The organism is Flectobacillus major DSM 103, from assembly GCF_000427405.1.
GTDB classification, from domain to species: Bacteria; Bacteroidota; Bacteroidia; order Cytophagales; family Spirosomataceae; genus Flectobacillus; species Flectobacillus major.
Genome location: NZ_KE386491.1, coordinates 2,546,517 through 2,777,202 on the forward strand (window position 1 = coordinate 2,546,517; position 230,686 = coordinate 2,777,202).

Sequence of the window (230,686 nt, forward strand, 5' to 3'; positions counted from 1 at the left end):
TTGCTGAGCAAAGCCATACTTAATGGTTAAATATCTCTTTTGCCCCCCCCCGCCTTCTTCTTTTCTGGGAGAAAATGCAAAAATGATAATCTTTTCATAAGGATGTTTCTTTTTAATTTCAATAGCAACTTGCTCTATTTCATCAACAAATTTATATTTATCAGAATTTAGTCCTTTAATATTATTTTGATTTATTGTGAGTTTATACGTTTCTTCTAACCCGCCATAAAACTTATTATCATCCAGACTCTCTCCTCTTAATGCTGTATATAGCTTTAGTGCCTTGTCTTTTTCATCTTCATTTCTTAAGAAATAAAATAATGCACTTTGATTTACTTTTTTATAAGGGCCTGATTTTTTCAAACCTGTAGAAGGATAGTTTGCTTCTTCGTTATTCCCAAAGATGTAGGTTTTATTTTGGAGTTGAAAGGACTCTAATTGGGTAAAACCTGTAAAATCTACTATTGAATTTGCAAAGGTCTTGTTGTAATAGAAACGAGCAAAAGATTTTAGCATGTTGAATTTGTCGTAATAAAGATTATTATTAGACTTATATTCACCATTTAGGCTCAGACTTAATTGCTGTATTTTTCTATTAAATGATTGTCCTTGATTAACAACAAATTTAAAATCTAACAAGAACCCAAATTTTTTGGTCTTTTCTAGAAAAAATGGGGATAGCCATACAATTTGATTTCCTTCGGCATAACTTTTAATGATAAATCTAACTTTTTGAGATGTAAAATGTGACTCAATTGTATATTCATTTTTTTCTACTAATGTTTCATTACACCTATCACATAATGTCTTGAAAATGTATCTTAATGTTAAATAAATATTTTCGTTTGACTTATAAACAACTGGAGTAAAATCATTTTTAGGAAAAAAACTAAACCAAAACTGTTCTTTCCCATCGCCAATTGTTAAAGAGAAAATTTCAGAGTCTTCATTCTTAAAACCTTGTTTATCTCTTTCTTTTCTAAAAACATTAATATCGAAAATCTGTTTCTGTAGAGGAACAAAATTTAAAGCTATCTTTTTCATATTTTTGTAACATTTAGTTTTTAAAAACATACTCCCGATGCCAAGCAAAATTCTCTAGCGAGGGGTGATATTCAGTTTGTTCTGGTAAATTAACCTTTTTACCTTCTAATTTATAAAAACTATAATCACTGTCTCGATTTTCTTTAAAGGATTTTGATAAGATTATTTCGTAGTGGTCATTTATGGCAATAACGCCACGGTCAAAGGCTCGATGAAGATTTGGACAAAGGGCAATGCCATTAGTCAAAGTGTTGTCAAACCCGATAGCAAAAGGAATAATATGACAAGCATCTACCATAGAAATACTAAATGAAGCCGATACTCTTAATCCAGACATAGCACATGTAGCGTCATAGATTTTTACAACTTCTCTCCTAAAAATCGTTCCTCTATTATAGACTTCTATTTGATAAGTTTCGGGGTCAAGATTTTTCTTTAAATCTTCTAATTTACTTTTATAAGCTATTGGGGGTTCATAAATATCATTTTTAAGGTTTTCAAAATAAGTGTCTTGCTCAAAAGAACCTTGTGTTAGCGTCTTGTTGGGGAAATAGGTTTTCAGTAGTATTTGTTTTAAGATATTTCTACTTTCTTGATTGAGCAGTAAAGTAGCTAAATTTATATCTATTTCGGCATAAGCCACAGCTGCACTTAAATTGCTAAAGCTACGCATCGAACCTGCATTTTCAATCCATAATTCACAACCAATATGAGGTATTAGTTTCCACCAATTGCCTTTTTCACCTGTCAGGTGAAAAAATGGCAAGGCAAACTTTGGGTCGTGAGAAGTGACAACTAATTGATTCCAAAGCACAGAAAATGAATGTATTAATTCAGGACTTATCTCTATTCTGTTATCTGAAATATGCCCTACTTCATACTCATGAAGTAGAGCCAATAATAAAACGGGCTTATGTGGTGCTCCACCATTTTTATTGTCACGCCTCAAATGAGCAAAAGCGTATATAAAATAATCGAGGGTATTCAACATACTTTATACTATTATTTATGGGTTACTTTTTCACTATATTCTATACCTCCACTTCATAAATCCTACTTTCATAGGGCTTCAGGGTAAATTCTTTGCTTTGATAAATAGCGGTATTGTTATAATTACTTAGCAATAAAATAAGCTGACTGCCTTTATATTTTACTGAAAAAGTTTGCTCTTGGTTTGTCCAGTTGTTGAGAATAAGGTATTGTCGGTGTTCCCAAAGGCGTTTGTAGGCATAAATTTTATTACAATTGGGGCGAAGGTCTCGGTAAGTACCATATACCAAGCCTAGGTGCTGTTTACGAAGTTGAATCAATGCTCGGTAATAATGCCAAATGGAATTGGGGTCATTTTGTTGGGCTTGTACGTTGATTCGCTGATAATTAGGGTTTACTTTGAGCCAAGTACTTTTGCTTTCCGAAAAACCCGCATGTAACTGAGCCGACCACTGCATAGGGGTACGGGCGTGGTCACGAGCTATTTTGTTACTTACTCGTATAAACTTTTGTGCATTTTCCCCTTTTTCTAACACTTGTATTTGATAAGCATTTTTTACCTGAATATCGTCAAACTCATCAATATTGCCAAAATAGCAATTGCTCATGCCTATTTCATCGCCCTGATAAATATAGGCTGTACCTCGTAGTGTTAACAGGATAGTAGCCAACATCTTAGCTGATTCTTGCTCGTATTTGGAGGTATTCCCAAACCGAGAAAGTACCCTTGGACTGTCATGATTACCCCAATAAATACTATTCCAACCATCGTTTGACAAGGCGGTATCCCATTTTCTGAAAATAGCTTTTAGTTCTGTAAGTTTTAGTTCGGGTGCTGGATTGATAAAATGCTGCTCGGTACGAGGCACAGCATGGTCAAAATGAAATATCATTTGTAGTTCGTTGCGATGCTCGCTTACATAGTCTAAAGCCTGTTCTACGCCCACACCAAAAGCCTCGCCAACGGTCATAATATCGTATTTTGACAAAACCTCTTGGTTCATTTCCTGTAAAAACTCATGGATTCTAGGGCCATTGGCATATTCCGAAAAATCGCCAAAGTGGTCTTTGGGATATTTTGGAAATTTTTGATTTTTGGAAAAGAAAGCTACTACATCCATTCTAAAGCCATCGACTCCTTTATCCAACCAAAACCGCATTATTTCATGAATTTCGGCTCGAAGTTGAGGATTTTCCCAATTGAGGTCGGGTTGTTTTTTGGCAAAAAGATGCAAATAATATTCATTAGAAGCCTCGTCTAGCTCCCACGCCGAACCCGAAAAGAAGGAAAGCCAATCGTTTGGTAGCCTTCCTCCTCGCCTGGCTGGCCGCCAAATATAATAATCTCGATAAGGGTTATCTTTGCCTTTGAGAGCCTCCCGAAACCAAAAATGTTCGTCCGAGCTATGATTTACTACCAAATCTACCACCATTTTGAGTCCTCGCTGATGCACTTGGTAGAGCAGCTCCTCAAAGTCGGCCATAGTACCAAAATCGCTCATGATAGCCCGATAGTCTGATATATCATAGCCATTGTCGGCATTGGGCGACTGATAAAAAGGACTCAGCCATATTACATCTATACCCAATGCTTTTAAATAATCTAATTGGGAAATAATTCCTTGTAAATCCCCAATTCCATCGCCGTTAGCGTCTTTAAAACTCCGAGGATAGATTTGATATACGACCGCCTCTTTCCACCATTTACGTGTTTGACTCATAATAGTTAAATAGCATATTTATTGATTGGGATACTCTTTGTTTAGTCCTATTTTTTGAATTTCTTCCAGTAATCAAGTGCAAGGGTAATCCAATAGAAAGCTTAGAAAGACTAACTTACAAGAGTAAACATTTCATTAGTAACAGATGATTCATTTCAAACTTGGTCGATACTATTACGTCACGCCCAAAAGAAATAATTGAAAAACAATCAATAGCTCTTGGGGGTATTTCCAATACCTGCACAATTTCTCCAATCAATTAAAAAATTAGCAAGAAATAAAAAATAGTCGGCAATATACTACCTTCTTTATTGGGTGGTAACGGGCTTTGTAGGCATTATTAAGTACAGAACAAAGCAGTTTTGCCGTAAAAAGCCTATTTTTGCTTGGTTATCGACAATTTTTCCATTCAACCATAAAATTATAAACAAAATGTCTTTAAAAAATAAAACTGTACTTATTACAGGAGCTAGTAAGGGAATTGGCCGTGCTTTGGCCTTGACACTTGCCCAAGAAGGTGCTTATTTGGGCTTGGTAGCTCGTAGCGAGCAAGAGCTAAAGGCTGTTCAACAAGAAGCTACAGCCCTTGGTGCTAAAGTCGAAATTTTTGTAGGAAGTGTAGCCGACGAAGCATTTGTAAAAAACTCGGTTCAAAGCCTTTTTGCTACCTTTGGCAGTATCGATGCCCTTGTCAATAATGCGGGTTTTGGTATTTTTAAGCAGGCTACCGAAATCACGTCAGCCGAATGGGACGATATTTATGAAACCAATGTAAAAGGAACTTTTCTGTTTTGTCGTGAAGCTATTCCTTTTATGAAGAGTGCAGGCAAAGGGCATATCATCAATATTGCCTCGGATGTAGCCAAAAGGGTTTTTGATGGCGGTTCGTTGTACTGTTCTTCTAAATATGCTCAAGATGCCTTTTCGATGGCCTTGAGAAAAGAGGTGAGAAAGGATCAAATCAAGGTATCGGTTGTGTATTCGGGATTAGTAGATACCTATTTTCATCGGCGTGCCGAGGGCGACCCTCATCAGGAAAAATACCTTTCCTCACAAGATATGGCCAATTCTATTCATTATATTCTGTCGGCTCCTGCCCATGTTGTCATTGACGAATTAATGATTCACCCTATTTCTCAGGATTATTAATCTATAAAGCTAGCTCTTTCAACTTTTATAGCTGGTGAATAAATTCGCCAGCTCATTAGCAATGCCTTCTGAGAAAGCTAACCTGCATTTAAAAACAAGCCTATTAACCCTTTTATCCTAAAAAGCCTGATTCGGTGCAGTATTCCTCAAAAGTTAATTTTTCCTAAAACTCTGCCATAATGGCAGAATTGAACTCAAAATTGCGTAATTTTGTAGTCCAACAGAAATAAGCACCAAATGGAGGAGATTTTCTATCCTTCAGATAACGTATTTGCTTATTTGCTTTCAACATTTACGCATTACCAAAAACATGAAGAGTTTAGAAATACTTAAAGACGAAGACAAAGAGGCTTTGGAAGTAGCTAGAATTTCGATTGACGAAACTGGCAAGGAAAATAAAAAGAAATTATATATCGAAAGCTACGGCTGCCAAATGAATTTCTCGGATAGTGAAATTGTAACGTCTATTCTTCAAGAAAATGGCTACGCTACTACATCACAATACGAAGAAGCAGATGTTATTTTGTTGAATACTTGTGCTATTCGTGAAAATGCCGAACAAAAAGTACGCAACCGTCTGAAAAACTTCACCCCTCTTAAAAAGAAAAAACCAGACGTTGTTGTAGGGGTATTGGGCTGTATGGCCGAACGCCTCAAAACCAAGTTTTTGGAAGAAGAAAAAATCGTTGATGTTGTTGCTGGCCCCGACTCTTACCGTGACCTACCAAATCTATTCAGCGAAGTTGAAGAAGGACAAAAGGCTATTAATGTGTTCTTGTCGAGAGACGAAACCTATGCAGATATTTCGCCAGTGCGTCTCAACTCAAACGGTGTTACAGCCTTTGTGAGTATTATGCGTGGTTGCGACAATATGTGTTCGTTTTGTGTAGTGCCATTTACCCGTGGCCGCGAGCGTTCTCGTGATGTCTATTCTATCATCAAAGAATGTCAGGATTTGATTGATAATGGATTTAAAGAAGTAACACTTCTTGGCCAAAATGTAGACTCTTACAAATGGGCTTCTGAAGATGGTAGCGAAACCGTCAATTTTGCTCAATTGCTTGAAAGAGTAGCACTTATTAGTCCAGAATTGCGTGTGCGTTTTTCTACTTCGCACCCTAAAGACATTACCGACGAAGTACTACATACCATGAAAAAGTACGAGAATATCTGTAAGTATATTCACTTACCAGCACAAAGCGGTAATTCGAGAGTACTGAAAGTGATGAACCGTACTTACGACCGTGAATGGTATATCAACCGTATCGACGCTATTCGTGCTATTTTGGGCGAAGAATGTGGTATTTCGCACGATATGATTGCAGGCTTCTGTACCGAAACAGAAGAAGAACACCAAGATACATTGTCGTTGATGGAATATGTGAAATATGACTACGGTTATATGTTTGCGTATTCAGAACGCCCAGGCACACCTGCCGCCAAAAAGTATACCGACGATATTCCTGAAGATGTCAAAAAACGTCGCTTAAACGAAATCATTGCTATTCAACAAAAACACTCGTTGGCTCGCAACCAAATGGCCTTGGGCAAAGTCCAAAAAGTATTGGTAGAGGGTACTTCTAAACGTTCAGAAGATTTCTTACAAGGTCGCAACGACCAAAATAAAGTAGTAGTTTTCCCTAAACAAAACTTCAAAAAAGGTGACTATGTAAATGTTTTGGTAAAAGAATGTACCGCCGCCACTTTGATTGGAGAAGCAGTATAACTATTGGTGATTTAGTAGAAAAGCGATTATTGGAAGTTGTGAGTATTAACCATGTTTAGTATTCACAACTCAATTGTCACTATTTATCACTCATAACTACAGAGATATGACAACCTCAGAATTACAATCTATAAAAGCCCGTTTTGGAATTATAGGCAATTCTCCCGCATTAAACCATGCCATCGAGGTAGCGGCACAAGTTGCCCCTACCGACATGACGGTGCTAATCACTGGAGAAAGTGGTTCGGGTAAAGAATCGTTTTCAAAGATTATTCATAATATATCAGCACGCAAACATGGCCAATTTATAGCCGTCAACTGTGGGGCTATTCCTGAAGGAACGATTGATTCAGAGCTATTTGGTCATGAAAAAGGAGCTTTTACTGGGGCTATCGATGCACGCAAAGGGTATTTTGAAGTAACAGATGGTGGCACTATTTTTTTGGACGAAATAGCCGAAATGCCCCTAGGAACACAGGCTCGTTTGTTACGAGTATTGGAAAATGGCGAGTTTATTCGTGTAGGTTCGTCAAAAGTACAACGTACCAATGTCCGAGTAGTTGCCGCTACTAATATCAACCTCATGCAGGCGGTAGAACGTGGTAAGTTCCGAGAAGATTTGTATTACCGCCTCAATACTGTGCCGATTTTTGTGCCTCCACTGCGTGACAGAGGTATGGATATTGAACTTCTTTTTAGGAAATTTACAACCGATTTTGCCGAAAAGTACCGTATCAAGCCTATTCAGTTGACACCCGATGCCCAAAATCTATTGCTTTCGCAACGTTTTCCAGGGAATATCCGTCAGCTCAAAAACTTAGCCGACCAAGTGTCTATTTTGGAAGTCGACGACCGTGTACTCAATGCCGATAAATTGAGTCATTATCTTCAAATGAATAATGGCCAACAAATTGGTAATGGCTTGGTAAGAAAGGATTTTGATGCCCAACACAAAGATAACTTCAACGAACGTGAACTTCTCTACAAAATATTATTTGATATGCGTAGAGATGTAACCGAACTAAAAAAAATGTTTTTGGAGGTTCTCAAACACAATGGCGAAGTTAATGGCGATATTTTGAAAGGACACGAGAATTTGTTCCAAAACCTCGAAAATGATACTGTAAATACCAATTTTGCCCCAAGCTATACAGCACCTGAAATGAACCCTAATAGGATTTTGCCAAGTGCCAGTAGTTATGAAACACCCGAATACCAAACTGTTGCCCCCACCGAAAATGAACTAAAAATCATATCGATCGACAACAACACCAACGATGTTTATGACATCACGCATGTAGCCGAAGAAGTGTCGCTGTCGCTTGAAAAACAAGAAAAAGACATGATAATCAAGGCTTTACGCAAAAATAAAAATAAGCGAAAGTATGCAGCACAAGATTTGGGTATTTCGGAAAGAACTTTATATCGAAAAATCAAACAATATGATATTGAAGAGGAATAGCAAAATTTGCTCAAAGGCTTTTGCCGTAGCAATGGCTTTATGTATTGGTACTCAGTTGCTTATGGGGTGCTATTCTTTTAGAGGGGCAAGCTTAGACCCTAACCTAAAAACCATTCAGATTCAAAACTTTACTATTCAGGCAGCAGGTGGGCCAACCAACCTTACGCTGATGTTCAATGAAAAAATGAAAGAGTATTTTCAAAGAAATACTTCGTTGAAAATTGCTAATGTCAACCCCGACTTGATGTTTGAAGGGTATATCAGTGGATATGATGTAGAAGCGAAAGCTCCATCTTCATCGGACAAAGGGGGGCTTAACCGACTAACTATCAGAATACAAGTAAAGTTTACTAACGCCAAAGACGAAAATAAAAACTTTGACCAAGAGTTTTCTTTTTATCAAGATTTTGCTCAAAATCAAACCGTTTCGGCTGTAGAAAAAGACTTGATTCCTAAAATTTTAGACCAAATCGTTTTAGATATTTTTAATAAAACGGCGGGAGAATGGTAGCTTTTAACCAATGAATACATGACCAAAGAATCTTTTTCATATTTAGTAGCCAACCCCAACGAGGTTTCGAGGGAAGATATAGCTGCTTTGGAAGCATTAACACAGGAGTTTCCTTATTTTCAGTTGGCTCATACACTATTGGCCAAAGGTTATCACCAAAATTACCCAGAAGAACTCGCCAACGAGAAAATCAGAAAAGCTGCCGCCTATAGTATCAATCGAAATGCTTTGCGGAAGGTAATCAATGGTAGCTTTGTCAATGAGGTGGTTGCTGTACCCACTGTGCAGGTAGATTCGGCCTATATCGACAAAGTAAAAGAAATTGTAGAGGCAGAAGAAAAACAAAGTGCTACGCAAGCTTTAGAAACCCCAGTATTTAGCAACAATGATTTATTAAGCCAGTCGCTTTCTTTTGAAGATTTTTTGATTGAGGATATTCTGCAAAAACAACAGCAGCAATTAAGTATTATCGAAAACTTTATCCAGAAAGACCCGGGCTTAATTAGAACTAGCAAAAGTCAATTAGAAACAAAAAACAATAATGAAGACCTTTCTGCCAATAGCGTTAGGCCCAAAAAGGAGATTGTAACCGAGAGTTATGCCAAAATTTTGACGATGCAAGGCCGTAAAGAAAAAGCGATTGCAGTATATGAGAAATTAATTTTGAAATTCCCAGAAAAAAAAGCGTACTTTGCGGATAAAATAAAAGGGCTTCAATAACGCTTTTTGAAAAGAAGAATAGAAGGCATCAACGTAAAGCCAAGAGCCATGAACAAAATAGTGTATCTTTTAGGTAATTTATTCATGAATCAAAAGCTTACAACATAAGGCAAAAATCAAAAATATTAACATTAAAACAGTAAAAAAATGTTCGGAGCAGTTATTACTATTATTTGCATTGTAGCAGTATTATTGGTATTCGTAGTATTAGTACAAAACCCTAAAGGAGGCGGCCTTTCAGGTGAATTTGGTACATCAGGAGCAAGTCAAATGTTTGGCGTTCAGCGTACAGGCGACATCCTTGAGCAAATCACTTGGGGCGGAGCAGTTGTAATTGCTTTATTGGTATTGGGTTCTAAATTTTTGACTCCAACAAGCGGTGCAGAAGGTATCAATTCTATCAACGTAGAAAAAGCAGCTAGCAAAACTATCCCAGCGGCAGTTCCAGCTCCTGCACCAGCGGCACCAGCTCCTGCTAGCGGAACTCCTGCAACACCAGCACCAGCTCCTGCTAAATAAATGAAGAAATGAAAGAATGAAATAGTGAAGAAAAAGTGAATTAAGCAATCAATAAGTTAACAATCTAATTCGTTGCCATACTCACTACTAATTATCCCTATTTCATTCTTTCATTATCCAAAACCTCCATTCTTATTGATGTCTCCCCTTTTTATTTTTTTCTCCTCTATTATCCAGCCTATCCAGCCCCTCCCCTAGTTTATTGAGCAATTCCTGAATCATTTTGTTTAAAAAATCACATCAACAACCTTTTTCTTGGCTATTGGTAAGAGTGTTTCTTCTAGTGGTAACACAAACTTCGACTCCACCAAATAAGTAGCAGGATTGGGTAAATGCCTAAAACGTTTGACAAGATCAATCTTGATATTTTCAAAAGTATTTACCACACTTCTTTTTACGGTATCTATATAGAATGTTTTCAGGCCACGTCGTTTTTCGTGGTTATTCTCATAGATAGTCAGGTTATATTGATAGATTCTGGTTTCGCTAATTGTGGGTTCGTACAAAAACAAATATCCATCATTTTTGTACAAAGGCAAAATACCTACAGGAGCAATCGAAATACTTTTTTCAACTTCTTCTCGCAAACCCTCGCCCTCTTGAATGGTATTTTTAAAACGAGGCAAAGCATAATCAGTAATAGATTCCATTTCCATCAAATATTCACTTTCGGGCTGAGTTTCTGTTCGGAAATCTACTTGCAATTTTTCGGCATTGATTCCATTGATTCTTTTCGGGAAGTTTTGAGCCATTTGTTGTAATCCAGACTTAAAATACAGCGAGTATTCGTAATGCCTTTGCAAATCGACCAAATCTGGATATAATTTTTGTTCCTTAAAATTGGTTTTTACCGACTGCAAATATGCCAATAAAACGTACTTTTTGTACTCGAAATCTACCAAACCAGCCGTTAGCCAGTCTTTTTCTAAATTTCTCATCTGCGTCCTCCTTTCTTTTAAAACTATTTAAAACATTCGGAAAATCTCAAAAGTATGACACATACGTTTTTGAACCTCTGATAACAAAAGTGGTAAGGATGTCAAACTCTGATAAATGATTACTTTTTTTACTTAAAGTTATTATTTCAAACGAAAAAAGCAAGAAATCCTCCCGATTTTATCCAATAACAGCCATACCCCGATACAAGCAGACACCCATTCAATGACACTTTTATTGTTTTGCCAAACCAAAGCCTCATTCATGCCCCATTAACAACCTTTATTTTGACCAATTTGTCATAAATTAAGTACAAAAAAGCAGACAAAAATGCTTAGAGGGTAAGGCAAAAAAGATAAAAACCGATAATTTGTCAGTAGAAACTGACAATATTTCAGTTTATGGGGCAGTGGCACAAAAAATGTTACTAAAGAAGTAGTCAGTTAAGCCTTGTCAAAAGTTCAGACAACCGTTTGGCTGGCTCTGACCTAAAATTTAAACAACAAAAAATAACTCTTACAAAAACAAAATGTCAACAGTAAGTATCAAACCATTAGCTGATAGAGTTCTAGTTGAACCAGCAGCAGCAGAAGAAAAAACTGCATTCGGAATTATCATTCCTGACACCGCAAAAGAAAAGCCACAAAAAGGAACAGTTGTAGCAGTAGGTGCCGGCAAAAAAGATGAGCCGATGACTGTTAAAGTTGGCGATACTGTATTGTACGGCAAGTACTCAGGCACTGAAATCGCAGTAGAAGGAAAAGATTATTTAATCATGCGTGAAAGCGATATTTTCGCAATTGTTTAATTTTCGCATCAAGCTTTAGGCACTAAGCCCTAAACATTTTTTCAAAGTTTTATTATTCTAACATTGCAGAAAGCATTTGGCCTACTGCATATAGCATAAAAACATAACAACAATGGCAAAGGAATTATTTTTTGACACAGACGCTCGTGACAAACTAAAAAGAGGCGTTGACACTTTAGCAAACGCAGTAAAAGTTACATTAGGACCAAAAGGCCGTAACGTAATCATTGATAAAAAATTTGGTTCTCCTACTATCACTAAAGATGGTGTATCGGTAGCAAAAGAAATCGAATTGGAAGATGCAGTTGAAAACATGGGTGCTCAATTGGTAAAAGAAGTAGCTTCTAAAACTGCTGACCAAGCTGGTGATGGTACTACTACTGCAACTGTATTGGCTCAGGCTATCTATACAATCGGTTCTAAAAACGTAGCTGCTGGTGCAAATCCAATGGATTTGAAACGTGGTATCGACAAAGCTGTTACTGCGGTTGTAGGTTCTTTGAAATCTCAATCTAAAGCTATCGAAACTTCAAACCAAATCGCTCAAGTTGCTACTATCTCTGCTAACTCTGACGCTGAAATTGGTAACATGATTGCTAACGCGATGGACAAAGTGGGTCGTGAAGGTGTAATCACTGTTGAAGAAGCTCGTGGTACTGAAACTGAAGTTAAAACTGTAGAAGGTATGCAGTTTGACCGTGGTTATTTGTCTCCATACTTCGTAACAAACACTGAGAAAATGGAAGCTGAATTAGAGCGTCCGTTCATCTTGATTTCTGAGAAGAAAGTATCTTCAATGAAAGAATTGTTACCAGTATTGGAAGGTGTTGCTCAAACTGGTCGTCCTTTGTTGATTATCGCTGAAGATGTTGACGGTGAGGCTTTGGCTACTTTGGTAGTAAACAAAATCCGTGGTGCATTGAAAGTTGCTGCTGTTAAAGCACCAGGTTTCGGTGACCGTCGTAAAGCTATGTTGGAAGACATCGCTATCTTGACTGGTGGTACTGTAATTTCAGAAGAGCGTGGTTTCAAATTAGAGCACGCTACTATCGAATATTTAGGACAAGCTGAAAAAATCATCATCGATAAAGACAACACAACTGTTGTAAACGGTGTTGGTTCTTCAGATGGTATCCAAGCTCGTGTAAACCAAATCAAAGCTCAAATCGAGAACACTACTTCTGATTATGACCGTGAGAAATTGCAAGAACGTTTGGCTAAGTTGTCAGGTGGTGTTGCTATCCTTTACATCGGTGCTGCTACTGAAGTAGAAATGAAAGAGAAAAAAGACCGTGTTGACGATGCTTTACACGCAACTCGCGCTGCTGTAGAAGAAGGTATCGTTGCAGGTGGTGGTGTAGCATTAATCCGTGCTATCTCTTCATTGGACGGTTTGAAAGGTGAAAACGATGACCAAACTACTGGTATCAACATCATCCGTCAGGCTATCGAAGCTCCATTAAGAACAATCGTTTCTAACGCAGGTGGTGAAGGTTCTGTTGTAATCAACGCAGTGAAAGCTGGCGAAGGTGACTACGGTTACAACGCTCGTGAAGATAAATTCGAGAATATGTTGGAAGCAGGTATTATCGACCCTACTAAAGTTACGCGTTTGGCTCTTGAAAACGCAGCTTCAATTGCAGGCTTGTTGTTGACAACTGAATGTGTAATTGCTGACAAACCAGCGGCAGAAGCTCCAGCTATGCCTCACGGTGGCGGAATGGGCGGAATGATGTAATCATCAATTTCTGCTTACAAAGCAAAGGCCTCTTTCTACGGAAAGAGGCCTTTTTTTATTGAGTGATTTAGTAGGGGTAGTTTCATTTTTCAGAAAATTATGTGTTCTAAAATGTAGTATAAAAGTATTTTTATACCTACCCTTACATTTAGTCATATTGAAGTAAAATGGATATATTATATACCTAATATTGAGTAATGCTTTGAATTCTTTCATTATAAGATGAATATTTGGCTAATAAATAACGAAGCTGTTTAAACTTTTTTAAAAACATACTTTATTGATTAATTCTTAGCCTTACTTTTTGTCTTGATACAAAAAGTAACCGCAGCGGCGGCCGCAAAAAAATCAAGAATTTATAAACTCGCTGTGCTCAAACAGTATAAATTCATTGCTGACGCAAGTAATTTTATGAAAGTTTAAACAGCTTCAACAAATACAACTGAATGTTAATTTGTAAATTGCACATTAATCAAAAATCTTTTGGAATAAGAAAGTCCGTATTCAAATAAATTATTGACAATCAATAGTTTAATTTTACACTTTAATCTATGAATAATAAAGGAAACAAACACGAAAACTATGAAATCCTAAACCTATTAGGTTATGGATTAGCTAAATTTGACAATGAGTTTATCAAAGAATTTGGTTTTGAAACTAAACTTTCATTTTTTGAGTACTTTGTTGAATTGGGACTAGTTGAAACAGGAAGTGTCGTAAAAAATAGAATGGATTTATTTGACCCTTTTTTTAACAATAATAGAAAAGGTTGGTGGCAAAAAGGCGATGCTTATATTCATAGAAAATTATTGATTGATAGTTTATTTGGAAATGAAAATGTAGTTGGATATTCAAATATTGTCAAACTCTATTTGAAGAATGAATTTAATGTTACAGGGATTTTTGTTGATGTAAAACCAATTATTAAATCAAGATTCAAAAAACTTCAAGAAACAGGATTGGAAGCAGAACTATATTTTATGAACAATTATAACTCTATAGAGGCTTTTAAAAATGGAACTATTGAAGATGCTCGTTTGTATGGAGACGGATACGATTTTCAAATCAATGTTAATGAAAATTCATTTTTAGCCGAAGTGAAAGGTATTAGAGCTAAAAAAGGAAAGTTTAGACTTACTGAAAACGAATATTTTAAAGCTAAAGAATACGAAAACGATTATATAGTTACTTTGGTATTAAATTTAGATAATATACCAACCTTTCTAACAATAGATAATCCTTTAAAAAATCTAAAATTTGAAGAAAGAGTTATTAAATCAAAAGAAATCAGAGAGTATCATTTAATATCAGATATATGTTAAACAAAAATTTAGACATTTCTGGGACAAGCACCTCAATTTTAGAAATACCAACAGTTTTAACGCCTCCAATATCACTTAAATGTTCAGGTGACTGTATAGCATGTCCTATTTGCGAAATTGATATTGACATGAAAGACCAATTAATTAATGATGATGATTTTGCCTACTGTGAAGATTGCAACCATAAAGTAATTTTTAAAATTAAGAAAATTTAAAAGGACTATTACTAAACAAAAAAGTAGAAAAAATCAGGGTTGACACTTTGGCGTAAAAAAGATGATTATTCGATAATTAATATTGATTTTGCCCCAATTGGAGCATTTGAAGCATTTATGAATGATGAACCTATTCAAGAGCATGAAGGTTAGTACTTTCAATAATAGAGATTGCTGTTGAATAACTCCATTTCCAACAATACCTCTTCCACCCTCTTTTAAATCTCTTTAAAAGAGGGTGATTTTAATTAGGTTCATAGTTTTATCGCCTTTTTCCCCATACTATCTCTCCCCCAAAAATACCTAATCACAATCCGCTATTACTAGCATTAAAAGCTAAAAAGTCGAATATTGAAATCCATTTAACAAAGATGTAGTGCTTATTTTTAAAGACATAGACGAAGTTAATTTAACGAATTAATAGAAGTCTTGCCTTACTTCCCTTATAGGAACTCATAAATTTAGATTTATATTAAAAACGCAGCTTCAATTGCAGGCTTGTTGTTGACAACTGAATGTGTGATTGCTGACAAACCAACGGCAGAAGCTCCAGCTACGCCTCACGGTGGCGGAATGGGCGGAATGATGTAGTCTTTGGCTCACAAGCCTAAGGGCTTATAGCTGAGTACTTACTTCCCCAAAAACGCCTCTTAGTCTTAGGATTAAGAGGCGTTTTTGGTTTATGCTTGTTTTTTTTTAAATTGATGTCTATTCAAAAAACAGTCTTTCTATTGATTCATTTTTCTTATCCAATCTGCCATGAAAAGTAAAATATTACTGGTGTTTTTATTTTCTACGATGTACATTCCATGTACTATGTTTGCCCAAAAAGTATATGATGATAGCCTTGCTTTGACTTCTTTAGTTAGAAAGGTATATCAATGGTATGAAACGCAAAGTACGAAAGAAGAATTTCCGCCTATTGTTGGTAAAAAACAAGATTCGTTGTATGTCGGAATAGATTGGGAAGGCTATCAGCTTCGACAAAAGGAGCTTTTGAAAACGTCTTTTTTTACCCAATTTTTTTTACAAAATCACCAAAAGATTGCTAATTATATTGATAAAGAACTCAGCGGGGGCCGTGAGTGGTTGGTGGGCGATATGTCACCAATAGAGCCTGAGGCTAACCCGTGGTGCAACTGCCAAGATAGCCCCGATAATTACTGGAAACGACTTAAAATTCAACGCCTCAAAATCAATAATAATGTAGCGTCTTTTGATTGGACATGGGGTAAAAAATTCGCCTATCACGTCCAAGCTCAGAAAGAAAATAATATATGGAAAATAAGCTACTTAGAAGGCTTTGACCTGAAAAAATATAGAGCTTTGGATGGGAGAAAATAAAAGAAGGAAGAATATGGCTAACAAAAACACAAAACACTGATAATCAAAGCCTTTATTCTTATTTCTGAATATACTAGTATGTCTTGTTGGTATCTTCCTGATTAGCTAGTCAAGAAATTTATCAGTTATGATAACTTCAAGTTCATTCCTCCCTAAAAAAACTATTTGTCGTTTAGAGCATGTAGAAAAGCTATTAAAGCCTTTTTTTCAACTGAATCAAGATTGAGTTGAGTGTCGGCTAAGGTTTGATTAGGTAAATCAACCCCACGACCAAGGGCACCTCCTTCATTATAAAAATCAATTACCGATACCAAATCGGGATATTGTCCATTGTGCATATACGGAGCTGTTTTGGCAATATTCCGTAAAGTGGGCGTTTTGAAGGCAAAATGCCAATCTGCTATTTGTGGGTTGAGTGCCCCACGGCCTTTATCTGTGTCTATTTTAGTACTTTGAGGGGTTGCAAAAGTCCCTATTACTTCCGATTCGGTTTGTAGAAATTCGGGCGGAACTGTTCCATTAAAAATAGGCATAAAATGGCAAGTACCACATTTTGCTTTACCCATAAATACATTAAATCCTTGTTGTTGTTCGGCTGTGAGGCTATTCTGCTGGCCTCGCATATAGGCATCAAAAGGACTCTCAAATGGAGCTAAAGAACGAACAAATGCACCAAGAGCATTTTGAATTTGCGATTCATTGGGCGTTTTTTGTTGTGGAAATGCTCTTTTGAATAGGTCAAGATATGCACGCTGTTCTTGAATTTTGAGTACAGCTTTGGCCAAAGAACCGTGCATTTCGGACTTGTTATGAATAACCGTTTTGGCTTGCTCTTCGAGCGTATTCACCGAAAGGTCATAAAACTGCTTGGCTTGCAAACCTGCGTATAAAAGTGTAGGTGTATTACGTTTGACAGGCTTTTTGTCTAGACCCATCGCTTGGGGCATACCATCGGTAAAGGCTTTGTCGGGCTGGTGACAAGAAGCACAACTTTGCTGGTTATTATCTGATAAAATAGTATCAAAAAACAAAGTTTTTCCTAAAGCTACCTTGTCGAGATTGGTGTATAAATCAGTATTATAAGTATAAAAATCAGGAAAGAATGCTTCTTTTTCAAAATACGAATACGCTGTAGAACGCAATGGCCTTTTGTCATTGAGGCTAGAAATATGGTTTTGTTGTTGCCATTCAAGCAGTGATTTCGACACAGGAATAAGGTAATTACTCAACAATTCAAGGTGGTTGAGGCGATTGCTAGTTTGTCTTTGGGTATACAATATAGCTTTTTCTAAAACCGTATTTATCGTTTTATTTTCAGTTGGAAACAGTTGTAAATACTGTTGTATTCCTTGTAAGCTATGTGTTATTTCGGGAAGTCGGTTGTTGCAAAGAGGTGTATCAAAACCACTCAAATCTAACGACATCAGGCGAAAAACTTGTAAACGGATAGCATCTACTATCTGAGCTTCCGTAATTTCGAGATCGCTGAAGTTTTGGTATCGCTTTAATTCTGTTTGTAATTTACGAATTTCATGAACGAGTTCTTGCTTGGTTGTCATATCGAAGGTTGGATATAGATATCCTTCTATTACCTGCAAGCCTCCTGGTTCGTTAATTGTATTTTCTTCTATTTCTATTTCATTGAGAGGTGCTCCATTAACTAACCGAGTGGTAGAAGGCATAAAATAGCTTGTGGCAAAAGCTATTTTTTTATACTGTAAACGGGTTTGGACAAACTGCTTTTGCATATTTCCAAGGCCTTGATTTTGCTCTACGGTTTTCAACAACAAAGCTACGTCCTGATTCAGCGAGTCAATATCGGCCAACAGGTGGTTTTTGAAAGACGCAGAAAGGTCTTGGCTTGGCTTCTGACAAGCCATTATCCAAGCAATCATACCCAAAAAATACAATAAATACTTTTTCATACTAGAATCATCATTGAGCAATAAGGCTATTGAAAGTTTTAGCAATCTACTCGTTTGGGTAGTAGCCTTATCACCAATCCAAGTTGATTAAAATAGCTCCGATAAAAAAGATTGCCCTCAATAAAAACACCGAGGGCAATAAAAAAAACACTAGGTAAATTAACGAGGAACGCCTGAGATAATTAATACTTGTCCACCTTCGGCATACGAACCCGTGCTGCTGTCGGTAATATTTTTTGCAACGGTTGAATTACTGCCATCGGCATTGCTATATTTCATATCACGCCAAGTATGTGGGTGAACATTCAGGATAAAAGTGTCAGGAATACCAACTAGGTCAGAAATATCGTACATCGCACCATATTCCCACGAACTCAACAAGTTAGAATTAACGGTATTGTATTTGGCATTGAAAGTAGCATCTGTACGTCGGTGGTTCATTTCAATAAACGGTTTGAGTGTTTTTGTAGCAATATTATATTGCCAAACTCGTCCATCATGCTTGTTATCGGCATAAAACGAATCTCCATCTTCTTGAATATACACGTAGTTTTGGGTTACGCAAATATTATCAGGATTGACAATGCTATTGCCAGGGTCGGTAACACCATCTACCACGATTTCTAATTTACCCTTCAGTGGATTAGAGGCATCCAAAGCTAAATGATACACTCGTCCCCACATGGTTTTGCCATCTACAGGTGTTTTTTTATCGCTTTGGCTTACACCTGTAGCCGTAAAATAGACATCTCTATTTTTGCTAGCACTACCTTTTCCATAATCAACATCCTCAACACGAGCAAATTGAATAGCCTTTTTCTCAACTGATAATGCAGCAATTTGTGCTCCTGTTAGTGACTTTGCATTTTCAATTTCTACAAATTCTACATCATATTGTTGTCCCAATTGTATATTGGTTTCGATAGGGTCGTTGTTGGTTCTCTTCAGAAAATACAATTTACCATCTTTCAAATCACCTACAGTATTAGATACATAGGCAATCAGTTGTCCATTAGAATCATCTTCTCCAATAATTACCACAGTTTTACCACTAAAAGCATCTTTGGGAAGAGGTACGGCATTTTCCATACTCGCTTTTCCTAAAGCAGGCAAGACACGACTAGCATCTTTTTTGCCCGAAATATCAGCCAAAGGACTAATAGCATGTACCATCGACTCGGCACCGCTTTCGCCTGCTGTCAAAAACATCGGCCCAAAGCCATGTATTTCAGGCGTTGCCATAGTAGCCGAACACAAACGCCATGTTCCACCGTCGCCATCGAGGATATATTCCCCCTTTTTAGGTTGAAAGGTTTTGTCTAAATACACCCTAGACACCGAACGCAAAATTTCGTGATTGTTGATAAGAATATAACCTTCGCCAGAAGGGTTTTTGATAAGGCCAGCACCATCTGGCTGAGCACCAAATACAAAATTGGGCGAATCGGCCAGCTTATCGTCGCTACTGATAAGGGTATTGATTTTTACACCTTCAAAGCCACTTAATGTTTTTACCAAAGAGGGATTGGTAGAGTAGTCTTTCAATACAACTGACGTTGTAGGTGCACTATTGTCGTCGGAATTAGAACAAGAACATAATCCCAAAGCCAATAAGCTGGATACAATTGATAATGATAGCTGATTTTTCATGATGAATTGGGCAGTAAAATGATAGAGGTTTTACTACTGCGATAGGGTTGTTTAAATTGTATGTGTTTTATACCAAACAGTTGTATTATAAGATTAATACAATTTTGCTTGGAACACCACAAAGATATACTGGTTAGTTATCCTGAGTTTTAAGAGGATATTATCTATCTATGATTTGTTGACCCAAAAGCTTAATCTTGAATTAATACCAATAAAGCCCTGAAAAGAAAGTACTGTTTTTTTTGAGATTAAATGATTGATTATGATGAAATTGAAGCTGTGTACTTATTTCGGAATAAGGGTATAATCGCTGAAACACTGTTTGAAATCAAAATTTTTAAGCTGAAAAGAGCTGAACATGTTTTGTGGCTATACCCTATTTTTTATTAACTGGCCGATGTATTCGCCTGTTATAAAAGGTTCAATAACCTCATTCTTAAAGCTATAAACTCAAATTGATTTGATACTCGTGTCTATTTTAGCTAAAATTTAATCAAAAAAATCTTGGAATTAATCAATTAAATTATAAAATTGCATGACTAATATTTGCTATAACAAATATTGTTTTAAACAATAAATAGCCATGCCAATATATCATCGCCTTGGAGAAATTCCAGCTAAAAGACATATTCAATTTGAAAAACCCGATTCGGGGTTATTTTATGAAGAATTGTTTGGTACTATCGGTTTCGATGGAATGTCTAGTTTGCTGTATCATCATCAACGGCCTACGCAAGTAAAGGCTATTTTGGAAAGCATAGACACCAGTCCTAAAATTGCCATTAGCAAAAATTTAGCTTCACGCAAATTGATAGGCTTTCAGGTAGACCCACAAGACGATTATTTAGCAAGCAGAGTTACCTTGCTGGTAAACAACGACTTGCATATTGGTTTGGCAGCACCCAAGCAATCACTAACACAATATTTCTATAAAAACGCCGATGCCGACGAACTCCTTTTTATCCATAAAGGAACAGGCACTTTGCGGACAATGCTGGGAAACATACCCTTTGAGTATGGCGATTATCTTGTTATTCCGAGGGGTATGATTTACCAAATTGATTTTGATACAGCTGATAACCGTTTGCTATTTGTCGAATCATTTCATCCGATTTATACACCAAAACGATACCGAAATCACTTTGGACAATTGATGGAACATTCGCCTTATTGCGAGCGCGACTACAAGCTGCCCCAGCAATTAGAAACCCATAACGAGCAAGGAGATTTTTTGATAAAAATCAAAAAACAACAAACCTTGCATTCGGTAGTATATGCGGCACATCCGTTTGATATTGTTGGCTGGGATGGCTATAATTTTCCTTGGGGATTTTCTATTCATAATTTTGAGCCTATTACTGGCCGTATTCATCAGCCCCCTCCTGTACATCAAACGTTTCAGACCGATGCCTTTGTGGTGTGTTCTTTTTGCCCAAGACTTTACGATTATCATCCAAAGGCTATTCCTGCACCTTATAATCACTCCAATATCGACTCAGACGAGGTTTTGTATTATGTCGATGGCGACTTTATGAGTAGAAATGATATTGCGGCAGGACATATCTCGCTACACCCTGCGGGTATTCCACATGGGCCACACCCAGGGGCTATGGAACGGAGCTTGGGCAAAACCCAAACTCAAGAATTGGCCGTTATGGTTGATACTTTCCGCCCGCTAATGCTGACAGAAGCAGCCATAAAAATAGACGATGGCAAATATTATCAGTCTTGGTTGGCATCATAAATCTTAGGTTTCTGATTTAAAATAATATCTCTTATGAAATACGATTTTAAGCCCTTTTCAATGCATCAAGTATATGAAAATTATACACAGGAGGACTTTGAGGTTTGGAAAATCCTTTTTGAACGCCAGATGCAACAATTGCCCAGTGTAGCAAGCAAAGAATACTTAGAAGGAATCAAAAGGGTAAATTTTTCGGCCAGCAAGATTCCTAATTATGACGAAACCAATGCTTTACTCAGTCATTATACAGGTTGGCGAATTCATGTAGTACCAGGTTTAATAGCCAATCGTCCATTTTTTGAACTGATGCAAGCCAAAAACTTTTGTGCTTCTACTTGGCTACGAAGCCGCTCACAATTAGCGTATTTAGAAGAACCAGATATGTTTCATGATATTTTTGGTCATGTACCTTTATTATCTAATCAATCAGTATGTCATTTTTTAGAAGAATTGGCCAGAATTGCGTTACGCTTTGTCGAAGACGAAGAGGCCGTAGAATATATTGCTCGGCTTTACTGGTATACCGTCGAATTTGGTTTGATTCATGAAGATGGAGCTCTCAAAATTTATGGAGCAGGCATTCTGTCGTCATCGGGCGAGAGTGTTTATTGCCTAGAAAATACCTCCGTAAAGCGGCTGCCTTACCATATTAAGATGATTTTTGATACACCTTATATCAAAGACCGTTTTCAAGCCCAGTACTTTGTCATAGATTCTTATGCCATGTTGTTTGATTCTATTCCAGAAATAGAAGCCGAACTTGAACAACGAATGGCCTTAAAACATAAAAAAACTTTCAATTTTCACGATTCTGAAATAGGATATCATTATGCAAGTATATGAAACAAATACCCCTGTAGCAGAGGTATCTTCAAGCGATTTTTTGCCCCTTAATGGCACCGATTATATAGAAATGTACGTGGGCAATGCCCGTCAGGCTGCCCATTATTTCCAAACAGCCTTTGGTTTTCAGCCTTTGGCTTATGCAGGACTTAGCACGGGGCTTCGCGACCACGAAAGTTATGTGCTTGTACAAGACAAAATCAGACTCGTACTTACAAGCCCTTTGGTGGCAAATACCGCCATTGGCAAACATATCGACCAGCACGGTGATGGCGTAAAAGTAATAGCCCTGTGGGTAGACGATGCCCAAAAGTCGTTTGATGAAACGGTAAAAAGAGGGGCAGAGCCAGTTTTTGCTCCTATTATCGAGTCCGATAAAGATGGGCAAGTAGTGCGTTCGGCTATCAAAACGTATGGCGATACCATCCATATTTTTGTTGAGCGTCGTCATTATTCAGGGATATTTCTACCTCATTTTGTGGCTTGGCAACCTCATTATCAACCAAGCTCTACGGGCTTAAAATACGTAGACCACATGGTAGGCAATGTTGGCTGGAATGAAATGAACCAATGGACTAATTTTTATGCTAATGTAATGGGATTTTCGCAGTTAGTTTCTTTCGATGACAACGATATTTCGACCGAATACACAGCCTTGATGAGCAAGGTGATGTCGAATGGCAATGGGCGTATCAAATTCCCTATTAATGAACCCGCCGAAGGAAAGAAAAAATCGCAAGTAGAAGAGTACCTAGATTTTTATGGTGGTGCAGGAGTTCAGCATATAGCAGTAGCTACCGACAATATTCTTGAAACCGTTAAGGAAATGCTCAGTAGAGGCGTGGAGTTTTTGCAAGTACCAGCTAGCTATTATGAAACCTTGGCCGAGCGAGTGGGTGTCATTGATGAGGAAATCAATGCCCTAAAAGAACTCAATATTTTAGTTGACCGAGACGAAGAGGGCTATTTACTCCAAATATTCACAAAACCTGTAGTTGTAAGACCTACTGTGTTTTTTGAAATAATCCAAAGAAAAGGTGCTAAATCCTTTGGAAAAGGAAATTTTAAAGCACTTTTTGAGGCAATTGAAAGAGAACAAGCCCTCAGAGGTACACTTTAACTACCGTTTAATGAATTTAAGCCCTAGAACACAATGTTTATTGGGATTTTCTATTATATTTGAAAACTAACAGTTGTCATAACAAGTACAATAGTGCCAATGACAACGGTGTCGCAATATATAAAATATGAAAATCCCATTGAATAATGACTACTAACCCCAACGATCATAGGGCTTATTTCTTTAAAATTGATACAACAATTAAAAAAATCAGACAGAGTCTTCAGAAAAAACTAGACGATGCCCAACTAGATATTACTGTTGACCAATGGGTACTTTTGGACCATATTTTCAGAAACCAGTCGTCAGGAATTAGTCAGAATGAACTAGCCGAAATGACCGTAAAAGATGCTCCAACGGTTACTCGTATTATTGATTTGTTGGTAAAAAAAGGACTTGCCGAGCGTTCCATGGCCGAATCTGACCGTCGCCGCTTTAATATTACGCTTACAGAAAGTGGTATTCAAAAATTTCATGAAGCGTTTCCTATTGTGGCCGAAGTACGTAGAAAAGGCTGGGGAATGTTGTCGGAAGATGATTACCAAACTTTTGTAAGAATCCTTGACTCGATTTATATCAATATCACTTCATAAGCAAAGGGTGCAGTTAGGGTAGTAATCACTGATTGGCCCTGATGTAACTTTTATGCAACGTATAGAAACTTGGCTTGAAATACCAGCCGATTCTGATTTTAGTATATACAACCTTCCTTTTGGTATTTTCTCTGATAGGCTCAATCCCAATCCTCGTATTGGCGTAGCTATTGGCGACTATATCCTTGATATTTCGTTGCTAACTCGTATGGGGCTTCTGAATGAATGGCCTTTTGATCAGCACGTTCTTGACGCATCAATCCTAAATCCATTGATGCGTCTTGGTCGACAAGCTGCCCAAGATTTACGAAAGTGTCTTCAACATATTTTACAAAAAGACTTTCCTTTACAGGTATCTATTCAACAGCAAATCCTTGTACCACAGGCATTAGCTACTATGCACATGCCTTTTACTATTGGCGATTACACCGACTTTTATTCTAGTATTGAACATGCCCAGAATGTAGGCAAAATGTTCCGTGACCCTCAGAATGCTCTTTTACCCAACTGGCGACATTTACCTGTGGCCTATCATGGTAGAGCTTCATCTATTCGTTTGTCTGGAACAAACTTTTTGCGTCCACTTGGGCAGATTATTGATAAACAATCCAGTAGCCCCGAAAACCCTGTTCCTATATTATCGCCTACAAAAGCACTGGATTTTGAATTAGAAATAGCTACCGTAATCGGGGCTTCGTCCAAGCTAGGTAAGGCTATTTCGGTACAAGAAGCCGAAGAATATGTGTTTGGCTTTGTCCTATTCAATGATTGGTCGGCACGAGACATTCAGCGTTGGGAATATCAGCCATTAGGGCCATTTTTGGGTAAAAACTTCTTTTCCTCAATATCGCCTTGGGTAGTAACCATCGATGCTCTGGCGTATTTCAGAACAACCCAACCAGAGCAAAATCCTGCTGTTTTACCGTATTTACAAACGGAAGGTTTACCCAATTTTGATATTAATCTTAGCGTATATGTACAACCTCAACAAAGCCAAGGGATGGAAGTATGTAGAACCAATTTTAGGGAAATGTACTGGAATATTGCTCAGCAAATAGCTCACCATACTATCAATGGCTGCAACCTCAACACTGGCGACTTGCTAGCATCTGGTACTATATCGGGTTCGGAAGAAGGAACTTACGGCTCTCTTTTAGAGCTCAGCGAAAGCGGGAAAAAGCCAATTGTATTTCCAGATGGTACAACTCGAACCTTTTTAGAGGATTTTGATAAAGTAATTATAAAAGGCTGGGCAGAAAAGGATGGATTTAGGGTAGGATTTGGTAAATTAGAGAATCAGGTAATACAACAACCTATCAAAAAGTAAAAGTGCTTTTGTGGATATACGCTATTGAAAAATATAGCGATAGCTACAACAAGATAAACTCACAATACCTAAAATACTGCCATAAACCATGCTAAGTCTTAATCCCTCAGAAATAGAATCAAGAGAGTTTTATAGTTTTACTAATTCGGCCGTAGTGCCTCGCCCTATTGCTTTTGCCTCAACAGTAGATGCCAATGGACGCGTAAATCTTAGCCCCTTTAGTTTTTTCAATGTAATGGGTATCAACCCTCCAATTCTGGTATTTTCGCCCAATAAACGTGGGCGTGATGGTTCACAAAAAAATACTACCGAAAACCTCTGGGATGTACCCGAAGTAGTAATCAATTTGGTTGATTATGCCATTGTTCAGCAAATGTCACTTGCAAGTTGCGAATACGAAAAAGGTATTAATGAATTTGAAAAAGCAGGACTCACCCCACTGGCATCGCACAAAGTAAAGCCCCCAAGGGTAAAAGAATCGCCTGTACAATTTGAGTGCAAAGTATTAGAAATTAAAGAATATGGCTCGGCCAATCTGATGATTTGTGAGATAGTGATGGCTCATTTTTCTGAAAGTATTTTAAACGAAAAAGGGAAAATAGACCAACTAAAAACCGATTTTGTGGCTCGACTCGGTGGCGATTGGTACGCTCATATTCGTCCTGAAGTAATGTTTGAAGTGCCAAAACCCAATGTACACAAAGGCATTGGTGTCGACCAAATCCCTAATTTTATCAAACAATCAGGTATTTTTTCTGGGAATGACTTAGGGAAATTAGGTAATGTTTCGTCTTTACCTAGCAACGAAGAAATCTCTGTATTTATGCACACCAACCCAGAAAAGCCCTCTTTCGAGAAAGCTCAACAGTACTTAGCCCAAAACCAAACTCAGAAAGCATGGCTTACACTATTGAGTATAGGAAGATAAACAATCAAGTTTTTTGGCAATCAGTTGAATGATTCTTGGTATTTTTGCAAAATTATTAACCAAAAGTAGCTTTGAAGGTTAATAAATATGTAGTAGCCTAAGCAAAAGTATTGCTTTTGTAGGTAGCTCAACAAACCATATCAACCAAGAAAATTTGAAATGATTGATTTTTCACAAATACCTTCTCCTTGTTACGTGCTAGAAGACAGTCTTTTACGTAAAAACCTTACACTGCTCAAGTATGTGCAGGAACAAGCAGGTATCGAAATAATTTGTGCATTGAAAGGCTTTTCAATGTATAGTACTTTTCCGATGGTACGCCAGTATCTGGCTGGTGCTACAGCAAGTTCGCTCAACGAAGCTCGCTTGTGTTTTGAAGAAATGCAAACCAAAGCACACGTATATGCTCCTGCTTATTTGGAAAAAGAATTTGATGAAATGATGGGATACGCCAGTCACCTGACTTTCAATTCTTTAAACCAATTTAACCAGTTTGGTCAGCGTGCTATTGCCAATGGTATTAGTTGTGGTTTGCGTATCAATCCGCAATATTCGGAAGTAGAAACCGATATGTACAATCCCTGTATTGCTGGTTCTAGGCTAGGAATTACCCGTAATCAGTTGGGCGATACCCTACCCGAAGGTATCGAAGGATTACACTCTCATACGCTATGCGAAAACGATTCTTATACCTTAGAGCGTACCCTCAATGCGATTGTCGAGCGTTTTGGAGGCTTATTAGAACAAGCAAAATGGCTTAACTTGGGAGGGGGACACCTTATTACAAGGGCCGATTATGACCCCGAACATTTGATTTCTGTACTCAAAAATCTCAAAGCTCGTTTTCCACATCTTAAAGTAATTTTAGAACCAGGCTCGGCTGTTGGCTGGAGAACAGGCTATTTAACTTCTACGGTTCTCGACATTATTGACTCGCAGGGAATAGACGTAGCAATCTTAGATGTTAGCTTTGCCGCTCACATGCCCGATACTTTAGAAATGCCCTATAAACCAAGAATCTTGGGGGCTCATCACGAACCTGTTGAAGGCAAGCCAACGTACCGCTTTGGCGGTATGACTTGCTTGGCGGGCGACTATTACGGTGATTATTCGTTTGATAAACCTTTGGCTATTGGCGACTCTATCGTATTCGACGATATGATACATTATACCATGGTAAAAACAACCACCTTCAATGGCGTAAATTTACCCTCAATCGGTATCTGGCGTGAAAACGATACTTTCGATTTGGTGAAAAGCTTCGGCTACGAAAGTTTCAAAGATCGTTTATAGGTCAACAAACATATACATTTCCTGTAAATCAGATATATAATACTTGATTTACAGGAAATGTCAACCTGATGGTTAACTAATACGCTCCTATTATTCATCAAACGCAAAAATAGAATAATCGACCATCATATTATTCGTCAAATCGGGTACATCATCGCGTTTGCGCTCGCCATGTAGATAGTGTTCACGGCGGTTGAGCGACATCATCAAAATACCAATCATATCATCCTTATTCTTCTTAGCCACTTGTGCTATTGTATTGATAGCCAAATTAGTAATGGCAATCGAAGCCGTAAAGGTAGGGTTGGGTACGTTTTTAATTATAGTACTCAAGTTTCCTGCAAACTTATTCAAATCAGTTCCCGTAAGAATATCGTTTACCATCGTAGCGGTATCTCTAATATTTTTATCACTTTCGTAAGCAATAAACTGCCAGTCAAAGCTTTCAGGAATAGCTTTTGACTGATACAGTACAAACCCTGTATCGCCAAAAGTCATTTGGTGTCCGTCTTTTACATTTTCTATCTCTGTCAAAATTCTGCTCCCAATTACACTTTCTACTCCTCTTTTGATAATTTCTTGTTTTTCGGTGGCATCGTTAGTCTGGATAAAATCCGAGAAATCTGGGAAATCCGCAAATTCGGTAGAAACAAAACTAATCAATTTGACCTGTGCCAAATCTTTGCCTATAATTCCCAGAAACTTCCTTTTTTCACGGTTATCATAGATTTTGAGCTTATTAATTCTAAAATAAAACATAGTCGATTGTTTTTATATTGGTTGTATTTGTTGGGAAAATTGAATGGCCAGCTTATTGTAAAAGCCCCTTCTGAGAATGCTATAGCGTGTACAAAACAGTCTTTCAATTCCTATCCTCCTTAATTTTTATCAAGATACGATTTGTTATAAGATACACTTATTTATTTTGATTAAATGGTCAAATAGTTTGTCGCTCAAAAAGTAGTACCTTTGCCTATCAATCAACTTTTTACGAATTTAATATACAAAAGTCTTCAAAATTGCGTTGGCCAAGTGCCTCAAAAGGTATATTATCTTTTTGCTACTTTGTAATTTTGTCAATTTCTCACTATGACATTTGAATCACTAGGATTATCCGAAGCTCTTCTCAAAGCGATTGTTGAACAGCAATATACCGCTCCTTTTCCTATTCAAGAACAAGCCATTCCTGCTATTTTGGCAGGAAAAGATGTACAGGGTATTGCTCAGACAGGTTCAGGAAAAACAGCCAGTTTTGTATTGCCAATTCTGGAGCTATTTCAACGCAAAAAGGCGGCAAGAAGTCTTCATTTGAAGGTATTGATTTTAGTACCAACACGTGAACTAGCGATTCAGATTTCGGAGGTTATTAATGGCTTTGAACAATTTTTGCCTAAAAAGGTGAAAAATACACCTGTTTTTGGAGGTATTCCGCTAAATCAACAGATGGTCAAACTCAAAAATACCGAAATCTTGGTAGCTACTCCTGGGCGATTGCTAGAATTGGTATCAACCCAGTCGATAAACTTGGCCAAGATAGAAATGTTGGTACTAGACGAAGCTGACAAAATGTTGGATTTGGGTTTTCAGGAAGAGGTCAATCAAATTTTGGCTTTGTTACCCACCAAACGCCAAAATATCTTGTTCTCGGCAACACTAGATACCGAAAGCAAGCTTATCAAAGATACGCTGCTATGCGACCCAATACGTATCGAAGTAGAAGCTACTGAAAAAAATATCGACTTGATTCAGCAGTCAGCTTATCAGGTTGACCCCGAACGCAAAGGGCCTTTATTACGCTATTTAATCAAGCAAAAAGATATGAAACAGGTTTTGGTGTTTGTGTCGTCGGTACGAACAGCCGATAACTTGGTTATAAAGCTGAAAAAAAATGGTATTCAGGCTATGGCTATTCATAGTAAAAAAACTCAAGGGGCTAGAATCGAAGCCCTATTTAGCTTCAAAAAAGGCGGTATTCGGGTGCTAGTGGCCACAGATTTGGCTTCAAGGGGTATCGATATTCAGTTTTTACCTTTTGTGATTAATTACGAACTGCCTCGTTCGCCCAAAGACTATGTACATCGGATTGGTAGAACTGGTAGAGCCGAAGCATCGGGCGAGGCTATTTCATTGATTTGCCCAGAAGACGAGCATCACTTTAAGATTATTCAAAAAAAAATGGGCAAAAAAGTAACAATCTTACCTTCAGACGAGTTGAACCTGACTGGCATGTAAATTTACTAAGTAACCCTTTGGCTTATAATTTTCTAATTCTCTTTCTATTAGCCGTTAGATACCTGTCGGCTAATAGAAAACCCTTTTGCTTGAATCTGTTTTATTTACCGCCTTTTTATCACAAGCTTTTCGCCGTTCATTTTTTCAATGGTATACTCCTTGGCATTATTGAGGTAAAACCAATTCAAAAACTCACAATTGTCTTTAAAATCTGCTACCGATTTATCGTCAACTCTGCTTATTTCCTCGTTGATTTGTAAGGAAGCCCCTGTACTTATGTCAGAAATACAGCGGGCTGTAATCACAAATTTTTGCTGCACTATCGACACCCGTGCATCAAATTCGGTAGAACTGGGCTTGGGGCTTGGCAACAAAGCAAGGTAATAGCTTTGGGCTTGGTGGTTAAGTATTATTTTGCTACAGTACCTCGACAAAAACCCTACTCCTATTTTCGTATCTGTTTTTTCATGAATCGTTACTTGTAAAGGTGCTATCGTATGTCCTTGTAGTTGTACATTGTCGAGCCAAACTTTTTTGACGGTATCGGCTTTTCCCAATCCCGACACAGCCATCGACGAACTAAGGTAAAGCTGGGCTTGCCCAAGCAACTGTTTTTGGTGGTATATTGCATTGAAAAAAGTATTTTCGGGAAGATCCAAAATACCCGTGAACCCAAAATCAATAAGGCACTTGGTGTTGCTTGTACCTATTTGTAGGTCAACAACAGGTCGGTTTCGCTCATATTTGATAGAAATTTCGAGGGTGTTTTCAGGTTTTGGAAAAGGCTTTGGGGCTACTATTATGATATTTTTTTCAAAGTCGATAACCCAATTTAATTGCCCTATAATATCCATTCCCAATAAATAAAGTCGATTACAGGTTAGATATTCCATGTCGTACAAAACACTTTTTACCTTCCTAAACTGATGCGACCCAATGGTAAGGTGATTAATTACCACATTTTTTAATTGAATAGTAGCAAGGTTAGCATCTTTGATTTTTTTTTCTGAATTTTTCACCAACAAATTTGCTTCTTTTTGATTATTGGAATTGGCCAAGCCCAAGCCAGCTCCTGTATCAAAAGCAAAAAAGGTTTGTTGCCCGTTGAGTTGTCCTTGAAAAATCAGTAATTTTTTATCAAGCGAAAAGTGTATGGTATCAACGCCTATGTCTTGTGCCAAAGAACACCACGATACCAGCAATAGGAAAATAAAACTACAATAAAATTTAAACATGGAGAATAATTTATGATTTGGATTTGGTAAAAAACGCTACAATTGCCGTAGTCAATAAGCCCATAATAATAGCCCCTACTACACTTTGAATCATGTAATTCTTTAGGTTGAAATAAGCTTCTGCATCGGTTTGAGACATTTGCCCATGCGAGACTACGTACGTAATTACATTGGGAAAATACTCTGGCGAAATCACCTTCGAGGTAATCCATTGGCTAGCAGGACTCAGCACCGCTACAACCAACGTAATAATTGCTCCGCTGACAAAACCTTGCCGATAGGTCATTTTACCTGCATAATCATCATTCTTTTTGTCTAGCAACGCAAAAACATAAATAGCGATAGCGGGAATAGCAATGAAATTAGTAACAATAGGATGCTTGTCGATATAGGGGCCATGTAAACCTATGACTTTTTCAAGTACCATCCAGAAAAGACTCATTAAAACAAAAATGACTCCCCATTTTAGTTCGGTTGCAATTGTGTTCATACTTACTTAAGGGTTATCGTGTTCAATAGATTACTCAAAATGAAATTTCTAGTATTCTGCGTTGATAATTACCTTTCTCTACAATCCAAAGTACCGCATAAGCTCCTGTACCATCGCCATTATTGGCTACAAGGTATAAAGTTGATGTTTGGGGGGCAAAATATACCTCAGTTGCCTTTAAATTGGGTTCATATAAACTTTGTAGGGCTATTTTGGGTAAGTTCAATTGTTTTTTACCAATTTGAATGCTTATTTTTTTATATAAGCTTTGCGGAATCGTGCCGTCTGTCCCCCAAATATCCTTGAAGTCTATCGTTTCAAGTGTTTTGTTACCATATTGCAAGGAATGTTTTTTAGCCTGAAAATCGGCTATGGCTATTGTTACAGAAATATCGTCAGCTTGAAAAACTTTACTTTTTTCTGCCAACTCGGTACATGGCACTACCTGTAATTTTGACAAAAACTTGGCTTTTGAACTTGGAATATAGCCCGTATAAGCTTTTTGATTAGTTTCGTACGAGATATTCAACCAGTTTCCTTCTTTGCCAACCACAAAGGCAATGGCGTTTTGGTGGAGGGTATCCACAATATTTTTGGCGGTTTGCTGTGGCGAACTTCGTACCAATACCTTGGGGTCTTTGCTATCAATCAAAACAAACTGAGCATAACCCGATGAAATACACCAACAAAATAGCAAGAATGTTTTCATAAGAAAGAATATTTATACGTAAAAACCTCCTTCAACATCACTTATGAATAACTGTAATATTATAGAATAATTTACTCATTTTTCATTGATATTTCCTCTTACAATCCATACTTTTTTGTATTTAAGCCGATTCTTAGTCTACACTATTACCCGTACGTATACTATAAAAAACAGAGCCGAATACTATTTTATAGACATTATTGCTTATCAATTAAAAAATGAGTTTGAGCTTTTATTTTTAAATCACTTATATTTGTGTAATAATTATAGCATGTTGAAATATAAGCCATGTCATTTCGATGATATAACCATACTTAACGCCAAGTATTTCACTGCCATAAGTTTCGCCAGTTTATCTGTGTTTTTGATTAAAAATACGAACCACTCCATAAAACAAATAAAAAATACTTCTTCTACTTACTAACAGCCATACTACTAAGTATATGCCTAAGTTTTAAATTGATGTGGTGTAAGTTTTATTAGATACACACAATTATTAATATATAAATAAGTCATCTTATAACCATAGGCTGCTGTGCTACAGCGGGCTATGAAAGGTAGGCTATTCATCAATGAGCTCAAAAAAAATACTGCCATATTTGTTATTATTCTTACTACCATTTGGTTACCAATCGGTTGGGCAAGTATTGCCCTTAACCCGCTCCGATTCGGGACGAGTAATCGAATTTCAAGCTAAGTACGCCAATTATCTGAGCGACAACAATTATAAAGAAGCCTCTCGAATGATGAACGAAATAGGCTTTATTTATTGGAATTATAACCAATACAAAAAGGCTATTAGTTTTTATGAAAGAAGTTTGAAGCTCAATGCTACTATTGAAAACAGCAATGGTATAGCCATGATTCACAACAACTTGGGTATGCTGTACGCCGATGTCGAAGACTACGACAAAGCTTTGTACCATTTTACACAAACGCTTGCCGCCCGACGTTCACAGAAGGAATCCTATAGTATTATTTCGTCATTGATTAACCGCTCGGTTGTTTATAATAATATCAAAAAATACAATTTGGCCATTACCGATTTGCAAGAAGCCCTCAATTTGGCTCGTGAGCTAAACGATATTAAGCAGATGGCAAGTACCTACGCCATGTTAAGCGAATCGTACGAAAAAGCAGGGAATGTTGATGAATCGCTCAAATATTTTGAACTATATAAGTCTTTTCACGACCAGATTCAAAAAAAGGAAGTCAATAAATTGGCGAGCGAATTGGAAGCTGAAAGCCTCAAAAAGCAACTTGCCGAAGCTACCGCCAAAACCAAGGCTTTAGAATTGGAAAAAAACGAGATTAAGCTCAAAGAAAGTGGCGAGCAGCTCGAAAGTGCAATGTCCAAAAATGATAACCTTTATCAAAACCTCACTCGTGCCGAAATGCTAGTGGAGCTACAAAAACAGCACCTAAAAGCCGAACAAGCCGATGCCGATGCCGATGCCATTCAGGCCAAAAATATTGTCTTAGAAAAAGAGCAAAAATATATCTATATCATTACAGGTATTGTCAGTTGGTTTATATTGGCTATTACCTTGATTGTGTATTTGAATAGCCGCAAAACCAAAGCTAAAAATCAACAGTTGCACGAACAAAATTTGGCTATTGCCAAGCAAAAAGAGCAGTTAGAGGTTTCAAACGATGTGAAAAATAGAATTTTCTCTATTATTGCTCACGACCTCCGCGGGCCAATAGGTTCGTTGCAAGGCTTTTTTATGATTATCGAAGAATTTTATGTCGATATTCCCGAAGATTTAAAACAAATTTTGAGTCAACTACGTACCGAAAACGCTCAGGTATCTACCATTTTGGATAACCTCCTCAACTGGGCTAAAACCCAAATGGCGGAACTCAAACCAAAATTACAAGAAGTCAATATCAATTTATTGGTTGAAGAAAATATCAAGCTATTACAGCGTTCGGCCGAAGCCAAAAACATACAGATTATCGACGAAGTACCTGAAGGCTTAGTGGCTCAATCCGACCTTGAAATGACCAAAATTGTTTTAAGAAATTTAATCCAAAATGCAATTAAATTTACCAAGCAAAATGGCAAAATACATATTCAGGCCCATTTACGAGACGATACTACAGTAGAAATTACTGTAAAAGATAGTGGCGTTGGCATGAGTGAAGAAAAAATTAGTACCTTATTTAGCCTCAAAAACAATAAGTCTACTTACGGTACCAACAACGAAAAAGGTACAGGCCTTGGCCTTATTCTTTGCAATGATTTAGTAAAAATATGCAATGGACAACTAGAAGTTGCCAGCGAAATCAATAAAGGAACGACCGTTACAATAACCCTGAATTCTAGCAAATGATGCGTAAATACATCTCAACATTAGTGATCTTAGCAGTATGTGTATTGGGTGCTGCTGCCCAAAATAGTAAACCTAAATATTATACCGATACAACATCGGGCAAATTGTACTGGAATAAAAAGTTACCTGTATATATCTGGGTGTCAACTACGCCCGACCATGCCGAGGAACTACTAAATAAATCGCCCAACGCCAAATATTCAGTACCATTTTATTTAGATACGGAAGGGGTTAACTTTATTCGTTCAAAAAATGCCGTAGACCCCGAAACAAAGGCTATGGTTGAGCCACCACAAGAAGTTAAACTTGAAATCTACGCCGATGGTATCGCCCCTGAAACAGGTGTAACGCTATTTAATGGATTCAAGAAATACGTCAACTCGGCTGGAAAAGTATTCTTTGGCCCTTTTGTAAACTTTAATTTGCAAGCCACCGATAAAACAAGTGGTGTTGAAACGGTTTATTTTGCTATTAACCAAAGCCCTTTTGAGGTATATACAACCGAAAAGAAACTTACCAATCAAGGCAATTATGTACTCAAATACTATGCCGTCGACCATGTTGGCAATGCCAGTCAAGTTCAGCAAGAAGCATTTACGGTAGACAACACACCTCCGTTTACCAACCTGAATGTGAACGGTGTTACCGACGACAAAGTGATTTCGTTTACTAGTAAAATGTATTTCAATACCGAAGATAGTATTTCGGGGTTGAAAACTACTTATTATAAGTTTGACGACGGTGCTTTACAAACTTACGATGGTAAAAACATTCCATTTATGGCTCTTGCAGAAGGAAAACATACCCTATACTATTATTCAACCGATAATGTCAATAACCAAGAAAATACCCGAAAATTCGATTTCTTCCTTGATAAAAGTTCTCCTTTAATGGCAACCGATATTCTTGGCGACCGCTATATTGCCAATAATATCATTTACTTTTCTGGAAAAACTAAGCTAAAACTTACGGCTATCGACAATAAGTCTGGCGTAAAGGACGTGAAGTATTCTATTGATAATCAACCATTTGTTAGCTACACAAACCCTTTCTACTTGCCAAGTATTTCGGGTATTCATAATATTCGCTATTACTCTATCGACAACCTCAATAACCAAACTACCAGTTTGGCGGGTGTGCCTGGCTACGAAGAGTTTAAGCATAATGTAAGCAAAGTATATGTTGACTTAACAGGGCCAACACTTCAGCACGAAATTATTGGCGATATTGTTATAAGAAGAGACTCAATGCTGCTTGGGCCAAACAACTTTATCCAATTAAAGGCCGTTGACCCAGAATCGGGTTTACAAAAAATTACCTATAGTTTTGATGGAAAGCTCATCGAAACAGACTATACAAAGCCAATCAAAATGACCGAAAAAGGCGTTCATAAATTTGAATATTTCGGCTATGACAACGTAAACAACCGCAATGCAGCCTCATTTGTGTTTGTCAGCGATATTGAAGGGCCTGAGCTATACCATTTCTTTACCGTTGGAAATATCAGCACCAACCGTCAGGGTCTCAATATCTACCCATCGACAGTAGGATTTACCTTGGCAGGAACAGACATTCAAGCTGGCTTAAAGTCTATCACTTATAGTATTAATGGACAAGCTCCTAAAACCTACCTGAATACGATTAACGGATTTAAGCCAAATACAAAATACACGGTAAAAATTACGGGAACAGATTATCTGGGCAACCAATCGTTTAAGGAAGTAGTATTTATGACAGGCAAATAGATTTCACCATCTTACCACAACATGAGTCATCCCGAATTTTGGGATAATTTCCAATAGAGTGCGAGTCATACCCTATTGGAAAAAAAGTACACAAATGTTAAGCATTTATTGGCTATTAATCAAACAAGGCGGTCGAAATTAATTTTTCGACCGCCTTGTTTGATTAAAAAATTCGGGACAACTCATGTTTTGTATTTAGCGACCCAATGTAGGTAATGGTACAAATTCTGTTTCGCCTTCAATACGAGGAAAGGTTTGGTTGAGCCATCGTTCTTTAGCATCTTCTATGAGTTCCTTACTAGAGGCCACAAAGTTCCAATAGATAAATCGTTCTTCAGGAAAAGCCTCACCGCCAAAAATATAAATGGTGGTATTGGCTTCCATCGTAAATTCGCATAAAGAACTATCTTTAGCCACCAAAATTCTCTTAGGGCTGTAGGTATTCCCATCGCTTTCTATCCCTCCCTCCAAGATATACATAGCCGTTTCGCCATACAATTCATGACCAATTTTAACGGTTTGTCGGGCAGTAGATTTTAGTTCTAACAAATACAAAGGGCTATAAACAGGTACAGGCGATTGATGCCCCAATACTTCTCCTGCAATCAGCTTATAGGCAATACCATCGGCTGTCCAAGTAGGGATTTGTTCTTCTGAAGCATGATAAAAACTAGGTTGCATTTGCTCAAGGTGCTTGGGTAAGGCAATCCAGATTTGTAAGCCGTGCATAGATTTTTCGGAATGTCGTAAATATTCGGGGGTTCGTTCCGAATGGACAATCCCATTGCCCGCTGTCATCCAATTTACTTGCCCAGGCTTAATTTCAACGGCTGTTCCGAGGCTATCACGGTGCATAATACTTCCTTCAAAAAGATAGGTAAGCGTTGAAAGCCCAATATGTGGATGAGGCCCCACATCAAAATTTTGGTAATCGTGTAACTGTGCTGGCCCCATGTGGTCGATAAAGGTAAAAGGCCCTACCATGCGTTTTGTACGAAAGGGCAGTAAACGACCTACCAAGAAATTACCTACTTCGTGTGGCCGTTCTTCGATAATATGACTAATATTAGACATAACATAGCTGATTTATAGCAATTTAGATACTTAAAAAAGTCCTTAATCTGGCAAATTACTGGATAATTCAAAAGAGTTTAGTTTTTCAGCAGACAAAATACACATAAAACGGTCGCTGAAAAACTTAGTTTAATAAATTTATACTGATAAAGGTATAATACAGAAGCTCAAACAGCCTTTACTGCTTTTGTACTATACCTTTTCCTTTATTTCTAGCCATAAGAGAAAGATAATAGCGATACAGAAAATCGTACAGAAGTAGTTCGTGCAAGCGTTGGCTATCGGGCATCAAACGATTGACAGTCATGTGAATCACATCGCTGAGATATTTATGCAATTCTGCTGGATTTTTTTGGCTTTTTACCTTCAACAGAATACCCTTGGTTTGTTGCGATTTTGTTACTAAACTGTATAATAAAGGAGCTAAAACATGATTTTGGGCAGCATCGCTCGCCAAGATTCCCTCCAACGCTTTTCGGTTATCTCTAAAACGTTGGTCTAGCTGTAATTTCATATTTTTATCAACCCGAAACTCTCTTGCAAAACTATTTTTCATCTGCTCCATAATTTGCAATTTCTGAGCCAGTTCTATTTCAATATCGTTCAGCAAATAGTCAATGGCTTTTAGCCCCCACAACCACCGTAATTCGTCACGTTCTGCTTTTTGTGTTTGGGCAATAAACGCTACAACGGCTTGGCTATCGTACCAAAATAACTGTTCGCTGAGTTCCATAACATTTTCGCCATAACGTTCTATCTCACGTTGATAGGTATCAATTTGTATTTTAGCCAGAATCTTCTGATTTTCAAAATAGTGTAAAGTTTCTTTCAACCGCAATATTACTGCACCAAGATGCTGTAAATCTGGCAAATGGAGTCTCAACCGAATATGCTTGTCGGGGTCGGCATAGCGTATAAAAAACCAACTATCTATCTTTTTTTCAGCCAAAAGCTCGGCCATCAAGGGAGCAACAGCCTCTGCCAAAATAGTATCGGCCGACTGCACTCCGCCATATAGTTTAAAATACAGCCACTCACTTCCTAATGAAAAAGTTCTTGGCAAAAAGGTTGGAGGGGTTATATTTTGTACTATTCCCTGATAATGCTCTTTTTCTTTTTGTAAAAAAGCTACTATCTGATTGGTATATCGCTGACTTTCTGTGTCCTGAATAGGCATAGTATTCTCATCAAATATTGCCTCTTTTAGCGTAATAAAAGGGCGGTTTTTGATAGTATCAAGCCACGTATGTACACTTAAAGGTACGTTGGTACACACCAACAATTCGTTATCGGCATCCGACAGTACAAATCGTTTGGGCAAACGCCATTTTTGCCAAAAGGTTTCTAAGTCTTCTGCTGATACAGAATCCTGTAATAGATGTTCAAAATCAGCTCGTTTGAACTGCCATGAGGCGGGTTCTAAAATCAGTTTTTTATAGCAAATTCTAGGAAAAAACTGAGCATCGGGACATACATTTTTCCACGAAATACCAACCGAATGGGTCAGTTTCTGTGATTGTAAATCTCCTAAAAACTCATAAACGGGTACAGCATTACTTTTAAAATTATGAGCATTGCTAAGCCTTGGAATAATTTCTTTATTGTGCTTTTTCGAGCGTAAAATTACTTTTTGCGTATGAATATCTACCGAAACCATCAGGTCGTCGAGTGGAATTTGCTGTTCTTTGGACAAAGATGATTTTGATAAATAAGGAATTTCGTAAGCTCGAAAAGCAGGATGTAATAGGATATTCCCTACCCTATTTTCGGGTAAATGTACAATTTCAGCAAAAATCACCTTAGGGTTTTGGGTTTGCTCAAATTGGGCTATTTCTTTCGCCAAAGTTTCTATTTCGGCATGGGCATGAGCAAAACGACCTATAATATTGATAGCACTCGAACCTCCAACGTTTTCTAAGAAAATAGGAAACTGTTCATTACCAGTTAAACGAAACATTACGGGCAACGATGGTGCCATTTCGGGTTTTGCTTGCCCAAAAGCTTTTATTTCGTTTTCGTCTAAAACTACCTGATATTCGTCATTCCGATATGCCTTGAGCCACTGCCTAAAAAGGTATTTTTGGAAAGGTGTATGGCTCAGAATAGTAGTATCGTTGCTTAGTGGTGGGCTATTCAAGCCTTCTACAATGGGGGTTCTATGGTTTTTTCCTGTATTGCCATAACCAATTCCTGCTTCGGTGTCTAATGCCAACAACAGGGGAACTTCCTGATTTTCAAACCTTTCATAAAATTTATCAATAAACTGTTGTAGCGTCGTATTTTCTTGTGGAGCTTGTAGGGAGTACAAAACATCGATGCCCTCCATCAATTCATCCTGATAGCTTTTTGATAAAGACTTTGTCGAAAAATGACTAATACGGTCGGTTTGAAAAAGTTTTCCTTCATCGAATGGCACATTGAGCAGTTGTATCAATGCTACAATCTCTTGGTACACCGCTACCGAATTGGTTCGACGCTGGTCGATACTCACCAATAGTTCGTCTATTTTTTCGAGAATACCTATAATACCATCAAGCTTATTTTCATGATTAATACGTTTGAGTATTGGCAAAATCTGAGCGGTAAACTCTTCGCCCGTAATAGCAGGCTCAAGCTCGCTTACCAACAATTGACTCTCTATAAGCCCTTCTATAAACCCCAATGCCTCCTCTAGGGTAATATCGTCGGCAATAAGAGCATTGGCCAAATCGTGTACACTAGCCCCATTTTGACAATTATTTACCACAAAATCAATATATTCCGAATTGGTAATAGCACTAATCTGATGATGCCTTTTACCTTGAATGTATTTGTATTCAACATAGCGAATCTCGTCGCCTAGCATATATTTGCTAGAGTTGGGAAAATACCGAAGCTGATATTTGATAAAAGGTATGTCGGCCAACTGCTGCGACAATGCCCCAGCAAAGTGCATATCTAAACGGGTATGCCGCTCAAAACTTGTAGACAAAGCCAATGCCGTGCCGCTATTCCACTCGGCTATACCACAGCCTGCAAACAAACCAAAAGGCGTACACCTCGACTGCATTCGGCTATAGTATTTAGCTAGAGAAAAGGCTACTTTTTGTTGTTTTTTAGTATCGGTAATAGCTCCGTTTTTCCAATGAATGGCCTCGGCAAATAGTACAGGCGATGCTAAGTAAATAGCCTCAGCAAAATGAGGATTATCGAGTAAAGCTAAAAGAAAAGATTCGTCAAAAAAATCGGCGTAGTGAAAAGCGGGCGTTCGTACAATTAATTGGCGATGGAATTGATAGATAGATTTCATCAAAAATAAGTGGGCTTAAATATCTTGCTTGCAATTTAGGGATAATCGACGAAAAATAAAGATACTTTGAGCTTATTATTCGATGAAGCTGTAGAGCTCCCCATTTTCAAGCCAAAAACTATTGAAACTTCCTATAGATTTTATGGATTTCTTTTAACTCTCTCCAACAAGCTTTTGCGATTTTTTAACTATTTCACAAAAAAGAGGACATATTCTGCTGCTAACAATACTTGCAATTTTATTTGTTATTGGCAATAGTATTCTAAAGCCTACAGGGTATTCAATAAAATACAAATATTTGAAAATCAGATAATTGCATATATTTTTAAAAATAAATCATTTTTTTCTTGCAAAAATATACCGATTGGTATATTTTTGTATCATCAATCTAATACAGCCATGAGTAAAGCCGAGAAAACAAGACAATTCATTATTGAAAAAACTGCTCCTATTTTTAATACCAAAGGAGTTGCAGGTACTTCGATTCAGGACATGATAGAGGCTACAGGACTTACCAAAGGGAGTATTTATGGTAATTTCAAGAATAAAGACGAAGTTGCTATAGCTGTTTTTCAATATCATTTACAAAAAATGCGGAGTGTTATTGACAGTGCTATTGATAGTAAAGCCAATTCAAGAGAAAAGCTTTTGTGTTATCCAGATATTTACGCCCAGTTTTTGTACAATAGCCTTCCAGATGGCGGTTGTGCCATTTTGAATACCGCCGTAGAAGCCGACGATACACACCCTTTACTCAAAGAATACGCCAATAATGCAGTGATGAGTTGGAAAGAAAAAATAATCAATATTATTGAAAATGGCATAGCCACAGGCGAACTAAAAGAATCAAATCATGCCGAAGCTATTGCTTTACAAATCATTGCTACAATCGAAGGAGCAATTATGGTGACAAAACTTACAGGAAAATCTAATTATCATCAATCTTTGATGGACACCCTACGCCAAACAATTAATCAATTATAAATTTTTTTTAACCAAAAATATACCAATCGGTATATAAAAACAAAAAAACAACTATCATGAAAACATCACAAAACACAATTTTGATTACAGGCGGCGGCTCAGGTATTGGATTTGAAATGGCAAAATTATTTTCACAACAAGGTAACCAAGTAATTTTGACTGGTCGTACCGAACAAAAACTTCAAAAAGCCGCCAGTGAAATTCCTAATAGCTCGTATATTGTTGCCGACGTTACCGACGAAGCCTCTGTTGCTGCATTGGTAAGTACCATTGAGCAAGAATATCCAAGCCTAAATGTGCTAATCAACAATGCTGGTGCGGCATCCTATTATAGCTTAACTAGCCCAGCCGTAAATGCCTACAGCAAAGCCAAAGACGAAATAGAAACCAACTATTTATCTATTATCCGATTAACCGAAGCATTATTGCCCTTACTTCAATCCCAAACCCAATCGGCCATTGTGAATGTATCATCGGTGGTGTCGTTTGCTCCTGCCAAGGCTATACCCACTTATTCGGCTAGTAAGGCAGCATTGCACTCGTACACATATTTGCTTAGAGAAGAGTTAAAAAATTCGTCGGTAAAGGTTTTTGAAATTATGCCTCCGTTAGTCAATACCGACTTTGCCAAAGAAATTGGTGGCGAAAATGGCATCCCTCCACTTGAAGTAGCCGAAGCTTTGGCAGAAGGCCTAACCAATGACCAATTTGAAATTCGTGTAGCCGTTACAGCACAATTGTACCAGCTTTTTTTACAATCACCAGATACTGCATTTAAGGCTCTTAATGCCATAGAATAATCCTATTTCAATTAGGATACATGAACAAAGAAACATTATTATGAAACGTGTTGTAATTACAGGCTTGGGGGTAATATCACCCCTTGGCAATAATATTGACACTTTTTGGGAAAATATCCTTGCTGGCAAAAGCGGAATTGTACCAATCAGTAAATTTGATGCAACAAAATTTAAAACCCAAATTGCCGCAGAAGTTCAGGACTTTGACGCTAGTTTGTATATCGACAAAAAAGAAGTACGAAAATACGACTTATTTACCCAATATGCCATAGCCGCTAGCGAACAGGCCATTATAGATGCTAGGTTAGATTTTAGGAATATGGCCGAATACGAACTCGCAGACGTAGGGGTAATTTGGGCTACAGGTAATGGAGGAATACAGACTTTTGAAGAGCAGTTAAAAGATTTTTATGCAGGCGATGGTACGCCTCGTTTCAATCCTTACTTTATTCCCAAAATGATTGTCGATATTGCGGCAGGTGTTATTTCTATTCGTAATGGACTACTTGGGCCTAATTATTGTACTGTATCGGCGTGTGCTTCTTCTAATACAGCAATTATCAATGCTTTCGACACTATTCGTTTGGGGAAAGCCCAAGTTATGATTGCGGGAGGCTCTGAAGCCGCCATTACACCAGCTACTATTGGTGGCTTTGGAGCATCGCAAGCTTTGTCAAAAAACAATACTACTTCAGCCTCAAAACCATTCGACAAAGACCGTAGCGGTTTTGTAGCGGGCGAGGGTGCTGGTGCATTAATTTTGGAAGAATTAGAACACGCTCAGCAACGTGGTGCTACTATCTATGCCGAAATTGTTGGGGGTGGATTGGCCGCCGATGCGTATCATCTTACAGGAACTTCGCCCAATGGATTAGGAGCGTCTATTGGTATGCAAAAAGCCCTTAAAGAAGCTCAAATTCAGCCTGAACAGATAGATTATATAAATGCTCATGCTACCTCTACAGGTATTGGTGACCTAAGCGAATTACATGCTATCAAATCGGTTTTTCAAGAACACCCAGTGTATATTTCGGCGACAAAGTCGATGACTGGGCATTTATTGGGAGCTGCAGGTGGTATTGAAAGTATTATCTGTGTACTGTCGATAAAAAATGATATTATTCCTGCCACTATTCATACTACTACCCTCGATGAACACGTACCCGAGGGCTTAAACTTAGTTTTGGGACAACCTATTCATACGCCTGTTCGGTACGCTATGAATAACTCTTTTGGATTTGGTGGTCATACAGCAACCAGTATTTTCAAAAAATGGTAAATAAAAGTTCCTAAAATAAGGGTACAAAGCCATGCGATATTTATAACATGGCATTTGTACCCTTATTTATTTAATATTGAAGTATCTTAGTTCTTTTTACTAGCTAGACAAAAACGTTACAAACATCCACTAAATAATCTTTTTTATCCATTCAAAATACTTAAATGGCACATATTTTAGCGGCAAATCTATCCACGTGGGCGTACTTACAACCGCTCTTGGATTACTAAACACTACAAAACTACCAAAGCCATGATACTTGCCCATGCCACTGTTGCCAACGCCACCAAAAGGCAAATGATGATTGGTAATGTGCATCAGGGTATCGTTGATACAAGTGCCTCCTGAGGTAGTTTTTAGCAATACCTCTTTGGCGTTTTTATTTTCTCCAAAATAATACAATGCCAATGGTTTTTCATGTTTGTTGATATAGCTAATAGCCTCGTCAATTTGTTCAAACGACAATACGGGCAATATAGGCCCAAAGATTTCTTCCTGCATAATCGAACAATCTGGCTCTATATTATCAATAATAGTAGGAGCAATAAATCGCTCGTTGGTATCTACTTCGCCACCTGTATGTATAGTTCCTTGACGCAATAGCGTCATCAATCTATTCATAGCTCTGTCGTTGACAATACGAGGATAAAAACGACTTTCCTTGATATTGTCGCCATACATCTGCCTGATATTCAAGGCTATTTTATGAAGCAATTCATCTTTAATAGACTGATGAGCCAGCAAATAATCAGGAGCAATACAGGTTTGACCTGCATTGATTAATTTACCCCAAGCAATACGTTTGGCAGCAATATCGATATTGGCACTGGCATCTACAATACAAGGGCTTTTGCCACCCAACTCCAAAACAACAGGTGTTAAATACTCGGCTGCGGCTTTAAGCACAATTTTCCCTACAAACGAACTCCCCGTAAAGAAGATAAGGTCGAAATGCTGAGCCAACAAAATGGTATTGGTTTGTTGCTCACCTTGTACAAGGCTGATATATTGTTCATCAAAACATTTCTTAATCATTTCTTCCATTACCTTGCCAATAACTGGGGCATCGGGCGATGGCTTGAGAATACAACAACAACCTGATGAAATAGCTCCTACCAATGGATTCATAACCAATTGAAAAGGATAATTCCAAGGTGCTATAATCAGAGCGACCCCCAAAGGCTCATATACAATTTTACTGGACGAGGGCAACAAATGAATAGGCGTTGGTACACGTTGAGGCTTGACCCATTGTTTCAACTTTTTGATATGATAGTCTATTTCGCCTATTACAATACTAATTTCTGTCAAATAGGCCTCTTCTGGCGATTTATGCAAATCTAACCATAGGGCTTTTTCTATCTTTTCCTGATATTCAACAATTACTTGTTTAAGTTTTTGTAATTGTGCCAACCTAAAATCGATATGCTTGGTTTGATGGGTAGCAAAATATGCCTTTTGCTTTGCTAAAAGTGCCACAATTGTTGCTTCGTTGGTAGTTTCCATTTCTTATACTGGGTTACTTTTTATGACCTTTGAAATGTTCCATTGTTTTATAAATATGCAACACACTTCCCATAATCCAATCGAATACCCTGATAGACAGTACTCCCTGAGCCATTCGGGTCAGCCTATAGATATATCCAGGAATAGTTACCATTATTTTATCTTTCTCGATGGCTTTGATAATGGTAAGTGCGGCGGCCTCTGGCTCAAGAATAGGAATGCTGGATTGTACCCCATCAAACATCCCTGTGTTGATATAGTAAGGCATAATCGTAGTTACTTTGACATTCTTATCAAGTTGTTGCATTTCAAGGCGTAGGCTATCCGACCAGCCAATTACCGACCATTTACTGGCGGCATAAACAGACATTTTAGGATTGGAAATAAGCCCTCCCGAAGAGGCAATATTACAAATATGTCCTGAGTTTTGTAGCATCATATCTTCCAAAAACTCGTTGGTAATAAGCATAGGAGCATTGGCATTTATTTCCATGGTTTTCAGTATGTCGTTGGGATTGTGTTCATGAAAAAACTTTCCTACCACAATCCCCGCATTGTTGATTAATACGTCAACCAGCCCAACTTGCTGTTTTACTTTCCGAGCCGCTTGGTGTATCTGTAGAATATCCGAAACATCAACTTTGTAGCCCCAGATAGTTCCTTTGGCCGAAAACTCGGCGAGTGTCTCGTCGATTTTCTCCTGATTCATATCCCAAATAATAACGATTGCTTTACGCTCTAATAGCAACCGAGTCATGATTTTACCGATACCATTTGCCCCACCTGTTACTAGGGCTATTTTGCCTGCTAATGTTGCCATACATTTCTATTGATTGATAGCGAAAGCTATGCACTTAAAAAATACCCTACAATAACATTTGTTAATAGTTTTGAGCTATTTGTCTGTATTTTTCAACCTACTCAAATGTACAGGCGTTATATTCAGATATGAGGCAATATAATGCTGAGGCACACGCCTAAAAATATCAGGAAATATTCGGGTAAGATTGTTATACCGCTCAAGGGGTGTTTGGGTATAAATCGACTGGATTTTGTTGCTTAGCAAAAAGAAATAATTTTCGGCAAGGATTCTCCCTAGTTTTTCACCATATCGCAAATGCTGATAACCCCACAATATCATGTCGAGCGACATACACACTACTTGGGTGTCTTCTAGTGCCTGAATAGAGTAGTTGGACGGGATTTGCTTCAATAGGCTTTCATAGTCGGTAGCAAAAGTATCTTTGGGGGCAAAATGGAAGGTTTTTTCTTCTCCGTTTTTGTCTATAAAATAAATACGCAACAAGCCTTTATTCACAAAAAACACTTCTTTGCAAATATTGCCCTCATGAAGAACAATCGTTTTTTTCTCAATTTCTTTCAAACGAAACATCGACGAATAGCTCGCCCATTCCTCTTCAGTGATTTCAATAAAACTTGCGATAACCGTATATATGTTCTGGTATTTATTTATCACTTTTATATTGACCTTACTAAACTGTTGACATAATTGACCTATACCAAAGTTAAACTTTATCTTGAATAAACTAAGGATAAAACCCCAATTTGCCCAAAATTTTGTTCGATACATTACGGCATTCCACAAAGCAATATTTTATATTTCCATGAATAAGAGGTTTCAGGATAATTATTGCACAATAAGTCTTTTTCTATTAGCCAGCATATTTACTATTCGGTTGTAAAAGCAATTTCACTGCTATACTTGTATCGACAAAGCCATATTTTCTGCCATGCCTCCTTCCGATTTATGTTTTATTTTTTTCACAAACAAGCCGAATAGTTCAAATTTTGATTATTTTTTCAAAAAAAACCGCTTTTAAACATCCCAGTAAAAAACTGAATGCCAAATAGATAAAGCTACTATTACCGCAAAAAAAGCTATTTAACAAAATTTTATTTCAAATAATAACGTTAAAAAATTTGCATTGTATTGCTCAAAACACTAATTTTGCACCATCAAAAAACACAGAGAGCTGGCAGAGTGGTCGATTGCGGCAGTCTTGAAAACTGTTGACTGTAACAGGTCCGGGGGTTCGAATCCCTCGCTCTCTACCAAGGTTAAAATAAATTAACCATCCCTACTTACCGAAAGCCTGTCCACAAGACAGGCTTTTTCTTTTTCCCTACGTTTATTTCTTTTCATTCATTTCATTGTGTCAAGGTGGCAGTCGAGATAGCAGTTCTAAACATGAGGTGGCAGTACATTTTTTTGTATTTGTTAATAAGCACACTTCTTCTGTTGATAACCCCTATTTTCTTCATTTATGGATAAATATTTGAAAGTACGCCAACGAACTTTTAAATATTTTACACAATGAAAAAAAACAATCAAAAAGAATGGAGATTCTTTTCTGGAAACACAAATGTTCAAACCCCTCTTTTGCAAAAATCTACCTTAGAATCACAGTGGATGGACAACGAGCAGAGCTCGGCTCTACAAATATTTTAGTCCATAACGACGACTGGGATGCTGAAAAAAAATGCGTCAAGCGTACCGACCCTCATTACACATTTAAAAATGAACAGCTTTTGAGCAAAGTCATGGACTTAACAGCCATTTACAATGACTACCTCCGAAAAAAAAAGCCATTTACAGCCCAACAAATCAAATTTGCTTATGAGAATCAAGACGAAATAACATTTATTCAGGGTTTTGATAAGTGGCTACTAGATGTTAAGTCAGACCCAAAACGATCTGTTGGAACTTATAAAACCTATAATAACGTAAGGGACAAAATATTGAAATTTCTTATACTCAAGAAAAAACACCTTATGTATCTACAAGATTTTGAATTATCCGACCTCCTTGAGTACCGAAAGTTCTTGCAGACAAATGAAAAATTTGCAGAAGCAACGGTTAGAAAACACTCCCAAACTATTAAGCAATACATAAAATGGGCAGTACTACACAAATTGTCCCCATGTGACAATCTGAATGGTTATCGTATTCCGATGGACAGGCAAAAGCCATTAGTTTATCTTACTAATGAACAGTTTGAGAAGTTACGAACCCACAAATTCAAAAACAAAGCAGCTCAGGAAGTTGCCGACGTTTTTATCGTTTATTGTAGAACAGGGTTTCATTATCAAGATTTATGCGCCATAAAAAAGGAGTACCAAAAAGCAATTGTAAAAGGAATAAACGGCAAAAACTGGATTTTCTGGGAACGTATCAAAACCAAAGTGGTAGCAAAAGTACCATTTTTCAAAGAAGTAGATGACATAATAACTAAGTATGGAGGCTGGGAGAATCTACCAATAAAATCAAATCAAAAGATGAATAGTTGGCTAAAACTCATCGCGGCCGAGCTGGACTTTCATGGAGAGCTGTCGGTAAAAGCTGGTAGAAAAACCTTAACAGACTGGTTACTCAACGTAAAAGGATGGAGTAAAGAAGCTGTCAAGGTTTTACTAGGTCTCAAATCCGACCGATCACTTGAGGCATACGGTAAAGCCGACGAGCGCCGAGTGATTTTGGAGATGGAGAGGTAGTAAAAATAGTAAAGTCCAAAGGTATAGCCCTTGGACTTTACTATTATGATTTAAACAAATATGTATATCTACTACTCCTTCTTGTATCAATGTGTACACCTTTGTACGAAAAAGTATCGATAAAATCAATCATCTTTAGAGGTGTGCTAAAGATTAAGTTACTTTCTAAAAAAAGATTACCGAATGTATCTGAAATAATACTTCTACCATAAAAGTATAATAACAAAAGTTCGTGCAAAGTCAACTGAGACTCCAATATGGCAATACTAGTTCCAAAATTATTTATTTCTTTTTCATCAACAGATTCATCGAAATGAGAACATATATAATCAAGAAATATGTCTAAATTTTTAAAATAATTTTCTAAATCCCGTCTACATCCTTTGAAAGATTTATCGGTTACTTTCAATTCATGTTTTTTTTGCCTGTATTGATATTCACAATTGTAGGTTACTGATTCTACTGAAAAATTATTAGCTTTCAATGTTATTAGTTCATTTAGTCTTTCTAGACCTTTTAAATAGGCTGTGACAATATCTGTATCTGTACTGCTAGTTCTGACTTTTAAGGTTTTATTTTCTTTATCATACGCTGAGTCTAACCCAAAAATTAGTACTGCAAAAGAAATGTTTACAATATCATCATAATTAATTTTCAAATCAATTTTTTCTTGTTGACTTGTACTTTCTAATCTTCTCACGGAAATATCAGAATTCACCTTCTCAAGTATTACCAAATAAATGAACTTGAACTCATCAAAAATATCTTGAAAACTTCTTTCAGACTCAACCTTTTGAACATTATCTCTGTAAATAGATAGTAACAGGTCAAATCTTTCATTATACTTTATCCTATTAATTTCATCAAATTGCTTGTTATTAGCTTCAACCTGTTCCATAAAAGCCCAATAAGTAAGTATAGAAGCGATTATTGAAATTATTGGCCCAAAAATTCCACCTATTGTATCTCCTGTCGTTCCAGAATCTTTAAAAGATTCATTTAACTTGAAATTATGATGAGATATTAGTACTCCCTTTTCATCAAAAGATATAATATTAAATCCATATAATAGTACTATAAAATACGCAACTGTAATAGTGACAAGGATGGTCAAAACGATGTTGAACCGATTTTTATTTTTCATAAATAAACTTTTTAGCTTTTATAAAATTATCACCTTTTTAATAAAAAAATATAGCCTTAAAAAAATTGCACTATTTTAAAATAACAATCAACATCTAATCACCTGAAAAACAAAAAGATGCTACTAAAAATAACTTAATAACTGAGGTAATATCACAATCCAAAGCCCGCCCTTTGCCGTGGTGGAAATTTCCACTTTTGGTTGTGGCGAATATCTGAAAGCTACATGAAGTCAATCTCAAAGCCCATAGGCAGGTGACCCATACCTTGGTTGCGCTTGTACGTTATGTAGTAGTCAACGGTATCCGATAGGTGCGTGGCTTGCTCCTGTGGCACGCTGGGCTTGGTCTCACTGTCCTTGTTCTTGCTATAGTCCTCATTGATAGGAGTCATCTCTATAGAACGTATCGTTGACTTAGCCCCACGTGGATTAATTCTAAGCTTATATTCATCAGGCTTTTTCTCAGAAAGAATTTCATGTATCAGAAAATGTTTTTCTTTACCCTCTAAATTAAAAGTTAGGGGATGCAAATATACCTCCCAACCAGCCTCTGAAAACACTTCAGAAAAGAGCTCAAATAATGTAAGCCATTTCCCGTCACGCATTTTGGTACCGGCTGATTTACTACCCCCATTTCTATCCCCTGTAATATACACTACCTTTTTAGGGTGCTTCTCGTACTGCTCTACTACCTTATGAGCCAAGGTCTCGGCCATGGTCATGTTGTTCTTTGGGGTCTTTACGAAGGCATCGGCTATTTCTCGTAACTCCCACCCTTCTGGCTGCCATATAGTGCAGCTCGTAAAGTGGGCATTGAAATCGACCGACAATTCCAAGGGTTTAGTGGGTTGATAATACTCCAGCTCCTCCGGGCAATGGGTATGTAAATTAAAGGCAGGATAAAACGTCTTTGGAGTTTTGCCCAGTCTGTTTCCTTCTACCTCTACATCAAACTCAATATCCGTCAAAGTCTCTTTTAAGTTGTCTATAAAATCGGGTGGTAAAAACGCCTGGTTATCCTTGGTCTTGATATGGCAGAAATAATATTTCTCAGGAAATTTTTTCGCCAATTCCTCATAGTCAAACATCCAATCCCCACTTGTACCATAAGGTGGCGACGAAAAGAAATAAAATCCCCAGTGTAAATTGGAGTGGTATTTCCCTTTATTGGCTCTGATTCTACCCTGAAGGATTTTAAGCCATTCACGTTTGAACAATAGGCCCTCATCCAACAAAACAAAATCGTCATTTCGCCCCCGGTGTATATCAGGTGTCAATTTGTAGGCACAAAGCTCCACTACAAAACCATTCGGAAAACTTATGCAGTTACTCCAGTCGTCGGGTTCTTGATAGGGTCTATCAAACGATTTGGGAGGTTCACGCCAAAGTACATATTCGCCGTGACCCGTTTCCCAATTGTAAGCTTTACAATTCCATCTATTTTCGTCACCCCACGTTGCCTTTAAGCCTGGCATCAAAGAACGTTTTGCTTGAGTAATGGTAATACAAGCAAATTGCCCTTTTGCCCTGGGCAACTCTTCTTTCATAACCATTAACAAATCCGCCAAAGTAACAGACTTTCCAGATCCAATCCCTCCTACTATACCAGCAACTTTTACCCCGTCGCTGGATAGGTTAAACATGACTGTTTCCAGAAAGTCGGCTTGCTTATCATTCACTTGGATGTTCTGTATTTGTTCCAATGAGTTCATAATTGGTGTCTTCAACTTTTGGTGTAGTACTGTAATTATTATTTACCTCAACTCTTTTGATTACGATTTTGGTTGGTCGTTTTTTCTCATCCATATTGGATTTGATTTCGTCATAAGCGCCGTCAATTTTAGCGGCTTCCTTCATAAGCTTCATATATGCGTCCCAATCAAGTTCTTGTTTAGCTTTATACGCCGCTTCACGAAATAGCTCAGCATACATAAACTTTATACCTTCCTTATTTCGTAATTGACGGAGCTCTGCAAAAGTCTCGTAGGCCATCGCCAAAATTTCCCTTGCTCTACGGTCTTGTACTTTTACAATTGGGTCATTTTTCAAGCACTGGATTACTTCAGTATCGGAGTATCCATCTTTGAGCCACCCACGGGCTACACTAATCTTTTCAAAGGTTTCTTGCTGAGTCGAGGTCAGCTCTCGACCAGTGAGCAAATGTTCCCGAAACACGCTCATTTCTTCGTAGACTTTATCCAGGTATTTATTATGCTGTCTCATATTTAAGGCGTAGTAATTCTTCTGTGATTTCTTTTTTTCTCAAGTTGCTTTTTGCTAGTTTTTCAGTCCATTCATTAAATCGGCTACTTTCGGGCTTTTCTTTCATTTTTTGCTCAAACTTCCAAATAGCAGTGTTTATCAAGCCCAGCTCATAGCGTAACTCTGCCTCTCGTTGTGGGTTAAGTTTTTGTTGTGCTTGACGCTCTTCACTAGGCAGTTTTCCAAAACGCTCGAAATAGGCTATTGTCAATCTACATTCTTTCCAGGCTGTACGTTTTTCTCTAATCTGGTCAATAATAGGCTTTACTCCATCTACGTCACTATCGTCGAAAGTGTGGAGCTTGTTAGACAAAAAAGCGGCTTCACGATGCAAACTTTCCGCCTGCATCATGAGCCGCTCTAGCTTTTCACTGCTATGATCAGTCTCGTTTGACTCTACTCCGTTTTTTTTTCTTCTTCTGTTGCTGGAGCTGGTGGCGTCACCACAGGTGCTTCAGTTTTGGAAGTACTGTTCGCTGGAGCTGCTGTCTTGGTATTGGCAGGAGCTGGCTTTTCTGTTTGCTTTTTCGGCGCTAGCTCTTTCGATTTTTCAATAGCTCTTTCATAAGCAAATTTGGCTGTTTCGTATTTCTCAAGCGACACTTCCGTTTTTTGAGCGTTATGCTCCATTTCTGCCAATTGAAAATCAGCAAATAGTCTTTCCATATTCATGTTAGTGTTTCGGGGTTAAAAGTTCTAATAAAGACGGAGTACCTTTTACTTCAGGCTCAACGTAGTTTTCGTTAAGCGCAATAAAAGAGTTTCCGTTTTCAAACAAAACAGCCGCTTCCTCATCGCTGAGGTTATCGTTGATGTATTTGGTTTGGCCCAGTACAAAAACGTGATTAGTGGCAGCGCTTTGTTTATCGGTAATTTTATATTTTTGGAGTGCCATAGATAGGAAAAGAAAAGAGTGACAATTAGAGTTTGTCACTCCAGATTTAGAAATTAGGATAGCGCTTGTACAGCGAAAGTAACCGTATTGGCCAATGGTACAATCGGGTGAGAGTATCCATCATTTTTGGCCGTAAAGGTTACACGCTTACGCTCCGTTCCTTTTGGTGGGTTCGTAATTTTGGCATCGAACATAAATGGAATGTACTTGTCACCAAAATAGTACAAACTATTGTCGTTACCCTGAACAATCAAGTTTACAGGTGTTTCATACAAAAGCGCCATTGCTTTGGCAATGTCTTTATCGAAGCCTAACACGTCAAACTCGACACCTTGCGTAAAGCCACCACCTGTTTTCATTTCACCATCCCATTTCAAGGTATCGTACCATGCTTCAATCTCGACCGCCATTTTCCCTGGTGCCAATGGAATAGCTCCAGCAAACTGACCAGTTGATAAAATGAGGTTATAATCCACAAACTCATTGAGTAAATCTTCTGTCAGAATTACATACAATCGCTTTGAGCCACCGAGCTGTGGATTTTGAGTTTTACGCTTGAGACCAACCAAAGGCACTGTAAATGCACCAGTGGGAAACTCTAAATATTGACCCGTTAGCATTTGTAAACCTGCACTGGTCGACATCATACTCAAACCCGAAACAATGGGATTGCCTGTGTAGGCATACATGGATACTCCAGCAAAAAAGCTAAGAAGTACCATTGCCATTTTTAGAAACTTATTCATAAAAAGATATTAGGGCCGAAGCCCAATTAAAGGTGTATTTTAATCAAACTAATTACAATCGGTTGTTACCAAACCACTCGCTACCCAAGCCGTACTCAACACAAGCCGAGTACAAAATGTTAAGCTCCCAGTGTTTCGTGTATTCTTTCATTTTCACACGGTATTTACTTACGTCCTCATTTGTCAAGAAAAACAAATCAGGAGAAATAAACATCAAGTTACTTGCTGCCAAAGCTGGATCAACATCAAATGTGATATTGTCGTAATCATCTACCGTTTTCGCTGTTTCGTTTGGCCCTACGTGATTTGGGAACTTGGCACGTCGGTTGGTATCATATTTACGTTTGTTTGATGGCGAAATTTTAAACTTGAGTGGTTTGGCTGCCAAAGCTGGATTTGAGTCGGTCAAAGCACAGATAGCTTTTACCTCATCATAAATATTTTGGTCTGTCAACGGTGTTGCCGCTGAGGTCACAACGTTAGCACTCGGAATATCACCTCCAGTACCACGACCAGCAGTAAACTTTTTAATCAAACCATCAATTGAACTCATAGAGCCAAATCCTGACTGATTAAATACCCCTCTGTAAGTACCATAGAGCGCTAAACCTTCGCCTGACTTCTGGAGTACAGTATTGACAAAAAATAATTCCCAAGGCATGGCCAAAACCTGCTCTTTGGTCATGTTTCCCGTAGTGATCAGACGCTCGTAGCTTCTAAAAATCTTTAAAACGTCGGAACGCTTCAAAGCCAAGTCAATATCAATATCAAAGAAGTTGGGTAGTTTGGCATTGATTTTTACGGCATCAGCTGTGGGATTAAAATCGTCTGAAGCTGGCTTGTTGGCGTCCTTAGCGACAACTGAAAAGATAGGCGTTTTGGCGTCGGTGACCTCAACATTAAAATCCTTACGAATCTTTCCAAAGCCATCCATTACCGATTCATTTACAATGATAGGATTGCCAGAAATGAGGTTTTCCAATTCGTCTGGTAGAGAGTCGAAATTGGGATTGATTGAACTTGTAATAGGCATAGTTACCTTAATTTAATGGTGAACTTTAATTTTAAACGGGTTTGTCCCAGTGTAGATTTTTACTAGACTTTGCTCAAGTACTATTGTGCTCTGCTCAAAAGAATGCTCATCGGGTGGTCAGCTGCCAACTTTGCTTCAGTCTCTTTGTTAGAGGCATCACTTTTAGGAAGCTTTTGACCATTTTGAGACTTTTGATCATAAAACTCTTTGTAAGTATCACGGTCTTTTTCGGCTTCAGTAAGCTTGGTATTTAGCGACGTTTTGTCCCCTTCCAAGGCTGTTACTTTTTGCTGCAGCTCCTGAGCCTTGATTTTTTCAGCTTCGAAGTCCTCTTTTAGTTTGGTGTTTCCTTCTTGTTGGGCATCGAGTCGCTGTTTCAACTCGGTCATTTCGTTTGAAAACTCTGCTAAATGCTCAGCAGAAACCACCTCCGAAATATTTTTAAATGATTTTGGCAAGACTTGCAATAGCCAATCTTTTGCCGGTAAGGTACTTTTTGACATTATCGTATAGTATTAAAAGTGTGCAAAACTAAAAACCAACATTAAGCGTGGGCCAACTGTTGGCAGCGCTTAATGGCTGAGTTAAAATCTCCTATTCTATCAGCTAAACCCAAAGTAATGGCGTCCTTTGCTCCGTAAACGTTGCCTGAAAAAACGTCCTCACTCTTGATTTTCCCGACTCTACCACGTTTTACATAGCCTACAAATTCCTTGCGTGCCGCGTTGGTTTGTGCTTGTAAATATCCTCTGGTCTCTTCTGTCAATGGTTCATAAGGGTTAATCTTTGCCTTATTTTCTCCACCTTGAGCTCGAATCATTTCGACATCAACCCCTTGCATTTGTAGTTGTCTGGAGTAATTTTCATATATAAACAGTGAACTAATAGACCCAACACTACTCATGGCACTATCCTCAACGACGATTTCATCGCCTTGAGAGGCGATAAAATAGCCCGCTGACAAACAACGGTTGGTAGAGGTTACTACAGGTTTCGACTTGCGGAAATTGGTCACGGCATCGGCTAACATCGAACAGCCATCAGCTGTACCCCCTGGTGTCGAAATTTTCAGAACTGCCCCCTTATACTTGTCGTCGGCTCTGGCTACGTCTAGCAACTTGGCCAGCTCCTCCATTCCCAAAGACCAATAAGAATATCGTGACATTTCGCCCACAATTGGCAAAACCAAAATATCACTACTAGCAGAATAAAGATTGGTGTAATAGTTATTCAAATACCTAGCGGTATCGGTACTAATAAGCTTCGTCTTAAACGCTTCGTGTAGCTTTGCGTTGGGTAACGTTTCAAAAAAAGTTGGTGCTGCTGTAGTCTGTAGTTTGTGCATCGTAATGCCAATATGCGACTCAGCGACGTTCCAGATATGCTCGTGAAAAATTTCGGCCATGATGTTCGTAAAAATTTTTACGAATATCATGGCCATATAATACTATATAAAGGACTAAAAGCCCCTTAGATAAAACCAGACATACTATTTTTTGGCCCGCCAGGCATAAACGCCAAAGACTCTCACCATCCAATACATGATATAATGACGTATTGATGCCTGTGGATTTATTGCATTGGCCAAGTACAAAAACTGTTCATCGGCAAACTTCCTAGCGGCTTGTTCTCCTAGTTCTTTTTGCTTGTACTGCAAATCATACAAATAGTCATGTACCAAGGCTGCTCGATTATATTTGCCTATAGGTGGGAAAAACGACCAGAGCAACATTGGCACACTTGCAAAATCAGTAACATACCCAGCCGGTACCAAAATAACAGAGCCGTCTGAAAGTGTTTCTTCAAACGGCTCATAAAGCTCCCACCAATCAGCTTTGTCGCTGGGAGCTTCTCGATACATCACTACAATCTTATTGTACATTCGTTACTGCAAGCTTGAAGTTGGCAAGACTACCTTCAAAATTAAACCCTTGCAAAGCTTGGTTGATAAGCTCTAAACTACTTGCTAAATTATTGGCTCGATAAGCTTCAATCAACAAATACAGCTCAAACGGAATCACCTTGCTATCGGTATGGTAAATTACTGGAGAGGTAAAATCAACGATATTTTCCTCCAAAACGGGTTTCCCTGATTTTAAAACAGGCTGCCCATTGTCATCTAACTTTGGCACCATTTGAATATACTTCCCTGCCAAAATCTCGTATTGAATCTCACAAAGTTTTGCCCCGTCTTGTTCAAACAAATCACGTTTGAGCGAAAAACGCATTTGGGTAGGAATCACGGTTACTTTGTAGGGTGTGGTAATGTTGAGTGTTGCGATTTTCATAATAAAAAAGTGTAAAGGGTACAATGGTTTGATTGTACCCTGGTGTTAAAATTAATATTCGTAAATTGGCGTAATGGCGTAGGTGAGGGTTTTGCCTACAGGCCCCGAAAAAGTCAAGGGGTTGTCTGTCCCAGCGGTACAGCTAGAGGCTGGCTGAGCTACAATAGTACAGCCTGAGCTGTCGACAATTTCAAAAGTAAAATCGTAGTCACGTCTTACATTACGAGTAACGTTAGCTCCACTACAATCAACAGAAAACTCTTGGCGTGTTTTTGACCTCATAATAGCGTATGGACTTACATAAGCACCACTCCCCAAATCTGAATTTGAAGGTAGTCCCGACGATTGTCTTCCTGCAATTCCTTTTTTGGTAACGTTAATCAGCTCGTTATCTGTCAATAGTGTATTCCAGATAGCGATGTACTTGATTGGAGTATTCGGTGGAGTAACCCCTCCAAAATATATCTTATCAAAGAATGGTATTTCACACTGAATATCCCTTGCACCTAATGTACCGTCGATGGCACCAATAGTATTATTTGTATCGAAGGCCAACCCCATAATAAAGTCATTGGGTAAAGCCTGAGAGTTTGCATTAGCTACCGATGTTCCATCAACTTTAACCGCAAACGAAGCAAAGGCTACATTAGCACCACTGTTGGACACTGCCTCAATTAAATTAATACCATTGGAAGTAGTTGGGCCAGACAAAGATATATATTGCCCCCAAACCGCTTTTGACCTTCTAGCCGCTACAACAATAGTACCTTTTTTCAAAGACGGGAAGAAATCTGAAAAAGCCGTTCCCAATAGTCCACAAACATCTTTCTCTCTAGCCTTTACGCCATTCGTGGTAGGGATAAAACTTGTATAATCTAAGCCTATTTCTAATTGTGGTGCAGTAACATTAAAAGCACTACCATTAGCATCAATTTTGCCAATATAAAGAGCTACAGAGGTTTCTCCGGCTACAGGGGTAAATCTAAATGAGTGTAACCATACACCATTGGTAAGAAACTCCGTAGTAGCCGCAATCGACCTATTGGAAGAAGAGAGTCTAATAGCAGATGCTGTATTGAGTGATGAAAGGTAATGGTAAGTATAGGTAGTTCCAGGAACTACCGCTATAGAAGTACGAACAAATGAAGAAATATCGCTTGTAAGTGTAAAAGAGTGGCTAGGCCATCCCAAAAGCTTAGAAGGTCCATTATAGATAGCATTATTTTTATCCCATAAGTCGATATTCATACTATTAGGAATTAAATTTTGTCTAAACTCTTCTGGCAAAAAACCCAAACACTCCAAAGTTAGTGGGTCGTGTGTAAATCTGGGTTGATTAGCCTTTGCCTCTCTCATTACCCCATTCTTGTCAATATAAGTTGCTGGGCTATTACGATAAAAAGCAATTTTAGGGTCAATAAAACGAGAGTTTGAAAAGTCCAAGAAAAAGCTTGGTCTTGTACTAGGTCGTACAAAAGCCCCATCAAAAGCGTCTATTTTGCCCCTAGTTTCGTTGAGGTGTTTACCTACAGTATTGGCTGTATAGTTGGTTTTGGCAGGGTCATGTGTCACCTCTCCCGAATCGTAGGCATGAAAAAGGTTAGGGTCTATCTCAAAGCTTTCAGGAAAACTGTCTGCTATATTTGTATAGGTTATATCAATGTACTCCCTAAACTCTGCCTTTAGGAAAAATGCCAATAATTGCTCCTGCGTTAAATCATTATTGAGCAACGTCAACTTACCATTTACATGAACCTGTACTTTATTTACATATTCAGGCTTTACTTTTAGTATTTGTGCCATATTAGAATGTTTGCGATTTGTATTGTGTCAATATTGAAGAAATAAATGAGGGGTTGAGTGAAAAGCTTGGTTTGGTAAATCTACCCTTTAGGCTTAGTTCTATGGTTTTTCTGTCGGTGGCCAAACGGCTATATTGATACCCAAACCCGTTTTCAGGGTTTCCGTTGTACCAGGTATTGGCATCGGCTTCACGCCAGAAACTTATAAAACGTCGTTGCTGATTGGCATAAAGCCACGTTAGGAGTTCTTCGGTTACGCTTTTGATTTGACAAGTAAGGGTTACGGTATAGTAGTCGCCAGAGGTATCATCTTGTTGCTGAACTTCGTCCCATACAGCATTTTTTTGTAAAAACTCAAATAGCGTAATCACAGAACCATCTAGCATATTTACCTCTGCGTTGTCTATCGATGTAACTCGCTTACATTCTATTAGTATCAGGTGCGTTACATATCCTATCGAAGACTTACTATGACCAAACTTTTCTACTGTATTCATGCTCAAAACTACCAGCCAAAACCCACAATACATCGGACGGAAAATGTGGCTTTTTAACACCTTATTAAAAGCAAAAACCGCCTAGAATATCTATTCTAAGCGGTTTTTGCTTATTTGAGTGTCGGACAAAATACCCTATTTACGGACAAAACCCCGAAAACTCGGACAAATCGCCTTCACAGCGGACAAAACACCTAAAAGTTTTTATGAAAATTTCTCGAAATCTTGGCCAAATAGTCCCTATAAATCTTTCTAGCTGTTTCCATTTCTATATCTACATCGGGTATAATGCCATAGCGGTCAAGAAAGCGGCGTACAAATGGCGTATAATCAACGGCTCGGCTATACTCGTGTACGCTCCTAACTTCGCATATCAGTTCCCTCCGAAACTCGGCATCAATCAACTCACATAGCTCCTTTGTTTTTTCTACTGGAAAATACGTAGAATAACTTTCGTCATAGTACTGAATCTTTATAATAGAGGCATTGTCTGGCAATTTATACCGCTTCGGATAGGGGTCTACTTTTTGAACAAACTGAATCAAACGGCCAAGCTCACTACGTTTTCCAATTTTGACATATCCTTTTTCTGTTGTTAAATAGGTACCTTCAATGAATTTTTTAAGATGTGGCGGCACTGCAAATTCGACTTTCTTAATCATACAAGTTGTGGAGTTATGAGTGCATAAAAACTATTTCAAATATAAAGACCTTTGTTCAAATAGACCAATCACTTTTTATTTTGTACGAGCGTTTAGGTTAGAAATCATCCCAATCAGGGTATCCATTTTGTTAGATACATTGGTTTGGCGTATGGCCGTTTCTACACTACGGGTTGCTCCAACGTTTTGGTTTACAGCCATTCTAATCTCATTGCTCAAGTAAACCCCGTTTTCACCCAACTGTACAATTTTCTTGAGTGCCTCGTTTTGCTCTCTTAGCAATTTGATTTGTTCGTCGCCCAGCTGTTTGGCTTTTTCTACATCTGCCTCCGACTCACTCACCTTTTGTGAGTCAGCCGTAAATGAACCATCCGAACCGTCGTTATATCGTTTCAAAATCGTACCATATTGGTACATTCGTCCGCTGTTCAATGATGGGATTCCGTTTCTAAATGCCAAAGGTCTGCCCCCTTCACCCATAATATTCATGGTTTGCCAAACAGGTTTTTTGATACCACGCTTGGCATTCTCGTGCATCTGCTTAATAATTGGCTGGTTGATTTCCGTTTGGTCAGCATTCACGATAGCCTCACCTCCTTCCATTTCGCCCAGCTCCTTACCTGTTTTATTATCTACCAAAGCAATCCCCCCTTTCCCGTAGGTCTTTTCATGTTTGCTACCTTGAGGCGTAAAACCATAATGAAACTGTGGCTTTGGTTGCGAGCTAATCTTTGCTACTTGAATACCCGTCATCACTGCCGACATAGCAGCAAACACCAGGTTGACAGGCCAAAAGCCAGAGGCCAACGCCTTCAATGTCGCCAATGCTCCTGTAATAATGGCACTAGCCATATCAGCCTTTTTCTGAGCCTCCCACGCCTTTAGCTTTTCCTGTTTCTCGATTTGTCTGGCTCTTTCGTTTTCGGCTTTAATAGCCGCCTCCAAATCTTTTTTGATTTTGATTTGTCGGTTTTTCTCATCAGTCGCCGCCTTTACTTTTTCCGCTTTCTCTTTTTCGGCAGCCTTGATTTTATCATCCATCTCCTGCTTGGCCTGCCCAATACGCTCTTTCGATAAGGCCTTGTCTTGTTTGGTTTCATCATCCAGCTCCTCCAAGCGTTCCTTTAGCTGTTGCTGACCCGCTTTTATCTTGGCATCTCTTTCATCCTCTGCCGCTTTAATAGCCGCTTTCATGGTCTTTTCGGCGGCATCCATTTTCTCCTCTTTCTCCTTCTTAGCTTTACGGATTTTTTCCTCCAAAGCCTCCTTTTCGGCTTTGTCGGTGGCCACTCTCATTTGCGACTCCAAATCCCAAATTTGCTCATTCAAAGTCTGCTCAAGGTTCTGAAGCTTTTCGGTTTCTTCTTCCTTTAGTTGTTTTACTCGTTCGGTTTCGGCATCCTTCATGGCCAAAAACGACTCCGAGTAATTTTCCTTCAGGGCCTTAATTTTGTCAGCCTTATCCATCGTATCATCTTGAAGAATCTTTTCTAAATCCTTGATTCTACTGGTTTCGGCATCTTTTAGCTCTTTGATAGCATTGGTGTGCTGCTCTTTTACGGCACGTTCCTTGTCTATAGCATTGTTCAGGTCGGCACTATTTTGGTCAAGTTGCTGTTGCAAAATTGCCACCTTTTCGTCTCGCTCTCTAAGGGCTTCGGCTATGGCCTTATCAGCTTTTGCTTTTTCTAGGTCAGCCAAAAAGCTAGCGGCTTGTATAGCCATTTGCCCTACCGCCTGAAACTTCTCTTGGTTATTCTGGAGTCGCTTTTGCCAAGCTGTCAACTCACCTTGTACTATCTGGCCAGCCGCTTCTACTGCCTTGGTAACATCCCCCTTCAGAAAATTCGTAAATACATTACTCCAAGCCTTCTGTTTACTTACCTTACCATCAATCAGCTCCTTATCTAGCTTGGCAATATCTTGGGTATATTTGGCGGTTTGGGCCTTCTTTTCATTGTGGTATCTATCCTCAATAGCTTTCAAAGCCGCTTCTTTCAGCTCGGTATCGCTTATTTCCCGTTCAGCCTTTTTCTTTTCAATCTGAAGCTCGGTATCCAACTTTTCTTGAGTGTATTTCAACTCCAGTGCAAGCCTCTCTTTCCTAATTTCAACCAGCTTTCTGGCATTGGTACCTGCCTGTACCTCCTTCCAATCGAGCAAAGAGCTTTCGGCTTTCTTCTCCTGTTCCTGTACCAGCTTTTCGGTTTCAAGCCGCTTTTGAGCCGCTTCTTCCTGCTTTTTGGCTTCTTTGGCTTTGTACTCATCCCGTACCTTTTGGCGTTCGGCCTCAGCTTCTTTCTCTATAATCGTCTCAAGCTTTTCTTTCAAAGCTTTATCAGCCTTCGACGCTTCATTATCCGCTTTTCGTTTCCGGGCTTTTTCATCTATTTTAGCAATTTCCCGTGCTAGTTCATCCCTAATCGAATTTATATTGGTCTCGGCTTCATATTCAGCTATTCGCTTTAGGGCCTCTTCGTTGGCTTTTGCTATTTCATCTAGGTGTTTTTTCTCCTCACTCTCTTCTTTTTTACGCTTCTTTTCGGCCTCCTTCTCCCTTTTAGCAGCGGCTTTTTCTTGCTCTTTGGTCATAGCCGTTTGCTTTTTACCCTCGGTGGTAGCAGCTGCCAAAACGGCTTCAGGTTCTAGTTTTTTGGGGGTATCTACCAAGGCATCTTTAAACCCTTTTTTGATTTGGGTAAAGTTATCATTGGCATGTTTGGTCATATTGCTAAATTGCTTTTTGGCATCATCCCAGGTTTTGGAAGCACCCACAAAATCACCTTGTAAAAACTTGACCAAAGCTTTACCACCCGACATCAAAGCACCCAATGACTCAATCATGGCTTGGATAGCTAAAAAGGAAGCTCTAACGGGTAAAAGTAAAGATTGAAATACAACACCTAACCCCTTCATTACACCAGTAGCCGAAACCGTTTGTTTGCTAAGGTTAGGGAATATCTGTTGTACCAGCCCCATCATACTATCGTATAGGTTGGTTACTTGCTGAAAAAGCGATTTGAAGACAGTAACCACAGGCTCAGAGTTCTGGGCCAGCTCTAACAAGAAATTAGCAACATTGATAATAATACCCAACAAGGCATAAAACACAGGTTTGAGCTGCTCACCTACAGCTCCAGCCAATTGCATAAAGGTATCTCCAAGGTTGGAAGTTTTGCCCTCAAGCTTATTCATCATTTCAGCATTCATTCCAACAACCCCCTTCATTTGTCCAAATGCGGCTATCATTTTCATTGCTCCCTCTTCGGTCGCCTCCATTGTAACCGTTTGACCTTTCCAAGTGCCTATAATTTTATCTCCTGATGACCTAACACTTATACCTAATTCTTGCCACCTTCTACTATTTGTAACATCTAAAATAGCCTCATTTAATTGCTCAAATGGCTTACCCAAAGCACTGGCTACATCACCCATCGATATAATTTGTTCACGGGTTGGCCTTAACCCACGGTTCACCATTTTTACATAAGCTTCGGTTAGATTATCTAATGAAAACGGAGTTTTTACAGCAATATCTTTCAGAGCAGCCATCGACTCCTTAGCCAACTTTTGCGAGCCTAGAGCAACCTTTAATACAGTTTCATATTTCTCTAGTTTTTGAGTTGTCCCAAAAATTGCTTTCCCCAAATCAACCGCCCATTGGATAATCTGTAAAGCAATCATAGCCTTAAAAGCCAAATTGACTTTATTGACACCGCCCGAAATCTTGTCCCAAATACCTGGCTTAGCTAAGTCCTCACCGCCTTTCTTAATACCATTAACTTGGTCTTTTACTTCAGCCATTCGACCTTTAACCTCTCCAAGTCTTTTACTGGTTTCTATAAAAGCTTTAGTTCCTGGCTCTAATTGTTTGATTTCTTTATTGAGGGCTCTGGTGTGTTGCTCTAGCTGCTGAAGGGTCATTTTATTGATGTCCATTCCCTTCAGCGACTTGCTCAACTTTTCGGCTTCCTGTTGGGTGTCTTTCAATTCCTGTTTGTACTTCTTCCAGTTTTCAGAACCTTTGCCGCCGTTTTCTTCAATTTCCTTGATGGTCTTTCTGAGCGCCTTAGCATTATCATTCAAATCCTTGAGCTTCTTGTCCAAATCGCCAGTTTGGCCCTTTAGCTCAAGGGTTCCGGTGTCTTTAAATTCCATTGGTGTAGATCGTTTTTAGTAGATACTATTTTGAAAAATTCATGGTCAAATCCTGTATTGCACCAGCTCCAGCGTGGCGACGTAGCTCATAAAAAAATTTGGGTAGAATATCGTTTTTGAGCGGGTCATTATAGACACCTCGATAACCACGCTTAACATTGGGTTCTTTTTTAATAGCATGACGCATTCCTTCAGCAATCCGAATGACCGTGGCGGTATAGCTCCGTGGTGTCAAACCTTTGGGATAACCTGGAATATAGGGAAACGCACTCACGCCGACTCTTTCGACGTACTTGATAAATGGAGACAAAGGAGGCATTCGCTCAAAATTGAGCTGTTTAAGGTCTTTTAGCCTCAAGAGCATATCATAATGAACGGAAGCTTTGATATAGTCTTTACCTCGTTCTACAGCTCCAGCCTTAATACTATTGAGCATAGCACCCGTCAAGACAATACCTTGAGCGTTTACCTCTCGACGAAATACCTTTTCAGCTTCATCGACATATTTTTTTAGAATCTCAGCAAAGATTGGATTTTCGAGAATAGAGTCTTTCATAATCAGTGTAGTTCTTTACAAGCTCTAATTTCTGAAAGACTTTTGGGGAGCTGAAGGACAAAAGAAAAGCCTAGCAACTTGCTAAGGCTCTGTTTAGTTTTATCCGCTTAGGTTTAGAAATCACCCGATTGGAGATTACCAAAATTTCAACTATTTTAATGGGCCTTGTAACAAAAAAGCCTCCGAATATTCGGAGGCTTTTTTGTTACAAGGCCATTGGTAGGTGAGTTCAACACTCAATCTTCTTCAATTGGATTTTTAGTACTCTGTGGTTTCAGCACGTCTTTGGTTACTTTACTTAAACCAAAGCCTCCCGCTATCCCTGTCAGAAAAGTTAGCCAAGGTATAAAGAATGTTTCTTTAAAAAATAGTATCAAAATCGTAATAATTGGCAGTACTACCAAAACTCCTAATAAAACATACCTAAACGTTTTTTGATTGATAACAGAAGCGTCTATTTTTTTTAGTTCTATTTCTTTAATAGCTTCAAGCCTTTCTGAACTAAAAGTAAAAGCATTTTTCTCACTTTCTGCCATCATATTCAGCACCTTATCTACCTGATCTTTGTCAAGTTTACTAAGGTCAAAAGTACTTTTACTCCCTTTCTGCGTAGCCATTATTTCAAGTTCTTGAAACATCGCCTTTACATTTTGTTTGGGTACTTGTGGAGACACAACTTCCGCTTTTAACTTATTTTCCTCATTTTCAGAAGGTTTTTCAATATTGCTCATTACTTACTAAACGGTGTTGTTTATTATAATAAAATACATTAGTCTCATTCTCTTCACTGTTAAAAGTAGAAGCTAGTACTCTTTTAAAAGCTCTATCCAAAGAATCCGATAAATTAGCCATTCTACTTTCAAGAAAATACGTAGCTTTTCTTTCTTGATAAGCATCCATAATAAGCTTTTTAATAACTACCACTTCTACATCCGATAAATCATTTTTTGTGGCATATTCATCAAAAATCTCCAAAAATATATCCAAAGCCTCATCCAAGGCTTCAGTACGTTTGTCTGAAAACTTTGTTGAACTATGCTTTAAAGTTTGTTTTTCAAGAGCTGTCATATTTTTAAGTGTCTTTTTTGACGGTCGAGTGTGTGTAATAATTTAAGAAGTTTCAATTCCATTTATTCTGGGTATATATCTCAAGAATGATGAATACGTCACGTTCAAACTCCTTAAACTCATTTTTATTTTAACAAGAATAATTAAACTATAGTACATCTAAAAGAATCATTCCACTCTTCAACTTGTAATTAGTTTAAAATCTTTAACTTAATAACCTTTATACAACTAACGTAAAAAAATCTGTAAATGTTACACACAATTATACACAAAAGTTTACAAAATATTGACAAGGCTGTGGTACAAATTTGTACCACAGTCACATTTGACTCGTTTTATTCAATATTTTTGTTAACATTTTTCTATCCTCCCACCAACAACACACTAAACGGCTTGGTTATCAGCATTTCGCCAGATAATTGAGCTATTAAGAACAAAAGAAAAGCCTAGCAATTTGCTAAGGCTCTGTTTAGTTTTAATTTTTATCCTAAAGTCTTTATAATTTCCAACTCTCTACACGATAATTCCCATGTTACTTTTTCTTTTTGTGCTACTGGTTTTTGTGTTGCTGCTTGGTGTGCTACTACTTGGCGTGCTGTTTGGTCTGACACCAAAAAACCAGAACCAAAAATGGCTTTTTTGGCTGACTTCTGAAAATCTAAAACACGACAGTGCTTTATGTGTTTTTTACCAATTTCGATAGAAAACCCCTTTTCTACAATAGCTGTTATTTTACTTACCGTAACAACGTTGTCAGGGTAGCTATATTTAGGCAAACTCACCTTGCCTACTTTTTCTAAATTTTTCAGTTTATTGAATAAATCTGCATCACCGATTATTTTTTCATCGCTGAACAGATTAGAGATGAAGGATGTCTTCACAATAGCACCATTTTCGTAGGTAACATCTGCACCTACTACGATATAGGTTACATCTATATCAGATGTGAACAATGTAATGTGCGGAGCAAACAAGAAAAATTTAACTTTTTTTTCAGTATAGTATTTGACTATTTTACTAATGATTGAAAAGGGAGGATTATCTACTACCACACTATTTTCAGGATAATCCACAGCTTCAAAATCTCCACCTGGGTAGAACGGTCTAATTATTTGCAGACCATCTATGTTACACTTTTCCCTAACATAGTTTAGAGCAATTTCATATACTGCTGGTGGAGTATAACAATCGTCGGTTGTTTTTTTCACCTGAAATTTGGCAATAAACGCATCATAATCATTTAATTTTTTTTTCATTTTTGTAGAAACTTTTAACTTTATTTATAGAAAATCAACAACCCACTAAACGGCTTAGTTATCGGCATTTCACCCGATAACTGAGCTATTAGGTACTCTACTCCATTCAAATAGACCTTTTTTGAAAAGTCTAGTTTTGCCAAATCCACTTCGTTTAATATCAACTCTTTCTTGAGGTAAAATTGGTTAGCTCGCATCTGCTCAAGCTCTGACCAGTGATTTACTTTTAGTCCCGTTGGGCCATTCCAATACAAGGTATAATTACCCCAACTTGGTAAAGCTTTGGGGTATCCGTCTTGGAATCCGTGCCAAAATAATAATTTGGGAGATACCTTTTTTGTGAGCTGGGCAAATTGCTCGGTTACACCTTCTTGGCGTACTTCAGCTAAACCCGTTTCTGAATTAACCAAGGTTGTCGAAAACTCTGATATAACTTTGGCAATACCACTGTACATTTGTCCGCTGTATTCTGGCGTTATATAATCGCTCAACTCCACAGGTTTGTCTTTGGTTAGGGCATCGGCTGAGTCTAATTTGTAGCCTAATTGTATTCTGGTATTGGGTTCTGGTACTTTAATTTCTCCAATTAATCCTTTGTCGCTCCAGTCCACTACGGCTGGTTGTTGCAAATCATCTTCCCAAAAATTGATTTCTAAAGACTTTTGTACAGGGTTAAAATTAAACTTGAGGTTGGGCAGCTTTCTAAGCTCAAGAAAGAATTGCTCCACCGTAAGTTCTGGCAAATGCTGGTTTACCATGACGGTAGTAGCACCGTCTATTGCTCGGAGATTAAACAATATTAGCTTACTGTAGGCTGGATGCTCCAAAAAATCACCTGTAATAGTAGTGTTGGTTATTTGAGCAATCTTTTGAATAACCCATTTTACAAAAAACATCGGTACCAGTGGTGAGCCTATGTACTGGCCTCCAGCATAATCATTCACCTTACCACTATACCCTATCGAGGGGCCTTTGTCTGCGTAAAAAGTTGTATTAACAATCGTTGGTAAACAGTAGGCATCATCATAAGTAATCGAAGCCGTAGAAAATGGCAAGCTTCCAAACTCCGTAATTTCGGTTAAAAGCTTGTCTTGATAATCCCCAAAGAACTTGGCAAACTCCTCTTTAGTATCGCCTATATAGCCGTTCTTTTGTGAGGCCTCTTTTAGGGCAAATACCCCCTCTCTGATTAGTTCGCCCCCAAAGACATATTCAAAAAGATACTCAGGAACAGCACCTCCAGCCGTCGGCTCATCCCAATAACCAAACACCCTCTGATTCCTTGGCGAATAAGGCATATCAGGAAGTTTGATAGTACTTTCTGGAATAATATCGTATAACAAATGAGGATTGATAAGGTCAATCGTAGTGGGCAATTGGGTATTAATATCTACCAATTGCCCATTGATTTTGATGGCTAAACTCATATTTTCACTAAATATACCTTTGCCCCTGAAGGGATTTGATTATGAGGAATTCTAATATCAGCACAATTGTCTACTGTAGGTACTTGTGCCACGTTATAAATCAAAATACCGTTTACATATACCTTTAGTCCAAAACTCGTTCCGTACAAAATAATACGCCAATCAAAACCCGTAAGATAATTAGTTGGTAAATTAATACTCCAAGACCCTACAGCATACACGTCGGTTTGGCCTGTTTGTTCTTGCAAAAACCACATATTGCCCTTACCCACACCGTTTTGATTATCCTTCGACACACCATCATTTTGGCCAAAGCCGCTTTGCCTAAAATGGGCATAATTGGCAGGTACATTATAGGCATAATCATAAGGATTGATGATACACTCGCCAAAGGTGTTGGCATATTCTTGTGTATCGAGCATAGTATATTCTAGCTCAGCAAGCTGCTGTGACCCTCCTAATACTTCCGAGCCATAACGCCCTGCTGGTATTGTAATTGTGGCATAACCACCTGTTTTACCATTGCCACAATTGTTACGCAACAAAGTACCTTGACGAACAATCGACGTATTGAGGTATGGACTCGACCCTGGTACTATACTTGGATTGACCAAGTACGGAATATAATCGGGGTCGCTTTCTATATTGGGTTTAATAGTCAGCGGCTTGTATAGGCTTTTATCATCGGCATATACTTTTCGGATTCGGGTTGGCCTCATCCGTCCTGTACGTTTGCCAAACGAATCAAGTATATGTGTAAAATCTACCCCCTCCCATGTAGTAGGCCGTGGTGGCACTGCTCCTATCGATGGTGCATCACTAAAGTTCTGGACGGTTCGGTCAAAAGTAAAACTAAAACTTCTCGAAATCAGGTCGGTATTGTCTTCTACATCCACCAAGCCATTTGTATTTTTTCTAAGTGGCAAATGCCCCTTGTCTGTTATCAAATACACCTGCTCCGACAACATCAGCTCATCAAGATACTTCAAATAGTCTTTTGCACCTCGCTCAAACCAGCCTGTTGAAATAACTAACTCACGCTGACCTTCTGTATTAACCACCACCATTTCCATCCAGTCTACCCCTTGTACGGATTTATTACGCTGAGCGTAGGTTTGTGATACCTTCAGTGTTTCGGTGGCTTTGCCTATCAATCTGATAGTATCAAAACCGCCCAACGAGTTAGAAAACAATATACAACGCTCGTTGGCTCGGTAACGGCTATCGATTTGAAACGTACGAACCTCCGTAAATCGTCGGTTCTGCTCGTCCGACAACCAAACATCATATTGATAAACGTCGTTGTCTAAACCCAAAGCTTTGCATCCTACTGGACACAACACCACCGAATTTTGAGTAACTACCTCCAATTCTTTGGCCGTAAAAGTATTTGTACCCGTAGGCTTATAGCTCTGAATTCTGAGGCATACTTTGGAAGGCTTTGGCGAAAAGTTCATCAAAAACGAAAGGTATTCCTCTTGCTCACGGCCAATCAATTTGTTATTGGGCTGCCATGTCAAAAACCGACGTTGCTCAAACTGGTACTTACTCCAAAAGGTATCACCCCACATCGCAAAATCTTCATCGTTCAATCCGGCTTTAATACAGAATCTGGTTAGGGTGGTATCAGTATTTACCATTGGAATACCTCCAGCGACTAGCTCCCTGAGCTTAAAAGGCGTAGTTTGTGTAAATACCGAAGTAATTTTTTGCTGTTGCCAGTTGGGTTTCTGATAGCTCAGCAAGCCGTCAAGTTTACCGTTTCGGCGGTTGTATTCAAACGTTGCTCCAGCAAAGGAATTGGTATTTCCAAATACCGTTACGGGTGGCTCTTTTCCTACGCTTCGGTGTAGTGGTTCAAATACCAGAGATTGCGGAAAAGTCGGTACTTGTATTTCTAAGCTATATGAAAGGTTGGCTCGTGAAGTCAAATCAGGATTAGCCGCATCAATGGTATGAAACAGCCTATTTCTGCTAAACTCCATCGGAATAAAGGCAATCGGTCGCCCTCCAATTTCTGTCAATAATGAATCTACCATTTGTAAAGTTGTTTACGTTGGGTGGGGCCTCCCCCCATTCGTTTCTGAAGCTTTATAAATTCTTTGTGGATGGTCTCAGCGTTGATTTCGGGTTTAGCAGGGGGTGCGACCTCTCGCAAAGCTTTTTTCTGTGCATCCTCATAGACCATTTGTAGTTTGAGCCATGCCGTAGAAGTTCTGAAGCGTAGGTTCATTAAATCCATAAAAAGGAAATAGACCAGTATAAGAGGCATCAAAAAGCCTGTAATAGCATAAAACAAAAGTTTTTTCATATCAGTAGAATAGTTGATTAGATTCTAAACCCAAACGGATTGAAAGCTCATAACCCCACGCTGAGTCGAGGGTTACATACATTACGGGGTCCATACCTGCGTCGTTTAAGTCAAACCAGCATGTTTTTTCCTCCAGATACTTACGGTTGAGTTCCTTTAGAATATTGGTGGCCACACCTTCACAAAAGTCAAAAGCTAAATCCTGACTTTCAAAATCGTTTAAATCACCTTTGGCCAAAATATATATTTTCAGCTCGTAATTGAGCATGATCAAGCCGTTGGTAGTATCTCTTACTCGATACCGTGGACGCATCACAAAAACACCAGGGTAAACCGTTTGGCTCACGCTGGTCGCACTAAATCTATCCATACGGTCGCCATCGCTCATGGCCACGTATTCAATCCCGTCTTGTTGACAAATCGGCTTTAGGAAATTCCAGAGTAGTTGGGTGGGTGTCATTCTGCTTTTTGATTTTCTGCCTGTGCTTTCATGTCTTTGCGGTGTTCTTCCAAAAACAAAAACACATCGTGTATATTAGCTTGTTTGGTTTGGTCTAGGTTGCCAAAGATTCCCTTTTCTGCCAATAAATGTTGATTCTTGATAAGTCCCTGCCCAGGGTAATCGTCCTCGCCTACACTTTCCACTCCTGTTTCCATCAAGTCGTATTGCTCGAATAGTTGCTTTACAGACCCAGCAAAATACACCATAATTGCCACTTTTGTTCCTTCAGGCAGTAAGGCGACTTTTTTGGACATTTCTTTTACAGCGTGGGCATTGTACGGAATTCTATGATCGCCGTTCCAATGGGTGTCCAGAGTATAATCCCCCTCTTTTCGTGGTCGACAAATGGTAGCAATCAAATGATGGAGTCGTTCGTCACCTTCTATTAATTGCTTAGTAAAAGCCAACAAATGTATATAGGCATCCGACAGCTCCCCAAAACTCATACTGGTCAAATTCTCCTCAAACAAAACCCATTCTTCAGTACCAACCTTGACCGTATCAAAGGGCCTTGTGGTCATTTCTTCAGTCCACATCCAGCTCACCATCATGAGTAAATTGTGTAGAATTTCGGCGTTTTTATCCCTGGTATTTTCGGGCAAATCTTTTCTAAAATAATGATAGCAAAAGCGTCCCCATGTAGATTCACTTATACCAAGGCTCAACCGTAAAATTTGGTGATAGGTTTCGGGTGTAGCTTGAGCAACAAAAACTGACTCCAGTAGTTTGGGTAAACGTTTTATGGGTACTTCGCTCCAGTTTTCAGGAATGTAAAACTTTTCTTTCGACAACTCAATTTCTAACATAGCAATGTAGGAGCACCCTCGGGTGCTCCTTTTCAAGGTTTACTTTTCTTGTAATTTAGAATAGTCCACAGTCAACTGGGCAATAAGCCCCGCAATAGCACCGCTCACTACAACAATTTTACTTGCTAAAAAGTCTACAATACTTGGCAGCTCTACCCCTTGTTGTTTGGATTGAACCAAAGCCAAAGCAATGGCTGAGGCAACAATGGCCACGTTGCGGATCGACTTAAATAGTTTTGGTGTAGGTGCTTGGATACGGTCTAGTAATCCAAGTTCATCTTGTTTGTTCATTGGTATTTATTTTTGAGTTGTAAATACGCTGGAGTAACCTGATTAGTCATTAGCTGTACGTCGCCCCAGCGCCTCCAAATAGGATGATGAACGCCATGCTTGCGAGTGCCAGCCGTGGTATTAAATCCGATGGTCAAAATCTCATCGTCGTCGTCAATATCAGGGTCTATATTGGGCTGGGCCAGTGCTTCCAAATGTGAGCCATAAATCCAAATATAGTCCATTAGTTGAGCGTTGCTAGTCCACTTGCCACGGTTGTAGATAATGGTTCGTTTGTCGGTAAACCAACCACGAACAGCGGCGGGACTCTTGAGGTTGTACACCAACCCCAATTCTTTGGCCATAGCGTACTGACCCGCTGCACAATAGGCCGCACGAGCCGACGAACGTGCTATTTTGTTATAATAACTTATTCGTGGGTGGTCGTTGTTATTGGTCTTTTCTACTACATAAACCTCTTTCCGAGCCATATCTAGTAATGCTTTCCTTACCTCACTTTCGGGCATCAACATCAAAAGATTTTCCTTTTGGGGTTGGGTGTATTCGGCCCAGTGTGTGTAATAGTTACGATTTTCGGTTTCGGTTCTAATTACATTCTGACCGAATGAGACAAGCCCAAATAAAGTAATACCGCCGATAAGATAATAGATGTAAGTAAGCCTCTTTGCCATGCCGTTAAATCGTTGTTAAACTCGTTTAGAAAATCTCTTTTTGACTTAATGATTGGTACTATGTAGATAAAAATCACGGGCGATATTACGCCAATGATTCCAAGCATAATCAACAAATCCGTCCCGATGGTCATTTTCTCAAAAAAGAGCTTTTGAACCGAATCCAAATCATGAGCACGTACCTGAGCAAATGGCTCGACCACGGCGTTGTGTGCTGCTATCTTTTTTTGGGTATCAAAAAAACCTTGTACACATACCCACAAAAGCAACACCAAACCGCCTATTTGTGCAAACGGTGTCCACCATGGGTGACGGCTCTGGGTGTCCAATTCGTTGCTGTCGGTCGGTTCGGCCTTGTTTAAAATACCTAGCTCCGATTGTAGCTTTTGGGCTTCAGCTTTGCGTTCTCTGGCTATGGCCATATAAGCCTCAGCCTGTCCGTTGTCTCGTTCGTGTGGCTTTTTGGCCAGCTCCTCTTTTGCCCAATGCTCGTACATTTCGGCATTCTGAAACAGTGAATCAATTTTGGTAAGCTGTTCTTGTTTGGCTTTTTCTTGAGCCTTTTGTTCAGCCTCATTCAACGCCTGTTCCTCTGCCTCAAGCAAAGCTTTTTGTTCCTCCAAGGCTTTCTTTTTGGCTTCGATGGTCGAATGATTATCTGGTCTGTTGTTCACCACCTTGAGCGGCGATGGAACGGCTGTAGAATCCTTGATCATTTTAGTAAGTGTCATTGTGTAGAATGTTATAGAATAACATGAGGCTTGCCGCTAAAGTCCAGCTCCTCACTAAGATTATTGGTTTGATTTTTTTGATAATACGCTGCAAATACGGTTGGCGATGACTCAGCATCCAAAAACTCACGAATATCCCCCAAAAACTTCTGGCCATCATTCCACAATGCCTGACGTTGTACATTTTTCGTTTTACTGTCGGCTGCTTCTTCTTCCCTAGTGCCGTCTTTATAACGAGCCTCTCGCATCCCGTTCATGTCTACAATAAGGGGCAAATACGGATAAGCCTCGTACATGGCCAGATACGCCAAAGCCCACTGAATACCCTGTATTAATTCCCTTTCTTGAGCTGTCAAAGTTGCAGCCTCCTGCCACTTTTGTTTCAAATCCCTAAAAACCTCTTTGGTTAGCAAAGGTTTTATATAGTTGTTTTCGGCACGCTCTATATAAGTGGTAAGTACATCAAAGAAGCGACTGTTTCGGCCTACCAAGGTTAGCTTTTTGCCCAGCTCGGACGCTGACCTAACAAACAATCTGTTTCGGGTTTTATAGGCCTCAGAGCTTTTCCAAACTTCCGGAGCTTCCATTTCCAACAACTCAAAAAAGTCCTCCAGTAATTTGTCTACCACTTGCAAATTGGCTTCCCTTGAGTCGACGTACTCCCATTTGGTAATGGCCACGGTATTTTGTGGTGAGCTTTTCATTAAACCCAAATCCCCTACTTTCATTTTGAGGTGTGGAAAAGCCAAATCATAACTTTGCCAGGCTACCACCCCAACGGCTATTTCCTTTAGCTCAGTCAGGTCTGTATTGGGCTTTATCAACTCATTGTACAGCTCTACGCCTATTTGTTTACGAAAATTACGATTAGCCATTTTCGCAAAGGGTTCTATTGTTTTCCAATTTAAGCTTGCTTGAATACCTCCAAGCTCAGCTTTCAATACGGTTTCATTAATCAACATTAGGACGCTTGATTTACGACGGCCTGAGCGCCTGTCGGGTTGGTATCGAGAGTAGTAATTTGTACTTCTTTGAAGGCAGGAATAACATCACGATAACCCATTGCTCGCAAAGCATACTGTATATCCTTCAATACTAACATTCGGGGTACAGGTGTACGGAAATGTTGTTGATAGTCGGCCATAACCCGAATCTGTGAGCCAGAATCGTTTCCTTTGCCAGGGCTCACCCCTGCCAAGGTTGGCAAAATACCCATAGCATTGGCAATAGACTGGTTTGACATTTCCCATACCTTAGAATAGGCATCGTCCGACATTTCATTTTTTAGGGGCTGCACATCTACGTTATCCAGCATTTTGCCATCAGCTCCACGAAGGTATTTTACAATCATAGATTTGTTGACGTTCTTCTGGCCAGCCATCCAGCCCGATAAACGGTCAGAGAAATCAGACCATTTTTTGGAACGGTCTTTTTCGTCCAAAGATTTGCCCCCTTGAGCGTCGAAGTAATCAACAGGCATACGAATCAAGTATTTGATATTGTAACCGTTTTGGATACCCGATTTATGAAACATAGGAATCAAATTGGCCAGCTCTATCCACTCTTTAGCACACCACCACGTGGGGTAAGCATAAAAAGGGTTACCAGGGATTTGCTCCTTTGCGTGGAGCATAGTTACTACCTGCTTTTTATTATAACTATCGTCACGAAAATCAAAAGCTGGAATAATGTCACTATTGGCTTTACTCAAAACGATTCTTTTACCCCCAAACTCATCGTTTACATGAAAATCGATGATTCGGCCATTGGTAGGCGAACCAATACGGGTCATAAAACAATCGCTGATTTCGGGTCGATACCATTGGTTAGAGGCACTCCAGACCATCCGTGTAAACTTGTTGCCACATTCAACAAATTGGTTTAGGCCAGCGGCCACAAACGATGGCAAGTCGGTATCAAACTCCCAATCCTCAAGCCTTGTGTCGGTATAAGGCTGCAAAGTTTGTTTGGTAGTTGTGGGGTCTATTACTCTTTTAAAAAACCCCACACCACTACCGTATATCATATCCCGAATACTGACCAGCTGTGCAGGTACCTGATTGTTACCTACAATCATGCTTTTCATCATGTTGGGCATATTGTCGGTGTGGCCCCATCGAATATGCTCCGTAGCTGTCGAACCCAAAAGACTATCGTGCCGCCCAAAAGCGGCATCCCTTGAGGTCAATTGCAGTACCGCTGAGCTAAGCACAAATAGCGAATCTGATAGTTTTTGTACTTTCATAAATTTTTTTGGTGTAGAACTCCAGCTCAATTATACCGTATGGTCTATGAGCAGTCCGTTGTATTCAATCATGAGGTCTATCAAGATTTCAAATGTCCGTTCGGTATCGTGGTCATAGAGGAGCAGAACGTGATTGATTTTAACATTGCCGTTGTATTTCCCTTTTCCGGGTAAATTTCTAATGCTCTTGGAGACGTTCGCTTTGTATCCTATTTCTCCGTCTACTTTACGATACTTTACCGAAAACTTGTGTACCTCATCGCCCCGTGTGTCTTGGTGAATTTCGGCAAACATGGTTCGCCTTTTAATAGTACGCTTAACACTCATAGTATTGAGGGATGCCCCTGCACTTTGTTTACACAAAATTGCCCCATTCAGCACACCCCTAAAAGGACTTATTTTAGTGCCAAATACACCCCGATAATTGCCGCAATCCTCCAGCACCAAGTTTCTGTTTTACTGGCCCTCAGCTTGGTTTGGGTATCGTTCAACTTCACCGATATATCAGAAGCCGTTTTTGCCAAGGTGAGTTTGTCCAACACACAAGTTTGAGCATCTTGCGAAGCCCTGTAATAATCCAGCTTCCAGCGGTTGACCTCCAGTGCTAAAACCTTGTTATTGGCTTTTACAAAAGTGAAGCGTGTAAGGCTGTCCAGAATGGCAGGAGCATTGTCGTAAAACAGTTTGACCACGGCGCTACTGTCTGTAGACCGCACCTCATTGGCTTCTACCTTCTGTTTTGGAGGAGTTGGTAATGTACTTGTTGATTGCCCGAATAGCATCGAGCTTGGATAGGCGAGTATTACTGCGCAAAGAATCGCTTTCATGATGTAGATAGATTACACGATTCAATGAGTCAATTTGAGCCTGTTGTTTGTGGAGCTTTTCCTGAAAGTTGAGGGAATCTAACTTTCGTTGAGTTGTCAGCGCAATACTCAACAAGCGAGAATTGGTATCGTCCTCGATTTTGAATGGCTTGAGTATTACCCAAACCAAACCAGAAACAAGAATTGATACCAATACCTCTTGTAAAACACGCTTGTAGTCAAATAATGCAGTTGAGTCTTTTACCCCCTTCAACACGCTGAGAATCGATTGAATCCAGTTCATTGTTTTTTTTGGAGATAAAATTATAGACAATATCCATAATCAGTAAGGACTATTATAAATTATCCTATTAATGCTGGTTGGCCTTGTCTTGAATAATAGTTGGAAAATCTAGCGACTATATCCTTTTTAAATGCCGATGAAATTGAAAATTTAATATTATATTTTTTAGTATCTAGAACATTTTCTAGAGTTTCTGACTTCAATAATTGAAACTCTACTAATCCCCCTTCAAAAATATCCTTCAATGGAGGTAAATAGTGAGTAGAAACTCGCTTATTCCCTTTTGCATCAAAATCAATTGTACTCTTTGTGTTGATTTCCAATAAAGTGATATACTTAGCTTTAGGTATTCTTGGCTTTCCTTCCCTATCAACTCCTGTGGCTAAATCGCATGTTGGGGTGATTATAAGGTAGTATTTTTTTTCAGTTGTGTCCATAATAACATCCCCAGTAAAAACAGTTAAATCACTCTGTTTTATCGGTTTTACTATATAAAATTCTGGAGCATGATAGTTTTCAAAAAATCCATTTTCAGAGACCTCAAGATATTCTTGCATGTGAGCAAGGATATGCCTTAATACTGCATCATATGGATTTATTTTATTTTCTTTAGTTAAACTAATCCAATAATCCATTGAATGAATTAGATGTTCTCTAAATATCCTATTAAGATACTCCTCTACCTTTCCATTTCTTTTTAAAATCTTAGTTACTCCAGTTTTATAAATATCTATAGTCTCTTTAAGAAGTTGGTATATGTCAACACTCCCTTTTTCTCTTGCTTGAAAGAAAATATTCATATTCTCCTGTAATTCTGGGTCAATGTCACCTATATGACCAGATATAATAAAAACAGGGAATCGAAATTTATCTAGTATTAAGGTTGTGATAGTGTTTCCCTCCAATTGTTCAGAACTACTTTCAAGCTTTAAATCAACAAATGCAAAATCAAAATCTTTCTTTGCTAATTTATCTAAAGCTTCGCTAAGATTCTTCGCAATTTCAGTTCTGAATTGATATAATTGACCTAAATCGGTTTCATGAAAATTATCAATAGCATCATGGTAGTTTTTTAATTGGGTCTCAGAATCTTCAACCAATAATAACTCGATTTCCTGAATAGGTTGTGCTTGAATAGGTTGTTGCATATTAACTATTAATTTTATATTGTTATTACAAATTCGGCGCCTTCATCTAATTGTAAAGCTTCGAGTTTACCTCCATTACGCTTTATTGACTCTCCAGCTATCGTCAGTCCTAAACCAGTTCCATTAGGTTTTGTACTAAATCCTGGTTCAAAGATAGAATCATTAAGTAAGTCCTTTGCCGGAATACCTAATCCATTATCTTTTACACGTATGTATGTGTGAAAATCGTCTTTATCTATCGTAACTGAAATATGTTTAGTAGGATTTTCAGAGTATTTTAGCCAATAGATACTATTCTCAATAAGATTGGTAAACACAGACATAAAATCGGCTTCCCAACCATTAATTTTATTACTTGCAATTAAATTAAATTCATGTGAAATGCCTGTGGACTTCATTTCTGTTTCAAAAATTGCAAACACATTATTCACTATTTTATTAAAATCTATTTCCTTTTTCACTCCTCTCTTTGTCACAGATATTGGTGCCAGCTTACTAAATAGTGATAACAAAGAAATTGATTGCTCTCTTACAATTTCTGACCTATCGATTACTTTATCTAATTTTTGATTTAGGTCATCGTCTATTTTATCCAGTTTAAGTGTTATGATTTTTTTTATAGATTTCGTCCAAGATTTAATATTTGCAGATTGTTCCCGCAAAGTAGTTAATGGATTACGACCCTCATGAAGGACTACATTAATTATCTTACCTAATGTAGCTTGGACTTGATAGGTTGCAATTGCTTGTTTGTATTCATCTTCTTTTCTTTGAAACGCTTCATTTACTTTAGCAATTTGAGCTTTTTTATTTGATTCAATACTCTCAATCACTCGGTTAACGTCTTTAATTACATTAAGACTTACCTCTGCTTTTTTAAGTTCGTCCTCAACTTTCTTATATACTTTGGTAAAGTCAAATATTTTTTCAGTTAATACTTCCGTGTCAATTACATTTCGAGAACGTAGTCCATTTTTATCTCTAAATCTATTTCGAGCATTCTCTAATTCTACTATCACAGATAGTATAATCGTTTTTAGAGATTCAAATTTTTCATCTTCTTTTAGACCTTCCCTTGTTGCTTTCTCAATTAATCCCGAATTCTCTTCACTCTCTATACCTATCATCCCACTTATCTGAGAGATTCCAAGCTTTTTGGTTGGTGCATTAATTCTTCTGTGATTCAAACCTAGCCAATCAAAAGATTTATTATCACCATATGGACGAATACGAAATCTATTTCGGTATATACTTATACCTTCCGTCTTTTCTAATAGCTTCCTAATTTGATTGTTCTTATAATTACCTAATATTGTAAATTTACTTTTAAGGTTATTTAGACCTTCATCATCCTGGTCAAATACCTTTAAATCAAAGTTTAGCTCGCCACAATAATCAATCTGATTAACTTCATGGATAACCTTTCTCTCCAGTTGTTCTATTTCTCCTAAAGTATTATCATCCTCTTCTAATGTATTTTTTATTTTATAATAAGCTATTACCTTATTACCTTCAAGACAGACGTTACCAGAAATCCTATAATGAAAAATATCCCCAAGAATATCCTTGGAATAATCAACATTATATTCTGACACCTTTTGCCCTCCTATAACAGGTTGAAAATTTTTAAACTCTAGTGAAATATGAAAAATATCATCATCTTCATCCGTAGATAACAAAAATAGTCGTTGAAGAAACTGAACTAAGTTTTCAAACTCTTCATCACTCCACTCTGAACTTCCTGTAATTTCTAAGGATGTTCCTGATTTAAGAATCGTAGGTTGAAAAGATTCAATAAGAATAGGTACCTCATCTAAATATTCATACTTTTGGTTTTGAAATTCATTCCAATCTATAACTACAACAGTACTGATTCCTGTTTCAGAATCCTGAGTTTCCATTAACAAGTCGTTACCCAAAATTGATGCAGCATACCGGCCTATTCCTTTGCGTCCTTGAACTTTTCTACCATTCTTACTTTCTTGTTTTTTTAATTTATTGTCAGTCGAAGGTACTAACCAATGCCCCAAAATAGTTTCACGGCTCATTCCATTACCATTGTCGGTGAGGATTAACTTCAGTCTAGGCTTAATGTCCTTCCAAATCTTTTTAAAATTATAATTTAGAAGTAAAGAATCATCTTCATTATTAACACCTAAAAGTAAATCATATAGCGATTCACTTGAAGTATCCTTTTCTAAAGTATCAAGAATTTCTAACGCTTTAATTTTGTCTAAACTAGGAGCTAATTTCTCAAAAGAAATAATAACTTTTGTAGCATCAGCATCGTATGAGTTTTTAACTAATTCTCCTATTGCCGTCAAGTTATCTTTAATGATACCTTTTCCTATAGTTAAGATGTGTCTGGCTGCAGGTCTTATGAAATGTGCTTGTGAATAGACTAATTTATTTTCCATAACATCTCTTTTATTTTTTTTGCAATAACTTTTGCCATTAATGGAGGTACAGCATTACCAATTTGAGTAAATGCAGAGGAGCGAGAGCCTTCAAAATAGTAATTATCAGGAAAAGATTGGATTCTAGCTGCTTCTCTTACTGTAATCGATCTAGATTGGCATGGATCTGGGTGAATATAATAATGTCCATCAATAGCAATATGAGCCACCATAGTATGTGCATAAGGCATATTCCCTTCTACAACACTAAATCTATTCAGGAACGAACTCTGATTTTTCTGAGTCTTTAACTCCTCTGGTAGCTCGGTGTAATGTAAACGCTTACCTTCATCATACCATTTTGCAATAGTTCTTCTATAGATTTCCTTATCGTTTTCATTAGTAAACCTTGCATTATGCTGAGTCAGCACATCAAAATTAGAGCGTAAAGAAGAATCTATCAAATAGTCACTTGGCGTACCAGCATACTCAAAACTTGTCCAATTTTGATTAGCTTGCAGTTGTGGTAAATCATCCAAAATATCTCTCTTCACTAACCAGTTCGAATTATCTATACTTTCATTCTCAAAAGAAGGGTAATTCAAAGGGAGCTCTGTTTTCCAACCAATGATAATTACTCTGAGTCGTTTTTGTAGAACGCCAAAAAGGGAAGAATCTAAAATTTGAAAGTCAATTGTGTAACCTACCTCTTCAAACTCAGCCTTTATTTTTTCAATAAACTTAATCCCATCCTTATCTTTGGTATTAAGAATACCAGGGACATTTTCAAAAACAAATATCTTTGGCTGGTATTTTAAAATGAACTTTATGTACTGTTTGTACAAAAAACGCCTTGGATCTGCAACTCTTTTATCTTCTTCTCTTACCCTTGCTCTACCAACAACAGAGTACGCTTGACATGGGGGGCCTCCAATGATTACATCCACCTTATCCACATTTATTTGCGTTGTAATTTCCTCAAAAGACTCTTCTGAAATTTCTTTATTTATTACACTTCTTATAAGTTCTTCAGGAATTTTCTGAATAAAGTCTGAATACGTAATCTCTCCCTTCAGATAGGAAAAATATTCTTCCAATCGTTTATTCTCTTTCAAATGGTGATAACCAACTCTTGTCAATATCGTCTTACATGCGTGTGCATCTTTTTCGACATGGGCAATTGGGCTAAACTCTTCAGAAATAAAACCTTCTGAAAGCCCACCTGCACCTGCAAACAAATCTATATACTTAAAACTTTTTTTCATGGATGTATCAATCGATAAATTTCGATGTAGTAATTTTAATGGTCGTAAATGAACAAAAAAAATGCAAATTTTGCATTTTTTTTTACAACTTACTTTACAAATTTCTTATTATTTGGTATTTATTAACCAACATCAATTTAATATTGGCTCTTTTTAGTGTTAATCTTTAGAGTTTAAGTATCCAACCACTTCAAATACCCTCCAAACCACCTGAGGCACTATTGAATTGCCGTAAGCTTTTATGGATTCTTCTCTCCAGTAGTTAAATGTTGATTTTCTGGTTTTTCTTCCTTGTAGAAGGGTCTCTCTGTCCAGTCTGCTGGAAAACCCATCATCTCGGCCACAAACCGGGGATTCAACTGGGAAGGTTGCCCAATGACTTGATAAGCTCTTTTTTGTAGTGAGTCTTGGTTCATTTTTCCAGTGTTCTTGGCAGGGTTGTCCGATGCCGTTGACGTGGGGAGAAATGATACTACTATTTGGGCTAGTGCTTCTTCCAAATTCCCTTTGTTGCGGTTGGCCAACTTCACACTGTTTAAATTGATGTTGGTGGCTTTGTTGGTTCGGGGTGTTGGTAGCATTCCATAAAACATCACGGCATCCAAAATGCTGTTGGGTCTGGCTTCGCCATTCACTCGACTGTTGAGCGATGTTGCTCCAGCTTTCACCAGCTCCAATACTCGTTCGGGGTGATCTCGTTGTACAGCCGTTGGCGTTGGTAATAATCCATTTTCTATCACATCCCTGAGCTTCAGTCCCCACCTGATCCCGTCCTTGTTCTGCCTGAAAAACGTCCCGTTCTCGAATTGTGGATTCTCTACCTTTGCTCCTATCGTTTCGCTGGCCCTTGGCGTGGGCAACAAACCAAACTCGATCGCGGCGGTGCGGAGCGTCGACACCTGCAGCTGGAAGTACGAACGCTTGTACTTCGTAGCCTTCAGCTTCCAACTGAGCATGCACCTCTTCGAATACCAGTCCGTTGTCCCAACTAATGATGCCGCGAACGTTTTCGCCCACAACCCATGTTGGTCTGATTTCATGAATTGCTCTAAGCATGTGTGGCCACAGGTGGCGCTCATCGGCTTTACCCATTCGTTTTCCTGCCACGCTGTAGGGCTGGCAAGGGAATCCACCCGTGAGGATGTCGATTTGTCCTCGGTGTTTGCTAAAATCTGTTTTTGTAATGTCGTCATAAAGAATTGCGTTAGGCCAGTAATATTGTAGCACTTGCTGGCAAAAAGGGTTTATTTCGCAGTGGAATACATTCTCCCAACCCATCTGGTGAGCCACAAGGTCAAACCCACCGATTCCACTAAACAATGAGGCGTGTTTCATTCCTCGCAATTTGAACACGCCCTCAATCATTCTATAGGACATTTTTTTGTACCCGTTAAGCCAATCGCATGGCTAATTCTTTGTCTCGACAATACAGCTCTGTCATACGGCCTACCAATTGCCTACGTTCCATTCGGTTATAAAGCCTGATTCGCTCAAGCCTTCCCAAAGTAGTAGTATAGCTTTCATTGGGTAGGCCAATACAACGTGCTGCGATTTTCCAGGTATAGCCCCAAAAGCTCTTTACCCGATACTCAAGGTAAACAATACTGGCAATACCCTCCTGCGATACGTATCTAATACGCATCCGACTTTTAATTAAGATTTCCATGATTAGTATAATATTGACTTTTAAACGATTTTACGATTGTAGTGATTTTGGCTTGAGGCCCACAATATCCATGATGTCCATTTGGATATTGCCAGCCGAGCGATTCATGCCCAAATAATCACGGATTAACTTTATGGCTGAGGCTGGTACATAACGCTCACCACGTAGCATTTTTCTAATATTGGAATTGTCTGGATTTAGCCCATAGTCTAGCTCTGTCCTGAGTATTTGGTATAGGGCTTTTCGTTGCCGAAGTGGTAATTTTTTGTAGACTCTTATCACTTCAATTGGCATTAGTAAGCGTTGAGTTCTCATTGTTTATTGACGCGGGGGCCGCCCCCCGTTTTGCTAAGTAGTGACCCGTTTTATGAAGTATTGACGCGGGAGGCCGCCCCCCATTTTTATTTCAAAATAAACCGTCTTAAATCCTTATCGTATTTTGCTATCATTTGCCCATTTTGACCAACTTCGTAAATAAAAGCATCGTCGAATGGGTCTTTAAAGCCTCCTACCAGCTTGGCGGCCGATGTAAGGCGCTGAGAGGAGTTTTTACCAAAAACTATAATATCATTCGATGTCTTGAGCGGTAACCAAACACCGTTTGGAAGAATGTATTTAAGTTTCCATTTTACGAGTGGAGCGGTTGTTGTTGCCATGGTTTTGTAAAGTTTGTAGTTGTTAAAAAGGTATTAAATTTCTGTACATATTCGCTAGTGGTGCGTACTGTGAGCTTACGGCTAAAGTACTGGGCCAACTGGGTAATATCCTTGATTTTGTTCTTTTGCCCTTTCGGCACGGTACCAGTGACAGGGAATTGAAGCATTGAAAGCTTAGCACGCTCCAACTCACGCTCAAACTCTAGTTCCTTGAGAGATTTTTGAGCCTTTTTGTCCCATTCCAATACTACCAAAAAGCCTTGTTTCTGAGAATTTCCGTAGCTTTTTTGGAAATAAGCCGTTGGGTGGTACGCTTGGCGGTCTTTACGAGCATCAAAAGCTTGCTTTTTGTCAGCCCAGTATTGCATTCTCAAATTATAGATTTCCCAAAACTCAAAAGTGTTTTCTGACGGTTTTTCGGGTACAAATGACTTAAATACATCCCTGTAAATCACCTTCTTAATGTCTGCTTCGATTGGCGTAAAGTTGCGATTTGGATAGAAAACGTCCTTGACATAGCTCCAGAAACGGCTCACAATTTGAGCTTTCTCAATTTCGGTGATCGCCTTCACTGGAGTTGGCTTGTTTTGGTAGCGCAGTTTATGCAATTTGCCTTGTTTGTATGCCTCAAAACGCTCGTCCGAGCTTATTTCGCTATCCACGGCCCCCGTGGATACGGCCGCCGCCCCTGTGTTTTTCTTGGTAAAATTTTCTTGGTTAGGTTCTTGGTTTATTTCCAAGGTTTGCGCTGTTTCTCGTTTTTCTTGGCAATTTTCTTGGTGTCTTTCGTTGGGTCGATTTTCCACATCTTCAGCTCTATATGAATTATATAAGTTTTCACTAAAAGGGACTAATAAGTCAAGTGAACTTTGCCACACTGGTAGGGGTTCAAAGCTTTTGTAAGCAGATTTTAAAATCGTGGTAGCTTTTTCGCTCCAGCTCTGAATTTTGGGTTTGCTTTCCTCTATTCCTAGCAAAAACCACTGATTGATGGCCACATGGTAGCCGTTAATTTTGCCCTCAGCAAACTCCTCAAGCATAATCACACCGTAATGGCTTAGGCGTGCTAGGTGGTCTTGAACAGCTCGACGGCTACAGCCGCACAAATTGGCCAAATCAGCCCTTGTAATCGTTATCAGAGGCATATTGGTAGCCTCGGCCCACAAGGGGCTGTTCATGCGGTTCCAGAACTCTTTTAGATAAAAATTGGCAATGGTTTTGAACTTGGACAAATGAGGCTCGCGCAACATCGTAGACCGAGTTACCATTTGAGCCTCGTTATGCTCTTTTACAAACGCCAAATAGCGTTCTACTACCTTACCAAATTGATGTTTGAAAGTTTTTTCGATTCTCATAGTTTTGCATGTAACAGCAGCACATTGCTTTGTCATAGCTTTGTGCCACTATTACGCTGTTTCCCGTTGCTTCTGTTGGGGACTCGAACCCCATAGGTATTTAACCCCTTCCAAAACAGATATTTTTAACCGCTATAGGCTATACGCAAAGCCAATACAGTACAGCCCTCCCATTGGGAGGGAGTCTGTCAATCAACATCGGAAGAATAGTATTCGCCCTCAATAAACCCTAATTAACTGTGAATACTGCGGGCCTCGAACCCGCACCCTTCCCCATAGAGTACCGCCAAGAATCTAAAAAGGGAATGCCATACTTTTGACCAAGTATTCGAGAATGAAGCCCTGCAATACAGTGTTCATTACTGCCTCTACCTAATTAACATTTTTTTACCTTTGCACCTGTTGGGCCCATGACCTGTTAGCCCTGCTTGGCTACTAAAGGTTTTGCCACATACGGGGCATTGATGAATAGCCTGTTGGGCAACCGCCACTTGGCGAGTATTGGGCAGTTCCTCTTTCAAAAACTCAAATATATTTACCCCTTTTAGCCTGCAAGTTCGTACCAATCGCTCCATCTGCAAGGACACTTTAGTATAATCTGAATGTTGCAGTATTTGCATATTAAGCCCTTCCTGAAGCAGCTGCCTCAGCTCGGACAATGTAGATAAATTAGTCATTTAGATTTATTATTTCTACTCCATGAAAGCATAGTACCACAAAGCAAAAAGATGAATGCTAGATAGAAAAATTGCATAATGCCAGATATGTTTGACTAGGGTTGGGTATTTGATTATTATCAAAGTCCTCGTGGGTAAACCCCAAGTGTAGCACCATACAAGTACGTATCCACGAGGGTACCTCAAAAAGGTTCAAGGCTTCTATTTCCTTCTTTCTGATTCCGTCCCGTTCTTTTCTCAAAAGGTTATAGAAGGTCATTATCATACCTTCTTTGGCTAATTCAGCTTCAAACAAATGATACTTTTTAGTAGCATTTTCTTTCATAAAGCCGCAATAGCTATTTAGTGAATAAAGGGTGGTTAATGTGGCCATTTAGCTAAATTTTAAACCGTTTGCTAAAAAACATTTGATATTTGTAAAACATTCTGTAATATTTACAGTATATTTTGTTGTTATTGTTACACAATATTATATTAAATAGTTTAATTATTCAACTATTTAGTAAATTTTTTAAACTAAAAAATTAAAATCAATATATAACAACCTAAATATCAGCGTATTATTTTTTTTTACACTATTATAAATAACCTTAGGTAATTAATAATTTGTACCCATTATAAGGTTATTTGAATACAATAAGGTTTTATACAACTATGGCTTTTTTCGACGACTGCGACAAAATATTAAAAATACATTATGAACACTTTTATAATGGACCTTTCGATGAGAATAATGAGCAGATTTGGCCTAAACTGGAACATTTTTACAGGATATGTGAAAAAACACTAGCCATTAAAGACTATGGATACACACAAGCAATTCATCATCAGCTTGTAAATGACGGACATCTGGTTCCTATAGGAAACCTACATGATCTAACTCAAAAAGTTCACCGTATGACACCAAAAGGTTTTGCATTTGTTATAGGTGGTGGATACAAAGAGCAAATAAAAAATGAACAAGAAAAGTTAAAGCTAAACAAAATGAGTGCCACTGGAGCTCAAATGGGTTGGATAATAGCCGCGATTCTTGGAATATTTCAAATGTATCAAGGATACCAGAATAATAACGAATCTACTGAGCTAAAAAAAGAGATTTCACAAATTCAATCACGGCTTGCATCTGATTCACTAGAAAACCAAAAACGTTTATCCCAACCACAAACCCTTGAAAAAAATATCGATAGCGTGGTATTTCCCACCAAGACAAAAAAAGATAGTAAATAAAAAAGCTACGTTTTATTTCTCGTTTCGATGAAGACATTTCGGTTATGTTTGGTTTTAAAATATATGACTGCCGTAATAAATTAGATATTCTTAACATAATTGTTCTATTGTTAATTTAGTATTCTATCACATTCAACTACTTAAATAACTACTTTTGAAAGACTCATTATAAAAGCACTAATTGATATAAAGCTTTAGCAAAAGCAAAACAATAAATATAAAATCTACACCAATGGAAACTCCCAAAATAAACCAGTAAAAGGGAGAATAGGATAATTTAGAATTTTCAAACTCTGATTTCATAATGAGAATTTTAAAGTATTGAGCGTATGCTTCTTTGGTTGGCGTTTTTGATTTGAATTCAAATGTATAGGAATATCATACTGACAACTAGGACAAATTATGACAAATACCATAGCACAAAGATTCGAAAATCTTATTAGTACCTTAGAACTTGATTCTAACTCCTTTGCAAAGAGTATTTATGCAAATCCTATGGAAATAAAAAAGATAATCAATCATAAAGGCAAACCTAGTTTTGACATTCTTACCAATATCTTATCAAAATATCCTAGGGTTAGTGCAGAATGGTTGTTGCGTGGAGAAGGTGATATTTATAGAAATAAAGCTCTTGAGGATTATAAAGGACATTTAGAAGAATTAAGATACACAATAGAAATACAAAAACAATTACTTGATAGTTATGACTTCCCCACCCCAGTGGCATAGTTACTATCTTTTAAATTAGCTTTTGAGATTATTTTAATCTTTACTGTAAGTATTATGGAAACAACAATAAGCCAAAGATTTGAGGCTTTAATAAAAGCCTTAAAAATGAATAACAATTCCTTTGCTAAAAGCATAGGGATAAGTACAACAGCAATAACAAGAGTAACCAATGGCGAAAATGAACCTGGTTTTAAATTATTGACTAGTACTTTAGAAACCTATCCCCAAATAAACCCTAGTTGGTTACTAAGAGGAGAAGGAGATATGTTCAAGGAAACTGAAAAAGTAGCTGTAGAACCAACGCTTTGGCAAACACTAAAAGAAAGCTACGAAAGTCGAATTGAAGAACTTCAACTTTCACTCAGTGATGCGAGGTACACCATTTCGATTCAAAAACAAATGCTGGGAAAGTTTAATCCTGCTCCGATACGACCAAGTGCTGGGAGTAACATTATAATGTTATTTCCAATGTTTGAGGAAAAAAAAATTATGGCTATTAAAGCCTAATTTTTTTGCTCTATTCAGGTGGCACTTTCGGTGGCAGGATGTTAGCTTAATAGCTAATAGGTTGATTTATATGAGACTTTAGGTCAAAAGTGAGAATCCCTCGCTCTCTACCAAAAAGCAAAAAAGCCTGTCCCACAAGACAGGCTTTTTGCTTTTATATCTATTTTTCTCCTTCTAGTTCAATTTGTTATTTTTGGGGATGACACGAGGTTCAGCCCAATAGACAAACAAAAGCCACTCGTTTTCTTGACTAACGAACCATTTGAAAGACTCAAAGCCCATCTGTTCAAAACAAAGCTGCTCAGGAAGTAGCCGACGTTATTATTATTTATTGTCGTACAGGTTTTTACTATCAAGATTAAATATCAAGGCCGCATAAAAAAAGACCATCGTGAAAGGTTTAGATGGAAAAGACTGGAGTAAAGAAGCTCTGAAAGTAGTACTTGGGTCTTAAAACTGATCGTTCGTTGGAGGCTGATGAATGAAGGGTGATTTTGGAGCTGAGAAAGTAAGTATATTTATTGTTGAAGACAAAAGCCCTGGTGGAAGTTTCCACTTTTGGTTGTGGCGAATATCTAAAAGACTCTACATGAAGTCCATTTCAAAGTCAGTTGGTAAATGCAATGCCCTGATTACGCTTGTAGGTCACGTACCGTTTCCCCTATTAAAAGATTAAAGTCCTGCCTTGTTAATCCTGTTTTTTATGCACTACTGCAAAAGCTAAATGCTAAAAGAAAAGCAATTTCCCCTCGACATAAAATTAAATTCAGTCCACTATTTCATCTAATAATTATTATGTAAAACTTGTAAAAATAGGTTTTACACTCTACTAATCAAAGCTATCCAAGTACTGATTATCAGACACTTACCACATAATAAGATTTAAGAACACATCTATATTTAATTAGGTAAATTAATTTCATCTTTTAACCTAAAAAATCTACAAACCAATGATTGCAGCTCCTATTAACACAGAATTTAAGCTACTCGATGATGAAACAGAGGTTATACTGATAGTAAGTATAGGAAATGATCATCCTGCTTCATCCAATGTATCTATCAAGCCTTCACAAGGCATTATCAAACATGATAGCTTTTCTATCAATCTTGGTCACGGAGGAAATCTTCACTTGAAAGAATTGGTAGTGCTTTCGGTAGTTCAAGATAACCCTGAGGAAAATCAAAACATTCTATTTGTAAACTATGACATAAAGCAAGGAGAGAAAATCAAACAATGGGAAAGTGCAGTGCTAAAAGTTGACAATGGAGAAAGAGGTATTTTCAAATTCACTGTTGTTTTTTTCTCTTAAATAATCATCTATATCATGAAAACTTCAACAATATTAACAATATGTCTGCTTTGCTGCTCTAACTTGATTTCAGTAGCACAAAACGATAAAAAAGCTACTACTACTGTAGACATCAATATTTTACAACCGCCTTCATCGCCAGGAGCATCCCTTATTGGAATTTCTCCAAATGATATTGTTAAACCTTCTGACCCAAAGGCATTACTACTTCAAGTTCAAAATCTAGCCAATAATTTCAGTGCTGTTCCTCAAAGTTTTGCTCTTGATTTTGCTCCAAAATGGCTTTTTGGAAAGCAAGACAGTCTTAAAAAATTTGCAACGAAAACGGATTTAAAATCAAATATTATTCAAAGTATGGTTGTTTCTGTTGCTTACAAAAAAGACTCAATAGATAAAGCCCTAGGCTCGAACCTTGGCGTTGGGCTAAAATTTTCTATTTTTAGGGGCAGTCCAAATGTAAGGAAAGTTTACCGCTATTTAGACCTATTAGCAGAGCACTTTTCTAATGAGATAATAGAAACGAAGATTTTAGGGAAAAATAAAGATTACCAAAAATATAAGAAACAATTGGAAAATTTGAAAAATACGAAATTAGACCTTTTATCAAAAAGTATGAGTGTTCCAGAGGAGCTTAACAACGATATTAGCGATCTTGATTATAAAATTCTTAAACTAAAAGAAGACAATGGTATTTATGATGGGGATTCTATTAGTATCTACAAAAGAATGGAGTCAAATTTGAATAACCTAATTTTTGCAAGAGTTGGTTTTAAACTTGATGTCGGGTCCGGAATAGTTTGGGAATACCCAAACTATCAAACAAACACATCGAAAGTATCAAAGGCAGGAGTTTGGGTTGTTTCAGGGTATGAGAATGAAAAAATCTCATTGTTAGGGATAGCCCGATATTTACATAATCCTGAAAAGGCGTTTGCAGATGAAAAAAATGTCATAAAAAAAGAGACATTTGATACTTTTGACTATGGTTTAAGATTTACTTTCACTGATTTTGAAAACAAAATTTCGCTCAGTTCAGAAGCAATACATAGGGCAATTATAGGGAATCAGACACTTCAAAATAGTATTCCAGCATCATGGCGTTTAACACTAAATGCAACATACGAAATAAACAAAACGCTTTCTTTAACCTTTGCTTTTGGTAGAGATTTTGATGGAACAATCTCAAAAGGTGGTAATGTGATTAGCTTTTTAAATTTAGTGTCTTCATTTGGTGGCACCAAGAAGATTTTGTAAATATCTGATTTAACTAATCAAGGTCAAATACCTCCAATTCTTGGCCTTGATTAGTTCTAGCCAAATTAGCAATAATCTGTTTCGATTATTAGTCAAAGTAAGGCCTAAAGGCTCGTTGCCGTTTTACTCTACCAGTACAATAAGGCCATTGAAAATAAATTGTTCAAGAGTTTCATCCATAAAAACTAAAAGCTTATTTTTCTCCATTTCAGTTTGAATTTCAAAATTATTTAGAAACGTTTCTTTTACATCTTTGATTGACATTTTTTCATAAAATGATTCTAAAAAAATCAATTGATTTTCTGAAAGTCCTAAAACTACCTTTTGCTCATTATTGGGTTTTACTTTTATTACGCCATAATAACTAGAAGATGGTATTAAGAGAATTTCATTTAGGGGCTTTCTATTAATCTTCCACCACTCCCATTTAGATTCAAACAAATATACATTATCAGCAATCGCAAACTGTTTTTCTAGCAAATCTGATTCTTTTAAATTAAGTAAATGGTTTGTCAAAGAAAATTGCACAATCTCTTCTATTTTCAAGAAAATCTTGCTGGTATGTTTGGCAATACATTTCCTATTAAATTGTTCAAATTTCAAAGAATTTTTAAGTATTCTTTGGTTTCGATGAGTTTTAAAAAGGCTACATTTCTTTAATATATTCTCAAATTTTTTGAAGAAAGTTTGATTGTAAATGATACTATTTTGCATCAGATGATTATCAAAATAGTTTTCCTCAAGATGCTCTAAAAAAAACAAAGTTTGCGGATAATATCGCATAACTAAAGATTTTTGCATACGATTTTCAAGATTTTCGGGCAGGCAATTGGTTAAGTTAATGTTGGGGAGTACCTCTAACTTATTGACATCATAGTCATTAGTGAGGCAGAGTAACAAAGACAATTTTAGCGGTATTGTTAAGCCTACTGTGTCCAACAAACTTATAATTTTTCGTTCATATTTTACATCTCCAGTTATTTTGTAGAGCTTACCATATAAATAGCATAATTCCTTCATATTATTTATATAATAAGTATCACTTTCTTTCCTTTCAATCTTTGTCAAACATAGCTCTATTTTATGTACTAATTCCTTATTTTGAGTGTCTGAGCTCAAGATATAATTAGTAAGTGAAATACAAATTCCTAAAGAGCCTTCCCAAAAACTTGTGTTTACTTGAGGCTGTTTAAACAAATGAATATGGCCTGCATTAAAGTGTTCAATTAATTTGAAATGTTCTTCTGTTGTAGATATTTTCAACAAATTATCATTCCAACATAGCTCTTTTTTATTCCATTGTCCTTCTAATGAAGCTAATAAAGCCTTCAACATTGTATCGTCTGACATTCGATACATCTTTGATGATAAAAGGTTAAAGGCCCATATTAAGCCTGCATTTCCACTTCCCAAACCTGTTAGAGAACCTTTATTGGCATCTGGATAAAAACTTGTTATACCAGACTTATCGACTATTAGATTCTGAATTACTATATCAAAAGTTGAATAAATAATACCTTCTAATGCTAATTCTGGGCTGAACTTATGCAAATACTGTAATATTAGTAATACTCCTATTCTACCTTTAAGCAGACAGTTAGAGCGTTGAGAATTGGTTATGTAATCTACTACTTTGGATTTCGATATAAAAGTGTTGGCATAATTAAGATACTGCTTATCAAGTAATTCTTCGTAAACTTTTAAATAAGTATAGATTACTCTTCCCCTACCAGTAAACAAACAATAAGTATGGGGTATTTCGGCTTCAATTCGTTGTAGTTTCTCGCACAAGCTTCTTAATTGAACTTCGACATCGCTAGAGTTTTTATGTATTGCTAATAATAGCAAGATATCGTCTGTTATTTCGATATAGTTTTGTTTATTAATATCATTAATCTTTGATCTGTTTTCCTCTAAGTAAATAGGTAGCGTTTGATTAATAACCTCCCAATATTTTTGGTTACGTTCCATAATTTTTTATTATAAATCTCCACTTTGAATTAATGCTAAGATATGATAGTAATAGGTAGGGAATTCTAACAGTAAACGAGATTCAAGCCAGTTTTCTGAATCGGTTTCTTTCTTGTAAGGGCCTATTATATGAATATACGAAGTTCTATATGATACTCCCTGAAAGTCACATAAGTACTTACGATATAAATTTCCGATATTCTGAAAAAGATAAGTAATATTTATTTTTTTTTCCCTAGAAAAACAGGTAAACAAATACTGTTCAAATATAACATTTGACAAGCCAATATTAACCAAAGGTAATTGTTGGATATTTTTATTGATAAAAGTAAAAGCTAATTTGGAATATTCCTCAAAAAACAAAGTGTCATGCCCCCCTATAATACCTGCATTTGAAGAAATTAATGGTTGAGGAAACGTCTTTGATATTGGCTCTGGGAGGTATTCAAAATGTTCTAAAATTTCTGATAATATAACCTTATCGTAGTCAAAATCTATCTCTATATTTTGAGCTACAAGAGGAGCCTCTAAAATAGAAGAGTCAAATTTTTTCCAAATAAAAACGTCACTATCAAAATGCAAAAATGGTTCTTTTTGTAAACCATAACTGTATATTTTCCCTAATGCCCACAAATCTTCATGGTAATTATTAAGACAATCTAATTCTACTTTAACAGAGGAATATGGCAGTTCTAAAATATCAATAAGTACTCTCTTCCCTTTTACGTCGGTTATTAACTCTGTATTTCCAAAATATTTATTCAATAACAAACAGCTTAATGCCCAACTCATATAATAATACTTACGATGTCGCCAGCCACCCATTTTTCGTCCTTCCCAGCTACTCAGTTCTTTCGTATAAAAAGGTTTTGTCCAATAACTTTGTATAATTTTCATGGGAATTAAATTTCATTCTTTTCAATCAACTCTAAAATATTGTAATAAAAATCTGGATATTCAAACAACAGTCGATTGGCTAAGTTCTCGCAAGCAACAAACTTCTTTTTAGCATTTCCTACTGCATGAACATAATGTCTACGATTCGGAATAGAAGCAAATTGAGTTATTTTATCGTAAGAAGATGTCATTGAATCGAATAAAAAAGAAACTTTTTTATTCATAGCTCTTGCCAAACACGAAAATAAATATTGCTCATAGATAAGCACAGTACTACCTAAATTAACTTTATTATAATAAGCCTTATTTTTTTCTAAAAAATCGAAAGCCTCAAAAGCAAACTCTTTCAAAAAGCTTATATCACTACCTCCAAAAACCCCAGCATTACACGAATGGATGATTGGTTGTCGTTGATAGTCACTTGTCATGTAGGTTGGTATATATTCAAAATTTGATATAATATCATTCCAAACGGTTGTATAATATTCAAAGCCAATATCTTCATTTTGAGCTATTAAAGGCTTGTTATTAATGTCATCTAATGTTTTCCAAATATATACATCACCGTCAACATGAAGAAATGGCTCATTTTGTAATGTATAACTATGCAGTTTTGAAATTGCCCATAAATCTGGGTGATAATTATTATAAATATCTAACTCAACCCTAATACTATCATAAGGAAGATTGAGTTTATCGATAAATAATTTTTTGCCTTCCTTATCAGTAACTAACTCTATAAAGCCGTAATGTTTTTTAAATTGAAGACAACTTAATGCCCAACTCATGTAATTATATTTTTTGTCTAACCAACCGCCCATTTTTCTATCTTCAAAGCGTTCAATACTCTTATCCAAACTTGGTTTAGACCAAAAACTGTGAATAATTTTCATTTTTATAGCAGGTTCATTGGGTGATCACATTGTAACACTTAGTTATTATTTTAGCCCACTTAATAGATTAATAATTTCTTCTCTTTTACGGGTTGAAACGGGGATTTCTTTGGTATACCCTGTTAATTTATGTTTAAGTATAATTGAACAATTTTCTTTTTTAAAGAGGGTAACAAAATTAATATTCACAATGAATGACTGATGAACTCTTAAAAAAGTCGTTTCTGGCAAGAGCATTTCATATTCTTTAAGAGGTTTTGACACAATAGGTTTACTTCCGTCATTTAAAAAAAAAGTAGTGTAACCCCCATCTGCCTCACAATACATGATTTCTTCCAACCATAATATATGTAATCCTTCCCTTGTATTAATAGTTATTCTTTGGGGCTTATGCTGCAAATGTTCTGCTGCTACCCGATACTGCTCTTTAGACACCAGTTTTTGTCTAACTTTATCAATAGCCAAATGGAAATCATCTTCGCCAATTGGTTTTAATAAATAATCCAATACTCCTACTTTCAATGCCTTCAGTGCATATTGGTCATAAGCTGTAATAAAAATAACTTTAAAAGAAAAATCTGGAAAATCAGCTAACAAATCGAAGCCCGTTTTATCACCCAATCTTATATCTAACAAAAGCAAATCAACCTGATTTTTTTTTAGCATTACTTTAGCATCAGGAACATTTTCGCATTCTCCTATTAGTAAAATATCTGTTCGCTCGGCGAGATAAGTCTTAGTTATGATACGTATTGACTCTTCATCGTCAACAATTAACACACGGAGAGGTTTATGAGTCATGTAAAGGAATGGTTATAGCGACATAAAAGCCTAAATTGGGACTTTCTCTTTTAGTAATATTCAAAGAGGAAGGCACACCTGTTTCTTTTGATAATAATTTTAATCTTTCTTTAACAATTTCGGTAGAATGAGAAAACTTTGTAGTTTGTTTGGTTGATTGCTCACCTCGTCCATTATCATCAATCGTACAAATAAGTTGAGCCCCTTGCTTTTGAAAACTTACTTTTAAAAAGCCTTTATATTTAATACTTGAAAAACCATGTTCAAGGGAGTTTTCAATAAAGGGTTGAATTAGCATAGGAGGAATAGATACCAATGATTTCTTCAACTCTGGAGGGTACTCGATTGTATAATCGAATTTATCTGTATACCTAATTTTTTGAAGGGATAGATAATGTTCTAAAATGGACAATTCATCTTCAATATTAATAGACTTTTGCCTCGAATTTTCTAAAATTAATCTTGTTAAATCAGCGTATTTTGTCAGATAACGATTAGCTATTTTAGTATTTCCCAAAAGAATCTCCTTTTGTATTGCACTCAAGGCATTAAACATAAAGTGAGGATTCATTTGTGAAAGCAATAATCGTTGTTCTAATTCAAGATGTTCTTTTTCTGATTTTAATTTTCTTCTTTTTACCAACAGAGACAATAATAATACCCCACTTATTCCCAACAATATCACAACCCCTAAAATAATGTATTGCTGTTCTACAATTTTATTTTTGAATGTTAGCTGTGTTTGTAATTTATTTATTGCATTCTGTTTTTTTTCTACATTATACTTCCCTTCCAACTCTCTTACCTTTAAATCATGTTCTTTCGTTTGTCTCTTATAAAGAAAATCAACAGCATTTTTATTATAGAAATAAGCTAGCTTGTATAATTTTTTTCTTAGATAGCTCTTTTCCAAACCAAGAGAATACCCATATCGAATATCATCCCATTCTATATCATCAATTTTATTTTTTCGACAAATAGCTTCACTACGCTTTAAATAAGAAATTGCTTTATCTATTTTATTAAGACTTATATATGTTTCGCCAATATTGCTATATAATCTAGCTTTCTCAAGGTTATTGAGCATTTTTTGGGTTGCTAAATACCGACCATCAAGTTGAAAATAGTATAAAGCACTATCTGCTTTTTTCATCTCTGTGAATACTCCTGCAATAGCAATGTATGAAATATGAATTCTTTCTGCTACACCGCTTTTTTGGGCAAAATAAAGTGCTTTTTGAGCATTACTAAGGGCTTGAGGATATTTTTTTTGGTTAATGTAACAAAGTGCTAAATAATAATGCGATACACTCAATGTACTATAATTATCTTTTTTTGAGTACAAAATACATTTGAAATAATAACTAAGTGCATTATTGAAGTTTTGCATCTCAAAATTTATCATTCCCATTATCGAATAAATATTAGCAAGATGCCCTGTGTTTGTAGCATCTTCTATGGCTTTTGCTTTCAAAATACATTTGTATGCTTCATCCAATTTGTCCTTATAAATGTACAAATAGCTTTGGGCTATCAAAATCTTGACTTTTATTTCTTGGTTTTTTACAGTATTAGCCCACAACTGACTTTTTGTTATTTCTTGTTCTGCTCTTTCGTCGTGTTTTTGACTAAAATAATTTGAATACAGATAATGGAAATATGCTTTTTCTGTCGGTGAAAAATTTTCATAACAACATTTTTCCATAGAATCTAATTGAGATTTAACCTTACTGAGTTTTGCCTCTTTAAGCGAAGATTCGATAAAAATAAGTCTCGAATAAGATTCTGTTTCTACTTTGTCGTCATTTATTTTTTTACAAGAACCTACTAAAAACAAAAAAATTAAAAAGGCAAATATTTTCATTGTGTGTGTTTTTGAGTACCAGCTACAAATCTAATGACTTAGACCAATTATAAAAATCAAACCATTAAAGATATTTTTTCAAAGAAAAATCCTATTCGCAGATAATTGATATGAACATACACTTATACAGTATAAGCGTGCAAATAATAATTAGACTTGTACTATCTATTTCTTTTTACATACTTTTAGTGCATCAAATTAATAGTTATATCCCATTAATTCTCCCTTTAATACATTTTAATTATTTAAACAACCAATAACATGAAAAAGAAAATTGCAAGCAAATTAACATTAGGTAAACGCTCGGTAGCGACCTTATCTGAAGAAACAATGGCAAGTTTGGAAGGAGGATACACACGATTATCTGTCGACTGGACTTGTTTTAGTGCGAACTGTGGTGATGGCGGCGGCGGCGGCGGCGGTGGTGGTTTTACTACATGCACTGGTTCAGGAAGTCCTAGTTGTAGATAACCATAACAAAAAAGGTGTTAAAAGGTATTAAAAGACTTTTAATACCTTTTACGCTAACAGCGTATAGATATGTTAAAGATAGGTTTGTAAAGAATATCCTAATTTTATTAACTCAAATAAATATTTGATAAATCTATTAGTAGCATCATTAACCGAACACTCAGGCTAACTATCTAATTTTCAAATAAATAACCTTTAAATAAAAAGCTGAAAATATTTCTATTTTAGAAATCCACAAAAGTTATGATAAACAAGTTTAAAGAAATATATGATTTTTTAAATACCAATTGGAATAACAGCCTGGAGATTTCACTTTTTAGCGGAGACCTTTCTACCATATTATTTAACTTACATAGCTTTGAATCTTTTAACGAACCTGTCTCTATTGATAGTGTAATTAATAAATTAGAATATAAATTAGAAAATATTGTAATAGAAGATGTCGAACCTACTTATGGTACAGGAATAGCTGGGTTTGGGATCCTGATTGAATATATTGAGCAAAAGGGTTGGGTAGAAATAGATACAAACGAAGTATTGGGAGAGATAGATGAATATCTCTATGAAAAGATGATGAGTAACATGAAAATAGGAAATTATGATTTCCTTCATGGTGCAGTCGGAATAGGAAATTATTTTCTTTATAGACTAAAAAAAAAAGGAAACATAAAGAACTATATAGAAAGCCTGATTTTGGCACTGGACTTTCAGGCAGATAAAAAAGATAAAAACTTCTTAAAATGGAATTATTTTCAGAATGATAGTAATGTACTACATAAAAAAGTTTTTAACCTAGGTTTAGCACACGGAATTCCAAGTATTCTTGTTTTTTTGATTAAAGCACACAAGGCAAATATCTTACCTCAAAAAACTTTAAGCATGATTCAAGAAACAGTTAATTATATTCAAAAAACTAAAAGAACGGAAGTTTCAATAACAGATGGTTCTTTCTACCCTCAAATACTAAGTGATAATTATCAAGACTACTCCACTACACGGTTAGCATGGTGCTATGGCGATTTAGGCGTTTGCTGTGCTTTGTGGCAAGCCGCCGAAGTATTAAATGATACTCTACTAAAAAAAGATATTATAAATGTATTACTTTCTGCCAGTCAAAGGAGAAGTATTGAACAAACGAAAATTGCTGATGCGGGTATTTGTCATGGTGCTGCCGGTGCTGCCCATATCTTTCAACGGTTTTACGATTGGACAGGAGAGCTAGCTTTCAAAGAAACAGCAGAGTATTGGTATAATATTACCCTAAATATGGCAACTTTTGAAGATGGATTTGCAGGTTATAAGGTACACATACCTACTAAAAGTGGAGGCGATAAACCTCTAACAAGCTTTTTAGAAGGGATTTCGGGTATTGGTCTTGTTTTATTATATCGAATCTCGGGCTTAGACCCCTCTTGGGAAGAATTGTTATTCATTCGTTAATCCTTAAACTCTAAACAGTTGAATTACTCATTTTTCAATCAATTTATTGTTAGAACACCTCTTTATTCTATCGAAAAGTTGCAGGCTGTCCTCTCTCAAAATAGTTTAGAGACATCTATGAATGCCCTTTTCCATTTCTTTCAAGAACCAATCAACCAAGAGGCTCTTTTTCTTGCTTCTCCCGCTTTGCATGATCGTTTATTAGATTATTATAAAGGAAAAGTTACTGAACCATCCAAAATATACGCACTCGCCTATTCTTTAATGAAATATTTCCAACGAATGACTACCCGATGTACTCCTTTTGGGTTATTTGCTGGCATTGGTGTTGGGAATATAGCAGCAAAAACAGATATAAAAATTACTACTACGATTGCACAAAACCGCCATACAAGACTTGACATGAATTATTTGTGTGCTTTGGCTACCGCTATTGTACAGATTGATGTTATTCAGGAAGAACTCAAGTTTTATATAAATAATAGTATTTATTTAATAGGTGAAGAAGTTAGATATGTAGAATATCATTATCATAACACACGCCGAATTCATCAAATTTCTTCGGTAGATTTTTCAGAATATTTACAGAAAATATTTGACGTAGCTAAATCTGGAGCTACTAAACAGCAATTATCTAATGCTATTATTGATGATGACATTTCTCAAGAAGAAGCAGATTCTTTTGTTAACGAAATTATTACGAGTCAGTTATTAGTCAGTCAGCTAGAACCCTCTGTATGTGGAGAAGAATTTATTTTCCAACTTATCAACACCTTGAAGGAATTGCCTCCTCATAAATCTTTTAGCATTAATGAACAAGTGATGACAATTGGCTCGTTAGTACAATTGCTCGTTTCTATTCAAGAAAAACTTGATGAATTGGATAAGTCTGAGTACAATGACGTTCAGTTATACTTAGATCTTGCCGAGAACTTAAAACATTTAGGAATTGACATAGAATTAGGCAAATTGTTTCAAACTGATTTTGTACGAAAGGCTGATAAGTGTACATTGGATAAACCCATATTGGCAGATATAATATCAACGGCTCGTTTTCTTAACAAAATAAGTATTAAACATGGAGAGACTAAGCTAGAAAAATTTGCAAAAGCATTTTATGAAAGATATGAAGATGCCGAAATCCCGCTTTTGTATGCACTTGATGTAGAAACAGGTATTGGATATATACAACCAAATGACAATCAGAGCAATAACACCATTACTTGGAGTAAGATAGACGAAATTTTGTTAGATAAAATACTTCAGTCAAAAGTGTCTAATGCGTTTGAAATTACCTTGACAGATGAAGACTTTAAAGATTTTAAGGAAAATTGGGACGACCAACAAGACACCATCGGGTTTATGGTTGAGCTATTGAAAGATAGTAATGGTCAAATTAAAACTGTCATGTCTAATGGCGGTGGGTCAAGTGCAGGGAATATCTTAGGAAGGTTTTGTCACGCAAGTCAAGACATTGACACATTAGTCAGAAATATTATTACTAAAGAAGATGAATTAAAACCGTCAGGTACTATTTTGGCAGAAATCGTTCATTTGCCAGAGTCCAGAACAGGGAATATCTTAATGCGTCCAACAATTAGAAATTATGAAATTCCTTACTTAGCACAGGCTTCTGTTTCAGATGAATTTCAGATAAGCCCTGATGATTTATATATTTCGGTCAGAGGGTCTAGCGTATTTTTAAGGTCTAAAAAGTTAAACAAAATAGTTATTCCTAGACTTACAAATGCTCATAATTTTGGATATAATTCATTGCCAATGTACAACTTTCTTTGTGATTTGCAAACTCAACATAGTAGAGGAGGTGTAAGTTTTAACTGGGGAGCTTTAGAGAATAACTATCGATTTTTACCAAGAGTAAATTATAAGCAAGCTATTATTTCTCCTGCCAAGTGGATACTTCGCAAAAATACGTTTGAACATTTGCTTAAAATTGAGGATAATGAACAGTTGATGAAAGAAGTACATAACTGGAAGAGCGAATGGAACATGCCCAATATTATTCAATTAGTCGATTTTGATAATGAATTATTAGTTGATTTACTAAACATTTTGAGTATAAAAACATTCCTAAATACTATAAAAAAGCGTGATTTTATTCAACTTACAGAGTTTCTCTTCCATAAAGATAATTGCCTAACAACCGACAACGACAATAACCATTACGTCAATCAGTTTGTCTTTGCGTTTTATCGAAATGAAAAGTTGCCTAAAAATGAATCCATTTATAAGTTACCCCAGATTACCAATAATATCCTAGTAAAACGTTCTTTTACCACTGGCGATGATTGGCTATATTTTAAAATTTATTGTGGTGTCAAAACTGCCGATCAAATTTTAAAATATGGTTTAACAGATGCCTTAAAACAATTACAAGAAAACGGATTAATAGAGAAATGGTTCTTTATTCGTTATGCAGACCCCAAAAATCATCTACGTGTTCGTTTTGATGTGACAAATACATCCAAAATTTCTGAGATTATAAAAATTTTAAACAATAATCTTTCCTATTTTTTAGAAAATAAACTTATTTGGAAAACTCAAACAGACACATACAATCGTGAGTTGGAACGGTATGGGGCATCTTCTATTGAATTTTCAGAAAGTCTGTTTCAATTAAGTAGTGTACAAATATTGCAGCTTCTGGAAATACTCAACGGTGAAGATGAAGTCAGAGATAATGAAATTCGTTGGTTTTTTGGGCTAAAAACAATTGATATGCTCTTAGATAGTTTTAAATTAGATCTTTATGCTAAAAAAGATTTGTTAGAAAGTCTGTCAGAAGGTTTTGGGAGAGAATTCAACATGAATATCGAACTAAAAAAACAAATTGGAGACAGGTTTAGAAAAGAACGAAATACGATGGCTAATTGCTTGAAAAATGAAGATAGGTTGGCCGATGACTTCAAAACTGCCTTCAATATTTTACATCAATCTAAAATTCAATGCGATTCTATTAGTCAATCAGTTTTAAAATTACATGCAAAAAATCATCTTGGACAATCATTAAAACAACTGTTGGGGAGCTACATTCATATGATAATGAATCGTCTTTTCATTTCTAACCAACGGCATAATGAAATGATTCAATACCATTTGCTTTGGCATTTTTATCGATCTGAAATTGCCCAGATAAAAAAACTTGATTAAAAAAAAATAAAATTGGCAAAATTCCCTTCATACCTTCAACACGATGAGATGGACTGTGGTCCTACTTGTTTGAAAATTATTTCAAAATACTATGGAAAAACAATTCCTCTTGCACAACTACGTGTTTTGAGTGAAACGACAAGAATAGGTAGTACATTACTGGGTTTGGCTGGTGGAGCTGAGGAAATAGGGTTTAGAACACTTGGAGTAAAAATTAGCTACAAACAACTTTCAGAGGAGATTCCGTTGCCATGTATTATCCACTGGCATAAAAAACATTATGTTGTTGTTTATAAAATAACGCCAAATAAGGTTTTTGTATCTGACCCATCTTTTGGACTAATTGAATACTCCCCAAGAGAATTTATCAAGCATTGGATGGGGAGTTATCTGTCAGACGAAATTGAAGAAGGTATTGCATTAGCCTTAGAACCCTCACCAGAATTTTATACCAATGAGTTTAAAGAAACAAAAACACGGAATTTAGTTTTTTTAGTAAAATACCTCAGTCCTTATAAAAAACTCATGCTTCAACTGTTTTTGGGGCTTTTGGCAGGTAGTATTTTACAACTAATTTTCCCCTTTCTTACCCAAAGTATTGTCGATATTGGAATCCAGAGCCAAGATATTCATTTTATATATCTAATCTTGGTTGCACAACTTTTCTTATTTTTAGGAACAACATCTATTGAACTCATCCGAAGCTGGATTCTACTACATGTAAGTTCTAGGGTAAATTTATCAATGCTTTCAGATTTTTTCATTAAACTGATGAAACTCCCAATTGCTTATTTCGATGCAAAGCATACAGGAGATATTATGCAAAAAATCAATGACCACCATCGTATTGAAAGTTTATTGACGAGTTCAAGTCTAAATATCCTGTTTTCTTTTTTTAATGTCGGTATTTTAGGAATTGTTTTGGCAACCTACAGCTTTAACATTTTTGCCTTTTTTGCTATTTTCAGTATTATATATATTATCTGGACTTTACTATTTTTCAAAAAAAGGGAAGAACTCGACTACAAACGCTTTTCCCAGATGAGTCAAGACCAAAATAAGGTGATTGAGCTAATAACTGGGATGCAAGATATTAAACTTAGTAATGCCGAGCGACAAAAAAGATGGAGTTGGGAGTATATCCAAGCTCGTAAGTTTAGGTTGACACTTCAAAGTACCACACTTTCGCAATTCCAAAGTACAGGTGCTATTCTCATTGGACAATTACAAAATATTTTAATCTCAATTATTACCGCTAAAATGGTTATTGATGGAAAGCTCACTATAGGTATGATGCTTTCTGTCTCTTATATTGTTGGGCAGCTCAATGCTCCTATTCAACAATTCACATCATTTTTGCAAATATTCCAAGATGCCAGAATAAGCCTAGATAGGATTAATGAAATTTATGACATGAAAGCAGAAGATAGCACAGATGAATTTACAACCTCTCCAGAAGAGATTAACTTCAATCAAGATATTGTTTTTAATAATGTAAGTTATCGTTACCCAGGAGCCTTAAATGATGCTATTGAAGAATTATCGTTCGTTATACCTGCCAACAAAACAACTGCAATTGTTGGAAGTAGTGGCAGCGGAAAAACTACTATGATGAAGATGTTACTCAAGTTTTATCCCGTCAACGAAGGTAGCCTATCTTTAGGAAATATAAGCCTTAATGACATTCCTCAACATATATGGAGAGACTCGTGTGGGGTTGTAATGCAAGAAGGGTTCATTTTTAATGATACCATTGCAAATAATATTGCTGTTGGAGAAAATATCATTGATAAGAAAAAATTATTATACGCAGTTCATATTGCTAATATTCAAGACTTTATAGAGCAACTACCGGCAAGATATAATACCAAAATCGGAACAGAGGGTGTTGGATTAAGTACTGGACAAAAACAAAGAATTTTAATTGCAAGATCTGTTTATAAAAACCCTAAATTAATTTTCTTTGACGAAGCCACCTCTGCCTTAGATGCCAATAATGAAAAAATTATTATTGAAAATTTGAATGAATTTTTAAAAAATAGAACATCGGTTATCATTGCACATAGACTTAGCACCGTCAAAAATGCCGACAATATCATCGTTTTAGATGCTGGTAAGGTAGTTGAAACAGGGAATCATGACATTTTAGTACAAAAACAAGGATATTATTATAATTTGGTAAAAAATCAATTAGAATTAGATTCAAAATCAACTTCATAAAAATGACACGAGAAAAAGATATCGAGATTCGTTCTGAAGAGATAATTGATTTTATGTCTTATACCCCTACATGGCTTATAAAATGGGGAATTAGTGTAATTTTCCTTATTATCATCATCTTTTTCGTATTGGCATCCATTATAAAATATCCCGAAACATTAACGGGCCAAGCAACCATCACAACCCTAAATCCTACTGTTACTATCATAAATAAGGTATCTGGACGTTTAGAAAAAATATCAATGAAGGATGAGGCTTCGGTTCGTATCGGCGACATTATTGCAGCAGTCGAAAGCCCTGCCAATAATTCAGATGTACTTACTCTAAAAAAATCATTAAACGCTATTGAGTTTAAATCGAATGAACTTCATTGTAATTTATCACAATTCCAAGATTCTTTAAATTTAGGCGATTTCCAAAACGAATACTCCCAACTCGTAATGGATTTAAAACAATATCAAGAACTAACCCTAAATCCATTTTACACTGAAAAAATCAAAAGTATAGAAAGTCAACTTAAAAATCAATCCGACTTATTGAGCATCAATTACGATGTTTTAAAAATGGCTGAAAAGGATATTGATAATGCCCTAAAAAAAAATAGCATTTTCAAAAAACTATTTGAAGAGAAAGTGATTCCCCCTTTAGAATTTCAAGAGAAACAAGATGAGTTAAGTAGAAAACAACAAGATTTTATTATCCTAAAAAAGAATATTATCCAGACTAACGTTGCTATTACAGACTTGAAACGCCAAAAAATAGAGCTAATCAACGAGTTTAGAACCAAAACAAAATTATTAGAACAAAGTATTTTCCAAAAAAAGAGCAATTTAGCAAATGCCATTATGAATTGGCAAAAAAATTATTCTATCAAAGCATACTCAAATGGACGTCTTAAATTTTTGCAGAATTTGACCGATAACCAATTTGTTAAAGCAGGAGAGCCTTTATTTTTGATCGTTCCAGAACAATCAACTTATGTAGGATTAATCACCATTTCATCTCTTAACGCTGGGAAATTAAAAATTGGACAAAAAGTATTGATTTCTCTTGATAGTTATGCTGCTAACGACTTTGGAAAGATAACAGGTATTGTTTCAAAAATTTTTTCTGCTACCAATCAGAATTCTTACACTGTTCAAATAAGTTTAAAGAATGGGTTAAAGAGTTCTTTGAATAAAGATATCCCCTTTAAACCCCAAATGAATGGCGTTGCCAATATTATTACTGATAATACTAGCTTAACCGAGAGATTACTAAAAAAAATCCATCTACTCTATAACGATACCGCTGGAATTTAATAAGAAATGACATTATATTTTAATACTTAACTCTCTGCTCATATTCTTCGCATGTTTTTGAAATTCTTATTTTGAAAAACCAATCCTAATATCAACAACTAAAATACTGTCTACGGTTTAGGAAGAGCCTTAGGGCTTTCAGTCGTAAATTTGGTAGATTAAGTAAGAAAAAAATAGAAGTCAATTCAGAATAGTTCAACTTTGGAAACTTTAAATCCAATAAGGATATAAATGCTTATCTTTCAAGAAAAAACATCATCAATATTTTGTTTACAATTACAGTTATTTAAGAAATGAGCAGTAAAAAAGATACATTTTTGAGCAATAAGGGAAAGCGTATAATCATTGTGGTATTCGCTTTTATCTTGTTGAATCTTGTTTCTTATGTCATTGATCCTTATTCTTCTTACTGGGTTTCTTACCTGAAACGCTCTGTACTTTCTATTACAGAAGACTTAGCTTTATCATTTACCTTTTGCTTATTAATCTCAGAATCAAGCATATTTATTAGTAACAAACTCAATGAATCGATTTCGTGGACAGAAAAACCTTTGAAGCGATTGGTTTTTGAAACAGGATTAAACTTGGTTATTATCTTCGGAAGTCTTGCCATATTAGACCAATTGTACCGATTAATAGATGAGTCTGAAACTTGTATAGAAACTCATTCGGCTGACCAAGTAAGAGGTTTTTTTCAGTGGATTGTAGTCAGTGTCATTATTGCCTTTATGATTATTGGCATTAATACTTGTAATTACCTGATTGTCAACTGGAAAAATGCTGCTATGAAAGCTGCCGCACTCGACCAACTCGCTGTTGAAGCAGAACTACAATCTTTAAAACTTCAGATAGACCCTCATTTTGTATTCAATAACCTAAGTGTGCTTTCTGAATTGATATTGGTTAATCAACAATTGGGCTATGAATATGCCGAGAATTTCTCAAAAATATACCGCTACATGTTGGTCAATTCCAAGAAAGATATAATTCTGTTAGAAGAAGAATTGAAGTTTCTAAATTCGTATATATTCCTGATTAAGAATCGAATAGGCGATGGCGTAACATTTGAAGTCAATATTGACAAAGCCAGCAAACAACTGTATTTGCCTCCGCTAACTTTACAATTATTGGTAGAAAATGCCTTGAAACACAATAAAACCAATAAGAAAAATCCCTTGAAAATTAGTATTTATAACACCGATGAACAAGTATTAGTGGTTGAAAACGCATTACTTCCCATCGAAAATCAGCTTGAATCATCAGGAATCGGTATTCAAAATATTATCAGGAGGTATGATTTACTCTGGCAAAAACAGCCTGAAATTATACAGAACGAAACTACCTTTAAAGTAAAAATTCCGTTAATAAAACAATGATAGAAAAAATACTGATCATAGAAGACGAAAAACCAAATGCGGATAGACTACAACGTTTGATTAAAATAATCAGACCTAAAGCTACTATTCTTGAGGTATTAGACAGTATTTCCGACAGTGTGGTTTGGTTCAATACCCATGCAAAACCTGATGTGGTGATGATGGACGTAAGATTGTCGGACGGATTGAGTTTTGAGATTTTTGAGCAAGTAAACATCAATTGTCCAATCATTTTTACAACGGCTTATGATGAATATGCCGTAAAAGCATTCAAATACAATAGCATTGATTATTTGTTGAAACCCGTTGAACAAGACGAATTACTAACGGCCTTTACAAAACTGGAAGCATTATCTGTCGATTCTCGCCAAAAATCGTTGGAAGGATTATTAGATTTTTTAAAACCAAAAGACTTCAGATGTAGATTTTTACTTCCTTATAAAGATGGTTATAAAACAGTTCAGGTAAGTGATATTGCCTTTTTTTATTCTAAACTAAAAATCACCAGAGCCAAACTTTTCAGTGGCTCAGAAGAAACCATTCCGCTGACGCTGGAAGAACTTGAATTACAGCTCAATCCCAAAACCTTTTTCAGAGCCAATCGCCAAATTATCATTCATGTCGATGCCATTCAGCAAGTCCACAATTATTTCAATGGAAAGTTAAAAATTGACATTGCTAAAAACGCAGACATAGAAGTAATCATTAGTCGTGATAAAGCTGGATTATTCAAATCGTGGATGGATTATTAAGCACTTTTTTACGAATTTAGTATTTTTTCAAGTTCACTTCTCCATTTTTTCCCCATCAAAATTCGGCAAGGTAAATCTTCAATTCAGGCATAAAAATATACGGTTCAGGGATTTTCTCCATAATTAATGAGTCCATAAAACTTCCTTTGTAGTATAAATCAATCTTTATACTCAATGTTAAATCACAGGTCTAAAACAGGAAATACATTCAAAGGAATAATATTTCTTCTCTGTTCTTTCATGATATTTTCTTGTACAGAACAAGCTCAAGAACAGGCTGAGCAAGCACCGCTAAGTGTTGACTTCCTTCCAATAAATACTGCTAATGTTGATGTTGCCAAAAAATATCCTGGAGCTATTGAAGGGGCTGTCAATGTTGATTTGAAAGCACAAGTATCAGGCTATTTAGAGCAAATATTTGTAAAAGAAGGCGATTATGTACAAAAAGGACAGGCACTTTTCAAAATCAAAGCAGAGGTATTCAACGAACAGGTAAATAATAGTTTGGCAACACTCAAAGCCGCTTTGGCGGCACAGGCCAACGCCAAATTGGAAATAGAAAAGATTCGCCCTTTGGTAGAAGGAAAAGTAGTTTCTGAAATCCAACTACAAACGGCAGAAGCCAATTACGAAGCTGCGTCGGCACAAGTAAACCAAGCAAAAGCCCTGTTAAGCTCTTCTAAAATCAATGCGGCATTTAGCCTAATAAAAGCTCCAATTAGCGGTTATATTGGTAGAATTCCGAACAGAATTGGCAATTTGGTAACGCCCACCGACCTTGTTCCACTTACTACTCTTTCAGACATCAATCAGGTTTTTGTTTATTTCTCGCTCACAGAAGCCGATTACATCGCTTTTATGAAAGAAAAAGGTTTACAAAAAAATGCAAATACAGTTTCATTAGTGATGGCTGACGGTAGCGAGTACAAACACAAAGGTAAACTAGAATTTGCCAGCGGAAATATAGACCGCACTACTGGAAGCATTGCTTTGAAAGCCATTTTTCCTAATCCTGACAAACTACTACGTTCGGGAGGTTCGGCTGGTGTGGTTTTACAAAAAGCTTATAACACTGCACTATTAGTACCCATGGCAAGTGTGAAAGATATTCAAGATAAATACTTTGTTTTTTCCCTAGCTGATAGCAACAAAGTAGCCATGAAGCCCTTTGAAATTGAAGGTAAATCTGGCAGTAATTATATCGTAAAATCTGGCATTAGTGTTGGCGAGAAAATAGCCACAACAAGCATTGATTTATTGAATGAAGGAATGACGGTTATTCCTAACATCACAAAGGGGGCATTAGGGCAATAAGTACATTTCAAAATTGAAAAAACATGTTAAAAAAAATAATAGATAGACCCGTTTTGGCAACGGTAATTTCTATCGTGATTGTGGTATTAGGAATTGTTGGACTTGATAGACTTTCCGTAACACGATTTCCAGATATTTCACCGCCAACCGTCATGGTGTCGGGTTCATATCCTGGGGGTAATAGCGAAACTGTGATTCGTTCGGTAGTTACGCCACTCGAAGAGCAAATCAATGGCGTAGAAAATATGCAGTATATCAAATCTACAGCTAGTAATGATGGCACATTTTCAATATCAATTATCTTCAAGCAAGGCGTAAATGCCGACCAAGCAGCAGTAAATGTACAAAATCGTGTACAACAAGCTACGCCTATTTTGCCACAAGAAGTAGTTAGAATGGGACTCACTACTTCCAAACAACAGAATAGCATGATTATGATATTCAATTTGTTTACGGAAGATAATCAAAAATACGATGAAAAGTTTTTACAAAATTATGCCAATATCAACCTTATTCCACAAATCAAAAGAGTTCCGGGCGTAGGGCAAGCCATGGTTTTTGGAACAAAAGATTATTCTATGCGTATTTGGCTGAACCCTCGCCAAATGGCCAATTATAATTTAGTTCCTGCCGACATCAGTAATGCCATTGCCGACCAAAGTTTAGAAGCTGCACCTGGAAAATTGGGCGAAGAATCTAACGCTGCTTTGGAGTACGTAATTCGTTATAAAGGCAAAAAGAATCTACCCGAAGACTATGATAATATTGTTGTTAAGAATACTGGAAATAATATTATTCGCTTGAAAGATGTAGCACGGATTGAATTTGGTGCTATTTCTTACAGTGGTAACAACACTTCTAACGGGCGGAATACGGCTACCATTGCGATTATACAAACCACTGGTTCAAACGCCAATGAAATCGAAATAGGAATCGATAAAGAGATTGAGCGACTGTCTAAATCGTTTCCTCCAGGTATAAAATATTCAAAATTAATGAGTACCAAGGAAAAATTGGACGAAGCAACCAGTCAGGTAAAATCCACTTTGTTTGAAGCCTTTGTGCTTGTATTCTTGGTTGTATTTCTGTTTTTACAGGATTTTCGTTCTACGATTATTCCTGCCATTGCTGTGCCTGTAGCCATCATCGGAACGTTTTTCTTCTTGCTCGTACTGGGTTTTACCATTAATGTATTGACCCTCTTTGCCTTAGTGTTAGCCATTGGAATCGTGGTAGATGATGCCATTGTAGTGGTAGAAGCGGTGCATAGTAAAATGGAAGGGACTCATCTAAGTGGAAAAGAAGCGACTCATTCAGCAATGGGAGAAATCACAGGAGCTGTAATTTCTATTACGCTTGTAATGTCTGCGGTATTTATTCCGATTGGCTTTATGACGGGTTCAGCAGGGATTTTTTATAAGCAATTTGCTTATACACTGGCTATTGCTATCATCATTTCAGCCGTTAATGCCCTGACATTGACACCTGCTTTGTGTGCCTTACTCTTGAAAAACACACACAGTGAAAGTAACGCTACGGTAGGTTTTAGTAAACGTTTTTTTGCTGGTTTCAATGCGGGTTTTGATAATATTACCAATCGCTACGTAAAGAGCATTCGTTTCTTGGCCATACACAAGTGGTTGGCCGCTGGTTTTGTAATGTCCATAATGGGCGTAGCAACTTGGGCTATTATGAGTACCCCAAAAAGTTTTGTGCCTATGGAGGATGATAGCATGTTTATTTACGTACTCAGTATGCCCCCAGGTACAGCCTTGACTCCAACAACCAAAGTAGCTGATAAAATTGATAAGCTTTTGTCGGAAATCGAAGCTATTGAAGATAATACCACCATTACGGGCTTTAACCTGATGACCAACAGTACAAGCCCTGCTTATGCAGTAGGTTTTGTCAAATTTAAACCCAGAACTCAGCGAGGAAAAATTCAAGACATAGACGAATTGATGGAGGTTGTTGATGCCAAATTATCTGTTGTTAGAGAAGGCGGTATCCTCACAATGAGAATGCCACCAGTAGATGGATATGGCGTTACAAACGGTGCTGAAATTGTATTACAAGACCGTCAGGGGCGTAGTTCAGTAGCATTGAAAGCTCAGGCTGACAAAGTAATTGCCGATTTAATGAAGGTCTCTGGTGTGCAATTAGCCTACACCATGTTCCGTGCTGATTATCCTCAGTTAGAGCTGGAAGTGGATGAAGACAAAGCCAAACAAATGGGGCTTAATATTAATGGTATTTTAGGTACGGTTCAAAGCTATTTCTCGGGCGACCAATCGTTAAATTTTTCACGATTTGGAAAATTTTATCGGGTAAATATCAAAGCAGATGGTGTATTTAGAATGGACGAACAAGCTTTTGATGAAATTTTTGTTCGAAACGATAAAGGAATAATGATTCCTGTAAAATCAGTTATTTCCTTGCACAAAGTCTATGGCCCAGAATCGGTAAGTCGCTACAATCTTTATAATGCGTTGACAATTAATATCAATGCGATGCCCGGAATAAGTAACGGAGCTTTGATGGAACGTTTGGAAACTGTTTTGGATAAAATGCCAACCGATTATAGTTACGAATGGACAGGTTTGAGTTTAGAAGAAAAATCAGCGGGAAATCAGACGATAGCCATTTTGGGGCTTTGTTTACTCTTTGTGTATTTACTATTGTCTGCTCAGTACGAAAGTTATTTATTGCCTCTTGCGGTTTTGTTATCTATTCCAACGGGGATTCTGGGAGCTTATATCGGTATCAAAAGTATTGGATTAGACAACAACATTTATGTACAAATTGGAATCATTATGCTGATTGGTCTATTAGCCAAAAATGCCATTTTGATAGTAGAATTTGCCGTACAACGTAGGCGTGCAGGATTATCCATTCTGGATGCCGCATTAGATGCTTCCAAAGCCAGACTAAGACCTATCGTGATGACTTCACTCGCATTTATTGTAGGAATGCTTCCACTGATGTTTTCAAAAGGAGGCACTGCAACAGGAAATCATTCTATCAGTACCAGTGCCGCCATGGGCATGCTAAGTGGTGTGGTTTTGGGCGTAATTGTTATTCCTTTATTGTTTATGTTATTCCAATACTTACAAGAAAAAGTATCAGGGAAAAAGCAAGTGTTTTAATCCTAATAAATGACCTGAAATGAAATTCTCAAAAATACATATATTCTTAAGCGTTGTTATGTCACTACTACTTTCTTCTTGTATGATAGAGAAGAAATATAGTCGTACAAACCTAAACATTCCTGAGCAGTATCGTGAAACCGTTACAGTAACGGCAGATACTGTTCAATTACCTTGGAGAACCTTTTTTAGAGATTCAATATTGGTTAATCTTATCGAAAAAGCACTTCAAAAAAATAACGAAATCGCAGTAGCTGTGATGAATATGCAACAGTTGGATTTGATGTATAAGCAATCAAAACTGGGGCTTTATCCAACAGTAGATTTGAACGTCGGTGCCAATAGAAATTGGCTTTCTAAAAGCTCCCTTAATGGCTCGTTGACTGAACAATTTTTGGGAACAAGTTACATGGATGATTATGCTGCCAATCTAAGGCTTTCTTGGGAAGCTGATATTTGGGGAAAAGCCAAGGCACATCGGGAAGCTTCACTTGCCAACTATTTTGCACAAAAAGAAAACCTTTCAGCCTTAAAAACAAGGCTCATCGTTCAGGTTGCTCAAGCCTATTATCACTTAATTGCACTCGACGAACAATTGAAAGTAGCCAAACGTAACATTGTTTTGGGAGATAGCACGCTGGCGATGATTCGACTTCAATATAAATCTGGACAAGTAAATTCCCTAGCCGTTGAACAGACAGAAGCACAAAAAAAAACAGCAGAACTATTAGTGCCATTAGCCTTACAAAATATTGCTATACAAGAAAATGCCCTTAGTATTTTGTGTGGAGAATACCCCAATAGCATTGCCAGAGTTGGAATAATGGATAATGCCATGCCTTCAGTGATATTTCCTTTGGGCGTTCCAGCGATGCTTTTGAGTCGCCGACCAGACGTAAAATCGGCAGAATACGCTGTTGCCTCAGCCAATGCAAATAGGAATATTGCCCATATAGCCATGTATCCAAGTATTAGCCTTACGCCATCTGTAGGAATGAATTCTTTTAAGCTTAATACTTGGTTTAATCTACCAGGTTCTATTGTGAAAAACGTAGGTGTTAATTTAACTCAGCCAATTTTCATGAAAAAATCGCTTAAAACAGCCTATGATATTGCCATCATAGAGCAAGAAAAAGCCGTGAGTACTTTTAAACAATCGCTATTGACAGCAGTAGCTGAAGTATCAGATGCTCTTGCCAAAGCTAAGTATGCCGATGAAAGAATGGACTTAGTAAAACAAAAAAAAGTATCACTCACCAAAGCTACCAATGATGTATTTAAGCTTTATAAAAGTGGAATGGCTACATATTTAGAAGTAATTACGACACAGAACAATTCTTTACAAAATGAATTGGAAGCCATAGAAATCAAAAAAGAAACGTTTAATGCCATCACTGATTTGTACCGTACCTTGGGTGGCGGTGGAGAATAACAAGAGACAAAGAAATAAAAACGTAAAGGTTGTCTAACTATAAATAATATAAACAGCTAAAATGATGAATAAAACAAATGCTTGGCTAAACGACGATTTAGGCAAATTATTAGTACGAATTCCTACAGGCGGATTAATGCTTTTTCATGGTATTCATAAATTAATACACGGTCATGATTTTATCAAAAGCTCTTTGATAGAAAAAGGACTTCCTGAAATTATGTGGATTGGCGTACCCGTTGCAGAAGTTGTCGCACCGATATTACTTATTTTAGGTGTTTTCGGTAGAATTTCCGCCTTATTGATTTCAACAGTCATGATATTTTCATTGTATCTTGCCCATGGTGTTGCATCATTTAATCTTACAGAACACGGCGGATTAGAAGCAGAATACAATATCTATTTTATTCTTGTAGGATTGGGTATTTTTTTCGCTGGAACAGGAAAATATTCGATATACCAACCCGAGAACAAGTGGCTATCTTAACTTTCAACAACATCAAAAATTAATCACAAGTACGATTGACAGTCTCGATACTTTCTGGCAATAGCAAGTCAGATTATTTATACCCCAACGGGTAAAGTAAAAACCTTAGTTAAATAAAAAACATTTCGGTTCATAAAAAATCCACTCTAAGGAGAGTGGATTTTTTGAAAATAATATTTGGCAACAGTAATTACAAAACCTTTCTAAAACCATCTATATTTTGTATTTATCGCGAGTCACAACACAAACAAAGCGGCTTTATGTTAAGTATAACCCCAACATTCAGAATCAATCGTATTTATTATGTTACCCAATTTATGATTTCACGGCTTTGGGCTTTAGGTCAGTTAATGCAGATATTTTTACGGGCAAGCCTGTTTCTACACTTTTCCTAGCTCCGATTCCTACCAAAATAGCCATTGCACCATCGCGACTACCAGCTGTTTGGCGATAGGTATCGGGTGTATGAGGGTTTCTAAAAATCTTATCTCTCAAAAGAGCATCACCTCCTCCATGCCCTTCGGCTTGTGGGATTTTGATATACTCTACATCGCCAAAGTTTTTGGAGAGCATCAGCTCATCATAATGCTCAATAACCATTTTGCCCGACTCTTTTATCCATGCCTCCAAACGTCCGCCTGTACCATTAAAAGCAATGCGATAACCTTCGTATGGCGAATAGGTTGTTAATGAATAGCTTACATTTACACCGTTGGCATAATGAATGGTAGCGGCCATTTTGTCGAAAATATTAATATCTTCTTTGAACACACAGCCATCACGCAAATAGCCGTCATATTGTTCGTTTTGAGCATACAAACTCATCAAGCGGTTATCTTTGGTCATATCCCAATAAAACTTACAGCTCGTTTTGTGCGAACATGTACGGCAGTTAGTACCCCTTTGTTGCCCATTTTTGCCATAGTGTTCTAACGACGCTTGGGCGTATACGCTTTCTGGTTCTGATTCCAGCCACCAGTTCAATAAATCAAAATGATGGCTAGCCTTATGTACCCAAAGCGAACCCGAGTTTTCACGGAGGCGATGCCAACGACGGAAATAATCCGCACCATGACGGGTGTCTAAATACCAGTGAAAATCTACCGATGTAACCTTGCCTATAGCACCCGCTCGCAAGAGTTCGTATATCTTCTGGCGATGTGGCGAATACCGATAGTTGAATGTTACCGTTACTTTTTTCCCAGTACGCTTTTCAGCATCCAAAATCGCCTGACATTTCCCTTCATCGGTAGTCATGGGTTTTTCGGTAATAATATCGGCACCTAGCTCCATTCCTCGAATAATAAACTTATCGTGGGTAGCATCTACTGTTGTTACAATCAATAAATCGGGTTTGGTATCTTGCATCATTTTGTCAAAATCGGTATAAACAGGGCAGTTGACACCTAGCATTTTTTTGGCTGTTTCGGCTCGTCCACGGTTAATATCGCAAAGGCCCACAAAATCAATAATATCGCCAAATTCCTTTACAACAGGGCTTCCCCACATACCCGTTCCTCGGTGTCCAGTGCCTACCATAGCAACCTTGCGTTTGCCCATTGTAGTACCTAGTACATCCGACAAACTACCTGCTAGTAAACCAGCCGTAGCAACAGAAGCTTGTTGTAAAAAGCCTCTTCGCCCTAAGAATCCATTTTGATTTTCCATACATTTATTAAATTACCCTAACTAAATTGATTGTGATACGTTGCTATTTTGGTCAAGTATTAACCAACAATACTTGTACTTTACAAATTATTTATTGTAAAATAACCAACACATCTTACAAAGCCCATCATGCACCATCCTGTTTGTACTGGATATTCTTTGAATTGTACAATTATAAAAAATAGAGAAAACTTAATCGTGAAGCTTTGTGGAAAATCACCTAGCGATAGTTGTTTTGAAAGTAATAGTACTACGAGCGATAAAATTTTTTGTGCATCGCCAAGTTTTTGAGTGTAGTTACGATACGATTTACTTTGGTTTCTTCTTTTTTAGCTGACGCAATCCAGTCAAGGTAGTATTTTTTTTCGCTATCTGAGAGCGTTTGGAAAAAGGCATGAGCTTGAGGGTCGTCGTTCAGGCATAACAGAAACTCTTCAGGGATTTCTAGGGCTGAGTTATCCATAAAAAGCACAACATCTACCCAGTCGCCTTCTTGTTTGGCAATTTTCTTCCGAATTTCGGCACGAACAGGCAAGAAGAGTCTCCCATTTCCCATAGGCATGAGTTTATAGCGTTTTAGCTCAAAATCATCGATGTAGCCTCGAACCTGCACCATTCCAAATTTAGTTTTTGTACTTGGGGTTATTGGCTCAATCACAAGATATGTCCAACCGCCTTTACCTGGAAATTTTTCAAGTTGAAGTTTTTGTTCTATAAAAGGTTGCTCCATGAATTTATATATTTTGACAAATAAAAGAGAAGTATTTGACATTACCCAGTCTATGATATTCTTTGGATAATGTCATGAAGGTACTATTCTAGCAATAATTGTACAAAGTTATTAGTTTCACAGTCAATTTTGAGCCTGCTGTATCTGCAGCTAATAAGAAGAGCTAAAACTTACTGAAAAGTTGGGGCAAAAAAAAAGCGAAACTTTCGTTTCGCTTTTAGGCGTACCCAGAGCCGGAGTCGAACCGGCATGCCAATGAAGGCACAGGTGTTTGAGACCAGCGCGTCTACCAATTCCGCCATCTGGGCATTTGCACTACAAAATCTTTCTTGTGATTTACTTGAACGCTTTTGTTCGTGTTTTGTGATGCAAAAATAGAGGATTAATTTTTACTGTGCAAACCCAAAATTTAAAAAAAGAAAACTTTTTCATAACATACATCATAAGCTACTGATTATGAAAAAGTTCTTTATAGTACTAATTTCTAAAAAAAATTACTCGTACCTCAAAGATTCTATAGGGTCGAGCTTAGATGCCTTGAATGCGGGATAAATCCCAGAGAAAAGCCCTACTATAACACAAACGGTAATACCGACAAACATCCATAACCAAGGAATAATAAAACTTGATGTACCAGACATAATACCATTGGCTATTACATTACCAATAGGAATGGCTAGCATCAAACCGCCCAAACCACCCAAAATACAGATAACAATGGCTTCTATCAAAAACTGTGTCCTAATAACTTTGGGCGTTGCCCCCAACGACTTACGAATACCGATTTCACGTGTTCTTTCGGTTACAGATACCATCATGATATTCATTAGGGCAATGGCTGCTCCGAGTAAAGTAATAAACCCAATTCCAAAACCACCGATACGTAATACCCCTGTTATATTTTCGGATTGTTTGGCCAAGGAATCAGAGCGTTCGATAGAAAAAGAATCGGGTGTTCCGAGGGCATCTTGTCGTACAATTCTCATAGCACCTCTTGCCTCTTCCATTACATTTTCTACATCTTTGATATTAATGGCAGCCGTTACTATATCAAAAGTTAAGCTACGGCCATGCGCCAATTTTCTACCAGTTTCTAATGGTACAAATACCACACGGTCGTCGCCTCCACCCATAAAGCTTCCTTTTTTCTCAAGCAAGCCTATTACTTTAAATTTACCTCCAAGAATATTGATTTCTTTGTTGATAGGGCTAATATTTTTCCCAAAAATTTGGCTTACCACATCTACCCCAACAATACATACATTGGTAGCCAGCTCAAGGTCATTGCTCGAAAACTGACGACCTTCCGACACCTTATATCCTTTCATGTCCAGAAAATTTTCGTCTGTACCAATTACTCGGGAGTTAGGATTTGTTTTTTTAGATTCGTATTTAATTTCTGCATTGAACGTAACATTGGTTTTCATACCGATTACTGCCGATTTCCCAAAAAGGGCTTTGTACATTTTGGCCTGACGATAATTGATAGGTGGATAATTTTTTTCTTTTTCCCCATCTTTTCTAATCCTAAAAACATCTCTGTTTCTGATGTCGAAGGAGTTGGCACCTAAGCCCGAAAAACTATTATCGACCGAACTCTGAATACCATCAATAGCCGTTAGGATTCCGACCAAAGCCGTAATACCAATGGCAATAATTAAGGCCGTCAAAACGGTTCTAAGCATATTGGCCTGAATAGAGCGAAGAGCTTCTCGGATATTTTCTAAATAATTCATGTGTTTGATGAATATGTGACAATTTGAGAATTCATAAGGTTAAATTTGCACTATATTTGTCGTAATTTCGTTAAAAACATATCGTTTTTCCGATTTTTATAAGCAATTATATGCTTTGCCAAACCAACTAATATGGTTTAACAAATTTAGTTCTTGAATGACAAAATACTCAAACCAATGAAGCGTCTTATCTTTCCGTTTATCATATTTTTGCTGAGTTCAACACGACTATTGGCTTCGTACATCTTGATTCCGATGGATGAAACCCAAAAAAACCACCTTAAAGCTTATGGTATTGCTTATTGGGTACTAAAAACACATGACACCGAAGTAGAGTGGCTTTTGAATTATAGGGGGGGCACTTTTATGATTCCTCAAGCCCAAAAATTTGAAAATGAATTGGTGATTCGTGGGGTTAGTTATGAAGTGATTTCTGACGGCGATGCTGCTCAAATCAGAACTGAAGTGAGTAGCCCCGATGTGAATATGGATGTTGTAAAACTTCAAAAGCCTCCTCGTGTAGCGGTGTATTCGCCCAAAACAGCTCAGCCTTGGGACGATGCCGTTACTCTAGCTATGACCTATGCCGAAATCCCTTACGATTTGGTATTTGACGACGACGTTATGGGTGGTAAGTTGCCCGAATATGATTGGTTGCACTTGCACCATGAAGATTTTACGGGACAAATGGGGAAGTTCTGGAATCAAAGTAACCAGAGTTGGTATCAGGCTCAACTGCGTGAAGACCGCAAGAATGCAGCAAAATATGGCTTCGATAAAGTTTCTCAGCTCAAATTGGCTGTTGTAAAAAAGATTCGTGAGTTTGTAGGTGGCGGTGGCTATATGTTTGCCATGTGTACCGCTACCGATACGTATGACATAGCCTTGGCTGCCGACGGTATGGATATTGTCGATGCCTTCTATGATGGTGACGGCTATGACCCAAAAGCAGATAGCAAATTGAATTACGAAAATACTTTTGCTTTTCAGAATTTTGGGTTGGTGTATCACCCTCAAGTTATCGAATTTTCTAATATCGAGGCATATCCCAACAACGAACGGCCTGTTCGGGAAGAAAATGATTACTTTAATTTGTTTCAGTTTTCGGCCAAATGGGACCCTATTCCGACAATGTTAACGCAAAATCATGAAACAACTATTCATGGTTTTATGGGGCAAACCACTTCGTTTAAAAAGACGATGGTAAAGCCCGAAGTTACTATTTTGGGTGAAAATCGCTCGCTCAACGAGGCTCGGTATATTCATGGTACATTTCTCAAGGGTTTTTGGACGTTTTATGGTGGCCACGACCCCGAAGACTACCAGCACTTTGTGAACGAAGAGCCAACAGATTTGAATTTGCATCCTAATTCGCCTGGATACCGATTAATTCTTAATAATGTGCTATTTCCAGCAGCAAAGAAAAAGAAGCAAAAAACATAATAAATACCCTTATATTTTGTAAAAAAGTTTGGATTTCGGCGTTTAGGTGCCAAATCTAAACTTTTTTTATTTTATCGTTGTTTTAATTTTTTCATTATCAAGCTAGTTCAAAAGCTCTTTTATCCCAATATCTTCCATTTATAATTTCTTTTTTAATGTCAAAAAAAACATACTATTCTCTTATTCTTATTCTTGGTAGTTTAACCGCACTTGCTCCGTTTTCTATTGATATGTATTTGCCTGGTTTTCCTGTAATTGCCAAAGATTTGCATACCACCGCAGCTAAAGTATCACTTACGCTTTCTGGTTTTTTTATTGGTATTTCAGCAGGACAACTTTTATATGGCCCTTTATTAGACCATTTTGGTCGTAAAAAACCCCTTTATTTTGGATTGAGCTTGTATATTCTGGCTTCATTGGGTTGTGTTTGGGCCAACAATATCGACACACTTATTGTACTCCGAATTGTTCAGGCTATTGGCGGATGTTCGGCTACGGTAGCTTCTGTAGCCATGGTTCGTGACTTATTTCCTGTAAAAGATAGTCCGAAAGTATTTTCGTTGTTGATGCTTGTATTGGGTGTCTCACCGATGATTGCTCCTACTTTGGGTGGCTACGTTACTGCTACCTTTGGCTGGCACTCGGTATTTGTGATTTTAACTATGATTGGTGCAGTGTTATTACTTGCTACAATTCTTTGGCTGCCAAACAGCTTCAAGCCCGATGCCAATCATTCGTTGAAGCCTGCTCCTATTATCAAAGACTTTGTCTCGGTAATTACCGAACCTCAATTTTATACGTATGCCCTAACAGGAGCTATCGCTTTTTCAGGTTTATTTGCTTATGTAGCGGGGTCGCCTCTCATTTTCATGAGTGTATTTCAAGTAAGTGAAAAAGTCTACGGCTGGATTTTTGCCTTTCTGTCGGTTGGGTTTATTGGCTCTAGTCAGCTCAACAACATTCTTTTGAAGCGATTCAAAAGCGAGCAGATTGTTCAGATAGCCTTGGTTGGTCTGATTGTTATTGGTACTATTTTCTTGATAGCCTCGTACAGCAACTGGCTTAATTTGGGCATTACGATTTTATTTCTTTTCTTATTTTTGGCGTGTATTGGTTTTGCCAACCCTAATATGGCGGCACTTTCACTTGCACCATTTACCAAAAATGCAGGCAGTGCCTCGGCTTTGATGGGAGCATTGCAAATGGGTATGGGGTCATTGATTTCTGTTATTATTAGTCTTTTCGATGTGCCGTCAACATTGCCAATGGTAGCGGCTATGGCTGGTGCAGCTTTACTGGCTAATTTGGTTTATCTGGTAGGGAAAAGAACTATCAAACATCAAGTAGAATTAGGTCATAATATGGATACGGGTGTTTTGCACTAAACAAAAACCTCAGCGAGGAAACCTCCCTCGCTGAGGTACTAACACTATTCTTTGGCTTTGACCAACGACGATACAGGCAAGGTAAACACGTATTTTCCTGAACCAATCGTAGTATAAATATCACCTTGATTGGTGGTTATATTGCTAATATTTACTCCACTTTCGGCTATTTCGCTGGCACTACTAGCAGGAAAATAAACTGTAGTTTGTGTATTGGCTGGCACTTCGACTGCCAAAGTAAATACCCCATTTTCGATTTTCCATGACGATGCTAATACGCCATAAGGTGTTTTTAAGCTTGCTTTAGCAAAAGTTAGCCCTCCTCCTATTTGTGGCTTGACAATACTGGCTTTGTAGCCTGCACCTTCTGCCTCCTTGGTGTCTATTCCTGCAACTGTGCGATACATCCAATCGCCAACTGCTCCATAGGCATAGTGATTAAATGATGTCATTCCTGGGTCTTGAAAAGTACTGTCGGGTTTCATAGAATCCCATCGCTCCCAAATTGTTGTAGCCCCATGTGCTTTAATAGGATATAACCACGATGGGTACGTTTCTTGTAATAGCAATTTATAAGCCACATCATTTTTACCAAAACGAGTTAAAACAGAATTCAAAAATGGCGTACCCAAAAAGCCTGTTGTAAGGTGATACCCATAAGACTTGATGTTATTTTCTAAACGCTCAACCGCTATTGGACGAATCGCTTCGGGTAGCATATCAAATTGTAAAGCTAAGATATAGGCAGTTTGTGTCTCCGAAATCAATCGTCCTGAAGCGGTCATATATTCTTTTTGAAAGGCTTTTCTGATACGCTCCAATAGATTTTCATATTCTTTGGCCTCCTCGTTTTTATTCAATAAATAAGCTGTTTTAATCATAATTCCTACATTATAAGCATAAAAACACTGGGCCACCAAATAATTATCAGTAACGGCAGAGCGCTGCCCTATCGCTTCTTTAGAATCATCTACACGAAATGAAAGCCAATCAGCAAACTGAAAGCCTGTATTCCATAGGTCGTTTTTGGCTACACCTCGCATATAGTCCAAATATGCCTTCATACTACTATACTGCTTTTCAATCAATTGTTGGTCGCCATATACTACATACATATTGTAAGGAATAATAATACTGGCATCTGACCAACCCGCCGCTCCACTCGGGCTTCCAAAGCCTGAGCTTTTGAGTACATCGGGAATAACGTAGGGTACGGCTCCGTTGTCGTATTGGTCGGCTATTACGTCTTTTAGCCATTTAGCAAAAAACTGGTTTACGTTAAAGTTAAAAGCGGCTGTTCGTGAAAACACTTCGGCATCGCCTGTCCAGCCCAAACGTTCGTCACGTTGAGGGCAATCGGTGGGTACGTCCAAGAAATTGCCCTTTTGTCCCCATTGAATATTCTTTTGTAATTGATTCACCAATGGATTTGAGCATTCAAACGAACCTGTTGCCCTCATGTCGGAATATAGAGCTATTGCCGTAAAATCGACGGGATTAATTTTATTTTTTAGCCCTTCTACTTTTACATACCGAAAACCAAAAAAGGTAAAATTAGGCTCAAAGGTTTCTGTTCCTTTACCGCTCAGGGTATAAGTAGCCTGAGCTTTGGCCGAACGTAGGTTTTCAAAATAAGGAACACCTTTTTTATCGAGCATTTCTACATGATATAATTTTATGACATCCCCTGCCTGACCACTGGCTGTAAACTTTACCCAGCCTACAAGGTTTTGTCCAAAATCCAATATGGTTTCTCCTTTGGGCGAGGTCAATACCTTAATTGGTTTGAAGGTTTCATGTTTTTTGATAGGTTCGTTGATAGCTGCATTCAGATAATGGGAAGGGAAGTTCGTTTCTTTGGCATTTTTCCATGAAGAATCGTCAAAAGAAGCGACAGCCCAATTATTTTGATATTGGCGAGCATCTTGAATTTCGCCGTCATAAATTTCTGAATAACGAATATGACTTTCTGCTACTTTCCACGAGTTATCAGAAATCACTGTTTCTTCTGTACCATCGGCATATTTAATGGCTAACTGGAAAAGTAAAGCCGTTTCTTTCCCATAAATATTTTTCTGATTCACCCATGCCAGTCGAGTACGATACCAGCCACTACCTAGCAATACCCCTATCGCATTTTTTCCTATGGCCAGTAAAGACGTCACATCGTAGGTTTGGTATTGTAAATGCTTGTTGTAGCTTGTCCAACCAGGTGTAAGGAAGGCATCGCCTATTCTTTTGCCATTAATTTGGGCTTCGTACAAGCCTCGTGCGGTAACAAATGCTGTAGCCGAAACTATTTTCTTAGAAGCGTCAAAGGTTTTTCTAAACATAGGAACAATCCCATTGACAGTATCGCTGGCTATTCCCGAACTTATCCATTTGGCTTTCCATTCGGCCGAGCTCAATAATGCCGTATGAAAATGGCCGTTGTTCCACTCAGATATATTTCCCTGATTGTCCCATACTTTTACCTGCCACGTATAACGTGTATTTGACTGAAGTGCAGCCCCTTGATAGTTATTGAACAATGATGATTCTGATAATACTTTTCCTGATGACCAAACATTCTTTTTTCCTATTTTGACCTGTATTTCAAAAGCAGTTTGCTTAATATTGCGTTTGTCAGACGTAATTTGCCAACTAAATCTGGGCTTAGCTGCATCCAATCCAATAGGATTACTGAGGTTTTCTAAGAGTAAATTTTGTACTTGAATTTGTCCAAAACTACCTATCGTATACAGCAGTAAGACAATACTCATTATCAATTGCTTCATTGTGTTTTTAGTGTATTAAAGGGTTGAAATTAATCGGTAAAGGAGTTTTTATTACGTAATCGTACAAAATAAGCTTAACCTCTGATATTCGGTAATTACTTCATAAATAAGCAGTTAATAAAAAATTAGCATTTCGGCTTAAAATATAAAGGTATTGGAACCTCCTACAAGCGGATACGATTGATTTTTCCAGAGGAACGTTCCTGTTACCTGATTTGGCAGTTCAACAAGGATATTCCATTTACCTTTTTTTAGTTGATACGATACCCTAATATTACCTTGTGGATGTGGCATTGTACCCCCGATAGCTTCGATTGAGCCTAAGTGTGGCTTGATTTTTACTTTGGAAAAACCCGCTGCATCGGAGTCGATGCCCAATAGAACTCGATAAAACTCAATGTTGGGACTTGCTCCCCAAGCATGACAATCAGACCTAGCTTGCTCTACTTCCGAAATCTCTGCCCAAGTGCTTAGTCCTAAATCAATATTTTTTTGCCAATCGCCTAGCCATTTTATATAATCATTGCCCAATCCTGCTTGTACCAACGCTTGATGTAAATAGTATTTGAAATAGATAGAGGCAGGAGCTAAAGCAGTATTTATGGTAAGTTGCTGCCCGATACTCAGAGTCTGTGAGCCTTCTACGGTATGTGTCAAAATAGCCAATGCGTTGGCGTGTTGCGAAAAAATATCTTTATCTTCGGTATCAGCAAATAGCTCTTTGGTACTATCCCAATACTTGGCTTTAATGGTTTTCTGAAGCTGGATTGCTTTTTGGTTATATATATTGGCATTTTCCTTTGACCCTAGCAGGCTTTCCATTTCGGAGGCCAATTGTAATGCCCATAGCAACTGAAAGTCGAGAATACTGGATTCTCCTGATTTGCCATAAGGAGCTACACCATTACTCCATCCTTTTCTAGCTTGTACCCAATCGGTAAAAACCCAATATGGCACATTTTTGAGTGTTCCATCGGCCTGCTGATATTGCTCAAAAAACCATAGTACATTGCGTACTCCTTGCATTTTGTGCTTGATATAAGGTTCGTCGCCACGATACCGCCAAAAATCATGGAGCATACCAATATACCACAAAGAAAAAGTGGGTATTTGTTGTGGGCTAAATGAAGGGTGCCGACTCAGGGTAATACCTTCGGCCATACGAGAATGATCCATTTGGTCGAGGGCATTGCGTACCAGTCGGTCGTCGCCAGCGGTATAATACGATACCAAAGCCTGAATACGGGTATCACCAACGTATTGTAATTGTTCATAAAATGGACAATCCATATAAGTTTCGACAGCACACAAGCGAGCTGTGAGCCAACCAATCTCCAAGATTTTGTGAAGATTGGCCTGAGGAGTTTCAAAAGTAGCTTTTTTGACAAAAGGGTATCCTGTAAAAGTGCTATAAATATCATCGAGCAAAAGTGGTTCGTCTTGCGTATCTATAGTAAGTTGTACATATCTGAACGTTCGCCAAGCAAGGCTTGTAAAATTTTGCTGAATAGCCCCACTCGACACAATACTATCTTTTCGCCCTGCCATAACTTTGCCCGCTATTTCATTTCTATTGCCTTTCCGCAATTGTCCTTTTTTGAAAGGGGCTGCCTCAAATAAGGCTTCGGCATATACCATCGAAAGTCGACTATTCTTTCCTTTACTAAAAAGCAATGTCGGATAAGCATTGGTCAGATGCGACTGATCTAAGGTAATTGTCACGTGCGAACGAGCTGGAATAGTAATAGGGGTTATTTTTTGAGGAAAACCCTGCGGTATAGCGATTCCCTCTGCTAACCCAACTTTGGCAAAACGTTGAGTTGACAGTTCCATTTGAGGAATCCCCGAAGGTACGAGCATCCAGTCGGTAATATCGCCTATGCCTTTGGGACTAGCTCCTCTCCAACTAACGTGCATAGCATTTTGCCATGCTGTATCATCAAATTCATTTTTTTGCCAAGTTCCCGCAACCGCCAAATTCATATCCAGCAATTCGCCTGGCCCAGCCACATAATAGGTCTGATAACCAACACCCGTAATAGGCCGATAGGCTTTACTAGCCAAAGATTTCCATGAAGAGTTAGTATTAATAATACTTTCTTTGGTAGAATTTCCCTGTAATACAAAACCTGTACGATGCGATATTTGCCCTTCTGGACGATATTCGCCGTCATTCCAAACGATAGAAGAAATCGTATTTTTACCTTTTTCCAAATAAGGAGCAATATCGAGTGTTTCAAAATTCCAGTAAGATAAATCGCCTCTGGCAGGCCCCAACGATACCATTTTGCCATTAACAAACAATTTATATCGGTTATCGCCCGAAACATGAATTACGAAACTGTTGGAGGTAGATTGCCAATCGAAGGTTTTACGAAAAAAATAAACGCCGTAGTCTTTAGCTGGTTGGTTAGGAACAGCTATCCAATAAGCATTCCAAGATTTTTGTAGAATATCAGGGTTAATATTTTGGGCTTTTACGATTATTGTATTAGGACAAATACAGACAAGAACCCATGTAAATAGCCACAAACTTTTGCTTATCATTTTCATCGTTAGTTGACGGTTTAATCACAATATAGTTATGATATTTCCTTTTTTTGTCCATATTGCATAACACAAATGTATAAAAAGAAAAATACTAAACTGTCATTTCCAATCCTTAGAAAATAAGATTATATGATAGTTTTTGATTATTTAATTAATAACTAAAAACTATTTAAGCAATTGCAGTATATGACACCAAAGTTCTTCAAAAAATTGTGGATTACAAGGGAATCCAATACACACCCACTACCTATATTACAGCATATTAATCAAAACATGGTTAAACTTCCCTCTAAAAATATAGGAGTAATTTTTGCAATTACCTCCAAATAGGCAACTGCAAGAATTACTCCTACAGATATTGATATAACAATCAAAACTTGTTAAAAAGCTTATTATCAACCACTTGTGGATTTATTTAGAAAAAAGGCGTTTCTGTATTTGCCATTTTAGGTTGGCGTATAGCTTCATCAAGCCTTTTGGCAAAATATAGTTTTGAAAAACGTTCTTGATATGCTCGGCACTGTTAGGTCTCGACAAAATCAATGATTTAATCGCATAAAAACGGCTCAAAATAACATTATCGCCATACTGAATAGAGTTGGCTAACATCAAATAATATCTGGCTATATTCTTTTGTAATATTTTATGATAACGGAAGTCTAATTCGGCATCTATACCTTGGTACATTCCTATTCGGTTGAATAAAAACCCTGCATCCTGTTTTCCATCGGTAAAACTCATTCCTCCCCCATTTTTACGATAAACCGACATTACTTCATTGATATAGTAAAATTTGCCATGCTTACCCAAAAGAATATACCGAGGAATATCTCCACTTTTGGATTCATGAAACCATTGTGGGTACTCAGTAATAATACCATTGCGAAACATCACTGCCGATGTAGCCATGTACCAAACCTCATCTTCACCCACCAAATCCTCGACGGTTGTAACTACCTTTTGGTGTTCGTCGTTGACATAATGGTCGGGATGCGAGCCATCCTCAAAATGAATAAGAGCATTATGAAAACAAGCCACAAAGTCGGGGTTGGCATCCAAAAAATCTACTTGTTTTTGCAATTTATGAGGGCTAGTCCAGTAATCATCACCATCCATTGCGGCAATATATTGCCCTTTACTAGCAGCCAAAGTAGAAAGTGTATTGTTTTTTCCGAAGCCCCCCAAGTTTTTTTCGTGTAATAGCGGTTTTATCAGGTGAGGGTATTTGGCTTGGTATTCTCTGATAATTTGTGGAGTAGTATCGGGCGATGCATCATCGCCTACAATTACTTCAAAATCAAAATTTACGACTTGATTAACAATACTATCGAGGGTTTGTCTAATAAACTTTTCGTGGTTGTAAGTATGTACAATAACACTAACTTTAATCATTGAATAAGTTGGATTGAAGAAGTCAAACCTTGTTTTGGTGGAATGAAAAATAAAAAGCCTGTGTGGAATACCGCACAGGCTTACAAAGATACAATAATATTATTAGGCAAAAATTTGCTCTAGCTGTTCTTTTTTAGGAAAATCTGGTGTAACCAAATTTTCCTCGGGTTTATAGATATATGGCATTGGAAAACCACGCTCTTGGAAAGTAGCCTCGCTGATGTTGTTGTATCGTAGCTGAATCGACCAACGAACATTCTGCGTGATATTATTACCAGAACGGTGTACCAAAAATGCTGAGAAAATCAACAAATCGCCAACCTCAAAAGAAGTTTGTACGTAAGCTTCTTCTGGCAAGGCATCTTGAATAGAGCCTGTATAACCAGAGGTATCGGCATTGAGCAATCCAATGGTATGACTTGCAGGAATAATTTGAAGCGAGCCCAAATCTTCACCACAATCAACCAACGGAAACCACAGTACTACACTGTCCAATGAGCCTTGACCTGTTCGCCAATCTTGGTGTGCCCCTAATTTCCAGTGGCTCCCCCCCTTCGACAAAAATCGACTATTGAATTGCATAGCAGGACGTACTGCAATGGTTGGAAATTCATATCCGATTTTTTTGAGTAAATCTACAATTCTATCATCTGTACCTAATCGATGCATCGAAATAAGGTGCTGTACTTGCTTACCTGTATTAACAAAAGACGTAAAATCTTTGTCGAAGTAATCAAACATTGCCTTTTCAAAAGTATCACGGTCGTTGATATCTACCTCTATGCCTAATACTCTTTTTATTTGGATTGCAAATAATTGACGAGCCTCTGTATATATTTTTGCGATTTCTTCTTTGCTGAAAAAGTTCTTTAAAATCAGATACCCGTCTTTATTGAATTGTTCTTTTAAAGTTGCCATAATGTATTATTTTTTGCTAAAAAACGCTTAGCGAATGAGTTTAACAATGGCTCAAAATTATCAGACAATTAGGTAGGTTTTGATGATAAATATCAAACTACTTAATGACTATTTTTCTAAGACAGCATACGCAAAACCTGCTGCACCAAAACCATTGCCGTTGTACAACAAATATTTCTTGTCATTATGTTCATAACAATGAGCATAATTTATCATTTGGTAGTCAAAGTCTGCTGGGTTATCAGATTTACCAATACCTACCAAATCATCCTTTCTTTCCCATTTGATACCATCCAACGACTCGGCATAGCCCATTCTATAGCTTTGGTTGCGGTCGGTACGGTAGTCTCTTGTATGACGGTACGAATAATACATTTTGTAAATACCGTCTTCTTTGAACACACTTGGACGACCTACTGCGTGCAAGAAATCGTCGAAAGGTAATACCACATCACCTGTTGGTGTCCAGTGGATACCATCTTTTGATTCGGCGTAGCGGCAGTCGTAGAAAGGTTCAGGGTAGCCGTGAATATACTCACATTTTTGTCCTGAAATATACCACATTCTCCAAACACCATTATCGTACATTACCGACGGCTGTGCAGCCCAGATTGGGTTATGAATAGAGCGGTCCATAATAGGGCCTTTAAACATTTTTTGGAATGTTAAACCGCCATCATGGCTTACAGAAAGCCCCATAGAAAGGCGGTAAGAATTATGCGTTCTGTTCCAGCCTGTATAATACAACCAAATATCGCCATTGGGCATATCCACAAACCACGCAGGCATAGCCCCTGTTTCGTCGTATTCGCCAGGGCCACCCAATTCTAATACAGGTTTGTCATGGATATAGCGAATTTGCGTAGGGTCGTCGTATTCTACATCAATAAAAGTGGGGCGAGATTGCCCGCTAGCGTCTCTTGTTGAAAAATAGATTCTCAAAAAATCCTGATGCTTATAAGCAAAAGGTACTTGTGCATGAGATTGGCTATGTGCCAATGACCCATCTGGTTTATATATCAATCCTTTTTTAACCCACATATTATTGCAATAGTAAATAAGAGATTGAATAAGGATAGAGGCCCGAAGCCCGTGCTATTGACTTACCCAATCAGCTAGTATCTTATGAATTTTTCTTAGCGTTTCTTTCTGCACGAATACGCCAGTTATCTTCAAAATCCTTTCCTGGGATTTGTAGATTAACATTTACTTCTGGAGCTTTGTCGGTTTTGGCATAAGACAATACATAATAACCAAAGCCAAAAATCCAGTGTAATTGAAAGTCAGCAATATTTTTAGGTAAATCCTGTAAAGGTACTTCATCAGCAAACATTGGATTGGCCTGCATCAACGTTTGGTAGGTTGGTTCATTTCTAAGCCAAGGAGCTACGCTTTCGTCGCCCACTACCACTTTACCACCTACTTTTACCACACGGTTAAACTCTTCAAAAGCTTCTTTGCGTTCAGCAAAAGTATTGATACCTCCAAAATGGAAAACAGCGTCGAAAGTATTGTCTTCAAAAGGTAAATAAGTACCATTAGCAATAAAGTAATTCACAGCAACATTATCGGGCTGTAAACGCTGTTTGGCCAAACGCAACATATTAGGTGATAAATCCGACAAAAAGGCTTCACCATTTGGAGCAATAGCCCTAATAATCAATTCCGAGTCTTTTCCTGTACCTGCACCTACTTCTAGGACTTTCATACCGGGCTTTAAACCCAACAAGTCTGTCATTTTTTGGCGAGTTGTAGCTTCGTCGGCATTCAACGATTCAAATACCCAAGTTACACCACGGTCATAACGCTGGTAAGCGTCATTGTAAGCCAATTGTTCTTTGCGGTCTTGCTCAAACAATTCCTTCGGGAAAGTTAGGTCGACGATGTCGTTTACTTCATACGAAATAGGCTCATCGGCCGAAGTGTTATGCAATGTTTTTCCATCTTCCGACAACACTAGAGGCGTTTTTGTCTTTGGGCAAATAAAGTTTTTATCGTAATTACTCATGATATGGCACAAATGCTTTCGTGATATAGATTATAAATTAATGTCTTTGCTTGATATTTTTGCTTTTTCGGCAGGATTACCTTTGTAAATACTCCAAGGGTCGGTTTTTTTGCCAGTAAAGTTGGTTCCCATAGCTATCAAAGTACCCTCGGCCAAATGTACGCCGTCACGAATGGTAGCATTTACACCAATAAAACAATAAGGCTCAACCACACATCTACCCGACAACACTACATGCGAGGTAAAATAGACATGGTCTTTGATAACACCATGATGCCCAATATGATTGCCACTCCACAATACCACATTATTGCCAATAGTTACAAAAGGCTGAATGGTGTTATCTTCGAGAATAAAACAGTTTTCGCCAATTTTATCAGTCAAAACGGTTGCTCTTGAACTGATGTAAGAAATGAACTCGTATCCCAAGTCTTTGGCTTCTTGATAAACTTTAGCCCGCACTTGGTTCATTTTCCTTTCAGAAAGTGGAGCAAAAAAATGATAAGATGTAGGTGGAAACAAAGTTGTTACCTCCTCAAAAGGAACTACAGGTAAACCACAGAAAGTAGGTTCAGTATCTGGCTCAGCTTTGATATACTCACGGTTAACAGTAAATGCTACGATTTCATGTTCTGAATCGGTTGTGAGATAATAATGTGCCAACTCTGCCACTAATTCTGTTCCAAAAACAACAACTTTTGCCATAATTAAGGGTTTGATTTAGTACTAGATAAGCTCGTACTTATCCAAATAGGATTTTATGTCCTCGACACTATTAAACATTAAAACATCCAAAATTGACAACCAAGGTACAAATTCATTTTTGAACTGTGGGTATTGGATTGCCTGAGTTTTGATAAAGTTGAGTTGTATTTGTTTTTCGGCAAATACCTCTTTGTTATACAACTCCATACCACCAATCGGGTTGATATAGTGGTTGGCTTGTTCTTGCAAACATATATCCAAGATACGCTCTTGTGCCTTGAGCTGCGTATTTTGGTAGATAGATGACGATGGGACAATTTGAGTACCAATCCCCAAATACGTACATATAAGCTGTAAATTCTCAACAATAATTTCCGAAAATATCAACTTTTCAGAGGCAAGAGTAGCTTGTATCAAAGGCAAAATAGCTTCAAAATAAGGAGCTTTTTTATAGCTTTGCTCTAAGGTTTTCAGCCATTTATTTTTCCAATTACTATCCCAATTTACCTCTATCTCATTGATAAGTTTGTTTTGGCTTGCTTCTTTTAAAGGTATCGTAAACAAACTGTCTTTGCCATTTACTAATATTCTATTTCGATTAATCCACCCACGGTTGATAAAGTTGACATCGTCATAAATCACGAATTTGTCAACCGCATTGATTAATTGAAAATACCCTATATATGGAAAAATATAGGGCTGCATGATTGCTAATTTCATATCTGAAACACTCTGGCAAATACCAAAATGGTCTTTATTTTAATTTCCTTAAATAATAGTCTTCACCTTTGGTAATCAGCTCCTTCATAGTGGTATCTGTACCTAAGCGAATATCGCCTTTCTGTGGTTTTATTACACTTTTGGCAAAAAACAAATATTCTGCTTCTTTCGGAATAGGACGCAAGCCCTGTTCAAAAGGATTTAATACAATCAATGTTCGGGTAAGTTTATCGCCCCAAAGAGGATATTCAAAGTCGTCGTTCATTGTACCTAGTGCTACTACCGCATTTTGTGGTACAAGCTCGTTAAACTTCAAATACGCTGGTGTAATATCTGGGCGAGCCCATGTTTGAAACGCAATACGCTCGGTATCAAATGCAGATGGACGACCAAATGCAGCAAATGGCAAACAACGTTCATTTAGGAAAACTACTAAAATACCCGATAATGCCCCAACAAAAACCACGAAAACTAAATACAATTTTAGTAAACGGGCAAAACTAGCCAATTTATGCCAAACCGATTTTTCAAATAACAGGGTCAAAAATGGTACAGCATACACTGCTGTACTAATCATATAGCGCCCCTTCCAAGGGTCGTAGGCTGCCGTAAATGACAAGGCTATAAAATGTAACACAAAGGCTATACCTAATACATAATACCCTAGCCCTTTTTGGATAATACCTAACAAAACCAATACAATGAGAGGCAATATGAGAGCAAAACCATAAATACCCCAGTGAGGATTGGCATTGAAAAATTCAAAACGTATATCATAAGAGAATGGTCGAATGGTATAGCTTTCTTCTTCTTCCAAACGCAAATTAAGGGCCTTTTCAACCTTGGCAATAGGCTTACGCATCTCACGGTTTACTTCTTCAAATACCGCTACATTTCGTAATCCATCTAAATTAACCATGTCGATAGCATAACGAACAATATTGCGACTTCCTTGCTTGAGCAAATTCGCTAATGTTCCTGCTCGTTCTACTGATTGGTGCTTCAGAGCCGTTGGTGGCCCAATCGGGTGATGAAATACTTTGATATTGACCAAATAACCTGTAGGTAACGCAAATAGCATAATACCTATCACTAATCCTGTGGCGAGGTGTTTAATACGTTTTATCACTAATGCCCAAAATGTGGCAAACGAAATAGGATTGATTGATACAAATTTGCGACGAATATCTTCTCCGAAAACGGTATATAAAATGATAAAAAACAAGGGCGGAAAAGAGAACACAAAAGTAATTTTGTGCCCTAAGGCTATACCAAAGGTTATTCCGGCCAAGTACAAATAACGTCTCCAGCGTTTTTCTCGATATGTAAACAAGAAATATACCAAACACACCAAATAAGACCCTAGTACAATATCGGTTTCGGTAGAAATAGACTGCATTAGTACATCTGGCAAAAGCCACATCACCAAAGCACAAAACACACTTGCCGAGAAGTTTTTAGTAAGGCGTTCGGCAATACCAAAGACCCCAAACCCTAGAATAATATAAGCAGAATGATGAATAACTTTAAACCAGTTTTCAATCTTACCACTCATCAAATAATTATAAATCTGAATCGTACAAATACTTTTAGGATAGGTATCTATATTCCAGTTTGTACCACCAAAATGAGCCATAGTGCCATGACGCATATAATACATCAGGCGGTTGAGGTGCCCAGTCATACTGTCCCATTCGTTGGGAACAGTATAGAAAATCAGGAATAAGTTTGTAATTTCAATTACGGCAAAAGCCCCAAACAATAGGCCAAAAATCCATTTTAGCCAAAGAGGAAGATTTCCAAACCAATTCCAAACCAGCTGCATTCTACTTCCAATAATTTCAAAGAAAGTAAAAGATTCTCGTTGTTCTCGGCCAAAGAGCTTTGTAAATTGTACGTAAAAAATAAAAGCGGGAATAAAAACGGAAATCGCCCAAAATCTGCGGTCGTCAATTTTATTTACTTCAGAGAGAATAAAACCTGTTAAAATTACACTTCCACAAAATGTAATATATGCCGTAAGGACAATATCCACCAACGATTTCATACAGACAGACCCTAGAGGCTACCCTCAATACAAAGCCAATGAAGCTGGCAAAAAGGATTGGATAGATAAAGTTCATGTTTAAATAGTTTGATGAAAGAAGTTCATTACAAATGTTGGTTGACAATTTCGGCAATTCGTCGGGCATCGTCATGAGCCAAATCATAATATAAAGGCAAAGCCAAAGCACGAAGTGCAAAATCGTCTGAAATCGGGCAATTGCTTTCTTCTGTCACAAATTTCAAAGTACTAAGCGATGGGTAAAAATACCTTCTTGGCACGATTTGATGCTCGCCTAGGGCTGCCTTTACCCTCAATAATACCTTTTCCGACTCTAGGAATATTGGGTAATAGGCATAATTTTTTTCGGTAGCAAGCCTCAACTCTGGTCTTCCTAACTTCTCCCAATTGAGTATGCTATCGTATATCTCAAAAATTTCTTTTCTAGCCTGAATAATTTCACCAACTTTAGGCAAATTTACTAAGCCCATAGCAGCATGAAACTCTGAGTTTTTGCCATTGATACCAATAGTCAGATATTCATCACCAATGTGGCCAAAGCTACGATAACGGTCTATCAGCCATGCGTAGTCGTCGTTATTGGTAAGAATAGCCCCTCCTTCAATGGTATGAAATACCTTGGTAGCATGAAAACTACAAGTACTAATATCGCCAAACGACAATAGTGATTTGCCATCTACATTCACCCCAAAAGCATGAGCGGCATCATAAATCAATTTGATATTATGTTTATCGGCAATTCGTTGTAACTCATATATTTCACATGGATTACCATAAACATGAGTTGCCAAAATAGCCTGTGTATCGGCTGTAATAGCCTCTTCAACCTTCTGAGGGTCGATACACAAATCGGACGTTAAAATATCGGCAAACACAGGTTTACAACCTTCCCAAACTACCGAATGAGAAGTGGCACAATAAGAAAATGGCGTAGTAATTACCTCTTTAGTAATATTAAGTACCTTCAAGGCAATCTGTATAGCGATTGTTCCGTTTGAAACAAACAAACAATGCTTTACTCCAAGAAAGTCTTGGATTTGTTTTTCTAACTCACGTACCAACGGCCCATTATTTGTCAGTTGGTTTCTTTCCCAAATGCCTTTTATGTACTCCTGATATTCTTCAAAAGGAGGCAAATATGTTTTTGTAACGTTAATCATCTTGTAGTAGGCTGTATATGATTAAATCTATGAAGTTTCTCATTTTGAGTAAAATCAGAAAGCTTTATTTCATATACAATTAAGTGACATTTTCAAATTCGAGCTGAGCAATCGGAAAATCAATTTTGGGACGTACATAACCCGGCCATTTTCCGTACCAAACAGTGCCTTCACGGTAATCTTCTATTTCAAAAATTAGTGCTTCTTCAAAATTATACATTACTGTGGCGGTATCTTTTACCACCATAAATGACAAAGCATACGAGCCATCGTTCAAGAAATTACCTGGTATTTCACATTCTGCCGAAATAATTCCTTTCTCCAATTTCAATGATGGTGTTCCTATATTAAAGATACATTCTCCTGTCAAAGAGTTTAAATGTAAACTGATATTAAGATTTACGGCATCCATCAAATTCCAGAACTCAATTTTGATTTTAAATGAAGTCCTTACATCAAGATGGCGTTGGTTGTCCAAATAATCAGGAACAATCTTAACACTTTTTAGCTTCACTTTATCATTACCTGGGGCTTCTTCTAGTGTACTGTACCAAGCCTCAAGATCAGTTTTCTGGATATGACTCAAATAAGTAGCCATTACCTGATTGGTTTCACCCATTTCAACTAATTGCCCTTTTTGCATAAACATAGCCTTATTACATAGGCCTTGTACTGCTGTTAGATTGTGGCTTACAAACAAGATTGTACGACCAGAATTGGAAGCATCTTTCATTTTACCAAGACACTTTCTTTGAAAATCGGCATCCCCTACCGCCAACACCTCATCAACAATCAGGATTTCTGGCTCTAGGTGAGCAGAAATAGCAAAACCCAAACGCACATACATACCCGATGAATACCTTTTTACGGGTGTATCCAAAAACTTTTCAACCCCTGCAAAATCTACAATAGCGTCGAAGTGCTTTTTAATTTCATCACGTTTCATCCCCAAAATAGCCCCGTTCAAAAAGATATTTTCACGTCCCGACAATTCAGGATGAAAGCCTGTACCCACTTCCAACAAGCTGGCAACACGACCTTTTATCGCAATTTTTCCGTGAGTAGGCTCTGTAATACGGCTTAAAACCTTCAATAAAGTAGATTTACCCGCACCATTCGACCCAATTACCCCTACTCTATCACCTTGATTGATATTAAAACTTACATCTTTCAAAGCCCAGAAATCTTCGTGAACAACCTCATCGTTATCATTTTTAGTGAAGATATTCTTTACGGCATCCGTAATTACCTCACGAAAAGTGTTCGATTTAGCATTGCCCTTTTTATGGTCGATGATATATTTTTTGCTAATATTTTGTGCCTCAATAACTGTCATTATGCTATCAGAATTCAGAAGTTTAAATATAATCTACAAAGGAGTTTTCTCTTTTTCTGAAGAAAACTATGGCTATAATTGTTGTTGCACAAACAAAAATGATGGTAGGAATAAAACTTGTCCAACTAAAAAATGGATAATTGGGAATTAAACACCAACGAAAACCTTCTATGATACCAGCCAAAGGATTAAGCCACGCATAAAATGGATACCACGACAAATCTTTGATAGAAGAAGTTGAATACGCAACAGGACAAATAAAGAAACCATACTGTACAATCAATGGTACAATTTGCTGAAAATCACGATATTGTACATTTAAAGATGCAAATATCACCCCCAAACTAAGAGCCGACATAAAGGCAAAAAACAAAAATACTGGTACAAATATAATGTGCCAATCAATCCCTACATGGCTATAAATCAAGAAAGGAATCAATACAAGAAACCCTACCAAAAAGTCTAACAACGGTACTGCTGCCGAGCTAAGGGGCATCAATAAGCGAGGGAAATACACCTTCGATACCAAGTTGGCATTGCCTGTAATACTTCCACTTACCTGCTGAAATGCAGTAGCAAAAAAGTTCCAGAAGATGACTCCTGTAAATACGATAATTTTAAAATCAATTCCTGAAGTATCGGAAATTTTGGCTACTTTATGAAAAGCAAACACGAATACCAATACGGTTAGTACAGGCCTTACAATAGCCCAAGCTACCCCAATCATGGTTTGCTTATAACGCACCGTAATGTCACGCATTGCTAGAATCCACAACAATTCTCTAAAGCGAACAATATCAGCCCAATAATGCTTTTCTGACCTTCCTGCCTCTATTACTGTTTCTTGCATTGTATTAATGATGTTTTGTTATTTTTCTGTTGAAATATCCTTAAGTGCTTTTCTAATGGCTAAGTATAATATAGCTAGAATCAAGCCAATTGAACCTCCCAATTTTATGCCCTTACCTTTGGTAGTAATATCTTTTGCAATGGGCAATTCCGAATCATCAACTCGGGTAAAAAGTGGTGATTCCTTTACAACCGAAAAACGAAGGTTATCTAAACTACGTACAGCATCAAAATACATACCTTGCAACTGAGAGCTATTGGTACTTAGGCGTTGTTGTTCTATCAAACCTTGTTGCATGATTACTTGCTGGTTTTGGTCAACAACACGAGCATATTTTCTTTGTGTACCAAACAACTCGCTCTGTAGTGAGTCGACACGGTGTTCCATTATACCCAACAACTCACGTGTTTTCTTGGTCTTATTTTCGATATAAAAACTTGTTACAGTATTCAAAAACAAGTTAGTCCAAGTATGCGAAAGTGTATCGTTGCGGGTCGATGCAGAAAGGGTCATTAATGATGCCTTTTTATTTTCGTTAGCAATAATGGTCAACGGCATCAAAAAGTCTTGAATCATACGTACTCTCGACTTTTCTATCGGTGTAAACTTCTCGTAATCGGTGTGCTTAAAACGAAATGTTTTGAGGTCGACATCGTCTTCAAATTCATTTTCGATAGCTCCACTTTTTTCGAGGAAATAATTTCCAAAAATAACTTTACGGCCATTGATATCGACAACCGACAAAATAGCTCTATTATAAAGGTTTTTAGTTTTTAATAATTCTAAGAAATTTTCACCACTAAACAAACCGCCATTGGCATTTACGGCACCACTAATACCAAAGGCACTAGCTAAATCGGAAAGCCCGCCACCCGAAGCTCCCGTACTATTGTCCATATTAAAAACAATTTCAGAGGTATAGGTTGGTGGTTTTTTGGTAATTAATTCTATGACAAAGCCAATACCTACACCAAGCATGGTTAAAATAACCACAAACTTCCAATTGCCTACAATAAGGTCTTTGAAGCTTATTAATTTGGTGAGTATATCCTTAAATGAGAATTGGTCGTCGGGTAATGTATGCTGATTTTGTGACATAAATCTTGTTACGATGAGTCGTCTTAAACTATTTTTTTATTGTATAGCACGCAATAACGCAATGATTGTACCGATACCTGTCAATGAGGCCGTTACCGTCGAAATTACCGCTAGTACTTGTTGCGATGCTGCTTGTTTTTGGTTGATTCTTGGTACTACAATTTCAGAACCTGGATACACTCTCGGATACACATTGAATACCCCTAAGAGTTTACGAGTACGGTCAACCGAGCCATTGGCATAAATAATGTACGACCTTTTACGAGATGACAACGATGTAAAACCACCAGCTTCTGAGATATAGTGTTTGAACGACACTCCATTGATATACCTTGTTGATGTTGGGTACAATACTTCGCCTTGCATTCTTACGGTTTGTGGCTCTTTTGGAATTCTGATAATATCGCCATCCTGTACCAACATATCTGCAATAGAATTTGGTTTGTCTAGTGCTTGTACCAAGTCGATACCAATTGTTTCTTCTGTAATTTGTTTTACCTCCTCTACTCTGACTGAGGCATCGTTATTATTGTCACTTAATTCTTCTAATTGTTTTTTCTTACGTGCTACTTCTTGGTCGGTTAATTTTACTTTACGTACCAACGTTGCACCAGCAGGGTAAGCCTGAGCATTGAGCCCTCCCGAACGTCTGATAAGGTCAGATAGCTTTTCATCTTTTCTTTCCAAAGCATAAATACCAGGAAAGATGATTTGCCCTTCTACCGAAACAAACTGCTGCTTTTCATAATTTGGAGAAGACCTTACAAACACTTCGTCGAATGGTTCTAAGACAAACTTAGACGCAGAAGGCGTAATTGACAAATCTGCATTGATAGGAAACTGGAATTTTTCGCCAATCGTTGCTGTAATTTGGCTTGGGTCGTCTTTACCAATATTTTTCTTTCTTCTGATTACTTCTACTCTACCTGTAGCGGCTGACTCGCGCAAACCACCTGCTTTTACGATAAGGTCTTCTACTGTCATGTTTTTCACATAAGGGAATGTACCCACAGGTACTTCGGTAGCGTTAGGCAATATGGCTACGCCTGTCGAGCCTTTGGCTTCTTTATCGGCAAAAGGGGCTGTTTCTTTGAAATTGATTTCTCCCTGAATACGAACGGTATAGTTTTCTAACATATCTAAGCTAGAGTAAACCGATATTTCGTCTTCTCTTTTCAAAGTAATATCAGCAACCTGACCCGCCAATAATGCCTTATAGTTGACCGCAATATTTTCTTTGGTCAAATCGTCTTTCAAACGAGTAATCGAAATTCTGTCAAGAAAAGCATCTTCTTTGAAGCCCGCCGCACGTTGAATCAGCTTGGTTAGGCTTGGGCTATCGCTAATTGAATAACGACCCGGTCTGAATACAGCTCCTTTCAAGGTTACAACATTTTCATAACGGTTTAGCAACACTTGATCGATATTAATTATATCACCTGCTTTTGGAAAAAAGGAAGATAATAAATCTCCACTCAAATCGATAAGCTTTCTTTCTGTATCAGTATAACGCTCTACCTTCAACACGCCACGATACGCATCTGGCATAAATCCACCTGCGTAATCATTGATAATACGGTCGAGGTTTTCGTGAGGTAAAATTTCAAAAATAGCAGGTTTTTTCACCCTTCCCACTAATTCAATTCTGCTTTTATACGCATTTACCTGAACAATATCTTGGTCTTGTAAAGCTATATCTTGACGCAGGTTTCCTGTTGTCAATAAATCATACAAATCTACTTGTGCAATCAATTTTTTTCCTCTTATTACACGAACCTCTCTGAAAGTACCGTTTTCGTTAGGGCCACCTGCTTGATACAATACATTAAATACCCTAGCCAATGAAGGTACCGAGTAAGTACCTGGCGTTACTACTTCACCAATTACGGTTACTTTGATGGTTCTGATATTACCCAAAGAAATAGTAGCAGTAGTATTGCTTGGATACCCATTAGTAGACTTCAAGCCTACATAAATTTGCGAAAGGCGATTAACAATGCGTTTTTTGGCTTCTTCTATCGTAAGGCCATTGACAAAGATATTGCCAACTTTATCTACCTTAATATAGCCATCGGGTGTTACTGGAAGAGTATAATGATTTTCTGAATAGCCATTAATATCAATGATGATTTCGTCGTCTGGCCCCAAAATATAATTTTTAGGTGTTGCCATTCTCGAATACGACTCAAATGTGATTTTGGGATTGTTGAAAATGCTAAAGCCAAAAATCTTTTTTCTCAATGCAGCAGTCGCTGAGTCAACTATTTGATTCCCAAATTGAGCATTTCTATTCTTTTTCAAAGAATCCATATCGGCTTTTTCAGCCTCAAGTTCGTTGAGCTTTCTTGCCCCAACACTTTTCGTACCTGTATTAACAGTTGTAGAAGTACTGTTCCTATTCAATTGCAAAGGTAACTGGATATTAGAAGGCAATCCTGTGATTGTACTAGGTAATTGGGCGTAGGTGTTCAAGCTCCACAAAACAACAACAACTAAGTTGATAGAACGTAATATCTTATAAAAAAACATTAAATGGAGAGGGTTTTTGGTCTTGCGATAAAGACCTTTCGTAAATGTAAGTTGTAACATAATAGTTTGTATTGCCTTTGGGTTGATTAAAGGTTTTGATGACCAAATATCCAAATAACGGTAATTCTATTATAAAATTTTAATTTATTCAAGTTGCAAAGTAAATGAACTTTTACCTAATTCTTGTCAAACTTACCGATATTAATTAGGGAGTGGTTAATTAAATCGCTGTATATTCATAAATTTTCAACGTTTTTTGTAGATTTGCTATCTTCTTATTTCAAAGACTATCTTATGTGCCTTCCACAATCGAAGGCATACAAAAGATGCTAAATGGATAATTTTGTAAAACGATTGGAGAAAAGTCATAAACCATCCTTTCTTTGAACTATGTCAACAACCCCTAATAATGAAGTGCAATATACCGAAGATAGTATTCGGTCTCTTGATTGGAAAGAACATATCCGTCTGCGTCCTGGTATGTATATCGGTAAACTCGGCGATGGCTCATCGTCCGACGACGGTATTTATGTATTGGTGAAAGAAATTGTCGATAACTCTATCGACGAACACATGATGGGGCACGGCAAAGCTATTGATGTTAAAATTACCGACCACCGTGTAGAAGTACGTGACTATGGCCGTGGTATTCCGCTAGGTAAAGTGATTGATTGTGTTTCTAAAATCAATACTGGTGGAAAGTACGATTCGGGTGCTTTTCAAAAATCGGTAGGACTTAATGGTGTCGGTACAAAGGCTACTAACGCTCTGTCTAGCTATTTTAAAGTACAGTCTTTCCGTGATGGGAAAACCAAATGGGCCGAGTTTACCAAAGGTGAACTCACTGCCGAGTCGAAAGGCGAGCCCGAAACTAATACCAAAAATGGTACGCATATCGCTTTTGAACCCGATAATACCATTTTTAAGAACTATCACTTTATTCCACAGTACCTCGACAACCTTTTTTGGAATTATGCCTACTTGAATGCTGGCTTGTCGATTAACTTCAATGGACAAAAGTATTTTTCGCAAAAAGGTCTTTTTGATTTATTAAGCAAAAAAACCAATGAAGAGGAAAATCGCTACCCAATTATTCATCTGAAAGGTACTGATATCGAGATTGCTATGACGCATGGTAATCAGTATGGCGAAGAATATTATTCTTTTGTGAATGGTCAAAATACAACACAAGGGGGTACTCATTTACAGGCCTTTCGTGAGGCTGTAGTACGTACTGTTCGTGATTTTTACAAAAAAGATTATGCCCCAGAAGACGTACGAGCTAGTATTGTAGCGGCTGTGGCTATCAGGGTTCAAGAACCTGTTTTTGAGTCGCAAACCAAAACCAAATTAGGTTCAATGACTATGTCGCCCGATTCTAATTCTCAGACGGTTCGAAGCTTTGTTGGAGATTTTATCAAAACGGAACTTGATAACTTCTTACACAAAAACCCAACGATTGCCGAAGCTATCAAGAAAAGAATCGAACAGTCGGAGCGTGAAAGAAAGGATATTGCTGGTATCAAAAAATTGGCCAATGAAAGAGCCAAAAAAGCCAACCTTCATAATAAAAAATTGCGAGACTGTAGGGTACACTTGAGCAACGATAAGTCGGACGACCGTTACGATTCGATGTTATTTATAACTGAAGGAGATTCGGCTAGTGGTTCAATTACCAAGTCACGAAACGTACAAACGCAAGCTGTATTTAGCCTTCGTGGTAAGCCCCTCAATTGCTTTGGCTTGACCAAGAAAATTGTTTATGAAAACGAAGAGTTCAACTTGCTACAGCATGCCCTCAATATCGAGGATGGCTTAGAGGGGCTTCGTTACAACAAAATCATTATTGCAACCGATGCCGATGTCGATGGCATGCACATTCGTTTGTTAATGATGACATTTTTCTTGCAGTTCTTCCCCGATTTGGTAAGAAATGGTCACCTTTTTATTTTGGAAACACCGTTGTTTAGGGTACGAAACAAAAAAGAAACCATTTATTGCTATTCCGACGAAGAGCGATTGAATGCCATTAACAAACTTGGCCCCAAACCAGAGATTACTCGATTTAAGGGGTTAGGCGAGATTTCACCCGAAGAATTTGGGAAATTTATTGGCGATAATATTCGTTTAGAGCCTGTAATTTTAGAAAAAGATACAACGATACCTAAAATATTGACATACTATATGGGTAAAAATACACCCGACCGTCAGCGTTTTATTATCGACAATTTGATTATTGAAAAAGACCCTGCCGAATTAGCGGCCTAATTTTAATTTAGAAAGCCTTCGTATTGAAGGCTTTATCCTTGTGTTAACCAAAAATGACCTTAGAACAATTACGACAACAGATTGACGATTTGGACAACCAAATGCTGACGATTTTGAATCAGCGAATGGATGTAGTAAAACAAGTCGGCGAACTCAAAAAAACAACTCAAACGGTAATTTATCGTCCTGAAAGAGAAAAACAGATTATCGACCGTTTGGCCAGTATGAGCCAAGGTTTGCTAACTCGTGCAGCTATTGAAGCCATTTATCTGGAAATTTTTGCGGTATCTCGAAATCTCGAACTACCCGAAAGAATTGCTTATTTGGGCCCCGAAGGAAGCTTCACACATCAGGCTGCCGAAAGCCGATTTGGTGCAATGAGCGACTATCTGGCTTTGCCAAGTATTCGTTCGGTATTTGAGAGTGTAGAAACTGGCCGAGCACGATTTGGGGTTGTGCCTATCGAAAACAACCTTGAAGGTATAGTAAAAGAAACCATCGACTTGCTCAACGAAACAGACCTCAAAATCGTTGCGGAAGTGGTAATTCCAGTGCATTTTACTTTTGCTACCAAAGCCGAAAAGTTATCTGATATTAAGCGTATTTATTCTAAAGACATTGCCTTTGGTCAATGCGAAAAGTTTTTGAATGAATATTTCAATGGAAAAGATGAAGAGTTTTTTGCTCAGGTAGATTCTACTTCTAAGGCAGCAAAATTGGCTTCTCAAGACCCACAAACAGCTGCGGTGTGCTCGCATATTGCCGCTAAACTTTTCGATGTACCCATTTTGTTTGATAATATCCAAGATTCGTCTCAAAACAGAACACGTTTCTTTATTATTGGAAAAGATTTTATCAATCAAAAAAGTGATAATGATAAAACTACTATTATTGCCAAACTTCCAGACGATGGAAAACCTGGAACACTAGTAAGATTCCTACAAGAATTTGAAAATCAAGGTATTAATTTAGTAAAAATTGAAAGTCGTCCCGTAAAAGAAGGTGAAACCTTCAATTTCTGGTTTTTGATGGAATTCGATGGCTATTTCCTAGACGAAAATGTACAGCTTATTATGCAAAAACATATTTCGTATATTAAGTGGCTCGGAAGTTATGTAAAAATGGTTTAGATACAAGACAAAAGATGAGTCATTTTCAATTTAGTGAATGAATGAATGAGTGATTAATCTTTATGTTGCAGCAATAGAGACCTGTTGCTTGTTACTGTAAGGCATTTATTGACTATTAATCAAACAAGGCGGTCGAAATGAGTTTTTCGACCGCCTTGTTTGTTCTAAGAATTTGGGATGACTTATGTTTATCGTATATCGTTGGGGCTATTGCTCTAAAATCTGCTTAATCTGTAGTTTATCGCTCGCAATTTGTGCTTTCAGTTCATCGAGGCCACTAAATTTCTTCTCAGCCCTCACTCTCTGAATAAACTCTACCTTTAGGTTTTCGCCGTAAATATCCTTGTCAAAATCAAAAATATTTACTTCTATGGTTTTGTAAGTACCATCTACAGTTGGCCGATTACCTATATTAAGCATTCCGTTTAGATATTGGTCTTTATACTGCACTTTTACAGCATAAACGCCATCTTGTGGAATCAATTTGGTTTGTTCTCGCACCTGAATATTGGCCGTCGGAAAACCAATCGTTCTTCCTAATTGCTTACCTTTTACAATCAAGCCCGAAATATCGTAGTTTCTACCTAGAAAATGTGCCGCTGGCAACATATCGCCTTCTTGAAGAGCTTTCCTAATTTTTGAAGAACTCACGGCTACGTGGTCGATGTCTTGTCGAGAGATTTCTTCTACGGCAAAGCCATATCGTTGCGAATTAGCTTTGAGGTATTCAAAACTACCTTCACGATGACGACCAAAGCGATGGTCATAACCAATAACAAGGGTTTTTGTACCAATGGTATTAAGTAATACCTGCTGAATGAAGTCTTCGGATGTTAGCTCAGAAAATTCACGAGTAAACGGAATAACCAACAAATGTTGAATACCATTTTGGGTTAATAGCTCTATTTTTTCCTCTAAAGTAGATAACAATTTCACCTCCTGAGGGTCTTGTGCAATCACACTTCTTGGATGAGGGTAAAAAGTAATAACAACCGTTTCGCCACCAGTTAAGGCCGCTACTTCAGTAAGACGCTGTAATATTTTTTGATGACCAAGGTGTACACCATCAAAAGTGCCACTTGTTACTACCGCATTTTCTAGTTTTACAAACTCTTGTATTCCGTGATAAACTTTCATAATACAAAATTAGGATAAAAAAATTGTGGTACGAAATTCATCGCACCACAATAAATACAAAGCCTTTAGGCCAACACTTTTCTTTGGCTAACAAACTCTTCGACAGTTAAGGCATTTTGAACACTAAATTCGCCAATACGTTCTCTTCTCAACGAATTCAAGTATGCTCCCGACTGGCATGCAATACCAAAATCTCGTACCAAACTTCTGATATAAGTACCTTTGGTACATACTATATTAAATTTGATTTCGGGAAAAGCCGAAGTATCAATCGTAAACGATTTAATTTCAACTTCTCTCGACTTAATTTCTACGTCATTATCGGTTTTTCCTTGACGAGCCAATTCGTACAAACGTTTTCCACCAACCGACACAGCCGAATAAATAGGTGGTATTTGTAAAATTTTGCCTGTCAACTGCAAGAGTGCCTGATTTAGTACGTCGTCGTTGATATGTTCGGTCGGAAACTCAGCATCAAATTCTGTCTCTAAATCAATAGAAGGAGTGGTTTTTCCTAAGACAAACGTACCTGAATATTCTTTTTCTTGTGCCTGATACGAGTCTATTTGCTTAGTCATTTTGCCAGTACACAAAATCAATAAACCTGTAGCCAGTGGGTCTAGCGTACCAGCATGGCCTATTTTCTTGAATTTTCCAGCAAACTTCAATTTCTTTACCACATCAAACGATGTCCAAGTCAAGGGTTTGTCTATCAAAAGTACTTCACCTGGGTCTTGTACTATCGGATTTTGATTCATTTCATTCATAAATAATCTTGCAAAATTACAGATTGCAAATTAAGTAGTAGTTATTGGGAAGTGACAAAAATATATGTGCAATAACATAATACCCAACCAACTAATTGTTAAACAACACTAAGGCTTTGTCCGCTTGCCAACAAAGCCAAAATAATAATACCTACCACAATTCGATAAATACCAAAGTATTTGAAACCATATTTGTTAAGTACACTAATAAAAAATTTAATTGCGATTACTGCTACCACAAATGCTACGATATTACCTATACACAAAAGTTTCACTTGTTCGCCTGTAATACTACCTTCCTCTTTGATAAACTTCAGTAATTTATAGCCTGTTGCTGCTGTCATAGTGGGTACAGCCAAAAAGAATGAAAACTCAGCAGCTAGGCTACGGGTAAGTTTTTGTTGCATCCCTCCTATTATGGTAGCTGCACTACGGCTCAAGCCAGGAAACATAATAGCCAAACACTGATACATCCCTATTTTGATTGCCGAAATATTATTGATGTCGGGTTCTTCAAATACCGTTGGGCGTTTGAACCAGTTGTCTACAAACAACAACAAAATACCTCCCAACAACAATATAGTAGCAATAAAGCCGGGACTTCCAAGGTGTTCATCAATCAAATCATCGAATAATTTACCAAAAATTAACGCTGGAACAACAGCTAAAAGAAGTTTGACATAAAACTGCCATTTTGAAAAATCAAAGAATTTCTTCCAGTATAAAGCAACAACAGCCAAAATAGCTCCTAACTGAATACAAACTTCAAACAACTTGGTAAATTTATCATTTTCTATGCCCAGAAATGAACTTGTAAGCACCATGTGGCCTGTTGATGAAATAGGTAGAAATTCGGTAAGCCCCTCCACAATGGCGAGAATAATAGATTGAATGATTGACATATAGAAAAATTAAAGTTTGGTATGGCAATAAATTAAACACTATTTATAAAAAGTTGAAGCAAGATAAGTGTGATTACTATGACGCTATTGTAAATTATATTAGGTTGAATAGGTTCTCAAATTTCTATTATTATGCAAATGTATTCTCAAATACCCTAACGAATCAGCATGTTTATTTTTAATACTTTAGATTGATTATCAATATATTAATCAATCAGACACTTACTTTCTTACTTCTCTATCTAGTTGTTTTTTGTACAAAAACCCAGCACACCTATTTGTGGGGTTGTAATCTATTTATTTTTTTACCTCAAAAATACAAAAACAAAAAGATGAATTAGTCTTTTAAAAGACCAATTTCATCTTTTTGTTTTTTTTATCAAGAATATGATGTTGAATCTTGGTAAAATTTAATTTCACCCAACACCCTATATCAAGATTAGTGCAAGATTTTGTAATAGAAGAAGTTAGCAAATATTAGGCTTTACGAAGTATCGCAAAAAACTCAATCGTAAAACCTGCAAGAACTATAATTGGCCCCAAAGTTAGTCCTAAAAAGCCAAAGCCAAATTCTTCTTTGTCGAGGCTCATAATAAAAAATCCTGCCAAAATTACGGCTATGCCAATTAGCATGATAGTATAATTAGTTTTACCAAATGGTAATTTTTCCTTGTTTGTCATAATGATAGGATAATTAAATAGCTAAAAATCTTTTAATATAAATCGTCTAGCGAAAGTTTAAGGTATTTTTCAACAGATTGAAAAGTACTTGTAACCCCTATTAGTATACCAATAACCAGAATACATATAATCAGTATAACTAGTTTTTCTAATTCTTGTAAAGCAATAAGCCCTTCTACTTTTGTGATAGCTACTTGTTGTAAAACAATAAGTAAAGTACAAGCTACAAGCCCACTAATCAAGCCTTGTAAAGCACCTTTTACTACAAAAGGTTTACGAATAAAGCCATCTGTAGCTCCCACCAACTGCATACTCCTAATCAGAAAACGCTGTGAATATAAGGCCAATTTGATGGTATTATTGACAAGCAAAATGATAATCAACAATAACAAAAAGACGAAAACAGACAGTACAACGTATATTTTTGAGATATTTTTATTTACCTCGTCTACAAAATTTTCAACATACGCTACTTCATGCACGCCATTGATACGCTCTAATGCTTTCTTTATTTCTTTCAAACGAGCTTCTGTAAAAAACTCTTCCTTTACTTTCACAGAATACAAATTATGTAAAGGATTATTGTTGCCAAGGAGTTTTTTAAAATCCTCGCCCGATTCCTGAATAAACTGCTTGGCAGCCACTTCTTTAGAAATAAAGTTGATTTGTGGCGAATTATCTTTTGCCAATACAAAAGGATATTTAGCAATTTGCTTGAATATAGTATCTAATTTGGCCGTCGATAAGTCATTGTCTAAGTACACTTGTACTTCTACATTTTGCTTGACTATCTCGGCTAATTTTCGGGCATTCAAAGTTAGTAGCCCACAAAGACCTATTAAAAACAAGGCAATCGTTAAACTTACGATTACCATAATGTTGGGAGTACTACCTAATTTTTTTATTTTCGGCATGACTATTACAATGCTTAACGGAGGAATTACAACGACGACTCCAATACCTATTGCCCATGATTTATAATTGACTATTTAGGCTCAATTATATATTTCAGACAAAATTAAATCATTTTGAATGCAATTACGTACAATTAACTCTTTTTAACAAAGAAGCCGTCTGAATTTATCAAACGGCTTCTTTGTTGAGCGATTATGTTAATTTCTTCGTTCGATTTCGTCTCTAATTTTAGCAGCTTTTTCGTATTCTTCATTGTCCAAAGCTTCTTGCAACATTTTGTTGAGTTCTTCAACAGGATTATCTCTGAGCATTTCGCCAAATGATTTTTTGGGTGAAACCTCTGTATCAAAGTCGTCATCAACTTCGGGTTGCTGTGTTTCGTTGACTGAAATACCTGCTTCTGAAAGTACCTGTTCGTAAGTATAAATAGGTACATTAAAACGTAAACCAATGGCAATAGCATCGGAAGGTCGGGCGTCGATGGCTACCTCTTTGATACCATCAGAACAATGAATCTTAGCAAAAAATACCCCTTCTTTTATGTCTGTAATCGAAATTTCAGTAACTGTGTAATGAAACGTTCTAGCAAAAGACTTGAATAAATCGTGCGTCATAGGACGATTAGGTTCTATTTTTTCAATTTCTATTGCAATTGCCTGTGCTTCAAACATTCCAATAATGATAGGTAATCGACGAGGTCCGTACTCTTCTCCTAACACAAGTGCAAACGAACCTGTTTGGGAAGAGCTGGGAGATAATCCTAATATTTCTAACTTTATTTTCTCCACTTTGCTTGAGCTTATAAGTTTTCTGGATTGGTTAAACTTGTTATAAGTAACAAAGATATAAACCCGAATAAATTTAAAAAAGTTTTATGACGGATTGTTTTTACGCTTTGCTATCTCAAGTTTTACTCTGTCAAGTTAATTCAAATCTTATTAATTCCCCAATTTCGGAGAATTAATATAAAAAAAAGACCTAGCTTACCGAAGTAAATAGGTCTTTTTCAAACAAATACAAATCAAGCTATCAATAAGTAATCGTACAAAATGATTGGTTGGCTGTACTAATAGTACCCAAAAGTGTTTTTTTGATAACTAATGTTTTATCAAAATATCGATACACCATTTATTATTTGCTGGCCTGAATTGCTCTGGTAAGGCGTGGCAATACATCAAAAACATCGCCTACAATGCCATAATCTGCGGCTTTGAAGAAAGGTGCTTCAGGGTCTTTATTAATTACTACAATGACCTTGGACGAATTGACCCCTGCCAAGTGCTGGATAGCTCCAGAAATACCACAAGCAATATAAAGATTGGGCGAAACCTTGATACCCGTCTGACCAACGTGTTCGTGGTGCGGTCGCCAGTCTAAATCAGAAACAGGTTTTGAGCAAGCTGTAGCTGCACCAAGGGCATTGGCTAGGTCTTCAACGATTCCCCAATTTTCGGGGCCTTTCAAGCCTCGTCCTGCCGACACTACCAAATCGGCTTCTGGCAACGAAACTGCTCCCGAAGCTTTGTGAGTACCAGTTACTTTTACCGAAAAATCGGCATCGTTCAAACTTGGCGAAAATACCTCCACGGTTGCTGAAGCATCGGTCTCTACAGGCGAAACAGCATTCTTTTTAATGGCTATTACCTTTTGGGCTGCGGTTAATGCCACTGTAGCAAATGCTTTTCCTGTATAAATACTTCGTTTTACTTTTACTCCATCCGAAAAATCGGGTAGTTCGGTTACATTCGATACAATAGAAGCTTTGAGTTTGGCTGCTACCCTTGCTGAAACGGCATCGCCCAACGACGATTTTGCAAGAATAATAAACTCTGCTCCTTCTTGTTGGGTAGCTGCCGCCAATACCGATGAATATGCTTGAATATTGGCATTGGCTAGTCGTTCGTCGGAAGCTAATAATACTTTACTTGCACCAAACTTTCCTGCAAGAGCCAACTCGCTGTTAGTGGATGAGCCTATTACCAGTACAGTTGCGGTGCTACCTTTTGCTTTGGCTATTTCTGCTCCATAATAAATGGCTTCGAGCGATGATTTTTTGATAGAGCCGTTGTCTAATTCGGCAAATATTAGTACACTCATATTAATCGCTATTTAAAGTGCTTCTGCACGTGATGTCTTAATTTATCAATGAGTTGGTGATTAAAATCTGACAAGCAATCAGTAATTGTTGGTCTACTTTTCTACAACACTTTCGCTTCGTTCTTGAGTAATTCAATCAACTTTTCTGCTTCTTCGGCAGGAATCATTTTTACAGCTCCTTTGGGGGCTGGCAATGTATATTTTTCGGTAACCGACAAGCCTGTACCTACTGGCTCTACTACCTTTAGGGGCTTGGTTCGGGCAGTCATAATACCACGCATATTTGGAATTTTCCATTCTGCAATAGGCTCTTGACAGCCTAATACCAACGGTAATGTAGCTTCAATATCTTCCTTCCCTCCTTCTATTTCACGAGTCATTTTGGCAGTATTACCTTCTATTTCGAGTTTCATGACAGGCGACAACGACGGAATACCCAAAAGCTCGGCAACTAGCCCATGCACTACCCCGCTGTTAAAGTCGATAGATTCACGCCCCATCAATATCAAATCGTATTTTTCGGTGGCGGCAATATTAGCAATTTGTTCAGCTACAAAAAAAGAATCGGTAGGCTCGGCATTTACCCGAATGGCATCGTCGGCACCAATAGCTAAGCATTTACGAATTACTTGCTCGGAATCGGCTTCGCCAACATTCAATACGGTTACCGTACCGCCATGTTGTTCTTTTAGTTCTACAGCTCTCGACAAAGCGTAGTCATCGTAAGGCCCACAAATAAACTGTACCCCAGTTTTATTGAATTTGGTGTCGCCATCGCTAAACGATATTTTGGCTGTAGTATCGGGTACATTGGTAATACATACTAAAATTTTCATAACAATTTGCCTATTATGTTTACAGTAAATAACAAAGTCGTGCAAAAGCCTCACACTTCCTTGGTGTTCATTGCTAACTTTGTGTTTTCAACTAAACCAATTTGTACTTTTATCAATACATAGATATTTTCATTATATCTAGTTAATTTTTAACTTTTCAAGGTAATATTGTTTGCAATATTAACGAAAAGTTTTAAAAATAGTATGCAAGCATAATAAATTTTTCAAACTTTTTTATCATTTGATATTTTACCCTTTTCCATGAATAATTTTCGTTTACAACAACTAGAGATTTTTTACCAAGAAGAGCCAAACGACCCTTTCAATATCTATGCTTTGGCCACCGAATACCTCAAATCTAAACCCGAAAAAGCTCAGGAGCTTTTTGAGAAGCTTTTGTCTGAGCATCCTCATTACTGGGCTACGTATTATCATGCGGGGGCTTTGTATGCGGCCAATGGAGCTATCGAAAAAGCCCATGAAACGTATAAAAAAGGGATTGAAGTAGTAACAATGCTGAAAAATGAAAAAGCTTTGAAGGAATTGAAGGGGGCATATCAACTATTTCTGGACGAACAGGAAGATTGGTAAGTACTGAAGTACAATAACCCATAAATTAGCACTATTGCTTAAACAGAGACAAAATGATGAATATGTCGGTACTTTGTCATCAATTTGTCCCTGTTCTATTGGTTCTGATTAGGCTATCGCTATGAGTCCTTTAATAATATCGGTCATCAAAGGTTCAGCTTTGGAGGCGGCTTTGATGATTTTTTCTAAGCTAGCTTTTTCTAATGTTTCGGGAATACCCATGTCGGTAATAACCGATATACCAAAGCACTTTAGCCCCATTTGGTGTGCTACAATAATTTCGGGTACGGTAGACATCCCTACGGCATCGGCACCAAGCATCCGCAATACCCGATACTCGGCTCTTGTTTCGAGTTGTGGCCCTGGTACGTTCACATAAACACCCTTTTTCAAAGTGATTCCCAAGTCTTGCCCAACAGCCTCTGCTTTGGCCATTAAATCTAGGTCATAAGGGTCACACATATCGGGAAAGCGGTCGCCAAAGGCAGTGTGATGTGTACCTGTCAACGGGTTTTCTGTCATAAAAAAGCTAATATGGTCTTGAATAATCATCAGGTCGCTTACCTTAAAGTCAGGATTTAAACCACCCGATGCGTTGGAAACCACTAATTTTTGAACACCCAGCTGAGCCATCACTCTTACAGGAAAAGTAACTTCTTGCATAGAATAGCCTTCATAATAATGAAAACGCCCTTGCATACAAATAACCTTTTTGCCCGACAACGTTCCTAATATTAATTTCCCTTTGTGAAACTCTACAGTTGAAACAGGAAAATTAGGAATATCTTCGTACGACAGTACCGTTTCAATCGTAATTTCATCGACCAATGCCCCTAAACCTGTACCAAGAATTATCCCAAATTCGGGAATAAAATCAGGAAGTTGGGCTTGTATGTACTCGACAGTTTCGGTAATTTTTTGTAATATCATCATAAGTAATGGGTTGAATTATGTAGGTACAAGTACTGTTTTTTTGAGATTAAAAATGACTTATCATATAATTATTATAATCGTCGACTCCAGCTTATTTTTAATGATTGTTTATCTTCCTCAAAACAAATAAGTAACAATCAATTTATTATTATCATAAATTACTCCCAGCTACGAAGCCGGTTGTCCATGCTGCCTGAAAGTTGAAACCACCTGTTACAGCGTCAATATCTAGTACTTCGCCAGCAAAGAAAAGTCCCTTGATTTTTTTACTTTCCATCGTTTCTGGATTCACTTCCGACAAATCAATACCTCCACAGGTTACAAATTCTTCTTTGAAAGTGGTTTTGCCCTGTACTTTTTGAGGACAATTAATCAAGTTTTCAATCAGTTTGTTACTTTGTTTATTGGCAATATCTATCCAACGTAGCTGCTCATCTATTTCCGAAAGTTCGCATAGTTTTTTCCAAAGACGCGAAGGAATACCCAACATAGCATTCGATTGAATGACTTTTTTAGGATGCAGTTTTTTCTGATTGGCAAACTCCTCCCTCACACTATTCTCTGTATTTTCGGCTCCCCAGCTAATCAAAGCCGTAAATTCGTAATCACTTTCGGCCAAATCTCTTGCCCCCCAAGCCGAAAGTTTTAGAATTGCAGGCCCCGAAAAACCCCAATGTGTGATCAATAAAGCACCATCTTGCTTTATTTTTCGTCCTGCAATCCGTACTTGGGCTTGTGGTACACTAATTCCTGAAAGCTCCTTGAATTGTCCTTCGGGTGTATTGAATGTAAATAACGACGGAACAGGCTCTTGTATCGTCAAGCCCAGTTTGGCCAACCACTCATACCCTCGTGAGCTAGGGTTTCCTCCGGTAGTAACCAATACCGAATCGGCCAGTAAGGCACTGCCGTCTAGCAATTGGAGTAATAATTTATGGTCTTTTTGGGGTAAAATAGATTCGACACCGCAGGAGGTTCGTACTTGTACCCCCGATTTGATAGCCGTATTTTCCAAGCATGAAGCAATCGTTTCTGAATCGTCGGTTGTTGGAAACATCCTACCATCGGATTCTACTTTTAGGGATACCCCCAATTGCTGAAACCAATCTATCGTAGCCTGAGGATTAAAGACTTTGAAGAGAGGCCTTAAAAAACTACCTCCACGAGGGTAGAATTTGGCTAATTTTTTATCGTCAAAACAAGCATGAGTAATATTACATCTTCCTCCACCCGAAATTCGTACTTTATTTAATACTGTTCTATTTTTTTCTAACAAAATTACCTCAGCACCTTTGTTGACCTGAGCAGCTCTTATTGCTCCAAAAAAACCAGCGGCACCGCCTCCTATTACCACTATTCGTTTATTATTCATTCGTATTTGCTTGAATTGATACTTTGTGCTATCATATTTCATACGAAATTAGTAAAATTGCAACCTTATTCCATCAACAATCATTGCTCAGGGTGTATTTTATCCAGAAAAACAATCAATATTACCGAGTCCAATCCGTTATCTTTAACACATTCCATATTCATATAAGTACAAATTTCTATTCATGAAAATCACAAAATTCAAGTTTTTAGTTTTTCTATTCTTCCTAGGTCTTTTTTTGTATTATTGGGGTCAGCCACACCCATTTGAGAGTTTCAAAAATGATATTTCGGGTCTTTTTAATACTGAAAAGAAAAAAGCCAAAGAGCCTTGGACACGAGAAGGTCGTGGCGATACCGAAGCCAGCGATACCAAAAGTAATGAAGACGTGGCTAGCGATACCCGCAAGCCCCCGAAAGACCGCACTATTGTCGATATTCTGAAAGATGCCGTAGAAGAAGGTAAATCGGTACTGCCATCGCCTAGTGGCGGCACATCAGAGCGTATTGAGGGTTTGGAACAGTTTATTCCGTCTGCCAAAAACAATACCGAAATTGTACGTCATACGGCCTTTATGTTGAGCTATCAAGAAGAATATGAGCAGGCTTCATGGGTATTGCATATTCTCAAACAGGAAGCATCGGAAGGAACGGAACCTCGTTCTAACGAATTTATGGCCGACCCCAAAGTTCAATCAGGCTCGGCTGTATCTCAAGATTATTCTCGCTCGGGCTACGACCGTGGACACCTTTGCCCAGCAGGAGATTTTAAATACGACAAAGCCTTACAAGACGAAACTTTTTATATGTCGAATATGAGTCCGCAAGCTCCCGATTTTAATCGTGGGATTTGGAGCGACCTAGAGTCGAGGGTACGTAAATGGGCCAAAGAACGAGGCGATTTGGTTATTGTAACTGGCCCTATTTTGAGCGAAGGGCTATCTTATATTGGCAAACGTAACCAAGTAGCTGTACCCGAATATTACTATAAAATTGTGTATGACCCCAATGCCCAACAAGCTATTGCTTTTTTGATGCCCAACGAGGGTTCTCATGACCTCATAAAGTCTTTTGCGGTAAGTATCGACGAGCTAGAAAAGAAAACGGGTATCGATTTTTTTGCTAAACTTCCCGACAGTGTTGAAAAGAAAATAGAATCTCGGGTATCAATAGATGACTGGTTCTAAATTAAAGTTGTGCAAATCTAGTATCATTTCAGATATAGCATATTTGCTTTTGGATTGAAGAGGCTTTTTACTTTCAGCATAAAGAACAAAGCCTTTTTATCCAAATGCTGAAATCCTATATCTAAACCTCATATACTTCTACTAAATCAAGGCAAATATCAAAGGTTTGTATAATTTCTCAGGCATTTTGTTTTCCATTTTGTAGAATTTTCCAATCTTTGAGAAATCATGCATTCGAGTTTTTTTAAAACCCATTAAATTTTTATGAATAAAGTCTATTTGAGTGATTCTGGTCCTAAGGTTTCTGAGGCAGTTTACGGATTTTGGAGATGGACAGACAACGGTTCGCAGACTGTTGCCACTATGGAAAAAATTGTCAATCTATGTTTGGAATTAGGAGTCAATACTTTTGACCATGCCGATATTTATGGCAATTATACCATCGAAGAATATTTTGGTAAACTCATTCAGCAAAAAGCTATCAAAAGAGAGGATATCGTACTTTTTAGCAAATGCGGTGTTCGTAAGTCCGACAAAGGATATGCTTATTTTGACAATACCGAAAAGTACCTTTTAGAAAGTGTTAACAATTCATTGAAAAGACTAAAAACCGACTATCTTGATATATTCTTGTTGAATCAAATCGACATGATTAGTAATCCAGAAGAAACGGCTCAGGTACTTCGTGAGTTGGTCAATATCGGCAAAATCAAGCACATTGGTGTAAGCAACTTTAGTGTATTTCAGCACCAATTGCTAGAATCGTATTTACGTAAACCTATCGTAACCAACCATATCGAACTCAACCTTATCAATACTTCGGCTATTGAGGATGGTAGATTAGATTTTATTAAACAACGTTTTAGCAAACCTTTGGCTTGGGCACCGCTAGCGGGGGGCAAGATTTTGGATGGAACAGATGCCAAATCTGCTATTTTGAAAGCTAAACTAGCCGAAATAGGTCAGAAATACGGAGCAAATATCGAACAAACTGCTGTAGCTTGGTTGATGCAATTGGGTACTTTACCTATTATTGGTTCACTTTCGGAAGAGCGAATCAGAAATGCAGTAAGTGCTACCGAAATCAAGCTTGTTCACGAAGATTGGTACGAGATATACAACTTGGCCATGATGAAATAACCTCATAGGCTGTAACTCTGCAAGTGTTTTGATACACTTGCAGAGTTTATCTACTTAAATAACAAGGCCACTCTTCTCACAACCAATCTAATACCTAATTGTTAAAGACTTAGCTAGACTATCATTTCTAATTAGTTTTTTCTTCTCAGGTTATCACATATCACGGCTGTTGCGATACCCGCATTGAGCGACTCAGCTCCACCAAATCTTGGAATGGTGATTTTGTCGGTTACCAGTTTTTCTACTTGTTCCGAAATACCATTGGCTTCGTTACCAATAATAATATAGCCACTTGTAGCAAAATCGACGGTATGTACATTTTCTGAATCAAGAAATGTACCGTAAATCTTTTCTGTACGCTTACCCAAATATTCTGCCAGATTGGTATAATACAGCTTTACCCTTGTAAACGAACCCATTGTTGATGAAATCACTTTGGGGTTGTACAAGTCGACGGTACTTTCCGAGCAAATAATTTTTTTGATACCATACCAATCTGCAATTCTAATAATTGTACCCAAATTGCCCGGGTCACGTATTTCATCTAAAATTAGGGCAAATTCACCCTCTTGAACCAATAATTCTAGGTTGGGTTTCGTTTTGGCTACAGCCAGTGCAGCATTGTTGGTTGCAAATGTTCCAGCTTTTTCTAATTCTGCTTGCGTGACAATTTCAGCAGCCAAGGGTTGTTTGTCTAACGTAGGTTTATTTTCTTTGTAAAAATCCTCAGTAACAAAAAGAGATTCAAGCTCAAAATCAGACAAAAGTAGTTCAACAACACTTTTGGCACCTTCTACCACAAAAGCTTGGTATTCTTGTCGAAACTTTTTTTGTTGCAACGAATTGATGTACTTAATCTGATTTTTTGATAACATATTTTTTAGTATTATTACTTTATTGATGCGTGGTGACGTATCGCCTTGACCGAATCCAATCGCATAATTAAGCATGACTTTGAAAAAAACTTTTTACTATATATTCTTCCTTTCGGTATGCTTCTATTTGTCGAGCTGTACGTCCAAAACCGTATTTTCAGACCCTTTACTTTACTCGCAAAACTTTAAAGGAAATAAGGTTATTACTACCGAAAATCTTGAAGGCTTATTACCTCAACGCCCCAACAAAAAAATCTTGAAAACGCCTATTACTCCTGGCTTATATTTTTATCAATTATTTTCAAAAAAATTTCCTCAACAAAAACTTCGTTGGCAAGAAGAGCTTACAAAGTTAAATCAGGATTTTGAGCTACAAACACGTGGCCTTGATAATAATTCTAACGAATACATCAAATTAGCTCTGAAAAAAGAAAAAAAAGCCCAAAAAATCAGTCGAGCAATTCAAGAAGGTAATTGGGCTATGCGAACACTCGGCGAAGCTCCTTCGTATTTTTTTAAGGAAGATGCCGAGAAAAACGTTGAAAAAATCAAAACGTATTACAAAAACCACGGCTTTTTTCAATATCAGGTTTCGTACAAAGCCGATAGCTTATTTATCAAAAAAGGAAGCGTTGCGGTTACTTATACCATCAATGAAGGGGTACATTATCCTATTGTTCAAAACGACTCGTTAGTTATTAAAGACCCTCGGATAGAATTACTTTTGCGAAAAAACCAGCAAAAAAGCTTGTTAAAAGTAGGGGCTAGATTAGAACTTGAAAATTATAATGCCGAAAAGGATAGAATTGAGCAGCTCCTCAAAAACAATGGTTATTATGCCTTTTCAAAAGACTATATTAGTATCAAAATCAACGCATTAGATACTGCCAAAACGCAAAGTCTAAAAGTTGTAACGTTTATTCCTAGCCCCGACCGAGCCCCCCGAAACCCCAATTATGCTACAGCTTATACGATTTCGAGTGTACAGTTTATTGCAGATGGCTCGTCACCGAGTATTCCTAAACCCAAGGTAGATACTGTCAATAGCCGATTTATTCAGTATTTGTTTGTAAACAAGCGTTTTTCGCCCAAATTACTTGATACTAAAATCGACCTTCGCCCTAATACTCTATTTAATCAAGAGAAGGTTTCGCAAACACAAAAAAAATTATACGCCCTAGAACAGTTTCAATTTACCCGAATCAACCTCGATACTACCAAAGGGCTTATTAGTGCATCTATTTATGCTCGTCCACTAGACAAATATGAGTTTTCGGTAGAAACAGGAGGAAGCGTTTTTGCAGGGGGAAGTTTGGCCAATTTAGTACCGGGGCCGTTTTTAACCACCTCACTCAAAGCACGAAATATCAAAGGTAGTGCCAACTCATTTGAAACCAATTTCCGTTTTGGTTTTGAGGCTCAGGCAGGTTTCTTACGTCCCGATTCGGTTACTCGAAACTTAGAATTAGGACTCAATACATCGTTTATTTTGCCCAAAATATTGCTACCCGAAAGTATTTCACAACGATTTGAAAACTTCTCGCCCCAAACCCGTATTAGTGTCGGAGGCGAATTTATCGGTCGTCAAGAGTATAACCGTTTTGGTTTTAAAATTGGAAGTAGCTTCCTTTGGCGGCCATCGCCCAACCAATATTGGTCGGTATCGCTATTTGATGTCAACCTTATCAATACCAGCAATCAAGCCCCAGCCTTTCGGAACTTTCTGGATAGTTTACTACGCTTGGGCAACAACCTCAAACGTAGCTTCCAACAATCTTTTATTTCGAGTATGAGTGCCACTTATACTTATACCGACAACCCTTATGGACAGCTAAAACAGGGGAAATATCTCAAAATTTTTATTGAATCGGGAGGAACAACCCTTAATTTATTCAAAAGTAAAAAAATTGGTTTTTTGACAACCCTTTTTGAAGATAGCCTACAGTTTTATCGATTTGTGAAAGTAAGTGCCGATTACCGAAAATATATTCCTATTGGTACTTCTGGAAAAACATTGTTTGCTTATCGTATCAATACAGGAGCAGCGTATTCGTATGGTGGTGATAAGGAATTGCCTTACGAGAAAAATTTCTTTATTGGCGGCCCCAATAGTTTGCGAGCATGGCGACCACGAGGGCTAGGGCCAGGTTCATTTACGGGGTCGTTTGATAACCCTGGAAGTATTATTTTGGAATCGAGTGCCGAATTGCGTTTCAAAATTATTCGCTTTTATGGCGACCTCAACGGGGCTTTGTTTGCCGATGCTGGAAATGTTTGGCGTTTTCCCAATCAAAGTACGGCTGGTTTGGCAGGAAGTGATTTTCAATTCAATCGCTTTTACAAAGAAATTGCAATGGATATAGGCTTTGGTTTACGATATGACCTTTCATTCTTTGTTATTCGTTTTGACTGGGCTGTACGGATGCTCGACCCTGCTATTAAAGGTGGTAATACGTGGGTGTTATTCAATAATAACCTAAAAGACCCTCTCAAATCTGAAGAATCTTACAAAAACCCTTTAACGCTTAATTTTGGAATTGGGTATCCTTTCTAAATTGGGATTGAAAAGTTTAGTTAGGTAAGATTTAATAAAAATATCCCTGCCAATCCTGAGCCTAAGCCTGAAGTAGCGTTAAAGCTGATTCTTCACAAAGTTCTATTTTTGCCTATTCCCCAAATGTCCTAGGGAAAACAAAAAAGAACCACAAACTCCCAAAATCTTGACTTTGAGCAATTGTTGTATGCCCTTATTTTTTTGTGGGGTATTACAACCTTTGTGAGTGTATTTGCCTCTTTAAGGAAATAACACAATAAAACAACCTGATATAATTTATGAAAAGTGTAGTTCTTTCAATCGTATGCTTGGCTTTGGCTTTTGCCTGTACCAAAAACGACGCAACCTCTATTCCCAGCGACAATTTGGTAGGAAAATGGGAACCTACCTACGAAGTTTATGATTCTACGGCTAAAAAGTGGACAAGTATTCAAACCTTTGTGGCTTTGCCTGTTATTGAATTTGCTAGCAATGGTAATTTCCTAAAAGACAATAAGCCTGCTGGAGACCAAGATTGTTGTGGGTTTGTAGGAAACAAATACACCGTAAAAGACAACAAGATTACGTTCTCTGATTTTAAGCCTTGCCCTAATGTAAGTTGTATTGCACTCTATTGCGATGGCTGGAAAATCTTGAAGCTAGAAAATGACGTACTTGAACTGAGCGAATGCCCTGGTGGAGTAATGCGTTATAAGCGTGTAAAAAACTAAAGGTTTTGACATATCAAGTACCATAACATGAGTAATCCCCAATTTAGTGAATGGAGATATAGCGAATCATTATTTTTACGAGTAGAGACGCAATCCTTTGCGGCTAAAGATGTGTCAATATCAAATGGATGACTCATTTTAGACACACAATATTACGTCTCTATTCAAGGTAGACATAAAGAATAGTCTCTCTATCTTTATTCACTAAATTAGGAATGCCCCATCTTTACTATTACATCAACTCCCAAGCACTGGTATAGGCATTGAGCTTTTCGGTATAACTAATAAAATCGGCATAAAAGGGAAACTGAGCTAGTGTAACACTATCGCCTATAACAACCAATTTTTTCTTAGCCCGTGTCATAGCTACGTTCATTCGGCGGGTATCCGACAAGAATCCAATTTCGCCATCTAGGTTGCTACGAACCATACTGATATATACAATGTCACGTTCTTGTCCCTGAAAACTATCGATAGTATTGACTGATATATTCGCTAAATATTCTTTTTCTATACCTGTATTTTCTAACTGAGTTTTGAGTAATATTACTTGCTGCTTGTAAGGCGAAATAATCGCAATACTCGGAATATCGCCCGAAGGGTTTTGGCTTTGGTACTCATCCAATAATGTTTTCAAATGTTTGGCTAATAAAACTGCTTCTTCAGGATTGGTAGTACTCGTCCCATTGAGTTTTTCCTCAAATCCACAACCTGCGGTATCCACAAATACCAAAGGCGCATCATTGGGCATAAGGGTTTGGTGGGCTACTGTATCAGCAGCTTTTAGTTTGTTATGATAAAAAACAGAAGAAGAGTACCCCATAATTTGCTCGTTCATACGATATTGCTCTTGCAAAAGTATAACAGCCTCAGGATGCAATTCTACACATTTTTCCAATAAAGTCTTACTGAGTCCTTTGCGAGCTGCTTCGGTAGATTTAATCGTTGGCGATAATTGACAGTGGTCGCCTGCCAAAATAACTTTTTGTGCTTTCAGCATAGGTATCCAGCAAGCAGGTTCGAGTGCCTGCCCCGCTTCGTCGATAATTACAGTATGGTATTTAAGATTACGAACCGTAAAATGATTAGCTCCCACCAAAGTAGCTGTCACCACCTGTGTTTTCGACAAAATATCGTCAATAATATACTGTTCAGAATTATCAACCTCCTTCATGATTTTATGAGCTTCTTCAAAAAGTAACTTCCGTTGGTCTCGTTCAGATTTACCAAAGTTACGCTTGTACTTATGGGCCATACTCTTAAACTCCTGAGCCTGTTTTTTAAGTCGTTTTACCTCTTTATTAAAACTGTGTTCACTCATTTTGGCATCTAAGGTCAACGACATCAGTCGCTCCGAAACCCGTGCAGGATTTCCGACACGCAGCACATTCAGCCCTTCTTCCGATAATTTTTCACTCAACAAATCTACAGCCGTATTGCTTGGTGCTACCACCAAAATGGTTTTGTTATCTTGAGCAATCAGAGCTTTGATAGCCTGAATTAGTGTTGTTGTTTTACCTGTACCCGGAGGGCCATGCACAATAGCCAAATCATTGGCTACCAGTATTTTACCAACTGCCTCTAATTGATATTCATTGAGCTGTGGAATTGATAAATAAGGACGTTCAGGATAAAAACTTGGGCTTTTTGTGCCAGTGAGTACCCTAATAACATTTTGACTTTCATGATTTTTTTCGTCCGCAATAGCTAAAGCCCTTTTCAAAGCTGTATTCATTTCATCATAACTATTGTCGTCAAAAAGAATATCGATTCCGAGCTTGCCATCGCGTGACCAATCGGGCAGTTCATCGGTTTTAAGAGACAGCTTTAGTCTATTACCGCTTTGATGCGAAATAGTACCTTCAATTCTATCTTCCTGAGGATTATGATTACTGAAAAGCACGGCGGGCATCCCAAAACGCAATTGATGCACAATATCTTGATGGGTTGTTCTTTCTAGCTCTACTGTCAGGTAATCACCCCGACTCATTTCAGAACCACGAATGGCAATCGGATACCAAGTTAGTCCATTGGCACGACGCTCGCTTACAGAAGTAGTTTCGGTAAGTTTTAGGTATTGGTTACGGTCTTCTTCCCGTTCTATTTTGAGTAGTTCAAGTAAATCATTAAAGTAAGTCATGCTGCAAAGGTACAGAATTTTGAAAGAAAAAAATCTTGATACCTTGGTGGTTGAGAGCAGGATTTACAGGAAGTTTAGCATTTTGTAGCTAGCGAATAAATGCACCAGCTAATTAGAAAATACTAGCGGATGCTGAAAAATAATATCCACCACTAAACCTTTTCTAGACAAAATCTTCACGAAAAGGATTAAATACATCGATAAGCACACCTGCTTCTTTGGCTACTGCTCCATGAATAATATTTGGCGGAATATAATAGGTATCTCCCTGCTTGAGTAGTTGTACTTCGCCATCGATAGTTATTTCAAATTCGCCACTTTCTACATAGCTAATTTGGGTATGATAGTGCTGGTGCAATGTTCCTATTGCTCCTTTTTCAAAGGCTACTTTTACCATCATTACATGATTATCGTAGCTCATGATTTTTCGTTTGAGTCCTTCACCAACTACCTCCCATTCGAGAGATTGGTCATGAACGAAGCGTTTTCCAAATTGAGTCATATTGTTATTGGTTTAAATGGCAAAAAACTGGTATCAAAATTTTGATACCAGTTTGTAAAAACCCTATTATCCATTAATAATTTGTTCAAAAACTAAGACTTTGACAAGTGCTGATACTAAGCCATTGATTGCTTAAATATCTACTTTCTCCATTTTCGGTGCAAAGAGATGCATCATTCCCCAGGCCAATAAATAGGCAAACCCACAAATCACAAAGATGATATTATACCCAGCAGTAATATTGCCCGAAGTTTTGTAGGTATCAAGAATATACCCGACCATCCAAGGAAACAAAATACCACCAATAGAACCTGCCATACCACCAATACCCACTACTGAACTCACCGCTTTCTTAGGGAACATATCAGAGGCCGTTGTAAAGATATTGGCACTCCATGCTTGGTGAGCAGCAGCAGCCACACTAATTAGCACAACAGCTTGCCAGATATTTGAACAATACTGAGCTAGCATAATTGGCATTACGGCCAAAGCAAAGCTCAACATAGCTACTTTTCTGGCACGAAATACAGGCCAACCTTTCTTGATAAGAAAACCCGAAATATACCCTCCGCCAATACTACCGATAGTAGTAGCGGTATACACAATAATCAATTCTAGGCTTGGCTTTTTTAGGTCTAGTTGGAAGGTTGAGGCAAAATACGATGGCAACCAGTACAAGAAAAACCACCAAATAGGATCGGTAAGCATTTTACCAAATACAAAAGCCCATGTTTGACGAATGCCAAATAGTTGAAGCCATTTAACAGGTTTTTCTCCTGAATCATCTATTTCGGCATCGCTTTGGATATGAGCCAGTTCTTCGGGAGTTAACGACTTATGCTCGCTTGGTTTTTGGTAGCTAATTACCCAAAAAATAATCCAAATAAAGCCTACACCTCCCGTAATAATAAAGGCCACTTGCCAGCCATAAACGGCCAAAATCCAAGGTACCATTAAAGGTGCTACTACTGCACCGATATTGGCCCCCGAATTGAAAATACCTGTTGCCAAGGCTCTTTCTTTTTTAGGAAACCATTCGGCTACACTTTTAATTGCCGCAGGAAAATTACCTCCTTCGCCCAAGCCCAATAATGACCTGTACACCCCAAAACCAAATGTACTAGTAGCTAATGCAGTAAGTACGCCTGCGGCACTCCACCAAGCCACAGCTACTAAATAACCTAATTTTGTACCTATTTTATCAATAATCCCTCCCGACAGCACCAAACCAATCGCATACGCTGCCTGAAATGCCATAACGAGATTGCTATAGTCAGATTCGTCCCAGTTGAATTCTTTTTCTAATGTGGGCTTCAACAAAGCTATTACTTGTCTGTCTAAGTAACTAATGGTGGTAGCAAAAAACAACAAAGCCACAACAACCCAACGATAATTCCCGATTTTCTTTTCCATAGTTTTATTTAGATAAATCTCGTACGGTTTGCATCAAAGACGAAACGGTATTTTTAATACTTTCAAAATCTTTATTGGCCAAAACTGCATTGGGAAACAACTGAGACCCCATACCAACAGCGGTAACACCTGCTTTGAACCAAGTTGATAGGCTTTCTTGGGTAGGCTCAACTCCGCCAGTTACCATCACTTTTACGTGTGGCATTGGCCCTTTCATAGATTTTACAAATCCTGGCCCTACAACATTACCTGGAAAAATTTTTACTACAGTAGCCCCCAGTTCGGTAGCCTGATACACTTCGTTGAGTGTAGCAGCCCCTGGATACCAAGCTATGTTGTTGGCCTGACAAAGAACTCCCACTTCGGCTGTAATCACAGGTTGTACCACAAAATCAGCCCCTGCCTCAATAAAAATCTGGGCTTGTTCGGCCTTAAAAATTGTTCCTATACCCAAAGCCATATCAGGACAATTTTCACGAATAAATGGTACTAATGCCTTAAAAACCTCTAGGGCTTTTACACCACGATTGGTAAATTCAAAAGCACGCATTCCACCATCGTAACACGCTTTAATAATCTGTTGGCTCAATTCAATATCTTCATGATAAAATACTGGTACAACTGGATATTGCTCTAAAAGCTGGTCGAGTGATTTTGTGTCAAAAAAAGCCATGTATTATTTGTTTAAGATTTTATTCTAGGTTAAATCAATCTACTCTATTTTGAGTAATTGATACAGCATCGACCATCTGGATAAATGCTACACAAAAGGCGAACGCTGGTATAGGTTTGTTGACAAAATATCTAAGAATAAGAGGTTTACTATCAATGGCGTTGCCATCTACTTGTTTAGTAATATTCCGCCCGACCTCCCTATTTTGTCAATATTGAGTTGTCGTTTGCTGGTAATCTGACTCTTACACACATCTCAATATTGTTTTAATGACGGAGTATTTTATTTATGACATAACCTTATACTATGGTGTTTGAAGGCTATCCCTTAATTTTTACTTCGTTATTTTTGTTTTTTTTATTATTCAATAATTGTATGTGCTAAAGGGTTTTTGCTAAAATCATTTCTACATCTGCTATTTTTTGACGTGTAGCATCGCCATATTCGTTGAGCTTACCAAATGCGGCAGCGGCGGCATAATTTATAACCTCTTGAGGTGTTTTTTGATGATACAAACCATAAATCAACCCGCCCATAAAACAATCGCCGCTACCTACTTTGTCTACTACAACATCAGTAGCAAAGGTTGGTGATACAAACTGTTGTCCTTCTGTAAACAAAGTTGTGTAATACAAAATACCTGTTGGAGGGGCATCAAAGCGGAAAGTATTGGCTACAACCGAACACTGTGGGAATTTTGCCTGAATGGCCTTGGCGGTGTCAATACTATGAGCCAAATATTCTTCTTGTGACGACTCGGGGTTGATAGTATCGCTTAGCGGAATATCCAGAAGCCAATTAGCAGCCCAAATATTACCCATAATGACATCGCAATATTGGGCCAAGCGTGGCATAATTTCGGCAGGTGTTTTGCCATATTTCCAAAGTTTTGCACGGTAGTTTAGGTCTACCGAAATAGTAATACCTTTGCTTCTGGCAATTTTTAGTACCTCTTCACAAGCATCCACCACATTTTGATTTAAAGCGGGGCTAATTGCACTAAAATGAAACCACGAAACCCCGTCCAAGATACTGTCCCAATTTACTTTTTGAGGAGCAAGCTCGGCAAAAGCCGAATTAGCACGGTCATAAATCACCCCTGCATTTTTGAGGTCGGCACCTTGCGGAAGGTAATAAGTACCAATACGGTCGCCAAAAGTAGGTATACGACTGGTATCTATTCCTTTTTGCTCAACATATTGTTTGATTTCGGCAGACAATTGGTTGTCGGGCAAAATACTAGTGTATTGAACAGGAACGTTCCAATTGGCCAAAGCTGTGGCTACGTTGAGTTCGGCACCGCCAATAAAAACAGGCATCGTGGCATTTTTTATCCATTCGCCATTAAGCTGTGGCGAAAAACGTAATAGTAATTCGCCAAAACAACATACTTTTTGCATAAATTTTTTACATAAGCAATAGGCTGTAAGAAATCTGTTTTACTACCTAAAATCACTTACAGCCTAAAGACTAAAATCCGAAATATTCTTTTGCATTATTGTAACAAATATCTTGAACAACCTTGCCAACCCAAGCGATGTCGTTTGGTAGCTCTCCATTTTCAATATCGTTACCTAATATATTACACAAAATTCGGCGAAAATACTCATGACGAGGATAAGATAAAAAGCTTCTTGAGTCGGTAAGCATTCCAACAAAGCGGCTCAAAAGCCCCATATTCGATAAGGCATTGATTTGTTTTTCCATGCCATCTTTTTGGTCTAAGAACCACCAACCCGACCCAAACTGGATTTTACCAGCCACCGAGCCATCGTTGAAGTTACCTATCATAGTTGCCATCAGCTCGTTGTCACGAGGATTGAGGTTATACAAAATAGTTTTGGCTAGCTGATTATTGTTATCTAGTTTTCCCAAAAATTTTGATAAAGGTTGGGCTTGGTCAAAATCGCCGATTGAATCCCAACCTGTATCGGGGCCTAATTCACGTAAGGCTCTGATATTGTTATTGCGTAATGCTCCTAAGTGAAACTGCTGTGTCCAGCCTTTTTCCCAATCCCAGACTGCAAAATGTATCAACAAAGCCGATTTAAACTTGAGTTGTTCGCTCAAATCTAGGGCATTACCAGCCTTAATTTTTGAGAAAATACTGTCAATTTCTTCGTCGGTATAATCTTCTGCATAGATTTGCTCTAGGCCGTGGTCAGATAATTTGCCGCCCATTTCTGCAAAAAAATCATGACGCTGTTTTAATGCCCCTAAGTATTCGGCAAGTGTTTGAATGCTTGTACCTACTACCCCTTCCAACTTTTGAACATACGCCAAGAAAGTTTCTACATTTTCGACAGCCATAGCCTTATCGGGACGAAAAGTTGGTAATACCTGTATATCCAACCCATCATCTTTGATTTTTTGGTGATATTCCAATGAGTCGGTTGGGTCGTCGGTAGTACAAATTACCTTCACATTCATTTTCTTCAACAAGCCCCTTACTGTGTATTCGGGAGTTTGTAAAAGAGCCGTACATTGGGCATAAATATCTTCAGCTGTTTGTGGATTTAGGACTTCATTTATGCCAAAATAGCGTTGTAGTTCAAGGTGAGTCCAATGATACAAAGGATTGCGAAGTGTATAAGGGACAGTTTCTGCCCATTTCTGAAATTTACCATAGTCCGATTCATTTCCTGTGCAATAGCCTTCGTTAATTCCATTGGTACGCATAGCACGCCATTTGTAGTGGTCGCCATAAAGCCAAATCTGTGTTAAGTTTTCAAATGACTTATCTTCCGCAATTTGGTCGGGAGGAAGATGACAGTGGTAATCAATAATAGGCATCTGCTTGGCATATTGGTGGTACAATACACGAGCGGTTTCGGTTTGCAACAAAAAGTTTTCGTCTAAAAAATTTCTCATTTGTATATATTGTATTTCGTATGTACAAAACTTATTGAGTGAATTAGTGATTAAAAGACTACGAATCAACTAATAATCAAAAAACTTAAATACTCATTAATCATTTTTTGTCAATCATGAACTCATAATTCACTAACTCATAATTAAATCATCACTAAAGCGAAACGCCTCTTTTCCAAGGAATGAAATCGTCGTGTCCAAGACTTACGGCTTTGGGAATATACTCGCCCGAAGCTGTTGCAATACAATATTCGAGCAACTCTTCACCCATTTCTACAATCGTTTTTTCGCCTGTAATGATTGTTCCTGCGTTAATATCTATAATATCGGCCATTTTTTCCGATAAACTTGTATTAGATGATATTTTCAATACAGGACAAATAGGATTGCCCATAGGATTGCCCAAACCCGTTGTAAACATAATAACATTTGCTCCAGAACCCGCCAACCCTGTTGTACATTCAGCATCGTTGCCTGGTGTACACAATAGGCTCAGACCAGATTTTTGAGCTTGTTCGGTATAGTCCAATACATCGTTTATAGGCGAATTCCCTCCTTTTTTGGCTGCTCCAGCCGACTTCATGGCATCGGTAATCAAGCCATCTTTGATATTGCCTGGCGAAGGATTCATGTCAAAACCCGACCCTACGGCTTCGGCACGACTCGCATAGGCCGACTGAATACTCGTAAATTTATGGGCTAATTCTTCGGAAACACAACGATTAATCAATTCTTGTTCGACCCCACACAATTCTGGGAATTCGGCCAACATCACCTTTCCTCCTAATGCAGAAAGCAAATCTGCACAATATCCTACTGATGGATTAGCAGAAATTCCTGAAAAACCATCCGAACCACCACATTCTACACCCAATGTAATATGCGATAATGAAGCTGCCCGACGCTGTGCTTGATTGGCAATCGTAAGACCTATGAAAGTTTGTTTGATAGCTTGTCGAAGCATTGCCTCCTCGCTACCAATAGCCTGCTGATCAAATACATACAATGGTTTAGAAAAGTTAGCATCGATATGATTGATAGCCTCTTGCAAGATTTTTACCTGTGCATTTTGACACCCTAAACTCAAAATGGTTGCTCCTGCTACGTTGGGGTGTGTAATATAGCCTGCCAATAATTGACACAAAATTTGAGCATCTTCACGAGTACCTCCACAACCACCTGTATGGGTCAAAAACTTAATACCGTCTACTTGCGGAAACAATAGTCCTCGGCCATTGGCAGTTTGCTGGGTTTCTTGATACTCAAAACTGGTAATATCACCCCCATTTTTATATGCCTGAATCAACAATTGAGTATAGTGTTGAAATTGGGATGTTTTGCCATAACCCAATTCATCGAGTAGTACATTTTTGATAACATCAACATTCTGATTTTCGCAAAATACCATCGGTATTACTAACCAATAATTGGCCGTGCCAACACGCCCATCGGCACGATGAAAGCCTTGGAAGGTTCGATGCTCAAACTTTGAAATATCGGGTTTATGCCAAGTTAACTGAGGTTTTCTTTCGCCATACACCTCTGCCACGTGTTTTACATTGAAAGTTGTAATATGTTCGCCACGCTGAATCGGTATTGCTGCTTTGCCAATGGTAAGTCCATACATTTTTACCAGATCACCTACGGCGAGGTCATCTTCGGCCAATTTGTGCTTGACAGGCACATCGGTAATGAGGGTTATTCCTTCCAAAACCTCCCCTTTTTTGAGGTCGGTTAGTGCCACATAAACGTTGTCGGTTGGCGTTATTTTGATAATCTTTGTTTTCATAATTGTGATTGCTTTTGTACCAAATAGCGAAATATCTTACACAAAGCTAGAGATTTAGACCAGTTCGCCTTTTCTTACAAAGGCTTTTAGGGTATCTAAAACACCATTTGATAGCATATTTTGGAGATTATTTTTTACCGAATCAGCAAAACCGCTAAGAGCTGTTAGGTCGGTTCCCCATAAAAATTTATCGGCCAAAATAGCATCTACCAAAGTATCGGGACTGTTTTTTTGCCATTTTTCAAAGAAATAAGCTGCTTTTTCATCTTGAATACTATACAATTCGCCATTGAATAAACCATAATATTGTCCATTTTCAACCTTCTCGGCTTTCATAAAGAGCAAAAATGCGGCAAATCCTACTGAAAAATATTCGGGAACACAGGCAATTGTGTCATAATAATTCAGTAAAGTAGCTAGATTTCGCATCTTCATTTTTGAAGAATACTGAACAGTAATACTAATCCATTGGTGCTGAATATGGGGATTTCGGAAACGATCAAGTACCTGACGGCCAAAACGCTCGGCAACCAAGTCGGATACCTTGTAAGGAATGGCTGGAGCCAATTCGGCTAGCATCAGATTGCTAATAAAAGTAGCCATTATGTTGTCTTCCATGGCCTGACGAACCGTCTTGAAACCTGCCAAAAAGGCTAATCCACAACTCAACGTATGAGTGCCATTCAATAAACGAAGCTTTAATTCACGATATAAATCAATATTGGGTTCTATAATCACGCCTTCGTCGGCTTGACAAAACGATAGGATATCTTTTACGTGCTGATCGCCCTCGATAGCCCAAAGCCTATACACCTCTGAGCAAGTCAGAAGTTGGTCTTGATAGCCTAAGTTGGCCTGTATGGTATTTTGGGTGACAACATCGGGCTTGCCTGGCACAATCCTATCTACAAGCGAATTACAGAAAGTATTTGACGATTCGAGCCAGTCGATAAAGTCTGTTTCTAGGGCATTCAGATGAGCCAGTTCAAATACGATAGATTCTAGCTTTTTGCCGTTATCAGGAATCAATTCGGTAGGAACAATCACCATGCCGTGCTGTTTGCTTCCTGCAAAAGCCTGAAAACGTTCGTAAAGAAAAGCTAGCACTTTGCCAGGAAATGAAACAGGCGGGTGGTTGTTACGAATATCGTCTTGTACCAATTGAATGCCGATTTCGGTTGTATTGGATAGAATAATCTGTAAATCAGGATTATGGGCACAAGCCAAAATAGCCTCCCAGTGCGTATTTGCTGCCAAAACACGACTAATCGCCGAGCAAAGCGTGTTGGTTTCGATGGTTTGGCCATCTTGAATACCTCTTTCACAAATCGTATAGAGATTGTCTTGTTGTTCAAATATATTAGCATCGCCGGCACTTGTCGATTTTACCACAACAATACGCCCATTAAATATGCCTTGGCGATTGGCTTTGTCAATAAAATAATCGGGCAATCCACGCAACAAAACCCCAGTACCAAATTGTAGAACTTTTTCGGGGAGGGCAAACATACTAGCTTGCGGAACAGCCAATGATGAGCTAGGCTGGATATCGGCCACAGTTGAAAGAGCTATATACTTCATGTTATTTTCTTAATGTTGTTTTGATTTGAGTTTTCCTAGAAATGACCCCATTGCTGAATTAATTCAGAAAGGCTGTGTCGATTTATGACTTTTCCAAGATGAGGCTATTGTTGTGTTATCTTGACTGATGTAAGTTTAATGGATAATGCAAGCTCTGGCAATGGTTTTATCAATTGTTTTTATGCAATCGTTTTCGGCAACGTTCCCAATTAAACTTATTGCTAATAATATTTTGTAAAACTGGCTAATGATATACCAATAGAGTTCTTGATAAAATTTGTACAAAAAAGAGATATACCCTATTTGAATAAGGAAAGGCTGGTGTATTTCGTAGCGAAAACACCAGCCTTTTATCACTATTTTTTGATAGAAGCTACGTTTAATAACCATTCCGATAAACGTTTGGCAGCTTTGAAGTTTTCAAAGTCTACAGGTAAACGCTTGCCGTTGAGATATTCATTATAAATCCAAGGGTCGCCCAATACAAAAACAGTTCCTTTACCTACTTTGGCAGTGGCCATTATCACATCGCCCCCTTCTTCTAATACAGCTTTTGCTGGTTCTTTTACAGTAAGAGTTACCAATTCTTTAACATAGATTTTTTTGACATCTTTAAAAATCGGATGGTTGTTTAGTTCAAACTTTCCTTGTTCTAAGATATTATTTTTTACCATATTGCGGTTTTTGTCGGTAAAGCTAATACCAAACGCTTTTGCCAAGGTATTGAAGTGCTTAATTTCGGCATTGGAGGTATCGTTGGCCAAGAGAACCAACACGCCCCCTGCCTTTACCCACTCAGTAATTACTTTTACGTCTTTGCTTTGGATATAGTTAGGCGAAGCCGTTTCTTTGGGTGTGTCGGGGTCAACAATAATGTATACACTTGCATTTTTCAAATTTTGGGCCGTTGGAGCTTCTTCAATAGTAGTAGTTTTGGCACCATAATCATTAAAAATCTGTCCCCAAAGCGAGTATCCTGAATCTTTGTGGTCATTCCATGTATAATGGAAGGTTTCTTGTTGGCCAGTATAGCCCTTACGGAATTCTCGGTTGAAAAAATTATCAATAGCCACCGTTTTGCCCTTGCCAATAGCCAAGGTTGGGTAAGTTTCCATTTCGACACTTGCCATAATAAATGGCCCAACCCCCTTGAGGTCGTCTTGTCGTATTTTTTCACTTAAATAATACTCATAGCTACCATCACGGTAAGGATTACCGCCCAAGCCACTTACACTTACAGTTTTTTCGAGGTGAATCAAGCCTTGTGAATCGATCGAAATAAAGTTTTTCAAAATACCTTTATAGGCTTTTTGGGCATTTATCATAAAGCTAGGGTTTAAATAGCCTTTGCGAACTCCTTTCACAATAGCATATACAAACATACACGAGCCAGAAGCTTCCCTATAATTGCCTTTTCCTGTAATACGGTCGGTTACTTGATACCAACAGCCATCGGTAGGGTCTTGGTATTTGACTACGGCAGGAATCAACCGTTGTAAAATCGTGGTAAGTTCGCTTCGTCTTGGGTGGGTGGTAGGGATATAATCGAGTACATCGACCAAGGCCATAGCATACCAGCCCATGGCACGGCTCCAGAAATTGGGTGACTTACCCGTTTTGGGGTCTGACCATTTTTGTTGGCGACTTTCGTCCCAGCCATGATAGAGCAACCCTGTTTTTTCGTCTCTTGCATTTTTTTCCATCCAAACAAACTGATTGATAATATCATCGAAGTTTTTGGATTGGTCAAACATTACGCTGTATTCGGCATAAAATGGCTCTGCCATATACAAGCCATCGAGCCACATTTGGTTAGGATACCTTTTTTTGTGCCAAAAGCCTCCTTCATTGGTACGAGGCTGTTGGTCGAGTTGTTTTTTCAATATATCGGCGGCTAATCTGTATTTTTCTTTGCCTGTTTCATGATAAAGCGTTAGCAACAAACGCCCTGGCGTAATAAAGTCGATATTATACTCATCCATTTTGTAGGTTTGAATATCGCCATTATCTTGGATATACTGATCCATGATTTTTTGAATAAACCGAAAATATTTGGCATCGCCAGTTCTGTACCACACTTGCTCCAACGATTTCAGCATCAAGCCCGTTTCGTATTCCCAGTGGGCATCACGTTTTTCGTTGTGATAAGCCACCGAATCTTTGTGTATTACTAGCATTGTAGCCGCCATACGCTCTGACCAGGGTGTTACCTGTGCTGTTGCAGCATTGAATGCCAACAAGCAGAGTATCCATATTTTTGCCGAGAATTTTACCATTTTGAATGTGCTTAGTTAAACGATATAGTTGGTTAAATAGAGAATTTTATTTTTTTGAGAATACACTATTGGGGACTTTTTCACCAAATTCAACTTCTTTTTTGGCTTTTTTTGTATCGGTATTGATAAGGCGGATACCCTTGGTGCGCTCGCCCATAATTTTCAGTAATAAGTCGGTATTATGTTCATTATACTGAATAGTGTCTAAAGTAATTTGTTTGCTATTTTGAATCTGGATAATATTGTTTTCTTTGGTAAGAAAATGTACATTTTTCAAATTGATATTTTCGGCTTCAATACAAATCATTCCTTTTTCGGCTTCGAGAATAGTGTTTTCTATCCAAATATTTTTGATAGGCATTTCGGGTAATCCTCGTACATAAATACCTTTCTCAGCTCCTTTACACACGATATTTCTGATATAAAAATCTCGAAAAATAGGCGTTCCTGCATTCAGTGGTTGGGCAACCATTACGGGTAATTCACGCTTTTCGCCAAAAGCAGGCACGGGGTCTTTGGCGGCATAATACATATCAAATAGGATAGCTTCGCCAGGAATATGGGTCATACCAATATCTGATATATAGATTTTTTCGACAATTCCGCCTCGGCCACGAGCCGACTTAAAACGCAAACCAATATCGGTACCCATAAAATTACAGTTGGTAACAAATAGATTTTTGACTCCACCCGACATTTCGCTTCCAATCACAAAGCCCCCATGAGCATGATATACAATACAGTTATTGACAATGACATTTTCGGTAGGTACGCCTCTTTTACGACCTTCTTCGTCACGCCCCGATTTGATACAAATACCATCGTCGCCGACATCGAATGTACAGTCTTCTAATAACGCATTGCTACAAGATTCGAGGTCAACGCCATCGCCATTTTGGGCGTACCAAGGGTTTTTGGCTTTTATATTACGAAGTGTTATATGACTACAAAGAAGTGGATGTAAGCACCATGCTGGCGAGTTTTGAAAGGTGACACCTTCAAGCAAGACGTTGTTGCAACGGGTAAACGAAAACATATTAGGTCGTAGAAAGTCTTTGATATTTTCAAAATCTTTAGGTTCTTTTCCTTCGGTTAGTACTCCTGCTTGATTGATTGTAGACCCTATATACGATTTTTCGGTAGGATACCAAGTGTTTTTGTCGGGACTTAAATACCCTCCCGAAGCTACCAGTTTTTCCCATACCGAACTGGTTAATTTTGAACGCTTTACGGCACGCCAAGCTTCGCCAGCACCATCGAGTATACCAAAACCTGTAATAGCTACATTTTCTAAATCGATACCATAAAGTGGAGCTTGACAACGTACAGCAGGCAAACCTTCGTAAGTAGTTTTGATAAGGTTATAATCTTCAAACTTACTACTAAATTGTACCAAAGCCCCTTTGGCAAGGTGTAGATTGACATTACTTTTGAATATAATTGGCCCCGTAAGCCAGACCCCCTGCGTAATCAATACTGTACCTCCACCCGACTGGCTACAAATATCAATCGCCTGATTGATGGCCTTGGTGTTGAGCGTAATACCATCGGCTTTAGCACCGTATTTGGCAATATCGAAGGTATCTTTCTTAAATACAGGCGTATAAACTTTTGGTAATTCATATTCATATTTTTCGGGATGTACCGATTTTTTGACAAATGCTTTCAACGCTAAGCCCTCCAAAATAATATGGTCGACAACCACGCTGGCTATTACTTCTGCTCCGTATTTTGAGAAATGGGTGTCGTCAGCAATACCTTTTGGGTATTTGCGGTAAGTATTGGGGGCATAGTGCATAAATAGCTTTTTCGAGCCTTGAAGGCCATGTTGCTCAATCACAGCTTGGCTACTAGCATGTAGGTCGATCAGAGGCACGCCTAATTCTTTGGCTACGGCTTTTACAACAGCAGGGTATTCGCCATGTTGGTCAACAAATTGCCCATTTTCGTCAAACTTCCTCCGCATTACTGGCGTTATAAGCACAGGATTACCGCCTTTTGCTCGGGTTTCGTTTACAAACCGAATAAGGTTTTGGCGATAGGTAGTTTGTGGAGCAGCGTAACGTGTAGTATCCGAAACCTTTTGGTCGTTATGACCAAACTGAATAAAAACCCAGTCCCCTTTTTTTACCTGACTTATTACTTTTTTCCAAAGCCCTTGCTCAATAAAACTTTTGGTACTTCGTCCATTTACTGCATGATTTTGTACCTCTACGGCATCAATCAGGTATTTGGGCAATGCCATACCCCAGCCTGTCTCTGGCTCGTCGACAGGTAGTTTGTCGGCCATTGTGGAATCGCCACAAAGAAAAATCGTTACTTTAGGTTCTCCAAAACGAAAACCACAAAGTATACTAACCACAAGCGTAAAAAGGAATATTTTTTTCATAGAAATTTAGGACAAAACTCCGTAAACAGTTAATTATCAAGGTATTTATTATATAACAAAGTGATTTTTTGTACATAAAAAACATAACATTTAATCAAGCTATATTATGTTCCTCTGTACAGCGTGTTTAAATAACAGTGCAACATACTACAGTAGGAGTTTATTGAAGAGTACGACACATTTTTCATTCAATACATTAAAAGACTTAGAGGTTGCCTATCCCAAAAACTAATTATACTAAAATTCAATCTACAGAAAGCAATAATAAACGAGCCTGTATTAATAGATAGTCTTTAAAGTTTGTAGGTTTCTTTTGCCACTTATCTGCCAATTACAACTCCATTTGTTCAATTATACTTTATTGACTTTTTTAAAGAAATATTTCTAACTAATCTCAAGAAAATACTCTTTTGGTTATATCGAAGGTAGAATCGTGTAGATGGGCAGACAAATTTTATGAGGAATATTTTTACGCAATCGTTGTCGGTAACGTTGCCAATAGCGAATCAATTTTGATTTATTTAATAAAATTTGGGATATTACCCTGAAAGTTGTAGTTTCACAGACATTTTCTTTGCAGAGGTTTATCTTTGTAACAAATTGTACAAAAACAAGATTATATTTTGGAAACCGCAACTATAAAAGACATTGCTAAGGCTTTAAATCTATCTACGTCGACGGTATCGAGGGCATTGAGGGGCAGCTATGAAATCAATCCAGAAACCAAGCGAATTGTCTTAGAATGTGCCGAAAAGCTCAACTATCGCCCCAATCCTATTGCACTTAGCCTAAAAGAAAACCGAAGCCGTGCAATAGGTGTTGTTGTACCAGAAATAGATAACCCTTTCTTTTCTCAGGCCATCAACGGTATCGAGGCTATTGCCTATAATCGTGGTTATCATGTAGTGATTTTTCAAAGCCACGAGTCTTACGAGCGTGAAGTAGTGAATATTCAACACTTGGCTTCTCGAAGGGTCGACGGCGTTTTGATTTCGTTGTCGGGGCAAACCACCAATATTACTCACCTCCGCGACCTCCAAGATAAAGGAATGCCTATTGTATTTTTCGACCGATTTTCTGACGAAATAGATACCCATAAGGTAATTGCCGACAACTACCAAGGAGCATTTGACGGAACAGAACACCTGATTGCTCGTGGCAAAAAGCGTATTGCTCATTTGGCAGCATCATCGTTTTTATCGATTACAACCGAGCGGGTCAACGGCTATCGTGCTGCTTTACAGAAATACGATTTACCTTTCGACGAAAATTTGGTTAAATATTGTGGCTTCAGTATTCAGGATATGGAAGTGGTGATAGATTCACTTTTGCAAGAAAGTAATCCTCCCGATGCCATTTTTACCGTGAGCGACCGCCTGGCAATGGCCTGCCTGAGTACCCTACAAAAACGCAATATCCGTATTCCTGATGATATGGCACTCATGGGCTTTACCAACCTCAAAGTAGCAGGATTATTAGCTCCTGCCTTTACATCGGTAGTACAACCTGCTTTGGAAATGGGACAAAGAGCCGCTGAGCTGTTGTTGGATTTGGTAGAAAAAAAATCCAAAACGCCTATTGCCTATCAGACTATCAAGCTACCAACTGAGTTGATAATTCGAGCTTCGACAACACAATAATTTATTCAAGCTAGAATGAGTAATTTTTTACCTATTGAGTCTTATAAGGAAGAATATTGCATAGCAAGGACAAAGCCTTGTGTTTAACAATTTGATTATCGTATTGTCAAAACTCAAATGTGTTTTGCACACTTGCCTAGCTAGTACAATAAATACTATATTGTAACATTGCTTTCCTAAATACTTAACCATCAATTAATTATACATATATTGTATGTAGCAAAAGTACAGCAATACTCAATCATTACTATGTGATATTGAGGCATAAGAAAGTTTAGATATAATAACAGATTAGGAATGTGAAATTTGGCTAATAATTCAGAAATCAAATATTTTATACATTACTAATATGTGGTAGCTAGCTATTCTTTGTTGCTGTACTTTTATTTTTTTCCAAGTTGAACCAATGACTGCTCCCTTCCAAGCCTCATTTTAGGGTACGAACGGGTCAGATTTTTGTTAATTTATCTAAATTTTTTATTTCTATGAAAAAACTAAGTCTTATCGCATTGATGTGCTTGTTAGGCACGGTGTTCTCTTTTGCACAAAGTAAAGACGAAACGGCTGTGGCAAATGCTGTAGAAAACCTCCGTAAAGTAATGATTGACCCTACCCAAGAATCACTTGAAGGATTGGTTATGAACGAATTATCTTATGGGCATTCGGGTGGTAATATTGAAGATAAGGCCGCTTTTGTAGAAGCTCTGGTAAGTGGTAAATCCGACTTCAAAAGTATTGAGATAAAGAATCAAACTATTCAGGTGGTGGGTAATACGGCTGTAGTGCGTCACCAACTTTTTGGCGATACTTCCAACAATGGACAAGCTGGTACGGTAAAACTTGCGGTTTTGACTATTTGGCAAAAACACAAAGGTAAATGGTTGTTGTTGGCTCGTCAGGCTATAAAAATCACCTCGTAGATTTTTCGATTTTTTAAGCCCCCAAAAACCAAAAGTTATTCTGCAAGCGTTTGTGGTAACGTTTGCAGAATAACTTTTATCGAGTAAACATACTTTTACGTATATTAAAATAGGTTGCTTTCAAACTGCCTTACATCAACTGCAAGATAGTATGTGTATGTCCATTTATCTGAGCCGATTCTCCTAGTTTTTTGCCTTCCAAAGCCTTAAAAAGTGGTGCTTGTTCAGATACTACAAAATAGGATACCCCATCATGAATCAATTGAGGCATATTTATAGCGAAGATAAAATTAAAATGATTGGTTTTGATAATTGCCCCACCCACAACACTGCTGTTAAGGGTAATATGCTTGGCCAATTCTTGTAATTTTTGAAGTTCGGCTTGGGCAAAATCGAGGTGTGTTTTTTCGGTTTGCAAACCTTCTACATCTTCTTCACGGCGGGCATCGTCGCTACCGCCAAAGCTACCTACTTCTACCGATGCCATACTTTCTTTCAAGTCTTTTATGCGTTGTGCAATATCAGCGATAAGTAATGTTTGTTGTTGAATTACTTTGTCAAAGATTGCTTTTTTGAGTGCTAGCTGTTCCATAATCTTGGGGTTTTTGATATGGTACAAATTACTTCTATTTCTACTTCTGGAAGTATGAGAAAGATTAGGAAAGCACCTGTTAATTGTTAGTCGACTCAAAAAAAGTCGGCTTTCTTTAGAAAAGCCGACACTAACTATCTTGTATCTAAAAAGCTTAGTCTAATTTCAACACCGCCATAAATGCCTCTTGAGGAATCTCTACATTGCCGACTTGACGCATTCTTTTCTTACCTTTTTTCTGTTTTTCCAACAATTTACGCTTACGCGAAATATCACCCCCATAACACTTCGCCAATACGTCTTTTCTCAAAGCTTTTACGGTTTCACGAGCAATAATTTTTTGACCAATTGCGGCTTGGATAGCAATTTCAAACTGCTGACGAGGCAACAATTCTCTTAATTTTTCGCAAAGCCGTTTTCCCCATTCGTAAGCCTTGTCTCGGTGAACAATCGCCGAAAGAGCATCTACAGGCTCACCATTAAGCATAATATCGAGTTTTACCATGTCACTTTCTTCGTAGCCTTTGTATTCATAGTCTAATGAAGCGTATCCACGAGAAATTGTTTTGAGTTTATCGAAAAAATCGAATACAACCTCCGAAAGTGGCATATCAAACTGTAGTTCAACACGGTCGGAAGTAAGATAAATTTGGTTTTTCAAGATACCACGTTTATCCATACACAACTTCATAATAGAACCCACATAGTCGGCTTTAGAAATAATCTGAGCCTTGATAAAAGGTTCTTCAATCGTATCTATTTGGTTTACTTCGGGCAACTCGGAAGGAGCAGAAACCCATAATAAGCCTTCATTGGTGGTATTTACTTTGAATTTTACAGAAGGTACAGTTGTAATAACCGTCATGTCAAATTCACGTTCTAAACGCTCCTGAACAATTTCCATGTGTAGCATTCCTAAGAAACCACAACGGAATCCAAAGCCCAAAGCGGCCGAAGTTTCAGGCTCCCATACCAACGAAGCATCGTTGAGCTGGAGTTTTTCCATGGCATCACGTAAATCCTCAAATTCGGTAGTATCTACAGGATAAATCCCTGCAAATACCATAGGTTTTACTTCCTCAAACCCCTGAATCATTTCTTTACAAGGATTATCACGATGAGTAATGGTATCACCCACTTTTACTTCTTTGGCATCTTTGATACCCGAAATTAAATAACCTACATCGCCAGCCCCAATAGCACTCCGAGGCTCTTTGTCGAGGCGAAGTGTACCAATTTCGTCGGCAGTGTATTCTTTGCCAGTAGCCACAAATTTTACTTTGTCACCTTTTTTGATAGTTCCGTTGTACACACGGAAAATAACCTCGATACCACGGAAAGAGTTAAATACCGAGTCAAAAATCAAGGCTTGCAATTCGCCCTCTGGATTACCTTTTGGTGCTGGAACACGCTCAACAATAGCATCCAGAATATCTTTGATACCAATACCTTCTTTTCCAGAAGCATGAATAATTTCGCTACGGTCGCAACCCAACAAATCTACAATTTGGTCTTTTACTTCCTCAGGCATAGCCCCAGGCAAGTCTATTTTGTTCAAAACTGGAATAATTACCAAGTCATGATTCAAGGCCAAAAAGAGGTTTGAAATAGTTTGGGCTTCGATACCCTGCGAGGCATCTACAATCAACAACGCACCTTCACAAGCAGCAATTGAGCGAGAAACTTCATACGAAAAGTCAACGTGACCCGGTGTATCAATCAAATTGAAAGTATAAACTTCGCCGTTGGCAGGATAATTCATTTGAATAGCATGTGATTTGATAGTGATACCTCGTTCACGTTCCAAATCCATATCGTCCAAAAGCTGTGCCTGCATATCACGCTTTTGTACCGTATTAGTAAATTCAATCAGACGGTCAGCTAAAGTACTTTTACCGTGGTCAATATGTGCAATAATGCAAAAATTACGAATGTTTTTCACGTTTCGTTTAATTTATCTGTTTATCGTTATGCGATGACTTGTGTTGCTGTGATTAATAAACCTACCTATCTACAAGTAATAATATACAAAATTACGTCCATTCCTTTGAAAAAGATAGTTTGTTGGTGAAAAGTTTCTAAGCTAAAAGCAATTGATGCCATTTGAATCGGCCTAGCCATTTAGTATTAATTGCTTAAATTGTACCACATTCATCTTTATTACTGATTCAATGAATATCTTTTTACAACAACTCGATTTGCCCAAAACGCCAAACTTTCAGGAAATAATGGCCTTTTCAAAGGCTAAAAAGTTAGAAAAAGGGGCTTTTTTTGTACAAGAAGGTACAACCTGTAATTGTGTTGCGTTGATTTTATCGGGCATTTTTAGGTCATTTTATATCACGCCAGCAGGCGAAGAGGTTACTTATTGCTTTCGGTTTCCTCATACTTTTTTGGCAGCTTATTCGTCTTTTATATCGGGCTTGCCTACCCAAGAAAACATTCAGGCTATTACACCCGCCGAGGTACTGATTATTCCTAAAAAAGAAATTATTGAACTCGCCGAAAATGATATTCATTGGATGAGGTTTTTGAAAAATATTGCCGAAGCCGAATTTTTAGAACTAGAAAAACGGGTATTTCAGCTACAAAAAGAAAAAGCTAAACAGCGGTACGCCGATTTGATGGCTCATCAGCCCGAGTATATTCAGAATATTCCTCTACAATATTTGGCTTCGTATTTGGGTATTACCCAACGTCACCTGAGTAGGCTTAGGAAGGCAACGACGATTTAGACATTTGTCCTATTTTGCCCCAATACCTTGCCCTACTTTTGTCAAAAACTAATGACAAATTATGAACATACTGATTATCAATGGGCATCCAAACCGCCAAAGTCTGAATTTTGGACTCGCCGAAGCGTATAAAAAAGGGGCATCTCGTACCAATGCCAACATTCAAGAAATTGTTATTGCCGACTTGGCGTTTAACCCCAACCTAGCGTTTGGGTATCAACAACGCACCGAGCTTGAACCTGATTTATTAGAAGCATGGAAAAAAATCCAATGGGCGAATCACTTAGTATGGATACACCCTGTTTGGTGGGGTGGTTTGCCTGCCATAATGAAGGGCTTTATTGATCGTCTTTTTTTGCCAGGAATGGTATTTCAGAGTAGAGAAAATTCGGTTTGGTGGGACAAACTTTTAACAGGAAAAACCGCCCGTATTATCACAACCCTCGACCAGCCTAGTTGGTACTACTGGCTAATGTATGGTCGTCCGAGTGTGAATCAGCTCAAAAAAGCTACGCTCGAATACTGTGGCGTAAAGCCTGTCAAGGTAAGTTATTTTGGTATTGTCAAAACTGCCAACGAGCTACGACGCCAAAAATGGCTTGATGAGGTGTATGAATTAGGTCGAAAACAGCAATAAATACCTGCCTATGCTACTACAATGTCGTATTTGAGCAGCAACCCTGAAAGTCCTGACAATGAAAACTGGGCTTTTTTGATGCGATTGTTTTCGGGGTCCAGTACGTAGTTGTAAGAGGTACGCAAATCGGCTTTTTCCAGATTGGTACGCCCAAAGGTGGCATTGAAAAAATCACAATTATCAAATACTGCTTGACTCAAATCGGCCTCGGAGAAGTCTACTTCTTGGAGGCTGGTGTTCTTAAAAACTGTTTTTTTGAGCTTACGCTTGTAAAACGACGAATGATTGAGTACACAATTTTCAAAAATCAATGCCAAAAGGAAGTCATTACAGGTATCAAATATGAGTCCAAGTAATTTGCAGTTTTTGAAGGTAATACCTCTAAGTGCCGTTTGGTTCAGGCTAACCGTGCTCAAATTAGAATCAATAAATTGGCAATCAATAAAAACATAGTTTGACAAATTCAAAGCATGAAAATTGCAGTTGATAAATACACAATTTTCATATTCGCCTTTTTCAAAACCAGTAATAGTAAAATCTGTATTCATCCATTTTTTATCGACCTGATAGGAAATTGCCATACTAAGATATGTTATAGTTTTAGGAATTCGATACTATATTTTGGCTAGTATCTTTTCTATTATTTTTTATGAAAACGGTATACAAAAGTACAAAAAAATTCCAACTCAGTATTTTTCATCAGAAGGTTGTACAACTGTATCTTCAATCGCTTTTGTACAACACACTTGTACTATTCCCATTTTTGTAAATACAGATAATGCTTATTTTTGTTTTAAAGGCCGTATTTTAATCCTCATAATTGTATTTTATTATGATTAAATATTGGCAAAAGATAATCATTATAAACAAAACCTGTGGCATATTAGCCTTACAAATGACCTTTTACAATTTTAAGGAAATTTTAAGAAATGTCTTTTGTGCCACTGTATCGAACTGTCGAATATGTATCATAAAGCCCTTATCATCCTTCTTGTTTTTGTAGCTAGTAATGCCTTTTCGCAAACAAAATTTATCGAACGTTTTACCGTCAGAAAATCCTTTCAGTCTAAGGCCGACTTGGCTGCTCCTGCCCATATAACCTTTAGCCAGCCCAAAGAAAAATCTGCTTCATGGATGATAGATGCAGCCTTAGGATACAGTTTGCTGAATCATCATAATACCCTGATGTCGGTTATGCCATTTGTTGAATATCATCGCAATACGCTGATTGACAAAGCCCAAAATCATTGGCAAGTGGGTATTTCTAGCGAATGGCAAATCAATAATTTATCCCAAAAATCTTGGTCACCTGTATTTGTGTATGCCCTTAGATACAGCTCCAATCAAATCCAACAACATCGGGCTTTTCAGGGTAATGTGTATGTTACTCCTATTTTCAAAAAGAAAGATATGAATCCTAAATACTTTTGGATTCCAAACCATGTTGTTGGCTTGGGTAATAAGTTTAGGTTTGTGTACACGCCCTATTTAGGTTTTGAAAGCGAAAACCGTATCAACACCGAATCGTATTTTTCGTATGGCAATATCTATCGTGCCTATGCTCGTATTTCTAGCGATTTATCTTTTTTCCCAACCAATAATAGTTTGAAAGGCAAGTTTGATTTGAACCTCGACTGGCAATACCGTTACAATATTCATGAATCGGCACAAGATATTAGTGTGCAAGCTCACCAGTATTTTACTACAAGTTTTAATTATACTTTTTTCACCTCGGCCGATGCCCGAAAAATAGTAAAAATTGGGTTTGATTATACCACAGGCGAAGATCCTACCAAGGGTTTTGAAAAACAATCTTTCTATGCAATTCTGCTGAAAGTAAAGCTTAGTATTGCTCCACAAACAGTCAATATTGTTTTGTAAAACTGGCAGTATCCTAGATTTATCGCTCATAAAGAAAATAAAATACAACTATTTGTTATGCCTGATGTATTCTATATAATACACTACAAATCAAATAGTTATACTAACCAAAATTTCATCTATCATCTTTTACCCCAACATTTTCAGGATAAATACCCACAGACACCCCCAAAGTGGATGCAACATTTCTGCTCAATATTACATCTATTCAGAAATCTAAAATTCAAATTATGAAAAGCAGTCTTATCTCTGTTTACCTTTTTGTGCTATTCCTTCCTAGCGTAGGAATAGCACAGTTTAAAATTTCAGGACGTATCATCGACGAAAAAAAACAAGCCGCTTCTTTTGCCAATATTTTGGTACTTAGTGCCAAAGATTCTTCTTTGGTAAAAGGAAATATTGCCGATACCGATGGTAGTTTTAGCATTGAATCGCTGAATAATCAGGCCTATATTCTGCACGTTACGGCGGTAGGATATAAAAAATATTATCAGGCATTTACGATTCAAAATAAAGATATTGCTTTTGAGCCGATCCAGTTGTCGGTAGAGTCGCAGGCACTCAACGAGGTACAGGTAACAGCCCGCAAGCAGCTTATCGAACGCTCAGGCGACAAGATGATTATGAATATTGAGGCCAGCCCAACGGCAGCAGGACTCAATGGCCTGGAGTTGATGGAAAAAGTACCAGGTGTAACCGTTGACCGCAATACCGAAACCATTAAGCTAAAAGGCAAAGATGGGGTATTGATTATGATTGATGACCGAAAAACTTACCTTAGCGATGAGCAATTGGCCAATTTTTTGAAAACCCTCAAAAGTGAGGACATAGAAAGTATCGAGATTATTGCCAACCCTTCTGCTCGCTATGATGCCTCGGGGTCGAGTGGTATTATTAATATCAAAACCAAAAAAGGAAAAAGCCTAGGCACAAACTATATCCTGGATTTGAACGCTGGCTACAGCCGATACGCTGCCATAGGAGGACTTCCTAAAAATGGACAAGGTATTACCGTAAATAGCCGCCATGAAAAATATGTGGTGTATGCCAACCTCAACCGCCAATACACCGAATGGTACAACTCGGAACAACAACAACAGCAACTCCTTTCAGAAACAGGTTCGCTCCTAGAAACCCGCACCAATACAGGCTTGGCTATTGGGCGGTTTACCAACTGGAATGGCAAATTAGGTTTTGACTATGATTTTTCTAAAAAAACATCTTTGGGATTTTCGGCCCAACTCGCTAGTACCAATAGCCCCCTGAACCGAAATGCCACCCAAAGTAGTATTTTACCTTCTGGTACTCAGCACCTCGACATGAACCGTACTCGTGATGGAAATTTTAATAATTATACCTTCAATACCCACTGGAAACAAACAATAGATACCTCTGGAACACTCCTTACGGCTGATTTTGACGTGATTCTGAATAACCGTAAATGGAATGATTATTTTACAACTATCACAAGCATCAATAATGCCGAGCCTAGCACAGTTTACAACCAAGTGTTGTTTCCTTCTAATGGCCGAACATTTGTACTAAAAGCAGATTACACTAAAAAAATTACCAAAAAAACGAAGCTAGAAACAGGGTTTAAGTCAAGTTATTCGGTTAATGAAAAAGATTTTAGCGACAACTTTAGAGACAACGGAGCTTTGGTAAATTCATTTTTCCGATTTAGTGAGCATATCACCGCAGGGTATTTTATGCTGAATAGCGAGCTTAATAAAAACTTAAACGTACAGGTAGGTTTGAGAGGAGAAGCAACCGACAACCAAGGACTCGACCGTGAAGGAAATCAACTTTCGGCACAAAACTATTTTAATTTCTTCCCAACCCTAACTTTCAACCAAAAAGTTACCAAAGATTATGCTATTTCGTTGGGGTATAGCCGCCGAATCAATCGTCCAAACGATGATGTTTTTAATACCTTCAAGCGTTTTTTCTACCCTCAATCTTATACAATAGGCAACCCAATGGTTTTGCCTAGCCTAAACAATACCATTACTTTCACGCATACTATTAAGGATAAGTACAGCTTTTCGATGAACTATGTACGTGTTGACCAGTTTTCGACCAATGTTTTTGATGTAGATACAACCCTTATTGCTGGTAAAAGGCTCATCCGTGAGTCTTACGAAAACGTAAAAGGAAAAGTTACTTGGTGGGGACTCGACGCATCGTTGCCATTCAATCCAGCCAAATGGTGGAGTATTAATTTTAATATTTGGAGTGGTATCAATGTCTATGATTATCAGCGAGAAAACACCTTGGTAAAGCTAAGTCAGCCTTACGGAGGGATGTATATGCAACAAACCTTTACTTTGTCAAAAACACTGTCGGGCGAAGTATCGGGGTGGCTTAATTCGGGTGAAACGTGGGGTTTTCAAACCTCAAAAGCCCAAGGAGGTATTGACTTTGGCCTCAAGAAATTTATCTGGGAGAAAAAAGGTACTATCAAGTTGTCGGTACAAGACCCATTCAATTTGAACTATTGGCGAAACAATGTAGAGACCTCTACCCTAACCAGTACAGGCACATACCGCTGGGACAACCGCCGTTTTAGAATATCATTTACCTATAATTTTGGAAATACCAATGTAAAACCTGCTATCCACCCCAACAACAACGATGGCGGAGGCGACGGCGGAAAAGGACGAGGCTAAGCCTTATTAGGTAAGCCTATAAATAAGAGGGTGATTAAGGCTCAAACAATGAGTTTTTAATCACCCTCTTTCTATTTAACAAAAGCTATTAAACAAATTAGCAATTCCATTTTTTATTTATTAACTTACTGTTATTCAATACCATAACCCCTCACTATCAAACCTTACAATTATGCCGTTTTCTCTATCTATTTTAGGAGCAATACATACCGTTATTGCTATTGTTGCTTTAGTATTTGCCTTTATAGCCATTGCCAAAGACGGGCTTATTAATCCATTCAGCTCTTTGGGCAAATCCTATTCTGTTCTTACGGTTTTGGCTAGCCTTACTTCTTTTGGGCTTTCCAAAGCCGGCGGTTTCAATCCAGGACATGCCATTGCTATTCTGATTTTGGTATTAATAGCTGTAGCGTATTCTTTAGGAAAAAACCTTACTGGGCATTTTTACAAACTTGTTATTCAAGTTCTGAGTATATCGGCTACTGTATTTCTTTCGCTAATTCCAACAGCCAACGAAACCCTTTCTCGTGTGCCTATAGATGCACCCTTGGCCAATGGCCCCGATTCGCCTATTGTACAAAATGTGGTAAAAGTGCTGTTTGTCTTATTTGTTTTGGGTGCCGTAGGGCAATATTTTAAACTGAAAAAATTAGCAAAATAATCCACACGTAGGAGTCAATGCTGTAAGAAGGTGTAGGTTTTATTCTTAAAATAAAATTGCAGTAGCGGCAACCCTTGCGGTTGCCTTAAAATAAAATTGTAGTAACGGAAATCCTTGCAGTTGCTGTAAGAAGGTGTATATTTTGTCCTTAAAATAAAATTGCAGTAACGACAACCCTTGCGGTTGATGTAAAAAGGTATAGGTTTTGTCCTTAAAATAAAATTGCTGTAGGGGCAACCCTTGCGGTTGCCTTAAAATAAAATTGTAGTAACGGAAATCCTTGCAGTTGCTGTAAGAAGGTGTATATTTTGTCCTTACAATAAAATTGCAGTAACGACAACCCTTGCGGTTGATGTAAAAAGGTATAGATTTTATTCTTAAAATAAAATTGCTGTAGGGGCAACCCTTGCGGTTGCCCAACTCAGGCAACCGCAAGGGTTGCCCCTACAACAAAAATACTCATGATAAGAACACTTCTAAACAAAATAAAACCCTTCGTACAGCCCTAAATAGGAGTACTAAGGCGATATACACTTATTTAAGATTTATATTTTGTTTTCCCAATGGCAAGCTCTATAAATAGTATATGCCGAGGCTATTAGCACTACATTTTTGATAATGTATTGTCCCGACAAGCTCAAGGCAAAGGTTGATTGCCAAGTTTCGTTGGGCATCAAAAGTAAAGGCAAAAAGGTAGTGGTCATTTGGCAACAAAATAGGCAAAATGCTATTGGGGTATATCGTGGCACAAGCCATATTAGCCCAATAACACACTCTATTACACCCAAAAGAGGCATAAAATACTGTACAGAAATGATGTGTTCTAGTGTTTGATGATGTAACTGGGTAACAATTCCCTCTGCTGGCGACAAGCCTATGATTTTGAGCAATCCAAACCAAAAAAATACAATAAAAAGGGCAATACGATTTATCCACAAAACAGACGAATGCTGTTGTGCTGTACTTGTTATATTCATGAGCATAATACAGTTTAGGCTTTATGACTTTTCATAAAGCGGTTAAAAAATACCTTCAACTATTGATTATCAACAAGTAATTTTTGGCGGAGGCAAGGCAATATCCATAAGGCAATCCAACAAGGTTAATCGGTAATAGGATTGCGGCTGAGCTATGAGCCATTCAAGGATAAATACAATATGAGGTCTTTTTAGAGCAGTATATTCTTTTAGAAAACTTTTGAGCAAGAAATGTGTTTTTTGTGGAAGTTCTGGAGACGTTTCTTTTATATGTTGGTTAACGTGTTCGGCCAATTCCATAAAGCGAAAGCGGGTATTTTCATCGGTTTTACAAATCATATACAGTGTATCATGCTCAATAACCTGCTCTAACATCTGATAATGCTCGTCGCCATGCTGAATTTTGCCTTCTACGGTACGGCTTTGCGGCCAATCGCTTTGATAAGGCAAAGCAAAAGGCATTTTAAAAATTACATATTCTCCATTCTCAGTCGATTTTGTTATGCTATTTTTAAAAAAAGAAGCATACTCTTCTACCCAATAGACGACCGAAAAGCCCATCATATTATAAAGTAATAAGCCCAGAAGAAATATAGAAAGTAATCTTTTCAAAAGATTTAATAATAAAATTATAACGATTAGGTGGCCAAATGTAAAAAAAAACCTAGTCGATAACAATGACAATTATTAATTTTCATACCCCCTTGTTATTCGGTAGCACGTAAATCCGTAAATTCATCCCAATTTTTGAGGGATTCAAAACATTTTTGTTTTTTGCAGTAACGAGCAGAATAGTTTTGAAGCAAAAACAGCAAAAAATGATGGATTCAATCGAAAAATTTAGACGTTACGAACTATTCTTTATCCTGTTGGCAATTGTTGTATATGTTATTCGCCGACTTATTCTTTTGGCCAACGAGTTTGATTTTGACATCAGTACGGCCGAAAAGCTTAATATCCCCAACCACGTTATTTGGAAGGACTTGGCAGACTACGACCACAATTTCAATACCATTTTCCCGACGATAGCGGCGGCGGTGCTATTTACCTTGGCTTGGTACATATTTCATTTTTGGGTTTTCCCTCGAATCCAAAACAAAAAGTACAATTCTCCTACCATTGTTACTATTGTAGCTTGTACATTACTGGTAATGAGCAGCTTATTTGTGTATCATTATTTCAAGCTATACTGTACGTTTAGGTACAATTTCAACGGTCAAATTATTGGTTTTAAGGTTTATTCTATTTTTAGAAAATTGTATTTATTAACCAATACTATTGCTGGTGTAGCAATCATACTATTTTATGAAGCAGTAGCTCAAACCTACTATTACACAACAAAGCTGTCGTTCGAGAAAAAAGAAGAGAAATATCAATTATTATCGGGCAGTATTTTGGGGGTTTCGATACTCATCATTATATTCTGGATGTTTTTTGGAACTATTGCCAATGCTGTCGTTGGAACAATGGGGATACCTCTGGGCTTAACAATGTTGGCAATAACAATAGGGGTTCATTATGTTTTTTATAAAAAAGTTATTCCCTATTATGCAGCCCTCGACTACAACAAACGAGAAAGTACCGTTCAGGCCTTCCTCGGATTTTGTGCGTATATTTTATTTAGTATATTTTGTTTTTCTATTTGGGATCGATTCTTTCCTTACAATAGGCTGTATTTCAAATGGGTATATATAGTACCCAATATTGTTGGAATTTTTTTGGCTGTTGGTCGATGGTATTTTTTTACTGAAAATATCACTTTACAAACCCAAGTGTTTCAACAATCGGCCGAGCTTTCTTCTTTGCGTTCGCAGATAAACCCCCATTTTTTGTTTAATGCCCTCAATACGCTGTACGCTGTTGCCCTCAAAGAAAATGCCGAAATGACATCGAATGGTATTCAGAAATTAGGCGATATGATGCGATTTATGCTCCACGAGAATCACCAAGAGCGTATTCCTCTAACCAAAGAAATTGAATATCTTGAGAATTTTATTGAAATTCAACGGATGCGAATAGACGAAGCTCATAATATTGATATTCGGATAAATCTTCAGCAACTTAACCAAGCTATTTATCTTGCTCCAATGCTGCTCAATCCCTTTGTCGAAAATGCTTTCAAACATGGTATTAGCTTCCGTAATCCCTCGTGGATTTATATTACACTGACATTCGATGCTACAACGCTTTATTTTAAAGTTCATAATTCGGCTCACCCAAAATCAGAGCATGACACAGAAAAAAAATCGGGTGTAGGGCTCGAAAATGTGCAAAAAAGATTAGCCTTGATATACCCCAATCGCCACGAGTTGAGTATTCAGCAATCGGAACAGGATTTTTTTGTATCCTTAATAATTAGGTTTTATTAAGAATAATTATGTGAACCAATAGTGTACAGTAAGCTGTATGAGTACCTTGTTTTAGGGCAAACTCAGCATCGTATCGAAACATTCGCTAACTTTCTCAATAGTATGTAGCAGGCCAATAATTTTGCCTGCTACAAAAGTTTAAGCAACTTTATTAAAAACCTATTATCTCTTTTTAACTACTAGTAAAAATGTCTCATTTAACTGAAGAAAAGCTCCTAACCGCTATAGCCATCGACGACGAGCCAAAAGCCCTCGATGTTATAAAACTGCACGCTGCCAAAGTCCCTTTCATTGACTTAAAAGCCTGTTTTACAGATGCTTTTCAGGCTATTTTGTATTTGCAAAACAATCCTGTAGACCTTATTTTTTTAGACATCAAAATGCCCGACATTACAGGTATCGAGCTTGTGCATTGTTTGCAAAAAGTACCCATGATTATTTTTACAACTGCCTATACCGAATATGCCGTACAAGGGTTTGAACTAGATGCTTTGGACTATTTATTAAAGCCATTTCCATTACCTCGTTTTTTGAAAGCTTGCAACAAAGCCCTCACCCAAAAGCAAGCCAATGGCGGCGATAAACGTGATTTTGTCTTTCTAAAAACAGGTTATGAAGAAGAAAAAGTGTTTTTTAACGACATTCTGTACATCGAGGCCGAGGGCAACTACCTAACCTTTGTATTACAAGACTGCAAGATTTTGACCCGACAATCGATGATTGATATTTTGCAAATACTACCCGACAATCAGTTCATTAGAATACACCGCTCATTTATTATTGCGATACATCAGGTTACTAAAATTGCTAGGCAGTCGCTTAGTATTCAAGGGTACGAAATCCCTTTTGGAGTATCATTTGAAGAAAATATTCAGAAAATTCGGGAAAAACTAAAAGGATAATTTCACAAATGTTATATCACCTCACAATATCATCCCTAATATATCGTAGCATAAATACTTTATCCTATACACTCAAGCCTTGGCTCGGCACGATGTTCTATTCCTATAAAAGTCCCCTACTGTAGCTCACCGCTACGGTATATATTCCCGATATTCTGCCCCATATTTCCAAAAGAATATTTAGCTTTGTAGTTGTCAAACCTTAAATATTACCATGAATACAACGCAAATTGGAATTATTACCAATACAGTAGGTGTAAGAGCCAACCAAGTACAAAACACCATTAAATTACTAGAAGAAGGAGGTACTGTACCGTTTATTGCTCGATACAGAAAAGAGGCTACAGGCAGTTTGGACGAAGTTCAGATACTCGACATAAAAGACCTTTGGAATAAGTTGAAAGAGGCCGACAAACGCCGTGAAGCCATAATTAAGTCGATTGAAGAACAAGGAAAAATGACCCCCGAGTTGTTGAATAAGCTTAATAATGCCTATCATTTACAAGAACTAGAGGATTTGTATTTGCCTTATAAACAAAAGCGAAAAACACGTGCTTCTATTGCTATCGAAAAAGGCTTAGAACCTTTGGCTAAGTTGATTTTTGAACAGAAAGAGCAAAATATCACGAAAAAAGCTGAAATGTTTCTCAACGAAAAAGTGGCTAATATCGACGAAGCATTGCAAGGAGCACGCGACATTATGGCCGAATGGATTAATGAAAACGTTGACGCTCGTAATGCTGTTAGAAAGATATTTGAACGAGAAGCGTATATTTCTTCTAAAGTAAAAAAGGGTAAAGAAGAAGACGGTATCAAATACAAGGATTACTACGATTTTAGCGAACCTCTTAAAAAAGTACCATCACATCGCTTACTGGCTATTCGTCGTGGTGAAGACGAAGGGATTCTATCTGTCAATATTTCGCCCGATGAAGATAATGCTTTGGGGGCTTTGGATAGAGTATTCTTGCGTGGTATGTCTGAAGCTAAAAAGCAGGTAGAAGATGCCATTACGGATTCGTACAAAAGATTAATGAAGCCTTCTATCGAAACAGAATATGCTAATTTCTCGAAGGAAAAGGCTGATTTAGAGGCCATTCGTATTTTTACCCAAAATCTTCGTCAGCTATTACTGGCATCGCCACTAGGACAAAAGCGTACTTTGGCTATCGACCCTGGCTATAGAACAGGGTGTAAAGTGGTATGTTTGGATGCCCAAGGCAACTTGGTAGCCGATACCGTGATTTATCCGTTCGACAAGCCACTAGAGGCACAAGACAAAATATTGACTTTAGTAGAAAAGTACAAAATAGAAGCTATTGCCATAGGAAATGGTACTGCTGGTCGTGAAACAGAAGAGTTTGTGAAAAAACTCAGCTTCAAACAAGCCCCAACCATTTTTATGGTGTCCGAACAAGGAGCGTCGATTTATTCGGCTTCGGATGTAGCTCGTGAAGAATTTCCAGATAAAGACGTTACTGTTCGTGGAGCGGTTTCGATTGGCCGTAGGCTACTCGACCCACTCGCCGAGTTAGTAAAAATCGACCCAAAATCTATTGGTGTTGGGCAGTATCAGCACGATGTTGACCAAAGTTTGTTGAAAAACTCACTTGATACAGTGGTAGAAAGTTGTGTAAATACCGTTGGAGTAAACCTGAATACGGCTTCTAAACATTTGTTGAGCTATGTAGCAGGCTTGGGGCCAAGCTTGGCTGCCAATATTGTTAAGTTCCGTCAAGAAAATGGCGATTTCAAAACCCGTCAGCAAATCAAAAAAGTACCTCGCTTGGGCGAAAAAGCTTTTGAACAATGTGCAGGTTTTTTGCGTATTGCACAAGCCGAAAATCCTTTAGATAACTCGGCAGTACACCCCGAAAGTTATCCAGTAGTGGAAAAAATGGCCAAAGACCTCAAATGTACGGTAAAAGACCTCATGAGTAAAGCTGAGTTACGCAAACAGCTCAACCTCAACGCTTATGTCAATGAGAAAACTGGCCTGTTGACCTTGCAAGATATTTTGAAAGAACTAGAAAAACCAGCCAGAGACCCACGTGAACAATTAACGGCTTTTGAGTTTGACCCGAATGTTAAAAAAATTGAAGACTTATACGAAGGAATGGTATTACCAGGCTTAGTTACCAATATTACGGCATTTGGCTGTTTTGTCGATGTTGGAGTAAAACAAGACGGTTTGGTACATATTTCGCAATTGGCCAATCAGTATGTTTCTGACCCTAATCAAGTAGTGAAACTTCAGCAACAAGTAAAAGTACGAGTGGTAGAAGTAGATATTACCCGCAAAAGAATTGCCCTGAGTATGAAAGGAGTGTAATCACCTGTTTTTTGAAGATAGACGATGTAATGTTTTGCAGCTAAAGATATGTCAATCTGACATTTAACATGCAAAAGGCGTTCGAAATTAGTTTTTTGAACGCCTTTTGCATGAATAACCCCTAAATTCCTATCATTTGAGCAATTAATAAGCCTCTTCAATACTCACTTGACTACCTTATGAATCTCAACAAACCCTAAGAGGGAGTTTTTAATATTACCTAAAATTTGGGATGACTCATCACTAAATCCCTAATTCACCATGCACTCATTGATTTTCTAAAACCTTCACCGTTACATACAACTGCCCAAAATGCCTTTGCGTATGCTCGGCGGCATGAAAAAGTAAGCCTAATACATTAGTAGGAAGTTTTTTTCGACCAATACCTCGTGAAGCAAGTAAATCTTTGTCTGATAGGGTTGACAAAAAATGTAGCGTTTGCTCTACCTGAATATCAAATCGGTTTATCAAGGACTGCGTTGTTATATTTGATTGGTTGGATACAGTTTCGAGCTTGAGAGCGTCAAATTGTTCTTCAGACAAAGCCTTGTCTTGGGCATATACCACAAGGCGGTCGAGAACACCCGATAAATGTTGTAAATGAAAGCCAACCGAAGCCACATTGGCGGGCTTTTTCCATAGCAAAGTATCTGGAAAATCTTCGAGAAGTGCGTGTAGTTCTTCTTGAGCTTGCAAAATAGCATGTGCTACAGGCTGAAGTAATGCTGGAATACCTTCAATTGGCCCACGCATCCATACTTCTAAGGGATTAACTTTTGACATCGTTTGCTGATTTTAAGTAATAAAGCTTACAATTATATACTATTTTGAAAATTTATACGTAAAAATTTATCTATAGTTGTGGCTATTTTTATCAACAAAACTATTAAAAAGGCCTTTTGGCTTTGGCAAAACAGCTCATCCAGTAGGTCGTAAATAGATTGTCCTCTCGAATACCTTTACTAGAAGAAGCATGAATAAAATAAACCTCTTTTGGATTTCTGATTTCTGTTATCATACCCGAATGATTGATATTACTGACATTGCCTTTGTTGGTTACAAAAAATACCAAATCACCAGGGCGAAGTTCATCTATATCAATATCTTTTCCTACTTCCGACTGCTGCCACGAAATACGAGGTAAACTAAACCCTACTTGTTTGAAAGTAGTAAATAACAACCCCGAACAATCCATGCCGTTTCCGTCGATACCACCACTACGGTATGGAACACCAATATATTGACGAGCCGTTCCTATTAACTCATTGACAGTACGAGAGTTGTAGTTTTTGCTAGCAGGAGGGTTAGATTTGTTGTTGGGAGGATAATTATGGTAGGTTTCTTCTTTCTTTTTACGAAAAAGAGCACAAGAATCCAGCAAAAAAGCTAGTATTATTAAAAGAAATGCTTTAGATAGTTGACGATAACAGTGTGATTTCATAAACAAAGTAAAGTGTATTATAAGCTTTCAGATTGTATTGGATTACTCAAAGCTAAACGGTTGAGTTGATGTTTTCATGTTGAAATTAAAGATAAATTATATTTTTTAAAAACATCTTGCAGTTTTATAGCATACCTTCGGCTTTTGGATATAGGCAATAGCTACATAATGGATGCTTGGTATTATGATTTGAAGTATCTATTTATTCCTTCAGAAAAAACTGCTCGAAACTTAAAACATATCATATTGGTATTTTTATAATAATACGCTTCAATGCAATTGTCAGCTTTTCTATCTTTACAAGAAACACTTGTAATCAACTGACTTACAACACAATACTACTGTCACACCCTCCCCTTTTTACGGCTGTTTTATCTTCGACAATAAGTATTTATGATTATCTACGAAAAAATTCGTAGATAAATTTGGAACTACGATTTTTTTCGTAGTATATTTGTTACGAAATATTTCGTAGATTAAAAGTATAACACATTATGACAAAGCCAACCGAATCAGAATTAGAAATTTTACAAGTCTTATGGGCACTTGGCCAAGCCACAGTACGACAAGTAAACGATGAGCTATCAAAGCATCGGGAAATTGGTTATACCACTACCCTAAAATTGATGCAAATAATGTTTGAGAAAAAGTTGGTAACTCGCACAGAAGAAGGACGTTATCATGTATACCAAGCCAATGTAGGCGAAGAAGAAACGCAACAGCAATTGCTAGACTTATTTGTAGGTTCTACATTTAAAGGTTCGGCCATGAAGCTGGTTATGCAAACCCTTGGTAATCATCAGGCTACTTCTGAGGAACTAGATGAAATAAAAAAACTTATCGCACAAATCGAGCAAAACTCCTAAACTATGGAATTCTTTGAACCAACCATTTCGCCAGCATTAGTCCATACTTTTGGCTGGACGCTTGTACATTCACTCTGGCAATTGAGTGCCTTGTTTTTTGTGTATAAAATTGCCTTATGGTTTTGTCAGCATCAGGCTAGTAGACGTTATTTGGTAGGTATAGGAGTATTATTGGCTCAGGCGATTGTTACAAGCATTACGTTTTATGAAGTCTATTCAAAAGAGCAACAACAAAGCCCAACAATCCAGACAACGGTTTCTTCGCTGAAAAATACGGTAATAGCAACCCAAACATCAGAAAATCAAACAACTAATATCTTGACATTTCAGCAAGAAAGCTTATCAGAACAAGTAGTATTTTGGTTTTCACAGCATATTAATTGGTTTGTGTACCTATGGCTAATAGGTATGTTTGTGATGACCCTAAAACTTATGGGGGGCTATTTCTACGTACAAAAACTCCGCTGGCAACACACCAAGCTCGTAGACGATAATACCCAAAGGCTATTTGAAAATCTTTTGGAAAGAGTAGGAATCAATCATCAAGTGCTAGTTCGAGAGTCGGCTTTAGTACAAATCCCGCTTACAATTGGATACCTACAACCCATTGTTCTATTGCCTGTAGGCTTGGCTACGGGCCTAAGTCAGGGCGAAATTATGGCAATATTGGCTCATGAACTAGCCCATATCAAACGCCACGATTACCTAGTCAATATTATCCAGTCGATTATTGAAATTATCTTTTTTTATCATCCATTGGTATGGGTTATAAGCGAGGCTATTCGTGAAGACCGTGAAAACTGTTGTGATGATTTCGCTTTGGCGGTATGTCAAAACAAAATACATCTTGCCAAAGCTTTAACTTTTGTAGAAACCTTTAGACAACAATCCAAATCAACATTAGCTATGTCATTAGCAGGAAACAAACCTCAATTACTTACTAGAATACAGCGTATTTTAGGGGTAAAAAAAGCCGAAAGTAATAACCCTGTCGGAATTTTTGGCTCAATATTGTTCTTAGTTTTAGGCATCTGTTGCATTAATTTTACCTATGTAAAAGCCCAAACTACCAAAATTGTAGAATCTACTATTCAGCATTTACAACTCAAAAATGCGTCTTCAGTTACAATTGAAAATGAGGAACGAAGCACTACTCGGGAAATAGAAATAGAAATAGAAACAGATGATACAAATCCTGAAACGGTTTCTGTACAAACAGAAGTGCCTAAAAATGAACCAGATAGCACCAAAATAGAATTCCATAGAAAAGAGATTGAACGCTTACAGGCTGAAATGGAACCTTATTTGAATAAAATTAGCGAGTTGTCGTCAATAATGGGTGAATATAGCAGCCAGATACAACTCAATAATGTACCAATGCACGAAAACTCAAAAGTTCTGCAAAAATATGCTACTGAAATAGGCAAACTTGCCCAAAAACAAGCTATTCTTTCGCTCAAAATGTCTGATTACGACGAAGATTCCAAAAACATGAAAAATGCTGAGCAAGAGATGAAGGCTTTAGAAAAGCAAATGAAAGCGATAGAACAAAAAATGGACGCAGCCTCTAAAAATATGGAGGCAATTGGCAAAGAGATGGAAAAACATAGTACCCCTATGGATAGCCTCGGAAAAGCCATGGAAAAATACAGCAAACCTCTTGAAAAGCTTGGCGAAGAAATAGGCGTACATGCCAGAGCTATCGAAACCCTAGACCCCGACGGTAAATATATGTCGAGATACAACACATATATTCGTCGAGGTCATGGTAAGCATTACCCAACACCACCAACACCTCCGATACCCCCATCGGCCGTAGATGCACCATTAGCACCACTGTCACCAATAGGGTCGATTCCCAAAGCACCAAAAGCTCCTAAGGCACCAAAAGCACCTAAGACTCCCAAAACCCCTAAAGATATAGATGAATAGGGTGAGTTGTGAGTTGTGAGTTGTGAGTTGTGAGTTGTGAGTTGTGAGTTGTGAGTTGTGAGTTGTGAGTTGTGAGTTGTGAGTTGTGAGTTGTGAGTTGTGAGTTGTGAGTTGTGAGTTGTGAGTTGTGAGTTGTGAGTTGTGAGTTGTGAGTTGTGAGTTGTGAGTTGTGAGTTGTGAGTTGTGAGTTGTGAGTTGTGAGTTGTGAGTTGTGAGTTGTGAGTTGTGAGTTGTGAGTTGTGAGTTGTGAGTTGTGAGTTGTGAGTTGTGAGTTGTGAGTTGTGAGTTAAGGCAAATGCACTCTCATTATTTTGAGTTCCCAAATAACTTCTTTATTGAAAAAAAAATCTAACTCACAATTCACTAAATCACTCATTCACAACTCACTAAATGAACAAATCACTAAATCACTCATTCACAACTCACTAAATAAACAAATCACTAAATCACTCATTCACAACTCACTAAATAAACAAATCACCATTCGCTTCTGAAGAGTCATTATTTAAAGCCTTTTGCTACTTTATCTACTTGTGTCCACACTCTGAATATATTTTTATTACAAACCTTCTCGATGTCCTTTTCCGAATAACCTCGTTTTAGTAAAACATACAACAGATTGGGAAGTTGCGAGCAGTCTTTCAGCCCATCGGGAAGAGTTGGGCCAACACCATCGAAATCAGAACCCAAACCTACGTGGTCGATACCTGCTATTTTTACAACATAGTCGATATGGTCGGCTACTCTTTCTACAGTAGTTAATGGCGTTGGGTATTTTTGGGAATATTCATTTTCAAAAGCTTTTACGGCTGGTGCATCGGCAGGTAGGTTATGTTCTTTCTGAAAAGCCTTTATGGCATTTCTTTTTACTTCATAAGCCTTATTCGATACAGAATCTAAGAACATTGAACTATAATTAATCATGATTACGCCACCTTTTTTGGCCATTTTTATAATCAAATCGTCGGGAGCATTCCGCACAAATCCTGGTGTAAATGTTCGGCAAGATGAATGTGACGCTATTACTGGAGCTTTGGACAAAGCCACTACCTGCTCGAAAGTATTGTCGGAAATATGCGAACAGTCGAGCATAATACCCAAACGATTCATTTCACGCACAACTTGTCGGCCAATAGGGCTAAGGCCACGCCATGTATTGGTGGTATCGTACGAGGTATCGCATATAAAATTGTCTTCGCCATGGCAAAGGGTTATATAACGAATGCCTCGGTCATAGAAATACTTCAGGTTTTCGAGATTACTTTCTACTGGTGAACCGTTTTCCATACCCATTGGCAACGAAATAAGGCCTTTTTTGAAATTATTAGCTATATCTTGGGGCGACTTAGCCAAAGCAAATTTATCGGGATAGGTTTTTACCAAATTTTCGACCATATCAATCAATGAATCGGCGAGGGCTTTTGAAAAACCTTTCTTTTTTTGCAAATCAGCAGGCACATAAATAGACATAAACGGAGCAGTCAAGCCTCCTTTTTTGGCTCGAATATAGTCAAAATCCCCACTGGCTGTCTGTATTGACACATCCTCCATTTTGCCATGCAAGCGATACGGTAAGTCTACGTGACCATCGACAATAATAAACTTATGAGCCAACTCATCGGCTTTTTTCCGCAAGGCCGCTTCGTCAGCGATTTGCTTCTTAGTAGGATTGGGCTTGGTACTAGCCCACGAAGCAAATACCAATGTGCATAAAAAAAGGCTTAATAAAGGTAGTTTTTTGTACATAATGTTTGTTGAGTTAATAAAAATAGACCGTGTGTTCAGCAGTTGATTTACCTGCAAAAGCATAATGGTTTTGCAAAGCACATTACCATTATTAGATTAAAAAACAGTTCTATTAAATCTATTAAAATCTTTGGAATAAATCATTAATTTGCATAACAAAAACAAAACCATTTTTATAATATGAAAAAATATGCCCTTTTATCGGTTGGCGAGTTATTAGTCGACTTAATAGGTACAGAGTTGGCCGATAGCATTTTAGCAACTACTACGTTTGAACGTTTTCAAGGGGGTAGCCCTGCCAACATGGCGGCCAATATGGCTCGCCTTGGCCAGCATGTAGCCCTTATTTCGTGTGTAGGCAACGACAACCTTGGGGCTTTCCTGAAGGCAGAGGTAGCCCAAACGGGTATCGATATTAACTATATTGTTACTGACCCTTTACAGCCTAGTAGTATTGTGATAGTATCACGTACCAAAGGCACACCCGATTTTATTGCATATCGTACAGCCGACAGAATGCTTTTGCCTCATCATATATCCAATGAACTTTTGTCGGAATCTGCTATTTTTCATACAACTTGCTTTGCCCTAAGCCAAGAACCTGCCCAAAGTACTATTGTAGATGCTGCCAAAAGAGCCAATTTGCTAGGGTGTAGGGTTAGTATTGACTGCAACTATGCCCCCCAAATATGGCCTGACCGCCAACAAGCTTGGCAGGTTATCTCGGAATATTGTGGGCAAGATGGCTTGGTAAAACTAAGCGAAGACGATGCCGAAAGACTTTATGGCCATAAAGTAGAGGAAGAACAAATTTTATCAGACTTTCATGCTATGGGTGCCGACCTCATTTGCCTAACCAAAGGAGGCGATGGCTCGGTGATTTCTTATAATAAAGGTACAGAAAAAATTACGGTAGGTGTCAAACCTATTGATGTAATAGATGCCACTGGAGCAGGCGATGCCTATTGGGCTGGCTTTCTTACGGCCTTTTCTGAAGGAGCAACACCTGCAATATGTGCTTCGGCTGGGGCAAACCTTGCTGCCAAAAAGCTTGTAACCAAGGGGCCACTTCCCGCTCAGGTCGATAAAAATATTTTATATACCCCCTGAGCAAAATTGCGCCATTACCAGTATAAAAGCTTAAAATCAAATAATTGATATTTATACAATTATTTGATTTAGCACTCAATATATTTTTGTATAATTACTTCATTTTGTACAATCAATAATGCCCTAATTCTACAGGGCATTATCTATTTTGTTGATATTCTGAGCAATAATCCTCCTCCTTACTTATTCTTCTCTTCTCCCAAAACGAGTATAAAATCTTTTTCTCTGACTTTTGCCTAAAATGAAACACTTAATTTCAATTATGAAGCAAACGTTTTTTAGTGGCTTACTTATTTTGTGCACTTTATCGTTCAGCACATTGGCCCAAAAAGAAAAGTGGACATCCCTTTTCGACGGTAAAACCCTTAATGGGTGGAAACAACTTGGTGGACAAGCCAAATATGAAGTAAAAAATGGTGAAATAGTAGGTACAACGGTATCTAATACACCCAATTCTTTTCTTTGTAGTGAAAAAGACTACGGCGATTTTGTGTTTGAAGTAGAACTCAACGTAGCCGAAGGGATGAACTCTGGTATTCAGTTTAGAAGTTTGTCAAAGCCTGATTACCAAAATGGTCGTGTACATGGCTACCAAATGGAAGTTGATCCTTCTGACCGTGCTTGGTCGGGTGGTATTTACGACGAAGCTCGCCGTGACTGGTTGTATATTCCTAATATTAACCCTACTGGACAAAAAGCTTTTAAACGCAATGGTCAGTGGAACAAATATCGTGTAGAGGCCATTGGCAATGTTATTCGTACATGGGTCAACGATGTACCTGTGGCTTGTCTGATTGATAATGTAACCGACAAAGGATTTATTGCTTTGCAGGTACACTCAATTGGCAAAGACCAACAGCCCGGTCAACAAATTCGTTGGAGAAATATCCGTATCCAAACAGGAGCTGATATTAAACCCCGCCCTACCGACCAAACGCCTGTTGTCAACCTAACATTAAATACCCTTTCTGAACAAGAAAAAGCACAAGGCTTTAAACTCTTGTTTAATGGCAATGATTTTGCAGGCTGGCGTGGTGCCAACCAAGATAAAATGCCTCAACACCACTGGAAAGTGGAAAATGGCGAAATTAATGTTAGTCCATCGGATGGCTCTGAAACGGGGAATGATATTGTTACAGAACAACAGTTTGGCCCATTTGAGCTTACCTTTGAATTTAAACTTACAGAAGGAGCTAATTCTGGCGTAAAATATTTTGTCAATGAAACCTTCGATGCTGGCGGAAAATCGGGTATCGGACTAGAGTTTCAGGTACTCGACGACGAAAAACACCCTGATGCCAAAATGGGAGCTGTTGGCAACCGTACACTTGGTAGCTTGTACGACTTAATTCCATCGTACAAACAAGACAAACGTTTTCAGAAGAAAATTGGCGAGTGGAATCAAGGCCGTGTCATTGTATATCCTAACAATCTTGTACAACACTGGCTCAATGGCTTCAAGGTAGTAGAATATGAACGAGGAAGCAATATCTATAAGGCATTGGTAGCTCGCAGTAAATACCAAAAATTTGAAGGCTTTGGTATGGGGCAAAAAGGTCATATTCTTTTACAAGACCACGGCAATAACGTTTCTTTTAAAAACATCAAAATTCGTGAACTATAATTGATATAGGATTATTTCATCATTACATTTTATGGTTAGCTGATACATAGAGTCGTCAGCTAACCAACACAAAGATATATTCGAGAATAAGGCTTTTGAAAGCTATTTTATCAATTTCAAAGTCGTCTATTCTTACAATTTATTTGATTATCAACCACTAAATTACTTTAGCATACTTACCCCAAAGCATAACATAACTATTTACCATGGAAAGAAGAGACTTTGTCAAAAAATCAGCCATAGCATCGTTAGGTGCTTTAGCGTTCAGTCCAAAATCATACTCAAAAATCATTGGTGCTAACGACCGTGTTCGTGTAGGGTGCGTTGGTTATTCCGACCGTTTTCGTGCTTCACACGTACCACCATTCAAAGCTTTCATGAAAGAAATGAACTTTGAAATGGTAGCTGTTTCTGACCTTTGGAATCGTCGACGTGATGAAGGAAAAGCATTTTTGGAAAAAGAATTAGGCAATAGTATTGCTACTTACAGAAACAACGATGAATTATATGCTTCTAAAAGTGTAGATGCCGTATTTATTTCAACAGCCGATTTTCAACACGCCATTCACACCATCGAAGCCGTTCAAGCTGGGTGCGATACTTATACCGAAAAACCTTTGGCCGAAACTATGGACGATGCCAGAGCAGTATTGAAAGCGGTAAAGGCTTCGGGTAAAATCGTTCAGATTGGTTCACAACGCCGCAGTGGGACTAACTATTTTGCTGCCGAAGACTTTATCAAATCAGGCAAATTTGGCGACATCAAAATGGTAGAATTGATGTGGAATGTTAACCAACCAGGCCGCTGGAGAAGACCTCAACTAACATCTATCTTGAAAGAATCAGATATTGATTGGAAACGCTTCTTGTTGAATCGCCCTGCCGATACATTCGACCCACGTAAATATTTAGAATACCGCCTTTTCTGGCCTTATTCGTCGGGTATTCCTGGCCAATGGATGAGTCACCAAATTGATACAGTACACTGGTTTAGTGGCTTGGCTCACCCACGAAGTGCCGTAGCCAATGGTGGCATTTATCAATGGCAAGATGGCCGTAAAAATGCCGATACCATGACAGTGGTATTTGACTATGGCCCACTAAACGACCCAAGCAAAGGTTTTCAAGTACAATTTACAAGCCGTTTCTCCAACTCGGCTGGAGGTACCAAAGAAATCTATTATTCAAATGGGGGCGAATTGAACCTAGATAATAACAAAATCTCTCCACGTGGAGGGTTGACCGCAAGAGAAGCTGGCGAAATGGGTTTACAAGCTAACCTTTTGCCAGAACTATCGTTGAGCGAAGTAACCAAAATCGAAACTAATGCCAACACTGGGTACGATGTTTTGACTTCGGCTCACATCAAAAATTGGATGGAAAGCGTACGTTCTCGCAAACAACCTAATGCTCCAATTGAGGCAGGATACCAGCATTCTATTGCTTGTATCATGGCCAATGCGGCATACCGTACTGGCGAACGTGTTACTTTCGACGAAAAAACACAGAATGTAATGGCTGGAGGCAAAATCTTCAAGTACTAAAAATAGCAGAACTCCGCAAGTTTTTAAAATCCTTGCGGAGTTCTTTCCCAAATCAAACACTATAATTCTTGATTCATACCTTATTGGTCTACTACTCTTCGCCTACTTGTAAGAGGAGCTTCCCAAAATTTTTCCCCGAAAATAACATCATCATAGTTGGCAGAAAGTTGTCAAGGCCTTTTTCGATATGGACTTTCGACTTGAGTTTTCCTTGCTGTATCCACATTGCCATTTCTTTGGCGGCCTCGCCATAACGATGAGCATTATCAAATACCACAATACCCTCCATTTTGGCACGATTCACCAGTAATGATAAATAATTGGATGGCCCCTTGATAGGCGTTGTATTATTGTATTGTGAAATTGCTCCACAAATCACAATACGAGCCTTGAAGCGAATTTGTCCCAGAACAATATCCAAAATTTCGCCCCCAACATTATCAAAATAAATATCAATACCTTCGGGACAGGCTTCTTTGAGGGCTTTCCTAACATCTTGAGTTTTGTAATTGATACAGGCATCAAAACCGAGTTCGGTTATACAATAATCGCACTTATCTTGCTCGCCTGCAATACCCACAACTTTACAACCCTTTATTTTGGCAATCTGTCCTACTACACTACCTACAGCCCCAGATGCCCCCGAAACGACAAGGGTTTCGCCAGCTTTGGGCAAAGCGGTGTCTAACAATCCAAAATAAGCCGTTAGCCCTGGCATACCCAATGTTGCCAAATAGGTGGTTAAAGGTGCTATTGATATATCTACCTTTACCAAATCTTTACCCAAAGAAACAGCGTATTCCTGCACACCCCAATTGCCTGTAACATAATCGCCTACCTCAAAATTAGGATTTTTTGAAACAACGATTTTTCCTGCCGTTCCTGCCCGAAATACCTCGCCTATTTGTATCGGGCGAATATACGATTTACCTTCGTTCATCCAGCCACGCATAGCGGGGTCCATCGAAACAAAAAGGGTTTTGACAAGGACTTCTCCTTCTTGTGGAGTCGGTACGGGCGAGCTTTCAAGCAAAAAATCGGTTGACTGAGGATTGCCCACAGGACGGGCTGCTAGTTTTACTTGAGTATTGGTCATGGTTGAGATGTTATAGTTGTGTCAACAATATATTATCCTCTAATTTACTATTATTTATTATGCAAGCAGAGCTTTTCAAGGAAATGATGTTTGTTTTATTACCCCAAAAGCCTATCAAGCTCATAGCTTCTCAATAACCTCTGGCTACATTTACCATTCTTTTTAAAATAAACCCTTTCCTAAAAGATTGTTTCGTAGTCAGCCCAGAAGTGAATACCTTTGAGTTATTCATTTAAACCAAGACAAAACAATGACCCCTCTTCGCAAAAAAACATTTCTCAAAAAAGTAAAAGATATTACAATTGGTAGCACAATTGCTTTGGCATTATTGGGACAAACACTGGCTCTTCAAAGTTGTAGTAGCGACAGTTCGGAAGATGAAGGCGATTATGAAGAGGTTGATGTTTATAAAAAAGGTGTTAAGACTTATATTACAGAAACCTCGAAAGGCGTTTTTAAAATAACCAAAGAAGAAGAAACTTTGGCCGATAGCTCTGTAGCGATTGTTTCGTACTTGGACGGCAAGCAAGATACACTATCACCAAGAGCTGTAAAAGCATTGATTGACAACGAAATAGCTACTCACCCTAGTACTATCGGGCAGAGTAATAACTTGTCTAATGCTTTGTTGTATGGCGGAATGGGCTATTTATTGGCAAGAACCATGAGCCCTAGTTATAGCAACTATCGCCCCGACTTAAACCAGAATGGTTTTATGGCCAATAGCAATACTTCAAAACGAGATACTGCTCGTCGCCATAGAAGTCATTATTATGGAGGTACTTTTTCTCGTTTTTATGCTAGCCGTCAAGCTTTTCAGCATTCCAACACGGTTCATGAATCTATCAATCATTCTCGTACCACTATGTATAGACCTATCGGTGGCCGTTCGGGCTTTTTCCGTGGTGGCTCGCATGGTAGTTTTCATGGATAACTAGCCAATACGGTGAGTAAAACTGCTAAATGAGTGCGATTTTTTGCATTTCATAATAAATGTGTTTAGTCTCAACATCAGCCTTTGCTGTTCAGCACTTCTATGTAAAATATTTTACAGAAAAACATGGTGTAGCTCAGCGTTTCTTATGACGGTATTGATGAGTCTAACCAACAACAAGACATTCTTGAGCCAAGAATATATTACATTTATTGTTAGTTTATCTTAATTTATACAACCCAATTTTCTAAAATTTATGATACCCTTAAAAACCTTATCATCCTCGCCTGAATCATCCTTACGCAATGCCGATTGGTATTGGATGCTCGGCGAAGACACACAATCTTATATTACCAACGAAGTTGTAGTAGTGTCGGAGCATGAAGCTGAAAAATTTTATGATGCCACCAATCAGCTTTATGAAATGTATATCGAGGCTGCTCAGCATGTAATTGACACCAACAAATTTGAGGCTTTGGGTATTCCCGAAAATCTGATTGAACTTATCAAATATTCATGGGACAATGACCGCCAATGGCATATTTACGGCCGTTTTGATTTGGCTGGAGGCCTAAATGGCCAACCTATCAAACTGATTGAGTTTAATGCCGACACGGCTACTTGTATTCCCGAAACGGCTATTGTGCAGTGGGCATCCTTAAAAGCCAATCGTCTTGACGAAACACAGCAATTTAATACACTTTACGAAGCACTAACAGCACAGTTTAAGGAACTCAAAACCCAGAACCCCAACCACGAGCCAACGTTATTGATTTCTACTATGGAGGGTTTTCCAGAAGACGATACCAATATGCAGGTTTTGGGCGAAGCTGCCCGTGAAGCTGGCTTTGAAGTGGCTTTTGAGCATATCGAAAATGTTGAATTTTCGCCAGTAGAAGGTATTTACAAACAAAGTTCGGACAACGGTAGCTTTACTAAATACGACTTTTGGTTTAAACTTGTTCCTTGGGAATATATTGGCTGGGATGAACCTGAACTGGTGCAAATTTTAACCCAGTTAGTCACTTCAGGAAAAACCATTGTGCTGAATCCTGCTTATACTTTATTATTTCAATCGAAAGGTATTTTGAAAGTTTTATGGGATTTGTACCCGAATCACCCTTTGCTTTTGTACACCGACAATAAGCCTTTAGAAAATCAGATTTCGGTAGAAAAAGTTTTGTTTGGTCGAGAAGGAGCTAATGTTAGAATTTTTAGCAATACCCAAGACGATATTGCCCATACCGACGGCGAATATACCGAACAAGCCAAAGTATATCAGCAATATGTTGATTTTCTGCAAGATACTCATGGAAACTATTATCAGGCGGGTGTATTTTTCTCGGCAGAGGCCTGTGGTTTAGGGTTTAGACGAGGCGGCAAAATCATTAATAATACAGCTCAATTTTGTGGACACCTGATAGAAGGGTAGATTTTGTAAACTTCAAAGCACAAATACCGATTTATGTTTTGAAGACTGAATAGAAGCTCAACTACAGTGCTGATTTTTGAGACCAAGATGATTGGTTTAGTAAGTATTAAAACAGAAAGCCTAAACTTTTTGATTTAGCTGGAGTATTAATTTTCCAGCTAAATCAAAATATGCTATCACATAAGCTGTTTTGTTTTTCTACAACACTTAGTTCCTTACTTTCTCAAATCCCAAACTACCACTTCCCATAATTCGGGATGGGTAGTATCAAAGTATTCGTGTACAACCTCAAAACCCACCCTTGTATGTGCTGCCAACGAACGGGTATTACGTTTAGCTATTTCGGTAACACATAATTCGTATTGGGACGATAGTTGTTTTTTGTGCAAAGCATACAAGCCATCAAATATTCCTTTTCCACGATACCCCTCAGCTACACAAATTTGCCCCATAGCATAATAGGCGTAATCTTTGATAAGCTTACCTTGGTATGTCAGTTGGTCGAGCATATCGAACATGGCCATCAAAACGGGAATATCCTTCCTAAAACTTGTAGGCATTACCAAGGCATATCCTATAACTTTATCGCCATCTTTGGCAATAATCTGGGCTTCGGTTTGATTCATTCGTGACAATAAATCAAAATTATGAACAACCGTTACAAACCCCTGACTTTGAGCCGTATCTGCCGAAATATTCTGATTTAGATTGAGTTGTTGAAGAGCCAATACAGCTTTTATATCTTCGGCTGATTGAATCGTTGTAAATACAATAGACATCTTGGGGGCATTTAGTTTAAGAGCGACAAAGCTGAGAAAAATAACTTATAATTAAAAATACTTATTTTGTATGTTTTTATAACAAATAAGCATTAATTAAGTCTTCTTACCATTAGTGCTTTTACCACTTCGTACAATACAGCGGGTTGCAGTGTTCGCCAATTGACAATATCTAAAGTACCTCCAAAATTGATATAATAGTCTAATTTATACTTTGTCCATTCTTTTTGAACAAAATCCCTAAAGTTGCAAGCTGCAATCCAACCGTCTTCCACTTCCTCAAACCATTCGGCATAATAGTCATCGTCTCGTGAGCCATGAAAATTCAGGATATTTTCACCAATAAGTATAAACTGATTGATACCCTCGCGGAGCAAATGGTCGATTACATTACGCTTAAACCACATAATGTCGTTGTGCAGGGTATCGTTCCATTCGCCAAACATTTCGATAATCACAAAGTGTTTGGTATAATCGGCAAACAAGATTTTACAATACAGCGTAGGCGATTCAAACTCGTCCCAGAATGGATGAATATAATACCCATAGATGTCATTTTCGTACATCGAGGTATTGTACAAACGCCCATAAAAAGGCGACCGTTCGTCTTTCGAGGCCACGTATAGGCTTTCCCAATGGTAATACGGTTCAATATCCTGCATAAGGTTAATACGATTTGGTCATGTCTGACGGAATAGCTACGATAAAACTGGCACTTCCTTTATCTTTTGTATTGGGTTGAGTAATATCGTCGGCTTCGACAGAATTGATAGTAACAATTTTCAGAGCTGGGTTTTGCTTTTTAAGATACCAAACAATTCCTTCAAAGTTGTTAGAATGATAGCTCCCATTGTAGTGTAAAAAGGTTTTTCCAGACACCCAATTTTTCAAAATAAAACTAGCCATTGTAGCATCTTTGATAGCTTGAGCCTTTGTAATATTTTCGGCCGAAATAGTACTTCCAGCACTGTGCATACCTCCCATTTTCATCATTTCGGCATAGCCTGGTAGCGTCAAGTCTACATCTATAGGCAGAGGTGCGATATTCTTTTTGGCCTCCTCACTTAATTTTGCAAGAGCTTCCAACCCACCCTTCGACACTATACTGGCATAACGACGAGGAATATTGGTAGCAATAAAATTCAAATGATTTTTTTGGGCAAAATCAACTAAAGGCTTATAATCGGTTTGATAATTTTGCCATACTTTAGCTTCCGTCTCGAGCTGCTTGGCTGTGATTATTCCATCCAAATACTCCGAAATTACTGTTTGATTATCGGTTTCAAACATTTCAGCCCCTAATATCAATTTTTCTTTTTTGTTGGTATAGAGGTCTTTGGTTACCTGTAATTCGAGCCAATGGCAAATAGGGTTGTTGTGTTGTTCGCCAAAAAAAACAATATCTGCTTCTGACAACTCATTAATCATTCTTTCGTATTTAACAGGCTTAAAATGAGAATCATATAATAAATAGGCAGGTTTATCGGCTTTGAAAGCAAACAAAGCTGCAACCATTAGGGCAATTGAGAATTTCCACATAATAAAAAATTATTTAAAATATCTATTTTTTCACTAAATTACAAAGAGATTGCCCTCTAATGCAATATCGCCTAAACTCATATAAACTATTCTTTTAATCTTGCTTATCGCTATGAAAGATTCACGTCGTACTTTCCTCAAAACGGTTACGGCTAGCTCGTTATTTCTCGCTCAATGGCAACAAGCCCCCTTAGAACGGAAAAGTAATGTTAAGCCTCTAGGCATTGCCTTGGTCGGTTTAGGAAGCTACGCAACCAACCAACTCGCTCCGGCATTTGCCCAAACTACCAACTGTTATCTGGCAGGTATTGTTACTGGTACACCCTCTAAAGCTGAAATTTGGAAGAATAAATATAATATCTCCGAAAAAAATATTTATAACTACCAAAATTTTGATGACATAGCCAATAACAAAGATATCGACATTGTGTACGTAGTATTGCCCAATTCGATGCACCACGAATTTGTTATTAGAGCGGCAAAAGCAGGCAAACACGTTATTTGTGAAAAACCTATGTCGGTGTCGGTAAAAGAAGCCCACGAAATGATAGCAGCTTGTAAGCAAGCAGGAGTACGCTTAATGATTGGGTACAGGCTTCATTATGAGCCATTTACCAACGAGGTTATTCGATTATCTAAGAATCAAGAATTTGGCAAAGTAAAATTTATTGAAGCTAGCTTTGGCTGGAAAAATCGCAATATTAACGCTTGGCGAATGCAACATAAACTTTCGGGCGGCGGAGCCTTGATGGATGTTGGTATTTATGCTATCAATGCGTGTCGATATGCTACTGGCGAAGAACCTATTTCTGTTACTGCACAATCCATAAAGACCGAACCTTCCGTATATATAGATATCGAGGAAACTATCATGTGGCAATTAAAATTTCCAAGTGGTATTATTACTCAATCTACGTCTACTTATAATGGAAATATACATCGATTATTTGTGAGCTATGAAAACGGTTTTTTGGAAATGTCTCCTGCTTATGATTATGGCCCTCTCAAAGGCCGTACTTCTAAAGGTGAAATGAATTTTCCAATAGTACATCATCAAACTTATATGCTTGATGGCATCTGTGATGAAATCATCCATAATAAGCCAAGTAAAGCTTCTGGTGAAGAAGGTTTACAAGACATGAAAATTATTGAAGCAATTTATCAGTCTGCCCAAACGGGTAGAGAAATCAAAATTTCTTGACTATGAGCCCCAATGAAGAATTAATTACTAAATTTTACACAGCCTTTTCTCAAAAAAATATCGCCGAAATGGCTGCTTGCTATCATGAAGATGCTACCTTCCGAGACCCCATTTTTTACTTAAAGGGTTCTCAAATTATGGATATGTGGAAAATGCTTATTGAGCGAGGAACTGATATGGAAATTACTTTTGGCAAAGTACACACTCGCAAAAATAAGGTTGAAGTAACATGGAATGCTTCTTATTCATTTAGCTCAACAGGGCAACAGGTACATAATACCATCAAAGCAAGCTTTACATTCCGTGATGGTAAAATTCACTCGCACCACGATAATTTTAATTTTCATCAATGGGCTGGCCAAGCTTTGGGTTGGTCTGGAAAATTACTAGGTTGGTCTAGTTTTCTGCGTAATAAAGTTCGAAAACAAGCAATGGAAAGGCTTTTGGCTTATACCTCTGAGTAAACCTTAGCTTGCTTGATATTACAAAACTTTCCAACTCTCAATACGAAACTTCTATGTAGTTGCCCTACTTATTGTTATTCCCAAACTGTACTAAAATACGGTTTGGGAGTTTTTTTGCCTCTTCATTACATCTTCCCTATTATTTTGTTGGCTTTTTTTTATTTATATGAACTTAATAGGCTTTGACAAGGTTATATCAATGTATATACATTTAATATACATACATTAATTACAAAGACACAAAATATTATGGCATTTATAGAGCAACTTAACTGGCGATACGCAACAAAAAGAATGAGTGGTGAGGTAGTACCACCAGAGAAATTAGCAACAATTTTAGAGGCCATTCGCTTATCGGCTTCTTCAATGGGCTTACAACCTTACACCATATTTGTGATTGAAGACCCAGAGGTTCGCAAACAGATTCATCCTGTAGCCTACAACCAGCCACAAGTTTTGGAGTCGTCTCATTTACTTGTATTTACAGCATGGGAAAATGTTACAGAAGAAAATGTAGATACCTATCTGAACCAAATTGCTACCGAAAGAGGTATTAGTATAGAGTCATTAGCAGGATTTAAAGCCAACTTTGGGGGTATTTTAAGCCGTTCGGCAGAAGATAATTTTAATTGGGCTGCTCGTCAAGCATATATTGCTCTTGGCACTGGTATTGCGGCTGCAGCCATTGAAAAAGTGGACGCTTCGCCTATGGAAGGATTCAATCCAGCAGCAGTAGACGAAATTTTAGGTTTGAAAGAAAAAGGCTTACGAAGTGTTGCTCTCCTTGCATTAGGATACCGTGACAATACCAACGACCCATTGGTAAAAGCCAAAAAAATCAGAAGATCTGCCGAACAATTATTTGTAAAAATATAGTGCGTTATGTATATCTGATTACAACGAAAGACCAAGCTTTTTAGGCTTGGTCTTTTTTATTATAGTCCTTAAAAAATGAGCGTCTTCCTATCTTTATTGATGATGATGTGCGATAAACTGTTGAATATATTCGATAACACCCGCCTCATTTTTGGCATCGAACCACGCAAATTCATCCTGATTTCTAAACCATGTTAATTGGCGTTTGGCATAGCGTCTGGAATTGCGTTTGAGTAACCGAATCATTTCGGCACGGTCGTAATTACCATCCCAATGTTCAAAGATTTCTTTGTAACCAACCGTTTTTAGGGCATAATGTTCTCTGAAAGCTATACTTTGGCGGGCTTCTTCTTCTAAGCCATTGGTTAGCATCAAATCCATCCGTAAATCAATACGAGCATAAAGTTCCTCTCGTGGTCGCTCCAAGCCTATTCTGATAGCCTTGAAAGGGCGTTCTTTTTTCTGGTTTTTCCGAAAGTCGGAAAAAGGTTGTCCTGTAGCCAAACACACTTCCAAAGCTCTTACGATACGCTGTGGATTATTTTTATCTACTTCTTCAAAATAGATAGGGTCAAGTTTTTGTAATTCTTCTTGCAAAACCGAAAGTCCTTCGATAGCCAAACGTTGCATCAGTCTGTCTCGCAAGTCGAGGTCAGCATCGGGCATTTCGTCGAGCCCATCGGTAACAATTTTGATAAACATTCCAGAGCCTCCCGTAAGGATTGCTACATCTTTTCTAGTAAAAATTTCGTCTAATACTTCCAAACAATCACGTTCGTAATCACCCACCGAATAGTAATCGGCAATACTATGAGAATCTACAAAATGGTGTTTTACACCCTGCATTTCGTCGGGTGTAGGCTTGGCTGTACCAATAGCCAATTCTTTATAGAATTGCCTTGAGTCGGCCGATACTACTTCGGTATCAAATAATTTAGCCAATTTGACACATAAATCTGTTTTGCCAACTGCCGTTGGCCCTGCAATAATGATAAGATATTTATTGTTTTGTGACATACTGCAAAAATACACATTATTTGGGTATTGGCTTTGTTGTGTAGGTATTCGCAGTGTATGTGCCACCAAAAAACATGAGTCATTCCAAATTTTAAGTAATATTAAAAGAAACCTCTTATCTGTGTTTGTTGGGATTCATAAGGTAGGTCGTCTAATGAATTTTGATGTGGCTTATCATTTGCTCAAATGAGAGAAATTCAGGGAGTATTGATAAAAAAGGCGTTCGAAAAACTGATTCCGAACGCCTTTTTTATGTTAAATATCAGAGTGACACATCTTTAGTCTCAAAGCATCGCGTCTCTACTGGTAAAAATCATCTTCAAAAATAATCACACATTCACTAGATTTGGGATGACTCATGTTTCATATCAATCGGTATGGTATTTTACCAGAATACGGTATACAATACAATAATAATAACCAGTACAATCGAAGCACCTACCATAAAGCTTGGTTTCATTCTGAACATAGAAGGGTCGATTTCCAATGCTTTTGGGTTTTGCTTGGTAGCTGGGTCAGCCAAACCAAGAATCGCCATCAAAATCACACAAAACAAGAAAGTTAATCCCATACGGTCTAGGAATGGAATAATGTGTTTGCCATCGCCATCTATAAAAGTCGAATACAGAGGCGTATCAAACCAACCTGTTAATTCGGGCAATTCTTTTAGCAACAACGACATAGCTACCCCACCAATAGTAGCAGCCAAAGCTCCTGCCGAGTTGGCACGTTTCCAGAAAAACCCTAGCAAGAATACGGCAAAAATACCTGGCGACACATAACCTGTATATTCTTGGATATACTGAAACCCACCTTTTTTATCGATACCCAAAAATGGAGAAATAAAGATGGCAATCACCATAGCTACCACAATAACAATACGGCCTGTTTTTACCAATTGTTCTTCTGAAGCTTCTTTATTGATAAACTTCTTATAAATATCAAGCGTAAAAATCGTTGAGATAGAGTTGGCTTTCCCTGCCAAAGATGCCACAATAGCGGCTGTTAGGGCAGCAAAAGAAAGTCCTTTTAAGCCTACTGGCAACAAGTTTAACAATACTGGATAAGCGTGGTCTTTGTTTACTAGGCCATCGGCTCCCATCATTTCTTGTTGGAACATACCGTTTGAATACAGTACATACGCTGCAATACCCGGTAATACCACAATTACGGGCATCAATAATTTTAAGAATGCCGCAAACAAAATACCTTCACGTGCTGTAGGGAGGTCGGCACCTAGTGCTCGTTGAGTAATGTATTGGTTACATCCCCAGTAGTTCAAGTTTACAATCCACATACCACCTACCAATACTGTTAGGCCTGGCAATGAAGGATAGTGTGGCGAGCCTTTCGGGAAAATCATGTGGAAGTGGTCGTCGGCTTTAGAGAACATTTGTGACAAACCAGCAATAGCACCCTCCGAACCAAATTGCTCAGACACCAACGTCAAAGCCAAATATGTTGTACACAAGCCGCCCAAAATCAAAAAGAATACTTGAATAACATCGGTAAAACCGATTACTTTCATACCTCCAAGCGTAATGATCACAGCAAAAAATGCCAACGACCACATACACAAAGTAAAATCAATACCCGAAATAGTAGTAATAGCCAATGCTCCTAAATACAAAATCGATGTAAGGTTTACGACAATATATAAAATTAACCAAAACACCGCCATAATCGTACTTACTGTCGAATTGTAACGTTGCTTCAGAAATTGGGGCATGGTAAAAATCTTATTTTTCAGATAAATAGGCATAAAAATAATAGCCACAATCATCAAAGTAGCGGCTGCCATCCATTCGTATGTCGAAATACCCAAGCCTTTTTCAAAGCCGTCGCCTGCCATACCAATAAACTGTTCTGCCGAAATATTTGAAGCGATTAAAGATGCACCAATAGCCCACCATGTAAGAGAGCCTTCTGCTAGGAAAAAGTCGGTTGAGGAAGCTTCTTTTGATTTTTTCTTTTGATAAATCCAGTAGCCATATCCAGCCACAACTACAAAATAGACGAGAAATACCAGATAATCAAGGGTTTGTAGTCCTTTGTGCATGGGTTGAGTTGATTTTTTAGTTAATAATTCAGGGATAAATTAAATTTTGAATCTGAAAGTTACAATTTTTACACCAAAAGGAATATGCAATTCGGTATTTATTTACTTGAAATATGTATGGGTATTATACAAAAACTTACCCAATTATTCCGAAATAAGCCATTTAAGCCAAATATTTATCATGCTCAAATGATTGCACATTTACTTTTAGAGTTCTATACTGTTCTAGTCGAACAAATTTAAGAAGTGATCTCCTCTTTTTGAAACTTTTCAATAAAAAACATTAAATTATCATTGAATTAATACATAAGCCGTTTAAACTTAGTTTTAGGTGTAATTACCCTACCTGATTCACCCCCTTTGAATCAGGTTTTTTGAGGTATTCGCCAGTGTACTCTATGGGTATTTTCAAGTTGAAACAGCCCCATCATCACAAACTCGGCTCTATCAAAACGACCTCTTCTTTATCTACAATTACTTGTCCTTCAATAAGGTCTTTGGTTTTTCGTACATATTTTTTGGGTGTAACAATCACTGGGCAAAGCGAATCATTTTTTCTTTTTGAATAATAAGCCGCCAAAGCTGCTGCCTTTTCTATTACCGAAACAGGAAATTTCTTGCCTGCTTGCCGACGAATTACCACATGCGAACCCGATACATCACGAGCATGCAACCAAAGGTCTTCTTTGCGGGCGTACCGCTGAGTTAGCAAGTCGTTGTTGCGGGCATTTTTACCAATCAAGATTTCCCAGCCTTGAAAGTTGACATATTTAAACAAATCTTGTACCGTTAGTGCCTGCTTGTCGGTTTGTTCCAACACATTATTTTTGATATATTTTCTAAATTCTCGAAGCGTTTCTATTTGTTCTATCTTGGCTATATGTTGCTGAAACTCTTGAAGGGTTTCTTCTTTTGCCTCAATATTTTCCATCAATTTTTGAATCTCTATTTTTTCATTTTTCGATTTTCGGTAGTAATTCTCTGCGTTTTTCTGAGGCGAAAGGTCGGGTTTTAGACGAACTTTTAGCGGTTTATCTCTATAAAAATCATATAGTTCTATGGTTTCGGTACGTTCGGGAATAGCGTGCAAATTGGCCATAATAATATTGGCTATTTCTTCGTGCTTGATGTCGTCTTCTAATCCCGATAGCTGAGCGTACGATTTGTCGATATACACCTGTGTCCGATGAATCTGTTTTTGTAAATGCCTGATGATCTGCCCTTTTTCTTTGTCAAAAACATTTACTTTCGCAAAGGAATAATACAGTTCGTTGCTGGCTTGAATGGGGTCCTCTACCTTTTTCACTAAATCGCCACCTTCTTCTAGCATCGACAAAACTGGCTGATAATCAATGGTTTTTATATAAAAAGCACTTTGTTCCAATTGGTACACAATAGCCTGAATAATGGCCCAGCGTTGTTCTAGGGTAGGGTTTTGTAATAGCGTAATTTGGCTGTTTATCTGCTTAACGATTTCTTTCCCAAAAGTCGGAAATAGCTTATTCACTTGTCCTTCGGCTGCTACAAATGCCTCAAAACTTTGATCGATTGGGCGGTCGAGTTGTCCAAGTACCAAGTTATTATCTACTACCAATTTGTTATGAAACAAATCGAGTACTTCTGTTCCTTCAAATAAAATGATATTAGAACGATTGCCGTACATTTTGAATAATAGGCTAAAATCATTCTCAAAATACAGGACAAAAGCCCGCTCGTTCAAAAACTGATGCAGGCCTATTACCTTAGCACCAATTAACTCTTTGAATAAATCGACCGAGTTTCGACCAGCTCGACGGAAATCGTCGGGGAAGTTCAAACACGCAAAATCGGGATGTAATACCGCTTTTATATAAAATTCTCGTTTCTTTTTCCACTGTTTTCCATCGGTACAAAACCCCAAAACTAGCTCGTCTTTTTCTTGCGAAAAACATTCGGCCAATACCAACCCTGTAAGTTCCTGCTCTAATCGTTTTGATAACTGACGAAGGAAATAATAATTCGTTTGCATAATTTTATCGCTTGGGCTATCGGTATTACTACCGACAACATCATTTTTGTACAAAGGTACGTTAAAAACTGTACAGAGAAATAAATAGGTATTCTCCTCCGCTTGGTTTCTTAGTGAATTACAACTTTTCTGTATTCTGCCAGACTTTATGTATTTTTGTCAATTCATCAGACCGAGAGGATTATATGCTACTGGAAGATACATACAAAACCATCACTACTACAGCAGAAGGGCTTTTTAAAGACCGAGGCAGTAAATTTTTTGCCTATGCCTACCCTATCGAACAAGAAAGTGAAGTAAAAGAATTGGTCGAAATATTAAAGAAAGAACATTTTAAAGCTGTTCATCACTGTTATGCCTTTCGACTGGGGCAAGATAAAACCAATTTTCGGGTAAACGACGACGGCGAACCCGCAGGCTCAGCAGGAAAGCCTATTTTGAATGTATTATTGTCGAAAGATATTACCAATATTTTGGTAGTAGTTGTACGTTATTTTGGAGGTACTTTATTGGGTGTTCCAGGCCTGATTAATGCCTACAAAACAGCCACTTTAGAAGCTTTGGCCAATGCTGAAGTTATCGAAAAAACAGTTAACGAAATATATGACGTTAGTTTTGAGTTTATTCAAATGAACGATGTAATGAAAGTAGTCAAAGAATTTGGCCTAAAAATAAAAAACCAACAATTTGATAATCAATGTACTATTACCTTAGAGTTTCGTAAAAACATGACGAATCAGGTGATTGGCAAACTCGAAAAAATCGACAACATTACCATAGATTTTGTAGCAACAGTCTAGCCCAACTCCATTATTATGCCCCTTATTCCATCATCGTATCAAGCCCGTGGTATTTGGAAAAATGCCCACTTTTCTACGATTTATCCTAGTACCCTTCGCAAAGTAAAAGGTATTCAGTACGAGCGACAAAGAATTGAGCTTAACGATGGCGATTTTTTGGACTTAGATTGGAGTTATTGCTTATTGCCAAGCAGTGCTTTGGTGATTTTTACACATGGCTTTCTCGGAAACTCTACCCGACCGTACATTCTGGGAGCAACCAAGCTTTTTAATCAATCGGGCTGGGATACAGTTTGCTGGAATCATCGTGGGCTTAGTGGCGAAGCCAACCGCCTAGAAAGAGTAACCACACATGGAGGCTCTGACGACCTCGAATCGGTAATTAATCATGTTATGAGCCATACAAACTACCAACAGATTGTACTGGTTGGCTATAGCAAAGGTGGTAATATAGCCCTCAAATATGCTGGCGAAAAGGGTTCTCAAATTCCTGATGTTATCAAAAAAGTCATTGCTATTTCTGTACCAACCGATATTCAAGGAAGCGTAGATGCCATGGGTGAAAAGGGTTTTTATACCAAGCGTTTCAAAAATAAACTTCACCAGTTCTTATTACAACGCACACATCTTATTGACTCAAAATGGTTGGCTGAATTTGAAAAATTCCAAACCCTCGATGAATTTACAGGACATTATATCGCCCCTTTACATGGTTTACGCAATGCCCAAGACTATTACAATCGCTGTAGTGCCATACACGTTGTTGAACAAATCCGTATTCCTTCTTTGATTCTGAATGCCCAAAACGATCCTGTTTTATCTGAAAGCTGTGCTATTTTAGATATTGCTCGACAATCGGAATATATTTACTCTGAATTTCCGCAATACGGCGGACACTGTGGTTTTTATACGCCTAATCCAGATGGTATTTACTGGAGTGATTACCGTGCTTTGGCTTTTGCTACAGAATAATCGTTTTGGACACCCAAATTACTGAACAGACTTACTTGTTGGTAAAAGATTCACGGATTTGTAACACCACCAAGCCTGCAACAAAAAAACCAGTAATAAACCAGCCCACCATACGATAGTATTGATGGTACGCTTCATCAAAATATAGGTCAATCCCAATATTGATTAAACTTAGGATGGCAAAGCCATACAGCAAATATAATTTAGCCTTTTGCATAGAAATTTGATTGTAGAAATGAGAAAATAGTATATTTTAAAAACTTTACGACAAAATATTAGTCAGCATTTTCTATAAAAAGCTACTGTAATACCCTAAGACAAAGGCTTACTATATTCATCACTTCTGGTGCCGTGCAGAATATCCAAGATTTGTAGACACCAAGTTGAAACAGCTTCCTTATTAATCATAACAACTGCTCTTCTATTATCTACCTACCCCCACCAGCAAATGGCTATCGACACCAAATGGACACATTGTCAGCCACTTGGCTGATACGAACTTAGTACTTTTTCAATATACTTAAAAGAAAAAAAGGTTGTTTTTATTGGTGTAAAAGAAAAAATAATTACTTTCGTAACTAATTACGTAACCAGTTACTAAAAAATGGATTTAATCTCAGAACTAGGCCCATTGGCCATCGGTAGTAGAATGAAGCGACTGGCAGATATGGTATTTAAAAAAGCCGTTGAAGTCTACAAAAGTCATGGTATCGACTTTGAACCCAAGTGGTTTCCATTGTTTTATTTATTAGCACAAAAAGAAAGCCTCGGAATTATGGAAGCCGCCGATTTTCTTAAAATTTCGCATCCTGCGGTTATTCAGTTTGCCAAAGAACTAGAAAAGAAAGGCTGGGTTGCTTCCGAAAAATCGCCTGATGATGCTAGAAAAAGAATTTTAAAACTTACTGAAAAAGGATGGGCTTTTTTGCCACAGCTCCAAGAAATATGGGCCAATATTCGAGCTGTCAATCAGCAGCTTATCGAAAAAGAACAACATAATTTACTGATTGCCCTCGAAGCCTTCGAACAGTATTTTCTGGAAGATGGCTATATCAAATACTATAAAGAGCAAATAGGCATTCCTGATAAAGCTTAGAACACTTATTAGTTCCTTTTTGGTAAGTCATTTTCATTATGTATACTCATATAAGTTTATTGATTACTTAGAACTTCATTCACTCTTTTTATTTTGTACAATATGCAATTAACGATTTATCAACTAGATGCTTTTTCATCGAAGGTTTTTGGAGGAAACCCTGCGGCTGTCTGTCCCTTAACCGAATGGCTACCCGACTCACTAATGCAGCAAATTGCCCTTGAAAACAACCTTGCCGAAACGGCATTTTATGTAAAAGAAGGCTCACGGTTTCATATTCGATGGTTTACCCCTGCGGTAGAAGTTGACTTGTGTGGACATGCCACATTAGCAACGGCATTTGTCATTTTCAATTTTGAAGGCTATACCGACACTATTATTGAGTTTACATCCAAAAGTGGCATTTTGAAGGTTCAAAAACAAGGTGATTTATTAGAATTAGATTTCCCCGTTGATGAACTAACTACCACCCAAACACCCGAAGCATTGGTCAGCTCGCTGGGAATCAAGCCCATAGCTTGCTTTAAAGGCAAAACAGACTATATGTTAGTTCTAGAAAACGAAGAAAAAGTAAAAAACCTCAAGCCTGATTTTAGGCTTATGGCAACAGTGCCTGCCCGTGGTGTTATTGTAACAGCCCAAGGAAATGATGTAGATTTTGTATCTAGGTTTTTTGGCCCTCAGTGTGGTATCGACGAAGACCCCGTAACAGGCTCGGCACATACTACACTAATACCTTATTGGGCAAAAACATTGGATAAAAACGACTTAGTAGCTTTGCAGGTATCGCCTCGCCAAGGCCAATTATGGTGTACTCTAGCAGACAATCGGGTAAAAATTGCAGGAAATGTAACACTCTATTTAAAGGGCATTATTGAGATTTAGTTTATTGGTTACTGGCTGATGATTAAAACAAAATGCCTTGTACCTATCAAAATACTATTAAAATCGCAACAACATGAACTCTCCAAGCGTACAAATTGCTGAATACCAGCCGATTTTTAAAGAACACTTCAAAAATCTCAATTTGGAATGGATTCAAAAATACTTTAAGGTTGAGCCACACGATTTAGAGCAACTCGACAATCCCGAAATGTATATTTTGGATAAAGGTGGACAGATTTTTTTTGCTATATATCAAAACGAAGTAGTGGGAACAGTAGCGTTGGTCAAAAATTCAGCGACAGATTTTGAGTTAGCCAAAATGGCCGTAAGTCCAAAATACCAAGGTATTGGAGCTGGAAAAGCTTTGTGTGCCTATACCATAGAAGTAGCTCAAAAAGCTGGAGCAAAAATTCTTTGGCTAGAATCAAGCCGTAAGCTAACGCCAGCTCTTACGATGTATAGCAAATTGGGGTTTGTAGAAATCCCTATGGGTGAAACGCCCTATTCTAGGGCTGATATAAAAATGCAAATCGTATTTTAGTACGATATTTTATGGCTACGAGCTTTAGGCTATTGATGCTTCCTCTATTTGACAGGGCAAAACGCCTAAAGCTCCAATCATACAGCAATTTTCTTCTAATATTCCTATATTCTAATGTATATCCAAACCATTCATACCGAAAAAGCAACTGAGTATTACCAGTTGCTAGAACGAGGTATTACTGAGCATGCTGACTTTTTTCGTATTGCTCCACAAGATTTAAGGCATGAACCTTTCCCAACCCAAAATACAGCCGACAGCTTTACCTTAATTGCCTATTCGGACAAAGGCGAAATGTTGGGTACGGTAGGTTTTCAACGAGAACAAAATCGGTTGAAATTACGCCACAAAGGCTTGTTGTTCAGAATGTATGTAGTACCTGAGTCTGCTGGACAAGGTATTGGGCGTAAGCTTATTCAAGAGGTAATCAAACGAGTAAAAGCGCTTGGCGATTGCCGTCAAATAGTATTAACAGTAGCAGCCAAAAATCATATTGCCAAAAAACTCTATCATTCTGAAGGTTTTGAGTTATTTTCGTTTGAAAAAGATGCCATTCAGCTAGGCGGCAATCGTTTTGCCGATGAAGAATCCATGATTCTTTTTCTGAACCCCTAAAATTCCTATTAATATGTTTGCTCAGTTTTTATTTATTATTGGAGGTATTCTGATGATACCACTAACGCCCTTACTAATTTGGCAAGGCAAAAAAGTAAAAGCCACTGTACCTCGTTTACCCGAAGCTATCAATCCACAAGGTATTTTTGAGCAAGCATCTACCGATTTTATCAAAGTACTGGCTCTGGGCGAATCTACCTTTGCAGGCGTGGGTGTCGACACACATCAAGAAGGTATTATTGGCAAATTTGCCTCACGCCTTAGTCAGCTCTACCAAAAGTCGGTGGTTTGGGAAGTTGTAGCCAAAAGTGGCTTTTCTGCCCAAAAAGTTTTCGACGAATTGGTTCCTATTATTCCAGATACCCCTTTCGACCTAATTCTTATCGGGTTGGGTGGCAATGATACTTTCGAGCTTAATTCTCCCCAAAAATGGCATCATGATTTAAAACAATTACTACAAATATTAAAAAAACGCCAGCCTCAAGCCGTTATTGTTATTGCTAATCTACCTCCAGTTGGTCAATTTCCAGCCTTTCCTCCTCCCCTCAACTGGGTTTTGGGTGGCCTTACAGCACTTCATACCCAAATAGCCCGCCAGCTTGCTCCCTTATTTGAGCAAATATATTTTCATGATGAAAAATTCATTATCAGCAATCCACAAGAAATGTTTTCTGATGGGGTTCATCCTTCAGGAAAAGCCTACCAAATTTGGGGTGAGTCTATCGCTCAGTTTATTTATCAAAAACAATTAATCTAAAAGCTCTACTTTTCTGCAATTTTCTATTGAAAAACATAAGTAGGAATCCTGAATTGCAAGTACCAACCCCTTTGGCCAAACAATGACCCAAAACTTTGCACTGATACAGAAAAGTTTGTAAGCAAGTTTATCAAAACCCTCTGTAATTCAGAATTATTTTGTACCTACGTTAACCTCCTCTATATGAACTAGCCAGTCGATTCGTCAGAAAATATAGTTCTATCAAAACATTCATTATTAATGAATTAGTCTACAAACAAATTACCATTGCGTAATATTTACACTAAAAAACTTGTGTTTTATTTCACAACCCCTACCTTTGTGTAAAAAAAACACAATGAATATGTCAACTACACAATACATTTATAAATATCCACATCCAGCAATTACAGTAGACTGTATTCTATTTGGTTTTGACGGCACAAGCCTAAAGGTAATGTTGGTACAACGAAAAGCCAAGCCTTTTGCTCAGGCATGGGCTTTACCAGGAGCATTTGTACTAGAAAACGAAGGTTTGGAAGAATGTGCAGCTAGGGTTTTACAAAAAGAGTGTGGTATCAATGGGATTTATCTTGAACAGCTTTATACATTTGGGCAGCCCCAGCGCGACCCCCGAGAAAGGGTTATTTCGGTGGCCTATATGGGTTTGGTCAAAACCTCAGCCTTTCAGGTTATTGCAGGAAACAACGAATTACAGGTAGCATGGAAAAACTTAGACGCAATCCATGATTTAGCATTTGACCACAATACTATTTTGAACAAAGCCATAGAACGAATACGAGGCAAAATACGCTATCAGCCTATAGGTTTTGAGTTGTTAGATACCCGATTTACGATTCCTCAGCTACAGCAATTATATGAGGCTATTCTTGGCAAAAGCCTTGATAGGAGGAACTTCAGAAAAAAAATTATTTCGACGGGTTTACTCAACCAGCTTAACGAAAAACAGCAAAATGTAGCTCACAAAGCCGCCTTTTACTACGAATTTTCACAGGAAAAATATACACAACTCACCCAAGAGGGTATTTATTTAGAGCTTATTTAACACCTTTCAAATGACCTTTAACTTTATTCATTTATGCAAACTGACGAATATGAAATTGGTGTAATTGTTGGCAGGTTTCAGGTAGCTGCCCTACACACCGCACATCTCGAACTTATCCAAAAAGTATATCAAGCTCATAAACGAGTATTGATTTTTTTGGGCGTAAGTCCTGTATTGGTTACCAAGAAAAACCCGCTCGATTTTGTAACTCGCAAAGAAATGATTTTGCAGAGCTTCCCTTCCACAACGGTTTTGTCGTTGCCCGATATGCTTTCAGATGAAAAATGGAGCAAAGAGCTCGACAATCGCATTCGAGAAGCCTGTCCTGTAGGCAAAGTATTGCTATATGGCGGTCGAGATAGTTTTATTAATGCGTATTCTGGCCAGTTTTCATTCAAAGAAATAGCACCTTTTACTAATATTTCGGGAACAGAAATGCGTAAAGATGTGAGTCAAGAAGTAAAAGCCTCTCCCGATTTTAGGGCAGGTGTAATTTTTGCCGCTTATAATCAATACCCCAAGGTATTTCCAACAGTAGATATTGCTATTGTTCACAACCAAAAAGTACTTCTAGGCAGAAAGCCCAATCAAACACGCTTTAGGTTTGTTGGCGGTTTTGTAGACCCAACCGACAATAGTTTTGAGGAAGCTGCCCTCAGAGAAGCCCAAGAAGAAACTGGCCTCAAGCTCAGTCAGATACAATATATTGGAACAGCCCGAATAGACGACTGGCGATACAAAAACGAAGAAGACAAAATTATTACCACACTTTTCCAAGCAACCTATCAAGAGGGTGTTCCATTGGCACAAGATGATATAGCTGAATTACAGTGGTTTGAAATAGCTCAGCTCAGCCAAGAAGATTTCGTAACAGAGCATCAGGTATTATTTCGGCTTTTTATCCAACATCGCTAAACCGATTTCAGATTCTATTCATTTTCAAAAATATTTCCGTATGAAAAACAATATCTTATTACTTACAGATAGCTACAAACTGAGCCATTATAAACAATATCCTGCTGGAACAAGCCAAATATATAGTTACTTTGAAAGCCGAGGAGGAAAGTTTGACTACATTACTTTTTTTGGTTTACAATATTTACTCAAAGAATATTTAGCTGGTCAGGTGGTTACACAAGCCAAAATAGACCAAGCTACCCAATTGTATGCCGCCCATTTTGGTACCGACACGCTCTTTAATCGTGAAGGATGGCAGTATATTTTAGACAAACACCAAGGTCGCCTACCGATTCGTATCAAGGCAGTTGCAGAAGGAAGTGTTATTCCAACTCACAATGTACTAATGACCGTAGAAAATACCGATCCCGAGTGTTTTTGGCTAAGTAATTTTCTAGAAACCCTCTTAGTACAACTTTGGTATCCATGTACAGTAGCTACTACCAGTAAAGCCGTAAAAAACCTTATTTTAGATTACCTCGAACAAACCGGAGACCCTAGCCTTATTGATTTCAAGCTACACGATTTTGGCTTTAGGGGGGTTAGTAGTGTTGAAAGTGCTAGTATTGGCGGAGCTGCCCACTTAGTTAACTTTATGGGTACAGATACCGTAGCTGCCCTAACGTTCATTCAGGAGTATTACCAAAGCAATAGCATGTTTGGGTTTAGTATTCCTGCAGCTGAGCATAGTACAATTACGAGTTGGACACAAGATGGCGAGTTGGATGCCTACCGCAATATGCTTCAGCAATATCCAGAAGGCCTAGTGGCAGTTGTAAGCGACAGCTACGATGTGTATCATGCTTGCGAGAAACTTTGGGGTGAAGCCCTAAAAGATGAAATTCTTCAACGTAATGGCACTTTAGTTGTACGCCCCGACAGTGGTATTCCTAAAGAGGTGGTATTACGGGTAACCGAAATTTTGGGCGAAAAACTGGGTTATACTATCAACTCAAAAGGATATAAAGTACTCAATCCTAAAATAAGGGTTATTCAAGGCGATGGTGTCAACTACGAGAGTATTGGAGAAATATTGGAAAACTTGGCTGCCAATGGCTGGAGTGCCGACAACATTACTTTTGGTATGGGTGGGGCTTTGTTGCAAAAAGTACACCGAGATACCCAAAAATTTGCCTTCAAATGCAGTTGTGCTACTGTCAATGGCGAAGACCGTCTGGTATTTAAAGACCCTATTACCGACCACGGCAAAAAAAGTAAAAAAGGACGACTCAAACTAATTTTGAACGATACCCATTACCAAACTGTCAATCAAGATGAGGATGGGGCTGATTTGCTCCAAACAGTTTTTGAAAATGGCGAAATTATAAAAGAATTTACCTTTGACGAAGTTAAAAATCAGGCCAATGTTTAGTCATAACTATATACTTAGATAAAAGATAGCATTTATACATACTTTATATACGAAGGTTTACAGAAAAAAACTTGATAAACCTTCGTATATACATAGTTATAAGCGTATTAAAATTCCTAAAAGATTCAAAAGCCTTAAAACGAATGTAGCGGCCTCTACAAGAAGTCGCTACAATGAATCCTTAAACCAAAACTAAATTTAAAATTCTTTATTTATAAGGCATACAACTACCTATCACATTATCGGCCTTCAGGGCTGATTTGTGTATGTTTTGTTGCCACAAGAATCAGTGTAATTTTGCTGTATTTCAGCATAAAAGAGTAATTGTTACTCTTCCTCTTTTCTTAGCATAAAGCAAATCAACAAACCACTCATTTTTAGCAACCTACTGTCTTTAAGCGATATAGCTTTCTTAGAAAGGTTAACAGCCGTTTGGGTTTTATTATCTTTGGCTTTAACTTCTTTTTTCTCCGTCTTTTTTACGGCTAATAAATTATGAGGAAACCCAATGGCTAACGACTCGTAGCTAAACGATATAATCAAAGATAAAATAGAAGTAAAAATGAGCTTTCTCATGATTGGTCGGTTTATAAGTTTTACTTATATCGTTAGTCGAATTATTAGATTTAGAATTACAACTCAAAGTTATGTGTTTTGTATAGTATTATGCAATACATAGTACTGTTTTTCTTTACAAAATCTGGATAAAAGGTAATCTTTTAGGATAAGTGGTTGCGACGTTTGTCTATAAGATGCAAGATGAATCGTCAACGTTGCATATAGGAGCAAAAAAATTATAAAAATTTTTGTAAAAGTATTCTACTTGCTTCAATTGGCTCTCTTTTTTCAAAATCTATAATATAAAACCCATTCGACAACCCAAACATCAGCATTGGTTTTAAGCTATTACGTGTTTTGAAAATAATGCTTGTAAAACCTTGTTCTTTGGCCCAAAGCTCCATAGCATCAGCCAATTTTTTAGCGATTTTATTTTGACGATAAGCAGGCAATACCCCTCCCATCCAGCTATAAAATGAACCATCAAGGTCTTTTTGATACCCAACTTTGAAGCCAACGGGTTGGTTTTCGTGGTAGGCTACCAAAATAAGATGATGAGATGCCAGAGCAAAACGCCGTTGATATTCCTCGATAGAATGCGGATTAATAAATTCGGGAATACCATTTGTAACTGTCTGAACGTCGTTGAGGCTACCTTGTTGAATAGAAATTTGCATATTTTTTATTTTTTTTTCCAAACACAAATATACTTTTCATCTAAGTTAAATACCATGCTTCCAAATTTTAGGCTATCCTAAAATTTTTTGGTCTTAGAATAATAATATTTTACAAATAACACTACGTATAGCAATATAGGTTTTGGGGCATTACAAACGTTTGGAAATTACAATATTTGGGCATAGATTTCGAAAAAATCAATTCAGCGACAATTCTGTCCTCATTTTTGTAATCTTAATTATATCCTAATAAAATTAGGGGCTATATCGTATTGCCTTCTGAAAACAAAATATTGAAAGCTATGCACGAAATATTAAACTCACTTGGTATTGCTCACCTCAATCATGGTACCAGTACTGGCCTAAAATCGTGGTCGTCGGGTGAGGTTGTTATCGACTCTTTTTCACCTGTCGATGGTGATTTGATTGCACAAGTATATCAAACTTCTGTTTCTGATTATGAAACGGTAGTGAAAAAAGCCCAAGAGGCTTTTCATTTGTGGAAAACCGTACCCGTACCCAAGCGTGGTGAAATAGTACGACAAATGGGCGAGGCTTTTCGTACTCACAAAGATGCCTTAGGCAAATTGGTATCGTACGAAATGGGCAAAAGCCTCCAAGAA

199 protein-coding genes and 2 tRNA genes (2 of these 201 only partly in view) are annotated in these 230,686 nt (G+C 37.8%); 81 read left to right on the plus strand and 120 right to left on the minus strand.

The annotated features are described in order from the left end of the window. The 3 genes in view from FLEMA_RS0116910 to FLEMA_RS0116925 are tightly spaced (at most 40 nt apart) and all read right to left on the minus strand, a layout consistent with a single transcriptional unit that may run on beyond the window. Positions 1 to 1,044: the 5' portion of a Piwi domain-containing protein gene (locus tag FLEMA_RS0116910; protein ID WP_159102687.1), read on the minus strand. Its footprint begins 840 nt before the window's first position; 1,044 of the gene's 1,884 nt are visible here — the first part of the coding sequence; the start codon lies at positions 1,042 to 1,044; the stop codon falls past the left edge of the window. 13 nt (positions 1,045 to 1,057) lie between these two features. Beyond that, positions 1,058 to 2,035 (minus strand): HNH endonuclease, encoded by a 978-nt coding sequence (locus FLEMA_RS0116915; RefSeq protein WP_026997747.1) that lies wholly within the window; start codon positions 2,033 to 2,035, stop codon positions 1,058 to 1,060. A 40-nt stretch (positions 2,036 to 2,075) separates the two neighbouring features. Next, positions 2,076 to 3,755, minus strand: coding sequence for a glycoside hydrolase family 13 protein (locus FLEMA_RS0116925; RefSeq protein ID WP_026997748.1), 1,680 nt, complete (start codon positions 3,753 to 3,755; stop codon positions 2,076 to 2,078). A gap of 432 nt (positions 3,756 to 4,187) precedes the next feature. On the opposite strand from FLEMA_RS0116925, the gene FLEMA_RS68825 reads away from it, so the two are divergent. From FLEMA_RS68825 to secG, 6 genes are all read left to right on the plus strand, one after another. Next, the gene (locus FLEMA_RS68825; RefSeq protein ID WP_044174679.1) at positions 4,188 to 4,904 is read left to right on the plus strand and encodes an SDR family oxidoreductase; all 717 of its coding nucleotides are present in this window, start codon (positions 4,188 to 4,190) and stop codon (positions 4,902 to 4,904) included. 310 nt (positions 4,905 to 5,214) lie between these two features. Further along, on the plus strand, positions 5,215 to 6,630 hold the full coding sequence (gene miaB, locus FLEMA_RS68830; protein ID WP_044171552.1) for a tRNA (N6-isopentenyl adenosine(37)-C2)-methylthiotransferase MiaB: 1,416 nt from the start codon (positions 5,215 to 5,217) through the stop codon (positions 6,628 to 6,630). A gap of 106 nt (positions 6,631 to 6,736) precedes the next feature. After that, positions 6,737 to 8,092, plus strand: coding sequence for a sigma-54 interaction domain-containing protein (locus FLEMA_RS68835; RefSeq protein ID WP_044171555.1), 1,356 nt, complete (start codon positions 6,737 to 6,739; stop codon positions 8,090 to 8,092). After that, positions 8,073 to 8,603, plus strand: a complete 531-nt coding sequence (gene lptE / locus FLEMA_RS68840) for an LPS assembly lipoprotein LptE (protein WP_044171558.1) — start codon at positions 8,073 to 8,075, stop codon at positions 8,601 to 8,603. Before FLEMA_RS68835 ends, lptE begins: the two co-directional genes overlap by 20 nt. An 18-nt stretch (positions 8,604 to 8,621) precedes the next feature. Next, positions 8,622 to 9,323 (plus strand): DUF8458 domain-containing protein, encoded by a 702-nt coding sequence (locus FLEMA_RS76120; RefSeq protein WP_052354084.1) that lies wholly within the window; start codon positions 8,622 to 8,624, stop codon positions 9,321 to 9,323. Positions 9,324 to 9,470: 147 nt separating this feature from the next. Then, positions 9,471 to 9,842, plus strand: coding sequence for a preprotein translocase subunit SecG (gene secG / locus FLEMA_RS68850; RefSeq protein WP_044171561.1), 372 nt, complete (start codon positions 9,471 to 9,473; stop codon positions 9,840 to 9,842). 227 nt (positions 9,843 to 10,069) lie between these two features. On the opposite strand, the gene FLEMA_RS0117115 is transcribed toward secG, so the two are convergent. Then, positions 10,070 to 10,780: a hypothetical protein gene (locus FLEMA_RS0117115; protein WP_026997749.1), complete on the minus strand. Its 711-nt coding sequence runs from the start codon at positions 10,778 to 10,780 to the stop codon at positions 10,070 to 10,072. Positions 10,781 to 11,307: 527 nt separating this feature from the next. Here FLEMA_RS0117115 and FLEMA_RS68855 point away from each other — a divergent pair. The 4 genes from FLEMA_RS68855 (at position 11,308) to FLEMA_RS68875 (ending at position 16,205) form a co-directional block, all read left to right on the plus strand. Then, positions 11,308 to 11,586, plus strand: a complete 279-nt coding sequence (locus tag FLEMA_RS68855) for a co-chaperone GroES (protein ID WP_044171564.1) — start codon at positions 11,308 to 11,310, stop codon at positions 11,584 to 11,586. 112 nt (positions 11,587 to 11,698) lie between these two features. Continuing rightward, a complete protein-coding gene (groL, locus tag FLEMA_RS68860; protein ID WP_044171566.1) occupies positions 11,699 to 13,324 on the plus strand; it encodes a chaperonin GroEL in 1,626 nt (541 codons plus the stop codon). Between the two features lie 551 nt (positions 13,325 to 13,875). Beyond that, complete coding sequence (locus tag FLEMA_RS68865; protein WP_044171569.1) at positions 13,876 to 14,646, plus strand: protein NO VEIN domain-containing protein; 771 nt, start codon at positions 13,876 to 13,878, stop codon at positions 14,644 to 14,646. Between the two features lie 974 nt (positions 14,647 to 15,620). Further along, positions 15,621 to 16,205, plus strand: coding sequence for a hypothetical protein (locus FLEMA_RS68875; protein WP_044171574.1), 585 nt, complete (start codon positions 15,621 to 15,623; stop codon positions 16,203 to 16,205). Between the two features lie 161 nt (positions 16,206 to 16,366). Here FLEMA_RS68875 and FLEMA_RS0117255 read toward each other — a convergent pair whose 3' ends face one another. Together FLEMA_RS0117255 and FLEMA_RS0117265 are read right to left on the minus strand one after the other, a co-directional pair. Further along, entirely contained in the window at positions 16,367 to 18,130 is a 1,764-nt protein-coding gene (locus FLEMA_RS0117255; RefSeq protein WP_026995794.1) for a cytochrome-c peroxidase, read from the minus strand. Positions 18,131 to 18,289: 159 nt separating this feature from the next. Continuing rightward, positions 18,290 to 19,780, minus strand: a complete 1,491-nt coding sequence (locus FLEMA_RS0117265) for a PhoX family protein (protein ID WP_026995795.1) — start codon at positions 19,778 to 19,780, stop codon at positions 18,290 to 18,292. Between the two features lie 583 nt (positions 19,781 to 20,363). Here FLEMA_RS0117265 and FLEMA_RS68880 point away from each other — a divergent pair. The 7 genes from FLEMA_RS68880 to nspC all read left to right on the plus strand — a co-directional run bounded on the left by FLEMA_RS68880 (position 20,364) and on the right by nspC (position 27,628). Continuing rightward, positions 20,364 to 21,524 carry a homogentisate 1,2-dioxygenase gene (locus FLEMA_RS68880; protein WP_044171577.1) on the plus strand — a complete coding sequence of 387 codons (1,161 nt, stop codon included), beginning with the start codon at positions 20,364 to 20,366 and terminating at the stop codon, positions 21,522 to 21,524. Positions 21,525 to 21,557: 33 nt separating this feature from the next. Then, a complete protein-coding gene (locus FLEMA_RS68885; RefSeq protein WP_229359417.1) occupies positions 21,558 to 22,367 on the plus strand; it encodes a phenylalanine 4-monooxygenase in 810 nt (269 codons plus the stop codon). After that, positions 22,354 to 23,487, plus strand: coding sequence for a 4-hydroxyphenylpyruvate dioxygenase (gene hppD, locus FLEMA_RS68890; RefSeq protein ID WP_044171583.1), 1,134 nt, complete (start codon positions 22,354 to 22,356; stop codon positions 23,485 to 23,487). The genes FLEMA_RS68885 and hppD overlap by 14 nt, the downstream gene beginning before the upstream one ends. Positions 23,488 to 23,633: 146 nt before the next feature. Beyond that, entirely contained in the window at positions 23,634 to 24,080 is a 447-nt protein-coding gene (locus FLEMA_RS68895) for a MarR family winged helix-turn-helix transcriptional regulator (RefSeq protein ID WP_044171586.1), read from the plus strand. Positions 24,081 to 24,132: 52 nt separating this feature from the next. Next, a complete protein-coding gene (fahA, locus tag FLEMA_RS68900; RefSeq protein WP_044171589.1) occupies positions 24,133 to 25,407 on the plus strand; it encodes a fumarylacetoacetase in 1,275 nt (424 codons plus the stop codon). 88 nt (positions 25,408 to 25,495) lie between these two features. Beyond that, positions 25,496 to 26,335 carry a flavin reductase family protein gene (locus FLEMA_RS68905; RefSeq protein WP_044171593.1) on the plus strand — a complete coding sequence of 280 codons (840 nt, stop codon included), beginning with the start codon at positions 25,496 to 25,498 and terminating at the stop codon, positions 26,333 to 26,335. Between the two features lie 159 nt (positions 26,336 to 26,494). After that, positions 26,495 to 27,628, plus strand: coding sequence for a carboxynorspermidine decarboxylase (gene nspC / locus FLEMA_RS68910; protein ID WP_044171596.1), 1,134 nt, complete (start codon positions 26,495 to 26,497; stop codon positions 27,626 to 27,628). A 90-nt stretch (positions 27,629 to 27,718) separates the two neighbouring features. Here the strand turns inward: nspC and FLEMA_RS0117470 are convergent, their stop codons facing one another. Then, positions 27,719 to 28,387, minus strand: a complete 669-nt coding sequence (locus FLEMA_RS0117470; protein WP_026995801.1) for a hypothetical protein — start codon at positions 28,385 to 28,387, stop codon at positions 27,719 to 27,721. Positions 28,388 to 28,717: 330 nt separating this feature from the next. Here FLEMA_RS0117470 and FLEMA_RS68915 point away from each other — a divergent pair, with 330 nt between their 5' ends. Then, complete coding sequence (locus tag FLEMA_RS68915) at positions 28,718 to 29,860, plus strand: DEAD/DEAH box helicase (protein ID WP_044171599.1); 1,143 nt, start codon at positions 28,718 to 28,720, stop codon at positions 29,858 to 29,860. Positions 29,861 to 29,964: 104 nt separating this feature from the next. Here FLEMA_RS68915 and FLEMA_RS0117515 read toward each other — a convergent pair whose 3' ends face one another. The 3 genes from FLEMA_RS0117515 to FLEMA_RS76125 are packed head-to-tail and all read right to left on the minus strand — an operon-like array spanning position 29,965 to position 32,294. After that, positions 29,965 to 31,095, minus strand: a complete 1,131-nt coding sequence (locus tag FLEMA_RS0117515; RefSeq protein ID WP_044171602.1) for a retroviral-like aspartic protease family protein — start codon at positions 31,093 to 31,095, stop codon at positions 29,965 to 29,967. A 10-nt stretch (positions 31,096 to 31,105) separates the two neighbouring features. After that, positions 31,106 to 31,585, minus strand: coding sequence for a DUF4199 domain-containing protein (locus FLEMA_RS68920; RefSeq protein WP_044171604.1), 480 nt, complete (start codon positions 31,583 to 31,585; stop codon positions 31,106 to 31,108). A gap of 34 nt (positions 31,586 to 31,619) precedes the next feature. Next, the gene (locus FLEMA_RS76125; protein ID WP_052354086.1) at positions 31,620 to 32,294 is read right to left on the minus strand and encodes an SH3 domain-containing protein; all 675 of its coding nucleotides are present in this window, start codon (positions 32,292 to 32,294) and stop codon (positions 31,620 to 31,622) included. A gap of 572 nt (positions 32,295 to 32,866) precedes the next feature. Between FLEMA_RS76125 and FLEMA_RS68930 the strand changes: the two genes are divergently transcribed. Further along, complete coding sequence (locus FLEMA_RS68930; protein ID WP_044171608.1) at positions 32,867 to 34,630, plus strand: tetratricopeptide repeat-containing sensor histidine kinase; 1,764 nt, start codon at positions 32,867 to 32,869, stop codon at positions 34,628 to 34,630. Continuing rightward, positions 34,627 to 36,375, plus strand: a complete 1,749-nt coding sequence (locus FLEMA_RS68935; RefSeq protein ID WP_144080092.1) for an OmpL47-type beta-barrel domain-containing protein — start codon at positions 34,627 to 34,629, stop codon at positions 36,373 to 36,375. Before FLEMA_RS68930 ends, FLEMA_RS68935 begins: the two co-directional genes overlap by 4 nt. A gap of 195 nt (positions 36,376 to 36,570) precedes the next feature. Here the strand turns inward: FLEMA_RS68935 and FLEMA_RS0117670 are convergent, their stop codons facing one another. Together FLEMA_RS0117670 and FLEMA_RS0117680 are read right to left on the minus strand one after the other, a co-directional pair. Further along, entirely contained in the window at positions 36,571 to 37,449 is an 879-nt protein-coding gene (locus tag FLEMA_RS0117670) for a pirin family protein (RefSeq protein WP_026997750.1), read from the minus strand. A gap of 178 nt (positions 37,450 to 37,627) precedes the next feature. Further along, positions 37,628 to 40,738: a lantibiotic dehydratase gene (locus tag FLEMA_RS0117680; RefSeq protein WP_044171616.1), complete on the minus strand. Its 3,111-nt coding sequence runs from the start codon at positions 40,736 to 40,738 to the stop codon at positions 37,628 to 37,630. 399 nt (positions 40,739 to 41,137) lie between these two features. Here FLEMA_RS0117680 and FLEMA_RS68940 point away from each other — a divergent pair, with 399 nt between their 5' ends. Genes FLEMA_RS68940 through fabF form a run of 3 tightly spaced genes read left to right on the plus strand, consistent with a single transcriptional unit; the run spans position 41,138 to position 43,801 of the window. Continuing rightward, positions 41,138 to 41,722: a TetR/AcrR family transcriptional regulator gene (locus FLEMA_RS68940; RefSeq protein ID WP_044171619.1), complete on the plus strand. Its 585-nt coding sequence runs from the start codon at positions 41,138 to 41,140 to the stop codon at positions 41,720 to 41,722. Between the two features lie 56 nt (positions 41,723 to 41,778). Then, the gene (locus tag FLEMA_RS68945) at positions 41,779 to 42,522 is read left to right on the plus strand and encodes an SDR family oxidoreductase (RefSeq protein ID WP_044171622.1); all 744 of its coding nucleotides are present in this window, start codon (positions 41,779 to 41,781) and stop codon (positions 42,520 to 42,522) included. Between the two features lie 40 nt (positions 42,523 to 42,562). Continuing rightward, a complete protein-coding gene (gene fabF, locus FLEMA_RS68950; RefSeq protein WP_044171624.1) occupies positions 42,563 to 43,801 on the plus strand; it encodes a beta-ketoacyl-ACP synthase II in 1,239 nt (412 codons plus the stop codon). Between the two features lie 129 nt (positions 43,802 to 43,930). Here fabF and FLEMA_RS0117770 read toward each other — a convergent pair whose 3' ends face one another. From FLEMA_RS0117770 to FLEMA_RS0117785, 3 genes are all read right to left on the minus strand, one after another. Continuing rightward, on the minus strand, positions 43,931 to 45,307 hold the full coding sequence (locus FLEMA_RS0117770; protein ID WP_026995810.1) for an aldehyde dehydrogenase: 1,377 nt from the start codon (positions 45,305 to 45,307) through the stop codon (positions 43,931 to 43,933). A 13-nt stretch (positions 45,308 to 45,320) separates the two neighbouring features. Then, on the minus strand, positions 45,321 to 46,127 hold the full coding sequence (locus tag FLEMA_RS0117775) for an SDR family oxidoreductase (protein WP_026997751.1): 807 nt from the start codon (positions 46,125 to 46,127) through the stop codon (positions 45,321 to 45,323). A 75-nt stretch (positions 46,128 to 46,202) separates the two neighbouring features. Next, on the minus strand, positions 46,203 to 46,784 hold the full coding sequence (locus FLEMA_RS0117785) for a Crp/Fnr family transcriptional regulator (protein ID WP_159102689.1): 582 nt from the start codon (positions 46,782 to 46,784) through the stop codon (positions 46,203 to 46,205). Positions 46,785 to 47,295: 511 nt separating this feature from the next. On the opposite strand from FLEMA_RS0117785, the gene FLEMA_RS0117800 reads away from it, so the two are divergent. Both FLEMA_RS0117800 and FLEMA_RS68955 read left to right on the plus strand, forming a co-directional pair. Continuing rightward, positions 47,296 to 47,383 (plus strand) — tRNA-Ser (locus FLEMA_RS0117800). Between the two features lie 282 nt (positions 47,384 to 47,665). After that, positions 47,666 to 48,820 (plus strand): phage integrase SAM-like domain-containing protein, encoded by a 1,155-nt coding sequence (locus FLEMA_RS68955; protein WP_044171627.1) that lies wholly within the window; start codon positions 47,666 to 47,668, stop codon positions 48,818 to 48,820. A gap of 43 nt (positions 48,821 to 48,863) precedes the next feature. Here FLEMA_RS68955 and FLEMA_RS0117855 read toward each other — a convergent pair whose 3' ends face one another. From FLEMA_RS0117855 to FLEMA_RS0118210, 43 genes are all read right to left on the minus strand, one after another. Continuing rightward, a complete protein-coding gene (locus FLEMA_RS0117855) occupies positions 48,864 to 49,964 on the minus strand; it encodes a hypothetical protein (protein WP_044171630.1) in 1,101 nt (366 codons plus the stop codon). A gap of 221 nt (positions 49,965 to 50,185) precedes the next feature. Continuing rightward, complete coding sequence (locus FLEMA_RS0117870; RefSeq protein WP_044171633.1) at positions 50,186 to 51,676, minus strand: terminase large subunit domain-containing protein; 1,491 nt, start codon at positions 51,674 to 51,676, stop codon at positions 50,186 to 50,188. Beyond that, positions 51,636 to 52,145, minus strand: a complete 510-nt coding sequence (locus FLEMA_RS0117875; protein WP_229359421.1) for a hypothetical protein — start codon at positions 52,143 to 52,145, stop codon at positions 51,636 to 51,638. Before FLEMA_RS0117875 ends, FLEMA_RS0117870 begins: the two co-directional genes overlap by 41 nt. A 28-nt stretch (positions 52,146 to 52,173) precedes the next feature. Next, entirely contained in the window at positions 52,174 to 52,578 is a 405-nt protein-coding gene (locus FLEMA_RS68960) for a hypothetical protein (RefSeq protein WP_144080094.1), read from the minus strand. A gap of 44 nt (positions 52,579 to 52,622) precedes the next feature. Continuing rightward, complete coding sequence (locus FLEMA_RS0117890) at positions 52,623 to 52,892, minus strand: hypothetical protein (RefSeq protein WP_144080095.1); 270 nt, start codon at positions 52,890 to 52,892, stop codon at positions 52,623 to 52,625. Positions 52,893 to 52,899: 7 nt separating this feature from the next. Beyond that, positions 52,900 to 53,121, minus strand: a complete 222-nt coding sequence (locus tag FLEMA_RS0117895; RefSeq protein WP_044171639.1) for a hypothetical protein — start codon at positions 53,119 to 53,121, stop codon at positions 52,900 to 52,902. Positions 53,122 to 53,174: 53 nt separating this feature from the next. Continuing rightward, positions 53,175 to 53,867: a hypothetical protein gene (locus FLEMA_RS0117900; protein WP_026995816.1), complete on the minus strand. Its 693-nt coding sequence runs from the start codon at positions 53,865 to 53,867 to the stop codon at positions 53,175 to 53,177. A 52-nt stretch (positions 53,868 to 53,919) separates the two neighbouring features. Beyond that, positions 53,920 to 54,900 (minus strand): hypothetical protein, encoded by a 981-nt coding sequence (locus FLEMA_RS0117905; RefSeq protein ID WP_044171645.1) that lies wholly within the window; start codon positions 54,898 to 54,900, stop codon positions 53,920 to 53,922. Between the two features lie 80 nt (positions 54,901 to 54,980). Further along, a complete protein-coding gene (locus FLEMA_RS0117915) occupies positions 54,981 to 55,403 on the minus strand; it encodes a hypothetical protein (protein ID WP_044171647.1) in 423 nt (140 codons plus the stop codon). 41 nt (positions 55,404 to 55,444) lie between these two features. Continuing rightward, positions 55,445 to 56,305 carry a S49 family peptidase gene (locus FLEMA_RS68965; RefSeq protein WP_159102690.1) on the minus strand — a complete coding sequence of 287 codons (861 nt, stop codon included), beginning with the start codon at positions 56,303 to 56,305 and terminating at the stop codon, positions 55,445 to 55,447. Between the two features lie 84 nt (positions 56,306 to 56,389). Continuing rightward, positions 56,390 to 56,782 carry a DUF1353 domain-containing protein gene (locus FLEMA_RS68970; RefSeq protein WP_052354088.1) on the minus strand — a complete coding sequence of 131 codons (393 nt, stop codon included), beginning with the start codon at positions 56,780 to 56,782 and terminating at the stop codon, positions 56,390 to 56,392. Further along, positions 56,772 to 57,188 carry a hypothetical protein gene (locus FLEMA_RS0117945; RefSeq protein ID WP_044171653.1) on the minus strand — a complete coding sequence of 139 codons (417 nt, stop codon included), beginning with the start codon at positions 57,186 to 57,188 and terminating at the stop codon, positions 56,772 to 56,774. The genes FLEMA_RS68970 and FLEMA_RS0117945 overlap by 11 nt, the downstream gene beginning before the upstream one ends. A 51-nt stretch (positions 57,189 to 57,239) precedes the next feature. Next, positions 57,240 to 58,991, minus strand: coding sequence for a phage head spike fiber domain-containing protein (locus tag FLEMA_RS0117950; protein WP_026995821.1), 1,752 nt, complete (start codon positions 58,989 to 58,991; stop codon positions 57,240 to 57,242). A gap of 1 nt (position 58,992) precedes the next feature. Then, positions 58,993 to 59,487 carry a hypothetical protein gene (locus FLEMA_RS0117955; protein ID WP_026995822.1) on the minus strand — a complete coding sequence of 165 codons (495 nt, stop codon included), beginning with the start codon at positions 59,485 to 59,487 and terminating at the stop codon, positions 58,993 to 58,995. A gap of 194 nt (positions 59,488 to 59,681) precedes the next feature. Then, a complete protein-coding gene (locus tag FLEMA_RS0117970; RefSeq protein ID WP_026995823.1) occupies positions 59,682 to 60,149 on the minus strand; it encodes a hypothetical protein in 468 nt (155 codons plus the stop codon). 75 nt (positions 60,150 to 60,224) lie between these two features. Beyond that, positions 60,225 to 64,307: a hypothetical protein gene (locus FLEMA_RS0117975; RefSeq protein ID WP_044171657.1), complete on the minus strand. Its 4,083-nt coding sequence runs from the start codon at positions 64,305 to 64,307 to the stop codon at positions 60,225 to 60,227. A gap of 25 nt (positions 64,308 to 64,332) precedes the next feature. Then, complete coding sequence (locus tag FLEMA_RS68975) at positions 64,333 to 64,863, minus strand: hypothetical protein (RefSeq protein WP_044171658.1); 531 nt, start codon at positions 64,861 to 64,863, stop codon at positions 64,333 to 64,335. 236 nt (positions 64,864 to 65,099) lie between these two features. Further along, entirely contained in the window at positions 65,100 to 65,594 is a 495-nt protein-coding gene (locus FLEMA_RS0118005; protein ID WP_044171660.1) for a hypothetical protein, read from the minus strand. Further along, the gene (locus FLEMA_RS68980; protein WP_044171662.1) at positions 65,581 to 65,931 is read right to left on the minus strand and encodes a hypothetical protein; all 351 of its coding nucleotides are present in this window, start codon (positions 65,929 to 65,931) and stop codon (positions 65,581 to 65,583) included. Before FLEMA_RS68980 ends, FLEMA_RS0118005 begins: the two co-directional genes overlap by 14 nt. 482 nt (positions 65,932 to 66,413) lie before the next feature. After that, complete coding sequence (locus FLEMA_RS68985) at positions 66,414 to 67,187, minus strand: hypothetical protein (protein WP_044171664.1); 774 nt, start codon at positions 67,185 to 67,187, stop codon at positions 66,414 to 66,416. Between the two features lie 20 nt (positions 67,188 to 67,207). Beyond that, complete coding sequence (locus FLEMA_RS0118040; RefSeq protein ID WP_026995828.1) at positions 67,208 to 68,614, minus strand: hypothetical protein; 1,407 nt, start codon at positions 68,612 to 68,614, stop codon at positions 67,208 to 67,210. Then, positions 68,611 to 70,653, minus strand: coding sequence for a DUF5977 domain-containing protein (locus FLEMA_RS0118045; protein WP_044171666.1), 2,043 nt, complete (start codon positions 70,651 to 70,653; stop codon positions 68,611 to 68,613). Before FLEMA_RS0118045 ends, FLEMA_RS0118040 begins: the two co-directional genes overlap by 4 nt. Continuing rightward, positions 70,647 to 70,925 carry a hypothetical protein gene (locus FLEMA_RS0118050; RefSeq protein WP_026995830.1) on the minus strand — a complete coding sequence of 93 codons (279 nt, stop codon included), beginning with the start codon at positions 70,923 to 70,925 and terminating at the stop codon, positions 70,647 to 70,649. The genes FLEMA_RS0118045 and FLEMA_RS0118050 overlap by 7 nt, the downstream gene beginning before the upstream one ends. 1 nt (position 70,926) lies before the next feature. Continuing rightward, positions 70,927 to 71,385 (minus strand): hypothetical protein, encoded by a 459-nt coding sequence (locus FLEMA_RS0118055; RefSeq protein ID WP_026995831.1) that lies wholly within the window; start codon positions 71,383 to 71,385, stop codon positions 70,927 to 70,929. After that, on the minus strand, positions 71,382 to 72,233 hold the full coding sequence (locus FLEMA_RS0118060) for a hypothetical protein (protein WP_044171669.1): 852 nt from the start codon (positions 72,231 to 72,233) through the stop codon (positions 71,382 to 71,384). Before FLEMA_RS0118060 ends, FLEMA_RS0118055 begins: the two co-directional genes overlap by 4 nt. A 39-nt stretch (positions 72,234 to 72,272) precedes the next feature. Next, the gene (locus tag FLEMA_RS0118065; protein ID WP_026995833.1) at positions 72,273 to 72,524 is read right to left on the minus strand and encodes a hypothetical protein; all 252 of its coding nucleotides are present in this window, start codon (positions 72,522 to 72,524) and stop codon (positions 72,273 to 72,275) included. Then, positions 72,521 to 73,195 carry a hypothetical protein gene (locus tag FLEMA_RS68990; protein ID WP_144080096.1) on the minus strand — a complete coding sequence of 225 codons (675 nt, stop codon included), beginning with the start codon at positions 73,193 to 73,195 and terminating at the stop codon, positions 72,521 to 72,523. The genes FLEMA_RS0118065 and FLEMA_RS68990 overlap by 4 nt, the downstream gene beginning before the upstream one ends. Then, positions 73,114 to 73,926: a hypothetical protein gene (locus FLEMA_RS0118085; RefSeq protein ID WP_026995836.1), complete on the minus strand. Its 813-nt coding sequence runs from the start codon at positions 73,924 to 73,926 to the stop codon at positions 73,114 to 73,116. Before FLEMA_RS0118085 ends, FLEMA_RS68990 begins: the two co-directional genes overlap by 82 nt. 11 nt (positions 73,927 to 73,937) lie before the next feature. Then, complete coding sequence (locus FLEMA_RS0118090) at positions 73,938 to 74,888, minus strand: DUF6712 family protein (protein WP_026995837.1); 951 nt, start codon at positions 74,886 to 74,888, stop codon at positions 73,938 to 73,940. Beyond that, entirely contained in the window at positions 74,888 to 76,171 is a 1,284-nt protein-coding gene (locus tag FLEMA_RS0118095) for a phage portal family protein (protein WP_026995838.1), read from the minus strand. The genes FLEMA_RS0118090 and FLEMA_RS0118095 overlap by 1 nt, the downstream gene beginning before the upstream one ends. A gap of 30 nt (positions 76,172 to 76,201) precedes the next feature. Next, entirely contained in the window at positions 76,202 to 76,498 is a 297-nt protein-coding gene (locus FLEMA_RS0118100; RefSeq protein WP_026995839.1) for a hypothetical protein, read from the minus strand. A gap of 68 nt (positions 76,499 to 76,566) precedes the next feature. Continuing rightward, on the minus strand, positions 76,567 to 76,863 hold the full coding sequence (locus FLEMA_RS68995) for a hypothetical protein (protein WP_144080097.1): 297 nt from the start codon (positions 76,861 to 76,863) through the stop codon (positions 76,567 to 76,569). 25 nt (positions 76,864 to 76,888) lie between these two features. Next, complete coding sequence (locus FLEMA_RS69000) at positions 76,889 to 77,281, minus strand: hypothetical protein (protein ID WP_044171676.1); 393 nt, start codon at positions 77,279 to 77,281, stop codon at positions 76,889 to 76,891. 59 nt (positions 77,282 to 77,340) lie between these two features. Continuing rightward, positions 77,341 to 78,429, minus strand: coding sequence for a response regulator (locus tag FLEMA_RS0118130; protein ID WP_026995841.1), 1,089 nt, complete (start codon positions 78,427 to 78,429; stop codon positions 77,341 to 77,343). 14 nt (positions 78,430 to 78,443) lie between these two features. Continuing rightward, positions 78,444 to 80,846, minus strand: coding sequence for a sensor histidine kinase (locus FLEMA_RS69005; protein ID WP_044171679.1), 2,403 nt, complete (start codon positions 80,844 to 80,846; stop codon positions 78,444 to 78,446). Then, entirely contained in the window at positions 80,831 to 82,090 is a 1,260-nt protein-coding gene (locus FLEMA_RS0118150) for a DNA cytosine methyltransferase (protein ID WP_026995843.1), read from the minus strand. Before FLEMA_RS0118150 ends, FLEMA_RS69005 begins: the two co-directional genes overlap by 16 nt. A gap of 159 nt (positions 82,091 to 82,249) precedes the next feature. Next, positions 82,250 to 83,467 carry a DNA cytosine methyltransferase gene (locus FLEMA_RS77125; RefSeq protein ID WP_026995844.1) on the minus strand — a complete coding sequence of 406 codons (1,218 nt, stop codon included), beginning with the start codon at positions 83,465 to 83,467 and terminating at the stop codon, positions 82,250 to 82,252. Between the two features lie 13 nt (positions 83,468 to 83,480). Beyond that, on the minus strand, positions 83,481 to 83,756 hold the full coding sequence (locus FLEMA_RS0118165) for a hypothetical protein (protein ID WP_026995845.1): 276 nt from the start codon (positions 83,754 to 83,756) through the stop codon (positions 83,481 to 83,483). Between the two features lie 30 nt (positions 83,757 to 83,786). Then, entirely contained in the window at positions 83,787 to 84,071 is a 285-nt protein-coding gene (locus tag FLEMA_RS69010; protein WP_044171685.1) for a hypothetical protein, read from the minus strand. Positions 84,072 to 84,157: 86 nt separating this feature from the next. Beyond that, positions 84,158 to 84,412, minus strand: a complete 255-nt coding sequence (locus tag FLEMA_RS69015) for a hypothetical protein (protein WP_044171687.1) — start codon at positions 84,410 to 84,412, stop codon at positions 84,158 to 84,160. After that, on the minus strand, positions 84,385 to 85,767 hold the full coding sequence (locus FLEMA_RS0118190) for a helix-turn-helix domain-containing protein (RefSeq protein WP_044171689.1): 1,383 nt from the start codon (positions 85,765 to 85,767) through the stop codon (positions 84,385 to 84,387). Before FLEMA_RS0118190 ends, FLEMA_RS69015 begins: the two co-directional genes overlap by 28 nt. 368 nt (positions 85,768 to 86,135) lie before the next feature. Further along, entirely contained in the window at positions 86,136 to 86,444 is a 309-nt protein-coding gene (locus tag FLEMA_RS0118205) for a C2H2-type zinc finger protein (RefSeq protein ID WP_026995848.1), read from the minus strand. Positions 86,445 to 86,502: 58 nt separating this feature from the next. Further along, positions 86,503 to 86,817 (minus strand): hypothetical protein, encoded by a 315-nt coding sequence (locus FLEMA_RS0118210; protein WP_026995849.1) that lies wholly within the window; start codon positions 86,815 to 86,817, stop codon positions 86,503 to 86,505. 281 nt (positions 86,818 to 87,098) lie between these two features. Between FLEMA_RS0118210 and FLEMA_RS69020 the strand changes: the two genes are divergently transcribed. The 5 genes from FLEMA_RS69020 to FLEMA_RS69045 all read left to right on the plus strand — a co-directional run bounded on the left by FLEMA_RS69020 (position 87,099) and on the right by FLEMA_RS69045 (position 91,471). Then, positions 87,099 to 87,671 carry a hypothetical protein gene (locus FLEMA_RS69020; protein ID WP_044171691.1) on the plus strand — a complete coding sequence of 191 codons (573 nt, stop codon included), beginning with the start codon at positions 87,099 to 87,101 and terminating at the stop codon, positions 87,669 to 87,671. Positions 87,672 to 88,073: 402 nt separating this feature from the next. Then, entirely contained in the window at positions 88,074 to 88,400 is a 327-nt protein-coding gene (locus FLEMA_RS69025; protein WP_044171693.1) for a hypothetical protein, read from the plus strand. A gap of 54 nt (positions 88,401 to 88,454) precedes the next feature. After that, positions 88,455 to 88,907 (plus strand): transcriptional regulator, encoded by a 453-nt coding sequence (locus FLEMA_RS76130; protein ID WP_052354089.1) that lies wholly within the window; start codon positions 88,455 to 88,457, stop codon positions 88,905 to 88,907. A 950-nt stretch (positions 88,908 to 89,857) separates the two neighbouring features. After that, entirely contained in the window at positions 89,858 to 90,217 is a 360-nt protein-coding gene (locus tag FLEMA_RS69040) for a hypothetical protein (RefSeq protein WP_044171697.1), read from the plus strand. Positions 90,218 to 90,232: 15 nt separating this feature from the next. Next, positions 90,233 to 91,471, plus strand: coding sequence for a hypothetical protein (locus tag FLEMA_RS69045; protein WP_144080098.1), 1,239 nt, complete (start codon positions 90,233 to 90,235; stop codon positions 91,469 to 91,471). A 123-nt stretch (positions 91,472 to 91,594) separates the two neighbouring features. Here the strand turns inward: FLEMA_RS69045 and FLEMA_RS0118330 are convergent, their stop codons facing one another. The 5 genes from FLEMA_RS0118330 to FLEMA_RS0118360 are packed head-to-tail and all read right to left on the minus strand — an operon-like array spanning position 91,595 to position 97,897. Further along, positions 91,595 to 93,442 carry a glycoside hydrolase family protein gene (locus FLEMA_RS0118330; RefSeq protein ID WP_044171701.1) on the minus strand — a complete coding sequence of 616 codons (1,848 nt, stop codon included), beginning with the start codon at positions 93,440 to 93,442 and terminating at the stop codon, positions 91,595 to 91,597. A gap of 9 nt (positions 93,443 to 93,451) precedes the next feature. After that, positions 93,452 to 94,339 carry a DUF6734 family protein gene (locus FLEMA_RS0118340; RefSeq protein ID WP_044171703.1) on the minus strand — a complete coding sequence of 296 codons (888 nt, stop codon included), beginning with the start codon at positions 94,337 to 94,339 and terminating at the stop codon, positions 93,452 to 93,454. Between the two features lie 5 nt (positions 94,340 to 94,344). Continuing rightward, complete coding sequence (locus tag FLEMA_RS0118350) at positions 94,345 to 95,232, minus strand: DUF6734 family protein (protein ID WP_026995855.1); 888 nt, start codon at positions 95,230 to 95,232, stop codon at positions 94,345 to 94,347. A 45-nt stretch (positions 95,233 to 95,277) separates the two neighbouring features. Then, positions 95,278 to 96,033 carry a LytR/AlgR family response regulator transcription factor gene (locus FLEMA_RS0118355; RefSeq protein WP_026997755.1) on the minus strand — a complete coding sequence of 252 codons (756 nt, stop codon included), beginning with the start codon at positions 96,031 to 96,033 and terminating at the stop codon, positions 95,278 to 95,280. Continuing rightward, positions 96,023 to 97,897, minus strand: coding sequence for a tetratricopeptide repeat-containing sensor histidine kinase (locus FLEMA_RS0118360; RefSeq protein WP_044171705.1), 1,875 nt, complete (start codon positions 97,895 to 97,897; stop codon positions 96,023 to 96,025). The genes FLEMA_RS0118355 and FLEMA_RS0118360 overlap by 11 nt, the downstream gene beginning before the upstream one ends. Positions 97,898 to 98,158: 261 nt before the next feature. On the opposite strand from FLEMA_RS0118360, the gene FLEMA_RS69050 reads away from it, so the two are divergent. The 11 genes from FLEMA_RS69050 to FLEMA_RS69095 all read left to right on the plus strand — a co-directional run bounded on the left by FLEMA_RS69050 (position 98,159) and on the right by FLEMA_RS69095 (position 115,007). Next, positions 98,159 to 98,368 carry a class I lanthipeptide gene (locus FLEMA_RS69050; RefSeq protein ID WP_044171707.1) on the plus strand — a complete coding sequence of 70 codons (210 nt, stop codon included), beginning with the start codon at positions 98,159 to 98,161 and terminating at the stop codon, positions 98,366 to 98,368. Positions 98,369 to 98,611: 243 nt separating this feature from the next. Beyond that, positions 98,612 to 99,808: a lanthionine synthetase C family protein gene (locus tag FLEMA_RS69055; protein ID WP_044171709.1), complete on the plus strand. Its 1,197-nt coding sequence runs from the start codon at positions 98,612 to 98,614 to the stop codon at positions 99,806 to 99,808. Between the two features lie 18 nt (positions 99,809 to 99,826). After that, positions 99,827 to 102,979 (plus strand): lantibiotic dehydratase, encoded by a 3,153-nt coding sequence (locus FLEMA_RS69060; protein ID WP_144080099.1) that lies wholly within the window; start codon positions 99,827 to 99,829, stop codon positions 102,977 to 102,979. 12 nt (positions 102,980 to 102,991) lie between these two features. Continuing rightward, positions 102,992 to 105,199, plus strand: coding sequence for a peptidase domain-containing ABC transporter (locus tag FLEMA_RS69065; RefSeq protein WP_044171712.1), 2,208 nt, complete (start codon positions 102,992 to 102,994; stop codon positions 105,197 to 105,199). Between the two features lie 2 nt (positions 105,200 to 105,201). Beyond that, positions 105,202 to 106,500, plus strand: coding sequence for an HlyD family secretion protein (locus FLEMA_RS69070; protein WP_044171714.1), 1,299 nt, complete (start codon positions 105,202 to 105,204; stop codon positions 106,498 to 106,500). 293 nt (positions 106,501 to 106,793) lie between these two features. After that, positions 106,794 to 107,876, plus strand: a complete 1,083-nt coding sequence (locus FLEMA_RS69075) for a sensor histidine kinase (protein ID WP_044171716.1) — start codon at positions 106,794 to 106,796, stop codon at positions 107,874 to 107,876. Continuing rightward, positions 107,873 to 108,628, plus strand: a complete 756-nt coding sequence (locus FLEMA_RS0118585) for a LytR/AlgR family response regulator transcription factor (protein WP_044171718.1) — start codon at positions 107,873 to 107,875, stop codon at positions 108,626 to 108,628. The genes FLEMA_RS69075 and FLEMA_RS0118585 overlap by 4 nt, the downstream gene beginning before the upstream one ends. A gap of 240 nt (positions 108,629 to 108,868) precedes the next feature. After that, positions 108,869 to 109,942 carry an efflux RND transporter periplasmic adaptor subunit gene (locus FLEMA_RS69080; RefSeq protein ID WP_229359424.1) on the plus strand — a complete coding sequence of 358 codons (1,074 nt, stop codon included), beginning with the start codon at positions 108,869 to 108,871 and terminating at the stop codon, positions 109,940 to 109,942. A 23-nt stretch (positions 109,943 to 109,965) separates the two neighbouring features. Continuing rightward, on the plus strand, positions 109,966 to 113,088 hold the full coding sequence (locus FLEMA_RS69085) for an efflux RND transporter permease subunit (protein ID WP_044171721.1): 3,123 nt from the start codon (positions 109,966 to 109,968) through the stop codon (positions 113,086 to 113,088). Between the two features lie 58 nt (positions 113,089 to 113,146). Then, positions 113,147 to 114,520, plus strand: coding sequence for an efflux transporter outer membrane subunit (locus tag FLEMA_RS69090; protein WP_262486511.1), 1,374 nt, complete (start codon positions 113,147 to 113,149; stop codon positions 114,518 to 114,520). Between the two features lie 61 nt (positions 114,521 to 114,581). Further along, the gene (locus FLEMA_RS69095) at positions 114,582 to 115,007 is read left to right on the plus strand and encodes a DoxX family protein (RefSeq protein ID WP_144080100.1); all 426 of its coding nucleotides are present in this window, start codon (positions 114,582 to 114,584) and stop codon (positions 115,005 to 115,007) included. Between the two features lie 315 nt (positions 115,008 to 115,322). Here FLEMA_RS69095 and FLEMA_RS0118740 read toward each other — a convergent pair whose 3' ends face one another. The 4 genes from FLEMA_RS0118740 to FLEMA_RS0118775 all read right to left on the minus strand — a co-directional run bounded on the left by FLEMA_RS0118740 (position 115,323) and on the right by FLEMA_RS0118775 (position 119,141). Further along, positions 115,323 to 116,675 carry a Gfo/Idh/MocA family protein gene (locus FLEMA_RS0118740; protein ID WP_026997756.1) on the minus strand — a complete coding sequence of 451 codons (1,353 nt, stop codon included), beginning with the start codon at positions 116,673 to 116,675 and terminating at the stop codon, positions 115,323 to 115,325. 250 nt (positions 116,676 to 116,925) lie between these two features. Continuing rightward, positions 116,926 to 117,405, minus strand: a complete 480-nt coding sequence (locus FLEMA_RS0118755; protein ID WP_026995869.1) for a YdeI/OmpD-associated family protein — start codon at positions 117,403 to 117,405, stop codon at positions 116,926 to 116,928. 224 nt (positions 117,406 to 117,629) lie between these two features. Next, positions 117,630 to 117,713 (minus strand) — tRNA-Leu (locus FLEMA_RS0118765). A 186-nt stretch (positions 117,714 to 117,899) separates the two neighbouring features. Beyond that, complete coding sequence (locus FLEMA_RS0118775) at positions 117,900 to 119,141, minus strand: ABC transporter permease (protein ID WP_026997757.1); 1,242 nt, start codon at positions 119,139 to 119,141, stop codon at positions 117,900 to 117,902. Positions 119,142 to 119,318: 177 nt separating this feature from the next. Here FLEMA_RS0118775 and FLEMA_RS69100 point away from each other — a divergent pair, with 177 nt between their 5' ends. After that, complete coding sequence (locus FLEMA_RS69100) at positions 119,319 to 120,584, plus strand: hypothetical protein (protein WP_044174697.1); 1,266 nt, start codon at positions 119,319 to 119,321, stop codon at positions 120,582 to 120,584. A 155-nt stretch (positions 120,585 to 120,739) separates the two neighbouring features. Then, positions 120,740 to 121,969, plus strand: a complete 1,230-nt coding sequence (locus FLEMA_RS69105) for a multidrug effflux MFS transporter (protein ID WP_044171725.1) — start codon at positions 120,740 to 120,742, stop codon at positions 121,967 to 121,969. A gap of 44 nt (positions 121,970 to 122,013) precedes the next feature. On the opposite strand, the gene FLEMA_RS0118860 is transcribed toward FLEMA_RS69105, so the two are convergent. The 14 genes from FLEMA_RS0118860 to FLEMA_RS69115 form a co-directional block, all read right to left on the minus strand. Beyond that, positions 122,014 to 124,746 (minus strand): family 78 glycoside hydrolase catalytic domain, encoded by a 2,733-nt coding sequence (locus FLEMA_RS0118860; protein WP_026995872.1) that lies wholly within the window; start codon positions 124,744 to 124,746, stop codon positions 122,014 to 122,016. 138 nt (positions 124,747 to 124,884) lie between these two features. Next, a complete protein-coding gene (locus FLEMA_RS0118865; RefSeq protein ID WP_218918535.1) occupies positions 124,885 to 127,299 on the minus strand; it encodes an alpha-L-rhamnosidase-related protein in 2,415 nt (804 codons plus the stop codon). A gap of 408 nt (positions 127,300 to 127,707) precedes the next feature. Continuing rightward, positions 127,708 to 128,688, minus strand: a complete 981-nt coding sequence (locus FLEMA_RS0118885; RefSeq protein ID WP_026997759.1) for a glycosyltransferase family 2 protein — start codon at positions 128,686 to 128,688, stop codon at positions 127,708 to 127,710. Between the two features lie 102 nt (positions 128,689 to 128,790). Further along, positions 128,791 to 129,606: a phytanoyl-CoA dioxygenase family protein gene (locus tag FLEMA_RS0118900; protein ID WP_026997760.1), complete on the minus strand. Its 816-nt coding sequence runs from the start codon at positions 129,604 to 129,606 to the stop codon at positions 128,791 to 128,793. 108 nt (positions 129,607 to 129,714) lie between these two features. Further along, the gene (locus FLEMA_RS0118910; RefSeq protein ID WP_026995873.1) at positions 129,715 to 130,647 is read right to left on the minus strand and encodes a glycoside hydrolase family protein; all 933 of its coding nucleotides are present in this window, start codon (positions 130,645 to 130,647) and stop codon (positions 129,715 to 129,717) included. A gap of 82 nt (positions 130,648 to 130,729) precedes the next feature. Then, positions 130,730 to 131,614, minus strand: a complete 885-nt coding sequence (locus FLEMA_RS0118915) for a class I SAM-dependent methyltransferase (protein ID WP_026995874.1) — start codon at positions 131,612 to 131,614, stop codon at positions 130,730 to 130,732. 30 nt (positions 131,615 to 131,644) lie between these two features. Beyond that, complete coding sequence (locus FLEMA_RS0118920) at positions 131,645 to 132,319, minus strand: acetyltransferase (RefSeq protein ID WP_026995875.1); 675 nt, start codon at positions 132,317 to 132,319, stop codon at positions 131,645 to 131,647. Positions 132,320 to 132,340: 21 nt separating this feature from the next. After that, positions 132,341 to 133,039 carry a WbqC family protein gene (locus FLEMA_RS0118925; RefSeq protein WP_026997761.1) on the minus strand — a complete coding sequence of 233 codons (699 nt, stop codon included), beginning with the start codon at positions 133,037 to 133,039 and terminating at the stop codon, positions 132,341 to 132,343. A 34-nt stretch (positions 133,040 to 133,073) separates the two neighbouring features. After that, positions 133,074 to 135,086 carry a glycosyltransferase family 39 protein gene (locus FLEMA_RS69110; RefSeq protein WP_229359430.1) on the minus strand — a complete coding sequence of 671 codons (2,013 nt, stop codon included), beginning with the start codon at positions 135,084 to 135,086 and terminating at the stop codon, positions 133,074 to 133,076. 104 nt (positions 135,087 to 135,190) lie between these two features. Beyond that, positions 135,191 to 136,264, minus strand: coding sequence for a DegT/DnrJ/EryC1/StrS family aminotransferase (locus FLEMA_RS0118945; RefSeq protein WP_026997762.1), 1,074 nt, complete (start codon positions 136,262 to 136,264; stop codon positions 135,191 to 135,193). Between the two features lie 79 nt (positions 136,265 to 136,343). Next, the gene (locus FLEMA_RS0118955; RefSeq protein ID WP_026995877.1) at positions 136,344 to 137,600 is read right to left on the minus strand and encodes an ABC transporter ATP-binding protein; all 1,257 of its coding nucleotides are present in this window, start codon (positions 137,598 to 137,600) and stop codon (positions 136,344 to 136,346) included. A 22-nt stretch (positions 137,601 to 137,622) separates the two neighbouring features. Continuing rightward, the gene (locus FLEMA_RS0118960) at positions 137,623 to 138,450 is read right to left on the minus strand and encodes an ABC transporter permease (RefSeq protein WP_026995878.1); all 828 of its coding nucleotides are present in this window, start codon (positions 138,448 to 138,450) and stop codon (positions 137,623 to 137,625) included. Positions 138,451 to 138,468: 18 nt separating this feature from the next. Beyond that, positions 138,469 to 139,548 (minus strand): hypothetical protein, encoded by a 1,080-nt coding sequence (locus FLEMA_RS0118965; RefSeq protein ID WP_026995879.1) that lies wholly within the window; start codon positions 139,546 to 139,548, stop codon positions 138,469 to 138,471. Between the two features lie 36 nt (positions 139,549 to 139,584). After that, positions 139,585 to 142,137, minus strand: a complete 2,553-nt coding sequence (locus FLEMA_RS69115) for a polysaccharide biosynthesis/export family protein (RefSeq protein WP_144080101.1) — start codon at positions 142,135 to 142,137, stop codon at positions 139,585 to 139,587. A gap of 330 nt (positions 142,138 to 142,467) precedes the next feature. On the opposite strand from FLEMA_RS69115, the gene FLEMA_RS69120 reads away from it, so the two are divergent. Next, positions 142,468 to 144,345 (plus strand): DNA topoisomerase IV subunit B, encoded by a 1,878-nt coding sequence (locus FLEMA_RS69120; protein WP_044171728.1) that lies wholly within the window; start codon positions 142,468 to 142,470, stop codon positions 144,343 to 144,345. 53 nt (positions 144,346 to 144,398) lie between these two features. Next, positions 144,399 to 145,475 carry a prephenate dehydratase gene (pheA, locus tag FLEMA_RS69125; protein ID WP_081681315.1) on the plus strand — a complete coding sequence of 359 codons (1,077 nt, stop codon included), beginning with the start codon at positions 144,399 to 144,401 and terminating at the stop codon, positions 145,473 to 145,475. Positions 145,476 to 145,682: 207 nt separating this feature from the next. Here the strand turns inward: pheA and FLEMA_RS0119065 are convergent, their stop codons facing one another. From FLEMA_RS0119065 to FLEMA_RS0119140, 8 genes are all read right to left on the minus strand, one after another. After that, positions 145,683 to 146,612, minus strand: coding sequence for a bifunctional riboflavin kinase/FAD synthetase (locus tag FLEMA_RS0119065; protein WP_026995883.1), 930 nt, complete (start codon positions 146,610 to 146,612; stop codon positions 145,683 to 145,685). Positions 146,613 to 146,677: 65 nt separating this feature from the next. Continuing rightward, a complete protein-coding gene (gene truB, locus FLEMA_RS0119075) occupies positions 146,678 to 147,370 on the minus strand; it encodes a tRNA pseudouridine(55) synthase TruB (RefSeq protein WP_044174706.1) in 693 nt (230 codons plus the stop codon). A gap of 107 nt (positions 147,371 to 147,477) precedes the next feature. Beyond that, on the minus strand, positions 147,478 to 148,281 hold the full coding sequence (locus tag FLEMA_RS0119080; RefSeq protein ID WP_026997764.1) for an undecaprenyl-diphosphate phosphatase: 804 nt from the start codon (positions 148,279 to 148,281) through the stop codon (positions 147,478 to 147,480). 477 nt (positions 148,282 to 148,758) lie between these two features. Further along, positions 148,759 to 148,962, minus strand: coding sequence for a DUF3098 domain-containing protein (locus tag FLEMA_RS0119100; protein ID WP_026995884.1), 204 nt, complete (start codon positions 148,960 to 148,962; stop codon positions 148,759 to 148,761). A gap of 32 nt (positions 148,963 to 148,994) precedes the next feature. Then, positions 148,995 to 149,876 carry a cell division protein FtsX gene (locus FLEMA_RS0119105; RefSeq protein WP_026997765.1) on the minus strand — a complete coding sequence of 294 codons (882 nt, stop codon included), beginning with the start codon at positions 149,874 to 149,876 and terminating at the stop codon, positions 148,995 to 148,997. A 198-nt stretch (positions 149,877 to 150,074) separates the two neighbouring features. Next, entirely contained in the window at positions 150,075 to 150,665 is a 591-nt protein-coding gene (locus FLEMA_RS0119115; protein ID WP_026997766.1) for a bifunctional nuclease family protein, read from the minus strand. A gap of 343 nt (positions 150,666 to 151,008) precedes the next feature. Next, a complete protein-coding gene (locus FLEMA_RS0119130) occupies positions 151,009 to 151,974 on the minus strand; it encodes an electron transfer flavoprotein subunit alpha/FixB family protein (RefSeq protein ID WP_026997767.1) in 966 nt (321 codons plus the stop codon). 101 nt (positions 151,975 to 152,075) lie between these two features. Then, positions 152,076 to 152,810, minus strand: a complete 735-nt coding sequence (locus tag FLEMA_RS0119140) for an electron transfer flavoprotein subunit beta/FixA family protein (protein WP_026995885.1) — start codon at positions 152,808 to 152,810, stop codon at positions 152,076 to 152,078. A gap of 261 nt (positions 152,811 to 153,071) precedes the next feature. Between FLEMA_RS0119140 and FLEMA_RS69130 the strand changes: the two genes are divergently transcribed. Then, a complete protein-coding gene (locus tag FLEMA_RS69130; protein ID WP_044171730.1) occupies positions 153,072 to 153,401 on the plus strand; it encodes a tetratricopeptide repeat protein in 330 nt (109 codons plus the stop codon). 108 nt (positions 153,402 to 153,509) lie between these two features. On the opposite strand, the gene FLEMA_RS0119160 is transcribed toward FLEMA_RS69130, so the two are convergent. Both FLEMA_RS0119160 and FLEMA_RS0119170 read right to left on the minus strand, forming a co-directional pair. Continuing rightward, positions 153,510 to 154,331: a purine-nucleoside phosphorylase gene (locus FLEMA_RS0119160; protein ID WP_081681316.1), complete on the minus strand. Its 822-nt coding sequence runs from the start codon at positions 154,329 to 154,331 to the stop codon at positions 153,510 to 153,512. Between the two features lie 154 nt (positions 154,332 to 154,485). Next, entirely contained in the window at positions 154,486 to 155,706 is a 1,221-nt protein-coding gene (locus FLEMA_RS0119170; RefSeq protein ID WP_026995887.1) for a BaiN/RdsA family NAD(P)/FAD-dependent oxidoreductase, read from the minus strand. A 184-nt stretch (positions 155,707 to 155,890) separates the two neighbouring features. Here FLEMA_RS0119170 and FLEMA_RS69135 point away from each other — a divergent pair, with 184 nt between their 5' ends. Together FLEMA_RS69135 and FLEMA_RS69140 are read left to right on the plus strand one after the other, a co-directional pair. After that, a complete protein-coding gene (locus FLEMA_RS69135) occupies positions 155,891 to 156,892 on the plus strand; it encodes a DNA/RNA non-specific endonuclease (RefSeq protein WP_044171732.1) in 1,002 nt (333 codons plus the stop codon). Positions 156,893 to 157,156: 264 nt separating this feature from the next. Continuing rightward, entirely contained in the window at positions 157,157 to 158,032 is an 876-nt protein-coding gene (locus tag FLEMA_RS69140) for an aldo/keto reductase (RefSeq protein WP_044171734.1), read from the plus strand. A gap of 131 nt (positions 158,033 to 158,163) precedes the next feature. On the opposite strand, the gene FLEMA_RS0119250 is transcribed toward FLEMA_RS69140, so the two are convergent. Further along, entirely contained in the window at positions 158,164 to 158,907 is a 744-nt protein-coding gene (locus FLEMA_RS0119250; RefSeq protein ID WP_026995890.1) for a TrmH family RNA methyltransferase, read from the minus strand. Between the two features lie 73 nt (positions 158,908 to 158,980). On the opposite strand from FLEMA_RS0119250, the gene tamL reads away from it, so the two are divergent. Continuing rightward, complete coding sequence (tamL, locus tag FLEMA_RS69145; protein WP_044171736.1) at positions 158,981 to 161,461, plus strand: translocation and assembly module lipoprotein TamL; 2,481 nt, start codon at positions 158,981 to 158,983, stop codon at positions 161,459 to 161,461. A gap of 278 nt (positions 161,462 to 161,739) precedes the next feature. Next, entirely contained in the window at positions 161,740 to 162,171 is a 432-nt protein-coding gene (locus FLEMA_RS69150) for a lipocalin-like domain-containing protein (protein ID WP_044171738.1), read from the plus strand. 232 nt (positions 162,172 to 162,403) lie between these two features. Here the strand turns inward: FLEMA_RS69150 and FLEMA_RS0119330 are convergent, their stop codons facing one another. From FLEMA_RS0119330 to FLEMA_RS0119415, 10 genes are all read right to left on the minus strand, one after another. After that, positions 162,404 to 164,311 (minus strand): AAA domain-containing protein, encoded by a 1,908-nt coding sequence (locus FLEMA_RS0119330; protein WP_026995892.1) that lies wholly within the window; start codon positions 164,309 to 164,311, stop codon positions 162,404 to 162,406. Between the two features lie 163 nt (positions 164,312 to 164,474). Beyond that, entirely contained in the window at positions 164,475 to 164,813 is a 339-nt protein-coding gene (locus tag FLEMA_RS0119340) for a cupin domain-containing protein (protein WP_026995893.1), read from the minus strand. Between the two features lie 132 nt (positions 164,814 to 164,945). Continuing rightward, a complete protein-coding gene (locus FLEMA_RS0119350) occupies positions 164,946 to 166,226 on the minus strand; it encodes an MFS transporter (protein ID WP_026995894.1) in 1,281 nt (426 codons plus the stop codon). Positions 166,227 to 166,230: 4 nt separating this feature from the next. After that, positions 166,231 to 166,899 (minus strand): bifunctional 4-hydroxy-2-oxoglutarate aldolase/2-dehydro-3-deoxy-phosphogluconate aldolase, encoded by a 669-nt coding sequence (locus FLEMA_RS0119355; protein ID WP_026995895.1) that lies wholly within the window; start codon positions 166,897 to 166,899, stop codon positions 166,231 to 166,233. A 380-nt stretch (positions 166,900 to 167,279) separates the two neighbouring features. Continuing rightward, entirely contained in the window at positions 167,280 to 168,299 is a 1,020-nt protein-coding gene (locus FLEMA_RS0119370; protein WP_026997768.1) for a sugar kinase, read from the minus strand. A 70-nt stretch (positions 168,300 to 168,369) separates the two neighbouring features. Further along, entirely contained in the window at positions 168,370 to 169,770 is a 1,401-nt protein-coding gene (gene uxaC, locus FLEMA_RS0119380; RefSeq protein WP_026997769.1) for a glucuronate isomerase, read from the minus strand. Between the two features lie 154 nt (positions 169,771 to 169,924). After that, a complete protein-coding gene (locus FLEMA_RS0119390) occupies positions 169,925 to 171,559 on the minus strand; it encodes a UxaA family hydrolase (RefSeq protein ID WP_026997770.1) in 1,635 nt (544 codons plus the stop codon). A gap of 54 nt (positions 171,560 to 171,613) precedes the next feature. Beyond that, positions 171,614 to 173,140 carry a tagaturonate reductase gene (locus FLEMA_RS0119400; protein WP_026995896.1) on the minus strand — a complete coding sequence of 509 codons (1,527 nt, stop codon included), beginning with the start codon at positions 173,138 to 173,140 and terminating at the stop codon, positions 171,614 to 171,616. Positions 173,141 to 173,496: 356 nt separating this feature from the next. Then, positions 173,497 to 175,416 carry a glycoside hydrolase family 88 protein gene (locus FLEMA_RS0119410; RefSeq protein WP_026997771.1) on the minus strand — a complete coding sequence of 640 codons (1,920 nt, stop codon included), beginning with the start codon at positions 175,414 to 175,416 and terminating at the stop codon, positions 173,497 to 173,499. A gap of 46 nt (positions 175,417 to 175,462) precedes the next feature. Next, on the minus strand, positions 175,463 to 177,805 hold the full coding sequence (locus FLEMA_RS0119415; protein ID WP_026997772.1) for a glycosyl hydrolase family 28 protein: 2,343 nt from the start codon (positions 177,803 to 177,805) through the stop codon (positions 175,463 to 175,465). Positions 177,806 to 178,428: 623 nt separating this feature from the next. On the opposite strand from FLEMA_RS0119415, the gene FLEMA_RS69155 reads away from it, so the two are divergent. After that, complete coding sequence (locus FLEMA_RS69155; RefSeq protein WP_044171742.1) at positions 178,429 to 179,445, plus strand: LacI family DNA-binding transcriptional regulator; 1,017 nt, start codon at positions 178,429 to 178,431, stop codon at positions 179,443 to 179,445. Between the two features lie 485 nt (positions 179,446 to 179,930). Continuing rightward, positions 179,931 to 180,365, plus strand: a complete 435-nt coding sequence (locus FLEMA_RS69160; protein ID WP_044171745.1) for a nuclear transport factor 2 family protein — start codon at positions 179,931 to 179,933, stop codon at positions 180,363 to 180,365. A 130-nt stretch (positions 180,366 to 180,495) separates the two neighbouring features. Here FLEMA_RS69160 and FLEMA_RS0119490 read toward each other — a convergent pair whose 3' ends face one another. Next, positions 180,496 to 180,957 (minus strand): hypothetical protein, encoded by a 462-nt coding sequence (locus FLEMA_RS0119490; RefSeq protein ID WP_044171746.1) that lies wholly within the window; start codon positions 180,955 to 180,957, stop codon positions 180,496 to 180,498. A gap of 154 nt (positions 180,958 to 181,111) precedes the next feature. Then, positions 181,112 to 182,899, minus strand: coding sequence for a translation elongation factor 4 (lepA, locus tag FLEMA_RS0119495; RefSeq protein WP_026997773.1), 1,788 nt, complete (start codon positions 182,897 to 182,899; stop codon positions 181,112 to 181,114). Between the two features lie 229 nt (positions 182,900 to 183,128). Between lepA and FLEMA_RS69165 the strand changes: the two genes are divergently transcribed. Both FLEMA_RS69165 and FLEMA_RS69170 read left to right on the plus strand, forming a co-directional pair. After that, a complete protein-coding gene (locus FLEMA_RS69165) occupies positions 183,129 to 183,692 on the plus strand; it encodes a Crp/Fnr family transcriptional regulator (RefSeq protein ID WP_052354091.1) in 564 nt (187 codons plus the stop codon). A gap of 61 nt (positions 183,693 to 183,753) precedes the next feature. Continuing rightward, complete coding sequence (locus tag FLEMA_RS69170) at positions 183,754 to 184,329, plus strand: NAD(P)H-dependent oxidoreductase (protein WP_044171748.1); 576 nt, start codon at positions 183,754 to 183,756, stop codon at positions 184,327 to 184,329. A gap of 8 nt (positions 184,330 to 184,337) precedes the next feature. On the opposite strand, the gene FLEMA_RS0119545 is transcribed toward FLEMA_RS69170, so the two are convergent. Beyond that, positions 184,338 to 184,910: a pentapeptide repeat-containing protein gene (locus tag FLEMA_RS0119545; protein WP_026995901.1), complete on the minus strand. Its 573-nt coding sequence runs from the start codon at positions 184,908 to 184,910 to the stop codon at positions 184,338 to 184,340. A 382-nt stretch (positions 184,911 to 185,292) separates the two neighbouring features. Between FLEMA_RS0119545 and FLEMA_RS69175 the strand changes: the two genes are divergently transcribed. The 3 genes from FLEMA_RS69175 to FLEMA_RS69185 all read left to right on the plus strand — a co-directional run bounded on the left by FLEMA_RS69175 (position 185,293) and on the right by FLEMA_RS69185 (position 189,540). Continuing rightward, positions 185,293 to 186,210 (plus strand): hypothetical protein, encoded by a 918-nt coding sequence (locus FLEMA_RS69175; protein WP_044171750.1) that lies wholly within the window; start codon positions 185,293 to 185,295, stop codon positions 186,208 to 186,210. Positions 186,211 to 186,440: 230 nt separating this feature from the next. Next, complete coding sequence (locus FLEMA_RS69180) at positions 186,441 to 188,879, plus strand: outer membrane beta-barrel protein (protein WP_144080102.1); 2,439 nt, start codon at positions 186,441 to 186,443, stop codon at positions 188,877 to 188,879. Positions 188,880 to 189,051: 172 nt separating this feature from the next. Then, positions 189,052 to 189,540 carry a hypothetical protein gene (locus tag FLEMA_RS69185; protein WP_044171754.1) on the plus strand — a complete coding sequence of 163 codons (489 nt, stop codon included), beginning with the start codon at positions 189,052 to 189,054 and terminating at the stop codon, positions 189,538 to 189,540. A 545-nt stretch (positions 189,541 to 190,085) separates the two neighbouring features. Here the strand turns inward: FLEMA_RS69185 and FLEMA_RS0119675 are convergent. Both FLEMA_RS0119675 and FLEMA_RS69190 read right to left on the minus strand, forming a co-directional pair. Beyond that, a complete protein-coding gene (locus tag FLEMA_RS0119675) occupies positions 190,086 to 190,517 on the minus strand; it encodes a hypothetical protein (RefSeq protein WP_229359432.1) in 432 nt (143 codons plus the stop codon). Positions 190,518 to 190,586: 69 nt separating this feature from the next. Further along, positions 190,587 to 191,129: a hypothetical protein gene (locus FLEMA_RS69190; RefSeq protein ID WP_144080103.1), complete on the minus strand. Its 543-nt coding sequence runs from the start codon at positions 191,127 to 191,129 to the stop codon at positions 190,587 to 190,589. Between the two features lie 206 nt (positions 191,130 to 191,335). Here FLEMA_RS69190 and FLEMA_RS69195 point away from each other — a divergent pair, with 206 nt between their 5' ends. From FLEMA_RS69195 to FLEMA_RS69205, 3 genes are all read left to right on the plus strand, one after another. Further along, positions 191,336 to 192,886: a sensor histidine kinase gene (locus tag FLEMA_RS69195; protein WP_144080104.1), complete on the plus strand. Its 1,551-nt coding sequence runs from the start codon at positions 191,336 to 191,338 to the stop codon at positions 192,884 to 192,886. Between the two features lie 188 nt (positions 192,887 to 193,074). After that, on the plus strand, positions 193,075 to 193,788 hold the full coding sequence (locus tag FLEMA_RS69200) for a LytR/AlgR family response regulator transcription factor (protein ID WP_044171756.1): 714 nt from the start codon (positions 193,075 to 193,077) through the stop codon (positions 193,786 to 193,788). 214 nt (positions 193,789 to 194,002) lie between these two features. Next, positions 194,003 to 196,120: a Tex family protein gene (locus FLEMA_RS69205; RefSeq protein WP_044171758.1), complete on the plus strand. Its 2,118-nt coding sequence runs from the start codon at positions 194,003 to 194,005 to the stop codon at positions 196,118 to 196,120. A gap of 267 nt (positions 196,121 to 196,387) precedes the next feature. Here FLEMA_RS69205 and FLEMA_RS0119815 read toward each other — a convergent pair whose 3' ends face one another. Continuing rightward, positions 196,388 to 196,903: a DinB family protein gene (locus FLEMA_RS0119815; RefSeq protein ID WP_026995914.1), complete on the minus strand. Its 516-nt coding sequence runs from the start codon at positions 196,901 to 196,903 to the stop codon at positions 196,388 to 196,390. 103 nt (positions 196,904 to 197,006) lie between these two features. Further along, complete coding sequence (locus tag FLEMA_RS69210; protein ID WP_081681317.1) at positions 197,007 to 197,561, minus strand: C40 family peptidase; 555 nt, start codon at positions 197,559 to 197,561, stop codon at positions 197,007 to 197,009. A 494-nt stretch (positions 197,562 to 198,055) separates the two neighbouring features. Here FLEMA_RS69210 and FLEMA_RS69215 point away from each other — a divergent pair, with 494 nt between their 5' ends. Together FLEMA_RS69215 and FLEMA_RS69220 are read left to right on the plus strand one after the other, a co-directional pair. Further along, positions 198,056 to 198,427 carry a BlaI/MecI/CopY family transcriptional regulator gene (locus tag FLEMA_RS69215; RefSeq protein WP_044171760.1) on the plus strand — a complete coding sequence of 124 codons (372 nt, stop codon included), beginning with the start codon at positions 198,056 to 198,058 and terminating at the stop codon, positions 198,425 to 198,427. Between the two features lie 3 nt (positions 198,428 to 198,430). Continuing rightward, entirely contained in the window at positions 198,431 to 200,359 is a 1,929-nt protein-coding gene (locus FLEMA_RS69220; RefSeq protein ID WP_044171762.1) for a M56 family metallopeptidase, read from the plus strand. 501 nt (positions 200,360 to 200,860) lie between these two features. On the opposite strand, the gene FLEMA_RS69225 is transcribed toward FLEMA_RS69220, so the two are convergent. Then, positions 200,861 to 202,105 (minus strand): dipeptidase, encoded by a 1,245-nt coding sequence (locus FLEMA_RS69225; protein WP_044171764.1) that lies wholly within the window; start codon positions 202,103 to 202,105, stop codon positions 200,861 to 200,863. Positions 202,106 to 202,285: 180 nt separating this feature from the next. Between FLEMA_RS69225 and FLEMA_RS69230 the strand changes: the two genes are divergently transcribed. From FLEMA_RS69230 to FLEMA_RS69240, 3 genes are all read left to right on the plus strand, one after another. Continuing rightward, positions 202,286 to 203,215, plus strand: a complete 930-nt coding sequence (locus FLEMA_RS69230) for a carbohydrate kinase family protein (protein WP_044171766.1) — start codon at positions 202,286 to 202,288, stop codon at positions 203,213 to 203,215. Between the two features lie 262 nt (positions 203,216 to 203,477). Next, positions 203,478 to 204,839, plus strand: coding sequence for a 3-keto-disaccharide hydrolase (locus FLEMA_RS69235; RefSeq protein ID WP_044171768.1), 1,362 nt, complete (start codon positions 203,478 to 203,480; stop codon positions 204,837 to 204,839). A 206-nt stretch (positions 204,840 to 205,045) separates the two neighbouring features. Continuing rightward, the gene (locus tag FLEMA_RS69240) at positions 205,046 to 206,383 is read left to right on the plus strand and encodes a Gfo/Idh/MocA family protein (RefSeq protein WP_044171770.1); all 1,338 of its coding nucleotides are present in this window, start codon (positions 205,046 to 205,048) and stop codon (positions 206,381 to 206,383) included. 91 nt (positions 206,384 to 206,474) lie between these two features. Here FLEMA_RS69240 and FLEMA_RS0120025 read toward each other — a convergent pair whose 3' ends face one another. Further along, positions 206,475 to 207,479, minus strand: a complete 1,005-nt coding sequence (locus tag FLEMA_RS0120025) for an NADP-dependent oxidoreductase (RefSeq protein WP_026995922.1) — start codon at positions 207,477 to 207,479, stop codon at positions 206,475 to 206,477. A gap of 250 nt (positions 207,480 to 207,729) precedes the next feature. Between FLEMA_RS0120025 and FLEMA_RS69245 the strand changes: the two genes are divergently transcribed. Next, positions 207,730 to 208,413, plus strand: coding sequence for a Cj0371 family chemotaxis-regulating polar lipoprotein (locus FLEMA_RS69245; RefSeq protein WP_044171772.1), 684 nt, complete (start codon positions 207,730 to 207,732; stop codon positions 208,411 to 208,413). A gap of 256 nt (positions 208,414 to 208,669) precedes the next feature. After that, on the plus strand, positions 208,670 to 209,845 hold the full coding sequence (locus FLEMA_RS69250) for a glutathionylspermidine synthase family protein (protein WP_044171774.1): 1,176 nt from the start codon (positions 208,670 to 208,672) through the stop codon (positions 209,843 to 209,845). Between the two features lie 215 nt (positions 209,846 to 210,060). Here FLEMA_RS69250 and FLEMA_RS0120105 read toward each other — a convergent pair whose 3' ends face one another. From FLEMA_RS0120105 to FLEMA_RS0120115, 3 genes are all read right to left on the minus strand, one after another. Beyond that, positions 210,061 to 210,624, minus strand: a complete 564-nt coding sequence (locus FLEMA_RS0120105) for a GNAT family N-acetyltransferase (protein ID WP_044171776.1) — start codon at positions 210,622 to 210,624, stop codon at positions 210,061 to 210,063. Positions 210,625 to 210,716: 92 nt separating this feature from the next. After that, positions 210,717 to 211,286: a hypothetical protein gene (locus FLEMA_RS0120110; protein ID WP_026997775.1), complete on the minus strand. Its 570-nt coding sequence runs from the start codon at positions 211,284 to 211,286 to the stop codon at positions 210,717 to 210,719. Between the two features lie 4 nt (positions 211,287 to 211,290). Continuing rightward, positions 211,291 to 212,163, minus strand: a complete 873-nt coding sequence (locus tag FLEMA_RS0120115; RefSeq protein WP_044171778.1) for a ChaN family lipoprotein — start codon at positions 212,161 to 212,163, stop codon at positions 211,291 to 211,293. A 112-nt stretch (positions 212,164 to 212,275) separates the two neighbouring features. On the opposite strand from FLEMA_RS0120115, the gene FLEMA_RS69255 reads away from it, so the two are divergent. The 3 genes from FLEMA_RS69255 to FLEMA_RS69265 all read left to right on the plus strand — a co-directional run bounded on the left by FLEMA_RS69255 (position 212,276) and on the right by FLEMA_RS69265 (position 214,704). Beyond that, complete coding sequence (locus FLEMA_RS69255; RefSeq protein ID WP_044171780.1) at positions 212,276 to 213,364, plus strand: Gfo/Idh/MocA family protein; 1,089 nt, start codon at positions 212,276 to 212,278, stop codon at positions 213,362 to 213,364. Between the two features lie 2 nt (positions 213,365 to 213,366). Further along, positions 213,367 to 213,828 (plus strand): nuclear transport factor 2 family protein, encoded by a 462-nt coding sequence (locus FLEMA_RS69260; protein WP_044171782.1) that lies wholly within the window; start codon positions 213,367 to 213,369, stop codon positions 213,826 to 213,828. Positions 213,829 to 214,077: 249 nt separating this feature from the next. Further along, a complete protein-coding gene (locus FLEMA_RS69265) occupies positions 214,078 to 214,704 on the plus strand; it encodes an NAD(P)H-dependent oxidoreductase (RefSeq protein ID WP_044171783.1) in 627 nt (208 codons plus the stop codon). 93 nt (positions 214,705 to 214,797) lie between these two features. On the opposite strand, the gene miaA is transcribed toward FLEMA_RS69265, so the two are convergent. The 3 genes from miaA to FLEMA_RS0120215 form a co-directional block, all read right to left on the minus strand. Next, the gene (gene miaA / locus FLEMA_RS0120195) at positions 214,798 to 215,721 is read right to left on the minus strand and encodes a tRNA (adenosine(37)-N6)-dimethylallyltransferase MiaA (protein WP_026997777.1); all 924 of its coding nucleotides are present in this window, start codon (positions 215,719 to 215,721) and stop codon (positions 214,798 to 214,800) included. A 385-nt stretch (positions 215,722 to 216,106) separates the two neighbouring features. Then, positions 216,107 to 217,780: a sodium/sugar symporter gene (locus FLEMA_RS0120205; RefSeq protein ID WP_026997778.1), complete on the minus strand. Its 1,674-nt coding sequence runs from the start codon at positions 217,778 to 217,780 to the stop codon at positions 216,107 to 216,109. Between the two features lie 430 nt (positions 217,781 to 218,210). Further along, complete coding sequence (locus FLEMA_RS0120215; protein WP_026995926.1) at positions 218,211 to 219,788, minus strand: NFACT RNA binding domain-containing protein; 1,578 nt, start codon at positions 219,786 to 219,788, stop codon at positions 218,211 to 218,213. A 185-nt stretch (positions 219,789 to 219,973) separates the two neighbouring features. Here FLEMA_RS0120215 and FLEMA_RS69270 point away from each other — a divergent pair, with 185 nt between their 5' ends. Both FLEMA_RS69270 and FLEMA_RS69275 read left to right on the plus strand, forming a co-directional pair. Then, positions 219,974 to 220,588 (plus strand): YigZ family protein, encoded by a 615-nt coding sequence (locus FLEMA_RS69270; RefSeq protein ID WP_044171785.1) that lies wholly within the window; start codon positions 219,974 to 219,976, stop codon positions 220,586 to 220,588. A 15-nt stretch (positions 220,589 to 220,603) separates the two neighbouring features. After that, complete coding sequence (locus tag FLEMA_RS69275; protein WP_044171787.1) at positions 220,604 to 221,560, plus strand: YheT family hydrolase; 957 nt, start codon at positions 220,604 to 220,606, stop codon at positions 221,558 to 221,560. Between the two features lie 31 nt (positions 221,561 to 221,591). Here the strand turns inward: FLEMA_RS69275 and FLEMA_RS0120265 are convergent, their stop codons facing one another. Further along, positions 221,592 to 221,777 carry a hypothetical protein gene (locus tag FLEMA_RS0120265; protein ID WP_026995928.1) on the minus strand — a complete coding sequence of 62 codons (186 nt, stop codon included), beginning with the start codon at positions 221,775 to 221,777 and terminating at the stop codon, positions 221,592 to 221,594. A gap of 387 nt (positions 221,778 to 222,164) precedes the next feature. Between FLEMA_RS0120265 and FLEMA_RS69280 the strand changes: the two genes are divergently transcribed. From FLEMA_RS69280 to FLEMA_RS0120415, 8 genes are all read left to right on the plus strand, one after another. Continuing rightward, positions 222,165 to 222,656: a MarR family winged helix-turn-helix transcriptional regulator gene (locus FLEMA_RS69280; RefSeq protein WP_052354094.1), complete on the plus strand. Its 492-nt coding sequence runs from the start codon at positions 222,165 to 222,167 to the stop codon at positions 222,654 to 222,656. 102 nt (positions 222,657 to 222,758) lie between these two features. Next, the gene (locus tag FLEMA_RS69285; protein ID WP_044171789.1) at positions 222,759 to 223,541 is read left to right on the plus strand and encodes a PhzF family protein; all 783 of its coding nucleotides are present in this window, start codon (positions 222,759 to 222,761) and stop codon (positions 223,539 to 223,541) included. 73 nt (positions 223,542 to 223,614) lie between these two features. Beyond that, on the plus strand, positions 223,615 to 224,082 hold the full coding sequence (locus tag FLEMA_RS69290; RefSeq protein WP_044171790.1) for a GNAT family N-acetyltransferase: 468 nt from the start codon (positions 223,615 to 223,617) through the stop codon (positions 224,080 to 224,082). Positions 224,083 to 224,196: 114 nt separating this feature from the next. Next, positions 224,197 to 224,697, plus strand: coding sequence for a GNAT family N-acetyltransferase (locus tag FLEMA_RS69295; protein WP_052354095.1), 501 nt, complete (start codon positions 224,197 to 224,199; stop codon positions 224,695 to 224,697). Positions 224,698 to 224,710: 13 nt separating this feature from the next. Then, positions 224,711 to 225,454: an SGNH/GDSL hydrolase family protein gene (locus FLEMA_RS69300; protein ID WP_044171792.1), complete on the plus strand. Its 744-nt coding sequence runs from the start codon at positions 224,711 to 224,713 to the stop codon at positions 225,452 to 225,454. A gap of 343 nt (positions 225,455 to 225,797) precedes the next feature. Beyond that, on the plus strand, positions 225,798 to 226,499 hold the full coding sequence (locus FLEMA_RS69305; protein WP_052354399.1) for an NUDIX hydrolase: 702 nt from the start codon (positions 225,798 to 225,800) through the stop codon (positions 226,497 to 226,499). A gap of 33 nt (positions 226,500 to 226,532) precedes the next feature. Then, positions 226,533 to 227,414: an NUDIX domain-containing protein gene (locus FLEMA_RS76135; RefSeq protein WP_052354096.1), complete on the plus strand. Its 882-nt coding sequence runs from the start codon at positions 226,533 to 226,535 to the stop codon at positions 227,412 to 227,414. Positions 227,415 to 227,454: 40 nt separating this feature from the next. Continuing rightward, positions 227,455 to 228,828, plus strand: a complete 1,374-nt coding sequence (locus FLEMA_RS0120415) for a nicotinate phosphoribosyltransferase (RefSeq protein WP_026995933.1) — start codon at positions 227,455 to 227,457, stop codon at positions 228,826 to 228,828. Positions 228,829 to 229,155: 327 nt separating this feature from the next. Here the strand turns inward: FLEMA_RS0120415 and FLEMA_RS69315 are convergent, their stop codons facing one another. After that, positions 229,156 to 229,404: a hypothetical protein gene (locus tag FLEMA_RS69315; protein ID WP_044171796.1), complete on the minus strand. Its 249-nt coding sequence runs from the start codon at positions 229,402 to 229,404 to the stop codon at positions 229,156 to 229,158. 218 nt (positions 229,405 to 229,622) lie between these two features. Next, on the minus strand, positions 229,623 to 230,063 hold the full coding sequence (locus tag FLEMA_RS0120435) for a GNAT family N-acetyltransferase (protein WP_026995934.1): 441 nt from the start codon (positions 230,061 to 230,063) through the stop codon (positions 229,623 to 229,625). Between the two features lie 302 nt (positions 230,064 to 230,365). Here FLEMA_RS0120435 and amaB point away from each other — a divergent pair, with 302 nt between their 5' ends. Next, a protein-coding gene (gene amaB / locus FLEMA_RS69320) for an L-piperidine-6-carboxylate dehydrogenase (protein WP_081681318.1) crosses the window boundary here: on the plus strand, positions 230,366 to 230,686 show its 5' end (the start). Its footprint extends 1,206 nt past the window's final position; only the first 321 of its 1,527 coding nucleotides appear in the window; it begins with the start codon at positions 230,366 to 230,368; the stop codon falls past the right edge of the window.

What these genes read in the sequence shown, in the direction of transcription:
- FLEMA_RS0116915 (WP_026997747.1), bottom strand. Translation starts at nt 2,035, where the DNA reads ATGTTGAATACCCTCGATTATTTTATATACGCTTTTGCTCATTTGAGG.
- FLEMA_RS0116925 (WP_026997748.1), bottom strand. Translation starts at nt 3,755, where the DNA reads ATGAGTCAAACACGTAAATGGTGGAAAGAGGCGGTCGTATATCAAATC.
- FLEMA_RS68825 (WP_044174679.1), top strand. Translation starts at nt 4,188, where the DNA reads ATGTCTTTAAAAAATAAAACTGTACTTATTACAGGAGCTAGTAAGGGA.
- miaB (WP_044171552.1), top strand. Translation starts at nt 5,215, where the DNA reads ATGAAGAGTTTAGAAATACTTAAAGACGAAGACAAAGAGGCTTTGGAA.
- FLEMA_RS68835 (WP_044171555.1), top strand. Translation starts at nt 6,737, where the DNA reads ATGACAACCTCAGAATTACAATCTATAAAAGCCCGTTTTGGAATTATA.
- lptE (WP_044171558.1), top strand. Translation starts at nt 8,073, where the DNA reads ATGATATTGAAGAGGAATAGCAAAATTTGCTCAAAGGCTTTTGCCGTA.
- FLEMA_RS76120 (WP_052354084.1), top strand. Translation starts at nt 8,622, where the DNA reads ATGACCAAAGAATCTTTTTCATATTTAGTAGCCAACCCCAACGAGGTT.
- secG (WP_044171561.1), top strand. Translation starts at nt 9,471, where the DNA reads ATGTTCGGAGCAGTTATTACTATTATTTGCATTGTAGCAGTATTATTG.
- FLEMA_RS0117115 (WP_026997749.1), bottom strand. Translation starts at nt 10,780, where the DNA reads ATGAGAAATTTAGAAAAAGACTGGCTAACGGCTGGTTTGGTAGATTTC.
- FLEMA_RS68855 (WP_044171564.1), top strand. Translation starts at nt 11,308, where the DNA reads ATGTCAACAGTAAGTATCAAACCATTAGCTGATAGAGTTCTAGTTGAA.
- groL (WP_044171566.1), top strand. Translation starts at nt 11,699, where the DNA reads ATGGCAAAGGAATTATTTTTTGACACAGACGCTCGTGACAAACTAAAA.
- FLEMA_RS68865 (WP_044171569.1), top strand. Translation starts at nt 13,876, where the DNA reads ATGAATAATAAAGGAAACAAACACGAAAACTATGAAATCCTAAACCTA.
- FLEMA_RS68875 (WP_044171574.1), top strand. Translation starts at nt 15,621, where the DNA reads ATGAAAAGTAAAATATTACTGGTGTTTTTATTTTCTACGATGTACATT.
- FLEMA_RS0117255 (WP_026995794.1), bottom strand. Translation starts at nt 18,130, where the DNA reads ATGAAAAAGTATTTATTGTATTTTTTGGGTATGATTGCTTGGATAATG.
- FLEMA_RS0117265 (WP_026995795.1), bottom strand. Translation starts at nt 19,780, where the DNA reads ATGAAAAATCAGCTATCATTATCAATTGTATCCAGCTTATTGGCTTTG.
- FLEMA_RS68880 (WP_044171577.1), top strand. Translation starts at nt 20,364, where the DNA reads ATGCCAATATATCATCGCCTTGGAGAAATTCCAGCTAAAAGACATATT.
- FLEMA_RS68885 (WP_229359417.1), top strand. Translation starts at nt 21,558, where the DNA reads ATGAAATACGATTTTAAGCCCTTTTCAATGCATCAAGTATATGAAAAT.
- hppD (WP_044171583.1), top strand. Translation starts at nt 22,354, where the DNA reads ATGCAAGTATATGAAACAAATACCCCTGTAGCAGAGGTATCTTCAAGC.
- FLEMA_RS68895 (WP_044171586.1), top strand. Translation starts at nt 23,634, where the DNA reads ATGACTACTAACCCCAACGATCATAGGGCTTATTTCTTTAAAATTGAT.
- fahA (WP_044171589.1), top strand. Translation starts at nt 24,133, where the DNA reads ATGCAACGTATAGAAACTTGGCTTGAAATACCAGCCGATTCTGATTTT.
- FLEMA_RS68905 (WP_044171593.1), top strand. Translation starts at nt 25,496, where the DNA reads ATGCTAAGTCTTAATCCCTCAGAAATAGAATCAAGAGAGTTTTATAGT.
- nspC (WP_044171596.1), top strand. Translation starts at nt 26,495, where the DNA reads ATGATTGATTTTTCACAAATACCTTCTCCTTGTTACGTGCTAGAAGAC.
- FLEMA_RS0117470 (WP_026995801.1), bottom strand. Translation starts at nt 28,387, where the DNA reads ATGTTTTATTTTAGAATTAATAAGCTCAAAATCTATGATAACCGTGAA.
- FLEMA_RS68915 (WP_044171599.1), top strand. Translation starts at nt 28,718, where the DNA reads ATGACATTTGAATCACTAGGATTATCCGAAGCTCTTCTCAAAGCGATT.
- FLEMA_RS0117515 (WP_044171602.1), bottom strand. Translation starts at nt 31,095, where the DNA reads ATGTTTAAATTTTATTGTAGTTTTATTTTCCTATTGCTGGTATCGTGG.
- FLEMA_RS68920 (WP_044171604.1), bottom strand. Translation starts at nt 31,585, where the DNA reads ATGAACACAATTGCAACCGAACTAAAATGGGGAGTCATTTTTGTTTTA.
- FLEMA_RS76125 (WP_052354086.1), bottom strand. Translation starts at nt 32,294, where the DNA reads ATGAAAACATTCTTGCTATTTTGTTGGTGTATTTCATCGGGTTATGCT.
- FLEMA_RS68930 (WP_044171608.1), top strand. Translation starts at nt 32,867, where the DNA reads ATGAGCTCAAAAAAAATACTGCCATATTTGTTATTATTCTTACTACCA.
- FLEMA_RS68935 (WP_144080092.1), top strand. Translation starts at nt 34,627, where the DNA reads ATGATGCGTAAATACATCTCAACATTAGTGATCTTAGCAGTATGTGTA.
- FLEMA_RS0117670 (WP_026997750.1), bottom strand. Translation starts at nt 37,449, where the DNA reads ATGTCTAATATTAGTCATATTATCGAAGAACGGCCACACGAAGTAGGT.
- FLEMA_RS0117680 (WP_044171616.1), bottom strand. Translation starts at nt 40,738, where the DNA reads ATGAAATCTATCTATCAATTCCATCGCCAATTAATTGTACGAACGCCC.
- FLEMA_RS68940 (WP_044171619.1), top strand. Translation starts at nt 41,138, where the DNA reads ATGAGTAAAGCCGAGAAAACAAGACAATTCATTATTGAAAAAACTGCT.
- FLEMA_RS68945 (WP_044171622.1), top strand. Translation starts at nt 41,779, where the DNA reads ATGAAAACATCACAAAACACAATTTTGATTACAGGCGGCGGCTCAGGT.
- fabF (WP_044171624.1), top strand. Translation starts at nt 42,563, where the DNA reads ATGAAACGTGTTGTAATTACAGGCTTGGGGGTAATATCACCCCTTGGC.
- FLEMA_RS0117770 (WP_026995810.1), bottom strand. Translation starts at nt 45,307, where the DNA reads ATGGAAACTACCAACGAAGCAACAATTGTGGCACTTTTAGCAAAGCAA.
- FLEMA_RS0117775 (WP_026997751.1), bottom strand. Translation starts at nt 46,127, where the DNA reads ATGGCAACATTAGCAGGCAAAATAGCCCTAGTAACAGGTGGGGCAAAT.
- FLEMA_RS68955 (WP_044171627.1), top strand. Translation starts at nt 47,666, where the DNA reads ATGGAGATTCTTTTCTGGAAACACAAATGTTCAAACCCCTCTTTTGCA.
- FLEMA_RS0117855 (WP_044171630.1), bottom strand. Translation starts at nt 49,964, where the DNA reads ATGAAAAATAAAAATCGGTTCAACATCGTTTTGACCATCCTTGTCACT.
- FLEMA_RS0117870 (WP_044171633.1), bottom strand. Translation starts at nt 51,676, where the DNA reads ATGAACTCATTGGAACAAATACAGAACATCCAAGTGAATGATAAGCAA.
- FLEMA_RS0117875 (WP_229359421.1), bottom strand. Translation starts at nt 52,145, where the DNA reads ATGAGCGTGTTTCGGGAACATTTGCTCACTGGTCGAGAGCTGACCTCG.
- FLEMA_RS68960 (WP_144080094.1), bottom strand. Translation starts at nt 52,578, where the DNA reads ATGATGCAGGCGGAAAGTTTGCATCGTGAAGCCGCTTTTTTGTCTAAC.
- FLEMA_RS0117890 (WP_144080095.1), bottom strand. Translation starts at nt 52,892, where the DNA reads ATGGAAAGACTATTTGCTGATTTTCAATTGGCAGAAATGGAGCATAAC.
- FLEMA_RS0117895 (WP_044171639.1), bottom strand. Translation starts at nt 53,121, where the DNA reads ATGGCACTCCAAAAATATAAAATTACCGATAAACAAAGCGCTGCCACT.
- FLEMA_RS0117900 (WP_026995816.1), bottom strand. Translation starts at nt 53,867, where the DNA reads ATGAATAAGTTTCTAAAAATGGCAATGGTACTTCTTAGCTTTTTTGCT.
- FLEMA_RS0117905 (WP_044171645.1), bottom strand. Translation starts at nt 54,900, where the DNA reads ATGCCTATTACAAGTTCAATCAATCCCAATTTCGACTCTCTACCAGAC.
- FLEMA_RS0117915 (WP_044171647.1), bottom strand. Translation starts at nt 55,403, where the DNA reads ATGTCAAAAAGTACCTTACCGGCAAAAGATTGGCTATTGCAAGTCTTG.
- FLEMA_RS68965 (WP_159102690.1), bottom strand. Translation starts at nt 56,305, where the DNA reads ATGGCCGAAATTTTTCACGAGCATATCTGGAACGTCGCTGAGTCGCAT.
- FLEMA_RS68970 (WP_052354088.1), bottom strand. Translation starts at nt 56,782, where the DNA reads ATGTACAATAAGATTGTAGTGATGTATCGAGAAGCTCCCAGCGACAAA.
- FLEMA_RS0117945 (WP_044171653.1), bottom strand. Translation starts at nt 57,188, where the DNA reads ATGAAAATCGCAACACTCAACATTACCACACCCTACAAAGTAACCGTG.
- FLEMA_RS0117950 (WP_026995821.1), bottom strand. Translation starts at nt 58,991, where the DNA reads ATGGCACAAATACTAAAAGTAAAGCCTGAATATGTAAATAAAGTACAG.
- FLEMA_RS0117955 (WP_026995822.1), bottom strand. Translation starts at nt 59,487, where the DNA reads ATGAATACAGTAGAAAAGTTTGGTCATAGTAAGTCTTCGATAGGATAT.
- FLEMA_RS0117970 (WP_026995823.1), bottom strand. Translation starts at nt 60,149, where the DNA reads ATGATTAAGAAAGTCGAATTTGCAGTGCCGCCACATCTTAAAAAATTC.
- FLEMA_RS0117975 (WP_044171657.1), bottom strand. Translation starts at nt 64,307, where the DNA reads ATGGAATTTAAAGACACCGGAACCCTTGAGCTAAAGGGCCAAACTGGC.
- FLEMA_RS68975 (WP_044171658.1), bottom strand. Translation starts at nt 64,863, where the DNA reads ATGAAAGACTCTATTCTCGAAAATCCAATCTTTGCTGAGATTCTAAAA.
- FLEMA_RS0118005 (WP_044171660.1), bottom strand. Translation starts at nt 65,594, where the DNA reads ATGAGCAATATTGAAAAACCTTCTGAAAATGAGGAAAATAAGTTAAAA.
- FLEMA_RS68980 (WP_044171662.1), bottom strand. Translation starts at nt 65,931, where the DNA reads ATGACAGCTCTTGAAAAACAAACTTTAAAGCATAGTTCAACAAAGTTT.
- FLEMA_RS68985 (WP_044171664.1), bottom strand. Translation starts at nt 67,187, where the DNA reads ATGAAAAAAAAATTAAATGATTATGATGCGTTTATTGCCAAATTTCAG.
- FLEMA_RS0118040 (WP_026995828.1), bottom strand. Translation starts at nt 68,614, where the DNA reads ATGAGTTTAGCCATCAAAATCAATGGGCAATTGGTAGATATTAATACC.
- FLEMA_RS0118045 (WP_044171666.1), bottom strand. Translation starts at nt 70,653, where the DNA reads ATGGTAGATTCATTATTGACAGAAATTGGAGGGCGACCGATTGCCTTT.
- FLEMA_RS0118050 (WP_026995830.1), bottom strand. Translation starts at nt 70,925, where the DNA reads ATGAAAAAACTTTTGTTTTATGCTATTACAGGCTTTTTGATGCCTCTT.
- FLEMA_RS0118055 (WP_026995831.1), bottom strand. Translation starts at nt 71,385, where the DNA reads ATGACACCCACCCAACTACTCTGGAATTTCCTAAAGCCGATTTGTCAA.
- FLEMA_RS0118060 (WP_044171669.1), bottom strand. Translation starts at nt 72,233, where the DNA reads ATGTTAGAAATTGAGTTGTCGAAAGAAAAGTTTTACATTCCTGAAAAC.
- FLEMA_RS0118065 (WP_026995833.1), bottom strand. Translation starts at nt 72,524, where the DNA reads ATGAACAAACAAGATGAACTTGGATTACTAGACCGTATCCAAGCACCT.
- FLEMA_RS68990 (WP_144080096.1), bottom strand. Translation starts at nt 73,195, where the DNA reads ATGGCAAAGAGGCTTACTTACATCTATTATCTTATCGGCGGTATTACT.
- FLEMA_RS0118085 (WP_026995836.1), bottom strand. Translation starts at nt 73,926, where the DNA reads ATGACACTTACTAAAATGATCAAGGATTCTACAGCCGTTCCATCGCCG.
- FLEMA_RS0118090 (WP_026995837.1), bottom strand. Translation starts at nt 74,888, where the DNA reads ATGTTGATTAATGAAACCGTATTGAAAGCTGAGCTTGGAGGTATTCAA.
- FLEMA_RS0118095 (WP_026995838.1), bottom strand. Translation starts at nt 76,171, where the DNA reads ATGAAAGTACAAAAACTATCAGATTCGCTATTTGTGCTTAGCTCAGCG.
- FLEMA_RS0118100 (WP_026995839.1), bottom strand. Translation starts at nt 76,498, where the DNA reads ATGAGTGTTAAGCGTACTATTAAAAGGCGAACCATGTTTGCCGAAATT.
- FLEMA_RS69000 (WP_044171676.1), bottom strand. Translation starts at nt 77,281, where the DNA reads ATGAACTGGATTCAATCGATTCTCAGCGTGTTGAAGGGGGTAAAAGAC.
- FLEMA_RS0118130 (WP_026995841.1), bottom strand. Translation starts at nt 78,429, where the DNA reads ATGCAACAACCTATTCAAGCACAACCTATTCAGGAAATCGAGTTATTA.
- FLEMA_RS69005 (WP_044171679.1), bottom strand. Translation starts at nt 80,846, where the DNA reads ATGGAAAATAAATTAGTCTATTCACAAGCACATTTCATAAGACCTGCA.
- FLEMA_RS0118150 (WP_026995843.1), bottom strand. Translation starts at nt 82,090, where the DNA reads ATGAAAAAAAGTTTTAAGTATATAGATTTGTTTGCAGGTGCAGGTGGG.
- FLEMA_RS77125 (WP_026995844.1), bottom strand. Translation starts at nt 83,467, where the DNA reads ATGTCCTATAGAATGATTGAGGGCGTGTTCAAATTGCGAGGAATGAAA.
- FLEMA_RS0118165 (WP_026995845.1), bottom strand. Translation starts at nt 83,756, where the DNA reads ATGGAAATCTTAATTAAAAGTCGGATGCGTATTAGATACGTATCGCAG.
- FLEMA_RS69010 (WP_044171685.1), bottom strand. Translation starts at nt 84,071, where the DNA reads ATGAGAACTCAACGCTTACTAATGCCAATTGAAGTGATAAGAGTCTAC.
- FLEMA_RS69015 (WP_044171687.1), bottom strand. Translation starts at nt 84,412, where the DNA reads ATGGCAACAACAACCGCTCCACTCGTAAAATGGAAACTTAAATACATT.
- FLEMA_RS0118190 (WP_044171689.1), bottom strand. Translation starts at nt 85,767, where the DNA reads ATGAGAATCGAAAAAACTTTCAAACATCAATTTGGTAAGGTAGTAGAA.
- FLEMA_RS0118205 (WP_026995848.1), bottom strand. Translation starts at nt 86,444, where the DNA reads ATGACTAATTTATCTACATTGTCCGAGCTGAGGCAGCTGCTTCAGGAA.
- FLEMA_RS0118210 (WP_026995849.1), bottom strand. Translation starts at nt 86,817, where the DNA reads ATGGCCACATTAACCACCCTTTATTCACTAAATAGCTATTGCGGCTTT.
- FLEMA_RS69020 (WP_044171691.1), top strand. Translation starts at nt 87,099, where the DNA reads ATGGCTTTTTTCGACGACTGCGACAAAATATTAAAAATACATTATGAA.
- FLEMA_RS69025 (WP_044171693.1), top strand. Translation starts at nt 88,074, where the DNA reads ATGACAAATACCATAGCACAAAGATTCGAAAATCTTATTAGTACCTTA.
- FLEMA_RS76130 (WP_052354089.1), top strand. Translation starts at nt 88,455, where the DNA reads ATGGAAACAACAATAAGCCAAAGATTTGAGGCTTTAATAAAAGCCTTA.
- FLEMA_RS69040 (WP_044171697.1), top strand. Translation starts at nt 89,858, where the DNA reads ATGATTGCAGCTCCTATTAACACAGAATTTAAGCTACTCGATGATGAA.
- FLEMA_RS69045 (WP_144080098.1), top strand. Translation starts at nt 90,233, where the DNA reads ATGAAAACTTCAACAATATTAACAATATGTCTGCTTTGCTGCTCTAAC.
- FLEMA_RS0118330 (WP_044171701.1), bottom strand. Translation starts at nt 93,442, where the DNA reads ATGGAACGTAACCAAAAATATTGGGAGGTTATTAATCAAACGCTACCT.
- FLEMA_RS0118340 (WP_044171703.1), bottom strand. Translation starts at nt 94,339, where the DNA reads ATGAAAATTATACAAAGTTATTGGACAAAACCTTTTTATACGAAAGAA.
- FLEMA_RS0118350 (WP_026995855.1), bottom strand. Translation starts at nt 95,232, where the DNA reads ATGAAAATTATTCACAGTTTTTGGTCTAAACCAAGTTTGGATAAGAGT.
- FLEMA_RS0118355 (WP_026997755.1), bottom strand. Translation starts at nt 96,033, where the DNA reads ATGACTCATAAACCTCTCCGTGTGTTAATTGTTGACGATGAAGAGTCA.
- FLEMA_RS0118360 (WP_044171705.1), bottom strand. Translation starts at nt 97,897, where the DNA reads ATGAAAATATTTGCCTTTTTAATTTTTTTGTTTTTAGTAGGTTCTTGT.
- FLEMA_RS69050 (WP_044171707.1), top strand. Translation starts at nt 98,159, where the DNA reads ATGAAAAAGAAAATTGCAAGCAAATTAACATTAGGTAAACGCTCGGTA.
- FLEMA_RS69055 (WP_044171709.1), top strand. Translation starts at nt 98,612, where the DNA reads ATGATAAACAAGTTTAAAGAAATATATGATTTTTTAAATACCAATTGG.
- FLEMA_RS69070 (WP_044171714.1), top strand. Translation starts at nt 105,202, where the DNA reads ATGACACGAGAAAAAGATATCGAGATTCGTTCTGAAGAGATAATTGAT.
- FLEMA_RS69075 (WP_044171716.1), top strand. Translation starts at nt 106,794, where the DNA reads ATGAGCAGTAAAAAAGATACATTTTTGAGCAATAAGGGAAAGCGTATA.
- FLEMA_RS0118585 (WP_044171718.1), top strand. Translation starts at nt 107,873, where the DNA reads ATGATAGAAAAAATACTGATCATAGAAGACGAAAAACCAAATGCGGAT.
- FLEMA_RS69080 (WP_229359424.1), top strand. Translation starts at nt 108,869, where the DNA reads ATGATATTTTCTTGTACAGAACAAGCTCAAGAACAGGCTGAGCAAGCA.
- FLEMA_RS69085 (WP_044171721.1), top strand. Translation starts at nt 109,966, where the DNA reads ATGTTAAAAAAAATAATAGATAGACCCGTTTTGGCAACGGTAATTTCT.
- FLEMA_RS69090 (WP_262486511.1), top strand. Translation starts at nt 113,147, where the DNA reads ATGTCACTACTACTTTCTTCTTGTATGATAGAGAAGAAATATAGTCGT.
- FLEMA_RS69095 (WP_144080100.1), top strand. Translation starts at nt 114,582, where the DNA reads ATGATGAATAAAACAAATGCTTGGCTAAACGACGATTTAGGCAAATTA.
- FLEMA_RS0118740 (WP_026997756.1), bottom strand. Translation starts at nt 116,675, where the DNA reads ATGGAAAATCAAAATGGATTCTTAGGGCGAAGAGGCTTTTTACAACAA.
- FLEMA_RS0118755 (WP_026995869.1), bottom strand. Translation starts at nt 117,405, where the DNA reads ATGGAGCAACCTTTTATAGAACAAAAACTTCAACTTGAAAAATTTCCA.
- FLEMA_RS0118775 (WP_026997757.1), bottom strand. Translation starts at nt 119,141, where the DNA reads ATGAATTATTTAGAAAATATCCGAGAAGCTCTTCGCTCTATTCAGGCC.
- FLEMA_RS69100 (WP_044174697.1), top strand. Translation starts at nt 119,319, where the DNA reads ATGAAGCGTCTTATCTTTCCGTTTATCATATTTTTGCTGAGTTCAACA.
- FLEMA_RS69105 (WP_044171725.1), top strand. Translation starts at nt 120,740, where the DNA reads ATGTCAAAAAAAACATACTATTCTCTTATTCTTATTCTTGGTAGTTTA.
- FLEMA_RS0118860 (WP_026995872.1), bottom strand. Translation starts at nt 124,746, where the DNA reads ATGAAGCAATTGATAATGAGTATTGTCTTACTGCTGTATACGATAGGT.
- FLEMA_RS0118865 (WP_218918535.1), bottom strand. Translation starts at nt 127,299, where the DNA reads ATGAAAATGATAAGCAAAAGTTTGTGGCTATTTACATGGGTTCTTGTC.
- FLEMA_RS0118885 (WP_026997759.1), bottom strand. Translation starts at nt 128,688, where the DNA reads ATGATTAAAGTTAGTGTTATTGTACATACTTACAACCACGAAAAGTTT.
- FLEMA_RS0118900 (WP_026997760.1), bottom strand. Translation starts at nt 129,606, where the DNA reads ATGGCAACTTTAAAAGAACAATTCAATAAAGACGGGTATCTGATTTTA.
- FLEMA_RS0118910 (WP_026995873.1), bottom strand. Translation starts at nt 130,647, where the DNA reads ATGTGGGTTAAAAAAGGATTGATATATAAACCAGATGGGTCATTGGCA.
- FLEMA_RS0118915 (WP_026995874.1), bottom strand. Translation starts at nt 131,614, where the DNA reads ATGAGTAATTACGATAAAAACTTTATTTGCCCAAAGACAAAAACGCCT.
- FLEMA_RS0118920 (WP_026995875.1), bottom strand. Translation starts at nt 132,319, where the DNA reads ATGGCAAAAGTTGTTGTTTTTGGAACAGAATTAGTGGCAGAGTTGGCA.
- FLEMA_RS0118925 (WP_026997761.1), bottom strand. Translation starts at nt 133,039, where the DNA reads ATGAAATTAGCAATCATGCAGCCCTATATTTTTCCATATATAGGGTAT.
- FLEMA_RS69110 (WP_229359430.1), bottom strand. Translation starts at nt 135,086, where the DNA reads ATGAAATCGTTGGTGGATATTGTCCTTACGGCATATATTACATTTTGT.
- FLEMA_RS0118945 (WP_026997762.1), bottom strand. Translation starts at nt 136,264, where the DNA reads ATGATTAACGTTACAAAAACATATTTGCCTCCTTTTGAAGAATATCAG.
- FLEMA_RS0118955 (WP_026995877.1), bottom strand. Translation starts at nt 137,600, where the DNA reads ATGACAGTTATTGAGGCACAAAATATTAGCAAAAAATATATCATCGAC.
- FLEMA_RS0118960 (WP_026995878.1), bottom strand. Translation starts at nt 138,450, where the DNA reads ATGCAAGAAACAGTAATAGAGGCAGGAAGGTCAGAAAAGCATTATTGG.
- FLEMA_RS0118965 (WP_026995879.1), bottom strand. Translation starts at nt 139,548, where the DNA reads ATGTCACAAAATCAGCATACATTACCCGACGACCAATTCTCATTTAAG.
- FLEMA_RS69115 (WP_144080101.1), bottom strand. Translation starts at nt 142,137, where the DNA reads ATGTTACAACTTACATTTACGAAAGGTCTTTATCGCAAGACCAAAAAC.
- FLEMA_RS69120 (WP_044171728.1), top strand. Translation starts at nt 142,468, where the DNA reads ATGTCAACAACCCCTAATAATGAAGTGCAATATACCGAAGATAGTATT.
- pheA (WP_081681315.1), top strand. Translation starts at nt 144,399, where the DNA reads ATGACCTTAGAACAATTACGACAACAGATTGACGATTTGGACAACCAA.
- FLEMA_RS0119065 (WP_026995883.1), bottom strand. Translation starts at nt 146,612, where the DNA reads ATGAAAGTTTATCACGGAATACAAGAGTTTGTAAAACTAGAAAATGCG.
- truB (WP_044174706.1), bottom strand. Translation starts at nt 147,370, where the DNA reads ATGAATCAAAATCCGATAGTACAAGACCCAGGTGAAGTACTTTTGATA.
- FLEMA_RS0119080 (WP_026997764.1), bottom strand. Translation starts at nt 148,281, where the DNA reads ATGTCAATCATTCAATCTATTATTCTCGCCATTGTGGAGGGGCTTACC.
- FLEMA_RS0119100 (WP_026995884.1), bottom strand. Translation starts at nt 148,962, where the DNA reads ATGACAAACAAGGAAAAATTACCATTTGGTAAAACTAATTATACTATC.
- FLEMA_RS0119105 (WP_026997765.1), bottom strand. Translation starts at nt 149,876, where the DNA reads ATGCCGAAAATAAAAAAATTAGGTAGTACTCCCAACATTATGGTAATC.
- FLEMA_RS0119130 (WP_026997767.1), bottom strand. Translation starts at nt 151,974, where the DNA reads ATGAGTGTACTAATATTTGCCGAATTAGACAACGGCTCTATCAAAAAA.
- FLEMA_RS0119140 (WP_026995885.1), bottom strand. Translation starts at nt 152,810, where the DNA reads ATGAAAATTTTAGTATGTATTACCAATGTACCCGATACTACAGCCAAA.
- FLEMA_RS69130 (WP_044171730.1), top strand. Translation starts at nt 153,072, where the DNA reads ATGAATAATTTTCGTTTACAACAACTAGAGATTTTTTACCAAGAAGAG.
- FLEMA_RS0119160 (WP_081681316.1), bottom strand. Translation starts at nt 154,331, where the DNA reads ATGATATTACAAAAAATTACCGAAACTGTCGAGTACATACAAGCCCAA.
- FLEMA_RS0119170 (WP_026995887.1), bottom strand. Translation starts at nt 155,706, where the DNA reads ATGAATAATAAACGAATAGTGGTAATAGGAGGCGGTGCCGCTGGTTTT.
- FLEMA_RS69135 (WP_044171732.1), top strand. Translation starts at nt 155,891, where the DNA reads ATGAAAATCACAAAATTCAAGTTTTTAGTTTTTCTATTCTTCCTAGGT.
- FLEMA_RS69140 (WP_044171734.1), top strand. Translation starts at nt 157,157, where the DNA reads ATGAATAAAGTCTATTTGAGTGATTCTGGTCCTAAGGTTTCTGAGGCA.
- FLEMA_RS0119250 (WP_026995890.1), bottom strand. Translation starts at nt 158,907, where the DNA reads ATGTTATCAAAAAATCAGATTAAGTACATCAATTCGTTGCAACAAAAA.
- tamL (WP_044171736.1), top strand. Translation starts at nt 158,981, where the DNA reads ATGACTTTGAAAAAAACTTTTTACTATATATTCTTCCTTTCGGTATGC.
- FLEMA_RS69150 (WP_044171738.1), top strand. Translation starts at nt 161,740, where the DNA reads ATGAAAAGTGTAGTTCTTTCAATCGTATGCTTGGCTTTGGCTTTTGCC.
- FLEMA_RS0119330 (WP_026995892.1), bottom strand. Translation starts at nt 164,311, where the DNA reads ATGACTTACTTTAATGATTTACTTGAACTACTCAAAATAGAACGGGAA.
- FLEMA_RS0119340 (WP_026995893.1), bottom strand. Translation starts at nt 164,813, where the DNA reads ATGACTCAATTTGGAAAACGCTTCGTTCATGACCAATCTCTCGAATGG.
- FLEMA_RS0119350 (WP_026995894.1), bottom strand. Translation starts at nt 166,226, where the DNA reads ATGGAAAAGAAAATCGGGAATTATCGTTGGGTTGTTGTGGCTTTGTTG.
- FLEMA_RS0119355 (WP_026995895.1), bottom strand. Translation starts at nt 166,899, where the DNA reads ATGGCTTTTTTTGACACAAAATCACTCGACCAGCTTTTAGAGCAATAT.
- FLEMA_RS0119370 (WP_026997768.1), bottom strand. Translation starts at nt 168,299, where the DNA reads ATGCAAAAAGTATGTTGTTTTGGCGAATTACTATTACGTTTTTCGCCA.
- uxaC (WP_026997769.1), bottom strand. Translation starts at nt 169,770, where the DNA reads ATGAGAAATTTTTTAGACGAAAACTTTTTGTTGCAAACCGAAACCGCT.
- FLEMA_RS0119390 (WP_026997770.1), bottom strand. Translation starts at nt 171,559, where the DNA reads ATGAAAACAAAGATTATCAAAATAACGCCAACCGACAACGTTTATGTG.
- FLEMA_RS0119400 (WP_026995896.1), bottom strand. Translation starts at nt 173,140, where the DNA reads ATGAAGTATATAGCTCTTTCAACTGTGGCCGATATCCAGCCTAGCTCA.
- FLEMA_RS0119410 (WP_026997771.1), bottom strand. Translation starts at nt 175,416, where the DNA reads ATGGTAAAATTCTCGGCAAAAATATGGATACTCTGCTTGTTGGCATTC.
- FLEMA_RS0119415 (WP_026997772.1), bottom strand. Translation starts at nt 177,805, where the DNA reads ATGAAAAAAATATTCCTTTTTACGCTTGTGGTTAGTATACTTTGTGGT.
- FLEMA_RS69160 (WP_044171745.1), top strand. Translation starts at nt 179,931, where the DNA reads ATGAAAAAACTAAGTCTTATCGCATTGATGTGCTTGTTAGGCACGGTG.
- FLEMA_RS0119490 (WP_044171746.1), bottom strand. Translation starts at nt 180,957, where the DNA reads ATGGAACAGCTAGCACTCAAAAAAGCAATCTTTGACAAAGTAATTCAA.
- FLEMA_RS69165 (WP_052354091.1), top strand. Translation starts at nt 183,129, where the DNA reads ATGAATATCTTTTTACAACAACTCGATTTGCCCAAAACGCCAAACTTT.
- FLEMA_RS69170 (WP_044171748.1), top strand. Translation starts at nt 183,754, where the DNA reads ATGAACATACTGATTATCAATGGGCATCCAAACCGCCAAAGTCTGAAT.
- FLEMA_RS0119545 (WP_026995901.1), bottom strand. Translation starts at nt 184,910, where the DNA reads ATGGCAATTTCCTATCAGGTCGATAAAAAATGGATGAATACAGATTTT.
- FLEMA_RS69175 (WP_044171750.1), top strand. Translation starts at nt 185,293, where the DNA reads ATGTATCATAAAGCCCTTATCATCCTTCTTGTTTTTGTAGCTAGTAAT.
- FLEMA_RS69180 (WP_144080102.1), top strand. Translation starts at nt 186,441, where the DNA reads ATGAAAAGCAGTCTTATCTCTGTTTACCTTTTTGTGCTATTCCTTCCT.
- FLEMA_RS69185 (WP_044171754.1), top strand. Translation starts at nt 189,052, where the DNA reads ATGCCGTTTTCTCTATCTATTTTAGGAGCAATACATACCGTTATTGCT.
- FLEMA_RS0119675 (WP_229359432.1), bottom strand. Translation starts at nt 190,517, where the DNA reads ATGAATATAACAAGTACAGCACAACAGCATTCGTCTGTTTTGTGGATA.
- FLEMA_RS69195 (WP_144080104.1), top strand. Translation starts at nt 191,336, where the DNA reads ATGATGGATTCAATCGAAAAATTTAGACGTTACGAACTATTCTTTATC.
- FLEMA_RS69200 (WP_044171756.1), top strand. Translation starts at nt 193,075, where the DNA reads ATGTCTCATTTAACTGAAGAAAAGCTCCTAACCGCTATAGCCATCGAC.
- FLEMA_RS69205 (WP_044171758.1), top strand. Translation starts at nt 194,003, where the DNA reads ATGAATACAACGCAAATTGGAATTATTACCAATACAGTAGGTGTAAGA.
- FLEMA_RS0119815 (WP_026995914.1), bottom strand. Translation starts at nt 196,903, where the DNA reads ATGTCAAAAGTTAATCCCTTAGAAGTATGGATGCGTGGGCCAATTGAA.
- FLEMA_RS69210 (WP_081681317.1), bottom strand. Translation starts at nt 197,561, where the DNA reads ATGAAATCACACTGTTATCGTCAACTATCTAAAGCATTTCTTTTAATA.
- FLEMA_RS69215 (WP_044171760.1), top strand. Translation starts at nt 198,056, where the DNA reads ATGACAAAGCCAACCGAATCAGAATTAGAAATTTTACAAGTCTTATGG.
- FLEMA_RS69220 (WP_044171762.1), top strand. Translation starts at nt 198,431, where the DNA reads ATGGAATTCTTTGAACCAACCATTTCGCCAGCATTAGTCCATACTTTT.
- FLEMA_RS69225 (WP_044171764.1), bottom strand. Translation starts at nt 202,105, where the DNA reads ATGTACAAAAAACTACCTTTATTAAGCCTTTTTTTATGCACATTGGTA.
- FLEMA_RS69230 (WP_044171766.1), top strand. Translation starts at nt 202,286, where the DNA reads ATGAAAAAATATGCCCTTTTATCGGTTGGCGAGTTATTAGTCGACTTA.
- FLEMA_RS69235 (WP_044171768.1), top strand. Translation starts at nt 203,478, where the DNA reads ATGAAGCAAACGTTTTTTAGTGGCTTACTTATTTTGTGCACTTTATCG.
- FLEMA_RS69240 (WP_044171770.1), top strand. Translation starts at nt 205,046, where the DNA reads ATGGAAAGAAGAGACTTTGTCAAAAAATCAGCCATAGCATCGTTAGGT.
- FLEMA_RS0120025 (WP_026995922.1), bottom strand. Translation starts at nt 207,479, where the DNA reads ATGACCAATACTCAAGTAAAACTAGCAGCCCGTCCTGTGGGCAATCCT.
- FLEMA_RS69245 (WP_044171772.1), top strand. Translation starts at nt 207,730, where the DNA reads ATGACCCCTCTTCGCAAAAAAACATTTCTCAAAAAAGTAAAAGATATT.
- FLEMA_RS69250 (WP_044171774.1), top strand. Translation starts at nt 208,670, where the DNA reads ATGATACCCTTAAAAACCTTATCATCCTCGCCTGAATCATCCTTACGC.
- FLEMA_RS0120105 (WP_044171776.1), bottom strand. Translation starts at nt 210,624, where the DNA reads ATGTCTATTGTATTTACAACGATTCAATCAGCCGAAGATATAAAAGCT.
- FLEMA_RS0120110 (WP_026997775.1), bottom strand. Translation starts at nt 211,286, where the DNA reads ATGCAGGATATTGAACCGTATTACCATTGGGAAAGCCTATACGTGGCC.
- FLEMA_RS0120115 (WP_044171778.1), bottom strand. Translation starts at nt 212,163, where the DNA reads ATGTGGAAATTCTCAATTGCCCTAATGGTTGCAGCTTTGTTTGCTTTC.
- FLEMA_RS69255 (WP_044171780.1), top strand. Translation starts at nt 212,276, where the DNA reads ATGAAAGATTCACGTCGTACTTTCCTCAAAACGGTTACGGCTAGCTCG.
- FLEMA_RS69260 (WP_044171782.1), top strand. Translation starts at nt 213,367, where the DNA reads ATGAGCCCCAATGAAGAATTAATTACTAAATTTTACACAGCCTTTTCT.
- FLEMA_RS69265 (WP_044171783.1), top strand. Translation starts at nt 214,078, where the DNA reads ATGGCATTTATAGAGCAACTTAACTGGCGATACGCAACAAAAAGAATG.
- miaA (WP_026997777.1), bottom strand. Translation starts at nt 215,721, where the DNA reads ATGTCACAAAACAATAAATATCTTATCATTATTGCAGGGCCAACGGCA.
- FLEMA_RS0120205 (WP_026997778.1), bottom strand. Translation starts at nt 217,780, where the DNA reads ATGCACAAAGGACTACAAACCCTTGATTATCTGGTATTTCTCGTCTAT.
- FLEMA_RS0120215 (WP_026995926.1), bottom strand. Translation starts at nt 219,788, where the DNA reads ATGCAAACGAATTATTATTTCCTTCGTCAGTTATCAAAACGATTAGAG.
- FLEMA_RS69270 (WP_044171785.1), top strand. Translation starts at nt 219,974, where the DNA reads ATGCTACTGGAAGATACATACAAAACCATCACTACTACAGCAGAAGGG.
- FLEMA_RS69275 (WP_044171787.1), top strand. Translation starts at nt 220,604, where the DNA reads ATGCCCCTTATTCCATCATCGTATCAAGCCCGTGGTATTTGGAAAAAT.
- FLEMA_RS0120265 (WP_026995928.1), bottom strand. Translation starts at nt 221,777, where the DNA reads ATGCAAAAGGCTAAATTATATTTGCTGTATGGCTTTGCCATCCTAAGT.
- FLEMA_RS69280 (WP_052354094.1), top strand. Translation starts at nt 222,165, where the DNA reads ATGGATTTAATCTCAGAACTAGGCCCATTGGCCATCGGTAGTAGAATG.
- FLEMA_RS69285 (WP_044171789.1), top strand. Translation starts at nt 222,759, where the DNA reads ATGCAATTAACGATTTATCAACTAGATGCTTTTTCATCGAAGGTTTTT.
- FLEMA_RS69290 (WP_044171790.1), top strand. Translation starts at nt 223,615, where the DNA reads ATGAACTCTCCAAGCGTACAAATTGCTGAATACCAGCCGATTTTTAAA.
- FLEMA_RS69295 (WP_052354095.1), top strand. Translation starts at nt 224,197, where the DNA reads ATGTATATCCAAACCATTCATACCGAAAAAGCAACTGAGTATTACCAG.
- FLEMA_RS69300 (WP_044171792.1), top strand. Translation starts at nt 224,711, where the DNA reads ATGTTTGCTCAGTTTTTATTTATTATTGGAGGTATTCTGATGATACCA.
- FLEMA_RS69305 (WP_052354399.1), top strand. Translation starts at nt 225,798, where the DNA reads ATGTCAACTACACAATACATTTATAAATATCCACATCCAGCAATTACA.
- FLEMA_RS76135 (WP_052354096.1), top strand. Translation starts at nt 226,533, where the DNA reads ATGCAAACTGACGAATATGAAATTGGTGTAATTGTTGGCAGGTTTCAG.
- FLEMA_RS0120415 (WP_026995933.1), top strand. Translation starts at nt 227,455, where the DNA reads ATGAAAAACAATATCTTATTACTTACAGATAGCTACAAACTGAGCCAT.
- FLEMA_RS69315 (WP_044171796.1), bottom strand. Translation starts at nt 229,404, where the DNA reads ATGAGAAAGCTCATTTTTACTTCTATTTTATCTTTGATTATATCGTTT.
- FLEMA_RS0120435 (WP_026995934.1), bottom strand. Translation starts at nt 230,063, where the DNA reads ATGCAAATTTCTATTCAACAAGGTAGCCTCAACGACGTTCAGACAGTT.